The following is a 223,529-nucleotide window of genomic DNA, read 5'->3' on the forward strand; positions in this document are numbered from 1 at the left end:
CCGCCATCTGGATCGCGATCGAACTGAAATTGGCGAAACCGCACAGCGCGAAGGTGATGATGGCGATGGTCGCGGGCGACAGCGCGCCCTGCACCTGGCCCAGATTGATATAGGCGACAAATTCGTTGAGCACGACTTTGGTCCCGAACAGGCCGCCCGCCACCTGCGCTTCGGCCCAGGGGATGTTGAGCAGATACATGACCGGCTGGAACACATAGCCCAGCAGCATCTGGAAGCTGAGGGTCGGATAGCCGAACCACGCCCCGATGCCGCCCAATATGCCGTTGGCCAGCGCCACCAGCGCGACAAAGGCCAGCACCATGGCGCCGACCGCGACGGCGAGTTTGACACCTGTCTGCGCACCCTGCGCCGCGGCCATAATCAGGTTGGCGGGCTTTTCCTCATCATGGCTGGCCTGCGGCATGGGTTCGCCCGGCGTGCCTTCTGGCAGCAAGGCGGCGGGGCCGGCGCCGCTGATCCGGGTTTCGGGCAGCAGCAGGTCGGGATGGTCGCCCAGCGGCAATTCGCCCTGCACCGGCGCGCGCGGGTCGGGCATCATGATCTTGGCCATCAACAGGCCGCCGGGAGCCGCCATGAAGCTGGCCGCGAGCAGATAGTCGATCTTGATCCCCATCGAGGCATAGGCGGCCAATATGGTGCCCGCCACGCCCGCCATGCCGCTGGTCATCACCGCGAACAGTTGCGGCGGGGTGAGGCCGGCCAGATAGGGACGGATGACGAGCGGGCTTTCGCTCTGCCCGACGAAGATGTTGGCGGCCGCGCACAGGCTTTCCACCTTCGACACGCCCGTCACCCATTCGATCGCGCCGCCGACCCAGCGGACGATGAACTGCATGATCCCCAGATAATAGAGGATCGACACCAGGCTGGCGAAGAAGATGATGACCGGCAGCGCGGCGATGGCGAAGCTGGCCCCGCCGATTTCAGGCTTGGCCAGCGGGCCGAAGATGAAGTCCGTGCCCGCCTGCGCATAGCTGAGCAGGTTGGCCACGCCCCTGGACATGCCGCCGATGATGGCGCGCCCCGCCGGGACATAGAGGACCAGAATGGCGATCCCCGCCTGCAGCAGGAACGCTGCGCCGACGACGCGCGGACGGATGGCGCGGCGATCGGAGGACAAGGCGAAAGCGATGGCGAGGATCAGGAGAATGCCGGCGAGGCCGATGAGAAGATGCATGAAGCGCTTTCGCGTGGGAAGGACAAACCTGCGCGACTATATGGGCCATGTCGCGGGGTGGCCAGAGCGTTTGACGGCTACAAAGCCGCTACATTGGGCAATCGGCCGGAGACATGCCGCCATTAGGGACGATTCCGAGGGTCTTTGAGCAACAAGACAAGAGGGATAGGGTAGATGGCTGGACATGACGACGCGCACGACCATGGGTTGATGCACGACCTGGAACAGATGCGCGCGCTGGCGCGGGAGAGCATCGGGCGGCGGCGCACCTTGCGGCTGCTGTTTTCCGCGAGCGGCGCGGCGCTGATCGGCGCCTGTGGCGGCGGATCGGGATCGTCGAGCGGATCGACCGCGACGCCCACCCCCACGCCTACGCCCACACCAACCCCGACGCCGACACCCACCCCGACACCCACCGGCACCTGCATCGCCGATCCGACCGAAACCAACGGTCCCTATCCGGCCGACGGGTCCAACAGCAGCAACGGCAGCGTGGTCAATGTGCTGGACGACACGGGCATCGTGCGCACCGACATCCGGTCGAGCTTCGGATCGTCGAGCGGCACCGCGGCGGGTATCACCATGACACTGACCATCACGGTCGTGAACGTCAACAGCAGCTGCGCCGCGCTGGAAGGCTATGCCGTCTATATCTGGCACTGCACCCGCGACGGGCTCTATTCGCTCTACACCGTGCCGGGCGAAAATTATCTGCGCGGCGTGGGCGTGACCGACGCCAACGGGCAGGTAACCTTCACCAGCATCTTCCCCGGCTGCTATTCCGGCCGCTACCCGCATATCCATTTCGAGGTCTATCCGAGCCTGGCGCGCGCCACCAGCTACGCCAATCGCGTGCTGACGTCGCAATTCGCCATGCCGGCCGACGCCTGCACCACGGTCTACGCCACCAGCGGCTATATCAGCAGCAAGAGCAATTTCGCCAGCATATCGACCAGCAGCGACAATGTGTTCGGCGACAATACGTCGGCGCAGGTGACGGCGATGACGCCGACGATGACCGGCGACATCACCAACGGCTATACCGGCGCGGTGACGGTCGGCCTGGCGATTTGATCGGATCAGCGTGCAGATGACTTTGCAGGAGGCGCATTCCGCCGATATGCTGGCGCCCATGGATGGTTCGCGCATATTGGTGGTCGACGACGATGCGGACATCCGCACGCTGCTGTCGGATTTCCTGGAGCAGCATGGCTTTGCCGTAACCGCGGTGGCCGATGGCGCGGCCATGGATCATGTGCTGGCGGCGCAGGATTTCGATATCGCGGTGCTCGACGTGATGATGCCGGGTGAGGACGGGCTGTCGATCCTGCGGCGGCTGTCCGCGCGCGGCGGCCTGCCGGTCATCATGTTGTCGGCGATCGGCAGCGACATCGACCGGATCGTCGGGTTGGAAATGGGGGCGGAGGATTATCTCCCCAAGCCGTGCAACCCACGCGAGTTGCTCGCCCGCGTCCGGACCGTGCTGCGCCGCCATCGGCGACAGGTGGCGGAGACGGCCGAACCGAGCGGCCGGAAGCTGCGCTTCGCCGGCTGGCATGTGGATATGACCGGGCGGCTGCTGACCGATCCCGACAATGTCGTCGTCACCCTGACCGATGGCGAGTTCCGGCTACTGCGCGCCTTCATCGACCATCCCCGCCGGGTGCTGAGCCGCGACCAGTTGCTCGATTATTCGGCGGGCAATGACAGCGAGAGCTATGACCGGGCGATCGACGTGCAGGTCAGCCGGCTGCGGCGCAAGCTGGAGCGTAGCGCGCGGACCGAGGGTGCGGACGAACTGGTCCGCACCATCCGCAACGAAGGCTATATGTTCACCGCCGAGGTCCGTCCGGCGTGAACCCGCGCCTGGGCCGCCTGAACCCGTCGATCCTGACCCGCATCGTCGCGCTGGTCGCCGCGACCCTGCTGCTGGCGCTGGGGGCGATGATGCTGGTCGCCTTTCGCGGGCCGCCGCCGCACAGCCGCCCGATGATGCTGGGCGAGGCCGCCGCCTTGTTGCAGGGCGCCGCCGCCCCGGCGGGCAGTTGGACGGTGGCGCGCTATCGGTCCGATCCCGCCCCACTGGCCGAACCGGGACAGATGGAGGACCGGCGCGCTGCGGCGCAAGTCGCTACGCTGCTGGGCGCGCGCCCGGCTGACGTCCGCCTGGTGCGTGAATTACCGCCGATGCGGATGGCCGATCCCGATCGGAAGGCTTGGCCCGTGCCCGGTTCCGGGCCAAGCTTCGGCCCGGACGGGACGATGCTGCACCGCGCCTTCCTGTTGGCGCGGCGCACGGCCGACGGCTGGCAGGTGGTTCAGGCGCGGCAGGGGGCCAATGGGCGCTGGTACGCCATCACCCTGTCGCTGATGGCGGGCATTTTCATCCTGCTTCTGCTGCCGGCCTATTGGGTGGCGCGGCGCATTACCCAACCGATCCGGCGACTGGCCGACGGCGCGGCGACCGAACGGCCCGAACGCGCCGACCCCCTGCCGCTGACCGGCCCGCCGGAGGTGCGCGCGGTGGGCGCGGCCTATAATCATATGCGCGCGCGGATCGCCGATTATCTGAACGAGCGCACGGCGATGCTGGTCGCGATCGCGCACGATCTGCGCACGCCCATGACCCGCCTGTCCTTCCGGCTGGAGGCGCTGCCCGACGGGCCGCGCGCCAAAGCGCAGGCGGATGTGCAGGAAATGCGCGCGATGGTTACCGACCTGCTGGATTTCATGCGTGGCCAAGGCGAGGGCGCGGCGCAGGTGCGGGTCGACCTGTCGGCCATAGTCGAGACGCTGGCCGACGATCTGGCCGATATGGGGCAGGATGTGGCGGTGACGCACAGCAGCCGCGCGGTGGTGCGCGGCGACGCGGTGGCGCTGCGGCGCTGCATCGCCAATCTGGTCGAAAATGCGGTGCGCTATGGCGGATCGGCGCGGATCGCGATGACCGTGACGAACGGGCGCGTCACGGTGGCGGTCGAGGATGACGGGCCGGGCGTGCCGGACGCGGCGATCGAGCGGCTGTGCGAACCCTTCTATCGTGGCGAGGCGTCCCGCAACCGCGAGACGGGCGGCGTGGGCCTGGGCCTCTCCATCGCCCGGCGGATCGCGGACGGCCATGGCGGCACCCTGGCCTTCGCCAACCGCGCCGGGACCAGCAACCCCAGCGGTTTGCGGGCCAGCATCACCCTGCCCCTGGACCGCTGAAACCCCGGAGAGATCGCCGATCAGTCGCCGCTTTCGAAGGCGAGCGAGACCCAGGACGCCATGGCGTCCACCGCCAATGGCGACAGGCGGATCGCGCGGCGACGCCGGCTGCTGGGCGAACTGCGATGTTCAGCCAGCAGGCCGCGCCGTTCCATCACACCGACCTGACCGACGACGACGCTGAGCGACAGGCGCAGCGTTTCGCTCATCTGCTCCAGCGTCAGCCCGCCGCCTTCCAGTTCCGCCTGATAAAGCAGCAGCAATATGTCCCAGGCCGGATCGGCGAACAGGTCATGCCCAAACAGCATCGACCGCATCCGCCGCGCTTCGACATAGCGAGCCAGCGCGGGGCGTTGGTCGCTCCCCTCGCCGTCCAGTATCGCGGGCTCTTCCTGCCGCGCGTGAAAATTGGTCAGGCATCGTTGCAGCGCGACCACCAGGTCGACCGCTTCCTGGCTGGGCATGTGGCGATCAGGCGGGATATGCACGGTCATGCGACGCCTTCCGGTCGAGTTCGATGCCGATGATGGCGAACAGCATCAGCGGGATCACCCAGACCGTGCTGAGGCCCGCATAGATCATGTCCGGGAAATCGGGGCGCAACAGGGTGACGACATGGGTCAGCACCGTCATCAATTGGCAGGCAGCGACCCAGATCGGCCAATAGCGGTTGCTGCCCAGCATCAGCCATAGCAGCGCCGCAAAGGTCGCCATATCCACGATCAGAAGCCAATATTGAGTGGCGTGCCACGACCCGGCGAGTTGCGCAGGGATGCTGAGCAGCGCGGCCGTGACCGAAATCACGACCAGCAGTCGCCCTTCGCGCCCGCCGAAACAGACGGCGAAGGCGCAGGTCATCAGCATCAAGAGCCAGAAGAAAGCCGCCAGCATCTGCATTTCCGATTGAGAGGGAGGGCAATGGTCATGCGGATGCCGACGGCTTTCGCCCTGATCAGGCGACCAGGGTCAGGTGACGCGCGGTTTCGCGCTGTTCGAGCTCCAGGCCGATGGGGCAGCCAAAGGCCGTCACTTCGTGCTGGCTGCGTTCGACGCAGCGGGTCAGCAGCGCGGTGGCGCGGACCATGTCGCTGCGGCCTTCGATGATCTTGGTCGCGCTGTCGTGGATCTGCTTGAGGATGCGCTGGCTCTCGCTGGCGGTCAGCCCCGATCCCTGCGACGCGGTGAGGAAGGCGGTGGTCAACTGCGCGGCATCGACCAGCGCATTATCCAGCGCGGCAAAAGCCTGGCGGGTCTGATCGGCGACGGCCTGGGTCTTGATGGAATCGAGGTTGAGCACAAGTCATCTCCTTCGCACGACACCCTTTTCACAGAGCGGTACGTCTTTCAGCATGGCGATTTGGGACAGATCAGCCCAGGACCGTAAAGGCCCCGCGAATGAGCAGCAGCAAAGCGACGACACCGACTCCGGTCAGCACAGCGGCCCGGATCATCGCCAATATGCGGCCATCGATACTCAGTTCATTGGTCGATCCCCCTAGCGGCGGGCCGAAGGCGAGGATGCGGCGCAGAAGCGTTTTGTGCTTCGTCGGCTCATCCAGCCTGTCCGGCTGAGCAAGGGATGACCCAGGTTCGGGATCGGAGGCAAGCCGCTCCGATTGATATATCAGGGGCTGATATGTGTCACTTTGGGGCGATAGTTGCTCAACCGAAATAAACAGGCGAGCGGCTTCCTTGCGCGAAGGCACGCCGAACTTGCGCAGGCTGGTGCGCACGCGCTGATCAACCGTATGCTCCGACACATGCAGTTGGCGCGCGATTTCCTTGGAATTGAAGCCCTGCGCCACCAGACGCAGACACTGCTTTTCCCCCTCGCTCAAGGCCGGAAGGGTTTCCGCCACTTCATCATTCCTCCTGCGTGAGCCGCCTGCCGGTTCAACGAACGACCGGACGGGAAGGCTCAGCCACCCACATCATCATTCACCATTTAAGGTTGCGATTCGGTTTGCACCGACCCCAAAGTGACACGATAGGACGCGAAGACGCAATGCGGATGGACGGTAACGGTCCGTCGCCGACTCAGGCGCCCGGTTTCGCGCCGCCCTGCTTGGCCTTATGCGCCGCGAGCAGCGCGTCGATTTCGACGATGCGCTGGCGCTGTGCCGTGTCCTTGGCCAGTCCTTTCAGGCGACATTCGGCCCAGAGAGCCCGGCGCTCTGATGTCAGCGCCTTGAGATAGAGGTCGGCCATGTGCGAACTCCTGTAAATTGATTGGGGGGCGGTGCGTTGCCGCCCGCCCCCTCCGCCGGGCCTTCGGCCCGCCACCTCCCCGTGCCGGGAAGGAACTGGATGACTTACGCCGCCTTCGAACGGCTCATGCGCTTGCGCTCGTTCGGATCGAGGTAGCGCTTGCGCAGACGGATGGTCTTGGGCGTGACTTCGACCAGTTCATCATCGTCGATATAGGCGATCGCCTGCTCCAGCGTCAGCTTCCACGGCGGAGTCAGGCGGACGGCGTCGTCCTTGCCCGATGCGCGGAAGTTGGTGAGCGCCTTGCTCTTCATCGGGTTGACTTCCAGATCATCGGGCTTGGCGTTCTGGCCGATGATCATGCCTTCATAGAGCGCTTCGCCCACGCCGACCATCAGGATGCCGCGTTCTTCGAGCGGACCCAGCGCATAGGCATTGGCTTCGCCCGCGCCGTTGGAGATGAGGACGCCATTCTTGCGGCCTTCGATATTGCCCTTGTGCGGGCCATATTTCTCGAACAGGCGGTTCATGATGCCGGTGCCGCGCGTGTCGGACAGGAATTCGCCATGATAGCCGATCAGGCCGCGCGAGGGCGCGGAGAAGGTGATGCGGGTCTTGCCGCCGCCCGAAGGACGCATGTCGGTCATCTCGGCCTTGCGGATGTTCATCTTCTCGACGACCGTGCCGGAAAATTCATCGTCCACGTCGATCATGACGGTTTCATACGGCTCGGTCTTGCCGCCATTCTCGTCCTCGCCGAACAGCACGCGCGGGCGGCTGATGGAGAGTTCGAAGCCTTCGCGGCGCATCGTTTCGATCAGCACGCCCAACTGGAGTTCGCCACGGCCGGCGACTTCGAAACTGTCCTTGTCGGCGCTTTCGGTCACCTTCACGGCGACGTTCGATTCAGCTTCGCGGGCCAGACGATCGCGGATCATGCGGCTCGTCACCTTCGTGCCTTCGCGGCCGGCCATGGGCGAATCGTTCACGGCAAAGCGCATCGACAGCGTCGGCGGATCGATCGGCTGGGCCTGGATCGGTTCGGTCACCGACGTGTCGGCGATCGTGTTGGCGACGGTCGCGACGGCCAGGCCCGCGAGCGAGATGATGTCGCCCGCCTTGGCTTCTTCGACAGGCACGCGGTCCAGGCCATGAAAGGCCATGATCTTGGATGCACGGCCGGTTTCGATCACCTTGCCGTCCATGTCGAGCGCATGGATCGCCTGGTTCACCTTCACCGAACCGCTGGTCACGCGGCCGGTCAGGATGCGACCCAGGAAATTGTCACGGTCAAGCAACGTCACCAGGAAGGTGAAGGGCACGCCTTCGACTTCCACGGCGGGCGCGGGAACGTGATCGACGATCTTCTGGAACAGCGGCTTGAGCGTGCCCGCGCGCAGCGTGGGATCTTCATTCGCATAGCCGTTGCGGCCCGATGCGTAGAGGACGGGGAAGTCGAGTTGCTCGTCGGTCGCGTCGAGCGACACGAACAGGTCGAACACTTCGTCCAGCACTTCCTGGATACGCTCGTCGGGACGGTCGACTTTATTGACGACTACGATGGGCTTGAGGCCCAGCGCCAGCGCCTTGCCGGTCACGAACTTCGTCTGCGGCATCGCGCCTTCCGACGAATCGACCAGCAGGACGACGCCGTCGACCATCGAGAGGATACGCTCGACTTCACCGCCGAAGTCGGCGTGGCCGGGCGTATCGACGATGTTGATGCGGGTGCCCTCCCACTCGACCGAGGTGGGCTTCGCCAGGATGGTGATGCCGCGCTCTTTTTCAAGGTCGTTGCTGTCCATCGCGCGCTCTTCGACGCGCTGATTGTCGCGAAAGGTGCCGGACTGGCGGAAAAGCTGATCGACGAGGGTGGTTTTGCCGTGATCGACGTGCGCGATGATCGCGATATTACGCAGGGACATGTCTTGCCTTCGGGATATGGGTTCGTCCACGCCGACACAAGGTCACGCAGAGGCTTCGGGCGCGCCCCTACAGGAAATGACGCGATGCGGCAAGGGCGGCCGGAACATCGGTCGGTAGACAAGGATAGCACGCGACCGAAGCGACGGTGAACGCCGCTTGCTCTGCTTTACATCAGTGCAATATCCCCTTGCCCCTCGCGCCGACATTCCTATGGTGCCGCGCGTCGCCAATAATATAGCCTGTCGCCAAGGAGCTTACCCCTCATGCGGTCTGCCGCCACCGTCGCTTTCGCTTCGCTCATTGCTCTCGCCTCTCCCGCCTTCGCGCAGAAGGATGCGCCCGACGCCGCGAAGCAACATGCCGACAAGGTCGCCGAAGATGTCGCAGCCAACTGGGCCAGCGCCCCGGTCGAAGAAGTGACGCAGAGCAGCAAGGGCACGGCGCGCGTCGATGGGAAGGCCATCCCCTATACCCAGACCGCCGGCACGCTCACCATCCGCGATGACAAGGGCAAGCCGGTCGCGAGCATGTTCTACACCGCCTATACGGCGACGGGTAAGAACCGCCCCGTCACCTTCCTCTATAATGGCGGCCCCGGCTCCTCCTCGCTGTGGCTGCGCATGGGCAGCTTCGCACCCGAACATGTGCGCACCGGCAATCCCGAAGCGGTGAAACCCGCGCCGTTCGACGTCGGCCCGAACAATGACAGTCTGATCGGCAGCACCGACATGGTGTTTTTGGACACGATCGGTTCGGGCTATTCGCGCATCCTGGGCGACGCCAAGCCGTCCGACTTCTACAGCGTCGATGGCGATGTGGACGCCTTCGCCAAGGCGATCATCCGCTACACGACCAAGAATGGCCGCTGGGCGTCGCCCAAATATATTTTCGGCGAAAGCTATGGCACGACCCGGTCCGGGGCGCTCGCCTATCAACTGGAGGATCGTGGCCTGGCGCTGAACGGCGTCGTGCTGCTGTCGTCGATCATGAATTATGGCGTGCGCCAGTCGGGCTTCGACACGATCCATATCGGCTATATCCCCAGCTATGCCGCGACCGCCTGGTATCATAACCGCGTGCCGGGCGGCCGTCCCGAAAGCCTGGAGGCGTTCGTCGAGGAATCGCGCGTCTTCGCCAACGGCCCCTATGCTACCGCGCTGCTCAAAGGGTCCGACATCACCCCTCAGGAAACCGACGCGATCGCCCAGCAACTCAGCCGCTTCACCGGCCTGTCGGTCGATTATCTCAAGCGCGCCAATCTGCGCGTCAGCCTCAGCCGCTTCCGCAAGGAATTGCTGCGCGACGGGCATGAGACGATCGGCCGCTTCGACAGCCGCTACAAGGGGATCGACGCCGACGCGGCGGGCGAGGAACCGGAATTTGATCCGTCCAGCACCGGCATTACCGGCCTTTATGTCGGCAGTTTCCTGGATCAGGTGACGCGCCAGATCGGCTATAAGACCGACCTCAACTATCGCCTGAGCGCGCGCGAAGGCGGCGACTTCAAATGGGACTGGAGCCATACGCCCCCCGAAGGCGGCAAGCAGAATGTCGCGGACGTGACCGCCGACCTTTCCGCCGCGATGCGCACCAACCCGCATCTGCGCGTGCTGTCCCTGAACGGCTGGTACGATATGGCGACGCCCTTCTTCTCGACCGAGCGCGATTTGAAGCACATGATGCTGGAGCCGGCGCTGCGCCAGAACCTCCAGTTCAAATATTATCCGGCTGGCCATATGGTCTATCTGAACCCGGAGGCGCTGCACCAGATGCGGCTCGACATGGAGCGCTATTACGCGCAAGGCGCGCGCTGATTGCATCGGGCGCGGGACCGGGCCATATTCGCCATTGAACCGCCACTGTTATAGTCACATATGACAGCTGGTTCGCAATGCCGTTGGGAGACGATATGGCCACGACCGCGCCCACCACGACCGTTACCGCTGACGCGCTCAACCTGACCCCGCCCGATCCGGTGCCGGTGGTCGCGCCCGAAAAGGCGTCCGGCCTCGTACCTATCGAGGATGAGAAAAAGTCGAAGCTGGACGAGAAGGTCGACGCCTTCGTTGCGGACCTCGTTGCGCAGGACGCCAATTCGCCCGAATTCGGCGCGCGGGTCGACCAGTTGACCAATATGGGCCGCAAGGAAATCGCCGAGGCCGCGGGCCATTCCAACCGCTTCCTCGATCGCCCCGTGCGCGCCATGGACAGCGATACGAAGGTCGGCGCGGACCTGGCCGAACTGCGCCGCACGGTAGAGGATCTCGATCCGGGCAAGCGCGGCAATCTGCTGGCGCCCAAGAAGCTGTTCGGGATCATTCCGTTCGGCAACAAGATGCGCGACTATTTCGACGGCTACAAGAGCGCGCAGGGCCATATCAATGCGATCCTGGGGTCGCTGGCCAGCGGTAAGGATGTCCTCATCAAGGACAATGCCGCGATCGACGTGGAACGCCAGAATATGTGGCAGACCATGGGCCGGTTGGAGCAGATGATCCATATCAGCAAGACGATGGATGCGCGGCTGGAAGCCAAGGCGCTGGAACTGGATTCGACCGACCCGACCAAGGCCAAGGCGATCCGCGAAAGTGCGCTCTTCTATATCCGCCAGCGCACGCAGGATCTGCTGACGCAGATGGCGGTGACGGTGCAGGGCTATCTGGCGCTGGATCTGGTCAAGAAGAATAATGTCGAACTGGTCAAGGGCGTCGATCGCGCCAGCACCACGACCGTCGCGGCGCTGCGCACGGCGGTGACGGTGGCGCAGGCGCTGGCCGGGCAAAGGCTGGTGCTGGAACAGATCAGCGCGCTCAACACCACGACCGCCAACATGATCGATCGCACCGGCGAATTGCTGAAAAGCCAGACCGCGCAGATCCACGAACAGGCCGCCAGCAGCACGATCCCGATCGAGACGCTCCAGCGCGCCTTCCAGAATATCTACGACACGATGGACAATATCGACGCCTTCAAGCTGAAGGCGCTGGAGAATATGAAGACGACGGTGAACACCCTGTCGGGCGAAGTGGAAAAGTCCAAGGGCTATATCGCCCGCGCCGAAGGACAGGCGCAGGCCGCCAAGGAAGTGCGCGCCGACAATCCGTTGCTGAGCGCGATCGAGGGGTGAAAGACATGCTCCCCCTCCTCCCGGAGAGAAGCTTGTGAGCCGATCCGACCGCGTCCTGGCCGATGCCGAGGCCGTGCTCCGCCGCCATAGCGATCGCGGGCAGAGCCTGTCCGCCCGCGCGCGGCAGCGGCGCAATGCCGGGCTGATGCGCAAGGTCAAATATGCCTTCTGGGCGGTGCTGGCGATCCTGCTGGCCAGCGCGGTGGCCGGGTTCATCCTGCCGCTGGGCACCACCGGCGTCATGATCGCGCTGGGCGTGATGATCGCTGCGCTGCTGCTGATCGCGCTTATGCCGACGAAAAGCCGGGTGAAGACGGAGGCGCTGGCCGCGACCGAACTGACCGCCCTGCCGCTCAAGACCGAAATCTGGCTGGAAAACCAGCGCAAGGCCCTGCCCTCCCCCGCCATCACCCTGGTCGACAGCATCGGCGTGAAGCTGGAGATATTGGCGCCGCAACTGGAGCGGTTGAACGATCAGGAACCGGCCGCGCAGGAGATTCGCCGCCTGCTGGCCGATCATCTGCCCGAACTGGTCACTGGCTATCAATCTATCCCCCAGCCGCTGCGGCGTGAAGAGCGGAACGGTCGCGTGCCGGAAAAGCAACTGGTCGACGGGCTATCCGTGATCGACGCCGAAATCGGCCGGATGAGCGAGACATTGGCCAGCGGCGATCTCGACAAGTTGGCGACGCAGAACCGTTTTCTTGAACTCAAATATCAGGAAGCCAAGGAATTGGGGCAATAGCTCCCTCTTGTCCCTGACATGATCCATCTCACGCTCATCATCGTCGATTTCCTGACGGGCCTGCTGGCGGCCGGCGCCTGGGCGCTGGCGTCGGCGGGCGGCGCGATCGCGGCGGTGGTGGGCGGCGGCGTACTGGGCGTGTCGCTGTTCCGGCGGTGGCGGCGGAAATAGCCGTCCATTTCTACGCTATTTCTACGCCGCCCGGCTTTTCCCGCTCTCGAAACCCTCTACGTCGACCGATAGATAACGCGCCTTCCCGATGACGGAGGCGCACGACTCATGGTCAATTGGCATCCCCGCCCCGCCGCGCAGATCGGCCTGCGGTTGCTGGGCCTCGCGCTGATCGCCAGCCTCGCGCCGCAGGGCGCGGAACTGCGCGCGCTCGTCCGTCAGTCCAGTGCGATCACGCCGACGCAGTTGCTGCTGGCTGCCGCTTGTTTCCTTAGCGCCAGCTTGGGCGTGGCGCTATCGCTGCTGGGTCCGGACCTATGGAAGCCGATCGGCGTCGCGTCCCGATGGCATGGCCATTGACCGATATGCGAACGATGGGAAGCAGAGGGGGAAATCGCCCCGGACGGCCAATGATGCGTGCAGTTCATCAAGAGGCCGTCCGGGATCGCAGCGTCGCCCGACTTTGGAGAGGCCATGACAACGCTGTCCTGGCGCTCTAGAGGATAAGCGCGCGCGACGCAACCGACTTTGATCGGTAAAAACGGAAAAGGCGCGGCCATCATCTGACGGCCACGCCCCACTCAGCGCCAATGGGCCATAATCAACCTGCGTACAGGTTGGTCGGCAGGCCGCGCGCACCGCTCTCCACCTCGAAGAACCCGCCATCATATTCGGTCGGATCGTCCAGCCCCACGGTCGCCGAGCTGACGAACATGCGGTCGAGATTTGGCCCGGCGAAAGTGATGTTGGTCACCTGCCGCGCCGGCAGGGCGATGGCGCGGTCCAGCCTGCCTTCGGGCGTGAAACGGCTGATTCGGCTACCGCCCCAATGGGCGACCCAGATATGGCCGTCCGCATCCACGGTCATGCCGTCGGGATAGCCATCCGCATCGCCGAACCGGATGAAAGGTTCCCGCCCGGTCGCGCCATGCTCGGTCCGGCGAAAGCGGTACATCTGCTGCTTGGCCGTATCGCTATGATAGAGCCATGTCCCGCAGGGCGAGAAAGCGGGGCCATTGGGCACGCGATAGGCGCTGTCCACCACAGTCCAGCTACGATCCGGCGCAAGTCGGTAGAGCGCGCCGCGGTCATGCGCCTCCGCCATCTCCATCGTGCCGCACCAGATATGGCCCTGCGCATCCGCTTTGCCGTCATTCATCCGGTTGCCGGGGAAATGCGGTTCCGGGTCGCCGAACGGCGTGACGGCCAGCGGATCGAGGCTGATTTCGGCAAAGCCGCTTTGGAAGCCGCCGATGAAGCCGCCAGCCTCCCGCTCCGCCACCCAGCCCAGCGGTTCGGGCATGGCGAACCGATCGACCGCGCCGCTCTCCAGCGACAAGCGGTTGAGCGCTGGCGCGAGGATATCGACCCAGTAGACGGCGTTATCGCGCGCCGACCAGAGCGTCCCCTCCCCCAAACTGTCCGCGACGGCGCGGTCGATCAGCCGCCACTCCGGCATCAGCGCGCCACCGACAGGCGATAGACCATCTCATGATGATAGGGCTTGCCGGGATCGACGCGCGCCGACACGAAGCCGGGCTGGTTGGGCGCATCAGGGAATTTCTGCGGCTCCAGCGCGATGCCGTCGCCCATGCGGTAGACATGGCTGCCCTTGCCGATGAAGGTGCCATCCAGGAAATTGCCGGCATAGAATTGCACGCCCGGTTCGGTCGTCAGCACGTCCAGCGCGCGACCCGACACCGGGTCTTCCAGCCGCGCGGCCAGTTCGGGCTTCTTCGTCAGCCCCTTGTCCAGCGCGAAATTATGGTCGTAGCCGCGACCGGCGATGATCTGCGCATCGCGACCGTCGCGCAGGCCGTCGGCGACGCGGCGGGGCGCACGGAAATCGAACACACCGCCTTCGACCGGCTTCAATGCGCCGGTGGGGATCAGGTTGGCGTCGACCGGCGTATAGGCCTTCGCCGGGATCGTCAGCATATGGCCCATCGCGCCGTCGGGCGACCCTTCGCCCTGAAGATTGAAGATGGCGTGGTTGGTCATGTTGACGATGGTGGGCTTGTCGGTCTTCGCGTCGAAGGCGATGCCGAGGTTGCCGCTTTCATCCAGCGTATAGGTGACGGTCACGTCCAGTTTGCCGGGATAGCCCGAATCGCCGTCCGGGCTGGTCAGGCCCAGCACCAGGCTGGCCTTGGGGCCGCTCTTGAGCGACACGACCTTCCACACCTGCTTGTCGAAGCCCTTGCCGCCGCCATGCAGCGTGTTGACCTTGTCGTTGAGCGGCAACTGATAGGCTTTGCCGTCGAGGCTGAATTTGCCGCCCGCGATACGGTTCGCATAGCGGCCGACGGTCACGCCGAAATAATTGGGGAAATCGACATAGCCCTTAAGGTCGTCATAGCCGAGCAGCACGTCGGCGATCTGACCATCCTTGCCGGGACCGGACAGCGACTGAAGCGTCGCGCCGTAGGTCAGGATCGTCGCGGAGACACCCGCGCCATTCTTCAGCGTGATCGCCTCGACCGCCGCGCCATTGGCGGTGCCAGCCGGCGCGCGGCTGGCGTCGGCCGCCATAGCCGTTCCGCTTGCGAGCGTGAGAGCAAGCGCATACAGACCGACAGCGGGTGACAACGCTGTTTTCAAATCGAGGACCTTTCGCATGGACTTCCTCCCAGTAGCTGCGCCCATTGACGGGCGGTTGAGGGAGATATACTCCGACAAAATAAGCGGACGCAACCCTTGATCGGGCGGCCCGCTGCTGGAACTGCAGTGGAGAAGGATGAATGGCAGGACCGATCTCATCAGGCGCGGGCGTAACCGCGACGCACAATCCCGGCACGCGCTACGGCCCGGCGCTGGCGTTGCTGGCCAGCCTCTTCTTCATGTGGGGCTTCATCACCGTCATCAACAACACGCTGCTGCCGCATCTGCGCAGCGTGTTCGAGCTGAGCTATACCCAGACGACCCTGATCGAATCGGTCTGGTTCATCGCCTATTTCGTGGCGTCGATCCCATCGGCCAAGCTGATCGAACGGGTCGGTTACCAGAAGTCGCTGGTCATCGGCCTGCTCATCATGGCGGCCGGCGCGCTGGGCATGACGGTCGCAGCGTCGATCCCCTCCTATGGCGTGACTTTGGTCATGCTGTTCGTGATCGCCAGCGGGATCACCCTGCTGCAGGTCGCGGCCAACCCCTATGTCGCGATCGTCGGCAAGCCCGAAACCGCCTCGTCGCGGCTCAATCTGGTGCAGGCGATGAACTCGGCCGGCACGATGCTGGCGCCGCTGTTCGGCGCCTATCTGATCCTGGGCCGGTCCAAGGGCGGCACGGCGCAGGGCGATGTCGTCCTGACCCAGGCCGAACGGCTGGCCGACGCCCAGTCCGTGATCCTGCCCTATGTGATCGTCGCGGCCGTGCTGGCGGTGCTGGCCATCGTCATCGCCCGCTTTCCCTTGCCCGCCATGGGCAATGCGACACAGCGCCACAACAAGGAAGAGCGCAAGAAGCATTCACTCTGGAACCACCGCAACCTGGTGTTCGGCATCCCGGCGATCTTCATCTACCTGATCGCCGAAATCGGCGTCGCCAACCTGTTCGTCAACTTCGTCAGCCAGCCAGACATCGCCAACCTGACCCACGAGCAGGCGGGCCGTTATCTCACCTTCCTGTGGGGCGGCATGATGGTAGGCCGGTTCGCGGGGTCTGCGATCATGCAGAAGTTCGATGCGGGCCATGTCCTCGCCGCCTTCTCGATCGGCGCGTTCATCGTGATGCTGGTCACGGTCTTCACCACCGGCCCGGTCGCCATGTGGTCGCTGATCCTGGTCGGCCTGTTCCATTCGATCATGTTCCCGACCATCTTCACGCTCGGCATTAAAGGGCTTGGCCCGCTGACCGAAGAAGGTTCGGGCCTGCTCATCATGGCGATCGCCGGCGGCGCGCTGGTCGTGGTGCAGGGCTGGCTGGCGGACCATTACGGCCTGCAGACCAGCTTCCTGCTGACCGCGATCTGCGAACTCTACATCCTCTTCTATGCGCTCTGGGGGTCGAAGACGACCAATGCGCTGCCGGACCAGCAGGTCGAAGCATAACGGGCCGAGGGTCGCACTTCGGATGGCAAAAAGGGCCGGAGCGGCATATCCGCTCCGGCCTTTTTATTTTGGCAAACCTCTTTTTTTCATCGCTCCATCGCGCTCGCCGTATCCTCCAGCGCCAGATCGACCAGCACGCCCATCGCCTCCGCCGCGGCCGCGGGATCGCCCGCGGCGATCGCGTCATAGACGCGGACATGGTCGGGAATCGGGTTGCGCGGCAAAGCGCGGGCGCGCTGTTTATATTGCGTCGTCCAGTTCACCGCCGCGCCGATGCTGGCGGTCAGCACCAGCAGCGCGTCGTTGCGCGTCGCGTGCAGGATCGCATTGTGGAAATCGCGGTCAGCCGCCCGCCCCGCTTCGGTCGCCAGCGTGTGGCGGCGCATCGCGGCAAGCGCGTCCTTCATGATCCGCAGATCCTCCTTGTCACGGCGCTGCGCCGCCAGCCGCGCGGCGGCCGGCTCGACGATGGCGCGCAGTTCGAACAGATCGCGCACGAACTGGATGTCCGGCTCGCCGGCAAAGGCCCAGGCCAGCACTTCGGGGTCGAGCAGGTTCCAGCGGTTGCGCGGCAGGACACGGGTGCCCGCCTTGGGCCGGCTTTCGACCAGCCCCTTGGCGGTCAGCACCTGGATCGCTTCGCGATAGGCGCTGCGCGACACTTCCAGTTCCTCGGCGAAGGCAACTTCGCCCGACAGCACGTCGCCCGGCTGATATTGGCCGGACAAGATCGCCATGCCCAGCTTGTGTGCGATCGCGCCGTGCAACCGCCGTCCCGGACCCCGAACCGCCTTGGCTCCGCCGCCATTTTCCGTCTCATCACTGTGCAAAGACGGATTTTCCTTCACCATTTCCGCTCCTCTCGCCTTTCCCCAATCAGGCATATCCGTCCCTATAATACAAGCATTGCCATTACCATCATCCTGTAATATGTCGGAGTAATTAGCAGATTCACCGCCGCCGCCTCGTTCGACCGGACGATGTTCAGGCGCGCGGCAAGAGGCTTGTGATTTGGATTGAGCGCCGTTTCCAGGCGCGCGGGAGGAGAGTTTTCATGACATTGCGCCTGTTGCAGCATCGTTCGGACAGTGGCGAGCGGACGGTCATCGCCGCGCAGGGCGACGCCGCTTATGTCGTGCCGGGCTTCGCCACGATCCGCGCGCTGGCGCTCCATGCGATCGCGCAGAAGATCAGCCTCGCCGCCGCGGTCGCAGCCGCTGGCCAAGGCGATGCCGTGGATATCGCCGCCGAGTTCGAAGCCAACCGCCTGCTCGCCCCCATCGATCATGACGATGACGCGCATGTCCAGTTGACCGGCACCGGCCTCACTCATCTGGGTTCCGCCGAGGGTCGCGACAAGATGCACCGCGAAGCCGCTGCCGCCGAGAAGCAGACCGATTCGATGCGCATGTTCCTGGAAGGTCTGGAAGGCGGCAAGCCTGCCGCTGGCGAAACCGGCCAGCAGCCCGAATGGTTTTACAAGGGCGACGGGTCGCAGCTCGTTGGTCCCACCGATCCGCTGGTCATGCCCGCCTTCGCCCAGGATGGCGGCGAGGAGCCGGAAATCGCCGGCGTCTACATCATCGGCGAAGACGGCACCCCCTATCGCCTCGGCCTCGCGCTCGCCAACGAGTTCAGCGACCATGTGACCGAGCGTCATAACTATCTGTGGCTCGCCCACTCCAAGCTGCGTCAGGCCGCGCTCGGCCCGGAACTGCTGGTCGGCACGCCGCCGGACCATATCGAAGGGTCGAGCCGCATCATCCGCAACGGCGAAATCCTCTGGGAAAAGCCGTTCCTGTCGGGCGAAGGCAATATGTCGCACAGTTTCGCCAATCTGGAACATCATCATTTCAAATATGACCTGTTCCGCCGCGCGGGCGACGTGCATGTCCATTTCTTCGGCACGGCCACCCTGTCCTTCAGCGACGGCATCGCACCGCAGGAAGGCGATGTATTCGAAATCCTCGCTGCCCCCTTCACCCTGCCGGTGCGCAATCCGCTACAACGCGCGCCAGCTGTCCAGGTCGCTGTCCAGGCGCTCTGACACAGATGGACCCGATCCGTATCGCGATCGTGGGCATAGGCAAGATCGCGCGCGATCAGCATGTACCCGCAATCCGGGGCAATAGCGCCTTTAGCCTGGCCGCGACCGTCAGCCCGCATGATGCCGGGCTGGACGGCGTGCCGCACCATGCCAGCCTGGACGACCTGCTCGCCCAGGGTCCGGCGGTGGACGCGATCGCGCTCTGCACCCCGCCCCAGGTCCGTTACGACCTGGCGGCGCAGGCGCTGACGAAGGGCGTCCACCTCTTCCTGGAAAAGCCGCCCGGCGCGACTCTGGCAGAGGTGGAGGCGCTCAAGGTCCAGGCCGACAAGGTCGGCGTCAGCCTGTTCGCCGCCTGGCACAGCCGTTTCGCCGCCGGGGTCGCCCCGGCACGCGCCTGGCTGGCCGAGCGCAAGATCGAGAAGGTATCGATCGTCTGGCGCGAGGATGTCCGCGTCTGGCATCCGGGCCAGGCCTGGATTTGGCAGCCCGGCGGCCTTGGCGTATTCGATCCGGGCATCAACGCCCTGTCGATCGTCACCCATATATTGCCGCGCCCCTTCTTCCTGAAGGACGCGACGTTGGTTCTGCCCGAAAACCGCGCCGCGCCGATCGCCGCCGACCTGGCGTTCCGCGATACCGCGGGCGCGCCGATCCACATGGATCTCGACTGGCGCCAGACCGGCCCGCAAAGCTGGGACATCATCGTCGAAACCGACGCGGGCACGCTGAAACTGGCGCAGGGCGGCGCGGTGCTGACCCTGCCCAGCGGCACCGAACATGGCGAGGATGTCGAATATGCCGGCCTTTACGCCCGTTTCGCCACGCTGATCCGGGGCGGACGATCGGATGTCGATACCAGCCCGCTGCGGCTGGTCGCCGATGCCTTCCTGCGCGGCACCCGCCAGACAACACAAGCATTTCACGACTAATTCCAACGGGAGAGGAAAAGATGATGAAATCCCTGCGCCGCACCACCGCTGCGCTGCTGCTGTGTGCCAGCGCGCTCGCAACCAGCGCCCATGCCGACACCGGCGGCAAGCCGACGACCGCCACGATCGACGCCGCCAAGCCCGGCCCGGTCTATGACAAGCGCATCTTCACCCAGTTCGCCGAGCATCTGGGCAATGGCATTTATGGCGGGCTGTGGGTCGGCAACGACAAGTCGATCCCCAACACCAACGGTTTCCGCAACGACGTGATTTCGGCGCTCAGGAACCTGGCCGTTCCCGTCGTGCGCTGGCCGGGCGGCTGCTTCGCCGACGAATATCATTGGCGCGAAGGGATTGGCGGCAAAGCCAAGCGCCCGGTCAAGATCAACACCCATTGGGGCGGCGTGACCGAACCCAACACGGTGGGCACCCATGAATTTTTCGAACTGATCCGTCAGATCGGCGCGGAAGCCTATGTCGCGGGCAATGTCGGCAACGGCACGCCCCAGGAAATGGCCGAATGGGTCGAATATATGACCTCGCCCGCCGGCACGCTGGCCGACGAACGCGCCAGGAACGGCCATAAGGACCCCTGGGCCGTGCCCTATTTCGGCGTGGGCAACGAACTGTGGGGCTGCGGCGGCAATATGCGCGCCGAATATGCCGCCGATGTCACCCGTCGCTACGCCACCTTCATCAAGGCGCCGAGCGGCACCAAGATCCTGAAGATCGCGGCGGGCGCCAATGTCGACGATTATAACTGGACCGAAGTGATGATGCGGGAGGCCGGCGCGCAACTCGACGGCGTTTCGCTCCATTATTACACCCTGCCCCAGGGCGGCTGGCCGCCCAAGGCCGATCCGGTCAATTTCGACGAGACGCTGTGGGCCGACACCCTGTCCAAGGCCGTGCACATGGATGAGCTGATCACCAAGCACACCGCCATCATGGACAAGTATGACCCGGCCAAGCGCATCTTCCTGGCGGTGGACGAATGGGGCACCTGGTATGCCCAGGACCCCGGCACCCATCCCGGTTTCCTGCGCCAGCAGAACACGATGCGTGATGCGCTCGTCGCGTCGATCCATCTCGACATTTTCGCCAAACATGCCGAGCGGGTGAAGATGAGCGCGATCGCGCAGATGGTGAACGTCCTCCAGGCGATGATCCTGACCGACGGCAAGAAGATGGTGCTCACCCCCACCTATCATGTCTTTGAAATGTACAAGTCCTGGCAGGACGCGACGGTGCTGCCGATCAGCATCGACACGCCTTGGTATAATAAGGACCAGTTCGTGATGCCGGCCGTCAGCGGCTCTGCGGTGCGGGGCAAGGATGGGAAGGTCCATGTTGGCCTGTCCAACCTCGATCCCAATCAGGCCAACACGGTCACGGTCAAGCTTGGCGGCCTCAACGCCGCCAGCGTCACCGGCCGCATCCTGACCGCCAGCGCGATGAACGCACACAACACGTTTGAAGCGCCCGAAACCGTGAAGCCGGTCGCTTTCACCGGCGCGCAGGTCAGCGGTGGCGCCTTGACCGTGACGCTGCCGGCCAAGTCGGTGGTGGTGCTGGAACTGCAATAAGAGTTTGGAGCGGGCGGCGGGTGGAATCACCGCCCGCTCCAATCCTTTACCAGGCCGTGCTCCCGCGCAGGCGGGAGCAGGTTGCTTTAACTGGAGAGGCCCGGATGACCAGGCAGATCATGTCGATAATGTCGGGCCTCGCCCTGTTCGCGGCCGCCGCACCCGCCTGTGCGCAACCCGCCGCGCCCACGCTTAATAGCCGCCTGACCGGCGACCTCGTCCCCACCCATGATCCGGTCATCGCGCGTGAAGGCGACACCTATCATGTGTTCAGCACTGGCCATGGCAAGCGGCTGATCGAAACCCGCACCTCGCCCGATCTGGTGACCTGGACCGCGGGCGATCCCATTTTCACCGCCCTGCCCGCCTGGGCGAAGGACGCGATCCCCGGCAGCGATGGCATGTGGGCGCCCGATATATCTTATGTGAACGGCCGCTACCGGCTTTATTATTCCGTCTCGACCTTTGGATCGAACCGTTCCGCCATCGGCCTCGCCACCAGCCCGACGCTGGACCCGAAGGCGAAAAATTACGGCTGGCGCGACGAAGGGCTGGTCGTCCTGTCCACCAAGGACGACGACTATAACGCCATCGATCCCAATTTCATCATCGACCGGGAGGGCCGCCACTGGCTGTCGCTGGGCAGTTTCTGGACCGGCATCAAGCTGTTCGCACTGGACCCGAAGACCGGCAAGCCTAAGGATGCGAAGGCCAAGCCGGTCAGTATCGCCCGCCGCCCCGCCCCCGCAGGCGGCCCTGCTCCGGTCGAAGCGCCGTTCATCATCGACCATGGCGGCTATTATTGGCTGATGGTCAGCTACGACTATTGCTGCAAGGGCGTGAACAGCACTTATTATACCGTTATGGGGCGATCGAAGGCGATCACCGGCCCCTATCTGGGCAAGGATGGCAGCCCCCTGATGGAAGGCGGCGGCACCATCTTCCTGCGTGCCGATCTGCAGGAACAGCAGCGATTCCGCGGTCCCGGCCATGCGGGCTGGCTCCACGACAAGGACGGCGAAGACTATGTCGTCTACCACGCCTATGACAAACAGGCGAACGGTGCCCCCACCCTGCGCATCGCCCCCGTCACCTGGGGTGCCGATGGCTGGCCGCAAGCCCACTATTAATCCATTAGTCCGACTAACACCTTCGGAGAGACACTGATGTCCCTAGCCCTATCCCGCCGCGGTTTCATCGGCACTGCCGCCGCCCTCTCCGCCGCGTCCGGCGTCGCCCGCGCCGCATCGCCCCCGGCGACCGCGCCCGGCCCGATCAACCCGCTCGTCAAGCAGCGCGCCGACGCCCAGGTGTTCCGGCACGACGACGGCTATTATTATCTGACCGGCTCCGTGCCCGAATATGACCGGCTGGTGCTACGCCGGTCAAAGACGATCGCTGGCCTGACCACCGCGACCGAGGCCGTGCTGTGGCGGCACGAGGCGAACGGACCGCGTTCCGGCTTCATCTGGGCGCCCGAACTGCACCAGATCGACGGCCGGTGGATCATGTATTTCGCCGCCGGCCCCAGCGGTGGTGGCGACGATGTGTTCCGCATCCGCACCTATGCCGTCATCTGCGACGGCGCCGATCCGATGACCGGCAAGTGGAGCCTGCTGGGCGAACTGGAAACGCCCTGGGACAGCTTCAACCTCGATTCGACCAGCTTCGTCCACAAGGGCGTGCGCTATTTCGCCTGGGCGCAGCGCGAACCGGGGATCGAAACGAACAGCAACCTTTATATCGCCAAGCTGGAATCCCCGCTGAAGCTGGGCAGCCAGGTTACCCGCCTGACCGTGCCGACACTCGACTGGGAAATTCGCGGCTACAAGGTGGCCGAGGCCCCGGCCATCCTGCACCGCAACGGCCGCCTGTTCATAACCTATTCGGCCAGCGCCACCGATGCGCGCTATTGCCTGGGGATGCTGACGGCCGACGAAAATGCGGACCTGCTCGACGCCAGGAGCTGGACCAAATCGCCCCAGCCGGTCTTCGTCACCAACAGCGCCACCAGCGTCTATGGTCCCGGCCACAACAGCTTCACCGTGGATGAACAGGGCCGCGACATCCTAGTCTATCATGGCCGCGATTATGAAGCGATCCAGGGCGATCCGCTGTTCAACCCCGACCGCCACACCCGCGTCCAGCGCCTTTACTACACCGCTGACGGCGCGCCCGATTTCGGCGTGCCGGTGGGCAATGGACCCCTGCCCGAACGCTTCATTTCGTCCACCGACCCGACGCGGCTGATGGCGCATGACGGCACGAAACTGATCGCGGGCAACCCGTCGCTGGCGCAAACCCAATTCCGCCAACTGCCCGGCCGCGCCGGCGCCCGCAGCATCATGCTATCCCCCATATTGATGCCCGATCATTATCTGGTCGCGGGCCAGGATGGATCGCTGACCCTGCAACCCGACAGCAAGAGCGCTGATTTCAATCTGCGCAGCCAGTTCGTCCGCTTCGACGAGAAGGCTCTCCACGCCGCTCGCTTCGTATCCATCGCGGTGCCGGGCAAGGCCATAGGCCTGTCCGAAGCCGGGTTGACGCTGGTCGCCAGCCGGGATTCGAGCGCTTGGTGGCATATCGACTGACAGCATAAGTCTGACTATTCAATGGCCCAAGGGCGCCCCGCGACAAGCGAGGCGCCCTTTTTCAATTCATACCCTTACGGAAACATACCGGAAAACCGCGCAACCCTGCTGTGCGGCAATAATATCACATCCCTGAAATTTCCCTGCAATGAACTGCAAAATTCCGCTTGCGATTCATTTGTCGGAGCAATAATTAGTCAGAGTAATTCATGCATGGCCGATGGCCAGCGCCAGGGGAGGATTTTGAAATGGCTATCAAGCCGATTGCACTGGGTTCCGCGTCCATGTTCGCGCTGATGCTGGCGGGCGCCGCCCACGCCCAGACCGCCCCAGCTTCCGTCGCGCCGCCGGCGGCCGATGACGAAGCCGCCGACATCGTCGTCACTGGCGTCCGCGCCTCGATCGTCGGCGCATTGAACGTCCGCAAAAATTCGACCCAGATCGTCGATTCGATCGTATCGGAAGACGTCGGCAAGCTGCCCGACAACAATGTCGTCGAAGCGCTCCAGCGCGTCACCGGCATTCAGGTCACCGATCGGGCGGGTGGCGAAGCCGCCACCATCTCTATCCGCGGCCTGACTGATCCGCTGACCACGCTCAACGGCCGCAACATCTTCACCGCCGCGGGCACGTCTTTCGCGTTGCAGGATATTTCCGCGAACCTCGTGAAGCAGGTCGACGTCTATAAGACCCGCTCGGCCGACCAACTGGAAAGCGGTCTCGCTGGTCAGATCGACGTCCAGACCCGTCGTCCGCTCGATTTCGAAGGCTTCACCATTTCGGGCCTGGCGCGCGGCATCTATTCGGAACTGGCGGACAAGGCGAATCCCAACGTGGCGCTGCTCGTCAGCAACCGCTGGGAAACCGGCATCGGCGACATCGGCTTCCTGGTCAACGCCAGCTATACCAAGGCCCAGTTCCGCAATCAGAATCTCCAGGCCGGCGCCATGGTGCCGTTCGCGACGGAAAATCCGACCGCCGGTTCGGGTCTTACGCCGCTGCAGCGCATCTTCCCCGGCGCCACGAACGAAAACTGGACGCCCGGCCTCGACGCGGGCCTACCGACCGCGCCGGGTTCGACATTGAACATCAATGGCGTCGACACGCCCTATTATCTGTCTCGTGACGCGATCATCGCGTCCGACGTCTATGGCAAGCGCGAGCGGCCCTCGATCAACGCCGCGCTCCAGTGGGCACCCAATGACAGTTCGGTCTATACCGCCGAAGTCTTCTACACCGGCTTCCGCGGAGAAAGCTTCAACAGCCTGCACTTCAGCTTCGCCGACTGGTGGGGCGACCTGCCCACGGACGTCGCCAACAGCTTTGAACTGTATGAAGGCACGAACATCATCAAGTCGCGCCAGATGGGTTCGGTCGCGGGCTTCAACAGTGGCGACATGGCGACCAACCGCACCGACAGCTATGTCTATGCTCTGAACGCCAAGTGGGACGTGGGCAGCAACGGCAAGATTTCGGCCGACATCGCCTATCAGGACAGCAAGAACGAAACCTCCTTCTTCGCCATCCGCACCGATCGCGGCCCGCTCGACCTGAATGTCGATTTCAACGCCGGCGGCGGCCTGCCCGCCTACAGCTTCGGCAACCAGGAAGTGTTGACCGACGCCAGCAAGTGGACCGTGGGCAACCTGTTCGACAGCGGCACTAAAACGGCCGGCAGCGCGCTGACCATGATGCTGGACGGCGAATATAAGTGGGACGAAGGCTTCCTGCGCCGCATCAAGGCGGGCTTCCGCTACGACAACCGCGATGCCGACAGCTATGTCCGCGATCAGGGCGCCGGTGGCCTGGGCAGTACGCTAGACGCCTTCGGCGAAGGCAGCCCCTTCACCAATACCGGCTTCTTCGACGGCCGCGCCGATATCCCGACCAGTTGGGTGCTGGCGGACCCGCGCAGCATGAATAAGGACGCCGTGCGTCAGCTCTACCGTGCTGTCGCACCCGGCCTGCTGCTGTCGGACCAGTTGACCTTCGGCCGCGTGTTCAGCATCAACGAAAGCAATCTGGCCGCCTATATACTGGCCGATGGCGAGCTGGAAATCTTCGGCCGGCCGCTCCAGTTGCAGGGCGGCGTGCGCTTCGTCGCGATCGACACCCTCTACGACTATTTCGACCGCGGTAACAATTTCGCGCAGACCACCGTGTCGACCGGCTCGGAGAAATTCCTGCCGTCGTTTACCGCGCGCTACAATATCACCGACAATCTGCGCATCCGCTTCAACTATGGCGAAGTCCTGCGCCGTCCGGCCTTTGGCGACCTCAACCCGAACCTGTCGCTGACGGGCGATCTGTCGCGCATCGGATTCGGCACCGGCTCCGCGGGCAATGCCAACCTGCGGGCCACCCATTCGAAAAATATGGACCTGGCGATCGAATGGTATTTCGAACGCAACAGCGCCATCTACGCCACCGCCTTCCAGCGTAAGATCAACGGCTTGGTCGTACCGCTGACTGTGCGGGAGTTCGTCCCGAACAACTATCTGCCGCGCAATGAAACCTATACCGAATTTTTCAACATCACCCGTCCGGCCAACGCCTCCAACGGCACGCTGAAGGGCCTGGAACTGGGGCTGACCTACTTCCCGTCCTACCTGCCCCGTTTCTTGGATGGTCTGGGCTTTACCGGCAGCGCGACGATCCTGGATTCCGAACAGACCATTCCGGTCGTCAACAATGAAGGCGAAATTACGGGCACGACAAAGTCCGCCTTCTTCGGCGTGTCGAAACTGTCCTACAATGCCACGCTTGCTTACGACAAAGGCCCGGTCGGTGCTCGTCTGTCCTATATATGGCGCAAGGGTTTCCTTCAGGGCAACGCAGCCCGCGCTTTTGCGAACCCGATCGGCGTGTGGCGCGCCCCGGAAAAGAGCCTGGACTTCCAGCTTACCTTGAACCTGACCGAAGATATCGGCATCACTTTCGACGCCGTAAACATCACCAAGGCGAAGCAGCAGGATTATTACAAGTTCGGCGATGTCGGCAACCCGACCGAGTTCAACTCCAGCACGCTGCTGATCGACCGCACCTTCGCTCTGGGTGTTCGTTTCAAGTTCGACTAAGCGCCCCATGGGATGCGGCGTCTCCTCGCCGCGTCCCATGATTGGCGGCCGTATCGGGACTCTCTCCAGTCCCGATACGGCCGCCATATTTGTTTGTGGATGATAGGGAGGATGCGATGCGCGCCATGAAGATGCTGCTGCTGGCCGGGGCCGCGATCATCGGGAACGGCGCGGTGCCGCCGCAACCCGCGATGGACGTGGCCGCCATCACCGCCCAGCGCTTCGGCAATGACGCGCCCTGGTATCGGGACCGCATCCCCTTCTTCGAATCGGCTGACCCGGCGATCGACGCGGTCTATTATTATCGCTGGCAGGTCTTTCGCGCGCATCAGCGCGATCTGGGCGCAGACGGCTATATCACCACCGAATTTGCCGACGATGTCGATTGGCAACGCCATCCCTATGCCAGCCTGAACGACGCCAGCGGCTTCCATATCGGCGAAGGCCGCTGGCTGAACGACCGGCGCTTCGCCGACGATTATATCAATTTCATGTATCGCAGCGGCGGCAATGATCGCCACTTCACCGATCATATGGCCGACAGCGTCTGGGGCCGCTTCCTCGTAGACGGCGACCGCGCGGATGCGATCGAACATCTGCCCGTCATGAACCACATCTATCGCCTCTGGGACGACAAATACGACTTCGACAAGGGACTCTATTTCGTCGAACCGCTGCTCGATGCGACCGAATATACCGTCTCCTCGATCGACGCATCGGGCGGCAAGGACGGGTTCAGGGGCGGCGACGCCTTCCGCCCCTCGGTCAACAGCTATATGTTCGCAAACGCCCGCGCGCTCGCCAAAATGGCGACGATGGCGGGCAATACAGCCATGGCCGCCGACTATGCCGCCCGCGCCGACGCCCTGCAAAAGCGCGTGCTGGCCGACCTGTGGAGCGAAAAACTCGCCCATTTCATCGACCGCCACCAGTCGCGCAAGAATGAGCATGTCAACTACTGGCAACCGATCCGCAACCGCGAGCTGGTCGGCTATCTCCCCTGGATGTTCGACTTGGTGCCCGACAACGCGCACTATGCCGCCGCCTGGGCGCATCTGCTCGACCCCGCCTCGCTCGCCGGCAAGGCGGGGATGCGCACGGTAGAGGCCAGCTACGAATATTATATGCAGCAATATCGCTACCTGGGCGCCGCCCCGGAATGCCAATGGAACGGCCCGGTCTGGCCCTATCAGACCACGCAGATACTACACGGCATGGCCAACCTGCTGGACCATGCCAGGGCGACTGGCCCCATCACCCGCAGCGCCTATATGCGCCTGCTGCGCCAATATGCCGCGCTTCACTATCAGGGAAGCCGCCTCGACATCGAGGAGGATTACCACCCCGAAACCGGCAAGCCGATCGTCGGCCTCGACCGCAGCCACCATTATTTCCATTCCGGCTTCAATGACCTGATCCTGACTGGCCTGGTCGGCATCCGCCCCCGCGCCGACGATATGCTGGAGGTGAACCCGCTGCTGCCCGATGCGGCCGACAGTCAGGCCCTCGCCTGGTTCCGGGTGCAGGACGTGCCCTATCATGGCCACAAGATCGCGGTGACATGGGACGACAACGGCAGCCATTACAAACGTGGCAAGGGCCTGTCGATCGAAGTGGATGGCAAGGAAGTCGCCCGCCGCGACAGGCTGGGCCGCGTCGAAATCCCGGTCGCGCGCGCCGCCACCCCGGCCATCGCCCGCCCGATCAACCGCGCGGTGCAACTGGTGCGCGGCCAGTTCCCGATCGGGTCGGCCTCCAGCAACAGCGACGCCGAAAATATCCACGACGCGATCGACGGGCGGACATGGTTCTTCCCAGAACTGCCGAACGGCTGGTCGTCGGCGTCGTCCCCGGCCGCTCAATGGTATGCCATCGACCTGGGCAATCCGGTCGCCCTCGTCCGCGCCGAACTCGCTTTCTTCGCCGACGGGAAGGGTTTCGCGGTTCCCCAAAGCTACCGGCTCCAGGCCTGGGTCGATGGCGACTGGCGCGATATAGCAACGCCCAGGGGCAGCCCGGTCGCCAATGGCGTCACCGACGCCCGCTGGCCGCGGCTGCGCACCAGCAAGATCCGCCTTCTCTTTACACAGCCAAATGGCAAGGCGACCCGTCTGGCGGAATTTAAATTGTTTGAAGAGTAAAGGACGAAGCACCGGGCCAAACCCTCCATGGCCGGTCCATCTTCTCTGGTCAGCACAGGAAAGGGATGATACATCCCGAAATAAGTTAAATGACGCAGTTACGCCCCCCTTCCCGTCCCGGCATTTATGCTCGCGGCACCGAAACGGTCGACGCCATCCTCAAGGCGGCGATGGACGTGCTGATCGACGAAGGGGCGGATGCCTTCACCATCCGCCGCATCGCCGCGCGCTGCGACATGAAGGTGGGCAATGTCAGCTATCATTTTCCCCGCAAGGAAATGCTGATCCAGGTGCTTCTGGACGAGCTGGTCGACAGCTATGGCAAGTTGCTCGACGCCGTCGTGCATAAGCCTGGCCTGACCGCGGAAGAGCGGCTGAAGCTGGTCATCATCCTGTGCCTCGACGATATCGGGTCGAAGCGGACCACCCATTTGTTCACCGAATTATGGGCGCTGGCGAATCACAACCCCTTCGTCGCCGAACGGGTCAAGGCTTTCTACGATCGGGTCCATGGCGTGATCGGCGACCATGTCGCCGCGATCAACCCGGCGCTGTCGCCCGACGACGTCCGCACCGTCGCCCTGTTCATCAGCGCGACGATGGAGGGCGCCACGCCCTTCCTGGGCCATGGCAAGCCCTGGGCCGACAAGATGCCCGCCTTCACCGCGCTCGCCGTCCAGTCGCTGGTGGCGCTGGCCCGCAACGCGACATCGGCGGACATCGCCGCTCTCGCTCCGGCCCGCGAACCCGAACTGGCCTGATAACAAAACGCTGCGCCGCAACATTTATTTGTCGCCACGTCATTTCGACCCCTTGACCAAATCTGGACAGCTGTCAAACCTTGTCCCCGGCGCAGCAGGGATCAGGGGGATCAGCCAGCATGTCGAAGACGAGTTTCAGGATATTCGCCGCCGCCCTCTGCGGATCGCTGCTCGCCAGCGCCGCCTTGGCGCAGGCCGCACCGGCCGATACAAAGGCTTCGGTCGAACCCGAAGAATCCGATACGTTGACCATCGATCCGCCCAAGCCGACATGGTTCTTTGTCGACGGCGGATGGGACATGCCGGGCACCAGCATCTTCGACGGCGAAAGCGGCAAGATGAAGGGCATGGTCGAAACCCGGCGACTCGCCGACATGGCGATCGATCCGGCCGGCAAATATTATTATGTCGCCGAAACCATCTGGTCGAAAAACGACCGTGGCACGCGGCAGGACATGGTCACCGTCTATGACAGCAAGACGCTGAACCTGGTCACGGAAATCGCGATGCCGGGTCGCCTGCTGATCGGATCGCGCAAGAATAATTTCATCATCAGCGACGATGGCAAGACCGGTTATGTCTATGATTTCAGCCCGACGTCGGGTGTGAATATCGTCGACCTGGCCAAGCGCAAGCTGATCACCGCGATCGAACTGCCCGGCTGCGCCAGCCTGATGCCCAATCCGGGCGTCGGCTTCTCGGCGCTCTGTTCCGACGGATCGATCGCCACCGTGGCGATCAAGGGGACGAAGGCGGACATCACCCACACGGCCCCCTTCTTCGCCGCGAGCGACGATCCGATCTTCGACAATTTCGCCTATGACCGGATCAAGAAGCAGACCACTTTCCTGACCTATACCGGCCAGATCTACACCGCGAAAATCAGCGCGACGCCGACCGTGTCCGCGCCCTTCTCGATCCAGGCGGCGGCCGGAATCCGCGTCGGCGACGCCAAGCCGCTCGACGTCAACTGGTATCCGGGCGGCCGCCAGCCGATGGCGCTGCACCGCGCGACCGACATGTTGTTCGTGCTGATGCACAAGGGCGAATATTGGTCGCACAAGGCGTCGGGCGACGAAGTGTGGCAGGTCGATGTCGCCGCGCAGAAGGTGGTCAAGCGCTTCGTGCTCAAAGAGCCGATGAACAATATCGAGGTGTCCCAGACCGACAAGCCGCTGCTCTACATGAACGGCGAAAAGGGCGAGGTGCATGTGATGGACGTCGCCACCGGCGAGGAAAAGCACAAGATCGAAAAGGCTGGCGGCGGCATCATCACCGTGCTGGAGCCGTCCTGACCATGATGTTGGGGGAGCAGTTGCCGGCCCTGTCAGGCCTCGCCGCCTCGATCGGCGTCGGCCTGTTTTTCCTGGTCGCGGGCATCGACCAGTGGCGCCACCGCACGCTGCTGCCCGGCGTAATCGCCAATTATCGCCTGCTGCCCCGACGGCTGATCGTTCTCGCCGCGCGGCTGCTGCCCGTGGTGGAGGTCGCCACCGGCGCGGCGTTGCTGGTCGGCCTGCGTCCATTGCCGCAACTGCTGGGCATAGCGCTGCTGCTGCTGTTCGCCGCCGCGATGGCGATCAACATCGCGCGCGGGCGCGGCCATATCGATTGCGGCTGCGGCCACGGCGCGCTGCGCCACACGATCGGCTGGCCGCTGGTCATCCGCAACGGCGCGCTAGCCGCATTTCTGGCGCTGCGCCTGCCCACACCGCCCGCCTTCGGCGCGATTGATCTGGCCACGGCGGTTGCCGCCGGCATCGCCAGCGCGCTCCTCTGCCTGCTCTTCCAGTCGCTGGCCGCGCTCGCAGCGTCGCCCGCCCATCGGAGATAACCATGCTGACCTCGCTGATCGTCTCCCAGATCCTGTCCTGGATCGTCATTATCGGCCTTGTCGTCGCGCTGCTGGCGCTGGCGCGACAGGTCGGCGTGCTGCACATCCGCGTGGCCCCCGCCGGCGCGCTGGCCACCAGTGTCGGCCCGGCGGTCGGCAGCGCGATCGGCGCGGTCCCGGCCACCACGCTCGATGGCCAGTCGGTCAGCGTCGGCGGCCATGCCCATGGCGTGAAATTGCGGCTGCTGCTGTTCGTGTCGGCGCAATGCCCGCTCTGCAAGGCGGTGATCCCGATGGCGACCAGCTTCGCCCGCGCCGAGCGCGTGGCGCTGACCTTCGTGGGCGATGACGATGTCGGCGCCCAGCGCGCGATGATCGCGCAGCATGGGCTGGAGGGCCATGACTTCCTCAATGGACCGGAAGTGGGCCAGGCCTATCAGGTCGCCAAGCTGCCCTTCGCGGTGCTGCTGGACGAGGAAGGAGCGATCCTGTCCAAGGGGCTGGTCAACAGCCGCGAACATCTCGAAAGCTTGGTGGTCGCGCATGAAATGGGCATCGCCACGGTGCAGGATTATATAGGCGGGCTCAAGGCGCAGGCGGCCTGACGGCAGAAATGGGGGCAAGGTCATGAAAAAATTCAACGCCGACAGCATGGGCGAAAAATTGCTGCGCAAATTCGCCGGGGCCAGTTCGCGCCGCTCGATGCTCTCCCGCCTGGGCGCAGCGCTGGTCGCCGCCCCCGTCTTCCCGCTGCTGCCGGTCAGCCGCGCGGAGGCCGCCAAGCCCGATCGCTCGCCCGAAACCAAGACCTTCTTCGCCCGCACCGCGCAGACGAAGGACGATAGCAAATGCGACTATTGGCGCTATTGCGCGATCGACGGCGCGCTCTGCACCTGCTGCGGCGGCGGCATCCATAGCTGCCCGCCGGGCGCGGAGCCTTCGCCCGTCTCCTGGGTCGGCACCTGCATCAACCCGGACGACGGCAAGGCGTACCTCATCGCCTATCGCGACTGTTGCGGCAAGCCGGCCTGCGGCCAGTGCGGGTGCGACAATACCGATCGCGAAACGCAATTGTACGTGCCGCAGCTCAACAATGACGTGATCTGGTGCTTCGGCACCAGCAGCATGGATTATCATTGCTCCACCGCGGTTCTGGTGGGCGCGGCAAGCTAGGCATAATGGCCTTGCGCGACGGACGACTAAAGCCACTGATCCTTGCCGCCCTGCTCCTGCTGGGCGGCACGGCGGGCCTGCGCGCGGCGCTGCCGCCGATGGGCCTGCTCCCTGCCGCCATCGCCGATCCGGCGATGGCGCGCGCCGACTATGTCGAACAATGCGCCGGCTGTCATGGCGTCGCGGGCAGCGCCGCGCCAGCGCGGCTGCCTGAACTCCGCGGCCGGGTCGGCTGGTTCCTCTGCACGCCCGCCGCCCGCGCCTATCTCATCCGCCTGCCCAATGTCGCGTACAGCCGGATCAAGGATAATCAGCAACTCGCCGACATGATGAATTTCGTCGTCTTCGGCTTGGGCGGCGCCAGCGCGCCACCGGGCACCGCGCCCTTCACGGCCGACGAAGTCGCGCGCGAACGGCTGCATCCCCTGTCCACCACCGCGCTCAAGACCGAACGCGCCCGCCATGTCGACGCCGCGATCCGCCTGTGCAAGGCGCCCGCCTCGCTGCGGCTGCTCTATCCGGGCGAAAAAGGCTAGAGCGATTTCTAATCAGATGGACTCATCTGATGACTCGGAAATCGCGTAAAACCAATGATCTGGAGCGGTTGATCCGATGCAGTCGGATCGCAAACCGCTCTAGGCCTCTTACTGCCCGGCAACCGCATCGGTGCTGCCCGCCGCCGCATTGAGGAAGGGCTGCACCCTGAGCCGCGGGAACACGTCTTCCAGCGGCTTGCTGTCGGGCAGAATATAGACATAGCCGCCCTTCTTGCGAAAACGCGGGCTGACGCTCTGGTTATAGAAGATTTTGGGTACGTTGATGCAGCCGAAGGTGATGCGGTTATCGTCGATCGCTGGGGACAGCATCCGTTCCTTGCGCTTGTCCTTCGGATTGCCCGGCGGAATGGTGTGCAGCGCCACCGACGTCGCATAATCCACCCACAACACCCGCTGCTTGCCCGCCGCCACGCCGAATTTCGCCAGGAAACGCCCTGCCGGCGTCGTCTTTTCCGCCGGCCCGATCTCCGACAGGTTCTTGGTTCCGATGCCCGGCGTCGCATCGTCCCCCGGCGCGATGCCGATCAGGACCGGCGCATGGGCCAACATCTTGCCCTTCGCGTCGAACAGATAGGCGGCAGCGCCCGGCTTATCGATGATGATATAGGGCAGCGCATGATTATCCTGCGCCGTGGCGACCCACTCAGCGACGCGCGTGGCGCCATCCGACAGGATCACCGGCGCGTCAGTCGCAGGCGCTTGGGCAGCGACCTTGCCGGTTCCCGCCGCCTCGACCGCCCCGGCCACCACCAGCCCCTGCGCCGCAACCGTCAGCAATATCGCAAACTTCATGGGATAACCTCGAAGAGGGGTTCGGCAAAAAGGGCCGGCGCCAAAGGAAGCGCCGACCCGATCGCGATCAGGACGGCCAGGCCGCCCCTGATCTGTGAAGCCTATCAGTTGCGCGCGCGCTTGCGCTGGGCTTCCTGCATCCGCTGCTCGACCCCATCAACGCGGCCGTTCAGCTGGTCGAGCCGCTGGCTGTTCTGCTGCGACTGCCCCGACGCGGCGCGGGCCTCTGCCAACGCCTGCTGCGCGGTGCCGTCGGTCGTCTGCAATTTCGCGTCGAGCGCATCGACGCGCTGATTCACCGTGGCGACCTGTTCGCGCACAAACCCTTTGGTGGCGCAGCCCGTCAGGCCCATCGAGCCTGCCAGAACCGCGGTCAGGGCCCCTATTTTCGTCAAAGAGGGCGACATATTATTCTCCTGATAGTCAACATGACCCGATCGTTGGAGGCCGCCCCGGACCGTTTCGGCAATGCGATTATGACCGGGCGTGCATCCGGCCGGTTGAATGGAGCCATATGGAAAAGCACGCTATTCCGCCAAAAACTTCGATGAATTGTGGATGAACCCGATGCGGATTTGCGCCTTCTGCTGGCCCGATGCGATACCCGGTTCATCGCCCTCCCCAAATAGCGCCGCCGCCGAATCCTGCGATTCGGCGGCGGCGCATCGTTGGTCGATAAGGTCAGGCCGTCAGTATTTCTGGCCGAAGCGGATACCGAAAAACTGCGGCTTGATCGTGAAGGTGCGCGACGATCCCGAACAGAAGTCGATCGAACAGAAGGTGTTGCGCGTCAACTGCCCGCGCTTGTCGAAGGCGTTCTGCAGGAACAGCGTCAGGCTCCAATTGTCCTTCTTGATCCCGCCGGAAAAGTCGAAGCTGACAAAACCCTTGGTATTGCCCAGCAGCGCATTGCTGTCGACGTTCAGATCCTGCGTCGCGCCGGTCTGGTAGAGTGCCGCCCCCTGCAAATAGGCGCTGTAATCGCCCATATAGGTGTCGAAGCGGATCGACGACGTGCCCTTGAACTTGGGTTGGCGCGGCAGGCGGGTGCCATTGGCCGCGGCGACCTGCGGCGTTGGCGGACTGGACTCAGGGACATCCTCACCCAGCGTGCAACTGGACAGCTGGGAAATGGACGAGGTCGTCCGGTCCAGCGCAAAATTACAGAAATTCCCCTTCAGCTTGCCATCATTATAGGCGCCGGAGGTCGAGATCGTCACCTTGCCCAGTTTCAGGTCCGCATCATATTCGATGCCCTTGACCTCTGCCTTGCCCGCATTGCCCGTCATGCCCGCGCCCTGCGCCCCGGACACGACAACGCCATATTGGATATTATTCCACTTTTCATAATAGATGGCGGCATTGAAACGGAAAATATTGTTCCAGGTCGTCTTGACGCCCAGTTCGAAATTGGTGAGCGTTTCCGACTTGAATGGCGCCACATCGACCGGGCCGAAATTGCGGATGCGCAGCGGCCGGTTGAAACCGCCGGGGCGAAAGCCGGTAGAATAATTGGCATAGACCATCTTGTCGGGCTGGAACTGCCAGTCGAGCGCGACCTTATGCGTTTCGCCATCCTCTTTATACCGTCCGGTCTGGTCCGCCGCCCGGAAGTTAGTGTTGAGGCATTGCAGGCGCTCGGCCGGCAAAGGCGTCGGGCAGCCCATTTCGCCTGTCGGGATATAGATGGACGTAATCGTATTGGCGGCGGAACCGGCCACACCCGCAAAGCCCTTGACCGCATAATCCGTCCAGAAATAGCGGATGCCGCCTGTCAGCTTCAGCGTCGGCGTGATGTTGTAATGGCCTTCCGCGAAGATCGCCTTGTCATGATAAAGTTGGTTCTGTTCGGTGATATAGAAGCCGTCGCCCTTCACCGCCTGCGTGCCTAGCAACATCGTGCCCAGCGGATTACCGTTGGGGTTGATCACATCACTCGTGTCGAAAAAGGGATTGCCATCCTCGTCATAGGCGATGCCATACATCGCCGGCACGCCGATCAGGCCGCCCGCCACATCGCCGCCACCGGTCGCAGTATAGCCGGTGATCGTGTCCAGCCCGCGAATGGCGTAATAGGTGTTCGTTTCGTTCTTCTGCCGCTGATAGAATCCGCCAACCGTGACGTCGAACGGCCAGTCTTTGGGCGTGGAGATGTGCAATTCCTGGGTGAATTTGTTGCGGTGGGTGTCGGCGTGATAATATTGGGTCGGATCGATCAGCGAACATTGCTGCGATGCGCCCGATCCGGTGCAATTGTCGAAAAATTGCAGATAGCTTTCATAGCCCGCGCCGAAACCGTCATAGGTGACGGTATAATAGGTATAGTCGTTGAGCGTCTTGGTCCGGCGCTTGAAGAAACCGGTGGCCGACACGACGTCCCAGTCGCCGATATGGCCATGGATGCTCAGCGCCGCCTGATACCATCGGTCGTCATTCTTGGTCTGGTCATAGTCATGGACTTCCAGGTCGCCGACGCGCGGATCATAGCCGAAATAGCCCTTGGACACCTGGCGCTGGCCGGTGAATTGCGGCGTGATCTCCCAACCGTCGGCCGGCTGCCACAATATCTGGATACGGCCGCCAAATTCCTTGATCGTGTTATAATCGTCCTTCGCGATGTCGCTATTGTCGAGCGCGAAATTGGTGTTCGGATTATTGTCGCCCAGCGTATAGATGGCCGGGCTGCCATTGTTGAGCAGGCCGTTGTTGGGCGTGTTGTCGATATAGCCGCCATCGCGACGATAATAGCCCATCACACGCAGCGCCATAGTGTCGCCCTGCGGAATGTTGATGTAGGATTCGATCTGGCCGCCGAAATCGCCCTTGCCATATTTATTGGCTTCGACGTCATAACCGAATTCGAACTTGTCGAGATTGGGCTTGTTGGTGATCAGGCGGATCGTACCCGCCAGCGATCCCGCGCCATAAAGCGTGCCCTGCGGCCCGGCCAGCGCCTCGACCCGCTCCATGTCATAGGCATGGATGTCGGGGACTTCGGTGCCGGTGATCGGAATGTCGTCCAGATAATAGCCGACCGAGGCATAGGCGCCGCCCGCCGGCACGATGCCGCGGAAAAAGGCGGTGTTGCGGCCCGGCCCGATCCCTTCGAACGACACGGATGGCAGCAGCGCCGCGAAATCGCTGAGGCCCTTGACCTGCCGCTGCGCCAGCGTCTCGGCGCCCAGCGCCTGCATGGAGATCGGCACCTTCTGGATCGACTGGGCGCTGCGCGTCGCCGTGACGACGATTTCGGTGAGGCCGCCCCCGGCATCATCGGCAGCGGCGACCGCAGCCGGATCGGCGGCGACCTGCTCGGCCGCTTCGGCGGCAAAGGTGACGGCCGGCGCGGACAGCCCGGCCAATATGGTGGTCACCCCCAAAATCTTCATCAACTGCGACCGGCGACGCGACGGGACTTTCATCTTGTTTTGACTCCCCCTTGAATAAACCGCGCCTTCCGCCTCACTCTCCCCGTCCCGCGATTTTGCCCGCGTGTTTATGACGCACTGCATCCTGCCCTGACGGGCATGATTTCATTCTGGCCTTCGCAAAGGCACAGGCCTCCGCGACCGGAAACCGGGTGGTTCCCAGACCAGCCGCGCCTCCGCGCGCCATCCGTAATGATATGACTACCCCTTGGACTTTCGCCATTCCATGACGCTTGTCCAGCTTTGATAATGCGGCAACGAAAGCAGGAGTCAACAGCTTAGTTGCAGTCGCTTTCATAGATTGTTGCGCCGCCGCACAATCCCGTTCATGCTGCAAGGCAGAAAGGAAATAGGACAGACAATGAACCCTGTTTCGACCGCCGCCGCCCGCCCGTCCCTTTCGCCATGGGCGTCGGCGCAGGCCGCCATCGCGGCCGGCGATACCGCCAGAGCCATCGCCCTTCTGCAAAGCCTGTTGCGGCAGCAGACCGCCCTGGCCGCCGGCTGGTTCCTGCTCGCCGCGCAGTTGCGCAAGGTTGGCCAGGACCAGGACGCCTGGCGCGCCGACCTGTCGGGCGTCCACGCTTCTTCCCGCGACCGCACCCTGCTCGAAGCCGCCATGGCGATGCATGACGGCGATCTCGACGCCGCAGAAGCCCGGCTGGCGGCGCGCGACGATCCGCCCGCCATCCGCATGGCTGGCGAAATCCAGTGGCGGCGCGGCGACATGAGCGCGGCGCTGGCGCTGGTCGAACGCGCCGTCGACCTTGCCCCCGGTTTCGACCTGGCGCGCGATTTCCTGATCCGCCTGCTGCTCCAGAACAACCGGCTGACTGAGGCGCTGGACCATGCCGACATCCTGACCGCCTCGCCGATGAAGCATCCGGGCTACGACCTCCTCCGCGCCTCCGTGCTGGTGCGACTGGGCGATCAGGATGGCGCGCGGGCGATCTACGAACGCCTGCTCGCGCTCAAACCCGACCAGCCCCAGGTCTGGCAGAATCTGGGCCATGCGCTCAAGACACTGGGACGGCAGGATGACGCCGTCCACGCCTATCGTCAGGCGGTGGCGCATCAACCGACCATGGGCGAAGCCTGGTGGAGCCTCGCCAACCTCAAGACGGTGAAGCTGGATGCGGCCGACATCGCCACGATGACTAACGCGCTCGCTACCCTCGCGCCCGACGCCGCGACCCGGCAGGAGGATGTCTTCCACCTCCATTTCTCGCTGGGCAAGGCGCTGGAGGATGCGGGCGAGGACGAAGCCGCCTTTGGCCATTATGACCAGGGCAATCGCCTGCGCCGCACGATGATCCGTCACGACGCGACCGAATTTTCCGCCGAAGTCGCCGCGGCGCGCGATGCCTTCACCAGCGCCTTTTTCGCCGAACGGGGCGAGGGCGGCTGCACGGCCCCCGACCCGATCTTCATCGTCGGCCTGCCGCGCGCGGGATCGACGCTGGTCGAACAGATCCTCTCCAGCCACAGCCGGGTCGAAGGCACGATGGAACTGCCGGAGATGATGATGATCGCCGGCCGCCTCCAGTCGCGCGTGGACGATGGCGAATTTCCCGATTTCGCGACGATGATCGCATCCCTCACCCCCGCCGACCGGCTGCGCCTGGGCGAGGAATATGTCGACCGCACCCGCGTCCATCGCCAGACCGACCGGCCGCACTTCATCGACAAGATGCCCAATAATTGGCAGCATGTCGGCCTGATCCGGCTGATCCTGCCCAATGCCCGGATCATCGATGCGCGTCGCCATCCCATGGCCTGCGGCTTTTCGGGCTGGAAACAGCATTTCGCCCGTGGCCAGGCGTTCAGCTACGACCTGACCGACATCGGCCTCTATTATCGCGACTATGTCGCCCTGATGGCCGCGTTCGACAGCGCCGCGCCCGGCCGTGTCCACCGTGTCCTTTACGAACGCATGGTCGCCGACACGCCGGGCGAGGTCGCGCACCTGCTCGCCCATCTGAACCTGCCGTTCGAGGACGCCTGCCTCGCCTTCTGGACCAACAAGCGGGCGGTGCGGACCGCCAGCAGCGAACAGGTGCGCCAGCCGATCTTCACCGACGGGATCGACCATTGGAAACGCTTCACCCCCTGGCTGGGGGCGCTGGAACAGGCCTTGGCACCGGCCTTGCTCGACTGGGATCGCTGAGACCGCCTGCCGCCCGATCGGCGCGCACCGGCGCATTTTCCCCTTGCCCCGACGGCAATCCCATGCACAAAGCTTGCCAACTGCCGTATGCGTTCCGAAATTTAAGGGGTGCTTAGTCAAACGGCTGCAAGGATAGACGCATGGACGATGTGATGACCCCGGAACGGACGGCGCAACGCCCGCAAATCCCGCAGGAAGTGAGCGACGGCCTGTCGGTCATTTCGATCGCCAAAAGCTATGACAAGCGCGTCGTCCTGTCCGACGTGTCGCTGACCGTGGGCAAGGGGGAGGTCGTCGGCCTGCTCGGCCCCAACGGCGCGGGCAAGACGACCTGCTTCTATTCGGTCATGGGCCTGGTCCGTCCCGATCATGGCCGCATCGTGCTGGACGGGCAGGACATCACCAACCTGCCCATGTATCGCCGCGCCATCCTGGGGCTGGGCTATCTGCCGCAGGAAACGTCGATCTTCCGGGGCATGACCGTCGCGCAGAATATCAGTGCGGTGCTGGAGCAGGCCGAGCCGGACAAGGCCGCCCGCGCCGCCCGGCTGGAGCAGTTGCTCAGCGAGTTCGGCCTTGTGCGCCTCCGCGATTCGGCCGCGATGGCGCTGTCGGGCGGCGAACGCCGCCGCTGCGAAATCGCCCGCGCGCTGGCGGCCAACCCGTCGATCGTGCTGCTGGACGAGCCGTTCGCGGGCATCGATCCGCTCTCCATCGCCGACATTCGCGATCTGGTGAAGGATTTGAAGACCCGCGGCATCGGCGTCCTCATCACCGACCATAATGTGCGCGAGACGCTGGAAATCGTCGATCGCGCCTGCATCATCTATGACGGCCAGGTGTTGTTCGCGGGCAATCCCACCGAACTGGTCGCCAATGCCGACGTCCGCCGCCTCTATCTGGGCGAGAATTTCCAGCTTTGATATGATGATCGCGCGCACTCTCCTTTGCGATCGGGGAGCGCGATAATGGCACTCGGGCCACGCCTGGACATTCGCCAGAGCCAGTCGCTCGTCATGACGCCCCAGCTCCAGCAGGCGATCAAGCTGCTGGCGCTGTCCAATCTGGAAATCGAAGCGTTCGTCGCAGGCGAGCTGGAAAAAAACCCGCTGCTCGAACAATCGAGCGGCGACGACGCTCCGCCCGCGCCCGACGGCATCGACCGGACGATCGACGCCCCCACCCTGTCCGCCGAAACCGGCGCGAGCGACGATTTGATCGCGCAGGGGCTGGGCGGCGCGGACAGCCCGCTCGACGTCGATCATGGCGCGGACAGCTTCATCGACGACGGCCCCGGCGACCGGATGGCCGACGCCCATGGCGCGGGCGGCGGCGGCATGGACGCGCTGTCGGGCCGCTATGCCGAGGATGCGCCCGACTTCGACAGTTTCGCCGCGCCCGACATCGGCTTGCAGGAACATCTGATGGGGCAGGCCCGCGCCGCGTGCACGAACATGGACCTGTTCATCGCCACCCAGTTGATCGGCCAGATCAGCGAGGCGGGCTATCTGGAGGCGAATCTGCTTGCAACAGCCCATGGTCTTGGCGTGCCCCTCTTCGATGTCGAACGGGTGCTGGGCGTCATTCACACATTCGATCCCACCGGCGTCGGCGCGCGCTCGTTGGCCGAATGTCTCGCGCTCCAGGCGAAGGAAGCCGACCGCCACGATCCCTGCATGGCGCGGCTGCTCGCCAATCTCGACCTGCTGGCGAAGGGGGCATTGCCCCAGTTGCGCCGCATCTGCGGCGTGGACGAAGAGGATATGGCCGACATGATCGCCGAACTGCGCGGTTACGATCCCAAACCCGGCCTGCGCTTCGCCAATGACCGCGCCGCCCCGGTCACCCCCGATCTGTTCGTGCGACCGACCAGGGGCGGCTGGGCGATCGAGATCAACAGCGCCACCCTGCCCCGCCTGCTCATCAACCGCAGCTATTATGTCGAATTGGCCGCCGGGCCGCAGGACAAGAGCGCCAAGGCCTGGCTGGCCGACTGCCTCGCCAGCGCCAACTGGCTGGTCAAGGCGCTGGACCAGCGGCAAAAGACGATCATCAAGGTCGCGAGCGAGATCGTGCGCAGCCAGGAGGCCTTTTTCCAGCAGGGCGTCGCGCATCTCAAGCCGTTGACCCTGCGCGCGGTGGCCGACACGATCGGGATGCACGAAAGCACCGTCAGCCGCGTGACCTCCAACAAATATCTCGCCTGCCCGCGCGGGCTGTATGAACTCAAATATTTCTTCACCAGCGGCGTGTCGTCATCGGGCGGCGATGGCGGCTCCGTCTCGGCCGAAGCGGTCAAGAGCCACATCAAGGCGCTGATCGGCGCCGAAGACCCACAGGCGATCCTGTCCGACGACACGCTGGTCGACCTGCTCCGCGCCAAGGGCATGGACATAGCGCGACGCACTGTCGCCAAATATCGCGAGGCGCTGGGCATCGGCTCATCGGTCCAAAGACGGCGGCAGAAGGCATTGAAGGGGAAAGCGGCCTGAGGGGGCAGGCGCCGTTGGCTGCCGGCAGAGCAACGATAGTGAGAATGGCCGGCTTTGGATGGGTAGCAACCATTCCCCTCCCGCCAGCGGGAGGGGAACATGTCCGATCATGGTCGTTAGGCGACCTTTAACCCGGCAACACCAAACTCGCTTCCAGTCCACCTCCCGGCCGGTTCGCCAGACGCAATTCGCCCTGATGTTCGGCCATGATCGCGCGGACCAGCGCCAGGCCCAAGCCAGACCCGCCGGTTTCGCGGTTGCGGGAGCCTTCCAGCCGGGTGAAGGGTTCCAGCATCTCTTCCATCCGGTCCTCTCCGATGCCCGGCCCTTCGTCGGCGACTGCGATGCGGATGGCGCCGTTTTCATGCAGCACCGACACATGGGCGCGGTCGCCATAGACGATGGCGTTTTCGATGAGGTTGCGCAGCGCGCGACGAATCTGCTGGGGGTGGACGAAGGCGACGGCGCGATCGCAGTCGGCCAAATCGACCGGCGATCCCAGTTCGATGAAATCCTCCACTACCGCATCGGCCAGCGCGGCGAGATCGACCTTCTGCGCGGCCTGGGTGCTGCGGCCCGCGCGGGCGAGGGAGAGGATATCCTCCAGCATCCGGTTCATTTCTTCGATCGTTTCGGACATGCGCGCGCGCTCTGCGTCGTCCTCGACCGATTCGGTGCGGACGCGCAGCGAGGCGAGCGGTGTGCGCAGGTCATGGCCGATCGCGCCCAGCATTCGGTCCTTTTCGTCTAGCATAGCGATGATCCGCGCGCGCATGGCGTTGAACGCCATGGTAAGGTCGCGGACATCGCCCGGCCCGCGTTCGTCCACCGCGTCGGCCGCGCCGGTGCGGGCGAATTGCTGAGCGGAGCCGGTGAGTTGCTTCAGGGGCCGGGCGAGGCGGCTGCCGACCCAGAGCAGCGGCAGCAGGACGATGACATAGAGGATAAGCGTCTGACCAACCAGCCAGCCGCCAAAACGCTTTGGCCGGTCGGCACCGGAGCGCGCCTGCGCCACCACCCATTTGCCCGGTTCATATTCCGCCGCCAGGGTCAGCAGGCCGATGCTGTGATCGTGCGGCCCATCTCCATTGGCGCGCATACGGATACGTTCCCAGCGCCGGACCGGCATGACTTCGCTCGACTGCACGGCGCGGACGCTCAGGATGCGCAGGCCGACATCTTCGAACATCGCCGTCGCACGCCGTTCGACATCCGGGCGTGCTTGCCCGGTCAGTTCGGGCGCGCCGGTGACGAAGCGCGCGCGCATACGGCCGCGTTGCCGATCCCCTTCCCGTTCCCGCTCCACGCGGCGGTCGGCCCGATTGTCGAGCGCATCGATGACGCGATAGACGGCGGGCGCGGTCTGGCCGGTCAGTTCGAGCCGCTGCCGTTCGCGCAGCAGCAGGCCGAAATTGATCGCCTGCGCCACGAACAATGCGATCGCGACGAGCGCGATGATCTGGCCGACCAGGCTTTGCGGCCACAGGCGAAGCTTTTTCATGCGGGCCGCTTCACAGTTTGCGGACTTCAGCGGACAGGGTGTAGCCGCCGCCCCACACGGTCTTGATGAGCGTGGGGTTTTTGGGGTCCGGTTCGATCTTCTTGCGCAGGCGGCTGATCTGGTTGTCGATCGCCCGGTCGAAGGCATTGGCTTCGCGGCCCTGAGTGATGTCGAGCAACTGGTCGCGGCTCAGCACAGAATTGGGGCGCGTGGCGAAAGCAAGCATCAGATTATATTCGGCGGTCGAGAGCGGCAGCGATACGCCTTCGCTATCGACCAGCGTGCGTTCCTGCGTTTTGAGCAGCCAGCCGGCGAAGCTGTAATTGGCCCCGTCGGGCGCGGTGACGCGCTGGCCGCCGGTTGCGACGCGGCGAAAGATCACCTTGATCCGGGCGACCAGTTCGCGCGGTGAAAAGGGTTTGAGCACATAATCATCCGCGCCCATTTCCAGCCCGACGATGCGGTCCGTTTCCTCGGTCCGGGCTGTCAGCAGAATGACAGGAATTTCGCTCGTCTCACGGATATGGCGACACAGCGACAGGCCGTCCTCGCCCGGCATCATGATGTCGAGGATCACCATGTCGATCGCATTGGCGTTCAAGCGCAGCCGCGCTTCGGACGCGCTTTCGACGGCGGTGACGCGAAAGCCGTTGCGGCCCAGATATTGAGCCAGCGGTTCGCGGATCGAACGCTCGTCATCGACGAGCAGGAGATGGGGTCGGTCGCTCATGCTGCCTGTGTGTCATGGCTGGAGAAAGGTTGGAAGGGCGAAGGCAAAGGGGGGCAAGCCTTCGCCCTTCCAGGACGGTGGCGCCTGAGCGGAGCCAGGGGAGGAACCCCGCGTCCTGCGCCACCCGATGGGTCGATCAGCGTATGATCAGTTTTGGGGCGCAGCCGGCGGACCCTTGCGGTCCTTCCATTCCGCCCGCATCATTTGGCGCGCCGCCTTCATTTCGTCGGCGGTGACGAAACCGTCCTTGTTCGCGTCCGCCTTGTCGAACATGGCGATCGGGCGGGCCATGAATTCGGCCTTGGTCATCGCGCCGTCCTTGTTCGCGTCGCCGAAGCCGCCGCCCGGACCGCCATGGCCCATCATACCGCCACGACGATGGCCACCGCGGCCGCCCCAGCCCCGTCCGTCACGCCCACCCGGCTTGCCGGCCTCGGCGCGGCGTTCCTGACGTTTGTCGGCACGGGCTTCATGCGCGGCGGTGAATTCCGCCTTGCTGATTTGGCCGTTCTTGTCGGCGTCGAGCGCGGCGAAGCGGGCGTCCTGCCGCTGCTGACGCATCGCGTCGCGATCCTTCTGGGTGATTTGGCCGTCCTTATCGACGTCCATCTTGGCGAAGCGGGCTTCCAGGCCGGCGGTCAATTCCGCCTTGCTGATCTTGCCGTCCTTGTTGGTGTCGGCCATGGCCATCATGCCGCCACGGTGGCCGCCTTGAGCGCCCGGCTGGGCATAAGCGAGGTGGGTCGCCGCGAGGCCGCCGACGAACAACGAACCGACCGCGACGGTGGTGAAGAATTTGCGAAGCATGTCTGTCTTCCTTTTCGTGTGTCTCACGAACGGCTGATCGCCGTCCTTGAAAACGCTTATGAAAGGAAGTTGTCCCGCAGATATGTCATGCAACGGGGGCAAATGTCGCAATTTGTATCCCGTTATCCGATGACCCCGCCCTCAATCATCCCGCGATGAGCGCGCGGGTGCGGATTGCTAACCCTCTGACTTCCCTTGATTAACAATCGCGGCGTCCCAGCAGGCGCAAGCGAAGCGCATTGAGTTTGATGAAGCCCGCCGCGTCGCGCTGGTCGTAGGCGCCCGCATCGTCTTCGAAGGTCACGACCTTTTCGCTGTAGAGCGAGTAAGGCGACTTGCGGCCGACGACGGACACACTGCCCTTGTACAGCTTCAGGCGGACGGTGCCGGCCACCTTTTCCTGGCTGTAATCGATCGCGGCCTGGAGCATTTCGCGCTCCGGCGAGAACCAGAAGCCGTTATAGATCAGCTCGGCATATTTGGGGGCCAGCTCATCCTTCAGATGCGCGGCGCCCCGGTCGAGCGTCAGTTGCTCGATGCCGCGATGGGCGAGGTGATAGATGGTGCCACCCGGCGTTTCATACATGCCGCGCGACTTCATGCCGACAAAGCGGTTCTCGACCAGATCGAGACGACCGATGCCATGCTTGCGGCCATATTCGTTCAGCGTTTCGAGCAGGGTCGCGGGCGACATGCCGACGCCATTGATCGCCACGCCATCGCCACGCTCGAAATCGATGGTGATATATTCGGGCGCGTCGGGCGCATCTTCCGGGTTCACCGTGCGCGAATAGACATAGTCCGGGGTTTCTTCCCACGGATCTTCCAGAACCTTACCTTCCGACGAAGTGTGCAGCATGTTTGCGTCGGTCGAGAAGGGGCTTTCGCCACGCTTGTCGCGCGGAATCGGGATCTGATGCTTTTCGGCGAATTCGATCAGCTTGGTGCGGCTGGTCAGATCCCATTCGCGCCAGGGGGCGATCACCTTGATGTCGGGGGCGAGGCCATAATAGCCCAGTTCGAAGCGGACCTGGTCATTGCCCTTGCCGGTCGCGCCATGCGACACGGCGTCGGCGCCCAGCTGCTTGGCGATCTCGATCTGGCGCTTGGCGATCAGCGGACGGGCGATCGAGGTGCCGAGCAGGTAGAGGCCTTCATAGAGCGCGTTGGAGCGCATCATCGGGAAGACATAGTCCTTCACGAACTCCTCGCGCAGGTCGTCGATGAAGATATGCTCTTCCTTGACACCCATCAGGCGGGCCTTGGCGCGGGCGGGTTCCAGCTCCTCGCCCTGCCCCAGATCGGCGGTGAAGGTCACCACTTCGCACTGATAGGTCTGTTGCAGCCATTTCAGGATCACGCTGGTGTCGAGACCACCGGAAAAGGCAAGGACGATACGGTTGATCTTGTCGGACATGTGCGGGCGAGCCTTCTGTAAAATGGCGCGGGAATGACCGGCGCGCCGGTAACAGGCGGGGGCCCAAAGCGCAACCGATGCGGCCCATGAAAAAGGGACGGAAAGCCGGTTGGCCTTCCGTCCCATGGGATGAGCTGTTGCGCGCCGTTAGCTGGTGCGCGGCTTCAGGAAGCCCGATGGCTTACGATCGTTGCCAAAGCGATAGACGGTCTGGCTACGGTCGAGCGCCGCAGCGGGCCCCGGTTCCGCATGGATCGTCTGCGGCGCGGGCGCAGCGATCGCGGCGGCTTCGCGCTGAGCAATCAGATGCTGGGCGCGGCGCAGGCGCTTCGTCCGGGTGAGGAACGGATTGTCCGCACTGGGCGCGGCAGCGACCATGGCTTCGAGCGTCGCATCCTGCGTGCGCGCCGCAGCCGGCGCCGGGCGGGGCGCGATCGGGCGCTCGCCGCCATGGCAGGGGCCGGTGTGACGGCAATCGGCGCAGGCGCGTAGGTGACCGGCTCGACGCGGGCATCGACGGCATCCTCGTCAGGACGACGACGGCGCATCAGCGCAGCGCCACCCAGGCCCAGCAGCAGCAGCGCGCCGCCGCCCAGTGCCCAGAGCATCGCCTGGTCGGTGCGTGCAGGCGATTGAGCGACCGGAGCGGGCGCGGCCTCCTGCATCGGCGTAACGGCCGGGGTCGATTGTGCCGGCGCCGCCGTTTCCGCGGGTGCGGCTGCGATCGGCGTCACAGTGGCGGGACGCGGCGCAGGGCGTTGGGCGACGGGATCAGCCGTGCGTGCGGTGGTCCGGGCGATGGGCTTGGCGGGCGTCGAACGCGGCTTGGCGGCCTAGACCACAGCCTGTTCCGCTTCCGCAGCAGCGGTCGCGGCGGCGATGCGCTCCTCCAGCGGCGGGGTGGCCTGCACCACCGGCTGGCCGGGCGTAAATTCGGGGGTCGGCGTGGCGGCCGGCGCAGTCATCGGGGCGGCCATGGGCGCAGGCGCGGCCGTAACCGGGGCAGGCGTGGCGGGCGCAACGGTCGGGGCGACCGGCGGCGCGGCGGTCTGGGCCAGCAGCGGGGTTGCAGTCAAAACCAGAACAGCGGCAATCGCGGCCCTGGCGGGGCGGTTTGTGCGAATATTTCCAGTCATAGCAGAGGACCAACGGCCGACCACGCGATTCAACGCAGGCAGTGGGTCAGAATCGCGACGAATTGTGACAGTTCGCGGTCAGGATGAACGAGATGAATAGGCGTTCATCTCAATATGAACGGCTCATTTACAGAATAATCCGCATATCGCACCAATAATCACTATAGATATAGTGCGACGCCCTAGCCTTCTTCGGACTCGCGTCTTGCGCCATCCAGCAGGGCCGCGCGGCGCTGCTCTTCCTGCGTATCCGCCAGGCGCTGTTCCTTGGTCCGGCCGAAGCGTGCGCGGTTCTCCTGCGCGGCTTGCGCCTTGTCCGTGCGCGCCTTCACCTTGCGCGCCTGCCGCAGATTGACGATGTTGGTCATGATCGGTCTTCCCGTCGCTCTTGTGCCGCGACCCGATCATAAACTTGCGACGGCCGACTTGCCAATCGCCATCCGCTGTCGCCATGGTCGACGCTTCCCGTTCCAGTCGTTCCGCTCCAACATTGCGAAGATCCATGACCAGCATCCACGACGTCGCCGCTCTCGCCCAGGTATCGATCAAAACGGTGTCGCGCGTGGTCAACAAGGCGCCCAATGTCAGTCCAGAATTGCAGGCACGGGTAGACGCCGCGATCAGGCAATTGGGCTATCGCCCCAACCAGTCGGCGCGTCGGCTGGCGGGGGGCAAGTCCTTCATGATCGCCTTCCTCTACAACAACCCCGCGCCCGGCTATGTCAGCCGCATCCAGATCGGCGCGGCCTGGCGATGCCGCGAACTGGGCTATCATCTGGTGGTGGAGCCGATCTCGCCGGGTGGCGAGGAACGGTTCGAGGTGCTCGACCGGCTGGTCGCCGCGCTGCGCCCGGACGGCGTGCTGCTGGTGCCGCCGCTGTCGGACGATGAAGGGCTGCTGGCCCGGCTGGCGGACATGAAGCTGCCCTATGCGCGCATCGCCGGGTCGGTGGTCGCGGCGAGCTTCACCATCCATACGCCGGAACGCGCCGCAGGGCGCATGGTCGCCGATCATCTGATCGCGCTCGGCCATCGCCGCATCGGCGTCATCACTCCGCCCCCGACCCACCGCGCGGCGCTGCGCCGGGTCGAGGGGTTTTGCGACGGGTTGGGGGCGGCGGACATCACGGTCGACGATGCGCTGTTCGTGCAGGGCCGGTTCGATTTCGCGTCCGGCATCGAGGCGGGTGAGGCGTTGCTGGCGCTGCCCCAGCCGCCCAGCGCCATATTCGCCACCAATGACGAGATGGCGCTGGGCGTGCTGACGCTGGCGCATCGTATCGGGCTGCGCGTGCCGGAGGATCTGTCGGTGACCGGGTTCGACGACACCAGCGCCAGCCTGACATCCTGGCCGCCGCTGACCACCGTGCGCCAACCGCTGGAGGAGATGGGCCGGTCCGTCATCGACGCGCTCGCCAACGGCCCGGTCGATGCACCGGAATTCCTGTTCACGCTGGTCGAAAGGGGCAGTTCGGGACCGCCGTCGCCGGGCCGCTGAAACAGCGTGGAGCGGGTAGCGGGGATCGAACCCGCATCACAAGCTTGGAAGGCTAGTGCTCTACCATTGAGCTATACCCGCCCGGCAGGCGGTCGCCCTGCCATCATCAGGTGGCGCTCGTCAACAGTCCATTGCATGACGTTGCGAAGATCGCCCTTAACCCCCTGCGATATTTCCTCTATCACCAGGCGATGGACAGCCCTTCCCTGCGCCAATTGGACATATTCGCGCAGATGGTGGCGGCGGGCGGCGTCGTGCGCTGCGCCGATGCGCTGGGCGTCGGGGTGGAGCAGGTGCTGCGCGACCTGGCGTCGCTGGAGATGCGGCTGGGCTATCGCCTGTTCGAGGATCTGAATGGCGAAGCGCGGCTGACGCCGGCGGGGCGCAAAACGGCGCAAGCGATGACGCTGCTGAGCGAAGATCGGCCCGCGCCAGTGGAAAAGCCGGCGGCGGCCCCCGCACCCATCCCGCCATCGCTGCTCCAACCGGCCGCGCCCTTTATCCCGTCACCGGCTGTGCCGGATGGTCCGCCCCGCCAGGTCATCACCTTGGCCGCGCCGCCGCCCGTCTTCGGCCATTTTCAGGATGCGCTGGCCGCGTTCGAAGCGGCGAACGAGGATATCGCGATCACGCTGGACCTGCACGTCCACACCGCGCAGGACGCGGCGGTGGCGCTGGCCGATCGGCGGGCGGACATCGCCTATTTCTACGCGCTGGAGGAGCCGGCCGACCTCAAGTCCCGCTATGGCTGGTCGGAGCCGCTCAACCTCTATGCCGATAGCGGCCATCCCCTGGCACGGGCCGACAGCGTGAGCCGCGCCGACCTGTCCATGACGCCGATGCTGTCGCTGGAAACGCGCAGCGGGATGCGCGACATCATCGATGCGGCGTTGGCCAAGGGCCGGGTGCGCAACGTGATGCCGCTGCTGGAAAGCGACAATATGTTCGAGATCATCGCCGCATTGCGCGATGGCGCGGGCTGTTTCGCAGCGTTCGGGACATTGGCCCGCGACCTGGGCCGGATGAGCGGGATCAAGCGGCTGGCGCTGGACATTCCCCTGCCCGCGGTCGAGATTCGCCAGGCTATAGCGCCGCGCGCGGCGGAAAAGCCCGCGGTCGAGGCGTTGGCGGAATTTCTCTTCCTCTAATCAAGCGTAATAATGTCGCGTCGCAGCAAAAATGCGGCGAGACGATCTTGATATGATGTATCATCCTAGATACAGGATCACATAGACCAGAACCAAAGGGTTGATCCTCATGTCCCGCTTTCCGATGCTGCGCGCAGGCTGCGCCGTTACCGCGCTGTGCCTTGCCATGCCCGCTCTTGCCCAGACCACGCCGACTCCGGACGCAGGTGATGCCGGGGACCAGGGGCCCTATCATGACGCGCAGGCCAATATCGTCGTCACCGCGATCATCCCGCGCAAGCAGGGCGACATTTTGTCGGGCACGTCGGTCATCACCGGACAGAAGCTGACGCGGGAACTGCGCTCCACCATCGGCGAGACGCTGGCGCGCCAGCCGGGCGTGTCGGCCACCTCCTTCGGCCCCAATGCGTCGCGCCCGGTGCTGCGCGGCTTCCAGGGGGAGCGGGTGCGCATCCTGACCGACGGCATCGGCAGTTTCGACGTGTCCAACACCTCGGTCGACCATGCCGTGGCGATCAACCCGCTGACCGCCGACCGGATCGAAGTGCTGCGCGGCCCCGCGGCGCTGCTCTACGGATCGTCGGCGATCGGCGGCGTGGTCAATGTGATCGACAGCCGCATCCCGCGCCGCGTGCCCGACGAGCCGGTCCATATCGACGCGATCGGCACCTATGGCAGCGCGTCGAACGAGCGCACCGGATCGGGCGAAATCGAAGTCCCTCTAAGCGACAAGTTCGTCGTCCATTTCGACGGCAGCTATACCAAGACCGGCAATCTCGACACGGGCAGCTATATCCTGACCCCGGCGCTGCGCGCGCAGGCCGCGGCGAGCGGCGATCCGGAGATCGAAGGGCTGTCGACCCTGCGCGGCAAGCTGCCCAACAGCGCGGCCGAGACATGGGAGGTCGCGGGCGGCGCGGCGCTGATCACCGATGGCGGCAATCTGGGCTTTTCGGTCGCGCATACCGACAATTTCTATGGCGTGCCGGTGCGTTATGCGACGGAAGCGGGCGACGAGGCGGAGCAGGTGCGCCTGCACATGAAGCAGGACCGCGTCGATATGCGCACCGAACTGCCGGTCAATGGCAGCCTGCTGGAATCGATCCGCTTCCGCGCGGGTTTCGCCGATTACCAGCATCAGGAGATCGAGGATACGGGCGAGGTCGGCACGACCTTCTACAATCAGTCGATGGAATCGCGGCTGGAACTGGTCCAGGCCAAGCGCGGCGGATGGGACGGCGCAGTCGGCGCGCAATTTTTCACCCGCAAATTCTATGTCGTGGGCGAAGAGAAATTCCTGCCGCGCAACCAGACGGACCAGTTGGGCATTTTCACGCTGCAATCGATCGACCTGGGATCGACGCGGGTCGAGGTCGGCGGGCGCTTTGAACATACCGACGTCAGCGCGGACGCGGATGAGACTTTGTTCAACCCCTCCTATGACCGCAGCTTCGACACCGTGTCCGGGTCGATCGGCGCGAGCCATGAACTCGCGCCGGGCTGGCGGCTGGGCCTGAACCTGTCGCGTACCGAGCGCGCGCCGTCGGCCGAAGAGCTGTTCGCGCGCGGTAATCATGCCGGCACGCAGGCGTTCGAAGTGGGCAATCCCAATTTCGGCAAGGAAAAAAGCTGGGGCGTCGAAGGCACGCTGCGCGGCCAGGGCGAGGGCTACACCATAGCCCTGTCCGCCTATCACAACTGGTTCAGCGGCTATATCTACGACGCGCTGGTCGACGACAGCGCCTGCATGGCGGTGAATGGCGGCGCGGCACTGGAATTCCCCTGCTATCAATATAATCAGGCGGACGCCCGCTATCTGGGCTTCGAGGCGGAAACCACAGTTAAACTGGCGCAGGTCGGCGGCTATGCGATCAATCTGGACGGCGTGGCCGACTATGTCCGCGCCACGATCAAGGGCAATGGCCCAGCGCCACGTATTCCCCCGCTGCGCCTGCTGGCCGGGCTGGAAGCGCAGGGCGACCGGCTGAGCCTGCGCGGCGAGGTGGAGCATAGTTTCGCCCAGAACCGCACCGCTGTTCGCGAAACCGACACGGACGGTTTCACGCTGGTCAATGCGTCGGTGTCTTGGAAGCCGCTGAAGGGCAATGACCGCACCACGCTGACGCTGTCGGCGAACAATATCTTCGATGTCGAAGCGCGCCGCGCGGCGAGTTTCCTCAAAGATTATGCGCCGCTGCCCGGCCGTGACATCCGCCTGACCGCGCGCCTGTCTATCTGACCCACCAATCGGCCCAATTGCATCGGCCCCTGCGCATGTCGCGCCGGGGCCGATTGCGAAATGTGACAATATCGTTACAAGGCGCGCATGGAACGCGCGGTGGGCAAAAGTATTGAGCAGGGCATGACCCCAAGGAGGGTCGGCTGATGCGCCAGATCGCCGCCTTGCCCTATAGCACCGCCGCCGACGGATCGATGCAAATCCTGCTGATCACATCGCGCGAGACGCGACGCTGGGTGATCCCCAAGGGCAATCGCATCAAGGGGCTGGCCGGGCACCGCGCCGCCGAACTGGAAGCCTATGAAGAAGCCGGCATCCACGGCATCGCCTGCCCCGCGCCGCTGGGCCGCTACAGCTATGACAAGCGCAAGCGCAAGGGCGGGTCGCGCGAGGCCACGGTCGAGGTTTTTCCGCTTGCGGTCACCGGCCACCTGACGCAATGGCCCGAACAGGGCCAAAGGGAGCTGCGCTGGTTCCCCGTCGCCGAAGCCGCAAAAGCGGTCGACGAACCCGACCTGCAATCGATCATCGCGGCCTTCCGCGAACCGCCCGCCGATCCGGGCTGGTTCCTGCGGCTGCTGCTGGCGATCCGCGACAGACAGAATGAAAGGACTGGAATGCTCCGCTGGTTTCACGCGCTGATGCCCAAGCAGGGGCGGTTCTTCGAACAATTCGAGGATCATGCCGCCACCCTGGTGTTTGGCGCCGACGCGCTGGCCAAGCTGTTGAAGGGCGGCCCCGACATGGCGGCGCATATCAAGGAAATTTCCGACCGCGAGCATGAGGCGGACGACATCATCCGCGACGTGCTGCAGGATGTCCGCCGCATCTTCGTCACCCCGTTCGACCGCAGCGCCATCACCGGCCTGATCGGCGTGATGGACGACGCGATCGACCAGATGAACCAGACCGCAAAGGCGATCGCGCTGTATGAGGTCAAGACCTTCGCGCCGCAGATGCAGGATATGAGCGCGCTGATCGTGGAATGCGCGCGCATCACCGCGGAGGCGATGCCGCTGCTGCGCTCGCTCAACCTGAATTCCACGCGGTTGCACGATTTGACCGAGCGGCTGGTGAAGCTGGAGGGTCATGCCGACATATTGCACGAAGCCGGGCTGAAGGCGCTGTTTCAACAAGCCCAGGCGGGCAACACTATGGACTTCATCGTCGGCAACGAGATTTACAGCCATCTGGAAAAAGTGACCGACCGGTTCGAGGATGTCGCCAACGAGATTTCCGGCCTGGTCATAGACCACGCCTGATCACGCAACAGTTTCATGGACCCCATCGCCCTCCCCCTGCTGATCGCGCTGATCGGTGTCGCCCTGCTGTTCGATTTCCTGAACGGCCTGCACGACGCCGCTAACTCGATCGCGACCATCGTATCGACCCGCGTATTGAAGCCGCAATATGCGGTCGCCTGGGCCGCCTTCTTCAACTTCATCGCCTTCCTCTTCTTCGGGCTGCATGTGGCCGAAACGGTGGGCAAGGGGATCGTGGACGCCAGCATCATCGACCCGCAGGTCATTTTCGGCGCGTTGATGGGGGCGATCGCCTGGAACCTCATCACCTGGGGGCTGGGCATCCCGTCCTCGTCCAGCCATGCGCTGATCGGCGGGCTGCTGGGCGCGGGCACCGCCAAGGCGGGGCTGGGCGCGGTGGTGTGGAGCGGGGTGTTCAAGACCAGCGCGGCGATCGTGATCTCGCCCGCAGTCGGGCTGTTCCTGGCGCTGATGCTGGTCCTGCTCATAAGCTGGATCTTCCGCAGGTTCACGCCGCAGGGCGCGGATAGCGTGTTCCGCAAGCTGCAACTCGTCTCCGCCTCGCTCTATTCGCTGGGACATGGCGGCAATGACGCGCAGAAGACGATGGGGATCATCGCGGTCCTGCTCTATTCGCAGGGGATGCTGACCGGCGGTTTCCATGTCCCGCTGTGGGTGGTGCTGAGCTGCCAGGCGGCTATGGGCCTGGGCACTTTGCTGGGCGGATGGAAGATCGTCCACACCATGGGATCGAAGATCACGCGCCTGACCCCGGCCCAGGGCTTTTGCGCGGAAACCGGCGGCGCGATCACTTTGTTCATGGCGACCCATCTGGGCATTCCGGTGTCCACCACCCACACCATCACCGGCGCGATCGTTGGCGTGGGCGCGTCGCGGCGGTTGTCGGCGGTGCGGTGGAACGTGGCGTCGAGCATCATCGTCGCCTGGGTCGTCACCCTGCCCGCCAGCGCGGCGATCGGGGCGCTATTCTACTGGCTCACCCGGTTTTTTTGACGAGGCGTGTTCAGTAGACAGGCAAAAGGGCGCGGGAATGATCCCGCGCCCTTTGTCGTTTCGCCGGTGCGGCTGGTTACGCGACCCGGCCGAGGCGATGGTATAGATTGGCATATTTGACCGATTCCGGCTGATCCTGAACCTCGCGCAGATAATGGGCGATGGCGGTGCGGATGAGGCCGAAATCCTCCTGGCTGAAAACGGCGCGCGAACGGGTCGGCTCGCGGGTCTGTTCGATCGTGTCGGTGGTCATATCCTGGTCCTTCGCGCTGCGCCCGTTGGGCTGATGAACACCGAGTTAGACAGTTGAATCGCATTTTATAAGGCCGATGAGTGGCCGCAAGTCATAAACTGATTTGGTCATATTGTCATTTTATGACATTATGACCAAATGGCAGAGATGACCGACCGCAAACTCTATCTTGGCCCCAAGCTGCGCGTGCTCCGCCGCGAATTGGGGCTGAACCAGACGCAAATGGCGGAGGAACTGGGCGTATCCCCCAGTTACCTCAACCATCTGGAACGCAACCAGCGCCCGCTGACCGCGCAGATGCTGCTGCGTCTGGCCAATACTTATGACATCGATATTCGCGATTTCACGACCCAGGCGCAGGAGGGCAGCCCCGGCGAACTGAATGAAATCCTGTCCGACGCGCTGGTGCGCGACATCGGCATCGCCCGCGACGAGGTGCTGGAGGTCGCGGAAAATTATCCCGGCGTCAGCGAGGCGATCGCCCGCTTCTATCGCGCGCTGAGTGACCTGCGGCGGATGCCGGGCGAGGCGCTGGCCCGCGGCGACAGAGCGTCCACACCGCTGGTCGCGCCGGTCGACTGGCTGCGCGAGATGATCGCGCGGGCGGGCAATCATTTCGCCGAGATCGATGCGGGAGCGGAGGCGATCGCCGTAGCCCTGCCTGACGATCCCAATTTACTGCAGGCGGAATTGCGTGCGCGGTTAAAGGATCGGCACGGCATGGCGTGCCTGGTAGTGCGTGGCGATGTGTTGGACGGGACATTGCGCCATTATGACATGCACCGGCGGCGGGTGATGCTGAACGAGCGACTGCCCATGTCAGGCCGCCTGTTCGCCATCGCCTATCATCTGTGCGCGCAGGAACTGGCGGACGCGATCGCCGCCCAGATCGCCCGCGCCGTGCCGCCGGATGAGGACAGCCGCCGCCTGGCCAGCATGGCGCTCACCAACTATGCCGCCGCGGCGCTCATCATGCCCTATGACCGTTTCCGGCAGGCGGCCGAGCAGAGCCGGCACGACCTGCCCCTGTTGCGCGACAGGTTCGGGGTGTCGACCGAGCAACTGGCGCATCGCCTGACCAGCCTCAATCGCACCGGCGCGCGGGGCATCCCCTTCTTCATGGCGAAGGTCGACCGCGCCGGGATCGTGTCCAAGCGATTCGATGGCGAAGCCTGGCCGTTCGCCCGCTATGGCGGCACCTGCCCGCGCTGGGACGCGCATGGCGCGCAGGAGGCGGATCGGGTCGCACCGCAGTTGATCGAGACGCTGGACGGCAAGCGCTTCCTGACGCTGGCGGTCGGCCTGCCGCCCGGCGCAGCGCGTGGCCGGTCGGTGATCGCCCTGGGGTGCGAGGCGAAACATGCGGGCAAGATCGTCCATGCCGACGGCATTGACGTGGAGCGCGACGCAGCGACAGGGGTCGGCCCGACATGTCCATTATGCGAGCGCCGCGCCTGCCCCGACCGCGCGCTGCCGCCGGTCACGCGCGCGCTCGACCTGCACAGCTATGAGCGCACCGTGGCGCCCTTCCCGTTCAGGCGGGTGTAGCCCTGTCGGCGGGCGAGACGGGCCACCCTTTCTTGAGGTGGCGGGACAGGAAGTCGAGGCAGGAGCGGACCTTGGCCGTCTCCCCCTGCCCCGGCACATAGAGCGCGACGATCGAGGCGGCGGGCAGCGCGACATCCGGCAGCAATTGCTGCAACCGGCCCGCATCCAGATCATCCGCCACTTCCCAGAGCGACTTGATGACGATGCCCGCGCCGTCCAGCGCCCAGGCGCGCGCCATGTCGCCATCATTGGTGCTGAGGGTCACCCGTGGCCCATTGCCGCTGCCGACGACGGAGCGCCATAGCTCCTGCTGCGCCTCGCCCACCACGATATTGTCATGGACCGACAGGTCGCCGACGGCGCCAGGATGCCCGCGCCGGTTGAGATAGGCGGGCGCGGCGCACAGCAGTCGCGGATTGTCGGTCAGCCGCTTCATGGTAAGGGCGGAATCGGGCGGCGGATCGAAACAGATGGCGATGTCATGGCCGGTTTCGACGATGTTTGTCGCCTGCGCGGCGGTTTCCAGATGGATCGCGACATCGGGATGCAAGGCCGCATAATGGCGGAACAGCGGCGCGAGACGCATCCGCGCTGCGCCGATCGTCGTCACGACGCGCAGCAGCCCGGTCGCCTCCGTCGCGCGGCGCATGACGTCGGTTTCCACATCGTCGATCGCACTTAGCGCCCGCCCCGCCCGGTCGTAGAGCAGCGACCCTTCCTCGGTCAGCGACAGGTGGCGGCTGTTGCGACGGATCAGCATCACCCCCAGCCGCGCCTCCAGTTGCGACAGGCGACGACTGGTCGCCGCGAGCGAGAGTCCCAGGCGACGCGCCGCTTCGGACAGCGTGCCGGATTCGGCGATCTTCACGAAGGATTCGATTTCGGCAAAGCGATCGGGCATTCCTTGAAGCTAGGGAGGCGATGCTGCGACGCAATAGACCTGATGTTGCAGGACAGTATGCTTTCATTGCTGCATCTCTGGCTGCGCCCGTTTCTGTAACGCTTTCTTGCTGAACTTCAGGTGATGCAACCTTGGCTTGCGTCCGATGCAGACGGTTGACCACGGCTTTTGCAGCGCATCATTTTACAGGCGTTTCCCGCGATTCACCACGGAGTATCCGCCCATGTCGATGCTGAGCCTGCGCCACCCCAAGGCCGATCCGCCAATCGCCTGGAACGACATCGAAGCGCTGCCCATCTATGCCGCCATGCTGCTGGGGTTGATCTGCCTCGGCTTCGCGCTGGTCGACACCACGCCGACCATCCATTCCGCGACGCTGAAAGTGGTGGGCATCGTCGGCAGCCTGGCGCTGCGCCATGCCTGGCTAAAACTGGACGATGAGCGCGGCGACGCCCTGTAGAGACACGTCATGATCGTTGGACGCTCCCCCCGCATCCGCCAGAGTTTCGAGAAAGCCTGGAGCGCGCTGATCGCGCTGTTCTTCTGGGATCTGGCGGTCACCATCTTCTATTATATCTCGCCCTTCCGCGCGCCTGCTCTGCCGCTGACCATATTCGGCACGGCGCTGGCGCTGGTGCTGGGGTTCCGCGTCAACAGCGCCTATCAGCGCTGGTGGGAAGGCCGCATCCTGTGGGGCGCGATGGTCAATGTGTCGCGCAGCTTCGCGCGCGTGGTGCTGGCCTATCTGCCCGACACGGCCGAAGGGCGGGCGATGGCGACGGTGCTGGTGAAGCGCCATGTCGCCTATGTCCATGCCCTGCGCCGCCAGTTGCGGCGGGAAGATCCCGCGCCCGACATGCGGCGGGTGCTGGGGGACGATCCGCTGCCCGAACTGGATCGCCGCAATCCGGCCAATGGCATGTTGGACGGGTCCGACCGCCAGGTGATGGATGCGGTGCGGCGCGGCTGGATCGACACCATCCAGCAGAGCCGGATCGAAGCCCTGCTGGTCGACATGTCCAACGCGCAGGGGGGAATGGAGCGGATCAAGAACACCCCGCTGCCCGCGCAATATCGCGCCTTTCCCAAATATTTCACCCGCCTTTTCTGCATATTGTTGCCGGTCGGGCTGGTGGAGACGCTGGGGATGGCGACGCCGATCGGGTCGGCGGCGGCGGGCTTCATGTTCCTGGCGGTGTTGCAGATCGGCGACGATCTGGTCGATCCCTTCGGCAACGACGTGCACGACCTGCCGCTCACCAGCATCACCACCACGATCGAGGCCGACCTCAATCAGGCGATCGGCCTGCCTGCCCCGCCGCCGCTGGAGCCGGTCGACGGCGTACTGTGGTGACGCGCGCGATTATTGCGGCGCCAGGGCGTCCATGATCTGGCGGACGGGAGCGATGTCATAGCCCGCCGCCGCGGCCTGCGCCGCCAGCACGTCGCCATTGTCGCCGGCGCGGGCGCGGGTCAGCGCCCAGAGCAGCGTGCTGCGGGTGCCGGAGCGGCAATAGGCGAGCAGCTTGCCGTCTCCCGCCTGTTCCAGCGCCTGCGCCATGCCGTCGAGTTGCCACGGAGCGAAACCGCCATGGGCGACCGGCACGGCGAGATAGGCGATGCCCGCGGCCTTTGCCGCGGCCTCGATCTCAGCGCCGTTGACTTGGCCCGGCTCCTCGTCGTCGGGGCGGTTGTTGATGATGAGTGTGACGCCCTGCGCCTTGGCTTCGCCGACCTGATCGACGCTGATCTGCGGGGATACGAGAATGCGGTCGGTCAGCTTGCGGAACATGATATGCGTCTCCTTTGGGTGAGCCATGCGCGCTCAACTTGTCGCTTTCAAGAAATTTGGTTCAGAGATAGGGTCGGATCGCGCTGAGGAAGGCGTCGCCCCAAGCGTCGAGCTTCTTCTGGCCGATGCCGCTGATGCGACTCATCGCGCGGATGCTGGACGGGCGCTGTTCGGCCATTTCGCGCAGGGTCGAATCGTGGAAGATGACATAGGGCGGCACGCCCGCCTCCTGCGCCAGTTCGCGGCGGCAGGCGCGCAAGGCGTCGAACAGCGGATCGCCGACCGGATTGGCCTCCGCCCCATTGCGGGCGTTGCGCTTGCCGCGTTCGCGCTTGGGCGGCATCAGGATGCGCACCTCTTCCTCGCCGCGCAGGATCGGCCGGGCGTTGGGGCCAAGCATCAGCCCGCCATGCTCGGTCGTCTCCAGCGCGTCGCGGACCAGCAACGCGCGCGATACCGGGCGCAGCAGCGCGGTGTCGTCGCCTGCCACGATGCCATGCACCGAAATCTTGTCATGGCCCCGTTCGCGCACCTTGTCGTTCGCCGCGCCGGTCAGCACCGCTTCGATATGGCCCGCGCCAAAGCTCTGCCCGGTGCGATAGACGGCGGAGAGATATTTGCGCGCGATTTCGGTCGCGTCGACACTGGCCGGGGGCGTCAGGCAATTGTCGCAATTGCCGCAAGTGGCGGACGGGCTTTCACCGAAATGGCGCAGCAATATCGCGCGCCTACAGGTGGCGGTTTCGACCAAAGCGCCGAGCGCCGCGATGCGCGCGCGCTCGCCCTGCTGGCGGCTTTGTTCCAGTTCAGCGATGCGCATCCGGGCGCGGGCGAAATCCTCCGCCCCCCAGAAAAGATGCGCGACCGCCGGTTCGCCATCGCGGCCCGCGCGGCCCGATTCCTGATAATAGCCCTCGATCGACTTGGGCAGGCCGGCATGAGCGACGAAGCGCACGTCGGGCTTGTCGATGCCCATGCCGAAGGCGACGGTGGCGACCATCACCATGTCCTCGCTGGCGATGAAGGCGGCCTGATTGCGTGCGCGCACCGCCGGATCGAGGCCGGCATGATAGGCGCGGACGGCGCGGCCGCCCTTCCCCAGCGTTTCGGCCAGTTTCTCGGTCGCGGCGCGGGTCTGGGCATAGACGATGCCGGGACCGGGATTGGCGGCGACAAGGTCGCTGAGCTGGCGGGTGAGGCCGTCGCGCGGATGGACGGCGTAGCGGATATTGGGCCGATCGAAGCCGGAGATGATGAGGCCGTCGCGCGGGATGCCGAGCTGGACGAGGATGTCTTCGCGCGTGTGAGCATCGGCGGTGGCGGTGAGGGCGAGGCGCGGGACATCGGGAAATTCGTCGAGCAGCGGGCGCAACAGACGATAGTCGGGGCGGAAATCATGGCCCCATTCGGAAACGCAATGGGCTTCGTCGATGGCGAAGAGCGCGACCTTGGCGGCACGGAGCAGGTTGCGGAACGGTTCCTGGCTGGCGCGTTCAGGGGCGACATAGAGCAGGTCGAGATCGCCGCCCCGCAGCCGGTCCTGCGTCTCGCGCCAGTCGGCGTCCACGCTGGTCAGGCTGGCGGCGCGCAGGCCCACGGCATTGGCGGCGCGCAACTGGTCGTGCATCAGCGCGATCAGCGGCGAGACGACGACGCAACAGCCGTCGAGCGCGGCGGACGGAAGCTGGTAGCAGAGCGACTTGCCCGCGCCGGTCGGCATGATGGCGAGCGTCGGCTGGCCCGTCATGACGCGGCCCACTACCGCTTCTTGCACCCCGCGAAAGGCGGTGAAACCGAATATGTCGTGGAGAAGCGTGGGAATGTCGGGCCGCATGGGAGGGCCTTAGCGGGTGAGGGGTGGCGGGGCTAGGGGTTTGGACGGCGAAGATGGGTGGTTTACGGCCATGCCCCTCCCGCCAGCGGGAGGGGAAACAAGGTCCGCTCCTAGCCGATTTCCAGACCCTCAAAAACCTCCCCCTCACCCCACCGGATCGAGCAGACAGCCCCAGCCCGGCTTGAACCGCGCGGTGCGGCTGGCAAGCAAAGGCACGCTGGCTTCCACGGCGCGGCTGTCGGGCACATCGGTCAGGCGCACCAGTTCCATGCCCGGTTCCTTATCGTCCTCGCAACTGCCCATGGCGCGGCCTTCGACATAGCGGCACGAACAGCCGATCCGCGCGCCATAGGCCGCGCCCAGGCGCGCGCGCGCGCTGAGCGTCGTCCATTGCCACGCGACGAGCGCGAGCAGCGCCAGAACGAGCAAGCCGCCCGATAACCACCATTTCCGACGAACCACCATGGCCCTTTTCGATTCCGTTGCGTAAGGGCGGCGGCTTATGCCGATCGATAGCCGAATCGTAAAGCGCCTTGGACTGGCGCTGGGCGCCGCGGGCGTCGTGGTCGCCGGGGCGCTGGTCGTCCGCGCGGCTCCCGCCCCTGCGCCCGTCTATGCCGTGGCCAGCGACGCCGTCGTGGGCGCGGACGCGCTGCGCGCCGCGATCGACCCGTTGTTCGAGGATGACGCGATGGGCGAGACGCGCGCCCTGCTGGTCATGCGCGACGGCCAGGTGATCGCGGAACGCTACGCCCCCGGCTTCAGGCCCGACACCAAATTATTATCCTGGTCGATCGCCAAGAGCGTGACCGCGGTGCTGGTCGGGCTGATGGTGTCGGACGGGCGGCTGGCGCTCGATTCGCCGGTGCCGGTCGCGGCCTGGAGCCAGCCGGGCGATCCGCGGGGCAAGATCACCCTGCGCCAGTTGCTGCAAATGCGGTCCGGGCTTGACCATGTCGAGGATGGCGAGCCGATCACCAGCGGCGACACGGTGCGAATGCTGTTCACCCAGGGGGCGCAGGACATGCGCGCCTATGCCGAATCCAAGCCGATCGCCCATGCGCCGGGCGCGGTCTTTTCCTATTCGACCGGCAGCAGCGTCATTCTGTCGGACCTGATGACGCGGATGCTGACCAGCAGCGCCGATCCCGATATCCGGCGGCGGGCCATGCAGACGTTCATCGACGGGCGGCTGAAGGCGCCGGGCAAGCTGCCCAGCCTGACCCCCGAATATGATGCGGCGGGCACGATGATCGGCGGCAGCATCCTGCACATGACCGCGCGCGACTATGGCCGCTTTGGCGAATTGCTGCGCAACCACGGCCGATCGCCCAATGGGCATCAGATTTTACCGGAAAAATGGGTCGACTTCATGCGCACGCCATCGCCGCGCAATCCGGCCTATGGCGCGCATCTGTGGCTCAACCGGGACAGTAGCGAAAGCGCGCTGATGCCGGGCCGCGCGCCTGACAGCCTGTTCGGCTGCGTCGGCCATAATGGGCAATATATATTGATCTCCCCGTCGCAGCGGCTGACGGTGGTGCGGATCGGCATGTCGCCGGACAAAGACCAGCGCGCGGCGGTGCGCGGCGCCCTGGCGCAGTTGATGGGGCTGTTTCCGGGGTAGGAAGATGGTCCTAGCCCTATATCCGTTCGGGCTGAGCCTGTCGAAGCCCCGCCCCTGCTTTCATTTAGATTAGAGGAAAAACCGGCCCTCGATCACGGTGCGGCATCGGCCGGTCAGGATGACGCGATCGTTCGCCAGGGCGCAGCCCAGCCGCCCGCCCCGCGCCGACGCCTGATAGGCGCTGAGCTGCGCCTTCCCCAGCCGCGCCGCCCAGAAAGGGACGAGCAGGCTATGCGCCGATCCGGTGACGGGGTCTTCATCAACGCCGCCGCCCGGCACGAACACGCGACTGACGATATCGCTATCCTCGCCCGGCGCCGTCGCGATCAGCATGACGTCGCCATGGCGCTTGAGCGCGGCGAAATCCGGCGTCAGCGCGCGCACTACGGCGGCATCGGGGAAGAGGAAAAGGCTATAGCCGCCCTCGCGCCAATGCGCTTCGATGGGTTTGCCGCCAAGGCCTGCCGCCAGGTCCGGCAGCGCCTTGGCCGCCATGTCCCAGGCGGGGAGCGACAGCGTATAGCCATCGCCGTCGCGCGTCACGGTCAGGATGCCGGAATGGCGGGTGCGGAAACGGATCATGGCGTCGGCCATCAGCACATGGCCGCTCGCCAGCGTGGCGTGGCCGCACAGCTTCACTTCCACCGTGGGGGTGAACCAGCGCAGTGCGTAATCCGCCTCCGGATCATCCGGCGTCGGCACGGTGAAGGCGGTTTCGGAGAGGTTGTTCTCCGCCGCAATGGCCTGAAGCACAGCGTCGTCAAGCCAGGCGTCGAGCGGCATCACCGCGGCGGGATTGCCGGTGAAGGGCGCGTCGGCAAAGGCGTCGACCTGGGTGAAGGCTAGGCTGGTCATGGGCTGGTCCTTGTCATTTCCACCGTCATGGCGCGACGGAATGGTCAACAACAGGGCCAGTTCAGCCCAGAAGGACCAATGCGCTGCATACCGCCAGCCCGACGACGATGTTGATCGGCACGCCGATCCGCACGAAGTCGGCGAAGCGATAGTCGCCCGCGGCATAGACCAGCGCGTTGGTCTGATAGCCGATCGGCGTCGCGAAACAGGCCGAAGCGCCGATCATCAGCGCGATCACGAGCGGGCGCGCGTCCACGCCCAATTGATGCGCCAGCGCAATGGTGATCGGCGTCAGCAGCGCCGCCACCGCATTGTTGCTGAGCAGTTCGGACAGGATAAGCGACGCGAAATAGACGATGAAGATGAGGGTCCAGGCCGGCGCGACCTGCATCAGCGGCGTGATCCAGCCAACCATCAACGCGACGCTGCCCGCCTGCTCCAGCGCCAGCCCCACGGCCAGCATTGCGAAGATCAGGATCAGCGTGTCGCCGTCGATCGCGCCCCAGGCTTCCTCCGGGTCGATGCAGCGGGTGACCAGGATCAGGCCCACGGCGATCACCGCGGCCATGCCGATGCCGACCACATCGAAGGCGGACAGCAGCACCGCGCCCGCCATCGCGGCGATCGCGATCCACGCCTTGCGCGGGCGGAAGGCGCGGGTGCGGCTGATATCGACGCCGATCAGGTGCGGATTGTCCTTGAGCGAGCGCATCGCGTCGTCGCCGCCGGCCACCAGCAACCGGTCAGCGCCGCGAACCCGCGTTTCGGCCAGGTCCGGCCCCGGCAGGTGGCGCGCGCGATGGATGCCGATGATCCGCACGCGCAGCGCATGGAGGAAGGGGATGTCGCCCAGCCGCTCGCCGATCGACGGGTGACTGGGCGCGACCATCGCCTCGACCACGGTTCCGTCCTGCGCGCTGGTGCGCGAATCGGCGGCGACGCCCAGTTCGAACCGGCCCGATTCGCGCAACGTCATGATCGCCGCGCCATCCGCCCGCACGATCAGATGATCGCCGGACCGCAATTCCTCCGTCTCCAGCCCCTGCCGCCTGATGTCGCCGCTCCGCTTGAGGCCGAGCAATTGCACCGATCGCCCGAACAGGCCCAGCGCGCCGATCTCGCGCCCGATATCGTCGCTATCCTGCGGCACGACCAGTTCGGTCAGATAATCCTGGACCGCCGTGCCGCCATCCTCCCCCGCGATCGACGGGGGATCGCTGGGCAGCAGGAAGGACAGGCAGAGCAGCGCCACGATGCCCGCCGCCGCGCCCGCCGCGCCATACAGCGTAATGTCGAAAATCCCGAACCGGTCCATGCCCTGTTCGGCGGCGATGCCAGCGACGACCAGATTGGTGGAGGTGCCGACCAGGGTCAGACAGCCGCCCAGCACCGCGACGACGTTCATCGGGATCAACAATTTCTTGACCGGATAGCCGGTCGCCTGCGCCAGTTTGAACATGATCGGGATCAGCAGCACGACCACGGGCGTATTGTTGAGGAAGCCTGACAGCAGCAGCGCGCCCAGCCCGACTTCGGCCAGAGCGATGCGCGGATGGCGCTCCGCACGGGTCATGATGAGGTCGGCGACACGACCGATGACGCCGGTGCGGACCAGCGCACCCGACAGGACGAACATGGCCCCCACCGTCAGCGGCGCGCTGTTGGAAAAGACGGAAAACATCGCCTTTTCGTCCAGCATCCCGAATATGCCATAGGCGCAGGCGCCGACCACGGCGATAACCGTCGGCGAATAGCGTTCGCGCACGAAAGCGACGAACATGCAGGCGAGGATCAGCAGGCCGATTTCCGCGCGATAGACGCCCAGCAGCGCGTGGATGAAATGCATAAAACCCCCGTCGGATCGCGTGGTCGCGTATCCTTGCACGGGTGAAACGAAATGGGCCAGCCATGGTTGCATGGCTGGCCCGTGTCGCGGCGTTCAGGGGACGTTTTGACCGTCAATCCGCCTTTTTAATCTCAGCGTTTTTCGCGAAAAACGCTTTGACGCGCAATGACGCTCCCCAGGCTTACGCTCTGCCGCTCGCCCTCCCGCGGGCGATGAGTGTCACCTTATCGTAATGGAGGCGAGTCGTCTCGCATCGAATCGACATTGGGCGCGGGATCGGCGCGGTTCGGCGCATCGATAACGCCGAACGGTCCTAGGGTTATTCCGGTCGCTCGCCACATTGCGCGCGGTGCAGCAACTTCTGGTCGGCCAGCACCAGCGCCATCATCGCTTCGACCACCGGCACGCCGCGAATGCCGACGCAGGGGTCATGGCGGCCCTTGGTGATGATGTCGGCGGCAGCGCCTTCGCGCGTTACCGTTTCGACCGGGATCAGGATCGAACTGGTAGGCTTGAAGGCGACACGGATCTTGACCGGCTGGCCGGTGGCGATGCCGCCCGCGATGCCGCCCGCGTGGTTGGCGAGGAACACTGGCCCCTCACTGCCCCCATTCAAAGCCGGTCGCATCGGGTCCGCATTCTGCTCGCCGCGCAGGCGGGCGGCGGCGAAACCGTCGCCGATCTCGACGCCCTTGACCGCATTGATGCTCATCATCGCGCTCGCCAATTCGCCGTCGAGCTTGGCGTAGAGCGGCGCGCCCCAGCCGGCCGGCACACCGGACGCGATGCATTCGACCACCGCGCCGAGCGAGGAGCCGTCCAGCCGCGCGTCATCGACCAGCTTTTCCCAGCGCTTGGCCGCTTCCGCATCAGGGCAGAAGAAGGGATTCTGGCCGATCTGCGCGGGATCGAAGTTCGCATAGTCGATCCCGTCGCCGCCGATTTCGCTGACATAGGCGAAGATATCGACTTCAGGGATCACCGCCCGCGCGACCGCGCCCGCTGCGACCCGGCTGGCCGTCTCGCGCGCCGAGGAGCGCCCGCCGCCGCGATAGTCGCGAAAACCATATTTGGCATCATAGGCATAGTCGGCATGGCCGGGGCGATAGGCCTTGGCGACGTCCGAATAATCCTTCGACCGCTGATCGGTATTCTCGATCATCAGGCTGATCGGCGTGCCGGTGGTCCGCCCTTCGAACACGCCAGACAGGATACGCACCTCATCCGCTTCGCGACGCTGGGTGGTGAATTTGGACGTGCCGGGCTTGCGCAGGTCAAGCCATGGCTGGATGTCGCTTTCGCTGAGCGGCAAACCCGGCGGGCACCCGTCCACGACCGCACCGATGGCAGGACCATGGCTCTCGCCCCAGGTGGTGAAGCGGAACACGCGCCCGAAACTGTTGAAACTCATATTCTCCTCTCCCCTTGGGGGACAGGAAGAGGCCCGCTCGGCGCAGCCGAGTGGGAAGGTGAGGGGTCAAGGCGCACCGTCATCGATATTGTCTCCAAAACCCCTTCGATATTGCGCATGATATCCGCATTAGCGAAACGGATGGTCCGAAATCCCTCGCGCTGCAATATCCGGGATCGCTGCTCATCGGCTGCTTCCCTAGCGGCATGGTCATCGCCGTCAACTTCGATGACTAGCCGAAGATCGGCGGCATAGAAATCCGCGATGAAGCCTGCCAGCCAGACCTGTCGGCGAAACTTGATGCCGTCCAACTGTCGGTTGCGCAGCTTCGCCCCCTGCTTCAGGGATTCGGGTGTTTCAGGATCGGGCCGCTTCATATCCCCCTCACCCTCCCATCGCTTCGCGATGGGCCCCTCCCTCTCCCCCAAGGGGAGAGGGGTTTGACCTTACTTATCCAGCGCGATGTCCGGCGCGTCTTCGGCCTTCATCCCGATGACGTTATAGCCCGCATCGACATGGTGGATTTCGCCGGTCACGCCCGACGCCAGATCGGACAACAGATACAGGCCCGCGCCGCCGACATCCTCGATCGTGACGTTGCGGCGCAGCGGCGAGTTCAACTCGTTCCATTTCAGGATATAGCGGAAATCGCCGATGCCGCTGGCCGCCAGCGTCTTGATCGGGCCGGCGGAAATGGCGTTGACGCGGATATTTTCCGGCCCCAGATCCATCGCCAGATATTTGACGCTGGTTTCCAGCGCCGCCTTCGCAACGCCCATGACGTTATAATGGGGGATGACCTTTTCCGCGCCATAATAGCTCAGCGTCAAGATACTGCCGCCATTAGGCATCAAAGCGCGCGCGCGCTTCGTGACTGCCACAAAACTGTAAGCAGACACGTTCATGGTCAGCAGGAAATTCTCCAGGCTGGTGTCGACATAGAGGCCGCGCAGCTCGTTCTTGTCGGAAAAGCCGATCGCGTGGACCACGAAATCGATCGTGCCCCAGCGCGCTTCCAGCTCGGCGAACGCCGCATCCAGCTTGTCCATGTCGGTGACGTCGCAGTCGATCAGGAAATCGGAGCCGACCTGCTCCGCGAGCGGCCGCACCCGCTTGGCCAGCGCATCGCCCTGGTAGGAAAAGGCCAGTTCCGCGCCATGCGCGTGCAATTGCTGCGCAATGCCCCAGGCGAGCGACTTGTCGTTCGCCAGCCCCATGATGAGCCCGCGCTTTCCTGCCATCAAGCCGTTCATATCGTCGTTCCGTTCCCTTGGTCCTTCGCCGCCGCGTCCAGTTCCTCTTCGGGAAATTCCGCCAGCGCCGCATTTAATTCCGCGCCAATTACCACGCCAAGCCCGACGAGAAAGAAAAAAATGAGGGTGATCATGACACCCGCCAGACTGCCATAGGTCCGGCCATAGCCGCCCAGCAGCGACAGGGTGGGCGGCAACAGCAGCACCGTCCCATACCACCAGAGCGACGTCGCCACCGCGCCGGGCCATTTGGGGAAACGGCGCGGCTTGTAAGCGGTGGGCGTCAAGGCCGCGAACAGCGACCATAAGGCAAGGCAGGTTATCGCCATCGGCACCAGCTTCGCCGACGCGACCAGGCCGATGGCGTCGTCCGCCCAGGGCAGGATATTGTGGAGGAACTGGTCGAGGCCGGTGATCGCCACCTGCAACGAAAAAGCGAACATCAGCGCGAAGACGCTGACCAGCGTGATGCCGATCGCGCCCAGCCGATAGCGCCAGAAAGGCTTGGTGCTCTTGGTGCCATAGGCGCGGCGGAGAATGTCGCGGATCGTTTCTATGAGGCTGCCCACGGTCCACAGCCCGACCAGGCCGCCCAACCACAGCAGAGGACCGCTGCGCGCGGTCAGCACGTCGCTGATCGGCTGGCGCACCACATCGGCGACGCCGCGCGGCACGGTATAGAGAAAGGCGTTGACCGCCTGCACGCCGTCCTGCGTCCGGCCAAAGATGCTGGCCACAGCCGCCGCGACGATGAAAAAGGGAAACAGCGTCATCAGCGACAGATAGGCCAGATTGCCGGCATGGATGAAGCCGTCGCTATAGGTGCCGACCGCCACCCGCTTCATCACCTCGAACAGATGGGAGCCAGGCCGCACCCGGTCCATCTGCCGATGAAAATGCGCCCGCGCTTCATGCGTCACCTGGCGGCGGGATTCGGGCGACAGGGGCGATGGCATCGGCATATATGGACTAACGCATCATACGCCCATATGGGCGCGCACCGGCCGTTCGTCCTGCCAGCTTTCCACCAGCGCCTGGATCGCCGGGTCGTCGGCCGGCACGTCGATCTGGAGCGTGACCAACTGGTCGCCGCGCTGGCCGCTTTTGCCGGTAAAGCCCTTGCCGCGCAGCCGCAGCGTCTTGCCCGACGTCGCGCCAGCCGCCACGCCCAGCATCACCGGGCCGTCCACCGTCGGCGCCTTGACCTTCCCGCCCTTCACCGCCTCATCGAGCGTGATGGGCAGGTCCAGCAGCACATTGTCGCCGTCGCGGATGAAGAAGGGGTGCGGCTTCACCTCGATCGTGACGATCGCATCGCCCGCCCCGCCCGGCCCGGCCTGCCCCTTGCCCGACAGGCGCATCTGCGTCCCGCTTTCCACCCCAACGGGCAGCTTCAGGTCGATGGTCTTGCCATCCTGCAAAGTGATCCGCTGCGGCGCGAGGGTGGCCGCGTCGGTGAACTGGACCGCCAGCCGATAGGCGACATTGGCGCCCTTTGGCGGTGGCGCCTGCCGCCCGAAACCGCCGCCACCGCCCGCACGACGCCCGGCGCCGCCGAACAGCCCTTCGAAAATATCGCCGAAATCCGCGCCGCCCTGATCGAAGCCGCCGCCCGGCTGGCCGCGAAAACCGCCGCCGCCCCCGCCGCCATAGCCAAAGGGCGCGGCCGGATTGCCGTCGCCGTCAATCTCCCCCCGGTCGAAACGGGCGCGCTTATCCTTGTCGGACAGCAGGTCATAGGCGTTGGTCACGGCGGAAAATTTGTCCGCCGCCCTGGGGTTATCCTTGTTCTTGTCGGGGTGCAGTTCCTTGGCGAGCTTGCGATAGGCGGATTTAATCTCCGCATCGGTCGCGCTGCGCGTCACACCCAAAAGGGAATAGGGATCGGCCATCATTCTACCTGTTGCACAAAAGCATCACTTCCCGACTATGTGGACGATGCCGCGCCCACATTCAAGCCGGGGATGGCGCAAGGGGCGACCGGACTTCCCCTTATCGACACTTTTGCTCCCCTCCCGTAAGAATGCGCCATGACCGATCCCTTCGCCCTGTTCGACGAGTGGTACGCGCAGGCGCGCGACACCGAAATCAACGATAGCAACGCCATGGCGCTGGCCACAGCCGATGCGCGCGGGCGGCCGTCCGTGCGCATGGTGCTGCTCAAGGGCCATGGTCCCGACGGCTTCGTCTTCTACACCAATTTCGAAGGACGCAAGGCGGGCGATCTGCTGGAAAATCCCCACGCCGCGCTGCTCTTCCACTGGAAATCGCTGCGCCGCCAGATTCGTGTCGAAGGGGCGGTAGGCCCTGTAGACGACGCCACCGCCGACGTCTATTTCGCGACCCGCAGCCGCGACAGCCAACTGGGCGCCTGGGCATCAGACCAGTCCCGCCCCCTGCCCGACCGGCAGACCTTCATGGACCGGTTCGAGGCGGCCAGCGCCCGGTTCGAGGGCGGCCCGGTGCCGCGCCCGCCGCATTGGTCGGGCTTCCGCCTCACCCCCGAACGGATCGAATATTGGCAGGATCGCGAACACCGGCTGCACGAACGCCGCCTGTTCGAAAGGGTCGGCGATAGTTGGATCGAAGGACTGCTCTACCCCTGACCCGTATATCCAAGGGCGTGGAAAGGCGCGACTGCTTCGTCTTCCCTGATGCGACTGGACGCGCCGCGATTGCGGGTGGCCCATGCGCCTGTTAGGTGTCGGCCTGACAGACGTACAATAGGCGGGGGCTGCGCACGGGCAGCCTAAAGGGATTTGATGCGAAACAGACTGACAGTCTTCATCCTCATCGGCATGGTCCTGGGGGTGATCACGGGCTTCGTGGCCAATCTTTGGGTCGGCGGCGACGAAACGCTGGCGAAGGATGTGGCGGGCTATTTCCACCTTCTGGCCGACATATTCCTGCACCTGATCAAGATGATCATCGCGCCTCTGGTCTTTTCCACGCTGGTCGCGGGCATCGCCCATATGGGCGACAGCGCGGCGCTGGGGCGGATCGGCGGGCGGGCGCTCGCCTGGTTCATCATCGCCAGCCTGATTTCGCTGACGCTGGGCCTGATCTTCGTCAACTTCTTCGCACCGGGCGAGGGCCTCAACCTGGTCCGCTCCGGCGCGGATGCGGGCGTCAATACCGAAGCGCTCAACTTCCGCGACTTCATCCTCCATGTCTTCCCGACCTCCATGATCGGGGCGATGGCGGACAACCAGATCCTGCAGATCGTCGTCTTCTCGCTGTTCGTGGGCGTGGCGCTCACCGCCATCGGCGACAAGGGCAAGCCGATCGTCACCATGATCGAGGCGATGGTCGAACTGATGCTGCAAGTGACCGGCTATGTCATGCGCGTAGCCCCGTTCGCGGTGTTCGGCGCGCTGGCCTCGTCCGTCACGGTGCAGGGGCTGGGCGTGCTCAAAACCTATGGCGAACTGGTCGGCGAATTCTACATCGCGCTGTTCTGCTTGTGGCTGCTGCTGTTCGGCGCCGGATCGATTTTCCTCGGCAAGCGGATGTTCAAGCTGATCCGCTATGTCCGCGAACCGATCCTGATCGCCTTCTCCACCGCCTCGTCCGAAGCCGCCTATCCCAAGATGCTGGAGCAGCTCGACCGCTTCGGCATCCCGCGCCGTATCTACAGCTTCGTGCTGCCCCTGGGCTACAGCTTCAACCTCGACGGGTCGATGATGTATTCGACCTTCGCGACGATCTTCATCGCCCAGGCCTATGGCATCGACCTGCCGATCGCGACGCAGATCACCATCCTGCTCGTGCTGATGGTCACCAGCAAGGGCATCGCCGCGGTTCCGCGCGCCAGCCTCGTGGTGGTCGCCGCGACGCTGGGCCAGTTCGACCTGCCGGTCGAAGGCATCGCCTTCATCCTGGCGGTCGATCACTTCATGGACATGGGCCGCACCGCAACCAACGTGCTGGGCAACGCCATCGCCACGTCGGTCATCACCAAATGGGAAGGGATGCTGGAGGTCGAGGAGCCGATCGACGTGCCCCATCCCAAGGCGCCGGCGCATGGCGCCGCTCATGGCCGCGCGGGACTGGAACTCGCGTCCGACATGGTGGACGACCGGCACAAGGAGTAATCAAGGATAGCATGTGCTCCCGCGCAGGCGGGACCCGATCCTCCTTCACCATAGCACCCCGCGCACCGGCTTAGCCGGCTCTGGCGCGGGGTCGCCGATCGACTGGAGCAGGTCGATCTCGATTGTTCGGCACATCGCCGTCAAAGGCACGTCATGCACGGTATCGCCAAAGGGATCGGTCAGGTCATCGCCGATCCGCAGGACCGCGACGAACATCAGCCCCGCCACCGTGGAGCCGAGCGGCGTGGCCAAGCCCAGCGTTTCAACCAGGCCGATCGGCAGGAACAGACAGAAAAGATGCGTGAAGATGGTCGGTAGATAACGATACTGCACCGGCAGCGGCGTGTTTTTCAGGCGTTCCATTCCACCCTGCGCATTGGCGATGTCGATCAGCACCGCCTCCATCTGCGTTTGCTGGATCGTGTCGATCCACCCTTCGCGCCGGGCGATGTCGATCCGTCGCCCGGTGCTGTCGAGCAGGCCGTTGGCCGGGTTCGCGCGAGCCAGCGCCTTGCCCTTATCCTCTTCTCGCAGGAAGGTCGTGACGTCCGTGCCGATCGGCTGGCGGCGCAACTGGCAACGCAGCGCATTCACATAGGCGATCTGGCGCATCACGATCTCGCGCTTCAGGTCGCGCGCCTCCGGATCGGGCAGGAAATTGCGCGTGGCGCGCGCCAGGCTGCGCGACGCATTGATCATCGCGCCCCACAGAACCCGCCCTTCCCACCAGCGTTGATAGGCGCTGTTGGACCGGAAGCCCAGAAACAGCGCCAGCGCCGTACCAAAAATGGTGAGCGGCAGCGACGGCGCCTTGAAAGGCAGAACATAATAAGTGAGTGTCACGGCGCAATCCCATATGAACAGCGCGGTCAGCGGCTTCCAGACTTCGGACGCCATCCGGCGCATGCTGGGGACAGGATCGATGATCATGCAGGTCTCCGAAAATAATCGACTGCGGTAACGCCAGCGTCGCGGTAATGCTCCCTTGATGCCATAGCGAAACGAAATATCCCGGCCGACGCAACTCGTACCCCCGCGGCTCGTTGAACCGAGAAGCGAACGGAGAAGCCTGTGACCAGCGACGCGCCCGACAGCAGCGGCCAGACGGCGGCGCTCTCGCTTCAGTGGCAGATGCTGGCCGGCTTCCTGATCGGCCTGATCCTGGGCCTGGGCGTCTATATGACGGCGCCCGACGCGCGCTGGGTCGATGCCATCACCACCTATGTCACCGGGCCGATCGGGCAGGTTTTCCTACGACTGCTGTTCATGCTGGTCATCCCGCTGCTGGTGTCGGCGCTGATCGTGGGCATTGCCGAAATGGGCGAGATGCGATCGCTGCGGCGGATCGGCCTGCGCACGCTAATCTATACGCTGATCGTATCGGGCGTCGCCGTCGTCATCAGCCTGCTGCTGGTCAATCTGCTGCGGCCGGGCGGCGGAGTGGATCCCGCCCAGGCGCAGGCGATGCTGGCCGATGCGGGCGCGGGGGCCAAAGCGATTCTCGTCCGCAGCGGCGACACGCCGACGGGGATGCAGGCGCTGATCGCGATCATCCCCGACAACATTATCGGCGCGATGGCCGATAACGACATATTGGCGGTGATGGTCTTTGCGCTCTTCTTCGGCATTGGCCTCGTGCTGGTGCAGACCGAACAGTCGAAGATGTTGCTCAATGCGATGGAGGGGCTGTTCGACGTGACGATGCGGCTGATCGGCATCGTCATCCGCCTCGCCCCGATCGCCATCGCCTGCTTCATGTTCAATCTGGCTGCGCAGTTCGGCTGGGACTTGCTGATCCGCCTGTCCGCCTATGTCGGCGTCGTGCTGCTGGCATTGGCGATCCAGATGTTCGTCGTTTATCCGCTACTCATCGCCCTGCTTGCGCGCCGTTCCCCCCTCGCCTTCTTCGCGGCGGTGCAGGAGGCCAGCGTCATGGCCTTCGCCACCGCATCGTCCAACGCCACCCTGCCCACCGCCATTCGCGTGGCGGAGGACAAGTTGCACCTGCCGCGCCGCATCGCCCGCTTCGTCCTCACCATCGGCGCGACCGCCAACCAGAATGGCACGGCGATGTTCGAAGGCATCACCGTCCTCTTCCTCGCCCAGTTTTTCGGCGTCGACCTCAGTCTGACGCAGCAGTTGATGGTGATGCTGGTGTGCATATTGGGCGGGGTCGGCACTGCGGGGGTGCCCGCCGGATCGCTGCCGGTCGTCGCGATGATCCTGGGCATGGTCGGCGTGCCGCCCGAAGGAATCGGGCTGGTGCTGGGCGTCGATCGTTTCCTCGACATGTGCCGCACCAGCCTGAACGTGACGGGCGACCTGGTGGCCGCAACCGTGATAGCAGCAGGCGAAGAGGATGGACGGGGGAGGATAGCCACATGACCGGCTATCGCATCGGCGCAGCGATCGTCATGCTGGTCAGCCTGACCGGGCTGGCGGTGCAGTTAGACGCCACGCTGACGCAGACCGGATCGATCGGCGCGACGCTGTGGACCCTGATGCGCTTCTTCACCATCTGGGCCAATATCCTCGTCGTCCTGACGCTGGGCGCGATTGCACTGGGTCGCGCCGTATCGCCGCGGCTGGTCGGCGGGATGCTGCTGGCGATCCTGCTCGTCGGCATCGTCTATGGCCTGCTGCTGCGCGGGCTGCTGTCCTTGAGCGGTGGCGCGCTGCTGGCCGATACGCTGCTGCACAAGGTGACGCCCCTGCTCACGCCGCTCTGGTGGATCGCCTTTGCGCGCAAGGGACGGCTTGGCTGGCGCGATCCCTGGGTCTGGGCGATTTTTCCCGCGCTCTATCTGCCCTACGCCCTGCTGCGCGGCGTGATGGAGGAAAGCTATGCCTATCCCTTCATCAATGTCGCGAAGCTGGGCGTCGGCCAGGTCGCGCTCAACGCCGCGCTGATGGCGGCAGGCTTCGTCGCGGCGGGCTATGCGCTGGTGTGGATCGACCGGCGATATAGAGCGGTTGATCCGATTGCATCAGACCAACCGCTCTAAATTATCGGTTTTACGCGATTTCGCAATCATCAGATGATCCCATCTGATTAGAAATCGCTCCAGCGCGCGGCCTTAGCCGCTTCCGCCCACCAGATGAGGTTGTTGGCGAACCCGGCAAAGCCGCGCTCCAGCGCCGCGCCACCCTCGCCCTGCGACTGGGCCTGTTCGTCCAGCGCCTGGCCAATCTGGCCGACGCTCAGCCGCTCCGGCACCACGGCCATGCCCATCGCCGCCAGCGTCACCGTCCAGTCGGCGTGGCTGTTGACCCCCGCAAAACGCCCCATCGAATAGCTGGCGATGGCGGCAGGACGGCGGTCGAACTCTTTGAGATAATGATCGACCAGATTTTTGAGGCCCGGCTGCATCCCGCGATTATATTCGCCCGCGACGAACACGAAGGCATCGGCGGCGGACAGACGATCCGACAGTTGCGCCATCGCGGCGGGCGCTTCCCCGGCGGGATAATCGCTGTAGCGCAGGTCCAGCATGGGCAGGTCGACCGCCTTGGCATCGACCAGTTCGGCTTTGTGGCCCAGCCCCTCAAACCCGCGAACCAGATAATCGGCGAGCCGGATACCGAGCCGGCCACGGCGATAGGAGCCATAAAGGACGAGAATGTCGAGCGCCATGCGAAGCCTTCCCTGTTGGTAAGGCGTGGTCTTCGCATGGCTGTGTGGCGGGGTCCAGACAGTCAATGCTCCGGCGCAGGCCGGAGCCCAGTTCCGCCCTATCGCACGGAATCGACGGCAGGACCGCCCCCCTGCGCGGGAGCACCATGTATCTACCGCAGCTTGGCGATATTCACACTGTCTTCCTTGGCGCGCGCCTTGACCGATTCTTCGGTGCGGGTCAGCGCCTTGGCGATGGCTTTCAGGCCCATGCCCTTCTTCGCCAACATGTGCAGTTTCTGGATCTCGTCCTGGGTCCAGGCCTGCTTGTGACGCTCGAAGCGTTGTTCGGCCATCGCTCTTAATCCGCGAAGGGATCGCGCACGAGGATGGTGTCCTCGCGCTCAGGACTGGTCGAAACGAGCGTGACCGGGCAACCGATCAGTTCCTCGATCCGGCGGATATATTTGACCGCCTGCGCCGGGAGTTCGGCCCAACTGCGCGCGCCGGCGGTGGTGTCGTGCCAACCCTCGATCGTTTCATAGATCGGCTGCGCCTTCGCCTGGTCCTGCGCATGGGCGGGCAGATAGTCGAACCTCTGGTCGCCGATCTGATAGCCGACGCAGATCTTCAGTTCATCGAAGCCGTCCAGCACGTCCAGCTTGGTGAGCGCGACGCCGGTGACGCCCGACACCGCGATCGACTGGCGCACCAGCACCGCGTCGAACCAGCCGCAGCGGCGCTTACGGCCGGTGACGGTGCCGAATTCATGGCCGCGTTCGCCCAGCCGCTGGCCGGTTTCATCCTCCAATTCGGTCGGGAACGGGCCGGAACCCACGCGGGTGGTATAGGCCTTGACGATGCCCAGCACGAAGCCCGCCGCATTGGGGCCAAGGCCGGTGCCGCTCGCCGCCGTGCCCGCCACCGTGTTGGACGATGTGACGAACGGATAGGTGCCATGGTCGATGTCGAGCAAGGTGCCCTGCGCGCCTTCAAACAGGATGCGCTTGCCCGCCGCCTTCGCCTTGTTGAGCGTCAGCCAGACCGGCTTGACGAAGGGCAGGATGAAGGCCGCGATCTCTGTCAGTTCCGCCATCAGCGCGGCGCGGTCGATCGGCGCTTCGCCGAAACCGGCGCGCAGCGCGTCATGATGGGCGGTCAGCCGGTCGATCTGGAGGTCCAGGTCGTCCAGATGCGCCAGATCGCAGACGCGGATGGCGCGGCGGCCGACCTTGTCCTCATAAGCCGGGCCGATGCCGCGGCGGGTGGTGCCGATCTTGCCCGCGCCCGATGCGTCTTCGCGCAGGCCATCAAGGTCGCGGTGGAAGGGCAGGATCAGCGGGCAGGTTTCCGCGATCTGGAGATTGTCGGGCGTGATGGTGACGCCCTGCCCCTTCAGCTTCGCCACTTCATCGCGGAAATGCCAGGGGTCCAGCACCACGCCATTGCCGATGACCGACAGCGTGCCGCGCACGATGCCCGACGGCAGCAACGAGAGCTTATAGACCTTCTCGCCCACGACCAGCGTATGGCCGGCATTATGGCCGCCCTGGAAACGGGCGACGACGTCGGCGCGCTCCGACAGCCAGTCGACGATCTTGCCCTTGCCTTCGTCGCCCCACTGAGCGCCGATCACGGTTACATTTGCCACAGATACAGTCCTCCGCCCGCCGCGCGGACCGGCCATGCCCTTCGACGGGACTCGGCATGCCGGTGGGATCAAGCAGGCGCGTATGACGCCCTGTTTCGGGGCGCGCGTTAGCCGCGCTACCCCGGTCAAGTCAAGTCAATAGGCGCACGGCTCCGCGCCATCCAGCCAGTGCGAACAGCGCTGGGCCGCGCCATCTTCGTCGCCGGACAGCGCCGCGACGGTTTGCCAGCCCTCGGCGCGCAGCGCGTTCGCGCGGCCTGCGTCATGGCCCAGCGGCAGGAACAGGCGCCGGGGCGCTTCCCCGCCGAAACCCGCGTCGATCAGCGGGTCGGGATAGAGGGAGAAGCCCATAGCCGGTTCATCCGCGCCATCCGCTCGCGCGATGGCGTAGCTGCCGCCGCGACCGATCTCGCCAATGAAACCCTCGGCGAAGATGGAGAAGCCGAACCAGTTCTGAAATTCGAAACCGTGCCGTTCGGTCGGATCGAGTGTCAGGGTGATGTCCCAGCCGATCGGCTTGGCGATGGCGCGCAGACCCGCGATGCGGCTGTCGATCGCGCCGCCCAGTTGCGCGCTAAACGCTTCGAGCCGGTCCATCGCGGCATGGAAAGGGCCGGTCGCTTCGATCAGCGGCAGATAGGCGGCGGCAGCCGGGCTGATGGCGACCAATGCGCCCGCATCCTTGGCGTCCAGCCCGGCGCGGACCGCCTCTATCTCCTGCGCGCCGAGCGGCAGCGGGCCGGCGGCCAGCGCGTCGATCAGGTCGGGCAAGGTGAAGTCGATGGTGATGCCGGTCACGCCCGCGGCGGTCAGCGCCTCGATCGCGATATTCACGATCTCCACCGCGGCGGCCGTGCCGTCGCTGCCGATCAATTCAGCGCCGAGCTGCAATTTCTCGCGTTCGGGGCGCAACTGGCTGGCCTTCTGGCGGATGATCGGACCGGCATAGGAGAGGCGCAGCGGACGCGGCGCGGCGGCCATCCGCGTAGCGGCGATGCGGCCGACCTGCGCGGTCATGTCCGGGCGAAAGGCCAGGCTGCGCTGCGACACGGGATCGACCACGCGGACCAGATCCTGCGCACGCATCGATTTGAGACGCTGGGTCAGCGTATCCTCAAACTCCGCAAGCGGCGGCATGACCCGTTCATAGCCATGGGTCGCCACCGTATCGAGCACACGGCGCGCCAGGCGCGCGGAGGCTTCGGCCTGGGGCGGCAGGCGATCGGATAGGCCTTCGGGCAAGAGGCTGGGCGGAATCACGGCAGACACCTTTACTCCCTCTCCCCTGGGGGAGAGGGTCTTTAGAGTTTAAGCAAACCGCAGCAACTTGACCTGCTTCACGCCGGTCAGATTGCAGATTTCCCAGCGCAGCGGTTCGGTGACGGTGCCGTCGACCGACAACAGGAGAACGGCTTCACCGCCCTGGTTGCGCCGGCCTAGGTGGAAGGTGCCGATGTTGACATCCGATTCGCCCAGCTTGCTCCCCAGGCGACCGATGAAGCCCGGCGCGTCCTGGTTGACGATATAGAGCATCGTGCCGTCCAGATCGGCTTCCACCTTGATGCCGAACAGTTCGACCAGGCGTGGCGACGCATGGCCGAACAGCGTGCCGGCGACCGAACGCTCGCCATTTTCGGTGGTCACGGTGACGCGCACCAAAGTCTGGTAGTCGCCTTCGCGGTCGTGGCGCACTTCGCGCACGTCCAGCCCGCGTTCCTTGGCCAGGAAAGGCGCGTTGACCATGTTCACCGTGTCCGAATAGACGCGCATCAGGCCCGCCAGCACGGCGGCGGTGATCGGCTTCTGGTTCAGTTCGGCGGCATGGCCTTCGACTTCCACCGCAACGCCGGTGATCGCGTCGCCTTCCAGCTGGCCGACCAGGCTGCCCAGCTTTTCGGCGATCGCCATATAGGGCTTGAGCTTGGGGGCTTCTTCGGCGCTGAGCGAGGGGACGTTGAGCGCGTTGGTGATGCCGCCGTCGAGCAGATAGTCGGACAACTGGTCGGCGACCTGGAGCGCCACATTGACCTGCGCTTCGTCGGTCGACGCGCCCAGATGCGGGGTGCAGATGAAGTTGGGCGTGCCGAACAAAGGCGATTCCTTCGCCGGTTCCTGCACGAACACGTCGAGCGCGGCGCCCGCGACATGGCCCGAATCCATCGCCTCCTTGAGCGCGGCTTCATCGATCAGCCCGCCACGCGCGCAGTTGATGATGCGCACGCCCTTCTTGGTCTTGGCGAGGTTTTCCTTGCTCAGGATGTTGCGGGTCTGGTCGGTCAGCGGCGTGTGCAGGGTGATGAAGTCGGCTTTCGCCAGCAGCGTGTCGAGATCGGCCTTTTCCACGCCCATTTCGATGGCGCGTTCGGGCGTCAGGAACGGATCGAAGGCGACGACCTTCATCTTGAGGCCCAGTGCGCGGCTGGCGACGATCGACCCGATATTGCCCGCGCCGATCAGGCCCAGCGTCTTGCCGGTGACTTCCACGCCCATGAAGCCGTTCTTGGGCCACAGGCCCTGCTGCGTCTGGGCATTGGCCTCTGGCAACTGGCGGGCCAGTGCGAACATCAGCGCGATGGCGTGTTCGGCGGTGGTGATGGAGTTGCCGAACGGCGTGTTCATGACGATCACGCCCTTGGCCGAGGCATAGGGGATGTCGACATTGTCGACGCCGATGCCGGCGCGGCCGATCACCTTCAGGTTGGTGGCGGCGTCGAGGATCGCCTTCGTCACCTTGGTCGAGGAGCGGATGGCCAGACCATCATAGTCGCCGATGATGGCGATCAGTTCTTCGGGCGTCTTGCCGGTGATTTCGTCGACTTCCACGCCGCGCTCACGGAAGATCGCGGCTGCGCGGGGGTCCATCTTGTCGGAAATAAGGACTTTGGGCATGTGTGTTTCCTTTGGAAATATATTCGTCATCCCCGCGAAGGCGGGGATCCATCTCTCGACGTTGCACCTATCGATAGGGCTGGAGATGGACTCCCGCCTTCGCGGGAATGACGACAATTATGAGAGTTAAGCGGCAGCCTTGGTCTGGGCATAGGCCCAGTCGAGCCACGGCCCCAGCGCTTCGATATCCGCCGTTTCGACGGTCGCGCCGCACCAGATGCGCAGGCCGGCCGGGGCATCGCGATAACCGGCGATGTCAAAGGCGGCGCCTTCCTTTTCGAGGAGGGCGGCGAAGGCCTTGATGAAGGCTTCGTCGGCGCCTTCGACGGTCAGGCAGACGCTGGTCTTCGACCGCGACGCTTCGTCGACGGCGAGATGGCCGAGCCAGTCGCGCTCCGCGACGATCTTGCCCAGCGCGGCGGCATTGGCGTCGCTGCGCGCGATCAGGCCGGCCGAACCGCCCAGCGACTTGCCCCATTCCAGCGCGAAGATCGCATCTTCAACCGCCAGCATGGACGGCGTGTTGATGGTTTCGCCCTTGAACACGCCTTCGGCCAGCTTGCCCTTCGACACCAGGCGGAACACCTTGGGCAGCGGCCAGGCGGGGGTGTAGGTTTCGAGGCGTTCGACCGCGCGCGGGCCGAGGATCAGCACGCCATGGCCGCCTTCGCCGCCCAGCACCTTTTGCCAGGAGAAGGTGGCGACGTCGATCTTCGCCCAGTCGATGTCATAGGCGAACACCGCGCTGGTGGCGTCGGCAAAGGTCAGGCCCTCGCGATCGGCGGGAATGAAGTCCGCATTCGGCACGCGCACGCCCGACGTGGTGCCGTTCCAGGTGAACAGCACGTCGTTGCTGAAATCGACGGCGCTCAGATCGGGCAACTGGCCATAATCGGCGCGGATGACGGTCGGGTCCAGCTTCAACTGCTTGGCGGCGTCGGTCACCCAGCCTTCGCCGAAACTTTCCCACGCGATGGTGGTGACGGGGCGGGCGCCCAGCATCGTCCACATCGCCATTTCGAACGCGCCGGTGTCGGACCCCGGCACGATGCCGATGCGGTGGGTGTCGGGCAGGTTCAGCAGCTCGCGCATCAGGTCGATGCTGTAAGCGAGGCGAGTCTTGCCGATCTTGGCGCGATGCGAGCGGCCGAGCGAGTCGGTGGCCAGCTTGTCGGCGCTCCAGCCAGGCGGCTTGGCGCAGGGACCGGAAGAGAAAAAGGGGCGGGCCGGACGAGTTGCGGGCTTTGCGGCAGGCGCAAGGGTGGCGTCAACGGCAGTCATATCAGTCATGTAGCGTCTCCTTACAGAGAGCAGCGCGGCGTTGGGACCGCGTGGCCCGTCGGCGGCACTAGTCGCCGCGAAAAAAGAGTCAAGCCGTTTGTCGAAATGCGACGAACGGTGCGAGCGGTTAACTTTCGTAAAGATTCACGATGGTAAACACCTGATTCATGGAAGAGCGGGCGACAGAAACGGGATTTTTGCGCGGCGCGGCCCTGGCCGTGCTTTGCGCAATCATGCTGAACGCATGTGGCGGCGACCTGGTCCCGCGTGGCCGCGTAGCGAACATATCCAAGCCCCCGCCAGCCCGCGCCCCGGCGCAACCCGCGCTGGAAACGCGCCAATGTTTCGCCAAACTCCAATCGCAGGCGGTGGCTTTCACCCCCCTGCCCGACCGCAATTTCGGCGGCGGGTGCAGCGCGGTGAACAGTGTTAAATTGATCGACATAGGCGTGCCGACAACCGGCATCGGCGCGATGACGTGCAATCTGGCCGCCAATTTCGCCGCCTGGGCGCGCTATGGCGTGCAGCCGGCTGCGCGGGTGATCTTCGGCGCGGAGATCGAGAAGATCGAGACGTTCGGCACCTATAATTGCCGCCCGATCGCGGGCAGCGGCAAATTGTCCGAACATGCGCACAGCAATGCGATCGACGTGTCCGCCTTCATCCTGAGCGATGGCCGGCGCATCAGCATCCAGAAGGACTGGAACGGCGACCGGCAGACCCGCCAGTTCCTGACGCTCGTCCACGCCAGCGCCTGCAAGCGGTTCAACACCGTCCTCAGTCCCGACTACAATGCTGCGCATCACGACCATTTCCATTTCGACATGGGCGGGCGTGGGGGGTTCTGCCGTTAGAATAACAGCACCGTGGCTGCCCCGCGCCTTTATTGGAACGATGCAGACTTGGATTTGTCGCGGACGCGCACTAAGTTGGCGCCAATGACGAAAAAAGACATTGAAGAACGTAAATTCCGCCCAGCCCGCGAAGAGGCCGATGACGCGAAGAAGCAGGTCGGCACCCCCCAGACGCAGAGCGCTGCCTATAGACTCGCCTTTCAGGACAGCGAATTTCTGCTGCGCGAAGACCTGCGCCCGGTCCGTTTCCAGCTGGAATTATTGAAGCCCCAATTGCTGATGGACGAGGCGCAGATCGAATCGACCTTCGTCTTCTACGGCTCGGCACGCATCCCCGAACCCGATCAGGCGCAGGCGCGGATCGACGCCGCCACGACCCCGGAGCAGAAGCGGATCGCGGAAAATCTGGGCGCCAAGGCCCGCTATTATGAAGAAGCGCGCAAACTCGCCCGGATCGCCGCCCAATATCCGGTCAATGCGGAAGGATGCCGCCACTTCGTCGTCTGTTCGGGCGGCGGCCCATCGATCATGGAAGCCGCCAATCGCGGCGCGCAGGATGTCGGCCAGACCACGATCGGCATGAACATCGTCCTGCCGCATGAACAGGCGCCCAACCGCTTCGTGACGCCGGAGCTGAGCTTCCAATTCCATTATTTCGCGCTGCGCAAGATGCATTTCCTGTTGCGCGCCCGCGCGCTCGCAGTCTTCCCCGGCGGCTTCGGCACGTTCGACGAGATGTTCGAACTGCTGACCCTGATCCAGACCGGCAAGATGAAGCCGATCCCCATCTTGCTGTTCGGCAAGGATTTCTGGAACCGGGTGGTGGATTTCGAGGCGCTGGCGGACGAAGGCGTGATTGCGCACAGCGACCTCAACCTGCTGACTTGGGTCGAAACGGCGGAGGACGCCTGGACTGCGGTGCAGGCTTTCTATGAGGACAGTGAATCGTTGGCCTGCGGCTGAAACCCTCTCCCCTGAGAGGGGAGCGAGACTTGGCGGCTTTGCCGCCTAGTCGCAGCCGGAGAGGGGCCGCGTACCCCTCCTTCCCCTCTTCCAACTCCGCCTGACCGGCGGCGCCGGCAAAGCTCCATATCCTTCTTCCCTGCGGTTAGAAGGGTTAGTGGCTTGCCCTCCGCCGCTTGCCGCTTTAGGGCGCGGCCATGCGCGCAGATATGGCCCATATCGACAGCTGGATCTTCGATCTGGACAATACGCTCTACCCGGCGAAAGCGGACCTGTTCGCGCTGATAGACGTGAAGATGGGCGAGTTTATCCAGGGGTTGCTCGGCTGCGACCCGGTCGAGGCGCGGGCGGTCCAGAAACGCTATTTTATCGATCATGGCACCACCCTGTCCGGGCTGATGCGCCATCATGGCATCGAACCGCGCGAATTTCTCGACTATGTCCATGACATTTCGATGGATCGGCTGGCGGTCGATCCTGCGCTCAACGCCCGGATCGCCGCGCTGCCGGGCCGCCGCCTGATCTTCACCAATGGCGACGCCGCCTATGCCGCGCGCGTGCTCGACAAGCTCGGCTTGGCGCAAGCGTTCGAATTGATCCACGACATCCACGCCTGCCAATATGTGCCCAAGCCTGACCCCGCGGGCTATGCGGACCTGTGCCGCATCCATGCGGTCGATCCCACCCGCGCCGCCTTTTTCGAAGACATGGCCCGCAACCTGCGGCCCGCCAAGGCGATCGGCATGACCACCATCTGGGTCAATAATGGCTCGGAAGCGGGCAATCACGACCATCATCCCGACTTCATCGATTATGAAACCAACCATCTGACGCCATTTCTGGCCGCCATCCTTGGGGAGCATCCATGAGCCAAGACCTGCAAGCCACCATCGACGCCGCGTGGGAAGACCGCGCCAATGTCAGCCTGACCACGCAGGGCGCCATCCGCGACGCCGTCAATGCAGCGCTGGCCCTGCTCGACAGCGGCAAGGGCCGCGTCGCCGAACCCACCGCCGATGGCTGGCAGGTCAACCAGTGGCTCAAAAAGGCGGTACTGCTCTCCTTCCGCCTGAACGACAACGCCCTGATCGACAACGGCCCCGGCGGCGGTTTCTGGTGGGACAAGGTGCCCAGCAAGTTCGCGGGCTGGGGCGAGGCGGAGTTCCGCGCAGCCGGTTTCCGCGCGGTGCCCGGCGCCTTCGCCCGCGCCGGCGCGCATATCGCCAAGAACGCGATCCTGATGCCCAGCTTCGTCAACATCGGCGCGTTCGTCGATGAAGGCACGATGGTCGACGCCTGGGTGACGGTCGGTAGCTGCGCCCAGATCGGCAAGAATGTCCATCTGTCGGGCGGCGTCGGCATCGGCGGCGTGCTGGAGCCGCTCCAGGCCGATCCGGTCATCATCGAGGACGACTGCTTCATCGGCGCCCGCTCCGAAGTGGTCGAAGGCGTGCGCATCGGCAAGGGATCGGTCCTGTCGATGGGCGTGTTCATCGGCCAGTCGACCAAGATCATCGATCGCGCGACCGGCGAAATCTTCATGGGCGAAGTGCCGCCCTATTCCGTCATCGTCCCCGGTTCGCTCCCCGGCAAGCCGCTGCCCGACGGCACGCCCGGCCCCAGCCTCTATTGCGCCGTGATCGTCAAGCGCGTGGATGCCCAGACGCGGTCCAAGACCGGCATCAACGAGCTGCTGCGCGACTAAAATAGTGCGACATCCGTTCGTTTCGAGCGACGTCGAGAAACCATGCGGCGCGTTTCCCGCTTCTCGACACGCTCGAAGCGAACGGACGTTGAACCATAGCCCTTCTATGGCGCTGCCCGGCCGCTACGTCGCGCTAATGTTGCAGGGCGTCCACGCCCTGACGCACGCTGAAATCCCCCCGCGATAAACGCAGGGCATTTCTCCATTCGGGTCTGATCGAATGGAGTTTATCATGGGACGCGACTGGTTCGACCGGAGCGATGCTGCGGCGTTGGCCCCGCCACAACGGCTGTGCTTCTTCTTCAACGCGCAAATCCACCAGCTATTCCACGCCCTGCCGGTCGCGATCGAACTGTCGCGCGACCCCGCCTTCGCCGTGGACGTCATGGCCGCGACCGACGACCATCTGGCGCTGGCGCGCGACATCGCCGCCACCCGCGGGGCCGGGGCGATCCGCTTCCTGCGGTGCGGCGGGCGCTGGCTGGACGCGCTGGCCGGGCTGACCGGCGGGACGATCCCGCCCAAACTGGCCGTCCTGCTCGCCGCGCGGGGCAAGCTCGTCGATTATGACGCGATCGTCGTGCCCGAACGCACATCATTGCTGCTCAAGCGGCTGGGCCTGTCGCGCACCCGCTTCATCCACACCTGCCATGGCGCAGGCGACCGGGCGGTCGGCTATGACCGGCGCATCGCCCGGTTCGACTTCGTCCTGCTGGCCGGCGAAAAGCAGCGGCGGCGGATGCTGGACGAAGGGCTGATCCGCGAGGGCCATTATGCCATCACCGGCTACAGCAAGTTCGACCTGACCGGTCCCAAAAGCGACCGCCAGCGCCTGTTCGCACAGGACCGGCCGGTCATTCTCTACAATCCGCATTTCTCGCCCCGCCTCTCCTCCTGGCCGGCCATGGGGGAGGATGTCATCCGCCAGTTCGCGCAGGACGACCGGTTCAACCTGATCGTCGCGCCGCACATCCGCCTGTTCGACAATCGGCGACGCCGCGCCGCGATGGAGCGCCGCCTCGCCGATATCGGGCGCCTGCCCCATGTCCATATCGACCTGGGCAGCCGGGCCAGCATCGACATGCGCTATGTCCACATGGCCTCGCTCTATCTGGGCGACGTCTCCAGCCAGATCTACGAATATCTCGCCCGCCCACGCCCCTGCCTGTTCCTGAACGGCCATCGCGCGGATTGGCAGGAGGACCGCAGCTATGGCCATTGGCGTTACGGTCCGGTGCTGGAGTCGGCGCAGGGCATCGCCGATGCGGCGGCCGACGCCATCGCCAGCCACACCGCCTATGCGGAGGCGCAGCGGCAAGGCGTCGCCCGCACGTTCGACGCGCTTGGCGACGCTCTTGGCGACGCCGCCAGCGTCCGCGCGGCGCGGGCGCTGACCCATTATCTCGCGCGCAGCCAGTCGGTGGCGCGCCCCGCCCTGGATGGCCTCCCCCGGCTGGAGCGGGCCGCCCATGTCTGACTCGCCTGCATCACTCTGGATCGTCGCCCGCGTCTACGCACCCGATGAGGGCGGCGTGCAGACCTATGCGCGCGAAGTCGCCCGCGCCTATGCCGCGCAGGGACGCCGCGTCACCATCTTCGCCAAATCCTCCGCCGGCCCACGCCGGGTGCGACAGGACGGGATCGATCTGATCGATGTCGGCGTGGCGTCTATGCTGGCGGTCTATGCCCGGCTGTTCCGAGCGATGCTCGGCGCCTGGATCGGCGGCGATCGCCCTGCCCTGATCCATGCCTGCACCTGGCGCGCGGCGCTGCCCGCTTTGCTCTTCCCGCGTCCGCTGGTCGTCACCGTCCATGGCCGGGAGGTCGGGCGGCCACGCGGAATCGCGCTGCTGCTGTTGCGGCTGGTGCTGCATCGCGCGCGGCGGATCGTCGCGGTCAGCGACGTGACGCGCACGCTGTTGCTGGGTCGCCTGCCCCATCTGGCGGCCCGCACCATCACCGCCTGGAACGGCGTGGTCATGCCGGCCGATCGCGCGCCCACCGCCTTTGCGCGGGGCGCGGGCGGCGCGCAATTGCTCACCGTCTGCCGCCTCGTCGCGCGCAAGAATATCGCCGCCGCCGTGCGGGCGGTCGCCGGCTGTGTTCAGGACGGCGCGCATCTGCGCCATGTCATCATCGGCCGCGGCATCGATTCGGTGCGGGTGCGCGAGACGATCCGCCATTGCGGCCTCGACGGCGTGGTCACCATGGCCGGCTATGTATCGACCGCCGACCTGGCCGACGCCTATGCGGCCGCCGACATCTTCCTGCACCCCCAGATCGCGATGGAGGATGGCGCGGAAATCGAGGGATTCGGCCTGTCGGTGGCCGACGCCATGGCGCAGGGGCTGGCGTGCATCGTCGGCCGCGATGGCGGCCCGGCCGAATTCGTCCGCGACGGCGTGACCGGCCTCGTCGTCGATGGCCAGTCGATCGACGCGATCCGCACCGCGCTCGACCGGCTGGTCGCCGACCCGGCCTTGTGCCGCCGGATCGGCGACAGAGCGCGCGCCTGGGCGGCGGACAGCCTGTCCTGGGACCGGCATTGCCGCCTTTGCCTGGGCCAAGGCGATGCGGATGTGGTCATGTCTGCAACCCTGGCGAAAGCCGCCTGATGGCTGCGATCGTCCATATCGGCTATCACAAGACCGGCACGACCTGGTTCCAGGACAGCTTCTACCCGGCCATCCGCAACCGTCGCTACATCCCGCGCGCCACCGTGCGCGCCGCCTTCCTCGACGTCGGCGCGCTGCATTTCGATCCGGCGGCGGCGCGGCGGCGGCTGGGCGACGCGCCTGACGATATGATCTTGTGCGAGGAAAATCTGACCGGCGGGCTGCATAATGGCGGCCTGGCCGGCAACCTCAGCAAGGATGTCGCCGATCGCATCCGCCGCACCCTGCCCGATGCGCAGATCGTCATCTTCGTGCGCGATCCGCTGTCGGCGATCGTGTCGGCCTGGCTGCAATATGTGAAGGGCGGCGGCACCTTCGGCCTCAAACGCTATCTGTTCGGCCGCGATTCGCTCAGCCCGGTGGCGCCCGAACGCGACGAGGCGCCGGGCTTCCGCCTCGACCATTTCGACACGATCCGCCTGATCGCCCATTATGACGCGCTGTTCGGGCCGGACCGCGTCCATGTCTTTCGCTATGAGGATTTCCGCGCCGATCCGCGCGGCTTCGCCGCCGCCTATGCCGCGCGCTTCGGGCTGGACGTGGACCTTGCCCATATCGACTGGCGCGCGCGCAACCCTTCGCTCAGCCGCCCGCTGCTCTGGCTGGCGCGGGCGATGAACCTGTTCACCCGCCGCGCCGTCGCCGACAAAAGCTGGCTGATCGACATTCCCGGCTGGTACGGCGTCAGTCGCCGCCTGCTGCGCCGCGCCAATGCGTCCGGCCGGTTCGGCCGTCCGCTGGCGACGCACGACCTGCTGGACGCTGCGCTGGGCGACCGGCTGCGCGCCCATTTCGCACCGGGCGAGCAATTGCTGGCGGCGCGACTGCAATGGCAACTGCGCGTGGACAATCAGGACAGGACGGTTTTGCGCTGGCGGCAGCGTCCTTGCGGGCATGACGATCTCGCACAGTCGCCTTCTCATCGTCGATAACGACAGCGCCCAGCTCGCCCAGTTGGCCGATAATTTCGCCCGCTACGGCCTGATCGTGGTAGGCGTGGAAACCCCGTTGCAGATGCGCGCGGCGCTGGCGCAGCATGATTATGCGCTGGTGGTGCTCGACCCCGCCATCGCCCCGGAACAGGGGGCGGCGCTGCTGCACGAACTGGCGATCGAGCGCCGCCTGCCGGTGATCGTCCATAGCGCCGCCTGCGGCGAAGCGGACCGGATCGCCGCGCTGGAGCTGGGCGCGGAGGATTGCCTGTGCAAACCCGCCAACCCGCGCGAACTGCTGGCCCGCATCCGCGCCGCGCTACGCGGCCGGATGGCGCCGGGCGCGCCCCTGAACGCCGCCGCTACCGCACGCAGCTTCGCCTCGTTCGACGGCTGGCGCGTGGACATGACCACCGGCCAGCTATTCGATCCGAAAGGAACGGCCGTGTCCCTCTCGGACGGCGAATTTCAGCTATTGCGCGTCTTTGTCGAACATCCGCGCCAGGTGCTGGACCGCAGCCGCCTGCTCGACCGCGTCCATGGCGCGACCGCCGACCATTATGACCGGTCGATCGATGTCCAGCTCTGCCGCCTGCGCCGCAAACTGTCCGCCAGCGGCCTGAAAGGCCCGGTCATCCGCACCATCCGCAACGAAGGCTATATGTTCGTCCATGCCGTGACGAACTGACCCCTATTCCAGCGCCAGCAGGGCGAAGGTGGCGAGCCAATGTTCGCCCATATAATCGCCCGCGACATGGGGCAGGCTGGCGGCGACATGCACCCGCGTGGCGTCCTGCGCCAACAGGGCCACCGCATCGTCCGGCCCCAGCGCGGCGGCGATCGCCCGCCAGCACCAGGCGCGGCTGAGGTTCAGACCGTCGAGATGCGCGATCTTGCCGTCGCTGCGGTCCGACACGGTGGCGGGCGTGAACAAAGTGGCCGGTTCGCCCTGCGCCAGGTCGGGCAGGAAGCCGTGGAACCAGTCGGCAAAGGCCGGGCGGTCCAGCAACCGGCTCATCAGCAACGCCTCGCACAGCGCGGGCGAGAGAAATTCATCACCGCCCGGCTCCCACGCCTGGCATCCCCGGTCCCGCCCGAACCAGCCCAGCGCCTTGTCGCGGATCAGCGAGACCAGCGCCGGATCGCGCGTCTCCGCCCAGTCCAGCGTCAGCGTCAGCGCGAAGGCGATGTTGAAATGGGTGCCGACCCGCAGCGGATAGGTCAGCTTGGGCAGGAAAGCATGGAAACGCGCGGCAAAAGCCCCCGCCAGCGGCGCGAAGGCTTCCGCCCAGGGCGCGTCATGCCGCGCCAGTTCATCGTGCAGCGCCAGCGCCCAGGCCCAGCCATAGGGCCGCTCGAACCCGGTGCTCAGCGGCCGGTGCAGAAAGGCCAACTCCCCCGCAACCTTGTCCCGCACCAGCATCGCGTCGGCCCGCGCCCGGATCGCGCCCGCCTGCGCCATGTCGGGGAACAGGCGCATCAGCCGCGTCACCTGCCACCAGCCATGGACGCAGCTATGCCAGTCGAAACTGCCATGGAAGATCGGATGATGCTCCTCCGGCGGGCGCGCATCCTGTGGCCCGCCCATCACCAGGTCCATCTTGTAGGGATAGCACCGCCCCAGATGCGACAGGGTCAGCGCGGCGAAACGGTTGGCGATGTCGGGCGTCAGAAGCGTCATGGGAAAGCCAGCCAGTAGATGAGCGCGATGTTGACGATCAGCAGCGGGACGGCGGTGCCGACCTGCCGCTTGATGACGCCATGCTTGTCCTTCAGTTCCAGCAGGGCGGCGGGGACCAGGTTGAAATTGGCCGCCATCGGCGTCAGCAAGGTGCCGCAGAAACCCGTCAGCATCCCGATGGCGCACACGATGGCGGGGTCACCATGATAGGTGCGGATCAACAGCGGAATACCGATCGCTGCGGTCATCACCGGGAAGGCGGCGAAGGCGTTGCCCATGACCATGGTGAACAGAGCCATGCCGAGGCCATAGGCGATCACTGCGCCGAGCAGGCTGCCCTGCGGGATCGCCTGTTGCACGATGCTGCCCACGACATCACCGACCCCCGCCAGCGCAAACACCGCGCCCAGGCTGGCCAGCATCTGCGGCAGGATCGCGGCCCAGCCGACACAGTCCATCAGCCGCCGCCCCTGCTGCAACGGCACGCTCGCCCCGGCGCGCAGCCACAGGCAGCCCACCATCATCGCTACAGCCACCCCCAGCGCCAGCGCGATCAGCGTCGCCTGTTTCGCGTCGAACCAGCCTGGCGCAGCCTTGAACAGGAACGTCCCGGCCAGCGCCGTAACCGGGATGATGAGCGCGATGGCGAACAACCGGTTGCCGAAGCGATCGGCCCGCGCCTGCCGCACCTCCGGCGGCACCACGCCATCGCCCCGGCCAAGCCCCAGTGCGCCCAGCGCGACCAGGCCCAGCACCAGCACGCCATTGCCCAGGTCGCCCAGCGCGTCGCCCGCCCACATGGATGTCGCGAGCAATGCCCAGAAAGCGGACGTCGTCCAGCGGCGCGGGTTCCCCCGATCGGCCACGCCCAGCAGCGCAAAAGCGGCGAACACCGCGCCCGCCAGCGCATAGACCCAGTGCAGCGTGATCATGGCGCGCGCTCCGCCCGGATGCGGGCCAGTCGCTTGTCGAGCCGCCACAGGCGAAAGCCGTGGATCAGCAGCGCGGCGATCGCCGTCGGGATCGCCCAGACCGAGAGCTGGAGCGGCTCCAGGCTGATGCCATATTGCTCCAGCAGCCCCTTGATCAGCAGGATGGAACCGATCGCCAGGAAAATATCCTCGCCAAAGAACAGCCCGACATTGTCGGTCGCCGCGGCCCAGGCCTTAATCTTCTCGCGCTCATCCTCATGCAGTTGACCCGCCTGGGTTTCCGCCGCCGCCTCGGCGATCGGCGCGACCAGCGGGCGCACAGTCTGGGGATGCCCCGCGACCGACGTCAGCCCGACCGCAGCCAGCACCTGCCGCAGGATCAGGTAGAAGGTCAGGAATCGCCCGACCGTCGCCCCGCGCATCTTCGCGATCAGCCCGCGCGCCCGCTCCTGCAATCCATGCGCCTCCAGCAGGCCGACGACCGGCAGCACGATCCAGATGATGCTGACATAGCGCGCCTCGTTGAACGCCTTGCCGAACGCCGCCAGGATCGCCAGCGGATCAAGACCCGCGGCCAGGCCCGTGACGATCGCCGACGCCAGGATCACCAGCAGCGGATGGAAACGCAGCAGAAAGCCGGCCACGATGATCGCAATGCCCAGCAACACCATCAGCGATACGCCCGCGCCATCCTACAGCCCCGCCTCGATCGCCAGCCTTATGCCCTCCGCCGCGGTGCGCACGTTCAGCGCGCGCAGCATCGCGGCGCGGTGCATCTTCACCGTGCGTTCGGTCAGGCCCAGATCATAGGCGATCTGCTTGTTCAGGCGCCCTTGCGCCATGCCGACCAGCACCGCGCGCTGGCGCTGGGTCAGCGTGCCGATCAGCGCGATGGCGTCGTCCGCGCGCTGACTCGCCGCCGCTTCGACCGCCATCTGCGATCCCAGAAAATAGTTAAGCGTCCCGTCCGCGCCGAAAATCGGCGCGATCATCAGCGCATTGCGAAAAGGGGTGCCGTCCTTGCGATAATTGAGCAGTTCGACCAGCGCCGGTCGGTTGTCGCGGATAGCGGCGCGGATCATGTCGGTGCTCGCACCGTCCGTGTCCGCCCCCCGCAGGAAACGGCAATTGCGGCCGACAATTTCGTCGCGGGCATAGCCCGTCAGCGCCATGAAGGCGTCGTTGCAGTCGACGATCGGATTGTCGGGCAATCGTGGATTCGTCACGACGGCGGGGACGGCGCTTTCGGCGATCATTGCGGACAGGGACATGGACGACAGGCACTCATGGGACAAAGGCGCGCCGCCGATGCGACGCCCTTCGCCATCGTGCCTCAAATACCCCACTCACCGCAAGGCGAGCGAGCGATATCCTATGTCAGCCCGCGAAATTGCCTGAATGGGCGAACGCCTCGATCGGTTTGCGGTCGCTGGGCTCCTCGCGCGCCTGCAACGCTTCGGGCAGCACCGCCTTGTCGCCCTGCCGGCCGATCGCGACCGCCGCCTCGATGCGGAAACGCTCCGGCACCGCCAGTTCGGCGCGCGCCTTGTCGAAATCGACGCCGGTCATGCCATGGGTGTGATAGCCCAGCCGCGTCGCCTGCAACGCCAGCAGCGCCCAGGCCGCGCCCGCATCGAAACTATGGCTGTGCGAGGGTTTATAATCCTCCGACCCCGGCGCCGCCATCAGCGTGTCGGACAGAATGAAGACGATTGCGCCCGCATTTTGCACCCAGGCCTGGTTGAAGGGCAGCAGCAAGCGCAGGAAGCGCGACCAGTCGGCGCTGTCGCGATGAGCATAGAGGAAGCGCCAGGGCTGATAGTTGAACGCCGACGGCGCCCAGCGGGCTGCATCAAAGATGGTGTCGAGATCGTCCTGCGCAATTGCGGAGGAATCGAAAGCGCGCGGCGACCAGCGCTCCAGAAACAGGCTGTCGACGGCGCGGGTTACGGCGCGGGGGTTGGTGGCCATGCTAACTCCTGGGAAAGGGGCGAAAAGGAATGAGACGCCGATCTAGGCCGTCTTTCGCGATCGCGAAATGATCGATCCGTCAATTCACCGTTTCGCGCAAAGGCACAGCATTGTCGTCCAGACCGGACAATGGGAGCAGCGCGTCGGCGTGCCCCTCGATCAGCACGACCAACGGTTCGCGCAACAGGGCCTGCGCCAGACGCGCGCGCCAGCGCCCGAACATATTGTCGGCAACCTGGCCATCCTGCTCCCGCCTGTCCTGCATAACTGCTCCGCGCCGACCCATGCGTCTTATCTATCGATCTTATAGAGAAGCGTCCTGCAAGCAATGCTCAGGCGTGCGACAGAAAATTTTGAGCGTCGCGCGACCGCCGCCTGCGCGACCTGGCGTCGCAATGCCTGTCTGCCGTCCCTTTTTGGTTAGGTCGAACGGCTTTCTACTGTTTTTCCGGCCGGTCATAGATGGATGTCAGTTCCGGCATGGCGCGTTTGAGTCCCGCTTCGATCGCTTCGATCAATATTTCACCCGCGCCCATGGTCAGCGCATCCTCGAAATCGGCGCTGATCGCGACGAAGACGGCGTCGGGCGCGGTGTGGAAGGTTTGACAGGATTGACCGCCATGATTTCCGGCCGACGCTCGATCGCGCGCCACATCTGTTCGATCAAGGCCGGGTCGGCGCTCTCTCCGATCAGCAGGCCCTTGGCTTCGCGGGCCAGCATGACGGCGACGAAGGCCAGCGCCAGGCCAGAGCGAAATGCGCCCATCGCCCGGCCCATGCGCCATGCCGCAGCAGGGACAGGCAAGGATAGCAGTCGGGGACAGGTGATACGCGCCCGAACGCCATCAGGCGCGGTCGCCCGCGGACATCGCTCCATACCGGCGTCGCATGACGCCGCACGACGCCAGAGCGCAATCAGGACGACAGCTTGCAATCTCATGATTTCGGGGAGAAAATTTGGCGGAGAGGGTGGGCTTAGAAGGTCCACATCTAAGAATTTGATATTAAAATCAATTCATTATGCCAAATGACTCTTTCCCACATCCTATACTGTGGATCGGCGTGCAAAAAGGACCCCGTTAGCGGGGTGATCGGCGTCTAAAAGGGACCCCTCATTTCGATGGTTTAAGCAGCCGGCTGGATTTTCAGGCGGCGAGATCGGGATGTTGGTTTTGGAGACAGTTTTACGGATCCGGCGCGAGTATGCCGGAGGCAAGGCGATCAAGGCGATCGCACGGGATCTGCATGTGTCGCGGAAGGTCATCCGCAAAGCGGTCCGAGCGCCGGAGGGCGCCTTTGATTATCAGCGCAAGGTTCAGCCGCTGCCCAGGATCGGTCCGTTTCAGGAGCGCCTGAACACGCTGCTGGAAGAGAACGAGCTGCGCGGCAGGCGTGACCGGCTGCGGATGACGCGGATCCATGACCTGCTGGTGCGCGAAGGCTTTGAGGGTTCTTACGATGCGGTGCGGCGCTATACGACGCGCTGGAAGATCGAGCGGCGCAAAGATGCCGGCGATGGTGTCACGGCCTTCATCCCGCTGATGTTCAGGCCAGGCGAGGCCTACCAGTTCGACTGGAGCCATGAAGATGTTGAGATCGCCGGGGCACCGATGCGGGTGAAGGTCGCGCATATGCGACTGTGTGCCTCACGCGCGGTCTATGTCCGGGCTTATCCTCGTGAGAGCCAGGAGATGCTGTTCGACGCGCATGCGCGCGGCTTTGCTTTCTTCGGCGGCGTGCCAGGGCGCGGCATCTACGATAATATGAAGACGGCTGTGACGAGCGTGTTCACCGGCAAGGAACGCGTCTTCAACCGGCGGTTCCTGATCATGACCGACCATTATATGGTCGAGCCCACGGCCTGCTCGCCTGCGGCGGGATGGGAGAAGGGTCAGGTCGAGAACCAGGTGCAGACGATCCGGGGTCGCTTCTTCCAGCCCCGGTTGCGGTTCGCCAGTCTCGAAGAGCTCAATGGCTGGCTGGAGGCCGAGTGTCGGCGCTGGGCGGAACGGCAGCCCCATCCCGAACAGGGAGAGCTGACCGTGGCGCAGATGCTGGAGATCGAACGATCTGCGCTGCAGCCGATGCTGGGACCGTTCGACGGCTTCAATGAGAGCGAGCATGCTGTGACCGGCACCTGCCTGATCAGCTTCGACCGCAATCGCTACTCGGTGCTATCGACGGTGGCACGACGCACGGTGCAGGTCCGCGCCTATGCCGATCGCATCGTCGTTCGCTGCGGCGAAGAGGTTGTCGCTGAACATCCTCGCTACTTTGGGCGCAACCGCACGATCTATGACCCCTGGCATTATCTGCCAGTGCTGGCCCGCAAGCCTGGCGCGCTGCGGAACGGTGCCCCCTTCCAGGACTGGGATCTGCCACCGGCGCTTGCCCGCCTGCGCCGCAAGCTGGGTAATGGCGACGATGCCGATCGCCGGTTCGTCCGTGTGTTGTCGGCCGTACTGACCGATGGCCTGGAGCCTGTCGAAGCCGCTGTGCGTGAGGCACTGGCGACGGGCACGGCAAGCGACGACCTGATCCTCAACATCCTGGCACGACGCCGGGAACCGCCGCGTCCTCTGACGATCATCACCTCCGAGGATAGCGCTCTGCGCCATCCCCCGATCGCCGACTGTGCCCGTTACGACCAGCTGAGGACCTTCGATGCAGCGGCATGATATGATCGAGGCCATGCGCGGGCTTGGACTCAAGGGCATGGCGGGCGCGTTCGACGATGCCGTCACCACCGGCCTTCAGCGCCAGCGCACCACCATGGAGATACTGACCGATCTCCTGCGAGCGGAGGCGACGCATCGTCATGCCGCGTCGATCCGATACCGGATGGCCGCTGCCAGGCTGCCAGTCGTAAAGGACATCGATGCCTTCCGGTTCGAGGGTACCCCGATCAACGAGGGGCTTGTGCGTTCATTGCACAGCGGCGCGTTCCTGCCCGCACGGCGCAATATCGTCCTGGTCGGCGGCACAGGCACAGGAAAGACCCATCTGGCCATCGCCATCACCGCCAATGTAGTGCGCTCCGGCGCCCGAGGCCGCTACTTCAACACGGTCGATCTGGTGACCCGCCTCGAAGAGGAGGCCAGGATCGGCAAGAGTGGCGCTCTCGCCGCCCAGCTATCCCGCCTCGATCTGATCGTGCTCGATGAACTGGGCTATCTGCCGTTCGCCCGATCAGGCGGCCAGCTGCTGTTCCACCTGATCAGCAAACTCTATGAGCAGACCAGCGTCATCATCACCACCAACCTCGCCTTTGGCGAGTGGCCCACCGTGTTCGGCGATCCCAAGATGACCACCGCGCTCCTCGACCGCGTCACCCATCATTGCGACATCGTCGAGACCGGCAATGACAGCTGGCGCTTCAAAAACCGCAGCTGATCCCCCCCAGCACCGATCAATTAGAAGATGTTTTGCGCTGCGCGCGCCTCCGGTCGGGCTACGCCCTCCCTACGCCGCGCGCAGCGCAAGGAAGCCCGTCACATCAACGCTCCGCCATCCTGACAGGGGGTCCCTTTTGCGCGCCGATAAGGGGTCCCGTTTGCACGCCGATTGACATTAAAACTCTCAAAAATCAACATCTTGCGTCACCATTTTGACCCGGACCGTGGTGGGAAGGCCGACCGGAAGGGGCCATCAAATAGCCCAAGGGAGGTCGGCCTTCCCATTGTTTCAGCGATACGGTGGACATCGCAACCCGGCAGCGATAGCGCATATGACAGCGACCAGACGTTGGGCGATCTGCTCGTCAGAGCGGGCTGGCTCTGTGAGAGAGTCAGCCCGTTCGATGCGCAACTGGCGGTCGATCAGCCTGCCTGTTTGACGCCCGCAGTGAGCTCCGCAATCCGCTCCGAACATACTGCCAAGACGACGCGACCGAGTTCCTCGATCTGCACGCCAAGCCAATCCAGCTGCTCTTTCGAAATGCGGTAATGCTTTGAATAGCGCGCCTTGACGTAGGCTTCCTTGAGCTTGTCGAACAACGCGCGATCCTGCCGTGAATCCTGCGGCCAAACGTGAACCAGACGGCGATCGATCAACTCAGCCTGCCGCCTGAGGAAGCCGAGATTATGCACATGTGGCGTGTAGAATGTGCATACCAGCATCGCGCAATGATAGAGGCTCTCAACGGTCTGATGCATCTCAAAGGCAGTTTCCTTTAGATGCCCCTTTTCGAGGCCGAACTTGGCGAAGTCATAGCGCCGCATCGCCGCCGGATACCATTCATCGAAATACTCCTGCGCCATATCTAGCGCTTGGGCGGGGGTTTTGGGCTTGGGCTGGTGCAGTTCGGTGTCATCGCTTTCGTAAAGCGCGATGCCGTCCCTGGCGACGTCCATGAAGAAATAACGGCCATGGGCGAGGCCGTCATTCACCTCCTGAAGGGTGTGGACGATAAAATTGATCGGCGTCCGGATCGCCTTGGTGATCGTCTGTTCGGCATAGAGGCGCGCTTCGAGCTTCGCCCAATATGTCACCCGATCGGTCAGCCGCTTGTCGTTGACGATGATCAGGAGATCATAGTCCGACTGGTAGCCCTTCGCCGTATGCGGTTCGTCCACCCAGCCGCCCCGCGCGTAAGAGCCGTAGAGGATGACCTTCTGGATGCGGCCCTTCTTTTTCCACTCATGCCGGGCCAGCGACAGGCTGTCCTCGAATTCCTCGAAGATGATCTGCACGAGGCGTTCAAGCTCGCGTTGCTTGTTGGCTGGCAAATGATCGAGTTCGGTACGCATGGATAACTACCTAGCAAGTCGGGTGCAGCCATGCACCCGGTTTAGAAAGGCCACCGGAATCGCGGGGGCGGCGCTGGTCAAAAAAGCCGTACGCCGCCGCGATCCGGCCGCGCCGGGTTAGCAAGAATCCGTAGGATTCTACTATTAGCATTGTTAAGGGCCGGATTCATGGTGCAACTTCATGACGTTAAGGCCATTTTCGGTTCCCGATAGGCCGAGTTTTGCGTTCCCGATAGGCCGAGTTTCGGGGTTCCCGATAGGCCGAGTCCGCCCCCTGTCTGTTCTGCGTTTTTGGCGGCATCGAAGGACATGGAAATGTGCTGATTGCGGGGCATAGGATTGGGCGGCGCAAACGCCTTCCACCTGCCTGATGGTGTCGCGCATGGCAGCGCCCTCACTTGATCGTGGTGCAGTAGGTGGACCAGTCGTCCATCAACTTACGGCGCTTCTCCAACAGGCTTCCACGGCGGTAGGCAGCTTCGGTCTTGTCCCTGACCATATGCGCCAGTGCCGCCTCTGCGACCTCGCCCTGTACGTCCGTTTCCTCGCTGGCCCAGTCTCGGAAGGCAGAACGGAAGCCGTGGGCGGTGTAAGGCTGCTTCATTTCGCGCAGTAGCTTCGTCAGGGTCATGTCCGAAAGGGGCTTGTCCCCCTTCATGCCGGGAAAGATCAGGGGGCATTCACAGGTACGCAACTGGCTGCACCGCTCGATGATGCGGATTGAAGGTCTCGACAGCGGGACGACATGCTCGCGCTGCGCCTTCATGCGCTCCTTGGGGATGGTCCATAGGGCGTTCTCGACGTCGATCTCGGTCCATGCCGCACCGCGCACCTCCCCGGATCGTGCAGCGGTCAGGATGGCAAACTGCAAGGCAAGGCGGCTGAACGACTCCCGTTCGCGTAGCCGCGCCATGAACGCCGCCACATCGGCATAGGGCATGGCCGCAAAATGCCCGTCCTTCTTGGGCTGGCGTGGAAGCCCCTTGGTAATCGAGCGCATCGGCGCTTCGGTTTCACGGTAGCCGGACGCAAAGGCCCAATCGAGGACCGCGCCGATTCGCTGGCGCAGCCGGCGTGCCGTTTCCGGCTTGGTCAGCCAGATTTCGGCAAGCACGTTGCGGATCATCGGGCCGTTGATCTCGGACACTCGGATATCGCCGATGATCGGGAAGGCGAAGGCTTCCAGCGTTCGCAGCCACTGCCCCTCATGCTTCTCGTTGCGCCAGGTCTTGCGGTTGGCCGCATAGACCTTAGCCGTCGCCTCCCTGAATGTCGGGATGCCGCTCGCCTTACGCTTCTCGAACACCGGGTCGAGGCCAAGCTCCACCCAGGTCCGCACCTCGCGCGCCCGATCGCGGGCGACAGACAGCGTGACCTTCGATGCGCTGCCCAATCCGATGTCGCGCCTGCGCCCATGCTTCTGGACCCTGCACACCCAGCTTTTGGAGCCGGTCGCGCCGACCACGAGAAACAGGCCATCGCCATCTCCGAAGCGCCCCGGTCGCTTTGCCGCCTTCACACCTGTTACGGAGAGCTTTCCCATGCCGATATTCTCCCACGCTTTTTACCACACGCCAAATCGGTCACCGACGGAAGCGAGGGGATGAGGTGGGACGCGAATCAGCCCGAAAGGCCCGGAAATGCTGGGCTTTTTCGGTTCGCTAGGGATGTAGGAAAATAAGCTGTTGGCGGAGAGGGTGGGATTCGAACCCACGGTACCCTCTCGGGCACGCCGCATTTCGAGTGCGGTGCATTCGACCACTCTGCCACCTCTCCGCAGAAGGTCCAGCCTGCGCCGTCCCGGTCGAGGGGCGGCCATTAGCGAATGAAATCATACTTGCCAAGCGGCCTTTCCGGTATTTTTCTTGTGTCCGCGCAGCAGCATCCTAAATTGGGGGGATGAAAGACACGATTCAGATTTTCGGCGCCGGCGTCATCGCCCCGCCGATCGTCCATGCCCGCTTCAATATCGGCGATGTCGTCAAGCATCGCCTGTTCGGCTTTCGCGGCGTCGTGTTCGATATCGATCCGGTCTTCGCCAATAGCGAGGAATGGTATGAGGCGATTCCCGAAACCGCGCGGCCCGACAAGGACCAGCCCTTCTATCATCTGCTCGCCGAAAATGGCGAATCCAGCTATGTCGCCTATGTCAGCCAGCAAAATCTGGTCACCGACGACAGCGACGAGCCGGTCGATCATCCCGCCATCACCGGCATGTTCGGCCCCTATGCGGACGGCAAATATCGCCTGCGCCCGCTCCACCGCCATTAAGGGCGCGGGCCTGCGCCGGACGGCGCTGCCGACATTGCTCGCCTGCGCGCTGGCGGTCCCCGCCATCGCCGCGCCGCCGCCTGCTCGCCCTGCCCCCGTTCCCAATGCCGACCCGACCTTCCCCTTCTCCAACGAGGTGGAGGCTTTCGCCAAAGCCAACAGCGCCAGTACGCCTGTGCGCGACGCCACCCTGTTTCTGGGCAGTTCCAGCATCCGGCTGTGGGACATAGCGGGCAGCTTCGCCGATATCGACACCGTCAATCGCGGCTTCGGCGGCGCGACCACCGCCCATGTCCTCCATTATTACAGGCGGCTGCTGCCGCCTGTCCCGCCCCGCTCGGTGGTCGTTTATGTGGGGGAGAACGACTTGGCCGCCGGTGCGACGCCGGATGCCGTGTCCCGCGACATCCTCGCTCTGCTCAAGCGGCTGCGCGCGGATTATCCGCGCGCAGCCATCGCCTGGCTCTCGCTCAAGCCCAGCCCGATCCGCTGGACGCTCTGGCCAAAGATGGCGCAGGTCAACGCCGCCATCGCCGCGCGCGCCAAGCGCGACGGCTTCTCCTATATCGACGTCGGCGCCGTGCTGCTGGCGCGCGATGGCCTGCCCGACGCCTCGCTCTTCCGCCCCGACGGACTGCACATGAACGCGCGCGGCTATCAGCGCTGGACAGGGCTGGTGGACGACTGGCTCGATCATGCCGCCCCCACGACCGGCGCGCGTCCAAACGCATCCTGATCGCACTTTCTGATTGATCCACAGCCAAGCAACATTATTACCAGCCACTATATAAGCGCCAAGCCAAGGGGACGACGGGTGACAATGGAAGCCAAGGGCCGGGGAGCGCCAACCGGCGCGATGGCCGAACTGACGCTGCGCGGGGTCATTCTCGGCGCGCTCATCACCCTCATCTTCACCGCGGCAAATGTGTATCTCGGCCTCAAAATCGGCCTGACCTTCGCTACCTCCATCCCCGCGGCCGTCATCTCCATGGCGGTGCTGCGGCTGTTTTCGACCGGCACGATCCTGGAAAACAACATCGTCCAGACGATCGCGTCCGCCGCGGGCACCCTCTCGGCGATCATCTTCGTGCTGCCGGGCCTGGTCATCATCGGCTGGTGGCAGGGCTTTCCCTACTGGCTGTCGGCCTGCACCATCGCGCTGGGCGGCATATTGGGCGTCATGTATTCGGTGCCGCTGCGCCGCGCGCTCGTCACCGGTTCCGACCTCCCCTATCCCGAAGGCGTCGCCGCCGCCGAAGTGCTGAAGGTCGGCGCGGGTTCGCGCGAGGGGCTGGAGGAAAACCGCCGCGGCCTCGCCGCGATCGTCGCCAGCGCGATCGCCGCCGCCAGCTTCTCGATCATCGCCAAGACGAAAATCCTGGCCGAAGAAGCCGCCACCTTCTTCAAATTCGGCGCGGGCGCGACGTCGGTTTCCACCAGCTTTTCGATGGCGCTGATCGGCGTCGGCCATCTCGTCGGCCTCTCGGTCGGCGTCGCCATGTTCATCGGCCTGCTCATCAGTTGGGTCGGCATCGTGCCCTATCTCACCACCCCCGTCCCCGCCGGCGCTGACCTGGCGGATCTGGTCGGCACCACCTTCCGCACGAAGGCGCGTTTCATCGGCGCGGGCACGATCGGCGTCGCTGCGATCTGGACCCTGCTCAAGATCCTCGGCCCGATCGTCAGCGGCATCCGCTCCGCGCTGGTCGCCAACGCCGCGCGCCGGTCGGGCAATGGCGCGATGCTGGAATTGACCGAGCGCGACCTGCCCATCTCCATCGTCGGCGGCACGATCCTCGCCGCGCTCGTCCCCATCGGCTTCCTGCTCTGGATCTTCGCCCAGGGTGGCCCGATCGCCGACAATCCGGTGCCGATCATCGGCCTGACGCTGGCCTATGTGCTGGTCGCGGGCATCATCATCGCGTCGGTCTGCGGCTATATGGCGGGCCTGATCGGCGCGTCGAACAGCCCGATTTCGGGCGTCGGCATCCTCGCCGTGCTGGGCGCGTCGCTGATGCTGGCCGCCATCTACGGATCGGGCGGCGACGACCCGCAGCAGACGCAGGCACTGATCGCCTATGCCCTGTTCACCACCGCGATCGTGTTCGGCATCGCCACCATATCCAACGATAACCTGCAAGATCTCAAGACCGGCCAGTTGGTCGGCGCGACTCCGTGGAAGCAGCAGATCGCGCTGATCCTGGGCGTATTGTTCGGCGCGCTGGTGATTCCGCCGGTCCTCGACCTGCTCAACAGCGCCTTCGGTTTCGCCGGCGCGCCCGGCGTCGGGCCGAACGCGCTGCCCGCGCCGCAGGCGGCGCTCATCTCCGCGCTGGCCAAGGGCGTGCTGGGCGGCGACCTCGACTGGGGCCTGATTGGCATCGGCGCGGGGATCGGCGCGGTCGTGGTGCTGGTCGATGAACTGCTGGGCCGGGCGGGCAAGCTGCGCCTGCCCCCGCTCGCGGTCGGCATGGGCATCTACCTGCCGATGGCGCTGACCCTGCTGATCCCCGTCGGCGCGGTGATCGGACATTTCTACAACCGCTGGTCGCTGCGCCAGGCGAACCCGGAATTCGCCGAACGCATGGGCGTGCTGATGGCCACCGGCTTCATCGTCGGCGAAAGCCTGTTCGGCGTCGCCTTCGCCGGCATCGTCGCCAGCACCGACAGCGATGCGCCTCTGGCGCTGGTGGCGGAAAATCATCTGGCCGTGCCGCTCGCGATCCTGATCTTCGCCGGGGTTATCGCCGCGCTCTACGCCAAGCTCAAAAATTGGGCCAGCAGCCCGCTCAGCTAAGCCTTCCCCGGTCACCTGTCCCAAAGGGAAGCGGAAAAGCGCCGCCATTTATGCGTTTGTATCTGTCCTATGAGACAGGCACCAAAGATCAGCGACCCGGACATGGAAGCAGACCGCGTCACATTGGATAATGAAGCGGCGATCCTCTACTGGACCTCCCGCTTCGACGTATCGCCGGAAGAATTGGCGGAAGCGGTCGATGTCGTGGGCGACAGCGTCGATGCTGTCGCCGCCTATCTCAATACGGGTCGCCGGCAATGAAATGGCGCTGCGGCTGCTACATCGCTTAAAACCAGTATTTGGAGCGTCGTGCAGGAAAGCAGGGACCGATTTTTGCTTAAAACGATGCGATAACCAGAACTTAAAGCACGCGCCCTGTATCATTGAATGCAGCTTGCTCTGGCGCAATTCATCCGGCGCAACCGGGTCAACCGCGCCATGGTCGCAATTCTTTGCATCCGCTGTTTCCAAATAGTTTAATTGACCCGCGATACCGTTCTGTAGCATTCCACCGCCACATGGAAACAGGACTTCTGATAAAATGATCCGAAAAAGAAGAGCGTCATTTCATGCTCCGATATCTGACCCCATCATCAACCACGAAAAGGCTTCCATGACCGGATCGTGCAATATATATTATAGTTCGATGATTGCCTGTTTCGCTTTTATTACATTGTCCGCTTGCGCCACCGCCGAAGTGGAAATTCCGGTCGCCGTTCGCATCGCCAATGCGACCCCCGCCGTGTCGGTTACGGCGCGCGGCGAAACCACCCCGGTCGGCACCGCGAACGCCGACGCGGCAGACGATCCGGCGATCTGGCGCAACGCCGCCAACCCGGCGCAAAGCCTGATCGTGGGCACCGACAAGAAAGCCGGCCTCTATGTCTATGGCCTCGACGGCAAGACCCGCGCCTTTCTGGACGCCGGCCGGGTCAACAATGTCGATCTGAAGGACGGCGTGGCGATCGGCGGAGCGCCCGGCATCCTGGTGGCCGCCAGCGACCGCAACGACATCGCCCATGCGAAGATCGCGCTCTTTCGCCTCGACCCCGCCACCGCGACACTGACCGCGCTGGGCAAGGTCGATGGCGGCGCGGGCGAAGCCTATGGCGTCTGCCTTGGCCGGGACGCGGGCATCCTGTCCGCCTTCATCGTGCTGAAGGACGGCACGATCAACCAGGTCGCGATCGACGCCAACAGCGCGACGCCCAGCGGCAAGATCGTCCGCACTATGAAGCTCGGCACCCAGTCGGAAGGCTGCGCCGTCGATGACCGCACCGGCACCCTCTATGTGGCGGAGGAGGATGTCGGCCTCTGGCGCTTCGACGCGCGCGCCGCCGGATCGACCATGCCGACCAAGATCGCAGCGGCCGATGACAAGAACCTGGTCATGGATGCCGAAGGCCTCGCCATCGCGCCCGTGGGCGACAAGGACGGCTATGTCCTCGTCTCCAGCCAGGGCGACAATGCCTATGTCGTCTACAGGCTGAGCGACGACTCCTATGTCGGCCGCTTCCGCGTGGTCGACGGGGTCGTTGGCGGGTCGGAGGAAACCGACGGCATCGAACTGATGCTGGGCGATTTCGGCCCTGCCTATCCGGGCGGCCTGTTCATTGCGCAGGACGGCCATAATGCGGCGGCGGCCCAGAATTTCAAACTGGTCGCCTGGGACGACATCGCCAAGGCGCTGGGGTTGCCGCAGTAACCGGCTGGAATAAGGGCGGCCCTTTTTTTCGAGCCGCCCTTTTTATTTCCTACCTCTTGCCCGCGAACCAGGCGGTCAGCGGCGCCTGCAACCGGCTCCGCGTCTCGATCCGCGTCTTGATCGCGGAGATGGCGCGATCCACCACCTTGCGCGATTCGGGCGTCAGATATTGGGTGGCATAGGCGTCCAGCTTGGTCGCCATCGCCGGATCGGCCGACCCGCCGCCGAGGCGCGCCAGCGCCTGGCTCCGCGCCGACACGTCGATCAGCGCCTCATATTGCGCGCGGTGCGCCAGCACATAATCGACCGCCAGCATCGGATGCTCGGAACCCACAGCGCTGATGATCGCCGCGCTCGTGGTCTTGCCCGGCTCATCGGTCATGGCGAGGTCGAGCGCCTGCGCCGCCAGCTTTTCGTCCTTCGCGCCGCCCAGCAGCGCATAGGTGCTGCTCTTTTCCAGGTCGGTCGCCGCGCCCTTGGCCATCGCGCGCAGCTTGTCCCAGGTCGCCTGATCGGCATTTTTGGCGATGATCGAGAGCCATGTGTTGCGCAGCGGCCCATCGAGCAGCGCCGGTTGGGCGAAGCGGCGATTGGCTTCCGCCACCACGGCCTTGTCGCCCATGTCGCCCAGCGTCGCCACTAGCGCCTGGCGCAGCACCGGCGCCTGCGCCGCCTCGCCCGGCTTGGCGTCATAGCCGATCCCCGCCAGCACCGGCCCCAGCTTGGCCGAACCATAGGCGGCGACGCGCGCCTGCGCCGCCTTGTCGCTTTCCAGCATCGCATGGGCACTGGCGATATACTCCGGCACCTCCGCCAGCACGGCGGGGCTGGCGGTGGCGGGCACGGCGTCCACCAGGTCCATCGCCAGCCCGATCGGCTGATAGCCGCCCAGCCCCAGTTGGAAATTGTCCGCAAGCAAGCCGGTCTGGTCGATGCTGGCCAGCTTGGTGAAATCCTTCGCCAGCGCCTTCACATTGGCCGCCGGATAGAGCGAGCGATAATAGCCCGTCTGCCCCGCATTGACGACATAGGCGCCGCAGCCCGGCAGCGTTACCGTGCCCTTGCCCTGCAAAATCAGACGCTGCGCTTCGCCGCCGATGGTCTGCGCCTTGACCGGCACGTTCCAGCGCAGCGGCGTCTTGCTCTTCTGGTCGCGGCTAAATTCGCCCTGGCTCAGCGTCAGGACGGTCGATCCACCCTTGCAGACCGCGCTGTCGACGGTGACCAGCGGGATGCCCGGCTGCGACGTAAAGTCATGCGCGATCGAAACCAGCCCCGTGGCGCCCGCGCCCTCGACCGATTTCCACAGGTCGTCGGTCACGGTGTTTCCGTAGGCATGCGCCTTCATATAGGCTTGGATGCCCGCCTTCCATGCGTCCTCGCCGGCATAGCCTTCCAGCATGGTGATGACCGCCTCACCCTTCTGATAGGTGATGGCGTCGAACGCCTGGTTCACCTGATCGACGGTGGTGATCTTCTGCACAACGGCATGGGTGGTGGCGAGCGAATCGAGGCTCATCGCCGCCTCGCGCCCGTCCACGCGGGTCAGCAGCATTTCCCAGTCGGGTTGCAGCTTGTCGGTCACCTTGGTCGCCATCCAGCTGGCGAACCCCTCATTCAGCCACAGATCGTCCCACCAGGCCATGGTGACGAGGTCGCCGAACCACTGATGCGCCATTTCATGCGCGACCGTTTCGTAGATGCGACGCTTGGTCGCTTCCGACGTGAAGCGCGGATCGACCAGCAAGGCGCGCTCGAAGGTGAAGATCGCGCCCCAATTCTCCATCGCGCTGAAGAACTGGCTCTGGCCTGGTCCTGCGACGTTATCCAGCTTGGGCAGCGGATAGGGGACGCCGAAATAGTCGTTATAATAGGGCAGGATGCTGGCCGACGCGTCGAGCGCCAGTTGCGCCTTGCCCGTATTGCCCTTGCCGGTGATGACGCCGACTTCGGTATTGCCCGCCATCTTGGTGGCGCGGTCGAGTTCGCCCAGGCCGAAGAACAGCAGATAGGAGGACATTTTGGGGCTGGTGCCGAACGTCACCAGCTTCTTGCCGCCGCCCAGATCCTTGCTCGTCTTGACCGGCATGTTGCCGACCGCCAGTTGATCGGCGGGAACGACCGCGGACAGGTCGAACGTCGCCTTGAAGCTCGGCTCGTCCCAGCTCGGCACGAAGCGGCGCGCATCGGGCGCTTCGAACTGGGTGAAGAGCGCGCGCTTCGCCGCGCCCGCATTGTCGGTATAGTCGAGCGCGAACAGGCCGTTCGCCTGCTGGTTGATGACGCCGGCATAGACGATGTCGAGCTTGTAGCTGCCCGGCTGGACCGGCTTGCCGAAATCCAGGCTGACGGTCTGCGCGTCCGCGTCGACCTTGGCAGTGCCCTTGATCGCCTTGCCCTTTGCCGGCGTCAGCATGACGGACGAAACGGTCAGGTCGGCGGCGTTCAGCACCAGCGCCGGCAGCGCGGTCGCGACGCTGACATCGATCGTCACCTTGCCGCTGAACTTCAGGTTCGCCGCATCGGGCGTCACTTGAATCGCATAATGGCTGGGCGCGGCGCCGCGCGGCAATTGCGTGGTGATCCCGGCGGCCGGGCCGGTGGGCATGGAACCGGGCGTTGGCGCGCTTTGCGCCAGGGCGGGGGCCGCAATGGCGACAGGCGCAGCCGCGATCAGCAGCGGCAGGATGGTCTTGAGGGGCATAGGATGAAGACTCCGACACGTCTTGGGAGCGCATGAAATCATGTCTCACGCGCGATAAACGCGGGATCACCCGTTTCGCTGCATCGGTCAAGCGATGGCGTACGGCCGGCATGTCGTTGGTCGAACCCTGTTGCCCGTTGGTCAAACAGGGCCGACCCGCCCCATCTCCGTTCGGGATTTACCCCCGCCCGCGATAGCCCGGCACATCCTGCGCCGGCAGCCACAGGCCCGCCGGCGGCTCGCCCGATTGCCAGAAAACGTCGATCGGGATGCCGCCGCGCGGATACCAGTATCCGCCGATGCGCAGCCAGATCGGGTCCATCTCGGCGAACAACCGCTCGCCGATGCCCACGGTGCAATCCTCGTGAAAGGCGGCGTGGTTGCGGAACGCGCCCAGGAACAGCTTGAGCGATTTCGATTCGACGATCGTCGCGCCCGGCGCATAATCGATCACCAGATGGGCGAAATCGGGCTGGCCGGTCACCGGGCAGAGCGAGGTGAATTCGGGCGCGGTGAAGCGCACCAGATAGGGTTTGCCGGGGCGCGGATTGGGCACATAATCCAGCACGGCCGCTTCCGGGCTGGCGGGAAGGGCGCTGCTCTGCCCCAGATGCAGGGGCGCGGTGGGAAGGTCAGTCATGCCCGGCCATCTACGCGATTGCACGCCTGATGTCATCGGCCTGCATTGTTCACTTGCGGTTCAGCCATTCTTGTGCCTTGGCAGGGCCATGGGGTCTCATATTCGTCCGTTGCCGTTCGCTGCGCCGCTGCTGGCAATTGCCGCACTTTCCGCCGCGCCCGTCCATGCCCAGCAGGCGGCGGAAACCGCCCCCGACTTCCAGCTACCGCCCGCCAACACGACGCCCGCGCCCAATCCGAACCGGCAGGGGCCAGAACTCAACGTCTATCGCGATCCCGTCACGCCCAGCGTTACGCCCCCGGTCGTAGCCCCCACGGTGACGCCGCCGCCTGTTACGGTGCAGCCGACGCCGCAGCCCAACCGCCCGCGCCCTGCCCCACCCGCCACGCCGTCGGAAACGCCCCGCGCGCCGCGTCCGACCGATCGCGCGACGCCGCCGCCCGCGCAACCGACGCGCCAGCCCGAAGCCGCACCCGCCGCCGCCACGCCGGCGCAGCCCGCGCCCGACGACGCCCCGGCCAACGCCAGCGCCCCGGTCGCGCCAACGCTCCAGCCGCCTCCCGCGCCCGCGACCAATGCCACGGACAGTCCGGAACCGGCCGCCGCGCCCGCCCCGACGGCGGAAGACGCCAGCCCCCTGTCCCTGCCCTGGATCATCGGCGGCCTGCTCGCCCTGGCCGTGCTGGCCGCCGCCTTTATGCTACGCCGCCGCCGTCCGACCGCGGAACCGCTGGCCGAACCGGCTGCGGAACCCTTAGCCGATCCAGTCGCCCCGCCCGCCGCGCCACCACCGCCTGCCGACACCGTGCGACTCACCCCCGCCGCCCCCGCCACCGCGCGCGCGCGCACGTCCGCCCCGGCCGAGCGTCCCTGGCTCGACATGGACATGACCGTGTCGCAGGCGCGCTATTCGCTGATGGGCGTCACGATCAGCTACAGCCTGATCCTGCACAATCGCGGCGACCGCCCGGCGCAGGACGTGCTGGTGCGCGGCCTGTTGGGCAATGGCGGCGCGCAGCAGCAGGCGTTGCTCAACGGCTTCTTCACCGGCGATGACGGCCTGCCGCTGCATAGCGTCGTATCGATCGCATCGGGCGAAACACTCCAGTTGGCGGGCGAACTGCGCCTGCCGCCCGACCAGATCGTACCGGTGACGATGGGCCAGCGCAGCCTGCTCATCCCGCTCGCCGCCTTCGACGCCGCCTATCGCTGGGGCGCGCAGGATGGCGACCCGGTCGAACAGGGCCGCACCGCCCGCGCCTTCATCGTCGGGCAGGAACAGGAACCGCCCGCCGAACGCCTCGCCCCGCTCCGCCTGGACCAGGGGCCACGCCAATATCGCCGCCCCGCCGCCCGCGCCGCGGCGGAACTTACGCCGGCCTGATACGCGCAACGCCCTTTAATCCCTTGCCGTCCCGCTCTAAGACAGGCGCGAACAAGGGCCGAAGGATGCCGCATGACCATTTTCCTGTCCACCGCAGATCTCGCCGCAGAGCTTGGCCAGCCCGACCTCGTCATCCTCGACGCCAGCCTGTTCCTGCCCGGCACCCCCCGCGACCCGCGCGTCGAATATGAAGCCGCCCATATCCCCGGCGCGGTCTTTCTCGACCTGCCGACGCTCAACGATCCCGCGGACCCGACCCCCGGCATGTTGCCCTCCGACGATCTCATGACGCAGCGTGTCCAGGCGCTGGGAATCCATCCCGACAGCCGCATCGTCGTTTATGACAACAGCCCCACCCACAGCGCCGCGCGCGGCTGGTGGATGATGCGCCTTTACGGCCTGGGCGCATCCGCAGCGATCCTCGACGGCGGCCTGCCCAAATGGCTGGCGGAGGGCCGCCCGACGCAGAGCGGCGCGGCAACGCCCGCCCCCGGCACCGCCATCGCCCGTCGCGCAGCCGGCCAGGTCCGCACCAAGGCGGACCTGATCGCCAATGTCGCGAGCGGCGCGGAACAGGTGCTCGACGCGCGCGGCGCGGGCCGCTTCACGGGCGCAGAGGCCGAACCGCGCCCCGGCATGGCGTCGGGCCACATCCCCGGATCGCGCAACCTCCCCTCCTCCGCGCTGTTCAATCCGGACAACAGCATGAAGGCGGGCGACGAACTGCGCGCGCTGTTCGAGGGCGCGGGCATCGACCCGGCCGCTCCGGTCATCACAACCTGCGGCAGCGGCGTCACCGCCGCGATCCTGCTCGCGGGCCTCGAAACGCTCGGCAACGACGCCGTCACCCTCTATGACGGGAGCTGGTCGGAATGGGGCTTCGACCCGGTCACGCCCAAGGCGACGGGCGCAGCATGAGCGAAGACGCTTCCGGCAAGGATGGGCGCAGGCCCCTCACCAAACTCGCGCAAGCCGGCCGCAAGCCCGAATGGACCGGGATGCCCGGCCAGCCCGGCGCGATCGTCAGCCCGCCTGTCTGGCGCGCCTCGACCATCCTCTATGACGATGTCGCCCATCTGCGCAAAGCCGCGGGCAGCAGCACCCACGAACGGCTCTTCTACGGACGCAAGGGCACGCCGACCGCCTGGTCCCTTGCCGACGCGCTCACCGAAATGGAGCCGGGCGCGGAAGGCACGATGCTCTACCCGTCGGGCGTCGCGGCGATCGCCTGCGCGCTGATGGCCGTCCTCAAGCCCGGCGACCGGCTGCTGATGGTGGACAGCGCCTATGACCCGACCCGCAATTTCTGCACGCAATTGCTGGATAATTACGGTATCGAAACGATCTATTATGATCCCACAGCCGTCTCACTCGATGTCTATCTTGAAGGCGGCCCGATCCGCGCCCTCTTCCTCGAAAGTCCCGGCAGCCTGACCTTCGAGGTGCAGGACGTTCCCACGCTGACCGCCTGGGCGAAGGCGAACGGCGTCGTCACCCTGCTCGACAATAGCTGGGCGACGCCGCTCTATTTCCCGGCGCTCAGCCATGGCGTCGATATCTCCATCCTCGCCTGCACCAAATATATCGTCGGCCATAGCGACGTGATGATGGGCAGCGTCACCGCGACCGCCGACTGGTTCGCCAAAATCCGCCAGACCGCCTATGTCTTCGGTCAGATGGTCAGCCCCGACGACGCCTGGCTGGCCAGCCGCGGCCTGCGCACGCTGGGGCTGCGGCTGCAACAGCATCAGGACAGCGCGCTCGCCATCGCCCGCTGGCTCAGCGCCCAGGCGGATGTCGCTCGCGTCCTCCACCCGGCGCTCCCCGACTGCCCCGGCCACGCGCTGTGGCAACGGGATTTCAGCGGTTCGACCGGCCTCTTCACCGTCATCCTGAACGGCGGCGACGATGCGGCGCGCGGCGCCCTGATCGACGGCCTCGCCCATTTTGGCATAGGCTATAGCTGGGGCGGCTTCGAAAGCCTGGCCCTGCCCGTCGATCCCGCCCGCTACCGCAGCGCCACACGATGGAGCGCGCAAGGTCCGGCGATCCGCCTCCATATCGGCCTGGAAGACCCGGCCGATCTGATCGCGGACCTCGACGCCGGCCTCGACCGCTTCCGGGCGATACGGGACGCCGGCTAGAAAATGACCCCGCCGATGACCCCTGGCGCCACCCATTTGCTGGCGCTCTTGCCCGGCGACCCGGACATCGTCCACCCGATGGTCGCGCTGCTGCTCGCCATTGTGCTTTATGCCGCCGCCTGGGCCATCGGCCGCGCCCTCGCCCCGCGCCTGCGCCATCGCCTGCCGCCGCTGGGCGACGCGCTGGCCGGCCATGTCCGCGCCATCCTGCGCCACGGCGTCGCCGCCTTGCTGCTGGCGCTGGCGCTCATCCTCTGGCCGACCGGCTCTATCGCCCATCTCGTCGTCGGCGCCATGCTGGGCGGCGCGGTGGCGCTGCTCGCCACCCATATATTGCGCGGCCTCGCCATCCCGCGCTGGGCGGTCGCCCCACTCGCGCTCATCCTCTTCATCCTGATCGTGTCGGGCAGCAGCGGCGGCATCGCCCCGGTGGGCGAAATGCTCGACCGGATCGGCGTCACCCTGGGCAAGCGGCGCATCACCCTGCTCGGCCTGCTCTCGATCGCCGCCACCTGCGTCGCGCTATTCGCCGCGGTGCGCCTGGCCAACCGGGTGATCGGCCGCTCGATCCAGAAGACCGACGGCTTCGATCCGACGCAAAAGCTGCTGGCGCAGAAACTCGCCGCCATCATCGTGGTCGTCGCCGCCTTCTTCATCGGCGTCGACTTGCTGGGCATCGATCTTACCGCCTTCGCGGTATTCTCCGGCGCGCTGGGTCTTGCCATCGGTTTCGGCCTGCAAAAAACCTTCGGCAACCTCATCGCCGGCATCATCCTGCTGATGGACCGATCGATCAAGCCGGGCGACGTCATCGTCGTGGGCGACAGTTTCGGCTGGGTGAACAAGATCGGCGTCCGCGCCGTCTCCGTCATTACCCGCGACGGCAAGGAACATCTGATTCCCAACGAGAATCTGATGACGCAGGAGGTGGAGAACTGGTCCTATTCCGACCGCAACGTCCGCGTCCGCATCCCTATCGGCATTGCCTTCGACTCCGATCTGCAACTCGCCCAGCAACTCATGCTCCAGGCCGCGCAGGACAGCCCCCGCGTATTGCGCAATCCCAAGCCCAATGTCTGGCTCACCGGCTTTGGCGAAAGCCGGGTCGAGCATGACATTTTGGTGTGGATCAGCGATCCCGAAGGCGGCGTGGGCAATGTGAAGTCGGACGTATTGGGCCGCGTCTGGCAGTTGTTTCGCGACAATGATATCGCCATTCCCTACCCGCAGCGCGTCATCCACCACGCCCCGGACACGCCATCCAGCCCGCCTGGCCATAACGCAATTTGTCCATAGGAATGATAGGAGGGTCGCCTCGTCCTGCCACAGCGCCTATATGCGTCAGCATGTCGCCCATCGCCCTCTGCCTCGTCTTCTTCGCCACGCTCGCCGCGATGGAGGGCTTTGCCTATGTCATGCACCGCTGGGTGATGCACGGCCCCGGCTGGTTCCTCCACGCCAGCCACCACCGCGCGCGTACCGGCTTTTGGGAAGCGAACGACCTCTATTTCGTGATCTTCGCCCTGCCCTCCATCCTGCTGCTGCTCGGTGGCGTGCAATGGGGCTGGGGCAGTTGGGCGACCGCGGTCGGCGCGGGCATCGCCGCCTATGGCGCCATCTATCTGGGCTTTCACGACATCATCGTGCATCAGCGGGTGAAGCACCGCTATGTCGCGCGCTCGCGCTACATGAAGCGCATCGTCCAGGCCCACCGCCTGCACCATGCCGTCGAAACGAAACATGGTACGGTCAGCTTCGGCTTCCTGATCGCTCCACATCCGACCGCGCTGAAACAAGCATTGGCACAGCGCGGCCGCCAGGGCGTGCGCGCGGCTAAGGGGCTGGAGGATGCGGGCGCGAGGGACTGATTTGGGTGGTTAGGGGACTGTCAGCTATCAACATCGCTCACCGGCTTAGCTGACATTCCCGTCGTAAAGGATGATCTGGGCAAATTGTGATGTTGATGGATCGGCAGTTGTGTCGGCATCCACCGCAATCACCTCAACCCGTTGGACCACAGCTAAATCCGCCACGCGTTCGATCAGTGCCTTGATGTCAGTCGATGAGTTTAAGACGGGAAGTTTGGGATACAGAAATCCACCCTCTCCATCGCCAAGATTAACCCCCTGCAATTTGCCCAGTTCGTCGGCCAGTGAATCGAGCCTCTCAGGTGCCGCTGTAAGGTAAAAGGTCAGCCATATACTGGGAATATCAAATCCCGGCTCGGACCGGATGATTGCTATTCGTTGTTCAATATCGGCGACGGTCATAGTTCCAATCTAATCGCATTCTCGATAGTCAGCTACTGGAGACTGGTAGCTGCCGATTATGGTCGATCATCGCCGGTCGAACGCGACCGTCTTGGTTGCCTCAAAGGGAGGCTTGACGACGGCTTCATACCAATCGGCTCGAAAGCCCGGCAGTGCCGATAGATGGGCTGTCAGGTCATTCCAACCCTTTGATTCCTCATGAAAGGTCCATACGCGACCGGCAATTGCGACGTCGCAGCAAATGAGGTCGGTGGTAATTTCATCCAGCTTGTAAAAGATGACCGCATCAATATCGGTCAGCGGAAGCTGAGCAAGGATCGCCGGTGTGATGGTCATTGCGACATGCTGCCTTGCTCACCGAATGTCAGCAAGTGGGAAGCGCAAACGAGACTTGGAACGGTAAAAAATGGTCGTCAGCGGTCATCGCTCACCCCGTCAGCGGACAGGCATCCAGTCCGCTTTCGCTCCTCCGCACCACCGTCTTTCCTATTCTCCCATTCTCTGGTTTACCCTCACCGATGGACCAGCCCCTCCCCTCGTCACCCCCCACGCCTGCCAGCCGCCGGCCCATGGCGTCCGTGGCGCGTGGATGGCGCGAACCCGGCGCGTCCCCGTCGCGTTGGTGTGAACCGATCATGACCGTCCCTTCACCCACCTGTAGCCTCGCGATAGCGTCGCAGGCGCGTCGGCGGCGCTTTTCGCGCAAATCACCCGACAACGGTGTGAACTTCGGCCGTGGCGCGCAATCGGACCCTGCGCGACGCGCCGACATCACCAAATCCTCGTCCCCCCTTCATCTTGGCCGCCGCTTGTTCTATGCCCGCAATCCAATTCCCAAGGGGACGTTGTTTTGATCCTGGACCTTGCCGCCGCCGCTTCGGGCGCCATTCGCTTTGAAGATCTGGGGCTGGACCCCGTCGCCCTCAATCTGGGCTTCTTCACGCTCAAATGGTACAGCCTCGCCTATCTGTCGGGCATCCTGATCGGCTATTGGTATCTGCTCAAACTGGTCGCCCAGCCCGGTTCGCCGATGGGCCGCCGCCATGCCGACGACATGATCTTCTATGCGACGCTGGGCATCATCATCGGCGGGCGGCTCGCCTATGTGATCTTCTACCAGCCCGAAATCCTCGCCCACCCGCTCGATATCTTCAAGCTGTGGAATGGCGGCATGTCCTTCCATGGCGGCGCGGTCGGCGTGTCGCTCGGCATCCTCTACATGGCGTGGAAGGAAAAGCTGAGCTGGCTGCGCATCCATGATTATGTCGCCTGCGTCGTGCCTTTCGGCCTGTTCTTCGGCCGACTCGCCAATTTCGTGAACGGCGAATTGTGGGGCAAGGAAACCGACGTGCCCTGGGGTATGATCTTCCCCACCGGCGGCGATCTGCCGCGCCATCCCAGCCAGTTGTACGAAGCCGCGCTCGAAGGCGTCGTCCTCTTCCTCATCCTCGCCTTCGCCTTCTGGAAGACACGCGCGCGCTACAAGCCGGGCATGTTGGTCGGCCTCTTCCTGCTGGGCTATGGCTGCTTCCGCTTCGGCGTGGAATATGTCCGCGAAGCCGACGCCCAGTTGATGGAGTTCGCCGCGCGCACCGGCCTGCACATGGGTCAGTGGCTGTGCGTGCCGATGATCCTGGGCGGCCTCTATCTGATCGTCACCGCCGGCCGCCGCCGCGTCCGGGTGGAACCGATCGCCGGGATGAACAGTGTCGCCTAAACCCTTGGCCGATCTGCCGTTGGCCGATCGGCTGGCGCGGCAGATCGCTTCAGGCGGGCCGATCTCGGTCGCGCACTATATAGCGGAGGCGAACCAGCATTATTACGCCACCCGCGATCCGCTAGGCGCGGACGGCGATTTCACCACGGCGCCGGAAATCAGCCAGATGTTCGGCGAGCTGGTCGGCCTGGCGCTGGCCGACGTCTGGATGCGATCGGGCCGCCGCCCCGAAGCCGTCTATGCCGAGCTGGGGCCGGGCCGCGGCACCCTGGCGGCCGACGCGCTGCGGGCGATGGAACGCGCCGCGCTCGCCCCCAAAGTGCATCTGGTCGAAACCAGCCCGGCGCTGCGCGGCCGCCAACTGGCCCTGCTACCCCATGCCGTCCACCATGACAGCATCGACAGCCTGCCCGACACCGGCCCGCTGCTGGTCGTCGCCAATGAATTTTTCGACGCTCTGCCCGTCCGCCAGTGCATCCGCGTCGGGGACGAATGGCGTGAGCGCGTCGTCGTCAGCCGGGAGGCGGAGGGCCGCTTCCTGCCCGTCCCCGGCTATCGTCGTATCGAATCGGGCCTGCCGCCGCTCGCCGTGGAAGCCCCAGAAGGCGCGATCCTCGAATCGCCGATCGTGGGCGCCGGCATCGCCTATGCGCTGGCCCACCGCATCGCCAAGCAGGGCGGCGCCGTCATCATCATCGACTATGGCCATGAAGGCCCGGCGCTGGGCGACACCCTCCAGGCGGTGAAGGGACACCAGTTCGCCGATCCTTTCACCGATCCGGGCGAAGTGGACCTGACCACCCATGTCGATTTCACCGTGCTGGGCAATATGGCGCGCCAGGCGGGCCTGCGTGTCCATGGCCCGGTCGGCCAGGGCGATTATCTGCGCCAGCTCGGCATCGACGCCCGCGCCGACCAGCTCGCCCGCACCGCCCCCACCCGCGCCGCGGAGATAGGCGCCGCCCGCCACCGCCTGACCGACGAAGCCGAAATGGGCAGCTTGTTCAAGGCGATGACCTGGACTCATCCCGACTGGGCGGACCCGGCCGGGTTTGATCGGGTTTAATCGTCCTGGTGGTAACGGCCCAGCTTGCGGATGAAGCCGATCAGGCCGGTCTGTCGGCTGCGCTTCATCCGTTCGGCGTGCAGGATCGTCTGGACCCGTGCAAAGCAGTCCTCGGCATCGACATTGCACAGCACATAATCATAGCCGTCCCAATGCGCGATCTCGCCCGCGGCGCGCGCCATGCGACCCTCGATCACCGCCTCGCTGTCGGTCGCCCGCCCGCGCAGGCGACGCTCCAGCTCCTCCATGGACGGCGGCAGGATGAAGATGCGGACGACGTCGCCGCCGGCAATCTGGTGCAATTGCTGCGCACCCTGCCAGTCGATGTCGAACAATACGTCCTGGCCAGCCTTCAGCATCGCCTCGACCGGGCCACGTGGCGTGCCGTAACGCTGGCCGAACACATGCGCCCATTCCAGAAACTCATGGTCGCTCGTCATCCGGCGGAACTCTTGCAGATCGACGAAATGATAATCCTTGCCCTCGATCTCCCCCGGCCGCATCGGCCGCGTGGTCGCCGATACCGACATGGACAGGTCCGGTTCGGCCGCCAGCAGTTTGCGCGCAATGGTGGATTTGCCCGCGCCGGAGGGGGAGGAAAGGACGAAAAGAACGCCCCGCCGCTTGAAATCGGGAGTCTCTGAAGGAAGGGTGTCGGCCATGGCCGCTAGTGACGCCTGAAACGCGATTTTGCAAGAGGGGGCTGGGGAGAGACGATGCGACGCAGACAAAGGATCAACCGGCGCGGCCTCATCGCCGCCGCCCTGATCGCACTGGCCGCTTGCGTCATCCTGTTCCTGATGCGCCGCCCCCCCATCTGCACCTGCGGCTATGTCGAACTGTGGCACGGCGCGCTCGACAGCGGCAACAGCCAGCATATCGCCGACTGGTACAGCCTCAGCCATGTGATCCACGGCTTCCTGTTCTACGCGGGCGCACACCTGTTGCTGAAACGCCGGCCGATCGGGCCTCGGCTGGCGCTGGCCGTGCTGATCGAATCGGCATGGGAGATATTGGAAAATTCGCCGATCATCATCGACCGCTATCGCGCCGCGACGATCGCGCTCGGCTATTCCGGCGACACCATCCTGAATTCGATGAGCGATATCGGCATGATGACGCTGGGCTTCCTGTTCGCTGCCCGCGCGCCAACTTGGGTGACGGTCATGCTCGCGATCGTGCTGGAATTGCTGGCGCTGGCGGTGATCCGCGACAATCTGACGCTCAACGTCCTGATGCTGACCTGGCCCATCGACGCGGTGCGCGAATGGCAGGCGGCGCTCTAGGCCTTGGCCTTGCGCGCGCTTTCGATCGGAATAGGCTCGCCGCTCTTGTCGGGCAGCAGTTTGAGGTTCTTTTTACGCTCCGCCTCGCGCTTGGCCTCATACAGCTTGCCCGCCATATAGGCGCCTGTCACGAACAGCGCGCCGGCGGGGTAGCGCATGATGATGCGCTTGGCGCCTGCGCCCGCGATCAGGCCGAACACGCCCTTCTTGCCCGTCGCCGCCGCGACCCGCGCAGCGACCACCGTGGCACCGACCCGCGCCGCTTTTCGCAGCAGGCCCGCCTTTTTGGGCGGACGGATCGTCACCAACGGGGCGGAGGGGGTGAGGGCTTTTTTCTTCATACAGGGTTAATGTACCGGATGCCCGCCGGTTCCGCCATGTTGATCTGGATCAGACCATATTTTCCGGCCGCACCAGCCGGTCGAAGGTCGTCTCGTCCACCAACCCCAGTTCCAGCCCCGCCTCTTTCAGCGTCTGCCCCGTCTTATGGGCGTGCTTGGCGATGGCGGCGGCATTGTCATAGCCGATCTCCGGGGCCAGCGCGGTCACCAGCATCAACGACCGATCGACCAGCTCGGCGATCCGCGCTTCATTCGCGACCAAACCCTCGACGCAGCGCTCCGCGAAACTCTCCATGCCGACGCTCAGCAGATGGATGGAGCGCAACACATTAGCGCCGATCAGCGGCATGAACACGTTGAGTTCGAAATGGCCCTGCATCCCGCCGATCGTCACGGCCTGCGCATTGCCGATCACCTGTGCCGCGACCATGGTCAGCGATTCGCACTGGGTCGGGTTGACCTTGCCGGGCATGATCGAACTGCCCGGCTCATTGGCGGGCAGGTCCAGTTCGCCCAGACCCGATCGCGGCCCCGATCCCAGGAAGCGGATGTCGTTGGCGATCTTCGTCAGCGACACCGCCAGCGTGCTCAAGGCGCCCGCAAAGAAGACCAGCCCATCCTTGGCGGCGAGCTGCTCGAACTTGTTGGGCGCGCTTTCGAACGGGGCGCCCGCGATATCGCTGATCGCCGCGACCATATCCTCGGCCCAGCCTTGGGGCGCGTTGAGGCCGGTGCCGACGGCCGTGCCGCCGATCGCCAGCTTGCGGATATTGCCGTTGAGCGCCCCCTCGATCCGCGCCCGGCCGCTGACCAGTTGCGCGGCATAGCCGGAAAATTCCTGGCCCAGCGTCAGGGGCGTCGCATCCTGCGTATGGGTGCGGCCGATCTTGACGATATGGCTCCAGGCCTGCGCCTTGGCGGTCAGCGCCGCCGTTAGCTTTTCGAGCGCGGGGATCAGCCGGTCGCGCGTCGCCATCACGGTTGCGACATGCAGCGCGGTCGGAAAGCTGTCGTTGGACGACTGGCTCATATTCACATGGTCGTTGGGATGGACCGGGCTCTTGCCGCCGCGCGTGCCCGCCAGTTGCTCATTAGCGAAACCCGCGATCACCTCGTTCACGTTCATGTTGGTCTGGGTGCCCGACCCGGTCTGCCAGATGACGAGCGGAAACTGGTCGTCCAGCGCGCCCGACACGATCTGCTGCGCCGCATCCTCGATCGCGGCGACGAGGCTGGCGTCCAGCCCATGCGTCCCGTTCACCCGCGCCGCCGCCTGCTTCACGATCGCCTGCGCATGGACGATGCCGAGCGGCATCCGTTCGGTGTCGCCGTAGGGGAAATTCTCGATGCTCCGCTGCGTCTGCGCCCCCCAATAAGCGGCGGCAGGCACCTCTATGGCGCCGATGCTGTCGGTTTCGGTGCGGGTAGTGGCGGACATGCAGATAGTCTCCTTTTGAGAAAGAATCTCAAGAGACTGTCATGTAAGGCAGGGCTGCAAAATTCCAATGACCGACGGCGCGACATGCCCCGCGGACGGACAGCTCTACTTCTTCTTCCCGAAGTCCACCGTCACCACGTTGGAGCCATCTTCGGCCGTCACCTGCGGGCCGTCATTTTCCGCCTCCTCGTGCGGCTGCGGCAATTCGTCCGCCGCGACCTGGAACTGGAGCGCGAAATTGACGGCCGGATCGACGAAGGCGGTGATCGCGCTGAAGGGAATGTTGAGGTGGGCCGCGACCTGGTTGAAGGTCAGGCTGACTTCGAAATGATGGTCGCTGACCTTCAGGTCCCAATATTTATTCTGGAGGACGATCGTCATCTCGTCCGGGAAGCGCTCCACCAGATGTTTGGGGATGTCGACGCCCGGCGCGTTCGTCTTGAAGGTGATGTAGAAATGATGCGCGCCCGGCAGGCCGCCGGACTGCTGCACCTCGCCCAGCACGCGGCCGACGACTGCACGCAGGGCCTCCTGCACGATTTCGTCATAGGGAATCAGGCTGTCGGGCAGATCTTCACTCATGGCGCAATGTCCTAACGGCCCGAAACAGGCGGTCAACCCCCGCAGGCGGATTGCACGCCCAGATTGCATGGCAGATTGCATGACGGGCGCTACGCGCTATAGGGCGGCCATGCGCACGGCCGAGATTCACCGCAACACGGCGGAAACCCAGATCGACGTCACCGTCAACCTCGACGGTACTGGCCTCTATACGGCGTCGACGGGCATCGGCTTCCTCGACCATATGATCGAGCAGTTGTCGCGCCATTCGCTGATCGACATGACCGTCAAGACGGTCGGCGACCTGCATATCGACCAGCATCATACGACCGAGGATACCGCGATCGCGATCGGCGAGGCGCTGGGGAAGGCGCTGGGCGACAAGCGCGGGATCAGCCGCTACGGATCGGTCTATTCGCCGATGGACGAGACGCTGAGCCGCGTGGCGCTCGACATTTCGGGTCGCCCCTGGCTGGTGTGCAAGCTGCCCTTCACCGTCACCAAGGTCGGCGAATGGGACACGGAGATGGTGGAGCATTTCTTCCACAGCTTCGCCCAGGCAGCCGGCATCACGCTGCATATAGAGCTGCTCTATGGCAGCAACAACCATCATATCGTCGAAAGCGCGTTCAAGGGTCTGGCCCGCGCGCTGCGCCAGGCGGTGGAGATCGACCCGCGCAAGGCGGACGCGATTCCCTCGACCAAGGGCATGTTGTAACAGCGCAACGAAAGGCCGGACCCATGTTCATCATATCGCTGACCTACACGGCTCCGGCCGATATTCTGGACGGCCATCTGGCGGATCATCGGGCCTGGCTGGACCGCGGCATTGCCGATGGCTGGCTGCTTCTGGCCGGCCGCCGTGAGCCGCGAACCGGCGGTATATTGCTGGCCCGTGGCGATCGCGCGGCGATCGAGGCGAAGGCCGCGACCGATCCCTTCGTCGTCAACGGCGCCGCTACGGCTGAGGTGATCGCATTCAACCCGGTGCGCGCGGCGGCGGGCGTCACTCTGGAGAGCCTGCTCGCATGATCGCCCTGATCGACTATGGCGCGGGCAATCTCCATTCGGTCCATAATGCTCTGCGCAAGGCCGGCGCGCACGATGTCGCCATCACCGCCGACGCCGATGTCGTGGCCAGGGCCGATCGCATCGTCCTGCCGGGCGTGGGCGCCTTCCGCGCCTGCCGCGATGCGCTGGTCGCGATCCCCGGCATGGTCGACGCCATGAACGAGGCGGTGAACGGGCGCGGCACGCCGTTCCTGGGCGTATGCGTGGGCATGCAGTTGCTGGCCGATGCCGGCGAAGAGTTCGGCCGGCATGAGGGGCTGGGCTGGATTCCCGGCACCGTCCGCCGGATCGAACCGACTGACGCCGCCGTCAAGGTGCCACATATGGGCTGGAACGATGTGGTGCTGAACGGCGCGCCGCCGCTCATCGAGGCGGGCGAGGCCTATTTCCTGCACAGCTATCATTATGAGGCCGCCGATCCCGCCCATGTCGCCGCGACGACCGACCATGGCGGGCCTCTCGTCGCCGCAGTCGCGCGCGACACCATCATCGGCTGCCAGTTCCACCCCGAGAAAAGCCAGCGTTACGGGCTGGCCTTTATGGCGCGGTTTCTGGATTGGAAGCCGTGATATAATGCAACATCCGTTCGGTTCGAGCCTGTCGAGAACCCTCGCGCAACAGGTTCTCGACAAGCTCGAACCGACCGGAATTTTGGAAGTCGCATAATGTCCCTGATCGTCTTTCCCGCCATCGACCTGAAGAACGGCCAGGTCGTCCGCCTCGCCGAGGGGGATATGGACCGCGCCACCGTCTATGGCGACGATCCCGCCGCGCAGGCACTGCTGTTCGCGCAAGCGGGCGCGCAGCATCTCCATGTCGTGGACCTCGACGGCAGCTTCGCCGGCCATGCCGTCAATGCGCAGGCGGTCGAGAAGATCGTCGACGCCTTTCCCGGCCATGTCCAGTTGGGCGGTGGCATCCGCAATCGCGAAGCGGTGGAGCGCTGGTTCGACCTCGGCGTCTCGCGCATCGTGATCGGTACCGCAGCGCTCAAAGACCCCGCCTTCGTCAAGGCGGCGGCGCGCGACTTTCCCGGTGGCATCGTCGTCGCGGTCGATGCGCGCGACGGCTTCGTCGCGACCGACGGCTGGGCGGAAAAGAGCGATATGGAAGTGATCGACCTGGCCCGTCGGTTCGAGGATGCCGGCGTCGCATCGCTGCTCTTCACCGATGTCGGCCGCGACGGGATGCTCAAGGGCTGCAATATTGACGCGACCGTCGATCTCGCCCGCGCCACCGACATTCCGGTGATCGCCAGCGGCGGCGTGGCGGGGATCGCGGACATCCGCATCCTCAGCCTCCATGCCGACGAAGGGATCGAAGGCGTCATCACCGGCCGCGCCCTCTATGACGGGCGGCTGGACCTCAAGACCGCGCTGGCGGTCGCCAAGGCGGCGGCGTGAGTAACGTGACATCCCACGGGCATTGGAAACCAGTCGCATGACCGTCCGCACCCGCGTCATCCCCTGCCTCGACGTCGCCAATGGGCGCGTGGTCAAGGGCGTCAATTTCGTCGATCTGAAGGATGCCGGCGATCCGGTCGAGCAGGCGAAGCTTTATGACGCGGCCGGGGCGGACGAACTCTGCTTCCTCGACATCACCGCCACCCATGAAGCGCGCGGCACCATCCTGGACGTGGTGCGCCGCACCGCCGAAGTCTGCTTCATGCCCGTCACCGTGGGCGGCGGGGTGCGCACGCCGGACGATGCGCGCGCGCTGCTGCTGGCGGGCGCGGACAAGGTCGCGGTCAACAGCGCGGCGGTCGCCCGCCCCGAACTGGTGGCCGACATCGCCGACCGCTTCGGTAGCCAGTGCATCGTCGGGTCCGTCGATGCGCGTAAAGTGAGCGAAGGCCGGTGGGAAATCTTCACCCATGGCGGTCGCCAGCCGACCGGCATCGACGCATTGGAACACGCCCTGCGCCTGGCGGACCTGGGGGCGGGCGAACTGCTCGTCACCTCGATGGATGGAGATGGCACCAAGGCGGGCTACGACCTGGCGCTGACCCGCGCCATCGCCGACGCGGTATCGATTCCGGTGATCGCCAGCGGCGGGGTCGGCACGCTCGACCATCTGGTCGAGGGTGTGGTGCAGGGCCATGCCAGCGCGGTGCTGGCCGCGTCCATCTTCCATTTCGGCCAACATACGATCGCTGAGGCCCATCACGCGCTCGCGGCGGCGGGCGTGCCGGTGCGGTCGGCGTGAAGCGTCGATCCACTTTACAGCAACCATGTTTTCGCAATCGCCGTTAACTATGGCGCACCGCTGAAATGCCGAGATTTCTGCTGCATGGCATGAACTCTGCTTAACCATCTCCGGGTCGCGTTCCACCATCACAGGTTTGACGCAAACGGGGTGATTTGACATGAAAATTCCTAAGATGCTTCTGATGGCCGGCGCTGCCGGCCTCATGGGCGCTGCCGTACCAGCGCCCGCCAATGCCAGCTTCTGGTGCTGGTTCGGCAAGTGCGGCGGCTCGTCCACCGGCGGCGGCACGGGCGGCTCCACCGGCGGCTCGTCGGGCGGCACGCCCACGCCGGTGCCGGAACCGGAACAGATGGCGCTGTTCGGCATGGGCGCGGCCGTATTGGCCGGCCGAATGTTCCTTGCTGGCCGCAAGCGTAAATAAGTGATTGACGGGTCGCGCGCGAAAAGCTTGATGCAGCCCATGCGCGCGACCCTTCATACTTTGGAACAGACCATCCGCCAACGACGGAACGCCGACCCGTCGGCCTCCTATGTCGCCAAGCTGACCACCAAAGGCCGCGCCAAAATCGCGCAGAAGGTCGGCGAGGAAGCGGTCGAAACGGTCATTGCCGCGATGGCGGACGATCGCGCGGGCGTGATCGGCGAAAGCGCCGACCTGCTGTTCCACCTGATGATGCTGCTGGCCGATCTCGACATACCGCTCGACGCGGTGATGGACGAACTGGATCGGCGCGAAGGCCTGTCGGGCATCGCCGAAAAGGCCGCGCGACCCAAGGACTGACCGCCAGGACGGGAAAGATGTTGCCCGCCCTGCGTTGATGCGTCAGCTTCATATCGGAAAAGGGGGATGCATTATGGTTCGCGCTCTGATCGGCGGCCTGTTGGGGGGCCTTTCCATGTTCATCACTGGCTTCATCTTCTGGGGCACGCCCTTGTCGGCGCTGGCGCTCAGCCGTACAGACGAACAGGCCAGCGCCAATTTGCAGGCCGCAATGGCGCAGGCGCTGACCCCCACCGGCACCGGCGTCTATGTGATCCCCGATCCTGCGACGGCGCAGGGCACCATCCTTTACGGCAAGGGGCCAGTCGCGCAGATCTTTTACAATGAAGGCGGCTTCCCGGTGATGGACAGCGGCGCGCTTATCGGCGGCTTGATCCTGTCGCTGGTCGTCGGCGTGGTGATCGCTCTGGCGCTGCGTTTCGTGACGACCGGCTTTGCGGACCGGGCGCGTGCGACCATCCTCTTTGCGCTGGGCGCCGTGCTATGGCTGCATATCGGCCAGGCGGTGTTCAATCATGCGCCCTGGGGCTATATTCTCTACCTCGCCTTCAGCGATTTCGTGGCGCTGGCGCTCGCCGGCCTGATCGCGGCCAAGCTGATGGAGACGAACGCCGAGGCGGCCGTGGCCGATCCCGGCGCCTTCCACTAAGCCGCTTCTTCAGCCAGACGGATCATGCAGGCGGCGTGGCGGCGGGCGATCGCCATCCGGTCCTCGCCATAGCCGCCGCCCATGGTACTGGCGAGCGGCACGCCGCGCGCGCGCGCCTGCCGCATCACGAAGCGGTCACGCGCTTCCAGCCCGGCATCGCTCAGCGCCAACCGGCCCAGCCGATCCTCCCCGTGCGGATCGACACCGGCCTGATAGAGAATCAGGTCCGGCGCGAAATCGTCCAGCACGCGCGGCAGCACATCCGTCAGCACCATAAGATAGGCGTCATCGCCAGTTCCGTCCTCCAGCCCGATGTCGAGCGTCGATCGCGCCTTCCTGACCGGGAAATTCTTTTCCGCATGGATCGACAGGGTGAAAATGTCGCCCCGCCCCGCCAGCAGCGACGCGGTGCCGTCCCCCTGATGCACGTCGAGGTCGAGGATCAGGATGCGCGCCGCATCCCCCTCCGCAATCAGCCGGTTGGCGGCGATCGCCAGATCATTGAACACGCAATAGCCAGCCCCGGTATCGCGCAGCGCATGATGACTGCCCCCCGCGGCGTTGGCGGCATAGCCATGCACCATCGCCAGCTTCGCCGCCGCCCAGGTGCCGCCCGGCGACAGCATCGACCGGCGCATCACCCGTTCCGTCATCGCAAAGCCGATCCGCCGCGTCTTTTCGGGCGGGACCGTCAGGGTCATGACTTCCGCCACATAGGCCGGGTCATGCACCGCCTCGATCCAGGCGCGCGGCATCGACACAGGTTCAACCGTTTGGAAATTCACGCCACTTTCGCGCAGCGCATCCATCACCAGGCCATATTTGTCGAAACGAAAGCGGCCGCCATCTGTTGCAGGGGAGACATAGGCAGGATGGTGAACAACGTGCAGCATGATCTTTTCCGCTATCGCGATTTGAACCGTGACGGCTTTGCGCTATCTGGTCCAGCATGAACCGTCCCAACCTGATCCGTATCCCGCTGCTGGCGCTGCTTGGCGTAGCGTCTTCCCCCGCCGTCGCGCAAACCCCGCCGCCCATCGTCGCGCCCACGCTGCCTGCGCCGACCGTCCAGCCCATCCCGGTTCCGCCGCCGCCCGTGCCGATCCCGGCGCTGTCGCCAGCGCAGGAGGCCTGGGCCAATGACTGGCTGAGGACCGGCGCCGCGCAGGGTCTGATGGCGCGGCAGAAGGCAAGCGGCCCGCTGAGCGGCGACGCGCTGGTCAACGCCCTGCTCGACCGCGCCAAGGCGCTGAACACCGGCCGGGTCGATACGGCCGATTTCCTTCAGGTCTGGGCGCTCCGCCCGGCCGCCTTCGATCCGCGTCCCGGCCTTGCCAAGGCAGTCGGTGAAGATCGGCTGGCGCAGTGGTCCGCCAGTCTCACCCCGCCCTGGTCGGGCTATGCCACGCTGCGCAAGGGCCTCGCCCGATATGAGGCGATCCGCGACAAGGGCGGCTGGCCGACGCTAACCGCCTCCACCCCGCCCGACGTGGTGCGCGCCCGCATCGCGCTGGAAGACCCGGCCGTCACGCCGAACGAAAAACTGGTCGACGTGATCCAGCGCGCCCAGCGCCGCTATGGCCTGGAACCCACCGGCACGCTCGGCGCACGCACGCTGGAAGCGCTCAACGTCGGGGTGGACGATCGAATCGCCGCGATCATGGCGAATATGGAGCGCTGGCGCTGGATGCCGCGCAGCCTGCCGGTCAACCGCGTGCAGGTGAACATCGCCGCCGCCGTGCTGACCGTGTTCGAAGGCGACCAGCCAGTCAGTTCGATGCGGGCCGTCACCGGCAGCCCGACCAACCAGACGCCGATGCTGACCTCCAGCATCCATTCGATCGTGGTCAATCCGCCCTGGAACGTGCCGATGTCGATCGCCAAGCGGGAACTCTTCCCCAAGGGGCGAGCCGCGCTCGCGCGGCAGGGCTACAAGATCGTCAAGACGCCCGACGGGGGCGAACGCATCGTCCAGCCGGCCGGGCCGAACAGCGCGCTGGGCCGCTTGAAGTTCGACTTCAACAATCCCTTCGCCGTCTATCTGCACGACACGCCCTCACGCGGGAAATTCTCCAGCTACGACCGGCTCGCCAGCCATGGCTGCATCCGCCTGGAAAAGCCGGTGGCGCTGGCCGAACTGATGGTCGCTGCCGATCCCGATCTGAACGGCCAGATCCAGACGCTGATCGACGAAGGCAAGACCCAGCGCGTGTCCCTGCCCAGTCAGGTTGCTGTCTATCTGCTCTACTGGACGGCCTTCGCCAACAATGAAGGCACGGTCAGCTTCCGCGCCGATCCCTATGGCTGGGACAAGCTGCTCGCGCAGAAGATCGAGGCATCCAGCCGCCGCGTCGATCCCACAGCAGCCCCCTCTCCCGCAATCGCATCGAAGGATTGATCCCATGCGCACATTCGTACTCGCCGCCCTTGCCGGCGCCCTCCTCCTCTCCGCCTGCGGCAAGAAGGAAGAAGAAGCCCCGACCGTCACCAACAATCTGGTCGAGCCGCCGGTCGAAAATGTGATTGTGGAGGAACCCGAAGCGCCACTGCCCGAACCGCAGAATGACGTTGACGCGACTCCGGCTGCGCCGCCGCCCTCGGTGTCGGAACTGCAGCAGATTCAGGATGATGCCGAGGCGTCCGGCATGACATCGCGCCTGCCCGAAGGCGGCGAACAGAGCCAGCCTGCGGATGAAGCGAGCAAAACGGGCGAGTAAACTCATGCGCCCCGGTCTTGGACCGGGGCGTCCGCTTTGCTATAGGACGGTCATGGATCGCCGCAATTTTACGAAGTTCGCTTTAAGCGGACTCGCCTTTTCGTTTTTGTCGGACAGCATCGGTCGCGCCGCTCTGTCCTCGACAGGGCCTGAACCGATCAGCCCCGCTGCGGTTCCGCCAGCGCCCACCGTACCTGCAACCCCGCGCACGGTGGCACAAAAGCCCTATTCCGCGCTGCTGGAACGCGCCAGGGCGGCGCTCGATCGTCATGCCAACGCCTTCGCGTTGCGCGATCGACTGGCGATCGTGGATTTCGACGCCCCATCGAAAAATCCGCGGATGCATATCGTCGATTTGATCGGCGGACAGACCAGCAGCTATCTGGTATCGCACGGTCGCGGATCGGACCCCGAACATTCCGGCTGGCTGCATAGTTTTTCGAACGAATTTAATTCGCTCGCCAGCTCGTCCGGCGCATTCAAGACGGGCGAGATGTATTTCGGCCAACATGGCCGGTCGATGCGCCTGCTGGGCCTCGACCCGCAGAATAATAACGCCGAACCGCGCGCCATCGTTATCCATGGCGCGGACTATGTAAGCGAGGATCATGTTGCCGCCTGGGGCAAATGCGGCCGTTCCGAAGGCTGTTTCGCTGTCGCCCCCCATCTGGTGCCGCAGGTGCTAGGCATGTTGGGACCGGGCCGGATGCTCTACGCGGACAAGATCGGTAACGGTTGACGGGTCTGCTTGCGCGCGGCGCACGAAAAAGGCCGAAGCATCGCCCCGGCCCTTCCGTCGCGTCATACGACCAACACTTATTGTGCAGGAGCCGGCGCCGCAGGTCCCGTCATCGTTTCGATCGAGGGCTTGTTCATCGCGTCGATGGTGCCGTCGGCCATCATCGCCTTGCCCATGCTGATCGCTTCTTCACGCAGCCCTTCTTCCGTGGAGGTCTGGCTGGCGCCGATGAGCGCGGACAGCAGCACATTCTTGCTCACCGCGTCAGTCGGCTGCTCCGTCACCGACTTGCGCGCCAGGGCCAGCGCTTCTTCATAATAGGGGTCGGCCCCGGCGCGGTCATGGTCGCGTAATTCCTTATTGCCCATCTGGATGAGGATGCCGGCCAAAATGTTGCGGCTCGCGGCGTCGGCGGGCTTGGTTTCCACCACCTTGCGCCAGTGGGGCAGCGATTCGCCGTAGAGCGCCATCACCTTGTCCATCTGGCCCAGCACGCCATAGGCGGCAGCGTCGGCATAGAGCGCATTGGCGAGGAAATTGACATTGTCGATCTTCGCAGGATCGGCCTCCACCGCAGTGCGGATCGCGGGAATCGCGGCATCATATTTGGCCACCGCCCCGGCATTATCACCCTTTTGCTGCGCCGCCTGCCCCGCGGTGAAGTCGGTCACGGCCTTGTTGAAGGCGGCGATTTCGGCCGGGGTCATTTCACGCGCGGCGGGAGCGGCCTGAGCGGCGGGCGCCGCTGCGCCCTCGGTTGCAGGGGCGGCGTCGGCCGGGGGCGCGGCATCCGCTGCCGGGGGCGTCGTTTCGGCCGGCGCCTGCTGCGCCAGTGCGGGAGCGGCCAGGGCCAGCGGCGCGGACAGCGTCAAAAGAGCGGTCAAAGCGGTGTTGCGGAACGTTGAGGCCAACGTCTGGGTCTCCTTGATCGTTGAAACAGGTTGTCGGATGGACGCAATGCGCCCTCTCCAGCCATAGAATGAACGAATACGTGCTTGGGTTCCTACCGCCTTATTTGCGGCTCATCGCGCAAAAGGCTCCGGCCATGGAAAAATCAGCGGTGCGCCGTGCGCCAGCTGCGGCGGCCAGCGCGTCTTCGCCCCATAGTTCGACCTGCCATGCCTCATCGATTTCGGCGGCCTGCCACACCCGATCAAGGTCATGCCCGCCCTCTACGATCGACAATCCGCAGACCAGCGATCCACTGAGCGACACCAAAGTTGACAGTCCGACCAGCGTGAAGGCGTCGCAGGCGGCTACCGCCGCGCCCAGCCGGGCGAGCGTTTCAGGCGGCTGCGGCACCGGGATGATCCCTTGCGTCACCGCAAAGGTCACGTCATAGCGCGCCCGCGCCCAGTCGAGCAGCGGCTCCCACGCGGCCGCCTGCCGCGCGACCAGCGCTTCCGGCCCATCGGCGCGATAGCAGAGCAGGTCGGTTTGCGCATATTGCGCGATCCCTTCGGCGAACGCCGCAGGCTTTGGCGCCACATGGTCTATCGCCGCATTGGCAAGGCCGGTCATCGGCATGAGGGCGGGGTCGACCGTCTCGCCCTGCGCGCGCCATTCCTGCGCGACCGCATCGGCCAGCGCGGGCGTGGGCAGCGCCAACGGCGCGCGCGCGGGGGTGCGGACCGCGCGGCCGTCCAACTGGATCGCGAAGCCGCCATCGTCGGCCACGACGGTCACATCCTTGTAGAAACGCTTCATTGCGGCGGCTTCTGACGGAACAGCGCCAGCAACAGGCGCGGCACGACGATGAACTGGAACAGGCCAGTGACGACCATGATCGCGCCGAACGCCTTGGCGCTGTCACCCTGCACCCAGGAAAAGCGCTGCATGATGGCCACGAAGCCGAACATGACGATAAAGGCGCCCGACAGGCGGAACAGGCCAATGGCGAAATGGCGCTGGCGGGCGATCGAATCGGCGTTGGTCTTGGGCGGTGTCTCTGGAGGAAGATCGGTCATGGCGCGCCGATATGACCGCGTAATTCCGCGCTGTCCATCGCCACCGCATGGGCGCCCGCTGCGACCAGTTCCCCCGGCAGGTGATAGCCCCATGCCACGCCGATGCTGCGCACGCCTGCGGCCAGCCCCATGGCGATGTCGAAACTGGTGTCGCCGATCATCACCGTGGTTTCCGGCTCTGCCCCCGCCTCCGCCATCGCGGTCATCAGCATCGAGGGATGCGGCTTGGACGGGTGGCGATCGGCGGTCTGCAGCGTCACGAACCGGTCGATGATACCGTGATGGGCGAGGCACAGGTTGAGGCCGCGGTCCGACTTGCCGGTCGCCACCCCCAGCAGCCATCCCGCCGCGTCCAGCTCCGCCACCAGATCGGCGATGCCGGGATAGAGCGGTTCCTGCACCCCCTGCTCGCGCCGCATCGCCTGGAACGCCAGCTTGTAGCGATCGGCCAGATGATCGTGGAAATCCGCCTCCGCATCGGGCAGCAGCCGCGCCATCGCGACCGGCAGCGACAGGCCCACCGCCGACAGGATCGCCAGCCGTTCGGGCGGCGGCAGTTGCACATCCTCGAAGGCGCGGGTCATGGCGGTGCAGATGCTGTGCTGGCTGTCGACCAGCGTGCCGTCGCAATCGAAGACGACCAGGCGATTGCTCATGCCGCGTCCCCTTCGCCCAGAGTCGCCCGCATCAGCGCCGCCAGCGCCGCATTGCCACCGGCGTCTAGCGCATCGGCCACGCCGGTCCGCGCCGCCTCCGGCTTGTCCTGCCCCAGCTTGGCGGTGCCGTGCAGCGATTCCACCTGCATGGCGAATCCGACCAGCCCCGTCAGCAACCGCTCGAACTGTCCCGCCCCCATCTTGTCGCGGGTCCACACCGGTTTGGGCGCCAGCCGCCGCTCCTGTTCATCGCTCAGCGCATCGATCTGCGCGATCGTCGCCGCCCGATCCAGCCGCGCCATGGTCCCGCGCAGCTCGACCGACTGGTAATTCCAGGTTGGCACCTTGTCGGGCAGGCCATACCAGTCCGGGCTGACATAGCCATGCGGCCCGGCGACGACGATCAGTGCGTCCGCTCCATCCAGATGCCGCACGATCGGATTGGCGCGATGGATGTGCAGGCCGATCCGCCGATCGTCCAGCCAGACGACAGGCAGATGCACCACATGCATCCTGTCGGGCGCAGCGACGCAGAGCAGGCCAAAACCCGACTGTCCCACGAAATCCCGGATCGCCGCCTCATCCGTCCAGCGATAGGGCGCCCCCGGCGTCATTCGCCGCGGCCGCCACCCCGCGACCGGCGCTCGCCCTTGCGATCCTTGCGCACCTGCTTGGCGTGCCGGCGCGCGAACATCTTCTCGTCCTCGCGGGTCGGGGTCCGGTCGATCTCGTCGTCCAGCGGCATGTCGCCCAGGGAGAGGTCGAAGCCCAGATCCTCCAGGCTGTTGGCGAAATGGGTCGGCAGGTCCGCCATCACGTCCACCCGCCCGCCATCGGGATGATCCACGCGGATGCGCCGCGCATGAAGGTGCATTTTGCGACTGATGCTGCCGGTCAGGAAGCTATCCTTGCCGCCATATTTGCCGTCGCCCACGATCGGGTGGCCGATCGCCGCCAAATGGACGCGCAACTGGTGCGTTCGGCCGGTATAGGGTTGCAGCTCGACCCAGGCGGCGCGGTTGCCGGCCCGTTCGATCACGCGATAGCGCGTGCGGGCGGGCATCCCCTCTTCCTCGTCCACATGCATCTTCTCGCCGCCGGTGCCTGGCTGCTTGGCGAGCGGCAGTTCGATCATGCCGTCATTGATCGACGGCACGCCGATCACCAGCGCCCAATAGACCTTGCGCGCGGTGCGGCTGGAAAAGGCTTTGGCGAAATGCGCGGCCGACCGGCTGGTCCGCGCCAGCAGCAGCGCGCCCGACGTGTCCTTGTCCAGCCGGTGGACCAGCTTGGGGCGCGATTCGGAATCGAACAGCAGCGCGTCGAGCAGCTTGTCGACATGCTCGTCGGTCTTGGTCCCGCCCTGCGTGGCCAGCCCCGGCGGCTTGTTGATGACGATGGCCTGCGCATCGCGATGGATCACCATCTCCTGCGCATAGGCGATCTCGTCGGGCGTCAGGTCGATGACGCGGACGCGCTTCGCCTTTTCGGGCATATCGGGCCGCGCTTCGGCGGGGGGGACGCGGATCGTCTGCCCCTCTACGATACGGTCGCCCGGCGCGGCGCGCGCGCCATCGACCCGCAACTGGCCGGTGCGCGACCAGCGCGACACGATATTGAAGCCGACATCGGGCAGATGCCGCTGGAACCAGCGGTCGAGGCGGATGCCGTCATCGTCGGCGGCCACGCGGAACTGGCGGACGTCTAGCGACACGCCCTTGGCGGCGCTACTCTTGGCGGCGGCGGGCTTGGCGGCGGCCGGTGCGGCCTTGGCTGCGGCGGGCGCAGCAGCTTTCGCACGGGGCTTGAACGGCGGCTTGCCGCCGTCCCCCTTGCGCGCACTTGCCGCCTTCGCGCCCCCACGGGCGCGGCCGGGCGCGCCGGGTTTGCCGTCGGCGGATTTCCGGTCGAACTTGCGGTCAGCGGGCTTTTTATCACCCGGCTTCTTGTCGCCGAAGCGCTTGTCCGACGGCTTGCCGCTGGCGGAACGGCCCGCAGGCTTGCCGTCGCGCGGCCCCTTGCCGCCGGTCGCGCCCGCGCCGGGCCTGGCGGGAGGACGCCCCTTCATGCCACGACACTCCGCATCACGGCCAGGCCCACGCCCAGCGCCACGACTGCGCCGATCACAGACGCCAGCGCATAGCCGCTCGCCAGCAGGATATCGCCGCGCTGGATCATCAGCATGGTTTCCAGGCTGAACGCGGAAAAGGTGGTGAAGCCGCCCAGCACGCCCACGCCCAGCAACAGCCGGATCGGTTCGCCCGACACGCTCCCCCCGCGCGCCAGCCATCCGGCGAGCAGCCCCATGGCGAAACCGCCGATCAGATTGGCGGCGAAAGTGCCCCAGGGCCAGGCCGTACCGGGCGCCATCTGCCCGGCGAAGCGCCCCAATTGATAGCGCAAGGCGGCGCCCACGGCGCCCCCGCCCATCACAAGAAACATATTGGTCATGCAAAGCGCCCTATAGCGAATCCGTCAAAGGGGAAAGCGCGCAATCAGGCGGTTGTGACAAGCCCTGCCACCGGCCGCCGATGCGCCGCGATGCAACTGACGACACTCAGCACCACCAGCAGGAACGCTGCGCTCTCCAGCCCGGTCGGCCAGCGCGCTTCCCACGCAAAGCCGTAGAGCAAAGCAAAGGCGGTTTCGAACAGGATCATCTGCCCCACCATGGTCAGCGGCAACAACCGGCTCGCCCGGTTCCACAACGCATTGCCGACGATCGAAGCCAGCAGCGCGACAGCGACCGAGACAGTAGTAAACTGCGTCCAGGCCGCGGCATCATGCCGCCCCAGGCCCAGCCACAACACGACCGGCAGGAACAGCAGCGCCTGGCACCCGGTCGCCAGCCCGATCAGCAGGTTCCAGTCCTGCGCCGGCATGTCGTCCTGCCGCCGCAGCCAGTGATTATTGCCGATGGCAAAGGCGGTCCAGGAGATCAGCGCCCCGACCGCGCAGGCGAAGCCCAGCAGCCGCGTCGCCACCGGCCCCGGTCCGGGCATCACCACCGCCTGCCAGCCGATGCACAGCGCGCCCGCGACGCACAGCAGCAGCGAGGGCGCGAGCTGGCGCAAAGGCACCGCGCCCGCCTGCCGGCTACCGACGATCGTCACCGCCACCGGCAGGAAACCGACCACCAGCGATGTCATGGCGACGCCGCCCATCTGCACCGCGCTCACCAGCAGCACATAGTAAAAGAGGTTGCCGGCCAGCGCGAGCCAGGCCAGCGCCCACAATAGGCGCGGCGTCATCTGCGCGGCCAGCATCCGCCAGCGCGGCGCGACCAGGATCAGCGAGAGCGCGCCAAAGGCCAGATAGCGACCGACCGCCTGCTGCAACGGGGTGAAGCCGCGCACCACTTCGGGCGCCAGGAACACCAGCCCCCATAGAGCGCCCGCGCCCACGCCGCACGCGATGCCCGCCAGCATCGCCCCGCCTGATTCCCTTGTCATCATCGTCCATCTTTCCGTCCGACCCCGTATCGGCTGCGAACATTATCATCATGACGGCGGGAAAAATGCTCTTGATTAGCCCCAGAAATGCAACAATTACTCGCTTATGCCCGATATTCGCCTTCCCGACCCGTTCGACCGCGCGATCCTGCGAATCATCCAGCAGGATAATCGCACGCCGCAGCGCGCCATCGCGCAGGCGGTGAACCTGTCCACCGCAGCGGTCCAGCGCCGCATCGCCGCCATGGAAAAGGACGGCATCATCGCCCGCAACGCCGCGATCGTCGATCCCGACGCGGTAAGCCTGGACATCACCGCGATCGTGGAGGTCCATCTGACTGACGAACGCTCCGCCACGGTCGATCGCGCCAAGGCCTTGTTCCGCGCCGACCCGGCGGTGCAGCAATGCTATTATGTAACGGGCGGCTGCAGCTTCATCCTGCTGATCGTGTCACCGGACATGCGTCATTACGACGCGACCACCCGGCGCCTGCTGTCGGACACGGACTATATTGCCAGCTTCCACAGCTTTCTCGCGCTTGATCGGGTAAAGGCGGGTATGGAGTTGGTGATTCCGTGATGGTGGGAGGCTGGACCTCCCATTCCTGCGCATGGCGCGCCAGACATATGCGTTCAATCATATAGCATTCGGCCGGCACATGCGCGCGCTGAACGCCGCAGAGTGGCGAGTGCGCGTGCGAATTAGAATCGCCGGCGCCTTGCGGCACAAATTCACCCTAATTTTAGTTTGTTTTGAAATTTTGAAAATGCCTCAAAACAATCTGAATTTTACATGAAACCCTCACATTCGCCAAACAATCTATCTATCTGTAATTCATATATAAATACGGCGATTTAACCAGTCTCATCTTGCCGTCGCAACCTTTTGCGTTCGACCAGTTGCGATACCTGCGTTCCCGATTGACATTTGCCTAATCATAGTTAGTCTAATGTTCTCAAAGATGCCTGCAGGGGCACGCCAAGATGGGAGAGTGTTATGAATGTGAAGCAACAATTGGCTTGCGGCATTGCCACTATTGGGCTTTTGGCTGCGATGCCCGCATTGGGCCAGGATGCCCCGCAGGCGGCGGACGATAGTCAGAGCAATGAAAAAATTGCTTCGCCGGCCGACATCGTTGTTACCGCCCAGAGGCGGGAACAATCCCTTTCCAAGGTTCCGGTGGCCGTGTCGGCCTTCAATGCCGACACGCTTCAGTCGCGCAATGTGGCAAGCGAACAGGATCTCGCGGCGCTAGTTCCCGGACTGGTGGTCAAGAGCGGTCAGAACTCCAACCAACTCAACTTCACCCTGCGTGGCCAGACACTCGATCCCTTTTCCGGCTCAAGCCCCGCGGTTCTGACCTATATCAACGAAGCGCCGGCGACCGAAGGCAACACATCGACGGCCTTTTTCGACTTCAATTCTGTGCAGGTCCTCAAAGGACCGCAGGGCACTTTGTTCGGTCGCAATGCGACGGGCGGCGCGATTTTGTACGAAACGGCGAAGCCGGGTGACGACTTTGGCGGGTTCCTGACTATCAAGGGTGGTCAGCGTAATTATATCCAGGTGCAGGGTGCCGTGGACATTCCAGTATCCGACATGATCAAGGTTCGTGTCGCCGGCGATTACAACAAGCAGGACGGCTATATCCGCAATATCAAGACCGGCAACACGCTGGGCGACACGGATTCGCTGTCAGGCCGTATCACGGTCGTCCTGGAACCGAGGGACGGTTTCAAGATGACGACGGTCGCGCAGTACAGCGACTTCGGCGGATCGGAAGGCGCTGGCGGTCTCTATTCCTATCATATGGCGGGTGAGGTCAATAACGGCTATGTCCTCAACAGCACGCTCGATACCCTTTATGGCGTGAACAGCCCTTTTGCTCCCTTGATCGGCGATGGGCCACGGGGCGACGGCACATGGCCGGGCGCCGTAGCGGGCTATCTGGCCTGGCAGCAGGCGAATCCCTATAAGGTCTGGCTAAGCTATGACCTGCCGCACAAGGCTCACACCGCGTTCATCACCAACACTGTCGAAGCGGAAATCGGCGACGATGTCGTGCTGAAGAACATCTTCAACTATGCCGACGCCTTCGCGCGCACGCCAGGTATTCTGACCGGTTCGCCCTTCGGCTCGCTGAGCCTCTACAATCGATCCGGCCTGGGCAACGGCCCTCCGGGCGGCGAGGAATTCAGCACAGAGCGGATTTCGAACGAACTGCAACTTCAAGGAAAAACGGGCGGCCTCGAATATATCCTGGGCGTCTTCTATTCCGACACGACGAAGCAGGAATATATTCCGGTCATCGTCGGCGCGGAATTGCCGACGCCGCTGGCCGACATCGCTTATAATTACGAAGTCGGGAACGAATCGAAGGCGGTGTTTGGCCAGCTGACCTATGCGGTGACGGACAAGCTGAGCATAACCGCTGGCGGACGCTATAGCTGGGAGACGGTGAGCCTTCGCCAAAAGGCAGGAAGCCTCTTCAATTTGAACGGCTCCACGCCATTCAAACAGGAAGCCAAGCTCCATGATCCGAGCTGGACGTTCAATATCCAGTATCAGATCAATTCGGGCAACATGGTCTATTTCGCGCAGCGCGGCAGCTTCCGCGCCGGCGGCTTCAACGGCGCGGTCGGCCCGTTCAACAACGCCAATTTCTTCGACAATGAAAATACCTATGATTTCGAACTGGGCTATAAGTTCAACGACTATATCGGCGCCATGCCGACCCGGATCAATCTGGCCATCTATCGCCAGATCGTGAAGGATGCGCAGCATTCGCTGTTCGTCGATCTGGGCGCAGGCCCGTCGGCGTTCACCGTAAACGTGCCCGAAAAGCGCATCCAGGGCGTCGAGTTCGACGCCAATGTAAAACCCAGCGCCTGGCTGGAGCTGGGCATTTCGGGCGCCTATACCGACGCGAAATTCACCAAGAATATCGTTGATCTCGCGCCGCTGGGCGGGCCGATAATTCCCTTCGACACCTATGCCGACGCGCCCAAATGGGCGGGTTCTGTCTTTGCCGAAATCACCATGCCCCTGTCGGAAGACGTCGGAAAGGTGAAGCTGCGCACCGATGTGTTCGGCCAGACATCCACCCATTTTTCGAACAACGAAGGCTCGATTACGCCGCGCACCAAATTGCCTGGCTATGCGACCGTCGATGTTCGGTTGAGTTGGAACGACGTCATGGGCAGCAAATTCTCGGTCGCGGCCTACGCCAAGAACCTGCTCGACGAATTCTACTATAATTCGGGCTATGTCGAAGGCGGCAGCGGCGGCTTCAACACGGCCATCTGGGGTGAACCCCAAACCTTTGGCGCGGAAGTGACCTACCGCTTCTAAGGCGCAATCTGAAGGGGGGCAGGCATGTCTTGTCCCTGTCCCCCCTCTAAGCTTCCAGGCGCCGCTGACCCCATCAAAGCGCGCGACATATAGTCTATTCCCGTTCGGGACAGGCGCATCGCGTCAGGAAAGACACAGGACATGCCGACAATTATCAACCCCGATTATGACGCAGTCGTGATCGGTGCGGGCGTCACCGGCATCTATCAAACATATCTGCTCGACCAGAATGGGATGAGCGTGCTGGGCGTCGATGCGGCCGAGGATGTCGGGGGCACCTGGTATTGGAACCGCTATCCGGGCTGCCGGCTCGATACCGAAAGCTATGCCTATGGCTATTTCGCGCTGAAAGGCATCATCCCCGAATGGCGGTGGAGCGAGAATTTCGCAGGCCAGCCCGAAATGCTGCGGTACGTCAACGCTGCGGCCGACAGGATGGATATAAGGCGGCTGTACAAGTTCAAGACCAAGGTCGTATCGGCCCATTATAATGAAGCGGACAATGTCTGGGATATCAGGCTGGACGACGGCGCCTGCCTGACTTGCCGTTATCTGATATCGGCCACCGGCCCGCTATCGGCATCCGCCATGCCCGATTACAAAGGGCTGGACCTGTTCCAGGGCGAGGCTTTCCATTCGTCGCGCTGGCCCACGGATGCAGACGGCAAGCCCAGGAATGTCGACTTTGCAGGCAAGCGCGTGGGCGTGATCGGCACCGGCGCCACCGGCGTCCAGATCATCCCCATCGTCGCGGAAACCGCGCAGGATCTGTTCGTGTTCCAGCGCACGCCCAATTGGTGCACTCCACTTGGCAATTCGGCGCTGGGCGAGGAGGAGATGGACCTGATCAAGGCTCGTTTCCCCACCATCCTCGAATATGTCAAGACGACGCCAACCGCCTTCCCCTATCATCGCGATACGCGCAAAACATCCGAGGTGCCGGAAAAGGAGCGAAACGCATTTTTCGAGGCTCTTTACGACAAGCCTGGATACGGAATCTGGCTAAGCACCTTCCGCGACCTGCTGCTAAGCAAGGAATCGAATAAAATCCTGGCGGATTTCGTCGCCGGCAAAATCAGGCAGCGGGTCGATGATCCAGAGGTCGCCGAAAAGCTGATACCGGTCGATCATCCATTCGGCGCGAAGCGCGTGCCGATGGAAACCAACTATTATGAAACCTACAACCAGCCCAACGTCCATCTGGTCGATATAAAGACGACGCCGATCGACGAATTCGTGGCGCAAGGCGCGAAGATCGGCGAAGAGATTTACGATCTGGACGTCATCATCTTTGCGACCGGGTTCGATGGCATCACCGGATCGCTCGACCGGATCGACATCCGGGGCCATGACGGTGTGCGACTGATCGACGCCTGGGTCGATGGCCCGTCAACCTATCTGGGCTTACAGGCGCGCGGCTTTCCCAACTTCTATACGCTGGTTGGACCGCATAATGGCTCGGCATTTTGTAATGTCGGGGTGTGCGGCGCGCTTCAGGCTGAATGGGTCACGCAGATGCTTTGTTATATGAAGGCTGGCAATTATAGCTATGCGCAACCGACGCAGGCGGCCGAAAAACAGTGGACCGACGCGGTATATGCCGATTTTGCCAGGACGCTGATGGCCGACACCAATGCGTGGTGGGTCAAGGTGACGCAAAAGCCCGATGGGACCACCGTGCGCCGCACTCTGGTCTATGTCGGCGGTGGCCCGGAATATCGCAAGCGATGCGAGGAGGTCGCCTATGGCGGCTATGAGGGGTTCGAACTGGCGTGATGCCCGGCGACGGTCGCGACTTGCGCATAGGCCGCATCGACAGCTATCCACCCGGCGATAGCGAACACGACCGATCAGGCGATATTGGCAGCCTGTATTGCGTTACCCGGTTCAAGGAGCGGCTATGACATCTGTATATATTCTGGCGGGCGTTCGTACTGCGATAGGCGACTTTGGCGGCAGTCTGAAAGACTATCCGCCAGCGAAACTGGGCGCTGCGGTCATCGCCGAAGCCATTGCACGGTCGGGCATCGCCGCCGATCAGATCGGTCATGTCGTCATGGGCAATGTCATCCCCAGCGAACCCAAGGACGCCTATCTGGCGCGGGTCGCGGCGGTCGACGCAGGCATTCCGATCGAGGTGCCCGCCCTTACGCTGAACCGCCTGTGCGGTTCGGGTGTCCAGGCGATCATCTCCGCCGCGCAGATGCTGGCGCTGGACGAATGCGATTTCGCCGTCGCCGGTGGCGCGGAGTCCATGACCCGTTCCCCGCACCATGTCGCGGCGGCCCGTTTTGGGCAGAAGATGGGCGACATCAAAATGGTCGATGCGCTCATTGCGGTGCTGAGCGATCCCTTCGAAGGCATTCATATGGGCGTGACCGCCGAAAATGTGGCTGCCGATCACGACATTTCGCGCGCGGATCAGGACCGTCTGGCCGTCGAGAGCCACCAAAGGGCGGCGCGGGCTCAAAAGGAAGGGCGCTTTTCGTCGCAAATCCTGCCGATCGCGGTCAAGGATCGGAAAGGGACGAGACTGTTCGATACCGACGAGCATGTGCGCGCCGATGCCAGCGTGGAACAGCTTGCCGGGCTGAAGCCCGCCTTCAAGAAGGATGGCTCCGTCACCGCTGGCAACGCATCGGGGATCAACGACGGCGCGGCCGCCCTGGTCCTGGCGTCGCAGGCGGCGGTGGACGCGGCCAATCTGAAACCGCTGGCCCGAATCGTCAGTTGGGGTCATGCCGGCGTGCAGCCGGACCGTATGGGCATCGGCCCGGTCAAGGCGGTTCCCATCGCCCTGGCGCGCGCGGGCCTTGCGCTTGAGCAGATGGATGTCATCGAATCCAACGAAGCCTTTGCGGCGCAGGCCTGCGCCGTCGCCAAGGTCCTGGGATTTGATGCAGAAAAGGTCAATCCGAACGGGTCCGGCGTAGCCCTGGGCCATCCGGTTGGCGCGACCGGGGCGATATTGACCGTCAAGGCGATCTACGAACTGGAGCGGATCGGAGGCCGATACGGTCTGATCACCATGTGCATCGGCGGCGGACAGGGCATCGCCATGGTCATCGAGCGGATGGGATAGCCTATCCGCTGGCGATGCCCGTCCAGATCACCGAACGGAAATCAGCCCGCCATCGACAGGGATGAGTTGCCCGGTGATGAAGCGGGCGCCATCGCTGGCCAGGAATAGCAGGACGGGCGCGAGATCCGTGTCCGCGTCACCGAATTTTCCGCCCAGCGGGATCTGTTCGGCGGTCGCCTTGTCATGCGCGGCCAGGTCTTCCGGAGACAGGGCTTCGCGAAAGCGCGCGTACATGGGCGTTACTATGTAGGGCAGCACCGCATTCATGCGGATATTGCGCTTGCCCCATTCGCGCGCGACGCTGCGCGTCCAGGCGTGAACCGCCGCCTTCGACGCGCCATAGACGGCATTGTTGATTTCGGCGGTCAGCCCGGATTCAGACCCGAAATTGATGATCGAGCCGCCGTCCGGCATGTGCCGATAGGCGGCGCCATTGGTATAGATGGTGCCGTTCACATTGACGTTGAAAAGCCAGGCCAGCGTTTCGTCAGGGACATCGTGGGTGGGGGCGTGACGATGGACGCCCGCGATATGCGCCAGCACGTCAAGGCCACCCAAGCGCACGGCAGCCGCATCGAAGGCCGCGTCCACTTGGGCACGATCGCCCACATCGCAGGCGATAAAGAAGGCGGACCCTGGCCCTTTGGCAGTCGCGGCGGCGGCAATCGCCTCCCCCTGCGCCCCATCGATGTCCAACGCCGCGACATGCGCGCCGGCCGCCACATAGGCGCGCAGGGCGGATGCCCCGATACCTTGCGCCGCGCCGGTCACGATGATCTTCTTGCCGTGCAATTCCATGACAGTAGTACCTTTCTCCACGCAGCTGGGCTGCACCTGATTTTCTGTCGGGATCATGTCCCGCGACTAAAGATCATACGCGGCGCATGGGTGGCTGACTTTCACCGGCCTTGCCATTTGGGCGTGCGCCTTTCCTTCCAGGCCGACGCGGCTTCGGCACAGTCGGCCGTCGCCGCATAGGCATCGATCAGCGGATAGCGGCGATCGAGCGCCGCGTTCAGGCCATGGTCCAAACCAAGCAGCGCGGCTTGCTTCCCGCCTTGGGATACCAGGGGCGCGCAGGCGAGGATCTTCTGGGTCCATCGTTCAGTCGTTGCGGCAAGATCCGCCATTGGCGCGGTTTCGTTGACCAGGCCGAAATGCAGAGCGCGGGCCGCGTCGAGCGGTTCGCTCGCGATGATCATCGCCATCGCCACATGATGGGGCAGTTGGCGGATGGCGCGATGCACGACGCCGCAATGGTCGATGACCCCCGCCCGCGCCTCTGGCAGGCGGAATTGCGTGTCGTCGGCCGCGATCAGGATGTCGGCGCACATCGCCATTTCAAAGCCCAGGCCAAGGACATGGCCGTGCACCACGGCGATCAGAGGCTTTTGCAACGGCACGAGGCGTCCGCCAATACCCGTCAGCCCGCCGCCGAACGACAGCCCGTCCTCCCCAGCGGGCGGGTCCGCCATATCCGCGCCTGCGCAAAAGGCCCGATCCCCCGCCCCAGTCAGGATCGCGACGCGAATATCGGGATCGCTATCGATCCGCGCCCATGCCTGGACCAACGCCCGGTCCATCTCGGCGTTGATGGCGTTGAGGACCGCAGGCCGATTGAGGCGGACCTCCGCCAGCTTCCCCCGCACCTCAAACGCGATCGATGACATGGGTTTTGGCTCCGTCTGTCGCTTAGTGCGCCAACATGCCGGCATCGACCAAATGTTCGGCCCCGGTGATGTAGGAGGATTCATCGGACGCCAGGAACAGAACGAGGTTCGACACCTCGATCGGCTCGGCGATCCGCCCGAGCGGAATTTGGGCAAGCGCATCGCCGCCCACCTCGTCGGTCGCCTCGACCATCATCGGCGTCTGGATGAAGCCGGGATGGACGGAATTGACCCGGATATTATGCTTGCCATATTCCATCGCCGTCGCCTTGGTCATGCCGCGCACGGCAAATTTGCTCGCCACATAGGCCAGGCTGGGAAAGCCGTAATTGGCGGCCATGCCCGCGATCGACGAAATATTGACAATGGACCCGCGCCCGGCCTTGACCATCACTGGCAGGACCGCCTTCATCCCGTAGAAGACGCTATGCTGGTTGATGGCGCAGACCTGATCATAGCCTTCTTCGGTCAGGTCGACAGTCGCCGCCATCGGACCCAATATGCCCGCATTATTGACCAGAATGTCGATCTTGCCAAAGGAACCCACCGCCGCCGCGACAACATCGGCCCAGGATTCCGGCTGGGTGACATCATGGGCCACGAAGGTTGCAGCGGCGCCCAGTTCGGCTGCCAGCGCCTGCCCGCCATCGACATTGCGATCGGTCAGGATGACATTGGCGCCTTCCTGCACGAAGAGGCGCGCGTGCGATTCCCCCATGCCCCGCGCCGCGCCCGTGATGATGGCGGTTTTTCCTGTGAGGCGGCCCATATTCTCTCCTATATCTGGGTGTTTGGCCGTTTAAGCCTAATTACAGTTATACAAAGCGCGAGTTGATCGGAAAGTCAAGGACGGGGCAGCCGCCAGGATCGTTCTGGCCGAAAATTGACCCATGGAATGAAATATATTTCTTATATATCAGAAATATATGCCATTATCCGGTTATTACATTGAGCGGCCTGCGCATTGGGATCGGCACCCTGTCGAGATTGCTGTTGCATATTTTATCTAATTCTGATTAGTTTTATATCAATCGAACGCCGGGTTAAGCGGGCGCGACACCATGTCAGCGGTATCTTTGGGTCGGCGAGATGGTGGGACCAAATTGGGTTGGCATCGAGAGGATGGGCCATGCACGGTAAAGCCGCAGTACTGGTTGAAAAAAACCGCTTGGAAACATGGGATGTCGAGGTCCATGCGCCGGAACCGGGCGGCGCGCTCGTCCGCACGATCTTGGGTGGCGTCTGCGGCAGCGACGTCCATATCCTGACCGGCGAAGCCGGCGAAATGCCCTTCCCGATCATATTGGGGCATGAAGGCGTCGGCGAAATCACGCAGTTGGGTGCCGGCGTTTCCACCGACTATGCCGGAACGCCGGTCAAGGCTGGCGATCTGGTGATCTGGTCGCCGATCGCCCTGTGCCATCGCTGCTATTCCTGCACCGTGCTGGAACAGACGCCGTGCGAGAACAGCCAATATTTCGAGGATGCGGCCAAGCCCAATTGGGGCAGTTATGCCGACTATGCCTGGCTACCCAACAACATGCCCTTCTATCGCCTGCCCGACGGCGCGCAGCCCGAAGCGATCGCTGCGCTCGGCTGCGCCCTGCCGACGGTGTTGCGCGGCTTTGATCGCTGCGGTCCGGTGCGTTTCGGCGACTCCGTCGTCGTGCAAGGCGCAGGACCGGTCGGCCTGTCCGCCATCCTGGTCGCGGCGCAGGCCGGCGCGCGCGAGATCATCGTCATCGACGGCGCGCAGGCCCGGCTGGACGCCGCCATGACGCTGGGCGCCACATCCACCGTGTCGCTCAGCCTGTCCCCTGACGAGCGCAAGCGCATGATCTATGACCGGATCGGCAAGCAGGGACCGGACATCGTGATCGAGGCGGCGGGCGCGCTGCCCGCATTTCCGGAGGGCGTGGACATTAGCGGCATCCACAGCCGTTACATCATATTGGGCCTGTGGGGCGCGATCGGTACGCAGCCCATCTCTCCGCGCGACCTGACGCTGAAAAACCTGATGATCGGCGGCGCATCCTTCCCGGCGCCCAAAAATTATTATCAGGGGATGCAGTTCGCGGCGCGGGTGCAGGATCAAGTGCCGCTGGCCGCGCTAGTCAGCCATCGCTTCGGCATCAGCCAGGCGGCAGAGGCGCTGACCGTCACCAAGAATGGCGTCGCCACCAAAGCCGTCATTGATCCCACGATAAGCTGAGAGGACGTAGGCATGAACGTCGATACGATCGCCCCGCCATCCGCCAAGCACCGTATGCCCATTCCCGATTATGTGCCTGCGTCACTCGTGCGCGACATCGACATCTACGATCTGGATGGCATTGAGGAAGGCGTGCATGAAGCCTGGAAGAAGGTGCAGCAGCCCGACACCCCGCCGCTGGTCTGGACGCCCTTTACCGGCGGCCACTGGATCGCGACGCGCGGCGCGCTGATCGATGACATCTATCGCAGCCCCGATCGCTTTTCGAGCCGGGTCATCTGGGTGCCGCGCGAGGCGGGCGAGGCCTATGACATGGTCCCGACCAAAATGGACCCGCCCGAACATACGCCCTATCGCAAGGCGATCGACAAGGGGCTGAACCTGGCCCAGATTCGCAAGGTCGAAAGCGATGTGCGGGCGGTTGCAATCGACCTGATCGAAGGTTTCGCGGCGCAGGGCCATTGCGACTTCGCCAAAGATTTCGCCAATATCTTCCCGGTGAAGGTCTTCCTGGCGCTTGCGGGCCTGCCAATGGAGGACGCGGCGGGCCTTAATGCGCTGGCCAAGGAAATGACCCGGCCATCGGGCAATACGCCGGAGGAGCAGGGACGATCGTTGAGAGAGGCGAATGCAGGCTTTTTCGCCTATGTCGCGCCGATTATCGCGGAACGACGCGGTGGCGCCGGCACTGACCTGATCACGCAGATGGTCAACAGTGAAATCAACGGCGCACCGATGCCCGAAGACAAGATGCTTGGGCTGGTGTCGCTTTTGCTGCTGGGCGGCCTGGATACCGTCGTCAATTTCCTCAGCTTCATGATGATCTACCTCGCGCGCCATCCCGAAACCGTCGACGAGATGATCGCCGATCCGATGAAGCTGCAACGCGGCGTGGAGGAAATGTTCCGTCGCTTCGCCGTCGTGTCCGATGCGCGTTATGTGGTGGCGGACATGGAATATCATGGCACGCAACTCAAGGCTGGCGACCTCATCCTGCTGCCAACGGCGCTGCATGGCCTGGACGATAGCCAGCATGAAGACCCCATGACGGTTGACCTGTCCCGCCGCAATGTCGCCCATTCGACTTTTGCGCAGGGGCCGCACCGTTGCGCGGGTATGCACCTGGCGCGCATGGAAGTGCTGGTCATGTTGCAGGAATGGCTGGCCCGCATCCCCCGCTTTGCCCTGAAAGAAGGGGCTGCACCCGTCTATCACGCCGGTATCGTATCTGCGGTGGAGGATATTCCGCTGGTCTGGAAAGTTTGAGGAAAAGCATGTCCATCGTCGCAGACGCCGATACTTTCCGGCAAATATTGGGCCATTATCCGACCGGGGTGTGCGCCATCACCGCCATGCAGACGGACGGCACCCCCGCCGCGATGATCGTCGGGTCGTTCACCTCCGTCTCGCTCGACCCGCCATTGGTCGCCTTCTTCCCCGACAAGGCTTCATCCAGTTGGCCCAAGATCGAAGCCTGTGACGGGTTTTGCGTCAATGTGCTGGCGGACGATCAGGAGGGTTTGTGCCGGACGCTGGCGTCCAAAGACCCTGCCAAGTTCGACGGCGTGCCGCATCATCTGTCGGCGCGCGGCGCACCGATATTGGACGGGGCGCTGGCATGGATCGACTGTTCCTTCCATGCGATCCATGAGGCGGGCGACCATTATATCGCCATCGGCGAGGTCCACGCGCTCGACATCCACCATCCCGGCGCGCCCTTGCTGTTCCACAAGGGGAGTTACGGCAAAGTGTCGCCTTTGCTGTAACCATATGGAGCGAGGGGCGGACCAATCTCGCCCCTCCCCTCAATCGGCCAACATAGGCGCGGGCGCGACGTTGGCGTCCCGCAACGGAATGCGATCCCCCACCGTCAGGCCAAAGCCTTCGAGCGCCGCCAGCTTCGCCTTGCTTGATGTCAGCAAGGTCATCTGCCGCACGCCCAGGTCCAGGAGTATCTGCGCGCCTATGCCATAGTCGCGGGTGGCATGGGCATCATGATAGGTTTTGCGTCCTCCCTCGATCCGTTTGGAGATGGAATCCGGGCTGGGATCGCGCACGAACACCGCGACGGCCTGCCCCTCATGCGCGGCGATGGCTTTGAGAGCCTGCGGCACATAATCGGGATGCGCCTGGGACCAGCCGAGCATGTCGGTCGCCATGTCGACTTGATGCACGCGGACCAGCGTGTCGCGATCGGGGCGGATGTCGCCCTTGACCAGTGCGACATGCTCGCCGCCATCGACCAGGTTGCGATAGACATGGATGGTCAGATCGCCACCATAGAAGCTGTGGAAGGGCGCGCTCGCAACCCGCTCGATCAGCTTTTCGAACCGCCGTCGATAGGCGATCAAGTCCGCGATCGTGCCGACCTTCAACCCATGTTCCTTGGCGAAGACCAGCAGTTCGGGCAGCCGAGCCATGCTGCCATCGTCGTTCATGACTTCGCAGATGACGCCGGCGGGCGTCAGACCGGCCAGGCGGGATATGTCCACGGCCGCTTCGGTGTGGCCTGCCCGCACCAATACGCCACCGTCACGCGCCGTAAGGGGGAACACATGCCCCGGCGACACGATGTCCGCCGATGTCTTGGTCGGATCGACCGCCACGGCGATCGTGTGGGCGCGATCCTGCGCGGATATGCCGGTGGTCACGCCCTCGCGCGCCTCGATGGATATGGTAAAGGCCGTGCCATGACCGGACTGGTTGTTGATGGCCATGGGCGGCAATTTAAGCTGTTCCGCCCGCGACTTGGTGATCGCCAGGCAGATCAGTCCGCGCGCGTGTTTGGCCATGAAGTTGATCTGGCGCGGGGTCGCGAATTGGGCCGGTATGATGACATCGCCTTCATTTTCGCGATCGTCGGCATCGACCAATATATAGGGCAGCCCATTTATCGCGTCGTGAATAATGTCCTCTATGGACGAAATGCCTTCGCTACTCATCGATCCGTCTTTCATGTCTTGGCTGCTTTCAGGCCGCGCCGCGTTGCGTGGCGAGGTGGGCCAGCGCCATCTCTTTCAATATATTCTTCTGAACCTTGCCCGTCCCGGTTTTCGGCAGATCGGCGTCGGCGATGAACCAGATGTCGCGCGGCAATTTATATCCGGCCACCTGCGGCTTCAACCAGGCTAGAATATCCTCGTCCGACACGGCATGGCCCTCGGCGCGGACGATCCACGCGCAGCCGCATTCGCCCCAGCGATCGTCGGGCATACCAATGAAGAAGGCCTGCCCGATAGCGGGGTGGGTGGTGACGAGCTGTTCCAGTTCCTTGGGCGACACCAACTCTCCCCGGCTCTTGTACAATTCCTTCGACCGCCCGGTCAGGAACAGGTTGCCGTCAGGCCGAAACTGCCCCAGATCGCCGGTGCGCAGCCATCCGCCCGGCAGAAACAGCTTTGCCGTTTCCTCCGGTCGGCGGAAATAGCCAAGACTGTTCATTGGTCCCCGCGTGCACAGTTCGCCCGCGGCACCGGGCGGCAGGTCCGCGCCGGTAACGGGGTCGATGGTCTTGAATTCGCAGATACGGCCATCCTGCGCGGCGATCCCGGCGACGCCTGCTTGAACGATACAGCCCTGCGTCTCTGCCACGACCTCGATCGGATCACCCGGCTGGGTACAGACGATCGTCGCCGTCGCTTCGGTCTGGCCGTAGCTGGTGAAAATCTCCTCGCACCCGAAGGTTTCCTGAATGTCCCGCCAGACCCAGCTTGGGGTTGGCGCCGCCGCGCTATGGACGGCGGTAAGCGAACTAAGGTCATAGGATTTGACCTTCGCCCGCTCCATCATCGCGATCGTCATGGTGGGGACGCCCATCAGATAGGTCGCGCGGTGACGCTGTGTCGCGGCCAGCAGCGCGTCGGCATCGAAACGAAGCAGAGGGACGATCGACCCGCCAACGATCATGCCGGACAGCAGGCCCACGACCAGTCCGAAGCCATGATAGAGGGGCAGCGAAAAGACCGCGCGCCGCCCTTCGTCGAATGCCTGATGATAGGCTCCCGCATAGGCCGCGCGCAGCAGATTATCATGGGTCTGCACGACCCCCTTGGGCGATCCGGTCGTGCCCGACGTGAACATGATGACGGCGGGATCATGCGGCTCCGCCCCTTGTGACGGCAACACGCCTGCCGGCAGAGCGTCGAAAAAGGTCTGGGGCGCTTCCGCATCATAGACCAGACCCGCGCGCAGTTCCGGCAGGGCGGCGCAATCGCCGGTGCGCCAGCCGGGGATTTGGGCGTCCAGTTCCAGATCATAACGGCGCGACCCAAAGCGCGCCATGCTGATCAGGACATTGCAGCCCGCTTCCCGCACCGCATATTCCAGATCCTTGGCCGCATAGAGCGTGTTGATCGCAACGGCGACGCCGCCCGCGCGCCAGATGGCGAACATCAATGACACCGTTATCGGGTAATTGGCCAGCAGCAGCCCTACGCGATCGCCCCTAGAGACACCGAGGCCGCAAAGAGCCGCCGCGAGACGCTCCGACTGCTGGCGGACTGCAGCATAGTCGAGCGTTTCGTCATCGGTGATGACAAGAGGTTTTGCCGCAAAATGGCGCTGCGCGCGCGCAAGATAGGCATCCAGCGTCATCTCCTCCCAGACGGGGTGCCGATCCGACATCGCCTGCCGTCGTTCCGCTATGGCCTCGTTCAACGCGGCTCTCCTCCTCTGCCTAATAGCGGTTAATATGCCAACATTGGCAATTTGCGTCAAGCGTCGTCCTGCCCCAGAAAGTGGACGAGTTGGCTGCCATGCCCTCGTCGCGAGGGATGAAAATCGTCATTAATCATTGATAATATTATATATTATTGAAAAAGACGAATACCTCAAGATGATAGCATCCGGCCCGATCGCGATGTTCCAGCGCCAAAGATTTGATCTTGGGCTTGCCAAAGTAGCCTAATTTTGATTAGTTTATCTCCATCGGCATATTTTGGAGGCGTTTATGGATGTGGGTTTGGGGCTGACGTTCCAAAATCTAAAGGATCAAGTCAGCGATATCGAGGTTTTCAGACATGAACTGGCGCTTGCGGCTGAGGCCGAGGATCGCGGCTTCGACTCGGTGTGGACCCCGGAGCATCACTTCACCGGCTACATGATGACGCCCAACGTCCCCCAATTCCTGTCCTGGGTCGCCGCCAAGACCAGCAAGATCAAGCTGGGCACCACGGTCACCGTACTGCCGTGGCAAAATCCTGTCCGCATCGCCGAAAGCTTCTTGCTTTTGGACCAATTATCCGAAGGTCGTGCCATATTGGGCATCGGCCGTGGCCTGGGCAAAGGCGAGTTTGACGGCTTTCAGGTGCCGATGGGCGAAGCGCGCCACCGGTTCCGCGAATATGCCGAAGCGCTGCTCAACGCGCTGGAAACGGGCGTCATGGAATATGACGGGAAATATCTGCAACAACCGCGCGTCGAACTGCGCCCGCGCCCCTATGCCAGCTATCGCGGCCGCGTATTCGCGTCGGCGGTATCGCCGGAGTCGGTCAAGCTGATGGCGAACCTCGACGTCGGCCTGATGATCATCGCGCAAAAGCCGTGGGACCGGGTTGCCGAAGATGTAAAAAGCTATCGCGACCGCTTCTTCGCGATGCAGGGACGCCCTGCGCCCAAGCCCGTGGTCGTCGCCTTCGTCGCGGTGAACGAGGATGCCGCCAAGGCGCAGGAGATGCGCGACAAATATCTCGTCGAATATGCCCGATCCACATCGTCCTTCTACCAGTTCGGGAACAAGGAATTCGAGAAGATCGAGGGCTATGAATATTATGGCGCGCTGGCCAGCAGCGTCGAAAAGCATGGCATCGAGAAATTCAACAATTTCCTGGCCGATCTCCAGATATGGGGCCGCCCGGAAGAGGTGGTGGAAAAGCTCAAAGCCATGGTCGATCGATTCGATGTCGGCAGCTTCATCATCTATACCCAGTTTGGCGACATGCCCTTTGATGTCGGCCGCGACAATTACGAGCTGTTCGCCCGCAAGGTTCTCCCGCATCTCAAGGACATCGACGTGTCCGCTCCGGCCGTGGCGCCCAGCCCCCTGCAATCGGTCGCCTGAGCTGTTACCATCCGTCGCGGCGCGCCAGATGCCGCGACGGGGAAGATAGAGAGGATGAACATGGAAGACGCCGCACAGCTGCTGCTGTACGAGGTCCGTGACGGAACGGCCTGGATCACCCTCAATCGTCCCGAAAAGCGCAATGCGCTGAGCGAGCCGTTGCAGGAGCAACTGAGCGCTCTGCTATGGGAAGCCGATGAGGATAATCGCGTTCACGCCGTCGTCCTCAAAGCGGCTGGCCCGGATTTCTGCTCCGGCTACGACCTCCAGAAATATGATCAGCCCATACCGGGTCAGGTCGATCATAAGCGCGGGCGCGCGAAATTCGACGACGATAGCTGGCATCAGGAAAAAGCGCAGCGGCTGCGCATGGCGCTGTTCGACATGCACAAGCCCGTGATCGCCCAGGTCCATGGCCGCTGCCTGGCTGGCGGCACCGACCTGGCACTCTTGTGCGACATGGTGATCTGCGCCGACGATGCGCTGTTCGGTTTCCCGCCCGCCCGTTCGCAGGGTTCCCTCCCCAGCCATATGTGGCTCTATCTGGTCGGTCCGCAATGGGCCAAGCGGCTCCTTCTGACCGGCGATTCGATCCGCGGAGACGACGCCGCGCAGATCGGGCTGGCGCTCAAAGCGGTCCCTGCCGACCAGCTCGACGCGGAGGTCGCCGCGCTCGCCGCGCGCCTTGCCCTGATCGACGCCGACCTGCTGAGCGCCAACAAACGGATCGTGAACCTTGGTCTGGAACTGATGGGCGCCCGCACCTTGCAGCGCATGGCCGCCGAAATGGATGCGCGTGGCCATCTGGCCGCCAGCCGCACCCGGTTCAACGAAACGGTGCGCAACGAGGGATTGAAGGCGGCGGTCCGCCAGCGCGACGATCCCTTTGGCGACCCGGTGATCAAACTATAACAGCAGACAGGATGAGTCGATGATGGAAGGCGAAGGCTGGCGGTGCCTGTGGGACGCCAAGGCGATATTGGGCGAAAGCACGGTCTGGGACGATCGGGACGGCTGCATCTACTGGGTCGATATCGAAGCCCCCAGCATCAACTGGTTTCATCTCGACAGCGGCCGCACGGGACGCTGGGACGCGCCGGCCTGGATCAGCGCGATCGCGCCGCGCGCCAGCGGCGGCTTCGTTGCCTCCTGTGCCGACGGCTTTGCCCATGTCGATCCCCACAAACAGATTTATGCGCCGTTCATCCATCCGATACCCAACCCCAAGATCGCCCGGCTCAACGATGGCGTCACCGATCGCAAGGGACGGTACTGGTCCGGTTCGTGCGATTCCAGCCAGTGGGACGAAAGCACGACCACCGATGACAAGGAAAGCACGCTCGGCAAACTCGACGTGCGCAACACCGGCGAACTCTATCGCCTGGACGCCGATGGCGGCGTCAGCACGCAGGAACGCAATATCGTCACTGCCAATGGGCCGGCTTTCAGTCCCGATGGTCGGACCGCCTATGTGAACGACTCCATGCCGCTGGTCAGTTGGGCCTATGACGTCGCCGACGATGGCACGCTATCGAACCGCCGCGACTTCCTGAACTTCAAGCCGCAAGACGGCTATCCCGACGGAATGGCTGTCGATGTCGAAGGCTGCATCTGGATGGCCTTTTACGAAAGCTGGGTGCTGCGCCGCTTTGCGCCGGACGCGACATTGCTGGAGGAACGACGGCTGCCGGTGCGGCGCGGTCTTCGCCCTGCCTTTGGAGGCAGCGACCATGAGCGGCTCTTCCTCATCACTGGATCGCAGGGCTTTTCAGCCGCGACATTTGCCGAACAGCCGCTCGCTGGCGGCCTATTCGAAATTCTCGCTCCCCCCGCGCCAGGCGTCCCTAATTCCCTTTATGCCGGGTAGACGGAAACCACGCTTCATGATGCTGTCTTTCCCTTATGATTTTGCTAAGGGACGCCATGGCACACGCAGATAATGGCCGAACGCGCATTTTGGACTCGGCCGCGACAGTCCTCCGTCAAAAGGGGCTGGCGGGCGCGAAACTCAGTGAGATCGCCAAGGGCGCCGGGATGCTGGCGCCCAGCATCTATCATCATTTCCCTTCCAAGGACCATCTGGTCGAAGATGTGATGATGGAAGGAATTTACCGCAACAGCCGCCACATCGTCGCCCGTGTCGAGGTGTTGGGACTCGAAGCGTCTCCCTTGGTGCGCCTGCGCGCCGCGATCGTGGCCCATATCGACTTCCTTTTGTCGGGCGACGATTATTCCTCCGCCGTAGCGCGCGTGTTCGACGATTTGCCGGATGAAATGCGTCGACGGGTTTTGGCCGCCTATTCCAGCTTCGACAATTATTGGCGCGACCTCATCGTCGCTGCGCAGGCAGACGGCAGCGCCAGCGCCGCACTGGACCCAACCGTGGTCAGGAAATTTCTGATCGCGATGCTCGATTCCAGTTCATCCTGGTATCGGCCAGGCAAGTTGGGACCAGCGCAAATCGCCGAGCAGGCAGCCGACCTTTTGCTACATGGATTCGCCAGCGGGACCGTCTAGGACAAGCATGGGAAGGGGAGAATTCATCCCCCCCTCCCTATTGCCTGTCAGGCGGCCACCGTTTCCGCAGCGGTTGCCTTGGCACCGGGCAGTTTGACCCGCGGCGCCACTTCCTTGGCGATCAGTTCCAGCGAGTTCCACCAGGGCGTGGGATCATCATAATAGTCATGCGATTCGACCTGTAGCGTGCCCCAGCCGCCGGTCGCCTCGAACAGCGTGTTGAGCTTGTCGACGACCGTATCGGGCGATCCGACCACAAAGACGTTATCCACCAGGAATTCCAGGTCGGCGTCGGCCGGATCGATGCCCGCGTCCTTGGCAAAGCCGTCCATCATGCCGAACCGATGCCAGATCGGGATCAAATATTTGTTGAAGCAATAGCCGATCGGCCCTTCCATCACGAGCCGCTTGGCTTCCGCATCGGTATCGGCGCAGAATACGGTCTGCGATACCGCATGACGCTGGCGGATGGGGGTGAAGCCCGCCTTGGTATTGGCTTCCGCGTAAATCTCCCAATGACGCTTGAGCGCATCAAGCCCTGAGTAGATCGAGACGGGCTTGAAGTTCTTTTCGCCGGCGAGTTTCATCGACGGGGAGTTGGCGCTGAACCCGGTGACGGCGATCTCCGGGAACGCGCCGTTATAGGGCGCGAAATTCGCGAGCATGTGCTGCTCATCGTCCTCGGTTTCCGCAGGCGCCTCTTCGGGATAGCCCGCGTCCCAATATTTGCCTTCGAAGAAGAAGGGCTCGCGCTTCCAGATCTTCTCCATGATGCTCAGCGACTCGCGGACCATATCGTTCAGCATCTGCGGTTCGGCATCCTTGATGCCATGGATATAGGATGCTTGCGGATAAGCGCCCGCGCCGATACCCAGAAAATAGCGGCCTTCCAGAATCTGCGAGAGCCAGCCGACCATGATGGCCAGTTTTGCGGGATGCTGGTGCGGTAGAATATGCGCCATTGGCGCGAATTTGATCTGGCTCGTCTGCAGCGCCGCGGCGGCCATGATCAGTTCGGGGTTGGGGATATTTTCCCATATCTGCGACGCATGTTCGGAGATCATCATGGAGGTGAAGCCCGCCTTGTCGCAGGCTACGCTATTTTGGACACCCCATTCGAAAGTCTGCCTCGCGGTACGTCCTGGACGCATATAGGGGTGAAAGATAAGGCCGGTTTCCATCGCCATGAAAGTCTCTCCTTGAGCGTCTGTCGCGTCATGCCGTTTTTGACCGTCTTGGCGCGGCGTCGGCAGGACCTGTCTAATGACGATTAGGGAATAATCGCATCGGCCAATTTAAGTCAAGTGTAAATGCGTTCTTGGCTTGTCGGGAGGTGTCCCCGGCGCAAAATTCGCCGGAGCGCGTCATTCAGACCCTGAAATTCGAGAAAAGTTGAATTTCCTGATATTTCATGCAAGCTGGCGAACGCATAGGTCGCCTTTCGGACTCACGACATCTCCATGCAGGCAGTCAAAAATATTACACTTGTTTTAGGATATTGCGGTGGCGAACGTGGATATTGAAATGAGCGCCCCGCTGACCATCGAAGCCATGGACGGAAAAACGCGCCTGATTCTGGCGGGGGAGCAGCTTTTCGCCCAAAATGGCATCAATGGCGCGTCCATGCGGGAGATTGCGACGAAAGCGGGCCAAGGCAATCATGCTGCCGTGCAATATCATTTCGGATCGCGCGAAGGCTTGGTACGCGCCATTTTCGACTATCGCATGGAGCAGATGGAGGCGGAACGCGGCGCCATGCTCCAGCGCGCCAGGACAACCGGCAGCCTCAAGGATGCGCGGACCATCCTCGAAATCATCCTGCTACCACAGCTTCATCTGCACGACGCCGACGGCAACCACTCCTATGCGAGCTTCCTGAGCCAATATCTGCTGCAAAGCCGATCGCCAGAGTTTGGCGACTTTAGCGGATCGGAACCGCCCCATTTGACCGAAGCACTACAGTTGATGCGCGAGCGCGTCGATTACCTCCCCCCCTATGTGGCGCAACGACGGCTGATCAGCGTCAGTCTCATGTTCCTCAATATCTTGATGCGACATCATGGCACGGATGAAGCCGGTTTTGGGGAATCCTTTCCCAATGCGCTGGAAGACACGATGGAACAGATTGTCGGCAGCATGTGCATGCCACTTCGACTGGCTTCGCCGCGATGCTGTGGATAAGCGCCGAGATTGTCGGTCAAACTGCCGCAACAGGCTCGACCAAAACATATGCGACGAAATCCTGCGGCTCTGGTAGAACAGATTTGATCCGCTGGAGCATCGCGCTGGAAAGTGCGAACCTGTTTTCCGCTTAAAGCTCCAACCCGATCAGCGTCCCGCTGCCGATCCGGTCGACATGACGCTTGCCGTCAATCTCCAACCAGTCGGGCGTCACCTCCAGCCGGCGGCCGTTGATCGTGGTGCGCAGATGCTCCACCGCGATTCGGTTGCGCGCGACGATGCGCAGCACCGCCAGCCCGTCGCCCCGCGCCGCCATCATGCTGTAACGGTCGCCGCGCAGCAAGAAATGCCAGCTGCCGTCGGTCGGCTTCCATTCATTGCCGTCGATGATCTGGGTCGCCACCCCGTCGGGCGAGCCCAGCCGCACGCTGATCCGCGTCGCGCCATTGGTCCGGCGCGGCGGCGCGAAGATCAGGATCGGTTCGCCCTCCAGCGTTATCGGGATCGGCGTGTCGCGCAACAACCGCGATCCGCCGACGATAAGCTGCGGCAACTCGGCGGAAAAGGGCAGCCGGTCGCGCGCGAAATGGCGCTGGCGCACCACCGGATTGGCATGGAAGCTTTGCACCTGGGTCGCGGTCAAGCGCCCCTCCTCCACCAGCCCGTGGCAGGTCGGGCATAGCAAAGTCGCCCCCGGTCCGTCCGGCAACCCCAGATAGCGATAGATGGTGACGCCGCAGCGCACGCAGGCGAAGCCGCAAGCGTGGCGGATTTCGGCGCGCTGCTCGGCCGTAAGATCCGGCAAAGACGGCATCACTCGCAAACCAACCATGGAAGACGACCCCTTATCCCGCCGTTCACCCCTTTGTGAACGGACGTTCCTGACATGGCGTCCTCTTGCGAATTGAGGCTCTGCGACCCCTCTTTAGTCACCCTATCGTTGAAATATATCGGCTCAAGTCAAGGGGCTGGACGAAATAGTCTATCTTTGCGGCAACAGATCGACGTTGCGCGCGGCGGCGATCGCGCGGATACGGTCGGGCCGCGGCATGTTCTTGATCGCGATTTCCGCCATGTCCCCGGCGCTGAACAGTTCGACATGGCCGACGCCGAAGACGCGCTGGCCCAGGCTCTGGGTGATGCGCACCGACCGTATACTGGACAGCGCAATCTCGGTCCGCTGCTTGGCCAGCAACCCGCGCTCCATCAACACGTCCCGCTCGCTCAGAGCCAGCCGCTCGCCCTTGCGCAGCACCCACCAGATCGCGATCGCGACGATGCCGACCACCGAAACCAGCAGCAGCAGGAACAGGAAAGGATGCGCCCGGAACATCGCGGGATGCTCGTCATACAGCCAGGTATCGCTCACGCCGCCTCCGTCGCTATAGCCCGGCGACTTGACCATGGCTCGGTCGGGGCGTCAAGGCGCACGCTGTCCCACGGCGCCGTTCCATCTGGTTAACCGAAATTTTCCATAAGCGATGGTAAAGCGTCCGCTCCATTTGGGACGAATCATGGCACGCAATCTGTACGACGTCGGCGATCGCCACCCGGACGAGAGCGGCGCCTGGCTGAACGAGAAGCAGGAAACGCGCACGCGCGTCGTGCCGATCGGCCTTCTGCTAGTCGCGCTGGCGCTGGCGATCGCCGTGGCCCTGTTGCTGGCCAAGATCCTGCCCGCCCACGGCGAACCCATGAACGCGGACGCTGCGCCGATGACCATCACCGACCAGTTCGCGCTGTGCGACGACGCCAAGGGCGACGCCTGCGTCTTGTCCGCCAGCACTTATGCCTGGCGCGGCCGCCATTATCATATCGCCGACATCCATGTGCCCAGCGCGACCGACGCCCGCTGTCCGGCCGAAGCCGACCGCGCGCAGAGGGGCCGCGCCGCGCTGACGGCGATGCTGAATGGCGGCGCGTTCGAAGCCCGGCCAGATACCGCCGACCCTGATCCGTCCGCCAGGTTGCTGCTCCGCGACGGCGTGTCGATCGGCCAGTTAATGATCCTCAAAGGCCACGCCAAAGCCTGGTCGCGCACCCCGATCAACTGGTGCGCCGGCTGATCGCCGAACTGACCGGGAAATATGCCCTACCCCCCGCGCGCCCCGACCGCCGCCAGCACCTCGCCCGCCAGCCGCGCATAATCGGCGCAAGCGCGCTGCATGGCGGCCTCGGCCCCTTCGCCGCGCAAACGTCCGAAACAATGGCGGTTCTGCGCCGCGCGCATTTCGCGCAAACGCGCCTGCGCTTCCACCGCCAACCCCAGTTGCGGCCCGGCCCGCCGCCAGGCTTCCGCCGCGCTATAGATGCGGCGGCCCGGATGGATGCCCGGATCGCGCCCCGCCGCCACGCCCAGTCGGTGGACGCGCCCCGCCTCCACGATCAGGTCGGTCAGGAACAGGTCAAGTTCGCGCAAGCCATTGCCGATCAGCTTGGCGGGCATGGCGTCACGCCGCCTGCCCGCCGCTTGCGGACACACGCCCCAGGACATGCCGTTGGCCAGAAACGCCGCCGCCCGTTCAATCCGGGCCAACTGGCCCAGAAGCGCGGCGTGCGGGTCGATCAGTTCTCGTCGCCCATGCGCAGCGCGGCAATGAAGGCTTCCTGCGGGATCTGGACGCTGCCATATTCGCGCATCCGCTTCTTGCCTTCCTTCTGCTTGTCGAGCAGCTTCTTCTTGCGGCTGATGTCGCCGCCATAGCATTTCGCGGTCACGTCCTTGCGCATCGCGGCTATGGTTTCGCGCGCGATCACCTTGCCGCCGATCGCGGCCTGGATCGGGATTTTGAACAGATGGCGGGGGATCAGATCCTTGAGCCGTTCGCACATGCCGCGACCACGCGATTCGGCGGTGCCGCGATGGACGATCATGGACAGCGCATCGACCGGCTCTGAATTGACCATGATGCTCATCTTGACGAGATCGCCCTCGCGATAGCCGATCTGGTGATAGTCGAAGCTGGCATAGCCCCGGCTGATGCTTTTCAGGCGATCGTAGAAGTCGAACACCACTTCGTTGAGCGGCAGTTCATAAGTCACCTGCGCGCGGCCGCCAACATAGGTCAGGTTCTTCTGGATGCCGCGCCGGTCCTGGCAGAGTTTGAGGATCGAACCCAGATATTCGTCGGGGCAATAGATGATCGCCTCGATCCATGGCTCCTCGATCTCGTCGATCTTGGTGGGGTCGGGCATGTCGGCGGGATTGTGCAGTTCGATCTCGCCCGCGCCATAGGTCAACTGGATCTTGTACACCACCGACGGCGCGGTGGTGATGAGGTCCAGGTCATATTCGCGCGTCAGCCGCTCCTGGATGATCTCCAGATGGAGCAACCCCAGGAACCCACAGCGGAAGCCGAAGCCCAGCGCGGCGCTGCTTTCCATTTCGAAACTGAAGCTGGCGTCGTTCAGGCGCAGCTTGCTGATGGAGTCGCGCAGCTTGTCGAAATCATTGGCGTCGACCGGGAACAGGCCACAGAAGACCACCGGCTGCACTTCCTTGAAGCCCGGCAGCGGCACGCTCGCGCCATTTTTGACCGTGGTGATGGTGTCGCCGACGCGGGTCTGCGCGATTTCCTTGATCTGCGCGGTGATGAAACCGATTTCGCCCGCCGCCAGTTCGGGCAATTGCTCGATCTTGGGGCGCATACAGCCGACCCGGTCGATCAGATGTTCGGTGCCGCCGATCATGAACTTGATCGCCTGGCCCTTCCTGATGACGCCATTGACCACGCGGACCAGGATGACGACGCCCAGATAAGGGTCGTACCAGCTATCGACCAGCATCGCCTCCAGCGGGGCGTTGCGGTCCCCCTTGGGCGGGGGAATTTTGCGGACGATGGCTTCAAGGATTTCGTCGATACCGATACCCGACTTGGCCGACGCCAGCACGGCTTCGGACGCATCGAGGCCGATCACATCCTCGATTTCCTTGCGCACCTTTTCCGGTTCTGCGGCAGGCAGGTCGATCTTGTTGAGCACCGGCACGATCTCATGGTCATGTTCGATCGACTGATAGACATTGGCCAGCGTCTGCGCCTCCACGCCCTGCGCCGCGTCCACGACCAGCAGCGCGCCTTCGCACGCGGCGAGCGAGCGACTGACTTCATAGGCGAAGTCGACATGCCCCGGCGTGTCCATCAGGTTCAGTTCATAGGTCTGCCCATCCTTCGCGACATAATCAAGGCGCACCGTCTGCGCCTTGATGGTGATGCCGCGCTCTTTCTCAATGTCCATATTATCAAGGACTTGTGCGCTCATTTCGCGGTCGGTCAGGCCGCCCGTGCGCTGGATCAGGCGGTCGGCCAGCGTCGACTTGCCATGGTCGATATGGGCGATGATGGAAAAATTGCGAATATGGCTGAGATCGGTCATTGCGCGCCGATAGCAGCAGTTGCGCGCCCTGTCAGCAGGATCGCGCGCCAGGCCTGCATTCCATGACAATGGCCGTCATAGACCGCCCGCATTGCTTGGAAGCATCCCTGCCCTGTGATAAGCTTTCGCAAAAGACGGGGCGCGCGACATTCTCTCTATCAAGCAACAAACGGGGTTCTTGAAATGCGTGGATTGAACAAGCTGACGGCGGCCATGGTCTGCCTGGCGATGGCGACGCCGCAGGCGATCGCGGCGGACAAGGGGTCGTCGGGTCGGCAGGCCCAAACCAAGAAGCAGATGGAAATTCCCCGCTGCACCAAGCGCCTGGGCACCGTCGCGATCGTCGAGCCCGACAATCAATGGTGGCGCGAACTGAACTTGGGCAGTCCGGAAGCGATCATCAAGTTGTTCGTGCAGCAATCGGGCTGTTTCGGCATCGTCAATCGCGGCCGCTCCATGGCGAGCCGCAATATGGAACGGGCTATGTCGGATTCCGGGGAACTGCAGGCTGGGTCGAATCTGGGCAAGGGCCAGGTCAAGGCGGCGGATTATTTCATTCAGCCCGATATCGTGACCACCAACAAGAATAGCGGCGGCAACGCCCTTGGCGGTCTGGTCGGCGGCTTCCTGGGCGGGCGCACCTTGGGCGCGTTGGCGGGCGGCATATCGATCAAGAAGAGCGAGGCCAATGTCATGCTGTCGGTCGTCAACGCCCGCACCACCGAGGAGGAGGTGATGGCCGAGGGCTATTTCCGCAAATCCGACCTCAGCTTCGGCGGTGGCAGCGGCCTTGGCTGGATGGGCGGCCTCGCCGCCGTCGGCGGCGGCGGCTATCAGAATACCGATATCGGCCAGGTGATCGTGCTGGCCTATCTGGACGCCTATACCAAGATGGTGACGCAGATGGGCGGCCTGCCCGAAAATGCGGCCGCCGCGGCGCCCGTCGCACAGTAAAGCTATAGGATTAAAAAGGGCGCGGCCGGCAACGGCTGCGCTTTTTGTGCTTCAACCCTGAATGGTCGCTGCGCTCGCTATCGCCAATCGGGCGTCGCGGCGGCGCTTCCACCAAGCGATGATGGCTTCGCCCGCGGGCCGCTCCACCACCCGGTTGATGACTGTGCCCAATGTCAGCGCCACGGCGAAGGCCGCGGCGAAGCCCAGCCAGGGACTATAGCCCGCCTTGGCGAATTCCAGCATGACGACGAAGCCGACATGCTGGTGGATCAGGTAGAAACTGTAGCTGATCCCACCCAGCCAGACGAGCGGGCGAAGGCTGAGGAAGCGCAGATGGCCGTGGATCAGCGCCAGGAAGGCGGCCATCAGCACACAACCCACGATCGTCACGTCCCATGTCTCCATGGTCGCGATAGACAGCAGCGCGAGCGCCGCATAGGGAGCCTGCTGCGCCAGAGTCCGCTGCCCCGACCAGAGGCGGTAGGCCAGCATCCCGATCACGAAGAAGGGCGTGTAGCGCAGCACCAGCAGCATGATGATCCGTTCCGGCATGTCCGGCCACAGCCAGAACAGCCAACGCACCGCCAGCCAGAGTGCCAGCACCGGCTCCAGCCGCCGAATGCCGACGAATTTCCAGATAGCGACCATGCAGAAATAAAAGGCGATCTCGACCGTCAGCGTCCAATAGGCGCCGTCCACCTCCGGCATGAAGGCGAAGCCCTGGAGCATGGTGAAATTGGCGAGGATCGCGACTGGTCCCACCAACAATTGCGTCGCCTGCGCCAGATATTCGATGCCCAGCGTCAGCAGCATCGCCACCAGATAGGCGGGATACAGACGGGCGAAGCGATTGACGACGAAATCGGCCACGGTGCGGATGCGATCGAGCGTGAAGAAGATCGCAAAACCGGAAATGGTGAAGAACAACAGGACGCGATAATTGCCGCCGGGAAAACTGAACGGCACATGCGCCGCTTGCGGAAACAGTTCGTGGAAGCGGGTGGAATAATGGAAGATCAACACGCACAGCGCCCCTATGCCGCGCAATGCGTCCATTTCCGTCAAGCGGCCACGACTACGCAGCGATCCGTCCATGCCGCCTCTTAGCAACAACGGAGCAATAAATCCGTTAAGATCGTGGTTAATGAGGGCAGCGAATGCGCTTTTCTTTGCTGCTTCCTTTCCAAAAGGCGTCGACAGGCTGCGCCACATCCTTCACCAGAGGTAAGCCAATCAGGATGGCGGCGTCTCCGCCACCCGTTTCAGGCCCTGCAATTGTTCTCCCAGCACCTGATCGACCATGGGCGCGATCTGGGCGGGACGGGTACGCAAATAGCCCCCGGCCACATAGGTCATGCGGACCGTCATTCCCTTGCCTGCCGGCGTGAGCACAAGGTCGAGCGTGCCGATCGCCGCATCGGTCTGCAAAGGTCCCAGCGCGCCGGACAGACGCAATTGCCGCCCCGGCACGACATAGATGACGCGGCCATGCTCGACCGAGCCGGCCGCGCCGGCCTTGGCCGGAATCGTCTCGCAGAAACAGCCGCCAGCATGGGCATCGATCGTCATATTCGCCGAATCGCCGCTATAGCTGTGGGCGTCGTTCCACCAGCGGCCGGGCGTCAGCAGCAGCGCATAGACGGCATCGGCGTCCGCCGCGATCTCGACTTCGCTTTCGATAACGAAACCGACGTCGCTGGTCACCATAACGACGGAATGGGCCGGCGCAGCCATCGCTGCACCAGCCCATCCCAATAATGTGATCATGCGCATGTCATGCCGTCCCCTCGTTCGAAGGGAGGAGTTTAGCTCAAGCCGGCTCGCCGTCCAATATGGCCGCGATCGCCGTGCTCACATCGCCCATGTCGGCCATGCCGTCCACCCGCGATACGATATCGCGCGCTTCGTATATCGGCAGGATCGGCGCGGTCTTGGCGCGATATTCGGCCATGCGGGTGCGCACCGTTTCCTCATTATCGTCCGGCCGACGCTTGAATTCGTGACCGCCGCATTTGTCGCACGTATCTTCGACCTTGGGCTTGTGGAACAGGTCATGATAGCCAGCGCCACAGGTTCCACAGGTGAAGCGGCCAGTGATGCGCTCGACCAGCGCGTCCTCATCCACTTCCAATTCGATCACATGATCGAGCGTGCGGCGGCGGTCCGACAGGATGGTGTCGAGCGAATGGGCCTGGGCCTCCGTCCGCGGATAGCCATCAAAAATGACGCCCGTCTCCGGCGCCAGCGCGTCGAGCGCCTCGCCGATGATGCCCGACACCACTTCATCGGGAACCAGCGCGCCCGATTCCATCAGCACCTTGGCCTGAAGCCCGACCGGCGTCCCCGCCTTCACCGCGGCGCGCAGCATGTCGCCCGTGGACAGTTGCACCATGCCACGTTGCTCGACCAGCCGACTCGCCTGCGTTCCCTTGCCCGCCCCCGGCGGTCCAAGCAGAATGATGTTCATTGCGCGCATACTCCCCTGTTGTGCGCCCTTGTTTGTGGTCGCCTTAGCGCAGGCGACCCTTGAGCTTCGCCTTCTTGATCAGATCCCCATATTGGTGAGCGAGCAGATGGCTTTGAATCTGGGTCACGGTATCGACCGTAACATTGACGACGATCAACAGGCTAGTCCCACCAAGGTAGAAGGGAATGCCCGCCCGCGCGATGGCGAATTCCGGCACCAGGCAGATGAAGGCCAGATAGGCCGCGCCGATGACGGTGATGCGCGTCAGCACATAATCCAGATAATGTTCGGTGTTCTTGCCCGGACGGATGCCCGGAATAAAGCCGCCATTGCGCTTGAGATTATCGGCCGTCTCTTCCGGGTTGAACACCACGGCGGTGTAGAAGAAGCAGAAGAAGACGATGCCCAGGCCATAAAGCGCCATATAGACAGGGCTGCCATGCGACAGATACTGGTTCAGCGTCAGAACGAAATCGCCCCACTTGCTTTCGCCCGCGACCGTCTGCCCCGCGAACTGCGAAATGGTCAGCGGCATCAGCAGCAGCGACGACGCGAAGATCGGCGGGATGACGCCGGCGGTATTGACCTTGAGCGGCAGATGGCTGCGATCGGCCTGCATCAGGCCCTGGCGTGTCTGGCGCTTGGGATATTGGATCAGCACACGGCGCTGCGCCCGCTCCATGAAGCAGATCAGCAGGATCAGGCCCAGCGCCATCACCATGACGAACATGATGAGCAGGCCGGAAATCGACCCCTCGCTGCCCGATTTGAACAGGTTACTCAGCGTCACCGGCAACTGGGCGACGATGCCCGCCATGATGATGAGCGACACGCCGTTGCCGATCCCGCGCGAGGTGATCTGTTCACCCAGCCACATCAGGAACATGGTGCCACCGATCAGCGATACGACCGCCGTCAGGCGGAACAACACACCAGGCTCGATCACCGCCGCGACGCCCGACTGCGCGCCAAAGCTTTCCAGGCCAACGGCGATGAAATAGCCCTGTACCGCAGTCAGGCCGACCGTGCCGTAACGGGTATATTGGTTCAGTTTCTTGCGCCCGCTTTCGCCTTCCTTCTTGATCGCCGCGAGTTGCGGCGAGAGGCTGGCGCCCAGCTGCACCACGATCGAAGCGGTGATATAGGGCATCACGCCCAGCGCGATCAGGCTCATGCGCGACAGCGACCCACCCGAAAAGGTGTTGAAGATGTCGAGAATGCCGCCATTGGTCTGGCTGTAAAGCTGCGACAGCGCGGTCGGATCGACGCCGGGCAGCGGCACGAAGCTGAGGAAACGGAAGACGATCAAGGCGCCCAGCGTGAACCACAGGCGCTTCTTGAGGTCGGTCGCCTGGCTGAACTTTGCGAGGCTGAGATTGGATGCGAGCTGGTCGGCTCTCGATGCCATGGTGGCTGCCCTTCAAATCACTCTTGCCGGGGCATCAAGCCCCGGAGCGGAATCGCTCATCCCTTAGCGGGACGGGTTCAGCGTGTCGAACGGGGAGTTGCCGCCTGCGCGACAAATGGATTCCCCCCGATACGCATGACCCCGCCAACCCATATCGGGCAGCGGGGCCGTTGTTGCAAGTCTGGGCTTGCAAGTCTGCGACAGGCAGATCAGCCCTTATGGGCGGCCTTCTTGGCGGCCAGGGTGGCGCCCTTCTTGGCCTTCGCCTTGTCGGCGGCCGGAACGACTGCGATCACGTCGACCTTGCCACCGGCCTTCGCCACGGCGTCGATCGCGCTCTGCGACGCGCCGGCGACCAGGAAGCTGACCTTGGCTGTCAGTTCGCCCTTGGCCAGCAGACGGACGCCGTCCTTGCCACCGCGGGTCAGGTTGGCGGCGTTCAAAGCGGCCTGGTCGATAGTCGCGGCAGCGTCCAGCTTGCCGGCGTCGATCGCCTTCTGCACGGCGCCCAGGTTTACGATCGCATAGTCGTTCGCGAAGATGTTGTTGAAGCCGCGCTTCGGGATGCGCATGTGGAGCGGCATTTGGCCACCTTCGAAGCCATTGATGGCAACGCCGGAACGCGCCTTGGCGCCCTTCTGGCCGCGACCGGCGGTCTTGCCCTTGCCGGAACCGATGCCGCGTCCAACGCGCATACGGCCCTTGCGGGCGCCATCATTGTCGCGGATGTCGTTCAGTTTGAAAGTCATATCGTGCACTCGCTTTCGCTTGGTTCGCGCGAGGCATGGTTGTCCTTGGACAATCATGCCGCCCCAGCGAAGGCTGGGGCCGGGTTGATCTGGACGCGCCCTTGCGGATGCAGCCAGCGATTGAGAACCGGGGGTTTCCTTTGGCAAGGACGCGCCATCCGGCATGAGATCCCAGCCTGTGCTGGGATTTTCAGAAGCGCGCCTGTAGCGCGCCTCTGAAAAAAACGAAAGAGGGGTCGCCCCCTCCTTCGCCTCTTTTCATAGGGTCGAAAGGCTCAGCCTTCGACGACCGCAACCATGTGCGGCAGCTTCTTGATCGCACCGCGGACTTCCGCCGTGTCTTCAAGCTCCACCACACGGTTCATCTTGCCAAGGCCCAGACCGACCAGAATCTTCTTCTGGTCGGCGGGACGGCGGATCGGCGAACCGATCTGCTTGATCTTGATCTTCGCCATATCAGTTACTCCGCAATCGCTTCGGCATCAGCCTGCGCGACGTCAGCGGATGCACCACCACGACGCAGAAGGTCGGCGACCTTCTTGCCGCGACGCTGCGCCACCGACTTGGGGCTGGTCTGTTCGACCAGCGCCGCGAAGGTCGCACGGATCATGTTATAGGGGTTCGACGTGCCGTTCGACTTGGTCACGACGTCAGCGACGCCGAGGCTTTCGAACACGGCGCGCATCGGACCGCCGGCGATGATGCCCGTACCGGCCGGGGCCGAACGAACCGTCACCTTGCCCGCACCGAAATGGCCCAGGCCATCATGATGCAGGGTGCGGCCTTCCTTCAGCGGAACGCGGACCATCGCCTTCTTGGCGGCGGCGGTCGCCTTGCTGATGGCTTCTGGCACTTCGCGCGCCTTGCCATGGCCAAAGCCTGCACGGCCCTTGCCATCGCCTACGACGACCAGCGCCGCGAAACCGAAGCGCTTGCCGCCCTTCACGGTCTTGGACACGCGGTTGATGTGGACCAGCTTCTCGATCAGTTCTTCGCCCTGATCTTCGTCGCGGTTGCCGCCACGACGATCATCGCGCCGACCACGGCCGCCGCGATCGCCACGGTTGCGATCATTGCCGCCGCCGCCGCGGTTGCCACGGCCACGGCCGGGACCACGACCCTCGGTCGGTGCTGTCGCTTCTGCGCCCTCGACGGGTGCGACGACTTCGTTGGTGTTTTCGTCAGCCATGATCAGAACTCCAGCCCGGCTTCACGAGCCGCGTCGGCCAGCGCCTTCACGCGGCCATGGAACAGGAAGCCACCACGGTCGAACACGACGCGGGTGACGCCGGCAGCGGTCGCCGCGGCGGCGACGCGCTTTCCGACATCGGCAGCCGCTTCCGAAGTGGCGCCGGTCTTGCCGCGCACGTCCTTGTCCAGGGTCGATGCGGCGGCAACGGTCTTGCCCTGCGCGTCATCGATGACTTGGGCGTAGATGTGACGGCCCGAACGGTGAACGCTGAGGCGCGGGCGGGTGCCCGAAACAGCCTTGAGCGCGGTGCGAACGCGGCGACGACGCCGCGCGAAGAGGGAAAGCTTTGCCATCTTACTTCTTCTTCCCTTCCTTGCGGAAGATGAATTCGCCAGCGTATTTGATACCCTTGCCCTTATAGGGTTCGGGCTTGCGCCAGCGACGGATTTCGGCCGCTACCTGACCGACCTGCTGCTTGTCGATGCCGCTGATCTCGACCGTGGTGTTATCCGGGGTCTTGATCTCGATCCCGTCGGGGATCGCGAAATCGACGTCATGGCTGTAGCCAAGCTGCAGCTTCAGGTTCTTGCCCTGCGAGTTGGCGCGGTAGCCGACGCCGGTGATGAGCAGCTTCTTGGAGAAGCCCTCGGTCACGCCGGTGATCAGGTTCTGCACCAGCGTCCGCTGCATACCCCAGAAGGCGCGCGCCTGCTTGGTCTTGTTGGCGGGCTGCACCGAAATGCCGTCATTTTCGAGCGTATAGCTGATCTCGTCGCGCATCTGCAGGGCCAGGGTGCCCTTGGGCCCCTTGACCGACAGCTGCCCGCCTTCGATGGTCGCGGTCACCCCTGCGGGGATCGCAACCGGCTTTTTACCGATGCGGCTCATTAGAACACCTCCGCCAGCACTTCGCCGCCGACATTCTGTTCGCGCGCTTCGGCATCGGACAGAACGCCGCGAGGCGTGGAGACAATGGTGATGCCAAGGCCGTTGCGCACGATCGGCAGTTCCTTGGAACCCGAATAGACGCGGCGACCAGGCTTGGACACGCGGGCGACATGCTTGATCGCCGGCTGGCCTTCGAAATATTTCAGCTCGATGCGCAAGCCGGGATGGCTGCCAAGGGCTTCTTCGGAATAGCCACGGATGTAGCCTTCACGCTGAAGCACGTCGAGCACGCGGGCGCGCAGCTTGGACGCCGGGGACATAACGCTGTCCTTCTTCGCCTGCTGCCCGTTGCGGATGCGGGTGAGCATATCACCCAAGGGATCGGTCAATGCCATGAGATGATATCCTTACCAGCTCGACTTGGTGACGCCGGGGATCAGGCCCTTGTTGGCCAGATCGCGCAGCTGAATACGGCAGAGCCGGAACTTGCGGTAATAGGCGCGCGGACGGCCGGTCATCTCGCAGCGGTTCCGAACGCGGGTCGGGTTGCCGTTGCGGGGAATTTCCGCCATCTTCAGACGCGCCATCAAACGGTCGCTATCGTCTGCGCTGGTATCGTTCGCGATCGTCTTGAGCTTCGCATAACGGCCGGCATATTTCTTGACCAGCTTCTTGCGGCGCTCATTCTTGTTGATCGAACTCAGTTTCGCCATGACTTAAGTTCTCTTCCTTAGCTTTAGCGTTGGGAGAGAAGCGGGGCCTAAATTAGGCCGCCTGCTTCTCTTCTTCCTGCGGGAAGGGGAAGCCGAAGAGGCGCAGCAGTTCGCGCGCTTCGTCGTCCGTCTTCGCGGTGGTGGTCACGATGATGTCCATGCCGCGCACCTTGTCGACACGGTCATAGCTGATCTCAGGGAAGATGATCTGCTCCTTGATGCCGAAGGCATAGTTGCCACGGCCATCGAAGCTCTTCGGGTTGAGACCACGGAAATCGCGGACGCGGGGCAGAGCGATGTTGATCATGCGGTCCAGGAATTCATACATGCGCTCGCGGCGCAGCGTGACCTTGGCGCCGATGGGCATGCCTTCACGCAGCTTGAACTGCGCGATCGACTTCTTCGCCTTGGTGATGACCGGCTTCTGGCCGGCGATCAGTTCCATTTCCTCGGCGGCCTGCGTGACCTTCTTCTTGTCCTGGGTCGCTTCGCCCACGCCCATGTTGAGCGTGATCTTGTCGATCTTGGGGACTTCCATGACGTTCTTGTAACCGAACTTCTCGGTCATCGCCTTGGCGATTTCAGCGTCATACTGCGCCTTGGAGCGCGGGATATATTTGTCGCTCATTACAGCACCTCACCGGACTTGACGGCGACGCGGACCTTCTTGCCGTCGCGGTCCTCGAAACGAACGCGGGTCGGCTTGCCATCCTTGTCAGCGACAGCGACATTCGAAATGTGCAGCGGCGCAGGCTTGCGCTCGATGCCGCCCTGAGGGTTCGCCTGATCGGGCTTGCGATGCTTGGCATGGACGTTGATGCCTTCGACAAGAACCTTGTCGTCCTTGGGCATCACCGCGAGGACGGCGCCGGTACGGCCCTTGTCCTTGCCAGCCAGGACGACGATCTTGTCGCCCTTCTTGATCTTAGCAGCGCTCATTACAGCACCTCTGGAGCAAGGCTGATGATCTTCATGTGCTTCTTGGCGCGCAGTTCGCGAACGACCGGGCCAAAGATACGGGTGCCGATCGGCTCCTCGTTCTTGTTGATCAGCACAGCGGCGTTGCCGTCGAAGCGGATGACCGAACCGTCTGCACGGCGGATATCCTTGGCGGTACGCACGATGACGGCGCGATGCACGTCACCCTTCTTCACCTTGCCACGCGGCGCGGCTTCCTTGATCGAGACGACGATGATGTCGCCAACGCCCGCGAAGCGACGCTTCGAGCCGCCCAGCACCTTGATGCACTGGACGCGCTTGGCGCCGCTGTTGTCAGCGACGTCAAGATTGGATTGCATCTGGATCATAGATCCGGTTCCTTCTCATTTGGCCTACCGGGGTTATTCCCGGCGGTTCCGAATTTCGTGCCTAGAGCCCGGTGACTCTACGCGAAGCGCGGGCCTGTAACCCTTTCCGAAGGAAAAGGCCAGCCCCGCGTCGCATTTAGAGTCAAAGGCTCAGCGAGCCGTCCCTCAGGACGCCGTTTCCGGCGACTTGTGGGTGTCCACGCGCTCGATGACCTTCCAGGTCTTGAGCTTGGAAATCGGGGCGGTCTCTTCGATTCGGACCGTCTCGCCTTCCTTGTAGACATTGCCCTCGTCATGGGCGTGATACTTCTTCGAACGGCGAATGATCTTGCCGTAGAGCGCATGTTTCACCTTGCGCTCCACGCGAACGACCACCGTCTTGTCGGTCTTGTCGGAAACCACAGTTCCCGTCAGCACGCGCTTGGGCATCGTGTGGTTCCTTTACTTGGCAGCGGAGCTGTTACGCTCCGTCTGCAGGGTCTTGATCTGCGCGATCGACCGACGGACTTCCTTGACCCGGCTGGGCTTTTCCAGCTGGTTGGTGGCCGCCTGGAAACGCAGATTGAACTGCTCGCGCTTCAGGTTGTTCAGTTCGGTCGACAGTTCGTCGTCCGTCTTGGTCTTCAGGTCTGCAACATTCGCCATGTGCTTAACCCTCCAGATGCGAGGTGTCGCCGAGGCGGGCGACGACCTTGGTCTTGATGGGCAGCTTCATCGCGGCGCGCGAGAAGGCCTCTGCTGCGAGCGGACCGGGCACGCCGTCCAGTTCGAACAGGATGCGACCCGGCTTCACGCGGGCGGCCCAATATTCGACCGAACCCTTGCCCTTGCCCTGACGGACTTCGGCAGGCTTCTTCGACACTGGAACGTCGGGGAAGATGCGGATCCACAACCGGCCCTGACGGCGGATATGGCGGGTGATCGCGCGGCGGGCCGCTTCGATCTGGCGCGCGGTGACGCGCTCTGGTTCCATGGCCTTGAGACCATAGGAACCGAAGTTCAGAGCCGAGCCACCCTTGGCATCGCCCTTGATCCGACCCTTGAAGGTCTTGCGGAACTTCATTTTCTTCGGTTGCAGCATGACGCTATTACCTTCTTATCTTCAACGCGCCGGGCGCACGCCGGAGGTTTGAGCCTCCAGCATCAGCCGGTCGGTCGCGAACGGATCATGGCCGAGAATCTCGCCCTTGAAGATCCAGACCTTGATGCCGCAAACGCCATAGGCGGTATGCGCCGTGGCTTCGGCATAGTCGACGTTCGCACGCAGCGTGTGCAGCGGAACGCGACCTTCGCGATACCATTCGACGCGCGCGATCTCTGCGCCGCCCAGACGGCCGCCGCAGGTGATCTTGATGCCTTCGGCGCCCAGACGCAGGGCCGACTGCACCGCACGCTTCATGGCGCGACGGAATGCCACGCGGCGTTCCAGCTGATCGGCGATGCCCTGTGCGACGAGCTTGGAATCGACTTCCGGCTTGCGGATCTCGACGATGTTCAGCGACACGTCGGACGAGGTCAGCGCGCCCAGCTTCTTGCGAAGCTTTTCGATGTCCGCACCCTTCTTGCCGATGATGACGCCCGGACGGGCGGCATAGATCGACACGCGGCACAGCTTGGCCGGACGCTCGATCACGACCTTGGAGATCGCGGCCTGCGGCAGCGTCTTGAAGATGAACTGGCGGATCTTGAGATCCTCCAGCAGAAGGCGACCATAGTCGGCGCCTTCGGCGAACCAGCGGCTGTCCCAGGTACGGTTGATCTGGAGACGCAGACCGATCGGATTGCTCTTGTGACCCATGTGCTTACGCCTCCGCTTCTTCGCCAGCTTCACGCACGACAATGCGCACGCGGCTGTAGGGCTTGAGGATACGGGTCGACTTGCCGCGGCCGCGAGCGTGGAAGCGCTTCAGGGTGAAGGCCTTGCCCACCGATGCTTCCGCGACGACCAGCGAATCGACGTCGAGATTATGGTTGTTTTCCGCGTTGGCGATGGCCGAAGCCAGCACCTTGCGCACGTCGACAGCCATCGCCTTCTTGGAGAAGGCGAGGATGTTCAGCGCGTCCTCGACCTTGCGGCCGCGGATCAGCGTCGCGACCAGGTTCAGCTTCTGGGCCGAACCACGGATCTGCGTGCCAACGGCCAGCGCCTCATTGTCGGCGACGCGACGGGGAGCTTTTTCCTTGCTCATCAGCGCTTGCCCTTCTTGTCGGCGGCATGGCCGGGGAAGAAGCGGGTCGGGGCGAATTCACCCAGCTTATGACCCACCATATCCTCGTTCACGGACACCGGAACATGCTTGCGGCCGTTATAGACGCTGAACGTCAGGCCAACGAACTGGGGCAGGATGGTGGAACGACGCGACCAGGTCTTGATCGGGGCGCGGCCACCGGCGTCCTGCGCCGTTTCTGCCTTCTTTAGAAGGCTGAGGTCCACGAAAGGACCTTTCCAGACGGAACGAGCCATCGCGGATTACCTCTTCTTCTTGGCGTGACGCGACCGGATGATCATCTTGTCGGTCGACTTGTTGTGACGAGTGCGAGCACCCTTGGTCGGCTTGCCCCATGGGGTAACCGGATGACGGCCGCCCGAAGTCCGGCCTTCACCACCACCATGAGGGTGATCGACCGGGTTCTTGGCGACGCCGCGGGTCAGCGGGCGGATGCCGTTCCAACGGTTGCGGCCTGCCTTGGCCAGGTTGGTGTTGCCATTGTCCGGGTTGCTGACGGCGCCGATGGTGCCCATGCAGTCCGAACGGATGTAGCGCTGCTCGCCCGAAGACAAACGCACCATCACCATGCCGCGATCGCGACCGACCAGCTGGGCGTAAGTACCCGCCGAACGGCAGAGTTGACCGCCCTTGCCCGGCTTCATCTCGATGTTGTGGATGATCGTGCCGACCGGCATCTGACCCAGTTCCATCGCGTTGCCCGGCTTCACGTCGGTCTTCTTGGCCGCGATGACCTTGTCACCGGGGGCAAGACGCTGCGGCGCCAGAATATAGTTCTGGGTGCCGTCGGGATAGTTGACCAGCGCGATGAACGCGGTGCGGTTGGGGTCATATTCCAGACGCTCGACCGTACCTTCGACATCCCACAAGCGACGCTTGAAGTCGATGATGCGATAGCGCTGCTTGTGACCGCCACCGATCCCGCGCGAGGTCACATGACCCTTGTTGTTGCGGCCACCGGTCTTGCGCTTGCCTTCGGTCAGCGCCTTGACGGGCTTGCCCTTGTGCAGGCTGGACTTGTCGACCAGAATCAGGCCGCGGCGAGCGGGGCTCGTCGGGTTATAATGCTTCAGAGCCATCTCAGCGGACTCCCTCGGTGATATCGATCGACTGGCCTTCGGCCAGGCGGACGATCGCCTTCTTCACGTCCGAACGCTTGTAGGGCTTGCCCTTCCAGCGCTTCGTCTTGCCCTTCGTGACCAGCGTGTTGACGCTCTTGACGTCCACACCCCAGATCGCCTCGACAGCGGCCTTGATCTCAGGCTTGGAGGCAGTGCCCGCCACCTTGAAGACCACGGCGTTGTTTTCGCTGAGAAGGGTCGACTTCTCGGTGATGTGCGGCGCGACAACGACGTCATAATGACGGTTGTCGACGGTTCCGGCTTGCTTTTTAGCCATTGAAACGAGCCTCCAGCTTTTCGACCGCGGCGCGGGTAAGCACCAGCGAGTCGGCTTTCAGGATGTCATAGACATTGGCGCCAACGGCGGGGAGCAGGTCCACGCCGATGATGTTCGCCGAAGCCTTCGCGAAGCTGACGTTCACCGCGTCGCCGTCGATGAACAGCACCTTGGTGAGGTTCAGCTTGGCAAGGCTGGCGACCAGCGCCTTGGTCTTGCCGTCGGCGACGTCCAGGCTGTCGATGATCGTGAGCGTGCCGCTCTTGACCTTCGACGACAGCGCCATCTTCAGACCCAGCGCGCGAACCTTCTTGTTCAGCGAGGGGTTGAAGTCGCGGACGCGGGCGCCGTGCGCCTTACCACCACCGATGAACACCGGCGCGCGGCGATCGCCGTGACGGGCGGTGCCGCCGCCCTTCTGGCGGCCGAACTTCTTGCCGGTGCGGGCGACGTCGCTACGCTCGCGGGTGCCGCGGGCGGTGCCGCGACGCTTTTCGAGCTGCCAGGTGACGACGCGGTGCAGGATGTCGGCGCGGGGCTCGATACCGAACACGGCGTCGTTAAGCTCCAGATCGCCAGCTTCCGCTGCGTCGAGGGTCTGTACCTTGACCTTCATGGTTTAGCCCTCCTGGCCTTCGGTCGCTTCGGGAGCCGCGGCGTCTTCCGCCGGGGTGTTCGCCGGAGCGTCGTTGCTGTTGTCAGCCTTCTTCAGGCTGGCGGGATAGGGAACGTCGGCCGGACGAGGAACCTTGACGGAATCCTTGATGGTCAACCAGGTGCCCTTGGCGCCCGGAACGCTGCCCTTGACGAAGATCAGACCACGCTCGACGTCCGTGCGGACGATTTCGAGATTCTGCTGGGTCCGCTCGCGGTCGCCCATGTGACCGGCCATCTTCTTGTTCTTGAAGACGCGGCCCGGATCCTGGCGGTTGCCGGTCGAACCATGCGCACGGTGGCTGATGGACACGCCGTGGGTGGCGCGCATACCGCCGAAGCCCCAGCGCTTCATGGCGCCGGCAAAGCCCTTGCCCTGCGTGTGACCCGACACGTCGACCAGCTGGCCGTCGATGAAATGGTCAGCGGCGATTTCAGCGCCGACGTCGAGGAGCGCATCCTCGGCGACGCGGAATTCGACCAGGCGAGCCTTGGGCTCGACCTCCGCCTTGGCGAAGTGGCCACGCTGCGGCTTGGCGACATTCTTCACCTTGGCGACACCGGCGCCGAGCTGAACGGCGATATAGCCGTCGCTGTCGACATCCTTGCGCGCCACGACCTGATTGCCCTCAAGGGCCAAAACCGTAACCGGAATATGACGTCCGTCCTCTTGGAACAGACGGGTCATCCCGACTTTCTTAGCGATCACGCCTGTGCGCATCACTTGTTACTCCCATAGAGGCCCGCAGCTCCAGTCATTCTGGGCAACGGGCGTATCCAACGAAAAAACCGCTCAGGATTTCTCCTTCGCGGCCAACCCAATGTGCAGATCACCCCGTCCGGGTTGGATGCCACTCCTTCTCAGGAACGGCGACGGGGGACCAGAACCACAGACCCTCTGGTTGCCCAGCTCTGTGCGGTATCCCTTGTGTCGTTTGAGCTTCCGGTTTCCCGGAATACCCGATACCCTGCCCACCTTACGGAGAGCAGGGACTTGCCGGCTTAGGCCAGCTTGATCTCGACGTTCACGCCGGCAGCCAGGTCCAGCTTCATCAGCGCGTCGACCGTCTGCGGCGTCGGCTGCACAATGTCAAGCATACGCTTGTAAGTGCGGACCTCGAACTGCTCGCGCGACTTCTTGTCGATGTGCGGGCCACGATTGACCGTGAACTTTTCGATGCGCGTCGGAAGGGGAATCGGACCGCGGATAAGGGCGCCGGTGCGGCGGGCGGTGTCGGCGATGTCGCCGGTCGCCTGGTCAAGCACGCGATGATCGAACGCCTTGAGACGAATGCGGATGTTGCTGTCCATAGTTCCTGTACCGATGCGAAAGAGCCAAAAACTCAGAGCATTTTCAAAAATCAGCCGGAGCAGCCGATGATTTGTGAAAATGCGCCAACCAAAAAATATCCGCCCCGTATATTACCCTTCTAGCTCTTGCGAGCCGGAGAAAGGCGATCCGGGGCGGTTAAAATTCCGAGCGGCGCGAATCAGGCGATTCGCGCCGCTGCGGTCCTATATTACTTCGAGATCGTTCCGACAACCCCTGCGCCGACGGTGCGGCCGCCTTCGCGAATCGCGAAGCGCAGACCGGCATCCATGGCGATCGGAGCGATCAGCTTGACGCCGAGCTTCACGTTATCGCCAGGCATGACCATCTCGGTGCCTTCGGGAAGGATCACTTCGCCGGTCACGTCCGTCGTGCGGAAATAGAACTGAGGGCGATAGTTGGCGAAGAACGGGGTGTGACGGCCGCCTTCTTCCTTCGACAGGACGTACACTTCGGCGTCGAACTCGGTGTGCGGGGTGATGGTGCCCGGCTTCGCCAGAACCTGACCACGCTCCACGTCTTCACGCTTCGTGCCACGCACCAGGGCGCCGATATTGTCGCCAGCACGACCTTCGTCGAGCAGCTTGCGGAACATTTCCACGCCGGTCACGGTCGTCTTGGTGGTGTCCTTGAGGCCGACGATCTCGACTTCTTCACCAACCTTGATGATGCCGGTTTCGACGCGGCCGGTGACGACGGTGCCGCGACCGGAAATCGAGAACACGTCTTCGATCGGCATCAGGAACGGCTTGTCGACCGGACGCTCAGGCTGCGGAATCCAGCTATCGACGGCAGCCATCAGAGCCAGAACGGCGTCATGGCCGATTTCCGGGGTCTTATCCTGCAGCGCGGCGACGGCCGAACCGGGGATGACGGGGATGTTGTCGCCGTCGAAATCGTAGCTGCTGAGCAGTTCGCGGATTTCCAGCTCGACCAGCTCAAGAATTTCGGCGTCGTCGACCAGATCGACCTTGTTCATGAACACGACCAACTGGGGAACGCCGACCTGACGGGCGAGCAGGATGTGCTCACGGGTCTGGGGCATCGGGCCGTCGGTGGCCGACACGACCAGGATCGCGCCATCCATCTGGGCGGCGCCGGTGATCATGTTCTTCACATAGTCAGCGTGACCAGGGCAATCGACATGCGCATAGTGGCGGGCTTCAGTCTCATATTCGACGTGGGCGGTCGAAATGGTGATGCCGCGCTCGCGCTCTTCGGGCGCCTTGTCGATATTGTCGTACGAGGTGAAGGTCGCGCCGCCGGTTTCGGCCAGAACCTTCGTGATCGCTGCGGTCAGCGAGGTCTTGCCATGGTCGACGTGACCGATGGTTCCGATGTTGCAGTGCGGCTTGTTCCGCTCAAACTTAGCCTTAGCCATTTTATCCTACCTTCTAATCAAAATCAGCTTGGGTCTGACCGCTCGGCCGCGCCTCGCGAAGGCGCGTCCATAGCAGCAAATTTACAGATTACCAGCCCCTAACCGAGCCGTTCGCACGGCTCGGCATGGGAAAGTCATCAGGCCATCTTCGCCTTGACTTCATCCGCCACATTCTGCGGCACTTCGTCATAATGCGAGAAGGTCATCGAATAGTTCGCACGCCCTTGGGTGAACGAACGTAGCGAATTCACATAGCCGAACATGTTGGCCAGCGGCACCATCGCTTCCACGATCTGCGCGTTGCCGCGCGTATCGGTGCCCTGGATCTGACCGCGACGGCTGTTCATGTCACCGATGACGTCGCCCAGATATTCTTCCGGGGTGACGACTTCGACCTTCATGACCGGTTCGAGCAGCGTGATGCCCGATTTCTGCGCGACTTCGCGCATCGCGGCGCGACCGGTGATTTCGAACGCCAGCGCCGACGAATCGACGTCATGATAGGCGCCGTCATACAGGTTGATCTCAAAATCGATGATCGGGAAGCCGATCAGCGAACCGGTCGCTGCGGTTTCGCGCATACCCTTTTCGATCGCCGGGATATATTCCTTGGGAATATTACCGCCCTTGATCTCATCCTTGAAGATGATGCCCGCACCGCGCTCGCCCGGCGTGACCTTCACCTTGATGCGGCCGAACTGGCCGGTGCCGCCCGACTGCTTCTTGTGGGTATAATCGACGTCGACGGCCTTCTTGAGATATTCGCGATAGGCCACCTGCGGCGCACCGACGTTCGCCTCGACCTTGAACTCGCGCTTCATGCGGTCGACCAGGATTTCGAGGTGAAGCTCGCCCATGCCCTTGATGATGGTCTGACCCGATTCGTGGTCGGTCGACACGCGGAAGGACGGATCTTCGGCGGCCAGGCGGTTGAGCGCGACGCCCATCTTTTCCTGGTCGGCCTTGGTCTTGGGTTCGACCGACAGTTCGATGACCGGCTCAGGGAATTCCATTCGCTCCAGGATGATCGGCTTGCGCTCGGCGCACAGCGTGTCCCCGGTCGTGGTTTCCTTCATGCCGGCCAGCGCGACGATATCGCCGGCATAGGCCGCATCAATGTCTTCACGGCTGTTCGCATGCATCAACAGCATACGACCGATCTTTTCCTTCTTGTCCTTGACCGAGTTCAGATAGGTGCCCTTGGTCAGGGTGCCCGAATAGACGCGCAGGAAGGTCAGCGAGCCTACGAACGGATCGTTCATGATCTTGAACGCCAGGCCGGAGAAAGGCGCGTCGTCCGCCGTCGCGCGGCTATCCGGCTCGTCGGTATCGGGATTGATGCCCTGCACGTCTTCGATGTCCAGCGGCGAAGGCAGATAGTCCACGACCGCGTCGAGCAGGGGCTGAACGCCCTTGTTCTTGAACGCCGAGCCGCACAGCACCGGCACGAACGACTGGTTCAGCGTGCCCTTGCGGATCAGCGCCTTCAGCGTCGCGGTGTCGGGCAGATTGCCTTCGAGATAGGCTTCCATCGCCTCGTCGTCCTGTTCGACGGCGAGTTCGATCAGCTTTTCGCGATATTCGGCGGCCTTGTCGGCGAGGTCGGCCGGAATCTCTTCATAGGAGAATTCGGCGCCCAGATTCTCATCCTTCCAGATGATGGCGCGGTCCTCGACCAGATCGACCAGGCCCTTGAACTCGCTCTCCGCGCCGATGGGGAGATAGAGAACGGCCGGGGTTGCGCCCAGGCGATCGATGATCGTCTGCACGCAATAATAGAAATTGGCGCCGGTGCGGTCGAGCTTGTTGATGAAGCACATCCGCGGAACCTTATACTTGTCCGCCTGGCGCCACACGGTTTCCGACTGCGGCTCAACGCCGGCGACGCCGTCGAACGCGGCGACCGCGCCGTCCAGCACGCGCAGCGAACGCTCGACTTCGATGGTGAAATCGACGTGGCCAGGGGTATCGATGATGTTCAGGCGGTGGTCGTTCCAGATGCAGGTCGTCGCAGCCGACGTGATGGTGATGCCACGCTCCTGCTCCTGCTCCATCCAGTCCATGGTCGCGGCGCCGTCATGGACTTCGCCGATCTTGTAGGACTTGCCGGTATAGTAAAGGATGCGCTCGGTCGTGGTGGTCTTGCCGGCGTCGATATGCGCCATGATACCGAAGTTGCGATATTTCTCGAGCGGATGGCTGCGGGCCATGATGCTTCTCCGTTGCCGGCGCGCCGGCGGTTGGGGATTCGTTAGATCTGGGCGCGCCCCTAAACCAATCCGTCCGCCATGGGTAGGCCCACGACGAACGGATGGATTTTTAGAGCGAAAAACGGGACAGACACCGCAAGGCGCCTGTTCCGTTGATCATTTTTACCAGCGATAGTGCGAGAAAGCGCGGTTCGCTTCCGCCATGCGGTGCGTGTCTTCGCGCTTCTTGACCGCATTGCCGCGGTTGTTGGCGGCATCCATCAACTCGCCCGACAGGCGAGCGGCCATGGTGGTCTCGCTGCGATTGCGCGCAGCGGTGATCAGCCAGCGGATGGCCAGGGCCTGCGACCGCTCCGGGCGGACTTCGACAGGCACCTGATAGGTGGCGCCGCCGACGCGGCGGCTGCGGACCTCGATGCCGGGCTTGATGTTGTTCAGCGCGTCATGGAACATGCCGATCGGATCCTTCTTGGCGCGGGCCTCGACGGTTTCGAGGGCGCCATAAACGATCGATTCAGCAACGGCTTTCTTGCCGTCCTGCATGATGGAGTTCATGAACTTGGACAGAACCTGATCGCCATATTTGGGATCGGGCAGGATGATGCGCTTTTCGGGGCGACGACGACGTGACATATTATTGTTCTCCCCTTACTTCGGACGCTTCGCGCCGTACTTCGAACGGCTCTGCTTGCGATCCTTGACGCCCTGGGTATCCAGAACGCCGCGAAGAACGTGATAGCGCACGCCCGGAAGATCTCGCACACGGCCGCCGCGGATCAGCACGACACTGTGCTCCTGCAGGTTATGGCCTTCACCCGGAATATAGGTGATGACTTCGCGCTGGTTGACCAGGCGAACCTTGGCCACCTTGCGAAGCGCCGAGTTCGGCTTCTTCGGGGTCGTCGTATAGACGCGGGTGCAAACGCCGCGCTTTTGCGGGTTTGCATCCATTGCAGGGACCTTGCTCTTGGTCTTCTGCAGCTCGCGGCCCTTGCGGACTAGCTGATTGATTGTTGGCATGAAGCCCTTCACCTTTTTCAGTTACTTTACCTGGGCATCCCCGCGTCTCGCACCGCCTGGAGGAATGATTCGTCCAAACGGCAAAGGCCCCGGTGGGCATAAGCCCCCTGGAGCCGCAAGAGCACCCGGCAATGTTCAGCTCTAGTGTCGCCCAGTTGATATGACGCGAGGAGACGAGTCTTCGCACGGCAAGGCCGCTGGGCAGCCGCGCCTATAGCCATCGACGTCCGGCCGGTCAAGCGAGCAGCGTCGGCGGCGATCGGCGCTTTTCAGGTACACGCTTTTTCAGGCACTTAGTAAATTGATAACCTTAACAGTCCTATGATGACAACCCGCTGAGCCTGGACGCGACGTGACGATATTATCCCCTTTAACCGGCGAGTTTCGCGATCCCGACCGGGAATCGGCGTTCCAGGCCGAACGACTCCCCGAAACCCGCCGCCATGCCAGAACCTTGTTCGCCCTGTCGGCGCTGCTGAACGCCATCTTCCTGATCAGCGACTGGCGCTTTGCCGGCACCCCCCATTTCTGGGTCGCCATTCCCGCCCGCCTCGCCGTGGTCGCCGGATCGCTGCTGTGCCTCGCTCTGTGGCGCTACACCCGCAGCTTCTCCGCGCTGGAGCGACTCTGCTTCCTGTGGCAGGGGATCACCGCCATCGGCGTGGCGCTGCTCGTCAGTTCGCGCAGCGACATTGCCCTCTTCGTGCTGGTCATGCTGCCGCTCGTCTTCTACCTCGTCGTGCCCACCAGCTTCCGCGGCAATGCCGGCGGCGGCCTGGCCTGCGCGGTCGCGATGCTGACCGGCTATCTTGCCCCTGCGCCGCATAGTCAGACAGCGATCGGCATGGTCCTGGCGATGCTGATCCTGCATTGCGGCATGTGGATGGCCATCACCCGGCACAACCGGCTGCAACGGCAGGAATGGACCGCCGGCCGACTGGCGCAGGTGGCGCAGGCGGCGCTGGCCAACAGCCTCGACGCGCTGGAGCGGATGTTCATGGCCGTGCCCATCCCCCTGCTCGTCACCCGGCGCGATGGCAGCATCCTGCGCCTGAACCAGGCCGCGCAGGACGCCTTTGCCGCCGGCAGCGACATCCCGCTTGCGCATGTGGAGCAGACCTATGTCGACCTGCCGATCCGCAACCTGCTGTTCGGGATGTTGCAGCGGGAAGAGCGCGTCGACAATTTCGAATGCCGCCTGCGCCGGGCGGACGGACAGATTCGCGACACATTGCTGTCCTCGCGCCCGATCGTCGTCGACGACACGCCCTGCATCGTGACCAGCGTCGTGGACATCACCGAACGCAAGGAAGCCGAACAACATCTCGAGCGGCTGGCCATGACCGACGCACTGACTGGCCTTGCCAACCGCGCCCATTTCATGGCTGCCGTGACCCAGGCGACGAGCGGCCCGGCCAGCCGACTGGTGGATTCGACCCAATCGGCGATTTTGCTGATCGATCTGGATGAATTCAAGCGGGTCAACGATACCGCCGGCCATGATGCGGGCGACGCGCTGCTCTGCGCCGTGGCCGATCGCCTGCGCGCGGCGCTGCGGCCGGGCGACCTGGTCGCGCGCATGGGCGGCGACGAATTTGCGGTGCTGCTGACGCGCCTGCCCGACGTCGACGCGCTGGCGCCCATATTGGCGCGCATCACCGAACATCTCCATCCCCCGCTCAGCTTTCGCGGCCGGCCGATCGAGGCGCGGGTCAGCATCGGCGTGGCGCTGTTCCCCGACCATGGCGGCGATGTCACCGCCCTGATCAAACATGCCGACATCGCCCTTTATCACGCCAAGAATAGCGGCCGCGGCCGCGCCACCCTTTTCGAACCGGCGCTGCTCGTCAATTGGGAGCGGGAAGCGACCATGCTCGACCGCGCGCGCCAGATATTGGCGCAGGAGCGCCCCCGTCCCTGGTATCAGCCCAAGATCGACCTCGCCACCGGCGCGCTGGTTGGTTTCGAGGCGCTGTTCCGCTGCCCCACCGCGACGGGCGCGACCATCATGCCCGGCGACATCGCCGCCGCCTTCGAACATCCCGAACTTGGCCCCGCCATCACCGCGCAGATGATCGACGGCATCCTGGCCGACTGCCGCCGCTGGCGCGACGCTGGCCTGCCCTTCGGCCATGTCGCCTTCAACGTGTCGGGCGCCGACCTCAATGACGATGATTTCGCCGACCGCCTGCTCCGCCGTCTGACGGACGCCGACCTGCCGCCGTCGATCATCGAACTGGCAGTGACCGAATCGGTGTTTCTGGGGCGCAATGCCGACCGGGTCGGCCGCCTGCTCCAGCGCTTGAGCGAAGCGGGCGTCGCCATCGCGCTCGATGATTTCGGCACCGGCTATGCGTCCCTCTCGCACCTCAAGCAATTCCCGATCGATGTCATCAAGATCGACCAGCGCTTCGTTCGCGACCTCGAAACCGACCCGGACGACGCCGCCATCGTCCGCACCGTGCTGAACCTGGCCTACAGCCTGGGCATCCGCACCGTGGCGGAGGGGGTCGAGAACCGGCAGCAACTGGATTATCTGCGCGCGGGCGGCTGTCACATGGCCCAGGGCTTTCATTTCAGCGCCGCCATCCCCGCCGCAGATGTGGAAGCCATGCTCGGCCAGCAGGATCAGTCCCATCGAAGCTGAAATAATCTGCAAAAGATCGTTCGGCATAGGGAACAAAAGGTCCGATCGATCATTTCGCCGCATTCAGCGCTCGACTCGTCACGACTCCGCAACGACGGATTCGCGGAAAAGGCGGAGCTTTGCTACCGGCCCCCTCACTAAAAAGAGTCGGGGTCGCATTGTTGCATCACAAGAAGAAGGGGATCGCTCCCCTCCGGGAACGGCTGCTCGCCCTGTGCCCTGAGCGGGAGATTTTTCTCCGGTCCGGCGGCCAGGTGAAGTTCGTCCGCATTTCCCGCCGCGCGCAGCTGGCCGCGATCGGCGTGGCGTCCGTCGCGCTGCTCGGCTGGGGCGGCATGACCCTGTCGATGCTGGCCGACAGCGCATCGATCGCGCAGGAACGCGCCGCGCTGGCGCAACAGGGCCGCTCGGTCGCCACCGCCGCCACCAAGGTCGAAGGCTATCGCAAGTCGGTTCAGGATCTGGCGCAGGATCTGGAAGCCCGTCAGGACTTCATGGACGATCTCTACAAGACGCATTTCGGCGACCAGGACGACAAGGCGCCCGGCAGCGACATGGCCGCCCCGACCAAAGCCGATAAATCCGACGCGCTGACCGCCAAGATCAGCCTGGCGCCCGAAGCCGCCCCGCTGGTCCGGCTGGAAGCGCGCCAGCGGCAATTCGCCACCCTGCTGACCGCCGCGGTCGAACGCCGCGCGGACAAGGCCGCCGCCGCGATCCGCAGCTTCGGCCTCAACCCCGACCATCTCGCGCGCAGCGCCGCCCGCGCCCAAGGTGGCCCCTTCGTTCCGTGGAAGGGCGACAAAGGCGCGCTGACGAACGAACTGGAAACCCTCGCCGACGCCATGTCGCGGATGGAGTTTCTGGAACGCAGCCTGCTCACCATCCCGTCGGGTCAGCCCACCGCCGCGCCGATGCTGACCAGCTCCTACGGTTATCGCCGCGATCCCTTCAACGGCCATGCCGCCTTCCATGCCGGCCTCGACTTTCCCGGCCGCTACGGCCAGCCGATCACCGCCGCTGCCGATGGGAAGGTCAGCTATGTCGGCCAGCGTCAGGGCTATGGCAATGTGGTCGAGGTCGAACATGGCAATGGCATCATGACCCGCTACGCCCACCTCTCCGGCTTCGCTGCCCATGTGGGGCAAAAGGTCGCGCGCGGCGACACGGTCGGCCGCATGGGATCGACCGGCCGATCGACCGGCACCCATCTCCATTTCGAAGTCCGCCTGAACGGCCAGGCCGTCAATCCCCGCCCTTTTCTGGAGGCCCGCAAAGATGTTCTCCAAGTCCAGCAAATCGCCACGGCCCGTTTCGCCGATGTCCGCGACCGGAGCTAAGCACACGCCCTTCTCGCTGATCGGCAGCGACGTGACGATCACCGGCAATCTCGCCGCGTCGGTCGACCTGCATGTCGATGGCACCATCGAGGGCGACATAAGCTGCGCCGCCCTGGTGCAGGGGCCGGACAGCCGCATCACCGGCCATGTCACCGCGCAGAGCGCGCGCCTCGCGGGCCTAGTCGATGGGTCGATCGCCGCCGGCGAACTGGTGGTCGAAAGCAGCGCCCGCATCACCGGCGACGTCGTCTATGAACGGATCACGATCGAACCGGGCAGCCGCATCGAAGGCCGCTTCCGCCCCAGGGACAGCGACACCCCCGCCACAGAATTGAAGCTGATCGCCAACGACAGCGCGGGGTAAGGCCCACGGTGATAACAAGAGGGTCACCCTCCTTCCGTTCGGGCTGAGCGAAGTCGAAGTCCTCGCCTGAACGCAGTGAAGGCACTTCGCCGATGCTCAGTGTGGCCCTTCGACTTCGCTCAGGGCGAACGGATTGCAAGGGTCGGCCAAGGTCCGCTTCCGGTCGATTGCGGCCACAAGCACATCCTCAATTCACCGGCACCCTGCGCCGATAGCTCAGCGCCTCCGCCACATGCACCCGCCCAACCTGCTCGGACCCGGCCAGATCGGCGATCGTGCGCGCCACACGCAGCACGCGGGTATAGCCCCGCGCCGACAGCTTCATCGCCGCAGCCGCCTGCGCCAGCAATTGCCGCCCCGGCTCGTCCGGCCCGGCGACGTCCTCCAGCCGCTCGCCATCCACCTCGGCATTGGTCCGCACCTTGGTCCCGGCATAGCGCGCGGTCTGCACGCGCCGCGCCGCCGCGACCCGCGCCGCCACTTCGGCCGATCCTTCGGCGGGCGGCGGCAGCACCAGATCGGCGGCCGTCACCGCCTGCACCTCGACATGCAGGTCGATGCGATCCAATAACGGCCCCGACACCTTGGCCTGATAATCCGCCGCGCAGCGCGGCGCGCGCGAGCAGGCCAGCGCCGGATCGCCCAGATGCCCGCAGCGGCACGGGTTCATCGCCGCGATCAACTGCACCCGCGCGGGGAAAGTCACATGCGCATTAGCCCGCGCCACCGTGACCTCGCCTGTCTCCAGCGACTGGCGCAGCGAATCGAGCACCGTGCGCTGAAACTCCGGCAACTCGTCCAGGAACAGCACCCCCAGATGCGCCATGCTGACCTCACCCGGCCGCGCCTTCAATCCGCCGCCGACCAAGGCCGCCATCGACGCGCTATGGTGCGGATTGCGGAACGGCCGCGCCCGGCTGATCCGCCCGCCCTCCAGCGTGCCGGCGACGCTCGCCACCATCGAACTTTCCAGCGCCTCGGACGGCGTCATGTCGGGCAATATGCCCGGCAGGCAACTCGCCATCAGCGATTTACCCGCGCCCGGCGGCCCGACCATCAGCAGATTATGGCCGCCCGCCGCCGCGATCTCCAGCGCGCGCTTGGCGACCTCCTGCCCCTTGACCTGTTTCAGGTCCGCGCCCCGCACCGGCGCATCCACGACGCCCGGCTGCGGCGCCGACAGCGCCGACGTCCCCTTGAAATGATTGAGCAAACCCAGCAAATCCGGCGCGGCGACCACCTCCACCTCGCCCGCCCAGGCGGCCTCGGCCCCCTGCGCGACCGGGCAGACCAGCCCCATCTCCTGGCTGCCCGCATGGAGCGCCGCCAGCAGCACGCCGGGCGACGGAGCGGTGCGCCCGTCCAGCCCCAGCTCGCCGACCACCACATAGCCCGCCAGCGTTTCGGCATCGATCACCCCCATCGCGCCCAGCAAAGCCAGCGCGATCGGCAGGTCGAAATGCGATCCCTCCTTGGGCAGATCGGCGGGCGACAGGTTCACCGTGATCCGCTTGGGCGGCAATGACAGCCCGATCGCGGCGATCGCGTTGCGCACCCGCTCGCGGCTCTCCGCCACCGCCTTGTCGGGCAGGCCGACCAGGATGAAATTGGGCAGGCCCGGCACTAGCTGGCACTGCACCTCCACGGCGCGCGCCTCCAACCCCAGATAGGCGACCGTCGATACCGTTGCGACCAAATGCCCCCGCCTTTTCCCGCTGCCCCGCCAGTCTATTGCCGCACTATTCCTCTACCGGCTCCCCGGTCCGATCCCGCACAGGCTCGTCGGGTCGCCCCTTGAACCCCTGCGCCACCACATACCATTCGACGCTGCCCTTGCGGCTGGCCGGCGGCTTGGCATGCTTGATCGTCGTGAAATTCTTCTTCAGCAGCACCAGCAACTCGCCATCGGTCCCGCCCGCAAACACCTTGGCGACGAACGTCCCGCCCTTGCGCAGATTTTCCACCGCGAACCAGGCCGCAGCTTCCACCAGCCCCATGGTGCGCAGATGGTCGGTCGCGGCATGGCCGACCGTATTGGCCGCCATGTCGGAAATCACCAGGTCCGGCGCATCGCCCAGCGCATCACACAGCATCTGCGGCGCCTTGTCGTCCATGAAATCCATTTCGAACAGCGTCACGCCCGCAATCGGATCGACCGGCAACAGGTCGATGCCCACCACCGCAGCTTTCGGCGCCAGCTTGCGCACCACCTGCGCCCAGCCGCCCGGCGCAACGCCCAAATCTACGACCGCCTTCGATCCCTTCACGAAATGGAATTTCTCGTCCAGTTCGATCAGCTTGAACGCGGCGCGGCTGCGCCACCCTTCCGCCTTGGCCTTTTTGACATAGGGATCGTTCAGATGCCGCTCCAGCCAGCGCACCGATTGGGCGGTACGCCCCTTGGCGGTTTTGACCCGCACCCTGCCTGCGCCAGCGCCCCTCACATCACTCTCCCGTCGCGGTCCATCAACCCGCGCAATATGCCTTCGCGAATCCCCCGGTCGGCCACGCCCAGTCGCGCGGCGGGCCATATGTCGAGGATCGATTCCAATATGGCGCAGCCCGCCACCACCAGGTCGGCGCGCTCGGTGCCGATGCAGGGCAGCTTCTGCCGCTCCGCCAGCGCCATGGTCGACAGCCGCTCCGAAATGGCGCGCATCGATTCGCACGGCACGATCAGCCCGTCGATCGCCTGCCGGTCGTAACGCGGCAGGTTGAGGTGCAGGCTGGCCAGCGTCGTCACCGTGCCCGACGTGCCGAGCAGGCGAATATCCTCCGCCCCCTGCGGCAGCCGCCGGGCCAGCGGCGAAAAGGCCTCGCTCACCCGCGCACGCATCCGGTCATAGGCCGCACGCCGCTGCGCCGGATCGTCATGCTCGAACGCCTCGCTCTCGGTCAGCGACACCACGCCCCAGGGCGCGCTCACCCAATCGACGATATGCGGCGCGCCATCGCCATGGGCATCGACCAGCACCAACTCGGTCGATCCGCCCCCGATGTCGAAGATCAGCGCTGGTCCCTCGCCCGGCTCCAGCAACGCATGGCACCCCAGCACCGCCAGCCGCGCTTCTTCCTGCGCGCTGATGATGTCGAGCGCGATGCCGGTTTCGCGATAGACGCGCTGGATGAACTCCGCCCCGTTCGCCGCCCGGCGACAGGCTTCGGTCGCGACCGATCGCGCCAACGTCACATGGCGGCGGCGCAGCTTGTCGGCGCAGACGGACAGCGCCGCGATCGCCCGGTCGATCGCCGCATCGCTGATCCGGCCGGTCGCGGCCAGCCCCTCGCCCAGCCGGACGATGCGCGAAAAGGCGTCGATAACGATGAAGCCGTCGGCGGACGGCTTGGCGATCAACAGGCGACAATTATTGGTGCCCAGGTCGATGGCGGCATAGGACCGCCGCTCACGTCCGCCATGGAGCGGAAAACCCCGTTGCGTCGACGGGGGCGGAATGGCCGCAGCCTTGCTCCCATCGCCCGGACCGGGGCGGGCGCGCTTGCCCGCATAACGGCCGGTCGGGCCGGAACTCTGCGGCGATGGGCGGCTCTGCTGCACCATGCCGTAACTCGCTTCTATAATCGCCAGCCGCCAAAGGGCGACCGGAACTTGCCCTCATGCTTAAGCAGATATGGGGCGTTGCGCAAGGCGCGGCCGGTATGGCCGCTGATGCAAGACTTGATCAGGATTAGCGATACGCCCTGCACAGCCCTAAAAAGGAAGGTTCGTTTCGGATGAACAAAGAACAAGACCGCCTGTCGACGCCATCATCCTTTAGGACAAAACAGACATGCTGTGACGTTTTGGATACATGACATAAGTTTTCATAATTGGCCGATTGTCTTGGTCAATACAGTGGATTAGCTTCCCGCTCGGTCTTTGGGGAGTTTATATCATGCACATTCGCAAGAATGGCGCGGGCCTGTTGGCGCGCGTCGGTCGTCCTGCCTTGCTGGCGTCCGCGGCCATCGCCGCCCTCGCCGTAGCGCCGATGGCGCAGGCGGTCGTACCGACCGACGACAAAAGCCCTACCGACATCATCGACGGCAGCGATGTCAACGGCGTGGGCATCATGTATCGCGCCGACGGCTTCGTCTGCACCGGCACGCTGATCAACCCGCGCACCGTCATCTTCGCCGCCCACTGCGTCAACGACCAGACGTCGGCCGACTACAGCACCGTCAATGGCGGCGTGCCCGTTGCCTTCGCGTTCCAGAACGACGCCCGGCCGGGCCTGATCGACTGGCTCAGCAACGGGTTCCAGACCAACACGGCGCTCAGCGTCTATAATGTCAACAATATCGCCTATCACCCGGATTCGCTCGATCCCCCGGCGCTCAGCTTCCTCTATGGCGACGTCGCGATGGCGACGCTGGACACGCCCGCGTCCGACGTCCCCACCTGGGCGATGCTGTTTTCCGCCCTGCCCGCCCCGTCGTCGATCAGCGAGACGAGCGGCACCGGCTATCATGTCACGATCACGGGCTATGGCCGCAGCGGCAGCGGCACCACCGGCAACAGCTATGGCATCGACTTCCGCCGCAAGACGGCGGAGAATTTCCTGGGCATGTTGGGGTCGCTCGACGATGTCGACACCTTCCTCTTCGGCGGCGGCGGGGGCTATACCCAGAATCTCTACCACACCGATTTCGACGATCCGACGCGCGAAAACCCGTTCGACTTCAACCTGTTCAAGGATGACGCGCTGCCCAACGAAGGCAGCACCGCGGGCGGCGATTCGGGCGGCCCGCTAATTCTCGACCAGACGTTCAACGAACAGGTCGTGCTGGGCGTGTTGTCGGGCGGCAGCCGCTACTTCTTCGAACAGCCCGCCAGTTCCTATGGCGGCTCGTCCTTCTACCAGCCGCTCTATCTGTTCTGGGACTGGATCGCGCAGAACAACCCCTACCGCTACGCCACCGCCAAGGCTGGCGATGGCAAGTGGAGCGACGCCTCTCACTGGATCACGGCGCTCGATCCCAATTACCGGATCATCGACAGCAACGGCGCCCTGGTCAACGGCGTGCCCACCACGCCCGGCGCGGGCGCCTTTGGCGAAGACAGCGCCTCGAAATTCGGCCAGCTCTGCTACAGCCCGGACGATGTCTGCTACGATGTCGGCACCGACACGCTGATCGTGAACGGCCAGCCCGTCACCGAAGATGACCGCACCACCGCGACCCCGGCCGGATCGGCCGCCCTGACCAATGCCATCGGCAAGGTCGACATCGCCGATCGCAGCCCCAATGGCGACGGCGCCACCCTGGCCGACGCCGCCATCCTGGACGCGCAAGCCGATGACGGCGAAGTCACTACCCAGGCCGTCCTGCCCAGCCCGACGCTGGCCAACGGCCTGCCCGGCGCATCCGATTTCGTCCCCAACAATATCGACCCATTGGCGTCGCAGGGGATTATCGGCCGCTATTATGACGTGACGCTGAGCGCGGCGGGCAAGACCACGCTCGACACGGCCGTCACCGTCGATCGCTTCACCATTGCCGGCACCGGCGCGGCGCTGGACGTCACGGCCGACGGCTCGCTGACCAGCCTGATGGACATTTCCCACCTGTCCGGGGTGGTGAATGTGAACGGCACGATCGAAACGCCCGGCGACTATTTCCTGCTGACCGGCCTGTTGTCGGGCAGCGGCACGCTGCGCACGCCCTTCTTCACCAACATCCTGGGCACTGTCGCTCCTGGCGGCATCGGCACCATCGGCACGCTGACGGTCGAGGGCAATGCGCTGCTGACGTCGGGCAGCACGCTCCAGATCGACCTGGGCGCCAATGGCGTGTCGGACGTGCTGGCGGTCAAGGCGACCGAGTTCGTCACGAATGATGGTGGCGAAGGCGAAGGCGAAAATCCCGACACCGGCGGCGGCGATGGCGGCGGCGGCACGGAGGAACAGCGCAGCGCCGCTGCGATCACCGCGGCGCAGGCCGATGGCGACGTGTCGCTCCTCGCGGTCGGCGATCCGATCGACGGCATCGCGGCGCTGGGCGGCCAGGTCGCCTTCGGCCAGGCTGCCGGCGCCAAGATCCGTTTCGGCAACCAATATACGTTCGTAACGGCGGAAGGCGGCATCGACGGCACCTTCACCGCCCCGGCGCAGTTGTCCGCGGTGCTCAAGCCGGTGCTGATCTATGGCGAAAATTCCGTCAGCGTGCGTATCGACGCGGGTCTCTATGCCGATGTCGTCAATCCGGCGGCGCAGAACCAGACCAGCTTCGCCCAGCTGCTCGACCAGAACCGGTCGCTCTACGCCAATTACGCCGCCCTCTACGGCGAAGCGGACCTGCTGAGCGTCGCCGGCGTGCAGGCGACGTTCGAGGCGATGGCGCCGCGCACCGAAACGCTCAAGACGTCGATGGCCGAGGTGCTCAACGACAATATGGCGCGCTTCTATCGCGACCGCCTGACCAAGCTGGACGGCGGTTCGATGGGCGGCACGCTGACCATGACCGGCCAGCCGATCCAGCTCGCCTCCGCCAGCCTCAACAATATCGATCTGGGCATGGACCAGGGCGGCGGCGACGACACGACGACCCGTGAAGGCGTGCTGCCCGACGATATGAGCGCGTTCCTGGCGGGCGGCTATCTCGACGGCAAGAGCGCGCCGATGCGCACCGCCGTGCCGCTCGGTCGTGACCAGTTCGATGGCTGGTATGCGGCGGCGGGCGTCGAAAAGGCGTTTGGCGACAATGGCGTGATCGGCCTGGCCGCCTCGTTCAGCGAGCTGAAGGGCGATACGGGCGCCAATGACACGGCGCGCGCGCGGCTCTATCAGGGCACCGTCTATGGCGCCTTCGACCTGGGCGGCGTCAAGCTGGACGGCGTCGGCAGCGCCGGCACCCTCACCACCCGCTCGCGCCGTTCCTTCGCCGTCGGCGTCACCCCCTACACCCTTTATGGCAGCGACCAGGAACTCGCGCTGTCGGGCGAACTGGGCCTCAGCAAGGCGCTGGGCGGCGACGCCTTCAGCATCGTGCCGCGCGCCTCGATCCGCGGCGCCTATATCAGCTCGGGCAACCTGGCCGAATATGGCGGCGACGCCGCGCTGGTGATCAAGCGTCACGCCATCCGCAGCGCGCAGGGTCGCCTGGGCGCTACGGTCAAGGCCAACACCGGCGGCTTCAAACCCTATGTCACCGCCAACTTCGTCCATGAATTCAACGACCAGCCGGCTTATTTCCTGGCCAATCTGGTCGGCGGCACCGGCAGTCTGGCGCCCTTCGCGCTCGGCGGTTCGGATCGCAACTGGGGCGAGGTGGGCGGCGGCCTGACGGTCACCACGGGCAATGTCGATCTCAGCCTGTCGGCCGACACGACCTTGTGGCGCAGCGACGTGAAATATCAGAGCTATCGCGCCGCGGTGAAATTCCGCTTCTGATTTCCGGCTCCCAGCCGAAAGGAAAGGGCCGCCCGATGGGGCGGCCCTTTTTCGTTGGGGTGGCGGTGGGACAGGATCATGAACGTCCGTCCGCTTCGAGCGTAGATGGCTTTTCGCACCTCACTGCGTATACAGCTTCACCAGCCGGTACAGGAATGCCCGCCCGTCCAGAATCGACTTGACGCGGATGCGTTCGTTCAGGCCATGGACCCCCTGCCCGTCCGGGTCGGCGAACATGCCCGACACGCCATAGGTGGGGATGCCCGCCGCATTGGTGAAACGCCCGTCGGTCGCCCCGGTGGCGAGGCGCGGGATCACCGGCACGCCCGGCCACATCTCCTTGGTCAGCGCTTCAATCGGCCCCATGATCTGCGGCGTTAGTTCGGGCGCGGAGGATTTGGGCTGCGGCGGATCGGCCAGCGTCACCTTGACCTTCGAATCGGCCGCCACCTCGCTCAACCGCGCCAACACGGCGTCCACCGCCTCGCCCGGAATGATCCTGCAATTGACGTTGGCGGTCACCGATTGCGGCTGGGCATTGGGCGCATGGCCGCCGGAAATCAGCGTCGGGATGCAGGTTGTGCGCAGCGTCGCGTTCCAGCTCGCGCTCTCGGCCGACACGGCGGCATAGTCGGCCGCGCTCGCCTTGCCCGCGCCGATCGCCGCCATCGCGCTCGACACCTTGGCGGGATAGAGCGACGCCGACGCGCCGAAATAGGCTTTGGCCGCCGGGGTCAGGTTCACTGGGAAATCATAGGCGTTGACCCGCGCCAGCGCCGCCGCCATCCACCCGATCGCATTGACATGCGGGGTCTGGCGCGAACTATGGCCGCCCGGCGCGGTCGCGGTCAAGGTGAAGTCCTGATAGACTTTCTCGCCCGCCTGCACGCCCTGGCTCACCGGCTTGCCGCTCTCGTCCAGCGACCCGCCGCCGCCCTCGTTCAGCGCCCATCCGGCCGACATCGCATCGGGCTTGGTCTTGAGCAGATATTCGACGCCATTCAGCGCCTTCTCCGTCTCCTCGCCGCAGGTCAGCGCCAGCTTGATCGTCCGCTTTGGCGTGTAGCCCTCGGTCTTGTAACGGACCATCTGGTCGGTGAAGGCCGCCGCCATCGCCTTGTCGTCGGACGTGCCACGCCCGTAGAAATAGCCGCCTTCTTCGATCAGGCTGAACGGATCGCGCTCCCAGTCGCTGCGCTTGGCCGCGACCACGTCGATATGGGCGAGCAGCAGGATGGCGGGCAGCTTGGCGTCGCTGCCGCGCAGGATGGCGGTCAGATTGCCTTCCTTGGGATGCGCCGGATCGACGATGATCGCTACGTCGCTTGTCCCATAGCCCGCCGCCTTCAACCGCGCGCCCATCCGTTCGGCCGCCAGCGTGCAACTGCCGTCGGGCCAGCTCGAATCGGTTTCGACCAGTTCCTTGTAAAGACCCCGGAAAGCGGCCTCGCCCCCGCGCGCCTGCGCATCCGGGGTCGCGGCGTGGGCGCTGGTGGTGACGAGAAGCGCCGCGATCAGCGCGGCGGCGGGACGGTGAAATGCCATGGAAAAGCCCCTTGGATGAAAGAGACGACCAGCTTGGCGGAGCGGGGATGGAAGGGCAAGGCTTCTGGCAAAGCGTGAGTGTTCCCGCCTTTGCAGGAACACGCCCCGCTTCACAAAGGCAGCAACGCCGCCACGATCTGCCGCTCCTCGGCGCGCAGCACGCCCCAGGCGCGGGCCGCGGCGCGGCTGTCCATCGCCTCCACGCCGATCCCCAGCGCCTCGACCGCGCGGACGAAGGCGCGCGGCGGCTGCCGCAATCCGGCGCCGGTGCCCAGCAATAGAAATTCAGGCTTCGGATCGGCATCGAACAAGTCGCCCAGCGCCTTCACCGTCAGCGCCTCGACATCCGGCGCATCGTCCCAGGCCATTGCCCGCACCGGACTGAGCAGCAGGCCGTCGGGAAACACGTCATCGCGCACCCGAAAGCCCCGGCCCTGAAAGCCGGTGACGATCGGTCCCTGACCGTCATCGTCCCGGCGAACCTTGATCCCGGCGTCGCTCAGGGCTTGGCCCCATCGTCGCGCGGCCCGACCCGCTCGGCGGTGCCGGCATAGTCGCCCTTCTTGGCCGCCTTCTTATCCGATGTCTGCGGGGTCAGACCCAGCGAAATCAGCAGCGAAGACGACACATAGACCGACGAATAGGTGCCAACGATAATGCCCAGCATCATGGCGGCGGTGAAGCCGCGCAGCACATGGCCGCCCAGCAGCAGCAGCGCGCCCAGCGCCAGCAGGATGGTGACGGACGTCATCACGGTCCGGGGAAGGGTCTCGTTGACCGACAGATCGATCAGCGCCTTCATGTCCATCTTGCGATATTTGCGCATATTTTCGCGGATACGGTCATCGATCACCATCTTGTCGTTGATCGAATAGCCCACGATCGTCAGCACCGCGGCGATGATGTTGAGGTCGAATTCGAGCTGGGTGATCGCAAAGAAGCCCAGCGTCATCAGCACGTCATGGACGATCGCGACGAAGGTCGAGACGCCGAACTGCCATTCGTAGCGGAACCAGCTGAACACCGCGATGCCCAGGATCGCCAGCACGACCGCCAGCACGCCATTCTGGATCAGCTCGCCCGACACCTTGCCCGACACCGTGTCGTAGCGGGAGAAGGTGACGCCGGGGAATTGCGCGACCATCGCCTGGCGGGTCTTTTCCACCACAGCATTGGCCGCGCCGGCCCCGCCCTGATCGGGCAATGGCAGGCGAATCTGCACGGTATTGGCGTCGCCGAACTGCTGGAGCGAGCTTTCGCCCACGCCCAGACGGCCGATGGTGGAGCGCACCTTGTCGGTATCCACCGCCTGCGGGAATTTCGCCTCGATCATCAGGCCGCCGACGAAGTCGACGCCCAGATTGAGGCCCTTGTGCGCGGTCGCGCCCACGGCCAGCACGGTCAGCAGCGCGGTCAGGGCAAAGGCCCATTTGCGGATCGCAACGAAGCCGATATTGGTGTTGTCGGGGACGAGCTTGAGAAGTTTCATGGGTGTGTCCTCCCGCCCCTCTTAAATGTGAATGTCGGTCGGACGGGTGCGGCGCACCCAGTTCGCGACGACCATGCGGGTGAAGGTGACGGCGGTGAACACGCTGGTCGCGATGCCGATCAGCAGCACGATGGCGAAGCCCTTGACTGGCCCCGACCCCAGCGCGAGCATGATGCCGCCGGCGATGGCGTGGGTCACATTCGCCTCGAAGATCGTGCGGCTGGCTTCCTTGTAACCATGTTCGATCGCCGCCACGACATTGCGCCCCCGTCGCCGCTCTTCGCGGATGCGTTCGTAGATCAGCACGTTGGCGTCGACCGCCGTGCCGATGGTCAGCACGAAACCGGCGATGCCGGGCAACGTCAGCGTCGCGCCCAATATGCCCATGACGCCCAGGATGACCAGCACGTTGATCGCGACGGCCAGGTTCGCATACATGCCGAAGCGGCCATAGCTTACGAACATGAAGACCGCGACCGCGACCACCGCGACCACCGATGCGATCAGGCCCGCCCGGATCGAATCCGCGCCCAGCCCCGGCCCCACGGTGCGTTCTTCCACCACCACGAAGTTCACCGGCAGCTTGCCGGACCGCAGCGCGATGGCGAGCTGGTTGGCGCTTTCCACGGTGAAGCTGCCGCTGACCTGCGCGCTGCCGCCCAGGATCGGTTCGTTGATGTTCGGCGCCGACAGCACCTTGCCGTCCAGGATGATCGCGAAGGGGCGGTTGACATTCTGCGACGTCACCTGCCCGAACTTGCGGCCACCCGAACTGTTGAACCGGATGTTGACGATCGCCTGGTTGCTCTGGTCATAACCCTGCGTCGCGTCGGTCAGATCCTCGCCCGACACCATCACCTGGCGCTTGACCGCGATAAACGGCACGCCCGACGGGTTGTTGACATAGGGCAGCACTTCGCTGCCCACCGGCGCACGCCCCTGCGCCACTTCGGACGGGTTGGCGGTCGTGTCGACCAGCTTGAATTCCAGCTTGGCGGTCTGGCCCAGCAGCGCCTTCAGCGCCTTGGGATCTTGCAGCCCCGGCACCTGCACGACGATGCGATTGTCGCCCTGCTGCTGGATCGTCGGTTCGCGCGTGCCCATTTCGTCGATGCGGCGGCGGATGACTTCGGTCGAAACCTCCATCGCGCTCTTGACCGCATTCTTGATGCCCGCCTCGGTCGGCGTGATGACGATGGTAGAGCTGTTGACCACCTCGACATTGAAATCGCGCTGCCCGGTCAGGCCCGCGCCCTGCGTCAGCGGGCGGATGCGCTCGACGGCGGCATCGACCTGGGCAGGTTCGCGAACCATGAAGCTCAGCTTCCCGTCGCGGCTCGAAATATCACCGATCGCGATCCTGGGATCGCCCCGGCGCAATTCGGTGCGGACCTGCTCTTCCATGTTGGTGAGGCGCTGCTTGGCCACATCCTGCGTCGACGCTTCCAGCAGCAGATGGCTGCCGCCCGACAGGTCGAGGCCCAGATTGACGCGCGTCTGCATGAAGCCGGGCAGTTTCGTCACGACGCTGTCGGGCAGGAAGCTGGGCACGGCGCACAACACGCCGATCGCCAGAGGCAGGATGATCGCGAAGACCGCCCAGCGCGAGAAGTTCAGCATGAAGGCGCTCAGTCGTTCGCGGGCTTGGCGGCGGTCGGATCGATCACCTCGGTCAGGGTCGCCTTGACCGCCTTGACCTTCAGGCCCGGCGCCAGTTCGATGTCGGCGTAAATTTCGTCCACGCGCGCCACCTTGCCGACCAGGCCGCCGCCGGTGATGACCTGATCGCCCTTCTTCACGGCGTCGATCTTCGCCTTATGCGCCTTCATCTTCTTTTGTTGCGGACGGATCAGCAGGAAATAGAAGACGACGAAGATCAGGACCAGCGGCGCCATCTGCACCAGGATTCCGGCGCCGGAGGCTTGCCCGCCCGCGGTCTGGGCAAAGGCTGGGGTAATGAACATGGGTGGGACTGCCTCATTGTCTGTCGGTCGCGCACGCCCTCTCGGCGTCCACGGATCAAGGGCGGGCGGCTAACACAGATGGGGGCGCAGAGGCAATATGATTAGGGATTGCGGCGGTCGGCGCAAAGAGATGCGATTGAGCGCTTGCAACTTCCCATTTGTGCTACTATTGGGCGCCCTCCGGTCGGGACGTAGCGCAGCCTGGTAGCGCATCACACTGGGGGTGTGGGGGTCGGAGGTTCGAATCCTCTCGTCCCGACCAAGAAAGCCGCCGCTTTCTGCGCATATGCAGAAGGCGGCGTTTTCATTTGGGCCTTACGACCGGCACGCCTATATGACCGACAGTCGATCGACATGGTCACGCCACCATGCGACGATGGCGGTGGCGTTGCGGCCTCGCCCGTGGTGCCGGGAAAACAGCCTTATGTATATGATGACCGGCGCCGCGCTTGGCGCCATCCTGCTGATCCTCCTGCGGCTCAGCCTGACGCATATTCAGCGTTGGATGAAGCGCCATATCGAAGTCACATCGAAAGATGATGATCGCAAACCCCGCGACTGATCGCTCCGAACAGGGCCACATTTCCCCTGTCCTACAACGAACCATATGGGATAAATGATTCGCCTCATCTATGAAGGAGGCGAATATGGATATTGACGACCTGATCGAAGAGGTCATCGCCCGCGAAGGCGGCTATAGCAATCACCCCGCCGATCGCGGCGGCCCGACCAATATGGGCATCACCTTGGGCGTCGCTCGCGCCAATGGCTATGCTGGCGATATGCAGGCGATGCCGCGCAGCGTGGCCCAGGACATCTACCGCCGAATTTACTGGGAACGGCCCGGCTATGCCTTCGTCGCCGAGATGAGCGGGCCGATCGCCGCCGAATTGTTCGACACCGGCGTCAATATGGGCGTCGCCGCCGCGACCGGCTTCCTCCAGCGGGCGCTCAATGCGCTCAACCGCAACCAGCAGGATTATCCCGACATCAAGGTGGACCGGGCGATCGGCGCACGGACGCTCGCTGCTCTACGCGCCTTCCGCACGCTGCGCGGCGCGGCCGGCGACAAGGTTCTGCTCAAGGCGATGGAGGCGCTCCAGGGCGAACGCTATATCGCCCTGGCGGAGCAGCGCCCGGCCAACGAAGCCTTTCTCTATGGCTGGCTCGCCAACCGGATCGGTTAAAGGAGGCCGTGATGCAGCAGGAAACCGAATCTGATTCCACCGACCCGTGGGCACGGCGGGCGCGGCCCGCCTTCCTCTATGTCATGTACGCGCTGCTGCTTTGGTCGGTGCCGATGGGGTTGGTCGCAGGCGTCCATCCGGCCACGGCGGCGGCGATCATCGCGGGGATGCGCGCCTATCTCGATGCCCTGCCCGAACCGCTCTACGCGCTCTTTGGCACCGGCTATCTGGGCTACACCGCCGCGCGCGCCTGGGGCAAGGCGAAGGGGCTGGAGCGCTGACCGGCTGAGTATCAGCCCTGCCTATGTCCCGGACTGCAATATGCTATCGACCACGCAAAGCATGAGAGGGGCCGTCGGGGGAAACCCGACGACCCATCATGTGCATGGTCAGCGGCCGGAAGCACCGCCCAAGGAAAACGGAATATCGCGCTATCGCCCGCACAGAGACATGGCCTGTCTATTGGCGCTCACAGTCTCTGGAGAGGGGTCGACGCCAAGGCGTCGCTCAGCGGCGCGTTTCCCGAATGGACTGAACCGACCCCAATGCTGAACCATGAGACATCGGATCACCTCCTTTCGCTAGTTGAAGCCCGCGTGGCCGACTTCGATGTAACCTCTGATCGGCCACGAGACGGACTTTGAATCAGACGCAAGGTAGGATCAAGACTTGTAATTTTCTTTTTTCGAATCATACTTCCGCGTCCGCACCTCGACCGGAATCGCGTCCAACGGTTCAGCCCCGGCAATCTTCGATGACGCGCGATATTTCGGCCCAGGCCGGAACGATCAGCATCGGCGCGCCCGCCGCCTCCACCGCGATCTTGCCACGGCTATAGGCCAGTTGGTCGAGCCCCGCGTCGGACGCCGCGCGGAAGGCGACCAGTTGCCCCGCCGCTCCGGCAGACACCGTTGCCGGCCAACTCGCCGCGCCATAGCTGGTCCGCACGATCAGCGCGCCCTGCCCAGCCCCGGCCCCCGCCCGCGCCAGACTGACCCGGCGGCTGGCACGATCGCAGCGCAGCGTCAGTTGCGCATCGGCAACGCCGGGTCCGAACGCGGCCGACGATCCCGCCGCCTCGGCACGATAGGTCCAGCCGCCCGGCGCAACCGGCCGATATTGCCAGCCGCTCGCGACCGGCGCGGGCTGCGGCGTCGATGCGGGGGCAGGCGCAGCCGGAGACGGCCGCGCAGGCGCGGACGCAGGCGCCGGTACAGACGCGGGCCGCGTCACCGGCCGCTGCGCGCCGGGACCGACGCAGGAACCGAGCAGGATCAAAAACGGCGCAAGCGCGGTGAAGGATGGGATAAGACGCATAGCCTTCCATGCCGGACGCTTGGCTCCCGCTCAACCCGAAAAGGGTCGAGCCGCCGACCCGCTGCGTCCGGCCGCATGGCAATTGACAGTTTTCCGCCGAATCGCTAAAGGCCCCCTTCCCCTGAACGTGGCGAGCGGCGGTGCTTTTGGCACTGGCCGTCTTTTTTGCGTCCTGGGGCTATGTAATTGGCCGTTTTTCCTGGCCAGGGAAAATCGGCTCGGACGCTTTGAGATAGGGACGGCTCCGGTCGACCCTGTGGAGCAGGAGACACTATTACCATGGCACGTATTGCGGGTGTGAACATCCCGACCAACAAGCGCGTGATCATCGCGCTGACCTACATCCACGGCATCGGTCGCAAGACCGCCGTCGACATCGCCGACAAGCTGGGCATCGATCACAGTCGCCGCGTGCAGGACCTGTCCGACGCCGAAGTGCTTCAGATTCGTGAAACCATCGACGCCGACCTGTCCGTCGAGGGCGACCTGCGTCGCGAAACCGCGATGAACATCAAGCGCCTGATGGATCTGGCCTGCTATCGCGGCCTGCGTCATCGCAAGGGCCTGCCGGTCCGCGGCCAGCGCACGCACACCAATGCGCGCACCCGCAAGGGCAAGGCGAAGCCGATCGCTGGCAAGAAGAAGTAAGTAAGGCGCCGGGAAAACAGTCCGGGGGACTGTTTTCAGCCTTACTCCGCCGGAGGCAGCCATCGACAAGGCGCGGCCTAGGCCTAGCAGATTTTGTAGGAAGAACTCAAAATGGCACGCGAACCCCAGCGCATTAAGCGCCGCGAACGCAAGAACATCTCGGCCGGCGTGGCCCACGTCAACGCCAGCTTCAACAACACCATGGTGACCATCACCGACGCCCAGGGCAACGCGATTTCGTGGTCCTCGGCCGGCATGATGGGCTTCAAGGGCAGCCGCAAGTCCACGCCGTACGCCGCTCAGGTGTGCGCCGAAGACGCTGGCCGCAAGGCCGCCGAACATGGCGTCCGTACTTTGGAAGTCGAAGTCAAAGGCCCCGGTTCGGGCCGTGAATCGGCTCTGCGCGCGCTGCAGGCCGTCGGCTTCCACATCACCTCCATCCGCGACGTGACGCCGATCCCGCACAATGGCGTGCGTCCGTCCAAGCGTCGCCGCGTCTAACAGCGGCTGAACGACATGCGGGCGGCGGACGCGCCGCCCGTTACCCGTCTACATCGGCCGCAACGTCCTGTCGGGTCCAGGATGATAAGCGTTTCGGCCACATCCCCAGGGGAATTACATGACTGTCAACATGAAGAACTGGCAGGAATTGAAGAAGCCCAACGCCCTCGAAATCAAGCCGACCAGCGACGGCAAGCGCAAGGCGACCTTCGTCGCCGAACCGCTTGAGCGTGGTTTCGGCCTGACGCTCGGCAATGCGTTGCGGCGGGTTCTTCTTTCCTCGCTCCAGGGCGCGGCGGTCACCTCGATCAAGATCGAGAACGTCCTGCATGAATTCTCGTCGCTCGCCGGCGTCCGCGAAGACGTGACCGACATCGTCCTCAATATCAAGCAGGTCGCGCTCCGCATGGAAGGCGAAGGCCCCAAGCGGCTGCAGCTGTCCGCCACGGGCCCGGCCGTGGTGAAGGCGGGCGATATCAGCGTCGTGGGCGACATCGAAGTGATGAACCCCGAACTGGTCATCTGCCATCTGGACCAGGGCGCAACGCTCAACATGGAACTGACGGCTGACATCGGCAAGGGTTATGTCCCCGCCGTCGCCAACCGCCCGGCGGACGCCCCTATCGGCCTCATTCCGATCGATGCGCTCTACTCGCCGGTCCGTCAGGTCGCCTACAAGGTGGACAATACCCGCGTCGGCCAGGAACTGGACTATGACAAGCTGTCGCTGACCATCGAAACCGATGGCACCGTCACGCCGGAAGACGCGGTGGCCTACGCCGCCCGTATCCTGCAGGACCAGCTCCAGCTGTTCGTCCACTTCGAAGACGCGCTGCCCGCCGCTGCGCCTGCTGCGGGTCACACCGCCGCTACGGCTTCGGAAGGCGAAAGCGACACCAACCAGATCAACCGCTATCTTCTCAAGAAGGTGGACGAACTGGAACTGTCGGTCCGCTCGGCCAACTGCCTCAAGAACGACAACATCATCTATATCGGCGATCTGGTCCAGAAGACCGAAGCCGAGATGCTGCGCACCCCCAATTTCGGCCGCAAGTCGCTGAACGAAATCAAGGAAGTGCTGTCGTCCATGGGCCTGCGCCTGGGCATGGACATCCCTGGCTGGCCGCCGGAGAATATCGAGGAAATGGCCAAGAAGCTCGAACAGGAGCTGCTGGGTTAAAGCCAGACTGCCGTTCGTTTCGAGCGAAGTCGAGAAGCGGGAAGCGCGCGCAAGACGCTTCTCGCCACGCTCGAAGCGAACGGATGCTGGTTTATCGGGGTTTTGGGCGGCGCCCCTTATTCGCCGCCTGGTCTGGGATACCTCACACGGTCCCTTAACGAACGAAGGAATGCAACATGCGTCACAAAATGGGTCAGCGTAAGCTGCAACGCGCCACCGGCCATCGTAATGCGCTTCTGCGCAACCTGGCCGCCTCGCTCATCAAGCATGAGCAGATCATGACCGGCGCGGTCAAGGCGAAGGCGCTGCGCCCCTACGTCGAAAAGCTGATCACCCTCGCCAAAAAGGGTGGCCTGTCCAACCGTCGCCTGGCCGACGCCCGGCTGAAGGACGATGCGCAGCTGGTCAAGCTGTTCGAAGTCCTGGCCGAGCGCTACAAGGACCGCAACGGCGGCTATACCCGCGTGATCAAGGCCGGTTTCCGCGCGTCCGACGCGGCGCCGATGGCGATCATCGAACTGGTCGACCGCGACGTCAGCGCCAAGGGCCAGGACAGCGGTCCGGTCTTCAGCGCGGACGACGAGCTGGAAGAAGCCTGATCCGACCAGTCCCGGATTAAGGGACTGGCGCTTTACCAACAGGCCGTGGCTCTCTAGGAGCCACGGCCTGTTGTCGTTTGGAAAAGAGTCGAAAAGAGAGGATGCGCGCCGCTGCCCTGATCCTGCTGCCGCTGTTGCTGGCGGCCAATCCCGTCCTGGCGGAACCGGACGGCGCGACCCCGGAAGCCGCCGCCATCGATGCGGGCGGGCGCACGGAAGCCGGCGTGCTGCGCTATCCGATCACGAAACGGCTGGACCTGGTCGAGGATCATTTCGGCGTGAAGGTCGCCGATCCCTATCGCTGGCTGGAAAACGACCTGCGGGCCGACCCTGCGGTGCGCGACTGGGTGGGGCGGGAAAATGCCCTCACCCGCCGTTATCTCGACGACCTGCCCGGCCGCGAAGCGCTCAAGGGCCGGATGCGGGCGTTGCTCTCGCACGGGCGCTACACCGTGCCGCGCAAGGCGGGCGGCCGCTATTTCTATGGCTATAACAAGGGACTGGAGAACCAGACCCCGCTCTATGTCCGCGACGGGCTGTCCGGCCCGCAACGCCTGCTGCTCGACCCCAATGACTGGGCGAAGGACGGCGCGAGCGCGCTGGCCGAATGGACCCCCTCCCCCGACGGCCGCACCCTCGCCTTCGCGGTGCAGGAGGCCGGCAGCGACTGGCGCACGCTCAAACTGCTCGACGTCGATACCGGCAAAATGCTGGACGACCGGGTCGAATGGGTGAAATTCTCCCAGATCGCCTGGGACGGCCGGGCAGAGGGCTTTTTCTACTCCCGCTTCGCCGCGCCCCAGGAGGGTCAGGCCTTCCGCTCCGCCAACGAAGACCAGCAACTCTATTATCACCGCATCGGCACCCGTCAGGCGCAGGATCAACTCGTCTACGCCACGCCCGACCGGCCCGCCCTCAGCCATCAGGCCCAGGTGACCGGCGACGGCCGCTGGCTGATCATCAGCTCCTTTCAGGGCATAGACCCCCGCCGCGAACTCCATGTCGCCGAACTCACCGGCGGCCCGATCAAGCCCCGCCTGCTGGTCAAGGGACCGGCGCAGGACTGGCGGCTGATCGGCAGCAAGGGCACGACCCTCTTCTTCCTGACCGACGACCGCGCGCCCCACATGCGGGTGGTGACGCTCGACGCATCGCGGCCGCGCCGGGGACCGCGTGAACTGGTCCGCGAACGGCCCGAAACGCTGGCGGGCGGATCGCTGGTCGGCAACCGCATGATCCTGGCCTATATGAGCGACGCCCAGACGGTCGCCGAACTGGTCGATCTGGACGGGCGCAAGGTGACCGACGTGCCGCTGCCGGGCTTTGGCACCGCAGCGGGCTTTGGCGGGCGGGAGGGCGACCCCGAAACCTTCTTCAGCTTCTCCGGCTTCGTCACCCCGTCCAGCATCTACCGCTTCGACACGGCCAGCCTGCAAAGCCAGATCTTCGCCCAGCCCGACCTGCCCTTCGACCCCCGTGATTTCGGCATCGAACAGCGCCTCTACCCGTCGAAGGACGGCACGCTGATCCCGATGACGATCCTGCGCAAGAAGGCGCTGGCCGATCGCGCGATCGCCGCGCCGACCATCCTCTACGGCTATGGCGGCTTCAACATCAGCCTCACGCCCGGCTATTCGGCGACCCGCATGGCCTGGCTGGAACAGGGCGGCGCCTATGCCATCGCCAATCTGCGCGGCGGCGGGGAATATGGGAAGGCGTGGCACGATGCCGGGCGCGGCGCGAACAAACAGAATGTCTTCGACGATTTCATCGCCGCGGCCGAATATCTGAAAGCCAACGGCTTCACCCCCCAGAACGGCCTCGCGATCGAGGGCCGATCGAACGGCGGGCTGCTCGTCGGCGCCGTGGTCAACCAGCGCCCGGACCTGTTCGCCGCCGCGCTGCCCGCCGTCGGCGTCATGGACATGCTGCGCTTCGACCGCTTCACCGCGGGCCGCTACTGGATCGACGATTATGGATCGCCCGACAAGGCGGCCGATTTCCCCCTGCTTTATGGCTATTCGCCCTATCACAACATATTGGGCGGAAAGGATTATCCCGCGATATTGGTGACCACCGCGGACACCGACGATCGCGTCGTTCCCGCCCATAGTTTCAAATATGCCGCCGCGCTCCAGGCCGCGGACCTGGGCGCCCGCCCCCGCCTGCTGCGCGTCGAAAACCGGGCGGGCCATGGATCGGGCAAGCCAGTGGATAAGCTGATCGACGAATATGCCGACAGCTACGGCTTCGCGGCCTATTTCACCGGATTGCAGATCAAGGCCAAGCCGCAGTAATTTTATTCAGCCGCGCGACAGCCGACCGCCGCTATATCCCCGTCCATCGCATGGAGACGCAGGCATGATCGGGACCAAGACACGCTGGATGACCGGAGCGCTGGTGAGCGCGGGACTGCTGCTGGGCAGCGTCAGCGCCGCAGAAGCTCGTCCGCGTTATGGCTATGACCGGGGCTGGAATGGCGGCGGTCCTGGCGGCTGGAACCGGCATCATCGCCGCGGCGACGGCTTTGGCCTGGGCGACGCGATCGGCGTCGCCGCCATTCTTGGCGCGGTCGCGGTCGTCGCCTCCTCCGTGAACAGGAACAAGCAGGTCCGCGACCCGAACACCGGCGGGACATATGATGCGCCGCCGCCCCGCACCGGCACCGACTATGGCACGGACATCCGCAACGATACGCCTGCGCGCGACGACGCGGACTTTTCCGATGTCGCCGCGCAGGACGACGGCATGACAGACGCCTGCGCCATGGCCGCGCGCGACGAAGCGCAGGACCGCGAAGGCGGCTATGCCGAAGTCCGCCACATGGAAACGCCCCTCGCCACGGCGGACGGTTATAATATCGACGGCTATGTCGAAACCCGCGCCAGCTACCGCGCCAATGACGGTGTCTCGCGCCGCTTCACCTGCGCCATGAAAAACGGCCGCGTGGCGAACGTATACATCAGCCGCGATCTTGCAGCACAGTAACACGCATCCGCTTGGCAGGGCGGTCATGGCCGGTTAGGCCAACCGCCATGACCGCCCCGTTTATGCCCCGTCGCACCGCCGCGATCGCCTTCATCCTCATCACGGCGCTGCTCGACGTCATGTCGATGGGGATCGTCATCCCGGTCCTGCCGCAATTGATCGAAATCCTGTCCGGCTCGGATGCGGCGGCGGGCATGTGGAACGGCCTGTTCGTCGCCCTCTGGGCCGGGATGCAGTTCGTCTGTTCGCCGCTCATCGGCTCGCTGTCCGACCGTTTCGGCCGCCGCCCGGTGATCCTGATCTCGGTCGCGGGCCTCGCGCTCGACTTCGTGCTGATGGCGCTCGCGCCCAATCTCTGGTGGCTGGCATTGGGCCGCATCCTGGCGGGCGTCACCTCGTCCAGCTTCACCTCCACCTTCGCCTATATGGCCGACATCACCCCGCCACAGGATCGCGCCAGGGGCTATGGCCTGATCGGCGCGGCGTTCAGCGCGGGCTTCGTCGCCGGCCCGCTGATCGGCGGCCTGCTGGGCGAAATTTCGCTGCGCGCGCCCTTCTGGGCCGCTGCCGCCCTGTCCGGCCTCGCCTTCCTTTATGGCTGCTTCGTCCTGCCCGAATCACTCGCCCCGGCAAAGCGCATGGCGTTCAGCTGGCGCCGCGCCAACCCCTTCGGCGCATTGAAGCTGCTCCGCTCGCACCCGGAACTCTCCAGCCTCGCCGTCGGCAATTTCCTCCTCTATTTCGCCCATCATATCTTCTCCGCCATCTTTGTCCTCTATGCTGGCGACCGCTATGGCTGGGGCGCATGGCAGGTGGGCGGGCTGCTGGCGCTGGTCGGCTTGCTGGACATGGGGGTGCAGGGCTTGGCTGTAGGCCCGGTGGTCAAGCGCCTGGGCGACCGCGCCACCATGGTCGTGGGCCTTTGCTTCGGCGCCATCGGCATTGCGTCCATGGGCCTCGCGTCCACCGGCTGGCTGTTCGTCGCCGCCATGTTCCCCAACGCGCTCTGGGGCCTCGCTATGCCGACGCTCCAGTCGCTGATGACCCGCCACGTCTCCGAATCCGAACAGGGGCAGTTGCAGGGCGCGAACAACAGCGTCGGCGCGATCGCCGGCATCATCTCGCCGCTCTTCTTTGGCGCCATCTACTCGCTGTCGGTCGGCCCCCGCCCGCCCCTGCCCTTCATCGGCAGCGCCTTCCTCATCGCCGCCGCCGTACTGGCCTTCGCCGCGCTCATCGGCTGGCGCGCCGGGCAGCAGTTCAAGCCGCAACTGGACATATCGGGGCCGGGCGACTAACCGGGCGCGAATCCCTTCCCACGCTCGACATAAAGGCGATTCGATGACGCTGCCCCTTCAGGATTCCATCCTTATCGTGGACTTCGGCAGCCAGGTGACCCAGCTCATCGCCCGGCGCGTACGCGAAGCCGGCGTCTATTCCGAAATCGCCCCCTTCAACACCGCCGCCGAAGCCTTCGCGCGGATGCAGCCCAAGGGCATCATTCTGTCGGGCGGCCCCTCCTCGGTCATGTGGGAAGACAGCCCCCGCGCCCCGCAAGCCCTCTTCGACGCGGGCATCCCTATCCTTGGCATCTGCTACGGCCAGCAGACGATGATGCAGCAGCTCGGCGGCAATGTCGAAGGCGGCGAGAGCGGCGAGTTCGGCCGCGCCTTCATCGAAGTGAAGAAGCCGTGCGCCCTGTTCGATGGCCTGTGGACCACCGGCGACAAGCATCAGGTCTGGATGAGCCATGGCGACAAGGTCACGACCCTCGCTCCCGGCTTCGAAGTCGTCGCGACCAGCGAGGGCGCGCCCTATGCCGTCACCGCCAACGAAGCCAAGCGCTTCTACGCCACCCAGTTCCACCCCGAAGTCGTCCACACCCCCGACGGCGCCAAATTGCTCGCCAATTTCGTCCGCCATGTCTGCGGCCTGGCCGGTGACTGGACCATGGCCGAATTTCGCGCGGCCAAGATCGCCGAAATCCGCGCGCAAGTGGGCGAAGGCCGGGTGATCTGCGGCCTGTCCGGCGGCGTCGACAGCGCGGTCGCCGCGGTCCTGATCCACGAAGCGATCGGCGATCAGCTCACCTGCGTATTCGTCGATCATGGCCTGATGCGTCTGGGCGAGGCCGAACAGGTGGTCAGCCTGTTCCGCGAACATTATGGCATCAAGCTGGTCCATGTGAACGCGGAAGACCGCTTCCTGGGCGGCCTTGCCGGCCTCACCGACCCGGAAAAGAAGCGCAAGTTCATCGGCGGCGAATTCATCAAGGTCTTCGAGGAGGAAGCCGCCAAGGTCGGCGGCGCCGATTTCCTCGCGCAGGGCACGCTCTATCCCGACGTCATCGAATCGGTCAGCTTCACCGGCGGCCCTTCGGTCACGATCAAGTCGCACCATAATGTCGGCGGCCTGCCCGAACGCATGAACATGAAGCTGGTCGAACCTTTACGCGAACTGTTCAAGGACGAAGTCCGCGTGCTGGGCAAGGAACTGGGCCTGCCCGACATTTTCGTCGGCCGCCATCCCTTCCCCGGCCCCGGCCTCGCCATCCGCATCCCCGGCGAAGTGACCAAGGAACGCTGCGACATTCTCCGCAAGGCGGACTTCATCTATCTGGAGGAAATCCGCAACGCAGGGCTGTACGACGCGATCTGGCAGGCCTTCGCCGTACTGCTCCCGGTCCGCACCGTCGGTGTCATGGGCGACCTGCGCACCTATGACAGCGTCTGCGCCGTGCGCGCCGTGACCTCCACCGACGGCATGACCGCCGACATCTATCCCTTCGACGCCGCCTTCCTCAGCCGCGTCGCGACCCGCATCATCAACGAGGTCAAGGGCATCAACCGCGTGGTGTACGACTACACCTCGAAGCCGCCGGGGACCATCGAGTGGGAATAAACCGGGATCAACGGCCGTTCGGGGGACGGCCATCCGGTTTATTCGGCCGCGCAAGCGGCCGCAGCGGTGGAGACTGATATGACCAGCGCCCTCCTCGGCCACCCCGTCTATCGGGACATGCCGACCACCATTTTCGAACATATGTCCGCCCGCGCCCGCGAAACCGGCGCGATCAACCTGGGCCAGGGCTTTCCCGAAGGCCCCGGTCCCCGCGCCGTGTTGCAGGCTGCCGCCGACGCGCTGCTCACCAAATCCAGCCAATATCCGCCGATGGCTGGCCTGCCCGAACTGCGCAGCGCGATCGCCGACCATTATGCCCGTCACCAGCAATGCGATCTCAGCCCGCAGGAGGTGATCGTCACCTCTGGCGCGACCGAGGCGATCGCCGCAAGCCTGCTGGCCTTGGTGAAGCCGGGCGACGAAGTGCTGATGCTGGCCCCGCTCTACGACGCCTATCTGCCATTGGTCGAGCGCGTCGGCGGCGTGGCGAAGGTCGTGACGCTGACCCCGCCCGACTGGCGCGTCACGCGCGAAGCGCTGAGCGCAGCGATCACGCCGCGCACCCGCATCCTGCTGATGAACAATCCGGTGAACCCCACCGGCATCGTCCTGCGCGACGCGGAACTGGCGCTGCTGGCCGACCTCTGCGTCGCCCACGACCTCATCGCCATCTGCGACGAAGTCTGGGAACAGACCGTTTATGACGGCATCCCGCACCGCCCGCTGATCGCCTTTCCGGGGATGCGCGACCGCACGGTGAAGATCGGGTCGGCGGGCAAGATCTTCTCCGTCACCGGCTGGAAGGTCGGCTGGATGTGCGCCGCGCCGCCCATCGCCACCCTGCTCGCCCGCGCCCACCAGTTCCTGACCTTCACCACCCCGCCCGGCCTGCAATGGGCGGTGGCGGAGGGGCTTGCCTATCCCGACGCCTGGTTCTCCGAGCAGCGCGCCGCCTATCAGGCCTCGCGCGACCGGCTGGCGGCGGGGCTGACCGTGGCGGGCTATGTCGTCCAGCCCAGCGCCGCGACCTGGTTCCTGTCGATCGATCTGCCCGCGTCGGGCATCGCGCTGGACGACGTCGCTTTCTGCAACCGCATCATCGACGAAGCGGGCGTGGCGGCGATCCCGATCAGCGCCTTTTATCCGGCCGACCCGGTCACTCATCTGGTCCGCCTCTGCTTTTCGAAGACGGACCAGACATTGGATCAGGCGATCGAACGGCTCGCCGCCTTCCGCGCGACGCTCGGCTGACGGACGATCGCCGCGACCAGGATCAGCATCGCGATCAGCAGCAACCCCTGCGCCGCCAGGAAGGGCGATTCCGTCCCGGTCGGCGCGAAGGCGTTGAGCAAGGGCACCTTGAGGAAGCTCTGCACCACCAGCACGAACAGGTTGAGCCACAACGCCGCGGTCGCGCTCACCGCGTAGACGACCCGCGCCCGGCCGCGCAGCTTGAGGCCATAAAGCGCCACCAAAGCGACGATCAACACCAAGGTCGAGACGATGCCAACCCCGATCGCCGGGGTGAAGCCGCGAAAGGGAAAGAGGAAGCCGGTCAGGCTGGTCAGCAGCGTCGTGCCCAGGAAGACCGCCTGCGCGCCGGGCAGGAACCGCCCCTTCGCCTGCGCCACCAAAGCTAAAATCCCGGCAAGGATACCGACCAGGCTGATCGCGACATGCAGCGCGATGAAGGCGGGAATGGAAAAACCGAGGATCATGATGTTTCTCCTAGGAAAATTCCCGTCATCCCCGCCTTCGCGGGAATGACGGAGCAAGTTAAACGCGATACCGCGCCGCCGCATCCTTGCGCGACAGGCCCGGCCGCAACGCCCCCCGCGCCGCCAGATAGGCGTCTAGGTCGCCCCGGTCCGGCAATGCCGGAATGGTGATCGGCTCGCCCATGTCCAGTCCCGCCAGCGCGGCGTCGACCATCACCTCGACATCCATCACCATCTCGGCCGGGATGCCTGCGATCTGCTCGTCGGTCCAGATCGCCGTCCGGGTGATCCCCGGCAGCACCGCCTGCACCTTCACGCCCTTGGTGCCCAGTTCGACCTGCAACGCCTCGGTAAAGGCCAGGACATAGGCCTTGCTCGCCGGATAGACCGCGGTGAAGCCGTCGGGCATCAGCGCGGTGACCGACGTGATGTTGATCAGCGTCCCCGCGCCCTTGGCCGCCAGCCGCGGCGCGATCGCGCGCGACAGCCGCGTCACCGCCACTATGTTGAGGGCGATCATCCCGGTGAGGTAATCCGGGTCCGTCTCGACAAAGCCCTGCTCGCCCGCAATTCCAGCATTGTTGATCAGGCCGGTGATGGCGTCGTCGTCGCGCAACCGCGCCTCAATCCGGGCCAGGTCATCCGCCTTGGCCAGATCGGCGGCGATCACCTCGACGCGCACGCCGGTCTGGCGCAGTTGGACAGCCAGCGCCTCCAACTTGTCCGCCCGCCGGGCGACCAGGATCAGGTTGGCGCCACGCTTGGCGAAACGACCGGCATAGACCGCGCCGATGCCGTCCGACGCGCCGGTGATGAGGATGGTTTCATTGGTCATGGGAAGTCTCCTTCGATTCGCAGCCTCCCCGTTCGTGCTGAGCCTGTCGAGGCACGCACGCGAACCGGGGTAAGGCGCTTGATTGTCAGCCGTTGATGAAATCGAGCAGGTCGGCATTGAACCGATCCTGATGCGTGACCGTCAGTCCATGATCGGCGCCTTCATACACGATCAGTACCGCCTGCGTAACGATCTTCACGGTAGAGAGCGCGGACGCGCCGATCGGCACGATCTGGTCGTCATCGCCATGCAGGACGAGCGTGGGCACATCGACCTTGGCCAGGTCCGCATGGAAATCGCTCTCGGAAAAGGCGCGGATGCTGTCGAGCTGGCCCTTCAACCCGCCCATCATCCCCTGCCGCACGAAATCGTCCCTGATGCCCTCGGACACCACCGCGCCTGCGCGGTTATAGCCGTAGAAGGGGATGGTCAGATCCTTGAAGAACTGGCTGCGATTGTCGAACGTGCCCTTGCGGATACCGTCGAACACATCGATCGGCAGCCCGCCCGGATTGGCCTCGGTCTTCAGCATCAGCGGCGGCACCGCGCCGATCAGCGCCAGCTTGGCGACCCGGCTGGTGCCATGGCGGCCGACATAACGGGTGACTTCGCCGCCGCCGGTCGAATGGCCGACCAGAATCACGTCATGCAAATCCAGCGCCGCGATCACATCGGCCAGATCGTCGGCATATTGGTCCATATTGTTGTTGTCCCACACCTGATCCGACCGGCCATGGCTGCGGCGGTCATGGGCGATGGTGCGAAAGCCATGGTTGGCGAAGAACACCATCTGCGCGTCCCAGGCGTCGGCGCTCAGCGGCCAGCCATGGGAAAAGACGATCGGCTGGCCGTCGCGCGGCCCCCAATCCTTGTAAAAGAGGCGGGTGCCGTCCCTGGTGGTGACGAAATTGCGCATGATGAAAATCCCTTCTGTGTCTGGAAGAGCGTCTGTCTCGCCCTGTGCTTGCAGTTTTAGAGGCAATGACGGAGGATCGGGATTGGCGGTCCCGACATTAAGCGGGCCGATTCCGACAAAGGCTGCCCCATGGACGCGACGCAGACCCCCAGGGCCGAAATCGGCATCCTCCTCTATCGCGACTGCCAGCAGGCGATGGTCCATGGCATGACCGACCTGATCGCCATCGCCGGGCAGTTTTCACGGCAACATGGCGGCCCGCCACTCCGCGTCAGCCATTGGCAGATGCAGGTGGACGGCGGCTGCGCCCGCAGCCAGGACACGCATGAAGGCCACACCGGCACGCCCGACATCTGGCTCGTCCCCGGCCGCCTGTCGGGCATTCCCGATGCGGAGGAAGCCGCGCCCTACGCCCGCTGGCTGCTCGATCGCCACGCCGCGGGCGCCACCCTTGCCTCCAACTGCGGCGGCGCGTTCCTGCTGGCGGCGACCGGCCTGCTCAGCGGCCGCCCGGCGACGACGCACTGGTGGTTCGCCGACCCATTTCGGGGGCGCTTCCCCGACGTCAAACTGGATTGCGACCGCATCGTCATCGACGATGGCGACATCATCACCGCGGGCGGCCTGATGGCCTGGACCGACCTTGGCCTGCGACTGGTCGACCGCCTGCTCGGCCCGACGGTGATGCTCGACACCGCCAAATTCCTGCTGATCGACAGCGCGGGGCGCGAACAGAAGCATTTCGCCCGCTTCATGCCCCGCATGACCCATGGCGACGAACCGATATTGAAGGCCCAGCACTGGCTCGCCGCGCGGGAAGCCAAAGCCGTCAGCGTCGGCGACATGGCGGCGCAGGTCGGTATGGAGGAACGCACCTTCCAGCGTCGTTTCAAGGCGGCGACCGCCATGACGCCGATCGAATATGTCCAGCATCTGCGCGTCGCAAAGGCGCGCGAACATCTGGAGTTTACGAAGCGCACGATCGACCAGATCGCCTGGAGCGTCGGCTATGAAGACGCCGCCGCCTTCCGCAAATTATTCCACCGCCTTGTTGGCCTGTCGCCCGGCGACTATCGCGCCCGCTTCGCCGCACCAAGCACGCAGGCGGCCTGAATTTTTCGATAGTTAGCTAACTATCTAAATTTGCGGATGGCGATTCAATTGTCGCACTCGCTGTCTCAGACTTGCGGCTTTCCCCGCTCCCCGTTAAGTTCCCTTTTCGTTCTTATCAGGGAAATTTCATGAACAGCCTGGCCGCCCTCTTCATTCTCGTCGCCCTGCTGATTGGTCTTGCGGTCGGCTGGCTGCTCAGCGCCCGGTCCATGGCCCCGCTGGCGGCGGAAAAAGCCGATCTCGCCGCCAGGCTCGACCTCGCCACCACCCAGCGCAACGGCGCCATCGCCGAACTGGCGGTGGAAAAGGAGCGCGTCGCCCAGGCCGAAACCCGCATCGCCCGGCTCGAAACCGCGCAGGTCGTCGCCGACCAACAGCGCGAATCCATCCAGGCCGCCGCCGCCCAGCGTATCGAGTCCATCCAGGCCGAACGCGAAGCCGCGCTGCGCGAACTGGCCGGATTGAAGTCCGATACACAGGCCCGCACACAGGCCTTCGAGCAGCAGATCGCTGCGCTCCGGGACGCCAAGGAACAGCTCTCCGCCCAGTTCAGCGAAATCGGCGGCAAGTTGCTCGAATCCGCCCAGACCCAGTTCCTGACCCGCGCCGACCAGCGTTTCGCCCAGGCGAACGAGAAGAGCGAGGCCCAGCTCAAGACCCTGCTCAATCCGGTCGAAACCACGCTCAAACGCTATGAGGAGGGCCTCGCCCGCGTCGAAAAGGACCGGGTCGGCAGCTATGCCGAACTGCGCGAGGCGGTGCAGCAGGTCCATCTGGGCCAGGGACAGGTGCGTGAGGAAACCGCCAAGCTGGTCAACGCCCTGCGCGCCGCGCCCAAGACCCGCGGCCGCTGGGGCGAGCAACAGTTCAAGAACCTCATCGAAACCGCCGGCCTCTCCCCCTTCGTCGATTTCAAGGAAGAAGTGTCGGTCGCGGTCGAGGACGGCAGAATGCGGCCCGATTTCGTCATCAACCTGCCCGGCGACCAGCAGATGGTGGTCGACGTCAAATGCTCGCTGGTCGCCTATTTGAACGCCGTCGATCAGGTCGATCCCGCGTTGCGCGACGCCCATATGCTCGACCATGCCCGCGCCATGCGCACCCATGCCGACGCGCTGGGGCGCAAGGCCTATTGGGAGCAATTCGACAAGGCGCCCGACTTCGTCATCATGTATGTCCCCGGCGACAATTTCGTCACCGCCGCGCTGGAGGCCGACATGGACCTGTGGGAACGCGCGGCCAAGAATCGCGTCATCATCTGCGGCCCCGCCACCTTCCTGCCCCTCGCCCGCACCTTGGCGGGCCACTGGCGCCAGGCCAAGATGCAGGAACAGGCGCAGCAGGTCGGCCAACTCGGCAAGGAACTGTACGAGCGCCTCGCCGTCGCCGCGACCCATTTGAAGCGCCTCGGCTCCGGCCTCAACAGCGCCGTGTCCAACTATAATAATTTCATCGGCAGCTTCGAAAGCCGCGTCCTCTCGACCGGCCGCAAGTTCCGCGATCTCGACATCGAAACCGGCGGCAAGGAGATCGAGGCGATGGAGCCGCTCGACGTGCTGGCGCGCGACGCCCAGACCGACGAGGCGCGCGTCCTGCCGGCAGCGTAACGAACAAATAGAGGAACCAGCCCGGTTTTGCTGCGTCTCTTTCCCATAAGCGATCCGACTCAACCAGGATCGCAGGTCGGAGATGAACCATGTGGAAGTCATTATTGACGCGCCGCCCGCTGCGGCGCCCGGACAAGGCAAGGGATGATCCTCCCCCGCGCGACAGCCGAACGGCGCTGGATAATCCTTTCGCCGACCTGATGGCGAAGCTGGACCGGATTCCCTATCGACGGACGCGCAGGCCCGCTTTCGGCGGCCGCTGACGCCGATCCGCCGATCGCCCCCATTGCGGCCCTGTCGCCGCGCTGGCATGGCGGGATCATGACACGCATCGGCCTGCTCGGCGGTTCCTTCAATCCGGCCCATGGCGGCCATCGCGCCATCTCGCTCTTCGCCAGGGAAGCGCTGGACCTGGACGAAATCTGGTGGCTCGTCTCCCCCGGCAACCCGCTAAAGCCCGCCAAGGGCATGGCCCCGCTCGCCGCCCGCCTCGCCCATGCCCGCACCGTCGCTCGCCGCGCCCCGATTCGCCCGACCGCGATCGAGCGCCAGTTACGCACCCGCTACACCATCGATACGCTCCGCGCCCTCGCCCGCCGCTACCCCAAAAACCGCTTCATCTGGCTGATGGGCGCGGATAATCTGGCGCAATTTAGTCAATGGCGCGACTGGCGCGGCATCGCCCGGCAAATGCCCATTGCTGTTATCGCCCGTCCGGGCTATGATGATGCCGCTCGTGGCTCTGCGGCTATGAGCTGGCTGCGGCGCTTCGTCCGGTCCGCGCGCCAGGGTGCAGACTGGACGAATTGGAGACCACCGGCGCTCGTGCTATTGCGCTTTCGCCCTCATCCAAGATCGGCAACCCTGCTGCGGCAGGCGGACCCCCTCTGGCATCGCGAATATGAAGCAACGTGTGCGCGCGATCCGCTCACGCGTCGGTACGTCATCTAGATTGGAGTTTCATTGTCTAACCTCGCCTCTGCCAACGATCCGGCCTTTGCCGCCGATTCCGTGGCCGCCCTGCACGCCCTCGTCATGCAATCGCTCGACGACGACCAGGCCCAGGAAACCATTTCCATCCCGCTGGAAGGCAAGAGCAGCATCGCCGATTATATGGTTATCGCCAGCGGCCGTTCATCGCGTCAGGTCGCCGCGATCGCCCAGCATCTGGCTGAACGGATCAAGAAGGAAACCGGCCGTTCCGCACGGGTCGAAGGGCTGCCGGTCGCCGACTGGGTGCTGATCGACGCGGGCGACGTGATCGTCCATCTGTTCAAGCCGGAAGTGCGCAGCTTCTACAATCTGGAACGGATGTGGGGCTTCGTCGACGCACCGGTCGCGGGCAACGCCTGAACTTTAAGGAAGTCTCCGTTCGTCCTGAGTAGCCGCTGAGCGAAGTCGAAGCGGCGTATCGAAGGGTCACGCGGGTGCTTACGGGGCTTCGCCCCTACTCAGCACGAACGGAGTAGAGTGTGCTCCTCCACATCATCGCGCGCGGCAAGATCGGGCGCTCGCCCGAAGCCGACCTGGTCGACCGCTATGTTAAGCGGCTGACCATGCCGCACAAGATCACCGAAATGCCGGATCGGGGCGGCAAGCTGCCCCCGGTCGCGCCCGGCACCGTCACGGTCATGCTGGACGAAAAGGGCAAGCAGCTCTCCTCCATGGACTTCGCCCGACGGATTGAGGGCTGGCGTGACACGGGCACCCGCGAATGTCGCTTGCTGATCGGCGCGGCGGACGGCTTCGATGATGCCGACCGGGACAATGCGGACCTGCTGATCGCCTTTGGCGCGATGACCTGGCCGCATATGATGGCCCGCGCGATGCTGGCGGAACAGCTCTGGCGCGCCTGTTCCATCCTTGCCAACCACCCCTATCACCGCGAAGGCTGAAGCATTCTGAAGTCGGCTGGCGCAGCCGACGCCTCGCAGAATGCGACCAACAAAAGAAAGAGCGGAGAAGGTCGTTCGCCGCTAGAACCCGGACGGATTTCCGCCTAGTCAGAGACGACATGGGTCGGGATAACGGGTGAAGCGCAATCTCCTCATCGCAAGCACAGTGGCGGGCCTGATGGCCCTGGCCGCCACGCGCCTGCCCGCCGCCAACGACAGCGCGATCATCCTGTCCGGCACCGCCGGCACCACAATGGCGCAGGAACAGCAGGCGCTCAAAGCCGCCCGCCGCCAGTCGGACGAGGCGCGCGACCGTTCCGCCCGGCTGGAACAGCAGGCCAGCCTCGCCCGCGACGAAGCCGAACAGGCGCGCCGCCGCGCCGCCGCGGTCGCCGCCCGCATCCAGCAGGCCGAAGCCGACGTTCAGGCCGCACAGGCCCGCATCGCCATCATCAACCGGATGCAGCGCGCCCAGGCCAGCCGCCTTGCGGCCAAGCAGGAGCCGGTCGTCCGCCTCACCGCCGCGCTGCAAATGATGGCGCGCCGTCCGTTGGCGCTGGCGCTGGTCCAGCCCGGATCGGTCGGCGACGCGGTCCATATGCGCGCAGTGCTGGGGCAGGTGCTGCCGGTGATCGAACAACGCACCGCCGGCCTGCGCCTGGAACTGGACAAGAGCCGCGCCCTGCGCGCCACCGCAGGGCAGGCCGCCGACGCGCTGGGCAAGGCGCAGGCCGACCGCAAGGACCGCCAGACAGCATTGGCTGCGCTCGAAGCGCAAAAGCGGGTCGCCGCCCGCGACTATGGCGCCAATGCGGGCATGGAAGGCGAACGGGCGCTGGCGCTGGGCGAACGGGCGCGCGACATTGTCGATCTGATGGACCGGCTGGAGGACGCGGGCGACCTGCGCGATCGGCTGGCCGCGCTGTCCGGCCCGCTGCTGCGTCCCGCCCGCCCCGACCAGGCCGGCGCCGCCGCGCCCGAACGTACCGCCTCGGTCGGCGGCCCGCCCCCCTATCGCCTGCCGGTGATCGGCCAGCTCGTCACCGGCATGGGCGAAGTCAATGACGGCGGCGTCCGCTCGCGCGGCCTGACCCTGGTCACGCAACCGGACGCCCAGGCGATCGCCCCCACCGCCGGCCGCGTCGCCTTCGCCGGCCCCTATCGCGACTATGGCCAGATCCTCATCATCGACCACGGCCAAGGCTGGACCACGCTCATCACCGGCCTGCACCGCGTCACCGCCCAGGTCGGCGATAGCGTGCGCCAGGGCGACCCGGTCGGCATCACCGGCGCGGAACGCCCCAACATCACCGTCGAACTGCGCCGCAACGGCCGCCCGGTCGATATCGTGCCGCTGGTGGGGCTCGGTTAAGCCGACGCTCATCGACCCTGCGCGACATTCATCGAAGCGCGCTTTTGCGTTGGCACGCGAATCGGCCTATATCGGGGATCAGATGCCGGAATCTAGGAAAGCCATGAAATCCACCTTCCTCCAGGGCGCCGTCGCGCTTGGGGCGCTTGCGCTCATCCCTGCCACCACCGCAGCCCTCGCCGACGGGGAGGCGTCGAGCTACAAGGCGCTCGACGAATTTATGGACGTGTTCCAGAAGGTCCGCAGCGACTATGTCGAAAAGGTCGATGACGAAAAGCTGATCAAGGGCGCGATAGACGGGATGCTCGCCAGCCTCGATCCGCATAGCAATTTCCTCGACGCGCGCGATTTCCAGAATCTGCGCACCCAGACCGAGGGCAGCTATGGTGGCCTCGGCCTCTCGGTCACGCAGGAGGATGGCGCGGTCAAGGTGATCGCGCCGACGCAGGATACCCCGGCCTGGCGCGCGGGAATCAAGGCGGGCGACTATATCACCCATATCGACGGGCAGCTCATCTATGGCGGCACGCTGGACGAGGCGGTCGACAAGATGCGCGGCGCACCCGGCACGGCGCTCAAGCTGACGATCGTGCGGGCGGGCCGCGACAAGCCGATCGAACTGACCCTGACGCGCGAAATCATTCAGTTGAAGCCCGTGAAATGGGAGGTGAAGAACAATATCGGCGTCATCAACATCGTCAGCTTCTCGGCCAATACCGGGGCGGACGTGCGGTCCGCGATCCGCAGCATCGACAAGTCGCTGGGCCACAAGCCCACCGGCTATGTCCTCGACCTGCGCTCCAACCCCGGCGGCCTTCTGGACGAAGCGGTGACGGTCAGCGACGCCTTCCTGGAACGCGGTGAGATCGTGTCGCAACGCGGCCGGGCGAAGGGCGACGTCGAACGCTATTACGCCAAGCCCGGCGACGACGCCAAGGGCCTGCCGGTGATCGTGCTGGTCGATGCGGGGTCCGCCTCGGCTTCCGAAATCGTGGCCGGCGCGTTGCAGGACCAGCATCGCGCGCTGGTGATGGGCGAACGCAGCTTCGGCAAGGGCAGCGTCCAGACCATGCTGCCGCTGTCGAACACGACCGCGCTCAAGCTGACGACGGCGCGCTATTACACGCCGTCGGGGCGCAGCGTGCAGGAAGGCGGCATCCAGCCCGACATCCGCGTGCCGCAGCTATCCGATCCCGATTACAAAAATCGTCCGAAATTCCGCGAGAGCGACCTGCGCCGTCATCTGATCAACGAGATCAAGACCGACGACAAGGCGCTGGAGGAGGACACGAAGGACGATCCGCGCTTCGCTTTGTCGGCCGAGGAGCTGAAGAAGAAGGGCATCGAGGATTTCCAGCTCGACTATGCGCTCAAGACGATCGCGCGCCTCGCCAGCACGCCCGGCGCGACCATCGCCCAGGCGCAGGTCGCCGCGCGCAAGCCGGGGGCGAAATAACGGCTATCAACAGCGTGTTCCCGCGCAGGCGGAAACCCAGTCCCACCGTCCGAACTGGATGCCCGCCTGCGCGGGAACACGCCATGATGCGTCCAGACCATCAAGTTCAGCATGACGAAAGCAAGCCAAGGCTTTAAGCGGGCGTTATGAAGAGCATCCCGCTTGCCCGCACCATCGCCCTGCTGACCCCGGTCCTGTTATTGGGCGGGGCCTATGCCTCCCAATATATTGGCGGCCTGCACCCCTGTGAGATGTGCTGGTGGCAGCGTTACCCGCATATGGCCGCCATCCCGCTGGCGCTGATCGCCTATGCGCTGCGCAGCCGCGCCTGCGTCAGCGCGCTGTTCGCGGGGCTGGCCGGCCTCGCCATCGGCATTAGCGGGCTGATCGGCCTGTTCCATGCCGGGGTCGAATATGGCTGGTGGGAAGGGTTGACCACCTGCTCCACCACCCCGGCCGGCGGGGCGGACCTGCTCAACCAGATTTGGGCGACCCCGATCGTCCGCTGCGACGTCGCGCCCTGGGATCTCCTCGGCATTTCGCTCGCCGGCTATAACGGCCTCTTGTCCGGGGCCGCCGCGCTCGCCATCTTGGCGCTGTTGCTTAAAGCGAGAAAAGCATGACCGCGCCCAAGGATTTTCCACGCCCCGGCAGGAGCCTGTCCGATTCCGATCGCGCCGCCATGGTGCGGGTCGATCAGGCTGGCGAGTTCGGCGCGGTGAGCATCTATGCCGGGCAACTGGCAGTGATGGGTGATCGCCATCCCTATGGCCGGCTGATCGCTGGCATGGCGGCGCAGGAGGAACGGCATCGCGCCGCCTTCGACGCGATGATCGCCCGGCGCGGCGTCCGCCCGACGGCGCTCGCGCCGATCTGGAGCGCGGCCGGCTTCGCGCTGGGCGCGGTGACCGCGGCAATGGGACCAAAGGCCGCGATGGCCTGCACCGCGGCGATCGAAACCGAAATCGACCGCCATTATGCCGAACAGTTGGCGCAATTGGGCGACAGCGATCCGGAACTCTCCACCGCCATTGCGGATTTCCAGGCGGAGGAGGTCGAGCATCGCGACGCGGCGCTCGCGCATGGCGCCGAACAAGCACCCGCCTACCCCCTTTTGTCGGGCGCCATTCGTTTGGGATGCCGGGCCGCCATCGCGCTTTCCAAGCGCCTCTGATAAGGACGGATATATGAGCAAGACCCCAATGATCGCAGCCTTCGCGCTGATGCTGGGCGCGTCCGTCCCTGCGCTGGCTCAACCGGCGACAGCGCCGACGGCCGTGACCGACCCCGCGTCGGAAAAGGTCAATATCGTCATCGTCTATGGCGAAGACGCCTGCCCGCAGAGCCAGGGCGACGACATCGTCGTGTGCGCGCGCAAGGGCGAGGAGGAACGCTATCGCATCCCCGAACCGCTGCGGGGCGATCCCAATATGCCCAGCAAGCAGGCGTGGGGCGAACGGGTCCGCTCGATGGAATATGTCGGTCGGCAAGGCACTGAAAGCTGCTCGCCGGTCGGCGGCGGCGGCGCGACCGGCTGCTTCGCGCAACTGTCCCGCCTCGCCAAGGCGGAACGGCAGGCGCTCGACAATGCCAGTTGGAAGGATCTGGTCGCGGCCGAGCGCGCCAAGCGCCTGTCCACCATCGACGCTGACAGCGACGCGATCGAAGCGCGGGTGAAGGCGGAGGAAAAGGCGGCGCAGCAGCCCCAGCCGGCTCCCGCCGCGCCGCAACACTGACGGTTTTGGGGCGTTCATGCCGTCCTGATCCATGAACAGCCGCGCATTGGGCACGCCCGGCATCCAACGGGGGCGGTAAAGGATTTATCTTATGCGGCCGCGTGTCGTACTTCCCCTGATCGGCCTGTGGCTGGTCCCTCTGCTGCCTTCCTATGCGCTCGCACAGGCGGAGCCGCCGCCCGAACGCATCATCAACCTGCTGGTCTATGGCGACGACCCCTGCCCGCAAAGCAAGGGCGACGATATCGTCGTCTGCGCGCGCAAGCCGGAGGCGGAGCGTTATCGCATCCCCAAGAAACTGCGGGAAAAACCCGCCGTGTCTGGCGGTCCCGGCTGGGGCAGCCAAGTCGCGACGATGGAACAGACCCAGCGCCAGACGCTGCCCAATAGCTGCAACGCCATCGGCAGCAACGGCTTCACCGGCTGCACCGCCCAGATGCTGCAACAATGGTTCGCCGAACGGCGGATGCAGGAAAGCGCCGGCGAGCCGTGAAATACGCTGCGTTTTCCCGCGCAGGCGGGAACCTTGATCCAAACGGCGGACTGGATTGCCGCCTGCGCGGGAACACGCCTCTTGCTATACCGGATGAATTTTAGGGCCGACGCCCCTCCAGTTCCGTTCCGCTGTCCACGGTCGCCCGGAAATCCGGCTTGCTGCTGATCCCCGCCGCCTGTTCATAGACATAGCCCGCATCGAGCAGCCTTTGCTCGGCATAGGCTGCGCCAATGAAACTCAATCCAACCGGCAGGCCGCGCACCAGCCCCATTGGCACGGTCAGATGCGGATAGCCCGCAATCGCCGCCGGGCCGGCGGAGCCGCCTGGCCCCTCATATTGATCGCCCCACACCGTGTCGGACGGCCAGGCCGGGCCATAGCTGATCGTCACCAACAGATCGACGCGGTTGTCGGCAAGCATCGCGTCGATCCCCTCTTTGCCCGCGAGCCGCAACGACGTTTCGCGCGCCGCCTTGTAGGCCGGGTCGTCCAGCCCGCCCTTCGCCTGCGACAGGACGAATATCTCCTGCCCGAACAGCGGCAACTCCGACGTTTTGTTGGCATCATCAAACACTATGAGGTCGGCGAGCGTCCGGCTCTCCACCTGATCGGGCCGGGTGGAGGCCAGATAGGCGTTCACATCCGCCTTGAATTCATATTGCAGCACGTCGTAGCTGGCCGCCGACATGCCCTCCATCGCCGGCTTCTTTACCTCCACCAACGTCGCGCCCAGACCCTTGAGCAGCGCCAGCGCCGCTTCATAGCGCGCCAGCAGTTCCGGCTGCGCGCCGCCGCGCAGCACGCCGATGCGCGCGCCTTTGATGTGTGTCGGGTCAAGCGCGGCGGCATAATCCCTGGCATGGGCCATGGCGTCGGCGGTGGCCGGGTCGGCGGGATCGCTGGCGATCAGCGCAGACAGCAGGATGGCGACGTCGCGCACGCTGCGCGCCATCGGACCGGCGGTATCCTGGCTGTGGCTGATCGGCACGATATGGGTGCGGGGTATTAGGCCGACCGTCGGCTTCAACCCCACCAGCCCCATCATGGATGCCGGGCAGATGATTGATCCGTTGGTTTCGCTGCCGATTGCGGCGGGCGCAAAACCGGCGGCAACCGCCGCGCCCGATCCGCTCGACGATCCACAGGTCGTGCGGTCCAGCGCATAGGGATTGCGGGTAAGGCCGCCGATCGCGCTCCATCCGCTCATCGACCGTTCCGACCGGAAATTGGCCCATTCGGACAGGTTCGTCTTGCCCAGGATGATCGCGCCCTTGGCCTTGAGCGCCGCGGCGACCGACGAATCCCGACCCGAATCGTTGCGGGCCAGCGCCAGCGAGCCGGCGGTGGTCGGCATCCCCGCCGCCTCGATATTGTCCTTGAGCAGGATCGGCACGCCATGAAGGGGGCCGCGCAGCTTGCCCGCGCGGCGCTCGGCATCCAGCACCCGCGCTTCCTGCATCGCATGGGGATTGAGACTGATGATGCTGTTGAGGCGCGGCCCCTTGCGGTCCAGCGCCGCGATGCGTTGCAGATAGGCGCGCACCGCCTTCTGACTGGTAATGCGGCCGGCCGCCAGATCGGCGGAGAGCGACGCGACCGTCGCCTGCTCGATCTGCGCCCGCGCGGGCGATGCGGCCAGCAGCAGGGCCAGGATGGGCAGCAGCCTCTTCATCGCGGATAGACCTCGTCCATATGGGCAAGGCTCTTGACGATCAGCGCCTCCAATACCGCCATGTCGATGCCGGACAGGCGTTTCACATAGAGGCAGCCCTTGCCGCGCCGATGCGTGCCCAAAGTGGCGAAATCCATGTCCGCCAGCCCGGCCAGATAGAAAACCAGCTCCGCCTTGCGCGGCGCAAAGCCGATGCGGCAGCTCTCGCCCTCGCGCCCGCTGTCATAGCGATAGCGATAGCGGCCAAAGCCGATGATGCTCGGCCCCCACATGCGCGCCACTTCGCCTGAAAGCGCCGCCATCAGCGCGGCGATCCGGCGAACGTCCTCGCGCCGCTCTTCCGGCTCCACCGCCGCCAGAAACGCCTCCACATCCCCCGCCGTTTCGACCGTCTTGTTCGCGTCCTTCGCCATGGCTTGCCTTCCCCGCGCCGCTCGCCTAGAGGCTAGCGCGTCATCTGGGGAGTAGCCAGC

230 protein-coding genes, 3 tRNA genes, 1 pseudogene and 1 riboswitch (2 of these 235 only partly in view) are annotated in these 223,529 nt (G+C 64.4%); of the genes and pseudogenes, 114 read left to right on the forward strand and 120 right to left on the reverse strand.

The annotated features are described in order from the left end of the window. Nucleotides 1–1,198, reverse strand: partial view of a NupC/NupG family nucleoside CNT transporter gene (locus sphantq_RS06950; protein WP_066605839.1) — the 5' portion only. It extends 125 nt beyond the left edge of the window; 1,198 of the gene's 1,323 nt are visible here — the first part of the coding sequence; its start codon is at nt 1,196–1,198; its stop codon lies beyond the left edge, outside the window. A 174-nt stretch (nt 1,199–1,372) separates the two neighbouring features. On the opposite strand from sphantq_RS06950, the gene sphantq_RS06955 reads away from it, so the two are divergent. The 3 genes from sphantq_RS06955 to sphantq_RS06965 are packed head-to-tail and all read left to right on the forward strand — an operon-like array spanning nt 1,373 to nt 4,405. Next, on the forward strand, nt 1,373–2,272 hold the full coding sequence (locus sphantq_RS06955; RefSeq protein WP_272799898.1) for a dioxygenase family protein: 900 nt from the start codon (nt 1,373–1,375) through the stop codon (nt 2,270–2,272). Between the two features lie 16 nt (nt 2,273–2,288). Continuing rightward, on the forward strand, nt 2,289–3,056 hold the full coding sequence (locus sphantq_RS06960) for a response regulator (protein WP_272799899.1): 768 nt from the start codon (nt 2,289–2,291) through the stop codon (nt 3,054–3,056). Beyond that, nucleotides 3,053–4,405, forward strand: a complete 1,353-nt coding sequence (locus tag sphantq_RS06965) for an ATP-binding protein (protein ID WP_272799900.1) — start codon at nt 3,053–3,055, stop codon at nt 4,403–4,405. The genes sphantq_RS06960 and sphantq_RS06965 overlap by 4 nt, the downstream gene beginning before the upstream one ends. Nucleotides 4,406–4,425: 20 nt before the next feature. On the opposite strand, the gene sphantq_RS06970 is transcribed toward sphantq_RS06965, so the two are convergent. The 6 genes from sphantq_RS06970 to typA all read right to left on the reverse strand — a co-directional run bounded on the left by sphantq_RS06970 (nt 4,426) and on the right by typA (nt 8,538). Continuing rightward, the gene (locus sphantq_RS06970) at nt 4,426–4,899 is read right to left on the reverse strand and encodes a MarR family transcriptional regulator (protein WP_066605852.1); all 474 of its coding nucleotides are present in this window, start codon (nt 4,897–4,899) and stop codon (nt 4,426–4,428) included. After that, complete coding sequence (locus tag sphantq_RS06975) at nt 4,877–5,296, reverse strand: hypothetical protein (RefSeq protein WP_129926069.1); 420 nt, start codon at nt 5,294–5,296, stop codon at nt 4,877–4,879. The genes sphantq_RS06970 and sphantq_RS06975 overlap by 23 nt, the downstream gene beginning before the upstream one ends. A gap of 61 nt (nt 5,297–5,357) precedes the next feature. Continuing rightward, the gene (locus sphantq_RS06980) at nt 5,358–5,702 is read right to left on the reverse strand and encodes a hypothetical protein (RefSeq protein ID WP_129926068.1); all 345 of its coding nucleotides are present in this window, start codon (nt 5,700–5,702) and stop codon (nt 5,358–5,360) included. A 70-nt stretch (nt 5,703–5,772) separates the two neighbouring features. After that, entirely contained in the window at nt 5,773–6,264 is a 492-nt protein-coding gene (locus sphantq_RS06985; protein ID WP_272799901.1) for a helix-turn-helix domain-containing protein, read from the reverse strand. 178 nt (nt 6,265–6,442) lie between these two features. Beyond that, a complete protein-coding gene (locus sphantq_RS06990) occupies nt 6,443–6,613 on the reverse strand; it encodes a hypothetical protein (protein WP_165363575.1) in 171 nt (56 codons plus the stop codon). A gap of 104 nt (nt 6,614–6,717) precedes the next feature. Next, nucleotides 6,718–8,538: a translational GTPase TypA gene (gene typA / locus sphantq_RS06995; RefSeq protein WP_066605859.1), complete on the reverse strand. Its 1,821-nt coding sequence runs from the start codon at nt 8,536–8,538 to the stop codon at nt 6,718–6,720. Between the two features lie 264 nt (nt 8,539–8,802). Between typA and sphantq_RS07000 the strand changes: the two genes are divergently transcribed. From sphantq_RS07000 to sphantq_RS07020, 5 genes are all read left to right on the forward strand, one after another. Next, a complete protein-coding gene (locus tag sphantq_RS07000) occupies nt 8,803–10,353 on the forward strand; it encodes a S10 family peptidase (protein ID WP_066605864.1) in 1,551 nt (516 codons plus the stop codon). Nucleotides 10,354–10,448: 95 nt separating this feature from the next. Continuing rightward, nucleotides 10,449–11,666 carry a toxic anion resistance protein gene (locus sphantq_RS07005; protein ID WP_272799902.1) on the forward strand — a complete coding sequence of 406 codons (1,218 nt, stop codon included), beginning with the start codon at nt 10,449–10,451 and terminating at the stop codon, nt 11,664–11,666. 34 nt (nt 11,667–11,700) lie between these two features. Then, complete coding sequence (locus sphantq_RS07010) at nt 11,701–12,411, forward strand: hypothetical protein (protein ID WP_272799903.1); 711 nt, start codon at nt 11,701–11,703, stop codon at nt 12,409–12,411. Between the two features lie 18 nt (nt 12,412–12,429). After that, nucleotides 12,430–12,582 carry a hypothetical protein gene (locus sphantq_RS07015; protein WP_165363574.1) on the forward strand — a complete coding sequence of 51 codons (153 nt, stop codon included), beginning with the start codon at nt 12,430–12,432 and terminating at the stop codon, nt 12,580–12,582. A 108-nt stretch (nt 12,583–12,690) separates the two neighbouring features. After that, nucleotides 12,691–12,942, forward strand: coding sequence for a hypothetical protein (locus sphantq_RS07020; RefSeq protein WP_066605870.1), 252 nt, complete (start codon nt 12,691–12,693; stop codon nt 12,940–12,942). Between the two features lie 241 nt (nt 12,943–13,183). Here sphantq_RS07020 and sphantq_RS07025 read toward each other — a convergent pair whose 3' ends face one another. Then, nucleotides 13,184–14,041, reverse strand: coding sequence for an SMP-30/gluconolactonase/LRE family protein (locus sphantq_RS07025; RefSeq protein WP_272799904.1), 858 nt, complete (start codon nt 14,039–14,041; stop codon nt 13,184–13,186). After that, nucleotides 14,041–15,201, reverse strand: coding sequence for an aldose epimerase family protein (locus tag sphantq_RS07030; RefSeq protein ID WP_272799905.1), 1,161 nt, complete (start codon nt 15,199–15,201; stop codon nt 14,041–14,043). The genes sphantq_RS07025 and sphantq_RS07030 overlap by 1 nt, the downstream gene beginning before the upstream one ends. Nucleotides 15,202–15,323: 122 nt before the next feature. Between sphantq_RS07030 and sphantq_RS07035 the strand changes: the two genes are divergently transcribed. Continuing rightward, on the forward strand, nt 15,324–16,631 hold the full coding sequence (locus tag sphantq_RS07035; protein ID WP_129926063.1) for a sugar MFS transporter: 1,308 nt from the start codon (nt 15,324–15,326) through the stop codon (nt 16,629–16,631). 86 nt (nt 16,632–16,717) lie between these two features. On the opposite strand, the gene sphantq_RS07040 is transcribed toward sphantq_RS07035, so the two are convergent. After that, nucleotides 16,718–17,482, reverse strand: a complete 765-nt coding sequence (locus tag sphantq_RS07040; RefSeq protein WP_066605882.1) for a FadR/GntR family transcriptional regulator — start codon at nt 17,480–17,482, stop codon at nt 16,718–16,720. A gap of 203 nt (nt 17,483–17,685) precedes the next feature. Here sphantq_RS07040 and araD1 point away from each other — a divergent pair, with 203 nt between their 5' ends. The 13 genes from araD1 (at nt 17,686) to sphantq_RS07105 (ending at nt 33,312) form a co-directional block, all read left to right on the forward strand. Continuing rightward, nucleotides 17,686–18,678 (forward strand): AraD1 family protein, encoded by a 993-nt coding sequence (gene araD1 / locus sphantq_RS07045; protein WP_272799906.1) that lies wholly within the window; start codon nt 17,686–17,688, stop codon nt 18,676–18,678. A 5-nt stretch (nt 18,679–18,683) separates the two neighbouring features. Then, a complete protein-coding gene (locus sphantq_RS07050) occupies nt 18,684–19,610 on the forward strand; it encodes a Gfo/Idh/MocA family protein (protein ID WP_272799907.1) in 927 nt (308 codons plus the stop codon). Between the two features lie 20 nt (nt 19,611–19,630). Then, nucleotides 19,631–21,196, forward strand: a complete 1,566-nt coding sequence (locus sphantq_RS07055; protein WP_272799908.1) for an alpha-N-arabinofuranosidase — start codon at nt 19,631–19,633, stop codon at nt 21,194–21,196. A 104-nt stretch (nt 21,197–21,300) separates the two neighbouring features. Further along, nucleotides 21,301–22,326, forward strand: a complete 1,026-nt coding sequence (locus sphantq_RS07060; RefSeq protein ID WP_272799909.1) for an arabinan endo-1,5-alpha-L-arabinosidase — start codon at nt 21,301–21,303, stop codon at nt 22,324–22,326. 36 nt (nt 22,327–22,362) lie between these two features. Further along, nucleotides 22,363–23,790: a glycoside hydrolase family 43 protein gene (locus tag sphantq_RS07065; RefSeq protein WP_272799910.1), complete on the forward strand. Its 1,428-nt coding sequence runs from the start codon at nt 22,363–22,365 to the stop codon at nt 23,788–23,790. Between the two features lie 248 nt (nt 23,791–24,038). Beyond that, a complete protein-coding gene (locus sphantq_RS07070; RefSeq protein ID WP_272799911.1) occupies nt 24,039–26,867 on the forward strand; it encodes a TonB-dependent receptor in 2,829 nt (942 codons plus the stop codon). A gap of 116 nt (nt 26,868–26,983) precedes the next feature. Beyond that, entirely contained in the window at nt 26,984–29,008 is a 2,025-nt protein-coding gene (locus tag sphantq_RS07075) for an MGH1-like glycoside hydrolase domain-containing protein (protein WP_129926056.1), read from the forward strand. Between the two features lie 89 nt (nt 29,009–29,097). Further along, nucleotides 29,098–29,769: a TetR/AcrR family transcriptional regulator gene (locus sphantq_RS07080; protein ID WP_066605903.1), complete on the forward strand. Its 672-nt coding sequence runs from the start codon at nt 29,098–29,100 to the stop codon at nt 29,767–29,769. Nucleotides 29,770–29,888: 119 nt separating this feature from the next. Beyond that, nucleotides 29,889–31,064: an amine dehydrogenase large subunit gene (locus sphantq_RS07085; protein ID WP_148648396.1), complete on the forward strand. Its 1,176-nt coding sequence runs from the start codon at nt 29,889–29,891 to the stop codon at nt 31,062–31,064. Between the two features lie 2 nt (nt 31,065–31,066). Continuing rightward, entirely contained in the window at nt 31,067–31,603 is a 537-nt protein-coding gene (locus sphantq_RS07090) for a MauE/DoxX family redox-associated membrane protein (RefSeq protein WP_066605906.1), read from the forward strand. A gap of 2 nt (nt 31,604–31,605) precedes the next feature. Then, nucleotides 31,606–32,208: a methylamine utilization protein MauD gene (locus tag sphantq_RS07095; RefSeq protein WP_272799912.1), complete on the forward strand. Its 603-nt coding sequence runs from the start codon at nt 31,606–31,608 to the stop codon at nt 32,206–32,208. A 22-nt stretch (nt 32,209–32,230) separates the two neighbouring features. Continuing rightward, nucleotides 32,231–32,776, forward strand: a complete 546-nt coding sequence (gene mauA, locus sphantq_RS07100) for a methylamine dehydrogenase (amicyanin) small subunit (RefSeq protein WP_066605911.1) — start codon at nt 32,231–32,233, stop codon at nt 32,774–32,776. A 5-nt stretch (nt 32,777–32,781) separates the two neighbouring features. Continuing rightward, the gene (locus sphantq_RS07105; protein ID WP_272799913.1) at nt 32,782–33,312 is read left to right on the forward strand and encodes a cytochrome C; all 531 of its coding nucleotides are present in this window, start codon (nt 32,782–32,784) and stop codon (nt 33,310–33,312) included. A 108-nt stretch (nt 33,313–33,420) separates the two neighbouring features. On the opposite strand, the gene sphantq_RS07110 is transcribed toward sphantq_RS07105, so the two are convergent. The 3 genes from sphantq_RS07110 to sphantq_RS07120 all read right to left on the reverse strand — a co-directional run bounded on the left by sphantq_RS07110 (nt 33,421) and on the right by sphantq_RS07120 (nt 37,514). Further along, nucleotides 33,421–34,125 (reverse strand): hypothetical protein, encoded by a 705-nt coding sequence (locus sphantq_RS07110; protein WP_272799914.1) that lies wholly within the window; start codon nt 34,123–34,125, stop codon nt 33,421–33,423. 104 nt (nt 34,126–34,229) lie between these two features. Beyond that, nucleotides 34,230–34,532 carry a hypothetical protein gene (locus tag sphantq_RS07115; RefSeq protein WP_272799915.1) on the reverse strand — a complete coding sequence of 101 codons (303 nt, stop codon included), beginning with the start codon at nt 34,530–34,532 and terminating at the stop codon, nt 34,230–34,232. A gap of 282 nt (nt 34,533–34,814) precedes the next feature. Next, nucleotides 34,815–37,514, reverse strand: coding sequence for a TonB-dependent receptor (locus sphantq_RS07120; RefSeq protein ID WP_272800194.1), 2,700 nt, complete (start codon nt 37,512–37,514; stop codon nt 34,815–34,817). Nucleotides 37,515–37,914: 400 nt separating this feature from the next. Between sphantq_RS07120 and sphantq_RS07125 the strand changes: the two genes are divergently transcribed. The 3 genes from sphantq_RS07125 to rpoN all read left to right on the forward strand — a co-directional run bounded on the left by sphantq_RS07125 (nt 37,915) and on the right by rpoN (nt 42,212). Continuing rightward, a complete protein-coding gene (locus tag sphantq_RS07125) occupies nt 37,915–39,720 on the forward strand; it encodes a tetratricopeptide repeat-containing sulfotransferase family protein (RefSeq protein ID WP_272799916.1) in 1,806 nt (601 codons plus the stop codon). 140 nt (nt 39,721–39,860) lie between these two features. Beyond that, nucleotides 39,861–40,643, forward strand: coding sequence for an LPS export ABC transporter ATP-binding protein (gene lptB, locus sphantq_RS07130; protein WP_066605921.1), 783 nt, complete (start codon nt 39,861–39,863; stop codon nt 40,641–40,643). 45 nt (nt 40,644–40,688) lie between these two features. Beyond that, entirely contained in the window at nt 40,689–42,212 is a 1,524-nt protein-coding gene (gene rpoN, locus sphantq_RS07135) for an RNA polymerase factor sigma-54 (RefSeq protein WP_272799917.1), read from the forward strand. Nucleotides 42,213–42,339: 127 nt separating this feature from the next. Here rpoN and sphantq_RS07140 read toward each other — a convergent pair whose 3' ends face one another. The 7 genes from sphantq_RS07140 to sphantq_RS07170 form a co-directional block, all read right to left on the reverse strand. After that, a complete protein-coding gene (locus tag sphantq_RS07140) occupies nt 42,340–43,713 on the reverse strand; it encodes a sensor histidine kinase (RefSeq protein ID WP_272799918.1) in 1,374 nt (457 codons plus the stop codon). A 10-nt stretch (nt 43,714–43,723) separates the two neighbouring features. Then, the gene (locus sphantq_RS07145) at nt 43,724–44,443 is read right to left on the reverse strand and encodes a response regulator (protein WP_066605937.1); all 720 of its coding nucleotides are present in this window, start codon (nt 44,441–44,443) and stop codon (nt 43,724–43,726) included. A 147-nt stretch (nt 44,444–44,590) separates the two neighbouring features. After that, complete coding sequence (locus sphantq_RS07150) at nt 44,591–45,250, reverse strand: calcium-binding protein (RefSeq protein ID WP_129926046.1); 660 nt, start codon at nt 45,248–45,250, stop codon at nt 44,591–44,593. 199 nt (nt 45,251–45,449) lie between these two features. Then, complete coding sequence (locus sphantq_RS07155) at nt 45,450–46,667, reverse strand: argininosuccinate synthase (RefSeq protein ID WP_066605943.1); 1,218 nt, start codon at nt 46,665–46,667, stop codon at nt 45,450–45,452. 302 nt (nt 46,668–46,969) lie between these two features. Then, entirely contained in the window at nt 46,970–47,401 is a 432-nt protein-coding gene (locus tag sphantq_RS07160) for a hypothetical protein (RefSeq protein WP_272799919.1), read from the reverse strand. Nucleotides 47,402–47,500: 99 nt separating this feature from the next. After that, the gene (locus sphantq_RS07165) at nt 47,501–47,803 is read right to left on the reverse strand and encodes a hypothetical protein (RefSeq protein WP_272799920.1); all 303 of its coding nucleotides are present in this window, start codon (nt 47,801–47,803) and stop codon (nt 47,501–47,503) included. Nucleotides 47,804–47,985: 182 nt separating this feature from the next. Continuing rightward, nucleotides 47,986–48,171: a DUF4169 family protein gene (locus sphantq_RS07170; RefSeq protein WP_129926044.1), complete on the reverse strand. Its 186-nt coding sequence runs from the start codon at nt 48,169–48,171 to the stop codon at nt 47,986–47,988. Nucleotides 48,172–48,305: 134 nt separating this feature from the next. On the opposite strand from sphantq_RS07170, the gene sphantq_RS07175 reads away from it, so the two are divergent. Beyond that, nucleotides 48,306–49,301, forward strand: coding sequence for a LacI family DNA-binding transcriptional regulator (locus tag sphantq_RS07175; protein ID WP_272799921.1), 996 nt, complete (start codon nt 48,306–48,308; stop codon nt 49,299–49,301). A 7-nt stretch (nt 49,302–49,308) separates the two neighbouring features. Here sphantq_RS07175 and sphantq_RS07180 read toward each other — a convergent pair. Then, nucleotides 49,309–49,382, reverse strand: a tRNA-Gly gene (locus sphantq_RS07180). Between the two features lie 110 nt (nt 49,383–49,492). Between sphantq_RS07180 and sphantq_RS07185 the strand changes: the two genes are divergently transcribed. The 4 genes from sphantq_RS07185 (at nt 49,493) to sphantq_RS07200 (ending at nt 54,964) form a co-directional block, all read left to right on the forward strand. Next, nucleotides 49,493–50,449, forward strand: coding sequence for a LysR family transcriptional regulator (locus sphantq_RS07185; RefSeq protein WP_272799922.1), 957 nt, complete (start codon nt 49,493–49,495; stop codon nt 50,447–50,449). Between the two features lie 109 nt (nt 50,450–50,558). Then, a complete protein-coding gene (locus sphantq_RS07190) occupies nt 50,559–52,688 on the forward strand; it encodes a TonB-dependent receptor (RefSeq protein ID WP_272799923.1) in 2,130 nt (709 codons plus the stop codon). 146 nt (nt 52,689–52,834) lie between these two features. Continuing rightward, a complete protein-coding gene (locus tag sphantq_RS07195; protein WP_066606105.1) occupies nt 52,835–53,950 on the forward strand; it encodes a DUF47 family protein in 1,116 nt (371 codons plus the stop codon). A 15-nt stretch (nt 53,951–53,965) separates the two neighbouring features. Continuing rightward, nucleotides 53,966–54,964 carry an inorganic phosphate transporter gene (locus sphantq_RS07200; RefSeq protein WP_272799924.1) on the forward strand — a complete coding sequence of 333 codons (999 nt, stop codon included), beginning with the start codon at nt 53,966–53,968 and terminating at the stop codon, nt 54,962–54,964. Between the two features lie 76 nt (nt 54,965–55,040). On the opposite strand, the gene sphantq_RS07205 is transcribed toward sphantq_RS07200, so the two are convergent. Continuing rightward, nucleotides 55,041–55,217, reverse strand: coding sequence for a hypothetical protein (locus tag sphantq_RS07205; RefSeq protein ID WP_165363573.1), 177 nt, complete (start codon nt 55,215–55,217; stop codon nt 55,041–55,043). A gap of 138 nt (nt 55,218–55,355) precedes the next feature. Here sphantq_RS07205 and sphantq_RS07210 point away from each other — a divergent pair, with 138 nt between their 5' ends. After that, a complete protein-coding gene (locus sphantq_RS07210) occupies nt 55,356–56,765 on the forward strand; it encodes a helix-turn-helix domain-containing protein (RefSeq protein WP_272799925.1) in 1,410 nt (469 codons plus the stop codon). Here the strand turns inward: sphantq_RS07210 and sphantq_RS07215 are convergent. Further along, on the reverse strand, nt 56,752–57,666 hold the full coding sequence (locus tag sphantq_RS07215; RefSeq protein WP_066606115.1) for a LysR family transcriptional regulator: 915 nt from the start codon (nt 57,664–57,666) through the stop codon (nt 56,752–56,754). The genes sphantq_RS07210 and sphantq_RS07215 overlap by 14 nt on opposite strands. A gap of 223 nt (nt 57,667–57,889) precedes the next feature. Between sphantq_RS07215 and sphantq_RS07220 the strand changes: the two genes are divergently transcribed. Together sphantq_RS07220 and sphantq_RS07225 are read left to right on the forward strand one after the other, a co-directional pair. After that, complete coding sequence (locus sphantq_RS07220) at nt 57,890–58,126, forward strand: hypothetical protein (protein ID WP_066606118.1); 237 nt, start codon at nt 57,890–57,892, stop codon at nt 58,124–58,126. 9 nt (nt 58,127–58,135) lie between these two features. Further along, nucleotides 58,136–59,020 carry a bestrophin family protein gene (locus sphantq_RS07225; RefSeq protein ID WP_066606120.1) on the forward strand — a complete coding sequence of 295 codons (885 nt, stop codon included), beginning with the start codon at nt 58,136–58,138 and terminating at the stop codon, nt 59,018–59,020. A gap of 9 nt (nt 59,021–59,029) precedes the next feature. Here sphantq_RS07225 and sphantq_RS07230 read toward each other — a convergent pair whose 3' ends face one another. The 3 genes from sphantq_RS07230 to sphantq_RS07240 form a co-directional block, all read right to left on the reverse strand. Beyond that, complete coding sequence (locus tag sphantq_RS07230) at nt 59,030–59,458, reverse strand: TIGR01244 family sulfur transferase (protein ID WP_129926037.1); 429 nt, start codon at nt 59,456–59,458, stop codon at nt 59,030–59,032. A gap of 61 nt (nt 59,459–59,519) precedes the next feature. Beyond that, nucleotides 59,520–61,292: a DNA helicase RecQ gene (gene recQ / locus sphantq_RS07235; protein ID WP_272799926.1), complete on the reverse strand. Its 1,773-nt coding sequence runs from the start codon at nt 61,290–61,292 to the stop codon at nt 59,520–59,522. Nucleotides 61,293–61,436: 144 nt separating this feature from the next. Next, nucleotides 61,437–61,757 (reverse strand): hypothetical protein, encoded by a 321-nt coding sequence (locus sphantq_RS07240; protein WP_066606133.1) that lies wholly within the window; start codon nt 61,755–61,757, stop codon nt 61,437–61,439. Nucleotides 61,758–61,794: 37 nt separating this feature from the next. On the opposite strand from sphantq_RS07240, the gene sphantq_RS07245 reads away from it, so the two are divergent. Next, nucleotides 61,795–62,919 carry a serine hydrolase domain-containing protein gene (locus tag sphantq_RS07245; protein ID WP_066606134.1) on the forward strand — a complete coding sequence of 375 codons (1,125 nt, stop codon included), beginning with the start codon at nt 61,795–61,797 and terminating at the stop codon, nt 62,917–62,919. 69 nt (nt 62,920–62,988) lie between these two features. On the opposite strand, the gene sphantq_RS07250 is transcribed toward sphantq_RS07245, so the two are convergent. From sphantq_RS07250 to sphantq_RS07280, 7 genes are all read right to left on the reverse strand, one after another. Then, nucleotides 62,989–63,774 carry a PhzF family phenazine biosynthesis protein gene (locus tag sphantq_RS07250; RefSeq protein WP_066607408.1) on the reverse strand — a complete coding sequence of 262 codons (786 nt, stop codon included), beginning with the start codon at nt 63,772–63,774 and terminating at the stop codon, nt 62,989–62,991. 61 nt (nt 63,775–63,835) lie between these two features. Further along, a complete protein-coding gene (locus tag sphantq_RS07255) occupies nt 63,836–65,620 on the reverse strand; it encodes an SLC13 family permease (RefSeq protein ID WP_066606136.1) in 1,785 nt (594 codons plus the stop codon). Nucleotides 65,621–65,939: 319 nt separating this feature from the next. Continuing rightward, on the reverse strand, nt 65,940–67,031 hold the full coding sequence (gene aroC, locus sphantq_RS07260) for a chorismate synthase (protein ID WP_272799927.1): 1,092 nt from the start codon (nt 67,029–67,031) through the stop codon (nt 65,940–65,942). Next, nucleotides 67,028–67,408, reverse strand: a complete 381-nt coding sequence (locus tag sphantq_RS07265) for an endonuclease domain-containing protein (RefSeq protein ID WP_272799928.1) — start codon at nt 67,406–67,408, stop codon at nt 67,028–67,030. Before sphantq_RS07265 ends, aroC begins: the two co-directional genes overlap by 4 nt. 69 nt (nt 67,409–67,477) lie before the next feature. Beyond that, on the reverse strand, nt 67,478–68,284 hold the full coding sequence (gene fabI / locus sphantq_RS07270) for an enoyl-ACP reductase FabI (RefSeq protein ID WP_066606147.1): 807 nt from the start codon (nt 68,282–68,284) through the stop codon (nt 67,478–67,480). Beyond that, a complete protein-coding gene (locus tag sphantq_RS07275) occupies nt 68,281–69,246 on the reverse strand; it encodes a YihY/virulence factor BrkB family protein (RefSeq protein WP_066606150.1) in 966 nt (321 codons plus the stop codon). The genes fabI and sphantq_RS07275 overlap by 4 nt, the downstream gene beginning before the upstream one ends. Nucleotides 69,247–69,261: 15 nt before the next feature. Further along, nucleotides 69,262–70,176 (reverse strand): J domain-containing protein, encoded by a 915-nt coding sequence (locus tag sphantq_RS07280; RefSeq protein WP_272800195.1) that lies wholly within the window; start codon nt 70,174–70,176, stop codon nt 69,262–69,264. A 138-nt stretch (nt 70,177–70,314) separates the two neighbouring features. Between sphantq_RS07280 and pdxH the strand changes: the two genes are divergently transcribed. Together pdxH and sphantq_RS07290 are read left to right on the forward strand one after the other, a co-directional pair. Then, nucleotides 70,315–70,890: a pyridoxamine 5'-phosphate oxidase gene (pdxH, locus tag sphantq_RS07285; protein ID WP_066606153.1), complete on the forward strand. Its 576-nt coding sequence runs from the start codon at nt 70,315–70,317 to the stop codon at nt 70,888–70,890. A gap of 156 nt (nt 70,891–71,046) precedes the next feature. Continuing rightward, the gene (locus sphantq_RS07290; RefSeq protein ID WP_066606159.1) at nt 71,047–72,378 is read left to right on the forward strand and encodes a dicarboxylate/amino acid:cation symporter; all 1,332 of its coding nucleotides are present in this window, start codon (nt 71,047–71,049) and stop codon (nt 72,376–72,378) included. A gap of 45 nt (nt 72,379–72,423) precedes the next feature. On the opposite strand, the gene sphantq_RS07295 is transcribed toward sphantq_RS07290, so the two are convergent. Then, complete coding sequence (locus sphantq_RS07295) at nt 72,424–73,308, reverse strand: bestrophin family protein (RefSeq protein WP_066606162.1); 885 nt, start codon at nt 73,306–73,308, stop codon at nt 72,424–72,426. Nucleotides 73,309–73,509: 201 nt separating this feature from the next. Here sphantq_RS07295 and sphantq_RS07300 point away from each other — a divergent pair, with 201 nt between their 5' ends. Next, the gene (locus tag sphantq_RS07300) at nt 73,510–74,763 is read left to right on the forward strand and encodes a dicarboxylate/amino acid:cation symporter (RefSeq protein WP_272800196.1); all 1,254 of its coding nucleotides are present in this window, start codon (nt 73,510–73,512) and stop codon (nt 74,761–74,763) included. Next, nucleotides 74,760–75,383, forward strand: coding sequence for a Pr6Pr family membrane protein (locus tag sphantq_RS07305; protein WP_272799929.1), 624 nt, complete (start codon nt 74,760–74,762; stop codon nt 75,381–75,383). Before sphantq_RS07300 ends, sphantq_RS07305 begins: the two co-directional genes overlap by 4 nt. Nucleotides 75,384–75,430: 47 nt before the next feature. Here the strand turns inward: sphantq_RS07305 and sphantq_RS07310 are convergent, their stop codons facing one another. From sphantq_RS07310 to sphantq_RS07335, 6 genes are all read right to left on the reverse strand, one after another. Further along, nucleotides 75,431–76,012 carry an NADPH-dependent FMN reductase gene (locus tag sphantq_RS07310; protein ID WP_272799930.1) on the reverse strand — a complete coding sequence of 194 codons (582 nt, stop codon included), beginning with the start codon at nt 76,010–76,012 and terminating at the stop codon, nt 75,431–75,433. Nucleotides 76,013–76,164: 152 nt separating this feature from the next. Beyond that, complete coding sequence (locus sphantq_RS07315; protein ID WP_066606172.1) at nt 76,165–76,347, reverse strand: hypothetical protein; 183 nt, start codon at nt 76,345–76,347, stop codon at nt 76,165–76,167. A gap of 5 nt (nt 76,348–76,352) precedes the next feature. Then, nucleotides 76,353–77,642, reverse strand: coding sequence for an adenylosuccinate synthase (locus tag sphantq_RS07320; RefSeq protein WP_066606179.1), 1,290 nt, complete (start codon nt 77,640–77,642; stop codon nt 76,353–76,355). A 135-nt stretch (nt 77,643–77,777) separates the two neighbouring features. After that, nucleotides 77,778–78,911, reverse strand: a complete 1,134-nt coding sequence (locus sphantq_RS07325; RefSeq protein ID WP_272799931.1) for an ATP phosphoribosyltransferase regulatory subunit — start codon at nt 78,909–78,911, stop codon at nt 77,778–77,780. Nucleotides 78,912–78,950: 39 nt separating this feature from the next. Further along, on the reverse strand, nt 78,951–80,531 hold the full coding sequence (serA, locus tag sphantq_RS07330) for a phosphoglycerate dehydrogenase (RefSeq protein WP_066606185.1): 1,581 nt from the start codon (nt 80,529–80,531) through the stop codon (nt 78,951–78,953). 126 nt (nt 80,532–80,657) lie between these two features. Continuing rightward, nucleotides 80,658–81,821: a phosphoserine transaminase gene (locus sphantq_RS07335; protein WP_066606188.1), complete on the reverse strand. Its 1,164-nt coding sequence runs from the start codon at nt 81,819–81,821 to the stop codon at nt 80,658–80,660. 158 nt (nt 81,822–81,979) lie between these two features. On the opposite strand from sphantq_RS07335, the gene sphantq_RS07340 reads away from it, so the two are divergent. The 8 genes from sphantq_RS07340 (at nt 81,980) to sphantq_RS07375 (ending at nt 89,629) form a co-directional block, all read left to right on the forward strand. Beyond that, a complete protein-coding gene (locus sphantq_RS07340) occupies nt 81,980–82,666 on the forward strand; it encodes an extensin family protein (protein ID WP_129926033.1) in 687 nt (228 codons plus the stop codon). Nucleotides 82,667–82,750: 84 nt separating this feature from the next. Next, nucleotides 82,751–83,629: a TIGR00730 family Rossman fold protein gene (locus sphantq_RS07345; protein WP_066606194.1), complete on the forward strand. Its 879-nt coding sequence runs from the start codon at nt 82,751–82,753 to the stop codon at nt 83,627–83,629. A gap of 197 nt (nt 83,630–83,826) precedes the next feature. Beyond that, entirely contained in the window at nt 83,827–84,498 is a 672-nt protein-coding gene (locus tag sphantq_RS07350) for a pyrimidine 5'-nucleotidase (protein ID WP_066606201.1), read from the forward strand. Beyond that, entirely contained in the window at nt 84,495–85,334 is an 840-nt protein-coding gene (gene dapD, locus sphantq_RS07355; protein ID WP_272799932.1) for a 2,3,4,5-tetrahydropyridine-2,6-dicarboxylate N-succinyltransferase, read from the forward strand. Before sphantq_RS07350 ends, dapD begins: the two co-directional genes overlap by 4 nt. Nucleotides 85,335–85,566: 232 nt before the next feature. Beyond that, nucleotides 85,567–86,811, forward strand: a complete 1,245-nt coding sequence (locus sphantq_RS07360) for a glycosyl transferase (RefSeq protein WP_272799933.1) — start codon at nt 85,567–85,569, stop codon at nt 86,809–86,811. Further along, nucleotides 86,804–87,949: a glycosyltransferase family 4 protein gene (locus sphantq_RS07365; protein ID WP_272799934.1), complete on the forward strand. Its 1,146-nt coding sequence runs from the start codon at nt 86,804–86,806 to the stop codon at nt 87,947–87,949. Before sphantq_RS07360 ends, sphantq_RS07365 begins: the two co-directional genes overlap by 8 nt. Beyond that, nucleotides 87,949–88,941 (forward strand): sulfotransferase, encoded by a 993-nt coding sequence (locus sphantq_RS07370; RefSeq protein ID WP_272799935.1) that lies wholly within the window; start codon nt 87,949–87,951, stop codon nt 88,939–88,941. Before sphantq_RS07365 ends, sphantq_RS07370 begins: the two co-directional genes overlap by 1 nt. Then, nucleotides 88,904–89,629, forward strand: a complete 726-nt coding sequence (locus sphantq_RS07375) for a winged helix-turn-helix domain-containing protein (protein ID WP_272799936.1) — start codon at nt 88,904–88,906, stop codon at nt 89,627–89,629. Before sphantq_RS07370 ends, sphantq_RS07375 begins: the two co-directional genes overlap by 38 nt. A gap of 3 nt (nt 89,630–89,632) precedes the next feature. Here the strand turns inward: sphantq_RS07375 and sphantq_RS07380 are convergent, their stop codons facing one another. The 7 genes and pseudogenes from sphantq_RS07380 to sphantq_RS07410 form a co-directional block, all read right to left on the reverse strand. Next, on the reverse strand, nt 89,633–90,622 hold the full coding sequence (locus tag sphantq_RS07380) for a DUF2891 domain-containing protein (protein WP_272799937.1): 990 nt from the start codon (nt 90,620–90,622) through the stop codon (nt 89,633–89,635). Then, the gene (locus sphantq_RS07385; RefSeq protein WP_272799938.1) at nt 90,619–91,554 is read right to left on the reverse strand and encodes a DUF979 domain-containing protein; all 936 of its coding nucleotides are present in this window, start codon (nt 91,552–91,554) and stop codon (nt 90,619–90,621) included. Before sphantq_RS07385 ends, sphantq_RS07380 begins: the two co-directional genes overlap by 4 nt. Next, nucleotides 91,551–92,228: a DUF969 domain-containing protein gene (locus sphantq_RS07390; RefSeq protein ID WP_272800197.1), complete on the reverse strand. Its 678-nt coding sequence runs from the start codon at nt 92,226–92,228 to the stop codon at nt 91,551–91,553. The genes sphantq_RS07385 and sphantq_RS07390 overlap by 4 nt, the downstream gene beginning before the upstream one ends. Nucleotides 92,229–92,246: 18 nt before the next feature. Further along, on the reverse strand, nt 92,247–92,825 hold the full coding sequence (locus sphantq_RS07395) for a PAS domain-containing protein (RefSeq protein ID WP_066606215.1): 579 nt from the start codon (nt 92,823–92,825) through the stop codon (nt 92,247–92,249). Between the two features lie 106 nt (nt 92,826–92,931). After that, complete coding sequence (locus tag sphantq_RS07400) at nt 92,932–93,525, reverse strand: nitroreductase family protein (RefSeq protein ID WP_066606217.1); 594 nt, start codon at nt 93,523–93,525, stop codon at nt 92,932–92,934. A gap of 79 nt (nt 93,526–93,604) precedes the next feature. Further along, entirely contained in the window at nt 93,605–93,790 is a 186-nt protein-coding gene (locus sphantq_RS07405) for a hypothetical protein (RefSeq protein ID WP_066606223.1), read from the reverse strand. 172 nt (nt 93,791–93,962) lie between these two features. Beyond that, nucleotides 93,963–94,273 (reverse strand): annotated as a pseudogene (locus tag sphantq_RS07410) (cation diffusion facilitator family transporter); the annotation flags it as partial. 415 nt (nt 94,274–94,688) lie between these two features. On the opposite strand from sphantq_RS07410, the gene istA reads away from it, so the two are divergent. Then, a complete protein-coding gene (gene istA, locus sphantq_RS07415; RefSeq protein ID WP_125999130.1) occupies nt 94,689–96,203 on the forward strand; it encodes an IS21 family transposase in 1,515 nt (504 codons plus the stop codon). Next, on the forward strand, nt 96,190–96,918 hold the full coding sequence (istB, locus tag sphantq_RS07420; RefSeq protein WP_272798407.1) for an IS21-like element helper ATPase IstB: 729 nt from the start codon (nt 96,190–96,192) through the stop codon (nt 96,916–96,918). The genes istA and istB overlap by 14 nt, the downstream gene beginning before the upstream one ends. Before the next feature lie 425 nt (nt 96,919–97,343). On the opposite strand, the gene sphantq_RS07425 is transcribed toward istB, so the two are convergent. The 3 genes from sphantq_RS07425 to sphantq_RS07435 form a co-directional block, all read right to left on the reverse strand. Next, the gene (locus sphantq_RS07425; RefSeq protein ID WP_272799939.1) at nt 97,344–98,273 is read right to left on the reverse strand and encodes a HEPN domain-containing protein; all 930 of its coding nucleotides are present in this window, start codon (nt 98,271–98,273) and stop codon (nt 97,344–97,346) included. A 394-nt stretch (nt 98,274–98,667) separates the two neighbouring features. Next, entirely contained in the window at nt 98,668–99,816 is a 1,149-nt protein-coding gene (locus sphantq_RS07430; protein ID WP_272799940.1) for a tyrosine-type recombinase/integrase, read from the reverse strand. A gap of 143 nt (nt 99,817–99,959) precedes the next feature. Then, nucleotides 99,960–100,049: transfer RNA gene (locus sphantq_RS07435), tRNA-Ser, on the reverse strand. 123 nt (nt 100,050–100,172) lie between these two features. Between sphantq_RS07435 and hspQ the strand changes: the two genes are divergently transcribed. From hspQ to sphantq_RS07460, 5 genes are all read left to right on the forward strand, one after another. Further along, entirely contained in the window at nt 100,173–100,544 is a 372-nt protein-coding gene (gene hspQ, locus sphantq_RS07440) for a heat shock protein HspQ (protein WP_066606248.1), read from the forward strand. After that, on the forward strand, nt 100,501–101,280 hold the full coding sequence (locus sphantq_RS07445) for a GDSL-type esterase/lipase family protein (protein WP_129926004.1): 780 nt from the start codon (nt 100,501–100,503) through the stop codon (nt 101,278–101,280). The genes hspQ and sphantq_RS07445 overlap by 44 nt, the downstream gene beginning before the upstream one ends. Nucleotides 101,281–101,400: 120 nt before the next feature. Next, entirely contained in the window at nt 101,401–103,341 is a 1,941-nt protein-coding gene (locus sphantq_RS07450) for an OPT family oligopeptide transporter (RefSeq protein WP_272800198.1), read from the forward strand. 69 nt (nt 103,342–103,410) lie between these two features. Beyond that, nucleotides 103,411–103,602: a DUF3606 domain-containing protein gene (locus tag sphantq_RS07455; RefSeq protein ID WP_066606255.1), complete on the forward strand. Its 192-nt coding sequence runs from the start codon at nt 103,411–103,413 to the stop codon at nt 103,600–103,602. A gap of 385 nt (nt 103,603–103,987) precedes the next feature. Continuing rightward, nucleotides 103,988–105,046, forward strand: a complete 1,059-nt coding sequence (locus tag sphantq_RS07460; RefSeq protein ID WP_272800199.1) for a phytase — start codon at nt 103,988–103,990, stop codon at nt 105,044–105,046. A gap of 49 nt (nt 105,047–105,095) precedes the next feature. Here sphantq_RS07460 and sphantq_RS07465 read toward each other — a convergent pair whose 3' ends face one another. Continuing rightward, on the reverse strand, nt 105,096–107,750 hold the full coding sequence (locus tag sphantq_RS07465; RefSeq protein WP_272799941.1) for a M1 family metallopeptidase: 2,655 nt from the start codon (nt 107,748–107,750) through the stop codon (nt 105,096–105,098). A gap of 178 nt (nt 107,751–107,928) precedes the next feature. Beyond that, complete coding sequence (queF, locus tag sphantq_RS07470) at nt 107,929–108,390, reverse strand: preQ(1) synthase (RefSeq protein WP_224551009.1); 462 nt, start codon at nt 108,388–108,390, stop codon at nt 107,929–107,931. An 88-nt stretch (nt 108,391–108,478) separates the two neighbouring features. Here queF and sphantq_RS07475 point away from each other — a divergent pair, with 88 nt between their 5' ends. From sphantq_RS07475 to sphantq_RS07495, 5 genes are all read left to right on the forward strand, one after another. After that, nucleotides 108,479–109,774, forward strand: a complete 1,296-nt coding sequence (locus tag sphantq_RS07475; RefSeq protein ID WP_272799942.1) for a hypothetical protein — start codon at nt 108,479–108,481, stop codon at nt 109,772–109,774. Between the two features lie 72 nt (nt 109,775–109,846). Beyond that, the gene (locus sphantq_RS07480) at nt 109,847–110,692 is read left to right on the forward strand and encodes a sulfurtransferase (RefSeq protein ID WP_272799943.1); all 846 of its coding nucleotides are present in this window, start codon (nt 109,847–109,849) and stop codon (nt 110,690–110,692) included. Beyond that, on the forward strand, nt 110,689–111,918 hold the full coding sequence (gene metC / locus sphantq_RS07485) for a cystathionine beta-lyase (protein ID WP_272799944.1): 1,230 nt from the start codon (nt 110,689–110,691) through the stop codon (nt 111,916–111,918). Before sphantq_RS07480 ends, metC begins: the two co-directional genes overlap by 4 nt. Nucleotides 111,919–111,933: 15 nt before the next feature. Then, a complete protein-coding gene (locus sphantq_RS07490) occupies nt 111,934–113,214 on the forward strand; it encodes a mechanosensitive ion channel family protein (protein WP_272799945.1) in 1,281 nt (426 codons plus the stop codon). 50 nt (nt 113,215–113,264) lie between these two features. Continuing rightward, the gene (locus sphantq_RS07495; protein ID WP_272799946.1) at nt 113,265–113,786 is read left to right on the forward strand and encodes a sterol desaturase family protein; all 522 of its coding nucleotides are present in this window, start codon (nt 113,265–113,267) and stop codon (nt 113,784–113,786) included. 45 nt (nt 113,787–113,831) lie between these two features. Here the strand turns inward: sphantq_RS07495 and sphantq_RS07500 are convergent, their stop codons facing one another. Together sphantq_RS07500 and sphantq_RS07505 are read right to left on the reverse strand one after the other, a co-directional pair. Next, entirely contained in the window at nt 113,832–114,188 is a 357-nt protein-coding gene (locus sphantq_RS07500) for a hypothetical protein (RefSeq protein WP_272799947.1), read from the reverse strand. A gap of 66 nt (nt 114,189–114,254) precedes the next feature. Beyond that, entirely contained in the window at nt 114,255–114,524 is a 270-nt protein-coding gene (locus tag sphantq_RS07505; RefSeq protein ID WP_272799948.1) for a hypothetical protein, read from the reverse strand. 514 nt (nt 114,525–115,038) lie between these two features. On the opposite strand from sphantq_RS07505, the gene lgt reads away from it, so the two are divergent. Next, nucleotides 115,039–115,905, forward strand: a complete 867-nt coding sequence (lgt, locus tag sphantq_RS07510; RefSeq protein ID WP_066606319.1) for a prolipoprotein diacylglyceryl transferase — start codon at nt 115,039–115,041, stop codon at nt 115,903–115,905. After that, nucleotides 115,895–116,971: a class I SAM-dependent methyltransferase gene (locus sphantq_RS07515; RefSeq protein ID WP_066606321.1), complete on the forward strand. Its 1,077-nt coding sequence runs from the start codon at nt 115,895–115,897 to the stop codon at nt 116,969–116,971. Before lgt ends, sphantq_RS07515 begins: the two co-directional genes overlap by 11 nt. On the opposite strand, the gene gmk is transcribed toward sphantq_RS07515, so the two are convergent. Beyond that, the gene (gmk, locus tag sphantq_RS07520) at nt 116,968–117,633 is read right to left on the reverse strand and encodes a guanylate kinase (RefSeq protein ID WP_066606324.1); all 666 of its coding nucleotides are present in this window, start codon (nt 117,631–117,633) and stop codon (nt 116,968–116,970) included. The two genes, sphantq_RS07515 and gmk, sit on opposite strands and share 4 nt — an antisense overlap. Before the next feature lie 54 nt (nt 117,634–117,687). Between gmk and sphantq_RS07525 the strand changes: the two genes are divergently transcribed. Continuing rightward, nucleotides 117,688–118,257, forward strand: coding sequence for a DUF2585 domain-containing protein (locus sphantq_RS07525; RefSeq protein ID WP_272799949.1), 570 nt, complete (start codon nt 117,688–117,690; stop codon nt 118,255–118,257). Here the strand turns inward: sphantq_RS07525 and sphantq_RS07530 are convergent. The 3 genes from sphantq_RS07530 to sphantq_RS07540 form a co-directional block, all read right to left on the reverse strand. Then, complete coding sequence (locus tag sphantq_RS07530) at nt 118,254–118,598, reverse strand: hypothetical protein (protein WP_066606329.1); 345 nt, start codon at nt 118,596–118,598, stop codon at nt 118,254–118,256. The two genes, sphantq_RS07525 and sphantq_RS07530, sit on opposite strands and share 4 nt — an antisense overlap. A gap of 49 nt (nt 118,599–118,647) precedes the next feature. Beyond that, nucleotides 118,648–120,036, reverse strand: coding sequence for a class II fumarate hydratase (fumC, locus tag sphantq_RS07535; RefSeq protein WP_272799950.1), 1,389 nt, complete (start codon nt 120,034–120,036; stop codon nt 118,648–118,650). A 105-nt stretch (nt 120,037–120,141) separates the two neighbouring features. Next, complete coding sequence (locus sphantq_RS07540) at nt 120,142–120,618, reverse strand: SspB family protein (RefSeq protein WP_066606334.1); 477 nt, start codon at nt 120,616–120,618, stop codon at nt 120,142–120,144. Nucleotides 120,619–120,727: 109 nt separating this feature from the next. Here sphantq_RS07540 and hisB point away from each other — a divergent pair, with 109 nt between their 5' ends. The 8 genes from hisB to sphantq_RS07580 all read left to right on the forward strand — a co-directional run bounded on the left by hisB (nt 120,728) and on the right by sphantq_RS07580 (nt 125,306). Beyond that, the gene (hisB, locus tag sphantq_RS07545; RefSeq protein WP_272800200.1) at nt 120,728–121,315 is read left to right on the forward strand and encodes an imidazoleglycerol-phosphate dehydratase HisB; all 588 of its coding nucleotides are present in this window, start codon (nt 120,728–120,730) and stop codon (nt 121,313–121,315) included. A 23-nt stretch (nt 121,316–121,338) separates the two neighbouring features. Further along, entirely contained in the window at nt 121,339–121,629 is a 291-nt protein-coding gene (locus sphantq_RS07550) for a YciI family protein (RefSeq protein ID WP_066606340.1), read from the forward strand. Next, the gene (gene hisH / locus sphantq_RS07555; protein ID WP_224550529.1) at nt 121,626–122,237 is read left to right on the forward strand and encodes an imidazole glycerol phosphate synthase subunit HisH; all 612 of its coding nucleotides are present in this window, start codon (nt 121,626–121,628) and stop codon (nt 122,235–122,237) included. The genes sphantq_RS07550 and hisH overlap by 4 nt, the downstream gene beginning before the upstream one ends. A 96-nt stretch (nt 122,238–122,333) precedes the next feature. Continuing rightward, nucleotides 122,334–123,071, forward strand: coding sequence for a 1-(5-phosphoribosyl)-5-[(5-phosphoribosylamino)methylideneamino]imidazole-4-carboxamide isomerase (hisA, locus tag sphantq_RS07560; protein WP_224550530.1), 738 nt, complete (start codon nt 122,334–122,336; stop codon nt 123,069–123,071). Nucleotides 123,072–123,108: 37 nt separating this feature from the next. Further along, on the forward strand, nt 123,109–123,873 hold the full coding sequence (hisF, locus tag sphantq_RS07565) for an imidazole glycerol phosphate synthase subunit HisF (protein ID WP_066606349.1): 765 nt from the start codon (nt 123,109–123,111) through the stop codon (nt 123,871–123,873). A 160-nt stretch (nt 123,874–124,033) separates the two neighbouring features. After that, a complete protein-coding gene (locus tag sphantq_RS07570) occupies nt 124,034–124,297 on the forward strand; it encodes a PEP-CTERM sorting domain-containing protein (RefSeq protein ID WP_066606351.1) in 264 nt (87 codons plus the stop codon). 39 nt (nt 124,298–124,336) lie between these two features. After that, nucleotides 124,337–124,657, forward strand: coding sequence for a phosphoribosyl-ATP diphosphatase (locus sphantq_RS07575; protein WP_066607425.1), 321 nt, complete (start codon nt 124,337–124,339; stop codon nt 124,655–124,657). Between the two features lie 73 nt (nt 124,658–124,730). Continuing rightward, nucleotides 124,731–125,306, forward strand: coding sequence for a hypothetical protein (locus sphantq_RS07580; RefSeq protein ID WP_201785527.1), 576 nt, complete (start codon nt 124,731–124,733; stop codon nt 125,304–125,306). On the opposite strand, the gene sphantq_RS07585 is transcribed toward sphantq_RS07580, so the two are convergent. Continuing rightward, a complete protein-coding gene (locus tag sphantq_RS07585) occupies nt 125,303–126,199 on the reverse strand; it encodes a histone deacetylase family protein (protein WP_272799951.1) in 897 nt (298 codons plus the stop codon). The two genes, sphantq_RS07580 and sphantq_RS07585, sit on opposite strands and share 4 nt — an antisense overlap. Before the next feature lie 56 nt (nt 126,200–126,255). Here sphantq_RS07585 and sphantq_RS07590 point away from each other — a divergent pair, with 56 nt between their 5' ends. The 3 genes from sphantq_RS07590 to sphantq_RS07600 are packed head-to-tail and all read left to right on the forward strand — an operon-like array spanning nt 126,256 to nt 128,762. Further along, on the forward strand, nt 126,256–127,704 hold the full coding sequence (locus sphantq_RS07590; protein ID WP_272799952.1) for a L,D-transpeptidase family protein: 1,449 nt from the start codon (nt 126,256–126,258) through the stop codon (nt 127,702–127,704). Nucleotides 127,705–127,708: 4 nt separating this feature from the next. Continuing rightward, a complete protein-coding gene (locus tag sphantq_RS07595) occupies nt 127,709–128,023 on the forward strand; it encodes a hypothetical protein (RefSeq protein ID WP_066606358.1) in 315 nt (104 codons plus the stop codon). Nucleotides 128,024–128,075: 52 nt separating this feature from the next. Next, nucleotides 128,076–128,762 (forward strand): murein L,D-transpeptidase catalytic domain family protein, encoded by a 687-nt coding sequence (locus sphantq_RS07600; protein ID WP_066606359.1) that lies wholly within the window; start codon nt 128,076–128,078, stop codon nt 128,760–128,762. Between the two features lie 77 nt (nt 128,763–128,839). Here sphantq_RS07600 and sphantq_RS07605 read toward each other — a convergent pair whose 3' ends face one another. The 8 genes from sphantq_RS07605 to sphantq_RS07640 form a co-directional block, all read right to left on the reverse strand. Then, on the reverse strand, nt 128,840–129,673 hold the full coding sequence (locus tag sphantq_RS07605) for a hypothetical protein (protein WP_272799953.1): 834 nt from the start codon (nt 129,671–129,673) through the stop codon (nt 128,840–128,842). 100 nt (nt 129,674–129,773) lie between these two features. Continuing rightward, entirely contained in the window at nt 129,774–130,469 is a 696-nt protein-coding gene (locus tag sphantq_RS07610) for an ATP12 family chaperone protein (protein WP_272799954.1), read from the reverse strand. After that, nucleotides 130,466–130,729, reverse strand: a complete 264-nt coding sequence (locus tag sphantq_RS07615) for a hypothetical protein (protein WP_066606363.1) — start codon at nt 130,727–130,729, stop codon at nt 130,466–130,468. The genes sphantq_RS07610 and sphantq_RS07615 overlap by 4 nt, the downstream gene beginning before the upstream one ends. Continuing rightward, complete coding sequence (locus tag sphantq_RS07620) at nt 130,726–131,385, reverse strand: HAD-IA family hydrolase (protein WP_066606370.1); 660 nt, start codon at nt 131,383–131,385, stop codon at nt 130,726–130,728. The genes sphantq_RS07615 and sphantq_RS07620 overlap by 4 nt, the downstream gene beginning before the upstream one ends. Further along, nucleotides 131,382–131,999, reverse strand: a complete 618-nt coding sequence (locus sphantq_RS07625) for an FMN-binding negative transcriptional regulator (RefSeq protein WP_272799955.1) — start codon at nt 131,997–131,999, stop codon at nt 131,382–131,384. The genes sphantq_RS07620 and sphantq_RS07625 overlap by 4 nt, the downstream gene beginning before the upstream one ends. Beyond that, complete coding sequence (locus sphantq_RS07630; RefSeq protein ID WP_272799956.1) at nt 131,996–133,453, reverse strand: RluA family pseudouridine synthase; 1,458 nt, start codon at nt 133,451–133,453, stop codon at nt 131,996–131,998. The genes sphantq_RS07625 and sphantq_RS07630 overlap by 4 nt, the downstream gene beginning before the upstream one ends. Continuing rightward, nucleotides 133,450–133,836 (reverse strand): fluoride efflux transporter CrcB, encoded by a 387-nt coding sequence (gene crcB / locus sphantq_RS07635; RefSeq protein ID WP_066606377.1) that lies wholly within the window; start codon nt 133,834–133,836, stop codon nt 133,450–133,452. The genes sphantq_RS07630 and crcB overlap by 4 nt, the downstream gene beginning before the upstream one ends. 44 nt (nt 133,837–133,880) lie before the next feature. Continuing rightward, on the reverse strand, nt 133,881–134,837 hold the full coding sequence (locus sphantq_RS07640; RefSeq protein WP_272800201.1) for a DMT family transporter: 957 nt from the start codon (nt 134,835–134,837) through the stop codon (nt 133,881–133,883). 106 nt (nt 134,838–134,943) lie between these two features. Between sphantq_RS07640 and sphantq_RS07645 the strand changes: the two genes are divergently transcribed. The 4 genes from sphantq_RS07645 to bktB all read left to right on the forward strand — a co-directional run bounded on the left by sphantq_RS07645 (nt 134,944) and on the right by bktB (nt 141,271). Further along, nucleotides 134,944–135,417 carry an Lrp/AsnC family transcriptional regulator gene (locus sphantq_RS07645; protein ID WP_066606381.1) on the forward strand — a complete coding sequence of 158 codons (474 nt, stop codon included), beginning with the start codon at nt 134,944–134,946 and terminating at the stop codon, nt 135,415–135,417. Nucleotides 135,418–135,891: 474 nt separating this feature from the next. After that, nucleotides 135,892–138,189, forward strand: coding sequence for a TonB-dependent receptor (locus tag sphantq_RS07650; RefSeq protein ID WP_272799957.1), 2,298 nt, complete (start codon nt 135,892–135,894; stop codon nt 138,187–138,189). A gap of 141 nt (nt 138,190–138,330) precedes the next feature. Beyond that, nucleotides 138,331–139,965: a flavin-containing monooxygenase gene (locus tag sphantq_RS07655; protein WP_272799958.1), complete on the forward strand. Its 1,635-nt coding sequence runs from the start codon at nt 138,331–138,333 to the stop codon at nt 139,963–139,965. Between the two features lie 124 nt (nt 139,966–140,089). Further along, on the forward strand, nt 140,090–141,271 hold the full coding sequence (bktB, locus tag sphantq_RS07660; protein ID WP_066606388.1) for a beta-ketothiolase BktB: 1,182 nt from the start codon (nt 140,090–140,092) through the stop codon (nt 141,269–141,271). 27 nt (nt 141,272–141,298) lie between these two features. Here bktB and sphantq_RS07665 read toward each other — a convergent pair whose 3' ends face one another. From sphantq_RS07665 to sphantq_RS07675, 3 genes are read right to left on the reverse strand one after another with little or no spacing between them, the layout of a single operon-like run. Further along, a complete protein-coding gene (locus sphantq_RS07665; protein WP_242496116.1) occupies nt 141,299–142,126 on the reverse strand; it encodes an SDR family NAD(P)-dependent oxidoreductase in 828 nt (275 codons plus the stop codon). 44 nt (nt 142,127–142,170) lie between these two features. After that, the gene (locus sphantq_RS07670) at nt 142,171–142,941 is read right to left on the reverse strand and encodes an enoyl-CoA hydratase-related protein (protein WP_272799959.1); all 771 of its coding nucleotides are present in this window, start codon (nt 142,939–142,941) and stop codon (nt 142,171–142,173) included. Nucleotides 142,942–142,963: 22 nt separating this feature from the next. Then, entirely contained in the window at nt 142,964–143,710 is a 747-nt protein-coding gene (locus sphantq_RS07675; RefSeq protein ID WP_272799960.1) for an SDR family NAD(P)-dependent oxidoreductase, read from the reverse strand. A 360-nt stretch (nt 143,711–144,070) separates the two neighbouring features. On the opposite strand from sphantq_RS07675, the gene sphantq_RS07680 reads away from it, so the two are divergent. From sphantq_RS07680 to sphantq_RS07690, 3 genes are read left to right on the forward strand one after another with little or no spacing between them, the layout of a single operon-like run. After that, on the forward strand, nt 144,071–145,153 hold the full coding sequence (locus sphantq_RS07680; RefSeq protein WP_272799961.1) for a zinc-binding dehydrogenase: 1,083 nt from the start codon (nt 144,071–144,073) through the stop codon (nt 145,151–145,153). A gap of 12 nt (nt 145,154–145,165) precedes the next feature. Then, nucleotides 145,166–146,419, forward strand: coding sequence for a cytochrome P450 (locus sphantq_RS07685; RefSeq protein ID WP_129927452.1), 1,254 nt, complete (start codon nt 145,166–145,168; stop codon nt 146,417–146,419). Between the two features lie 8 nt (nt 146,420–146,427). Beyond that, a complete protein-coding gene (locus sphantq_RS07690; RefSeq protein ID WP_272799962.1) occupies nt 146,428–146,919 on the forward strand; it encodes a flavin reductase family protein in 492 nt (163 codons plus the stop codon). Nucleotides 146,920–146,958: 39 nt separating this feature from the next. Here the strand turns inward: sphantq_RS07690 and ribB are convergent, their stop codons facing one another. Together ribB and sphantq_RS07700 are read right to left on the reverse strand one after the other, a co-directional pair. Beyond that, nucleotides 146,959–148,095 (reverse strand): 3,4-dihydroxy-2-butanone-4-phosphate synthase, encoded by a 1,137-nt coding sequence (ribB, locus tag sphantq_RS07695; protein WP_129927458.1) that lies wholly within the window; start codon nt 148,093–148,095, stop codon nt 146,959–146,961. Nucleotides 148,096–148,123: 28 nt separating this feature from the next. Beyond that, nucleotides 148,124–149,809 (reverse strand): class I adenylate-forming enzyme family protein, encoded by a 1,686-nt coding sequence (locus sphantq_RS07700; RefSeq protein WP_242496117.1) that lies wholly within the window; start codon nt 149,807–149,809, stop codon nt 148,124–148,126. A gap of 292 nt (nt 149,810–150,101) precedes the next feature. Here sphantq_RS07700 and sphantq_RS07705 point away from each other — a divergent pair, with 292 nt between their 5' ends. From sphantq_RS07705 to sphantq_RS07720, 4 genes are read left to right on the forward strand one after another with little or no spacing between them, the layout of a single operon-like run. Then, entirely contained in the window at nt 150,102–151,211 is a 1,110-nt protein-coding gene (locus sphantq_RS07705; protein WP_066606410.1) for an LLM class flavin-dependent oxidoreductase, read from the forward strand. Between the two features lie 60 nt (nt 151,212–151,271). Continuing rightward, nucleotides 151,272–152,123 (forward strand): crotonase/enoyl-CoA hydratase family protein, encoded by an 852-nt coding sequence (locus tag sphantq_RS07710; RefSeq protein WP_082679170.1) that lies wholly within the window; start codon nt 151,272–151,274, stop codon nt 152,121–152,123. Nucleotides 152,124–152,142: 19 nt separating this feature from the next. Then, nucleotides 152,143–153,078, forward strand: coding sequence for an SMP-30/gluconolactonase/LRE family protein (locus tag sphantq_RS07715; protein WP_066606414.1), 936 nt, complete (start codon nt 152,143–152,145; stop codon nt 153,076–153,078). A 56-nt stretch (nt 153,079–153,134) separates the two neighbouring features. Then, on the forward strand, nt 153,135–153,728 hold the full coding sequence (locus tag sphantq_RS07720; RefSeq protein ID WP_066606416.1) for a TetR/AcrR family transcriptional regulator: 594 nt from the start codon (nt 153,135–153,137) through the stop codon (nt 153,726–153,728). 47 nt (nt 153,729–153,775) lie between these two features. Here sphantq_RS07720 and sphantq_RS07725 read toward each other — a convergent pair whose 3' ends face one another. Further along, nucleotides 153,776–154,915, reverse strand: a complete 1,140-nt coding sequence (locus sphantq_RS07725) for an LLM class flavin-dependent oxidoreductase (RefSeq protein WP_129927454.1) — start codon at nt 154,913–154,915, stop codon at nt 153,776–153,778. A 337-nt stretch (nt 154,916–155,252) separates the two neighbouring features. Here sphantq_RS07725 and sphantq_RS07730 point away from each other — a divergent pair, with 337 nt between their 5' ends. Further along, a complete protein-coding gene (locus sphantq_RS07730; RefSeq protein ID WP_148648430.1) occupies nt 155,253–155,909 on the forward strand; it encodes a TetR/AcrR family transcriptional regulator in 657 nt (218 codons plus the stop codon). 130 nt (nt 155,910–156,039) lie between these two features. Here sphantq_RS07730 and sphantq_RS07735 read toward each other — a convergent pair whose 3' ends face one another. Continuing rightward, nucleotides 156,040–156,723: a hypothetical protein gene (locus sphantq_RS07735; protein ID WP_201785538.1), complete on the reverse strand. Its 684-nt coding sequence runs from the start codon at nt 156,721–156,723 to the stop codon at nt 156,040–156,042. Between the two features lie 168 nt (nt 156,724–156,891). Then, complete coding sequence (locus sphantq_RS07740; protein ID WP_066607437.1) at nt 156,892–157,278, reverse strand: PH domain-containing protein; 387 nt, start codon at nt 157,276–157,278, stop codon at nt 156,892–156,894. A gap of 145 nt (nt 157,279–157,423) precedes the next feature. On the opposite strand from sphantq_RS07740, the gene sphantq_RS07745 reads away from it, so the two are divergent. Continuing rightward, nucleotides 157,424–157,975, forward strand: a complete 552-nt coding sequence (locus tag sphantq_RS07745) for a nuclease (protein WP_272799963.1) — start codon at nt 157,424–157,426, stop codon at nt 157,973–157,975. A gap of 26 nt (nt 157,976–158,001) precedes the next feature. On the opposite strand, the gene sphantq_RS07750 is transcribed toward sphantq_RS07745, so the two are convergent. Together sphantq_RS07750 and lepA are read right to left on the reverse strand one after the other, a co-directional pair. Beyond that, nucleotides 158,002–158,445 carry a hypothetical protein gene (locus tag sphantq_RS07750; protein WP_242496118.1) on the reverse strand — a complete coding sequence of 148 codons (444 nt, stop codon included), beginning with the start codon at nt 158,443–158,445 and terminating at the stop codon, nt 158,002–158,004. Between the two features lie 29 nt (nt 158,446–158,474). After that, a complete protein-coding gene (gene lepA / locus sphantq_RS07755; RefSeq protein WP_066606429.1) occupies nt 158,475–160,283 on the reverse strand; it encodes a translation elongation factor 4 in 1,809 nt (602 codons plus the stop codon). Between the two features lie 183 nt (nt 160,284–160,466). Here lepA and sphantq_RS07760 point away from each other — a divergent pair, with 183 nt between their 5' ends. Then, a complete protein-coding gene (locus sphantq_RS07760) occupies nt 160,467–161,237 on the forward strand; it encodes a CsgG/HfaB family protein (protein ID WP_272799964.1) in 771 nt (256 codons plus the stop codon). A gap of 51 nt (nt 161,238–161,288) precedes the next feature. Here sphantq_RS07760 and sphantq_RS07765 read toward each other — a convergent pair whose 3' ends face one another. From sphantq_RS07765 to rpsL, 29 genes are all read right to left on the reverse strand, one after another. Further along, entirely contained in the window at nt 161,289–162,332 is a 1,044-nt protein-coding gene (locus tag sphantq_RS07765) for an acyltransferase family protein (RefSeq protein WP_272799965.1), read from the reverse strand. Between the two features lie 138 nt (nt 162,333–162,470). Continuing rightward, on the reverse strand, nt 162,471–163,004 hold the full coding sequence (locus sphantq_RS07770; RefSeq protein ID WP_336314442.1) for an SRPBCC family protein: 534 nt from the start codon (nt 163,002–163,004) through the stop codon (nt 162,471–162,473). Nucleotides 163,005–163,047: 43 nt separating this feature from the next. Further along, nucleotides 163,048–163,704, reverse strand: coding sequence for an adenylate kinase (locus sphantq_RS07775; RefSeq protein WP_066606444.1), 657 nt, complete (start codon nt 163,702–163,704; stop codon nt 163,048–163,050). 43 nt (nt 163,705–163,747) lie between these two features. After that, nucleotides 163,748–165,112 carry a preprotein translocase subunit SecY gene (gene secY, locus sphantq_RS07780; protein ID WP_129927294.1) on the reverse strand — a complete coding sequence of 455 codons (1,365 nt, stop codon included), beginning with the start codon at nt 165,110–165,112 and terminating at the stop codon, nt 163,748–163,750. A gap of 209 nt (nt 165,113–165,321) precedes the next feature. Next, the gene (gene rplO / locus sphantq_RS07785; protein ID WP_066606450.1) at nt 165,322–165,861 is read right to left on the reverse strand and encodes a 50S ribosomal protein L15; all 540 of its coding nucleotides are present in this window, start codon (nt 165,859–165,861) and stop codon (nt 165,322–165,324) included. A 275-nt stretch (nt 165,862–166,136) separates the two neighbouring features. Next, nucleotides 166,137–166,316, reverse strand: coding sequence for a 50S ribosomal protein L30 (rpmD, locus tag sphantq_RS07790; RefSeq protein WP_066606451.1), 180 nt, complete (start codon nt 166,314–166,316; stop codon nt 166,137–166,139). A 5-nt stretch (nt 166,317–166,321) separates the two neighbouring features. Next, the gene (gene rpsE / locus sphantq_RS07795; protein WP_082679150.1) at nt 166,322–167,050 is read right to left on the reverse strand and encodes a 30S ribosomal protein S5; all 729 of its coding nucleotides are present in this window, start codon (nt 167,048–167,050) and stop codon (nt 166,322–166,324) included. A 2-nt stretch (nt 167,051–167,052) separates the two neighbouring features. After that, on the reverse strand, nt 167,053–167,406 hold the full coding sequence (gene rplR / locus sphantq_RS07800) for a 50S ribosomal protein L18 (protein WP_066606453.1): 354 nt from the start codon (nt 167,404–167,406) through the stop codon (nt 167,053–167,055). 1 nt (nt 167,407) lies between these two features. Further along, on the reverse strand, nt 167,408–167,941 hold the full coding sequence (rplF, locus tag sphantq_RS07805; RefSeq protein ID WP_066606456.1) for a 50S ribosomal protein L6: 534 nt from the start codon (nt 167,939–167,941) through the stop codon (nt 167,408–167,410). Beyond that, nucleotides 167,941–168,336, reverse strand: a complete 396-nt coding sequence (rpsH, locus tag sphantq_RS07810) for a 30S ribosomal protein S8 (protein ID WP_066606458.1) — start codon at nt 168,334–168,336, stop codon at nt 167,941–167,943. The genes rplF and rpsH overlap by 1 nt, the downstream gene beginning before the upstream one ends. A gap of 12 nt (nt 168,337–168,348) precedes the next feature. Further along, nucleotides 168,349–168,654, reverse strand: coding sequence for a 30S ribosomal protein S14 (gene rpsN, locus sphantq_RS07815; protein WP_066606461.1), 306 nt, complete (start codon nt 168,652–168,654; stop codon nt 168,349–168,351). 52 nt (nt 168,655–168,706) lie between these two features. After that, complete coding sequence (gene rplE, locus sphantq_RS07820; protein WP_066606463.1) at nt 168,707–169,282, reverse strand: 50S ribosomal protein L5; 576 nt, start codon at nt 169,280–169,282, stop codon at nt 168,707–168,709. Next, nucleotides 169,282–169,593, reverse strand: coding sequence for a 50S ribosomal protein L24 (gene rplX / locus sphantq_RS07825; protein ID WP_066606466.1), 312 nt, complete (start codon nt 169,591–169,593; stop codon nt 169,282–169,284). Before rplX ends, rplE begins: the two co-directional genes overlap by 1 nt. Beyond that, entirely contained in the window at nt 169,593–169,961 is a 369-nt protein-coding gene (gene rplN, locus sphantq_RS07830; RefSeq protein WP_056691686.1) for a 50S ribosomal protein L14, read from the reverse strand. The genes rplX and rplN overlap by 1 nt, the downstream gene beginning before the upstream one ends. A gap of 165 nt (nt 169,962–170,126) precedes the next feature. Further along, entirely contained in the window at nt 170,127–170,390 is a 264-nt protein-coding gene (gene rpsQ / locus sphantq_RS07835; protein WP_066606468.1) for a 30S ribosomal protein S17, read from the reverse strand. Between the two features lie 12 nt (nt 170,391–170,402). Continuing rightward, entirely contained in the window at nt 170,403–170,606 is a 204-nt protein-coding gene (rpmC, locus tag sphantq_RS07840; protein ID WP_056691689.1) for a 50S ribosomal protein L29, read from the reverse strand. 4 nt (nt 170,607–170,610) lie between these two features. Then, nucleotides 170,611–171,042 carry a 50S ribosomal protein L16 gene (gene rplP, locus sphantq_RS07845; RefSeq protein WP_056691692.1) on the reverse strand — a complete coding sequence of 144 codons (432 nt, stop codon included), beginning with the start codon at nt 171,040–171,042 and terminating at the stop codon, nt 170,611–170,613. 21 nt (nt 171,043–171,063) lie between these two features. Further along, on the reverse strand, nt 171,064–171,759 hold the full coding sequence (gene rpsC / locus sphantq_RS07850; RefSeq protein ID WP_066607441.1) for a 30S ribosomal protein S3: 696 nt from the start codon (nt 171,757–171,759) through the stop codon (nt 171,064–171,066). Between the two features lie 4 nt (nt 171,760–171,763). Beyond that, nucleotides 171,764–172,150 (reverse strand): 50S ribosomal protein L22, encoded by a 387-nt coding sequence (gene rplV / locus sphantq_RS07855; RefSeq protein ID WP_066606469.1) that lies wholly within the window; start codon nt 172,148–172,150, stop codon nt 171,764–171,766. Continuing rightward, nucleotides 172,150–172,425 (reverse strand): 30S ribosomal protein S19, encoded by a 276-nt coding sequence (rpsS, locus tag sphantq_RS07860; RefSeq protein ID WP_066606472.1) that lies wholly within the window; start codon nt 172,423–172,425, stop codon nt 172,150–172,152. The genes rplV and rpsS overlap by 1 nt, the downstream gene beginning before the upstream one ends. A gap of 6 nt (nt 172,426–172,431) precedes the next feature. Beyond that, on the reverse strand, nt 172,432–173,268 hold the full coding sequence (rplB, locus tag sphantq_RS07865) for a 50S ribosomal protein L2 (protein ID WP_066606476.1): 837 nt from the start codon (nt 173,266–173,268) through the stop codon (nt 172,432–172,434). A 1-nt stretch (nt 173,269) separates the two neighbouring features. Next, nucleotides 173,270–173,587, reverse strand: a complete 318-nt coding sequence (locus tag sphantq_RS07870; protein WP_066606478.1) for a 50S ribosomal protein L23 — start codon at nt 173,585–173,587, stop codon at nt 173,270–173,272. Further along, on the reverse strand, nt 173,580–174,203 hold the full coding sequence (rplD, locus tag sphantq_RS07875; protein ID WP_066606481.1) for a 50S ribosomal protein L4: 624 nt from the start codon (nt 174,201–174,203) through the stop codon (nt 173,580–173,582). The genes sphantq_RS07870 and rplD overlap by 8 nt, the downstream gene beginning before the upstream one ends. Nucleotides 174,204–174,206: 3 nt before the next feature. Further along, nucleotides 174,207–174,962: a 50S ribosomal protein L3 gene (rplC, locus tag sphantq_RS07880; RefSeq protein ID WP_066606487.1), complete on the reverse strand. Its 756-nt coding sequence runs from the start codon at nt 174,960–174,962 to the stop codon at nt 174,207–174,209. Nucleotides 174,963–175,243: 281 nt separating this feature from the next. Further along, entirely contained in the window at nt 175,244–175,552 is a 309-nt protein-coding gene (gene rpsJ / locus sphantq_RS07885; protein WP_007686587.1) for a 30S ribosomal protein S10, read from the reverse strand. Nucleotides 175,553–175,761: 209 nt separating this feature from the next. After that, on the reverse strand, nt 175,762–176,952 hold the full coding sequence (tuf, locus tag sphantq_RS07890; protein ID WP_066606490.1) for an elongation factor Tu: 1,191 nt from the start codon (nt 176,950–176,952) through the stop codon (nt 175,762–175,764). A 137-nt stretch (nt 176,953–177,089) separates the two neighbouring features. Further along, on the reverse strand, nt 177,090–179,162 hold the full coding sequence (gene fusA, locus sphantq_RS07895; protein WP_066606494.1) for an elongation factor G: 2,073 nt from the start codon (nt 179,160–179,162) through the stop codon (nt 177,090–177,092). Between the two features lie 162 nt (nt 179,163–179,324). After that, nucleotides 179,325–179,795, reverse strand: a complete 471-nt coding sequence (rpsG, locus tag sphantq_RS07900) for a 30S ribosomal protein S7 (protein WP_066606496.1) — start codon at nt 179,793–179,795, stop codon at nt 179,325–179,327. A 15-nt stretch (nt 179,796–179,810) separates the two neighbouring features. After that, complete coding sequence (gene rpsL / locus sphantq_RS07905; protein WP_004208728.1) at nt 179,811–180,182, reverse strand: 30S ribosomal protein S12; 372 nt, start codon at nt 180,180–180,182, stop codon at nt 179,811–179,813. A gap of 352 nt (nt 180,183–180,534) precedes the next feature. Between rpsL and sphantq_RS07910 the strand changes: the two genes are divergently transcribed. The 3 genes from sphantq_RS07910 (at nt 180,535) to sphantq_RS07920 (ending at nt 184,533) form a co-directional block, all read left to right on the forward strand. Continuing rightward, nucleotides 180,535–182,829, forward strand: a complete 2,295-nt coding sequence (locus sphantq_RS07910) for a putative bifunctional diguanylate cyclase/phosphodiesterase (protein ID WP_272799967.1) — start codon at nt 180,535–180,537, stop codon at nt 182,827–182,829. A gap of 158 nt (nt 182,830–182,987) precedes the next feature. Next, entirely contained in the window at nt 182,988–184,169 is a 1,182-nt protein-coding gene (locus sphantq_RS07915) for a M23 family metallopeptidase (RefSeq protein ID WP_272799968.1), read from the forward strand. Beyond that, nucleotides 184,150–184,533 (forward strand): bactofilin family protein, encoded by a 384-nt coding sequence (locus sphantq_RS07920; protein ID WP_207212427.1) that lies wholly within the window; start codon nt 184,150–184,152, stop codon nt 184,531–184,533. Before sphantq_RS07915 ends, sphantq_RS07920 begins: the two co-directional genes overlap by 20 nt. Nucleotides 184,534–184,720: 187 nt before the next feature. Here the strand turns inward: sphantq_RS07920 and sphantq_RS07925 are convergent, their stop codons facing one another. From sphantq_RS07925 to sphantq_RS07935, 3 genes are read right to left on the reverse strand one after another with little or no spacing between them, the layout of a single operon-like run. After that, nucleotides 184,721–186,229, reverse strand: a complete 1,509-nt coding sequence (locus sphantq_RS07925; RefSeq protein ID WP_272799969.1) for a YifB family Mg chelatase-like AAA ATPase — start codon at nt 186,227–186,229, stop codon at nt 184,721–184,723. Between the two features lie 43 nt (nt 186,230–186,272). Next, a complete protein-coding gene (locus sphantq_RS07930) occupies nt 186,273–186,977 on the reverse strand; it encodes an RlmE family RNA methyltransferase (protein WP_066606504.1) in 705 nt (234 codons plus the stop codon). Next, nucleotides 186,974–188,092, reverse strand: a complete 1,119-nt coding sequence (locus sphantq_RS07935; RefSeq protein ID WP_066606507.1) for a Ppx/GppA phosphatase family protein — start codon at nt 188,090–188,092, stop codon at nt 186,974–186,976. Before sphantq_RS07935 ends, sphantq_RS07930 begins: the two co-directional genes overlap by 4 nt. A gap of 334 nt (nt 188,093–188,426) precedes the next feature. Here sphantq_RS07935 and sphantq_RS07940 point away from each other — a divergent pair, with 334 nt between their 5' ends. Further along, nucleotides 188,427–191,921: an autotransporter domain-containing protein gene (locus sphantq_RS07940; RefSeq protein WP_272799970.1), complete on the forward strand. Its 3,495-nt coding sequence runs from the start codon at nt 188,427–188,429 to the stop codon at nt 191,919–191,921. A gap of 120 nt (nt 191,922–192,041) precedes the next feature. On the opposite strand, the gene sphantq_RS07945 is transcribed toward sphantq_RS07940, so the two are convergent. The 5 genes from sphantq_RS07945 to yajC form a co-directional block, all read right to left on the reverse strand. After that, nucleotides 192,042–193,466, reverse strand: coding sequence for a M20/M25/M40 family metallo-hydrolase (locus sphantq_RS07945; RefSeq protein WP_272799971.1), 1,425 nt, complete (start codon nt 193,464–193,466; stop codon nt 192,042–192,044). 110 nt (nt 193,467–193,576) lie between these two features. Continuing rightward, nucleotides 193,577–193,885, reverse strand: coding sequence for an Mth938-like domain-containing protein (locus tag sphantq_RS07950; protein ID WP_272799972.1), 309 nt, complete (start codon nt 193,883–193,885; stop codon nt 193,577–193,579). Nucleotides 193,886–193,965: 80 nt separating this feature from the next. Then, the gene (secF, locus tag sphantq_RS07955) at nt 193,966–194,955 is read right to left on the reverse strand and encodes a protein translocase subunit SecF (RefSeq protein ID WP_066606520.1); all 990 of its coding nucleotides are present in this window, start codon (nt 194,953–194,955) and stop codon (nt 193,966–193,968) included. A 21-nt stretch (nt 194,956–194,976) separates the two neighbouring features. Then, nucleotides 194,977–196,575 (reverse strand): protein translocase subunit SecD, encoded by a 1,599-nt coding sequence (secD, locus tag sphantq_RS07960; RefSeq protein WP_272799973.1) that lies wholly within the window; start codon nt 196,573–196,575, stop codon nt 194,977–194,979. A gap of 8 nt (nt 196,576–196,583) precedes the next feature. Beyond that, nucleotides 196,584–196,919: a preprotein translocase subunit YajC gene (gene yajC / locus sphantq_RS07965; RefSeq protein ID WP_066606525.1), complete on the reverse strand. Its 336-nt coding sequence runs from the start codon at nt 196,917–196,919 to the stop codon at nt 196,584–196,586. 185 nt (nt 196,920–197,104) lie between these two features. Between yajC and sphantq_RS07970 the strand changes: the two genes are divergently transcribed. From sphantq_RS07970 to sphantq_RS07985, 4 genes are all read left to right on the forward strand, one after another. Beyond that, nucleotides 197,105–197,181, forward strand: a tRNA-Pro gene (locus sphantq_RS07970). A 24-nt stretch (nt 197,182–197,205) separates the two neighbouring features. Continuing rightward, on the forward strand, nt 197,206–197,481 hold the full coding sequence (locus sphantq_RS07975; RefSeq protein WP_129926774.1) for a hypothetical protein: 276 nt from the start codon (nt 197,206–197,208) through the stop codon (nt 197,479–197,481). Between the two features lie 85 nt (nt 197,482–197,566). Beyond that, nucleotides 197,567–198,106 carry a glycoside hydrolase family 108 protein gene (locus sphantq_RS07980; protein ID WP_066607444.1) on the forward strand — a complete coding sequence of 180 codons (540 nt, stop codon included), beginning with the start codon at nt 197,567–197,569 and terminating at the stop codon, nt 198,104–198,106. An 11-nt stretch (nt 198,107–198,117) separates the two neighbouring features. Beyond that, nucleotides 198,118–198,387 carry a 3TM-type holin gene (locus tag sphantq_RS07985; RefSeq protein WP_066606526.1) on the forward strand — a complete coding sequence of 90 codons (270 nt, stop codon included), beginning with the start codon at nt 198,118–198,120 and terminating at the stop codon, nt 198,385–198,387. A gap of 454 nt (nt 198,388–198,841) precedes the next feature. On the opposite strand, the gene sphantq_RS07990 is transcribed toward sphantq_RS07985, so the two are convergent. Continuing rightward, nucleotides 198,842–199,423, reverse strand: coding sequence for a hypothetical protein (locus sphantq_RS07990; protein WP_066606528.1), 582 nt, complete (start codon nt 199,421–199,423; stop codon nt 198,842–198,844). A gap of 279 nt (nt 199,424–199,702) precedes the next feature. Between sphantq_RS07990 and rpsM the strand changes: the two genes are divergently transcribed. The 9 genes from rpsM to sphantq_RS08035 all read left to right on the forward strand — a co-directional run bounded on the left by rpsM (nt 199,703) and on the right by sphantq_RS08035 (nt 209,491). Next, nucleotides 199,703–200,071 (forward strand): 30S ribosomal protein S13, encoded by a 369-nt coding sequence (gene rpsM / locus sphantq_RS07995; protein WP_066606530.1) that lies wholly within the window; start codon nt 199,703–199,705, stop codon nt 200,069–200,071. A 111-nt stretch (nt 200,072–200,182) separates the two neighbouring features. Continuing rightward, complete coding sequence (gene rpsK, locus sphantq_RS08000; RefSeq protein WP_004208752.1) at nt 200,183–200,572, forward strand: 30S ribosomal protein S11; 390 nt, start codon at nt 200,183–200,185, stop codon at nt 200,570–200,572. A 118-nt stretch (nt 200,573–200,690) separates the two neighbouring features. Continuing rightward, a complete protein-coding gene (locus sphantq_RS08005; protein WP_272799974.1) occupies nt 200,691–201,752 on the forward strand; it encodes a DNA-directed RNA polymerase subunit alpha in 1,062 nt (353 codons plus the stop codon). 176 nt (nt 201,753–201,928) lie between these two features. Continuing rightward, nucleotides 201,929–202,351 (forward strand): 50S ribosomal protein L17, encoded by a 423-nt coding sequence (rplQ, locus tag sphantq_RS08010; RefSeq protein ID WP_066606534.1) that lies wholly within the window; start codon nt 201,929–201,931, stop codon nt 202,349–202,351. 101 nt (nt 202,352–202,452) lie between these two features. Then, entirely contained in the window at nt 202,453–204,648 is a 2,196-nt protein-coding gene (locus sphantq_RS08015) for a prolyl oligopeptidase family serine peptidase (RefSeq protein ID WP_129926773.1), read from the forward strand. A gap of 64 nt (nt 204,649–204,712) precedes the next feature. Next, on the forward strand, nt 204,713–205,339 hold the full coding sequence (locus tag sphantq_RS08020) for a hypothetical protein (RefSeq protein ID WP_201785529.1): 627 nt from the start codon (nt 204,713–204,715) through the stop codon (nt 205,337–205,339). Nucleotides 205,340–205,386: 47 nt separating this feature from the next. Then, nucleotides 205,387–206,637, forward strand: coding sequence for a TCR/Tet family MFS transporter (locus tag sphantq_RS08025; protein ID WP_129926772.1), 1,251 nt, complete (start codon nt 205,387–205,389; stop codon nt 206,635–206,637). A gap of 43 nt (nt 206,638–206,680) precedes the next feature. Continuing rightward, complete coding sequence (guaA, locus tag sphantq_RS08030; protein ID WP_272799975.1) at nt 206,681–208,240, forward strand: glutamine-hydrolyzing GMP synthase; 1,560 nt, start codon at nt 206,681–206,683, stop codon at nt 208,238–208,240. 78 nt (nt 208,241–208,318) lie between these two features. Next, on the forward strand, nt 208,319–209,491 hold the full coding sequence (locus tag sphantq_RS08035) for an aminotransferase (protein ID WP_272799976.1): 1,173 nt from the start codon (nt 208,319–208,321) through the stop codon (nt 209,489–209,491). Here sphantq_RS08035 and sphantq_RS08040 read toward each other — a convergent pair. From sphantq_RS08040 to sphantq_RS08050, 3 genes are all read right to left on the reverse strand, one after another. Next, nucleotides 209,446–209,958 (reverse strand): hypothetical protein, encoded by a 513-nt coding sequence (locus tag sphantq_RS08040; RefSeq protein WP_272799977.1) that lies wholly within the window; start codon nt 209,956–209,958, stop codon nt 209,446–209,448. The genes sphantq_RS08035 and sphantq_RS08040 overlap by 46 nt on opposite strands. Nucleotides 209,959–210,016: 58 nt before the next feature. Continuing rightward, complete coding sequence (locus sphantq_RS08045; RefSeq protein ID WP_272799978.1) at nt 210,017–210,793, reverse strand: SDR family NAD(P)-dependent oxidoreductase; 777 nt, start codon at nt 210,791–210,793, stop codon at nt 210,017–210,019. 85 nt (nt 210,794–210,878) lie between these two features. Then, on the reverse strand, nt 210,879–211,709 hold the full coding sequence (locus sphantq_RS08050; RefSeq protein WP_272799979.1) for an alpha/beta fold hydrolase: 831 nt from the start codon (nt 211,707–211,709) through the stop codon (nt 210,879–210,881). A 129-nt stretch (nt 211,710–211,838) separates the two neighbouring features. On the opposite strand from sphantq_RS08050, the gene sphantq_RS08055 reads away from it, so the two are divergent. From sphantq_RS08055 to sphantq_RS08105, 11 genes are all read left to right on the forward strand, one after another. Continuing rightward, entirely contained in the window at nt 211,839–212,822 is a 984-nt protein-coding gene (locus tag sphantq_RS08055; protein ID WP_272799980.1) for a GlxA family transcriptional regulator, read from the forward strand. A 128-nt stretch (nt 212,823–212,950) separates the two neighbouring features. Continuing rightward, nucleotides 212,951–214,429, forward strand: coding sequence for a DNA recombination protein RmuC (gene rmuC, locus sphantq_RS08060; RefSeq protein WP_272799981.1), 1,479 nt, complete (start codon nt 212,951–212,953; stop codon nt 214,427–214,429). A 321-nt stretch (nt 214,430–214,750) separates the two neighbouring features. Further along, the gene (locus tag sphantq_RS08065; RefSeq protein ID WP_272799982.1) at nt 214,751–215,380 is read left to right on the forward strand and encodes a nicotinate-nucleotide adenylyltransferase; all 630 of its coding nucleotides are present in this window, start codon (nt 214,751–214,753) and stop codon (nt 215,378–215,380) included. 84 nt (nt 215,381–215,464) lie between these two features. Further along, on the forward strand, nt 215,465–215,782 hold the full coding sequence (gene rsfS / locus sphantq_RS08070; RefSeq protein WP_408021514.1) for a ribosome silencing factor: 318 nt from the start codon (nt 215,465–215,467) through the stop codon (nt 215,780–215,782). A 119-nt stretch (nt 215,783–215,901) separates the two neighbouring features. Continuing rightward, nucleotides 215,902–216,324: a 23S rRNA (pseudouridine(1915)-N(3))-methyltransferase RlmH gene (locus sphantq_RS08075; RefSeq protein WP_272799983.1), complete on the forward strand. Its 423-nt coding sequence runs from the start codon at nt 215,902–215,904 to the stop codon at nt 216,322–216,324. Nucleotides 216,325–216,502: 178 nt separating this feature from the next. Further along, nucleotides 216,503–217,696 carry a murein hydrolase activator EnvC family protein gene (locus sphantq_RS08080; protein WP_443021554.1) on the forward strand — a complete coding sequence of 398 codons (1,194 nt, stop codon included), beginning with the start codon at nt 216,503–216,505 and terminating at the stop codon, nt 217,694–217,696. Between the two features lie 103 nt (nt 217,697–217,799). Next, entirely contained in the window at nt 217,800–219,152 is a 1,353-nt protein-coding gene (locus sphantq_RS08085; RefSeq protein WP_066606572.1) for a S41 family peptidase, read from the forward strand. A 146-nt stretch (nt 219,153–219,298) separates the two neighbouring features. Beyond that, nucleotides 219,299–219,775 (forward strand): disulfide bond formation protein B, encoded by a 477-nt coding sequence (locus sphantq_RS08090; protein WP_066606575.1) that lies wholly within the window; start codon nt 219,299–219,301, stop codon nt 219,773–219,775. Next, nucleotides 219,772–220,326, forward strand: coding sequence for a demethoxyubiquinone hydroxylase family protein (locus sphantq_RS08095; protein WP_272799985.1), 555 nt, complete (start codon nt 219,772–219,774; stop codon nt 220,324–220,326). The genes sphantq_RS08090 and sphantq_RS08095 overlap by 4 nt, the downstream gene beginning before the upstream one ends. A 13-nt stretch (nt 220,327–220,339) precedes the next feature. After that, on the forward strand, nt 220,340–220,888 hold the full coding sequence (locus sphantq_RS08100; RefSeq protein WP_272799986.1) for a hypothetical protein: 549 nt from the start codon (nt 220,340–220,342) through the stop codon (nt 220,886–220,888). A 91-nt stretch (nt 220,889–220,979) separates the two neighbouring features. Beyond that, complete coding sequence (locus sphantq_RS08105; RefSeq protein ID WP_129926764.1) at nt 220,980–221,381, forward strand: hypothetical protein; 402 nt, start codon at nt 220,980–220,982, stop codon at nt 221,379–221,381. Between the two features lie 100 nt (nt 221,382–221,481). Here the strand turns inward: sphantq_RS08105 and sphantq_RS08110 are convergent, their stop codons facing one another. Further along, nucleotides 221,482–223,056, reverse strand: a complete 1,575-nt coding sequence (locus tag sphantq_RS08110; protein ID WP_272799987.1) for an amidase — start codon at nt 223,054–223,056, stop codon at nt 221,482–221,484. Continuing rightward, nucleotides 223,053–223,469 carry a DUF1801 domain-containing protein gene (locus sphantq_RS08115; RefSeq protein ID WP_066606589.1) on the reverse strand — a complete coding sequence of 139 codons (417 nt, stop codon included), beginning with the start codon at nt 223,467–223,469 and terminating at the stop codon, nt 223,053–223,055. Before sphantq_RS08115 ends, sphantq_RS08110 begins: the two co-directional genes overlap by 4 nt. 33 nt (nt 223,470–223,502) lie before the next feature. Then, nucleotides 223,503–223,529, forward strand: a riboswitch (yybP-ykoY riboswitch); it runs 164 nt beyond the window's last position.

This window comes from Sphingobium sp. AntQ-1 (assembly GCF_028538045.1).
Classification (GTDB): Bacteria; Pseudomonadota; Alphaproteobacteria; order Sphingomonadales; family Sphingomonadaceae; genus Sphingobium; species Sphingobium cupriresistens.

Excerpts from the sequence above, each read along its gene's own strand:
- recQ (WP_272799926.1), bottom strand. The coding sequence starts at position 61,292 with ATGCGGCCCGACATTCCCACGCTTCTCCACGACATATTCGGTTTCACC.
- sphantq_RS07035 (WP_129926063.1), top strand. The coding sequence starts at position 15,324 with ATGGCAGGACCGATCTCATCAGGCGCGGGCGTAACCGCGACGCACAAT.
- sphantq_RS07105 (WP_272799913.1), top strand. The coding sequence starts at position 32,782 with ATGGCCTTGCGCGACGGACGACTAAAGCCACTGATCCTTGCCGCCCTG.
- sphantq_RS06975 (WP_129926069.1), bottom strand. The coding sequence starts at position 5,296 with ATGCTGGCGGCTTTCTTCTGGCTCTTGATGCTGATGACCTGCGCCTTC.
- sphantq_RS07360 (WP_272799933.1), top strand. The coding sequence starts at position 85,567 with ATGGGACGCGACTGGTTCGACCGGAGCGATGCTGCGGCGTTGGCCCCG.
- sphantq_RS07385 (WP_272799938.1), bottom strand. The coding sequence starts at position 91,554 with ATGATCACGCTGCACTGGGTCTATGCGCTGGCGGGCGCGGTGTTCGCC.
- sphantq_RS07070 (WP_272799911.1), top strand. The coding sequence starts at position 24,039 with ATGGCTATCAAGCCGATTGCACTGGGTTCCGCGTCCATGTTCGCGCTG.
- rpsL (WP_004208728.1), bottom strand. The coding sequence starts at position 180,182 with ATGCCAACAATCAATCAGCTAGTCCGCAAGGGCCGCGAGCTGCAGAAG.
- metC (WP_272799944.1), top strand. The coding sequence starts at position 110,689 with ATGAGCGAAGACGCTTCCGGCAAGGATGGGCGCAGGCCCCTCACCAAA.
- sphantq_RS07730 (WP_148648430.1), top strand. The coding sequence starts at position 155,253 with ATGAGCGCCCCGCTGACCATCGAAGCCATGGACGGAAAAACGCGCCTG.
- sphantq_RS07645 (WP_066606381.1), top strand. The coding sequence starts at position 134,944 with ATGCCCGATATTCGCCTTCCCGACCCGTTCGACCGCGCGATCCTGCGA.
- hisB (WP_272800200.1), top strand. The coding sequence starts at position 120,728 with ATGCGCACGGCCGAGATTCACCGCAACACGGCGGAAACCCAGATCGAC.
- tuf (WP_066606490.1), bottom strand. The coding sequence starts at position 176,952 with ATGGCTAAGGCTAAGTTTGAGCGGAACAAGCCGCACTGCAACATCGGA.
- rplB (WP_066606476.1), bottom strand. The coding sequence starts at position 173,268 with ATGGCTCTGAAGCATTATAACCCGACGAGCCCCGCTCGCCGCGGCCTG.
- sphantq_RS07735 (WP_201785538.1), bottom strand. The coding sequence starts at position 156,723 with ATGCCGTCTTTGCCGGATCTTACGGCCGAGCAGCGCGCCGAAATCCGC.
- sphantq_RS07240 (WP_066606133.1), bottom strand. The coding sequence starts at position 61,757 with ATGGTGGTTCGTCGGAAATGGTGGTTATCGGGCGGCTTGCTCGTTCTG.
- sphantq_RS07340 (WP_129926033.1), top strand. The coding sequence starts at position 81,980 with ATGGAAGAGCGGGCGACAGAAACGGGATTTTTGCGCGGCGCGGCCCTG.
- sphantq_RS08085 (WP_066606572.1), top strand. The coding sequence starts at position 217,800 with ATGAAATCCACCTTCCTCCAGGGCGCCGTCGCGCTTGGGGCGCTTGCG.
- bktB (WP_066606388.1), top strand. The coding sequence starts at position 140,090 with ATGACATCTGTATATATTCTGGCGGGCGTTCGTACTGCGATAGGCGAC.
- sphantq_RS07345 (WP_066606194.1), top strand. The coding sequence starts at position 82,751 with ATGACGAAAAAAGACATTGAAGAACGTAAATTCCGCCCAGCCCGCGAA.
- rplF (WP_066606456.1), bottom strand. The coding sequence starts at position 167,941 with ATGAGCCGCATCGGTAAAAAGCCGGTTGCGATCCCCGCAGGGGTGACC.
- rmuC (WP_272799981.1), top strand. The coding sequence starts at position 212,951 with ATGAACAGCCTGGCCGCCCTCTTCATTCTCGTCGCCCTGCTGATTGGT.
- sphantq_RS07675 (WP_272799960.1), bottom strand. The coding sequence starts at position 143,710 with ATGGGCCGCCTCACAGGAAAAACCGCCATCATCACGGGCGCGGCGCGG.
- sphantq_RS07295 (WP_066606162.1), bottom strand. The coding sequence starts at position 73,308 with ATGATCATCGATCCTGTCCCCAGCATGCGCCGGATGGCGTCCGAAGTC.
- sphantq_RS07090 (WP_066605906.1), top strand. The coding sequence starts at position 31,067 with ATGATGTTGGGGGAGCAGTTGCCGGCCCTGTCAGGCCTCGCCGCCTCG.
- rpmD (WP_066606451.1), bottom strand. The coding sequence starts at position 166,316 with ATGGCGAAGATCAAGATCAAGCAGATCGGTTCGCCGATCCGCCGTCCC.
- sphantq_RS07255 (WP_066606136.1), bottom strand. The coding sequence starts at position 65,620 with ATGCATTTCATCCACGCGCTGCTGGGCGTCTATCGCGCGGAAATCGGC.
- sphantq_RS07230 (WP_129926037.1), bottom strand. The coding sequence starts at position 59,458 with ATGTTCCGCAAGCTGACCGACCGCATTCTCGTATCCCCGCAGATCAGC.
- sphantq_RS07365 (WP_272799934.1), top strand. The coding sequence starts at position 86,804 with ATGTCTGACTCGCCTGCATCACTCTGGATCGTCGCCCGCGTCTACGCA.
- rpsG (WP_066606496.1), bottom strand. The coding sequence starts at position 179,795 with ATGTCACGTCGTCGTCGCCCCGAAAAGCGCATCATCCTGCCCGATCCC.
- sphantq_RS07400 (WP_066606217.1), bottom strand. The coding sequence starts at position 93,525 with ATGGCCACCAACCCCCGCGCCGTAACCCGCGCCGTCGACAGCCTGTTT.
- rpoN (WP_272799917.1), top strand. The coding sequence starts at position 40,689 with ATGGCACTCGGGCCACGCCTGGACATTCGCCAGAGCCAGTCGCTCGTC.
- sphantq_RS07575 (WP_066607425.1), top strand. The coding sequence starts at position 124,337 with ATGCGCGCGACCCTTCATACTTTGGAACAGACCATCCGCCAACGACGG.
- sphantq_RS07570 (WP_066606351.1), top strand. The coding sequence starts at position 124,034 with ATGAAAATTCCTAAGATGCTTCTGATGGCCGGCGCTGCCGGCCTCATG.
- sphantq_RS07155 (WP_066605943.1), bottom strand. The coding sequence starts at position 46,667 with ATGTCCGACAAGATCAACCGTATCGTCCTTGCCTTTTCCGGTGGTCTC.
- sphantq_RS06990 (WP_165363575.1), bottom strand. The coding sequence starts at position 6,613 with ATGGCCGACCTCTATCTCAAGGCGCTGACATCAGAGCGCCGGGCTCTC.
- sphantq_RS08045 (WP_272799978.1), bottom strand. The coding sequence starts at position 210,793 with ATGACCAATGAAACCATCCTCATCACCGGCGCGTCGGACGGCATCGGC.
- sphantq_RS07025 (WP_272799904.1), bottom strand. The coding sequence starts at position 14,041 with ATGCCGGAGTGGCGGCTGATCGACCGCGCCGTCGCGGACAGTTTGGGG.
- sphantq_RS07055 (WP_272799908.1), top strand. The coding sequence starts at position 19,631 with ATGATGAAATCCCTGCGCCGCACCACCGCTGCGCTGCTGCTGTGTGCC.
- sphantq_RS07615 (WP_066606363.1), bottom strand. The coding sequence starts at position 130,729 with ATGACCGATCTTCCTCCAGAGACACCGCCCAAGACCAACGCCGATTCG.
- sphantq_RS07720 (WP_066606416.1), top strand. The coding sequence starts at position 153,135 with ATGGCACACGCAGATAATGGCCGAACGCGCATTTTGGACTCGGCCGCG.
- sphantq_RS07935 (WP_066606507.1), bottom strand. The coding sequence starts at position 188,092 with ATGGTGCAGCAGAGCCGCCCATCGCCGCAGAGTTCCGGCCCGACCGGC.
- sphantq_RS07115 (WP_272799915.1), bottom strand. The coding sequence starts at position 34,532 with ATGTCGCCCTCTTTGACGAAAATAGGGGCCCTGACCGCGGTTCTGGCA.
- rplC (WP_066606487.1), bottom strand. The coding sequence starts at position 174,962 with ATGCGCACAGGCGTGATCGCTAAGAAAGTCGGGATGACCCGTCTGTTC.
- sphantq_RS07305 (WP_272799929.1), top strand. The coding sequence starts at position 74,760 with ATGACCGGCTATCGCATCGGCGCAGCGATCGTCATGCTGGTCAGCCTG.
- sphantq_RS08115 (WP_066606589.1), bottom strand. The coding sequence starts at position 223,469 with ATGGCGAAGGACGCGAACAAGACGGTCGAAACGGCGGGGGATGTGGAG.
- sphantq_RS07075 (WP_129926056.1), top strand. The coding sequence starts at position 26,984 with ATGCGCGCCATGAAGATGCTGCTGCTGGCCGGGGCCGCGATCATCGGG.
- rsfS (WP_408021514.1), top strand. The coding sequence starts at position 215,465 with ATGCAATCGCTCGACGACGACCAGGCCCAGGAAACCATTTCCATCCCG.
- sphantq_RS07525 (WP_272799949.1), top strand. The coding sequence starts at position 117,688 with ATGCGACGCAGACAAAGGATCAACCGGCGCGGCCTCATCGCCGCCGCC.
- sphantq_RS07665 (WP_242496116.1), bottom strand. The coding sequence starts at position 142,126 with ATGATCCCGACAGAAAATCAGGTGCAGCCCAGCTGCGTGGAGAAAGGT.
- sphantq_RS07685 (WP_129927452.1), top strand. The coding sequence starts at position 145,166 with ATGAACGTCGATACGATCGCCCCGCCATCCGCCAAGCACCGTATGCCC.
- rpsQ (WP_066606468.1), bottom strand. The coding sequence starts at position 170,390 with ATGCCCAAGCGCGTGCTGACGGGAACTGTGGTTTCCGACAAGACCGAC.
- sphantq_RS07650 (WP_272799957.1), top strand. The coding sequence starts at position 135,892 with ATGCCCGCATTGGGCCAGGATGCCCCGCAGGCGGCGGACGATAGTCAG.
- sphantq_RS07225 (WP_066606120.1), top strand. The coding sequence starts at position 58,136 with ATGATCGTTGGACGCTCCCCCCGCATCCGCCAGAGTTTCGAGAAAGCC.
- sphantq_RS07120 (WP_272800194.1), bottom strand. The coding sequence starts at position 37,514 with ATGAAGATTTTGGGGGTGACCACCATATTGGCCGGGCTGTCCGCGCCG.
- sphantq_RS07310 (WP_272799930.1), bottom strand. The coding sequence starts at position 76,012 with ATGGCGCTCGACATTCTCGTCCTTTATGGCTCCTATCGCCGTGGCCGG.
- sphantq_RS07165 (WP_272799920.1), bottom strand. The coding sequence starts at position 47,803 with ATGACTGGAAATATTCGCACAAACCGCCCCGCCAGGGCCGCGATTGCC.
- sphantq_RS08065 (WP_272799982.1), top strand. The coding sequence starts at position 214,751 with ATGACACGCATCGGCCTGCTCGGCGGTTCCTTCAATCCGGCCCATGGC.
- sphantq_RS07980 (WP_066607444.1), top strand. The coding sequence starts at position 197,567 with ATGGATATTGACGACCTGATCGAAGAGGTCATCGCCCGCGAAGGCGGC.
- ribB (WP_129927458.1), bottom strand. The coding sequence starts at position 148,095 with ATGAGTAGCGAAGGCATTTCGTCCATAGAGGACATTATTCACGACGCG.
- rpsK (WP_004208752.1), top strand. The coding sequence starts at position 200,183 with ATGGCACGCGAACCCCAGCGCATTAAGCGCCGCGAACGCAAGAACATC.
- sphantq_RS07175 (WP_272799921.1), top strand. The coding sequence starts at position 48,306 with ATGACCAGCATCCACGACGTCGCCGCTCTCGCCCAGGTATCGATCAAA.
- sphantq_RS07350 (WP_066606201.1), top strand. The coding sequence starts at position 83,827 with ATGCGCGCAGATATGGCCCATATCGACAGCTGGATCTTCGATCTGGAC.
- sphantq_RS07050 (WP_272799907.1), top strand. The coding sequence starts at position 18,684 with ATGGACCCGATCCGTATCGCGATCGTGGGCATAGGCAAGATCGCGCGC.
- serA (WP_066606185.1), bottom strand. The coding sequence starts at position 80,531 with ATGCCCAAAGTCCTTATTTCCGACAAGATGGACCCCCGCGCAGCCGCG.
- rplN (WP_056691686.1), bottom strand. The coding sequence starts at position 169,961 with ATGATCCAGATGCAATCCAATCTTGACGTCGCTGACAACAGCGGCGCC.
- sphantq_RS06960 (WP_272799899.1), top strand. The coding sequence starts at position 2,289 with ATGACTTTGCAGGAGGCGCATTCCGCCGATATGCTGGCGCCCATGGAT.
- sphantq_RS07095 (WP_272799912.1), top strand. The coding sequence starts at position 31,606 with ATGCTGACCTCGCTGATCGTCTCCCAGATCCTGTCCTGGATCGTCATT.
- sphantq_RS07610 (WP_272799954.1), bottom strand. The coding sequence starts at position 130,469 with ATGAAGCGTTTCTACAAGGATGTGACCGTCGTGGCCGACGATGGCGGC.
- sphantq_RS07775 (WP_066606444.1), bottom strand. The coding sequence starts at position 163,704 with ATGAACATCATTCTGCTTGGACCGCCGGGGGCGGGCAAGGGAACGCAG.
- sphantq_RS07425 (WP_272799939.1), bottom strand. The coding sequence starts at position 98,273 with ATGCGTACCGAACTCGATCATTTGCCAGCCAACAAGCAACGCGAGCTT.
- queF (WP_224551009.1), bottom strand. The coding sequence starts at position 108,390 with ATGACTGACCTTCCCACCGCGCCCCTGCATCTGGGGCAGAGCAGCGCC.
- sphantq_RS07405 (WP_066606223.1), bottom strand. The coding sequence starts at position 93,790 with ATGCAGGACAGGCGGGAGCAGGATGGCCAGGTTGCCGACAATATGTTC.
- gmk (WP_066606324.1), bottom strand. The coding sequence starts at position 117,633 with ATGGCCGACACCCTTCCTTCAGAGACTCCCGATTTCAAGCGGCGGGGC.
- sphantq_RS07495 (WP_272799946.1), top strand. The coding sequence starts at position 113,265 with ATGTCGCCCATCGCCCTCTGCCTCGTCTTCTTCGCCACGCTCGCCGCG.
- sphantq_RS07745 (WP_272799963.1), top strand. The coding sequence starts at position 157,424 with ATGGCACGCAATCTGTACGACGTCGGCGATCGCCACCCGGACGAGAGC.
- secF (WP_066606520.1), bottom strand. The coding sequence starts at position 194,955 with ATGAAACTTCTCAAGCTCGTCCCCGACAACACCAATATCGGCTTCGTT.
- sphantq_RS07765 (WP_272799965.1), bottom strand. The coding sequence starts at position 162,332 with ATGGACGGATCGCTGCGTAGTCGTGGCCGCTTGACGGAAATGGACGCA.
- sphantq_RS07080 (WP_066605903.1), top strand. The coding sequence starts at position 29,098 with ATGACGCAGTTACGCCCCCCTTCCCGTCCCGGCATTTATGCTCGCGGC.
- fusA (WP_066606494.1), bottom strand. The coding sequence starts at position 179,162 with ATGGCCCGCAGCCATCCGCTCGAGAAATATCGCAACTTCGGTATCATG.
- rplD (WP_066606481.1), bottom strand. The coding sequence starts at position 174,203 with ATGAAGGTCAAGGTACAGACCCTCGACGCAGCGGAAGCTGGCGATCTG.
- rplE (WP_066606463.1), bottom strand. The coding sequence starts at position 169,282 with ATGAGCGACAAATATATCCCGCGCTCCAAGGCGCAGTATGACGCTGAA.
- sphantq_RS08100 (WP_272799986.1), top strand. The coding sequence starts at position 220,340 with ATGAGCAAGACCCCAATGATCGCAGCCTTCGCGCTGATGCTGGGCGCG.
- rplP (WP_056691692.1), bottom strand. The coding sequence starts at position 171,042 with ATGCTGCAACCGAAGAAAATGAAGTTCCGCAAGACCTTCAAGGGTCGG.
- sphantq_RS07300 (WP_272800196.1), top strand. The coding sequence starts at position 73,510 with ATGCTGGCCGGCTTCCTGATCGGCCTGATCCTGGGCCTGGGCGTCTAT.
- sphantq_RS07870 (WP_066606478.1), bottom strand. The coding sequence starts at position 173,587 with ATGGCTAAAAAGCAAGCCGGAACCGTCGACAACCGTCATTATGACGTC.
- sphantq_RS07150 (WP_129926046.1), bottom strand. The coding sequence starts at position 45,250 with ATGCTTCGCAAATTCTTCACCACCGTCGCGGTCGGTTCGTTGTTCGTC.
- sphantq_RS07760 (WP_272799964.1), top strand. The coding sequence starts at position 160,467 with ATGCGTGGATTGAACAAGCTGACGGCGGCCATGGTCTGCCTGGCGATG.
- sphantq_RS06955 (WP_272799898.1), top strand. The coding sequence starts at position 1,373 with ATGGCTGGACATGACGACGCGCACGACCATGGGTTGATGCACGACCTG.
- aroC (WP_272799927.1), bottom strand. The coding sequence starts at position 67,031 with ATGAGTTTCAACAGTTTCGGGCGCGTGTTCCGCTTCACCACCTGGGGC.
- hisH (WP_224550529.1), top strand. The coding sequence starts at position 121,626 with ATGATCGCCCTGATCGACTATGGCGCGGGCAATCTCCATTCGGTCCAT.
- sphantq_RS08095 (WP_272799985.1), top strand. The coding sequence starts at position 219,772 with ATGACCGCGCCCAAGGATTTTCCACGCCCCGGCAGGAGCCTGTCCGAT.
- sphantq_RS07190 (WP_272799923.1), top strand. The coding sequence starts at position 50,559 with ATGTCCCGCTTTCCGATGCTGCGCGCAGGCTGCGCCGTTACCGCGCTG.
- sphantq_RS07625 (WP_272799955.1), bottom strand. The coding sequence starts at position 131,999 with ATGACGCCGGGGGCGCCCTATCGCTGGACGGATGAGGCGGCGATCCGG.
- sphantq_RS07990 (WP_066606528.1), bottom strand. The coding sequence starts at position 199,423 with ATGCGTCTTATCCCATCCTTCACCGCGCTTGCGCCGTTTTTGATCCTG.
- sphantq_RS07185 (WP_272799922.1), top strand. The coding sequence starts at position 49,493 with ATGGACAGCCCTTCCCTGCGCCAATTGGACATATTCGCGCAGATGGTG.
- hisA (WP_224550530.1), top strand. The coding sequence starts at position 122,334 with ATGTCCCTGATCGTCTTTCCCGCCATCGACCTGAAGAACGGCCAGGTC.
- rpsC (WP_066607441.1), bottom strand. The coding sequence starts at position 171,759 with ATGGGTCACAAGAGCAATCCGATCGGTCTGCGTCTCCAGATCAACCGT.
- sphantq_RS07480 (WP_272799943.1), top strand. The coding sequence starts at position 109,847 with ATGACCATTTTCCTGTCCACCGCAGATCTCGCCGCAGAGCTTGGCCAG.
- sphantq_RS07005 (WP_272799902.1), top strand. The coding sequence starts at position 10,449 with ATGGCCACGACCGCGCCCACCACGACCGTTACCGCTGACGCGCTCAAC.
- sphantq_RS07500 (WP_272799947.1), bottom strand. The coding sequence starts at position 114,188 with ATGACCGTCGCCGATATTGAACAACGAATAGCAATCATCCGGTCCGAG.
- sphantq_RS08025 (WP_129926772.1), top strand. The coding sequence starts at position 205,387 with ATGACCGCCCCGTTTATGCCCCGTCGCACCGCCGCGATCGCCTTCATC.
- sphantq_RS07430 (WP_272799940.1), bottom strand. The coding sequence starts at position 99,816 with ATGGGAAAGCTCTCCGTAACAGGTGTGAAGGCGGCAAAGCGACCGGGG.
- sphantq_RS07265 (WP_272799928.1), bottom strand. The coding sequence starts at position 67,408 with ATGAAGCGGCCCGATCCTGAAACACCCGAATCCCTGAAGCAGGGGGCG.
- sphantq_RS08055 (WP_272799980.1), top strand. The coding sequence starts at position 211,839 with ATGGACGCGACGCAGACCCCCAGGGCCGAAATCGGCATCCTCCTCTAT.
- sphantq_RS07110 (WP_272799914.1), bottom strand. The coding sequence starts at position 34,125 with ATGAAGTTTGCGATATTGCTGACGGTTGCGGCGCAGGGGCTGGTGGTG.
- secY (WP_129927294.1), bottom strand. The coding sequence starts at position 165,112 with ATGGCATCGAGAGCCGACCAGCTCGCATCCAATCTCAGCCTCGCAAAG.
- rpsJ (WP_007686587.1), bottom strand. The coding sequence starts at position 175,552 with ATGGACAGCAACATCCGCATTCGTCTCAAGGCGTTCGATCATCGCGTG.
- guaA (WP_272799975.1), top strand. The coding sequence starts at position 206,681 with ATGACGCTGCCCCTTCAGGATTCCATCCTTATCGTGGACTTCGGCAGC.
- rpsH (WP_066606458.1), bottom strand. The coding sequence starts at position 168,336 with ATGGCATTGACCGATCCCTTGGGTGATATGCTCACCCGCATCCGCAAC.
- rplR (WP_066606453.1), bottom strand. The coding sequence starts at position 167,406 with ATGGCAAAGCTTTCCCTCTTCGCGCGGCGTCGTCGCCGCGTTCGCACC.
- sphantq_RS08050 (WP_272799979.1), bottom strand. The coding sequence starts at position 211,709 with ATGCGCAATTTCGTCACCACCAGGGACGGCACCCGCCTCTTTTACAAG.
- sphantq_RS07380 (WP_272799937.1), bottom strand. The coding sequence starts at position 90,622 with ATGACGCTTCTGACGCCCGACATCGCCAACCGTTTCGCCGCGCTGACC.
- sphantq_RS07595 (WP_066606358.1), top strand. The coding sequence starts at position 127,709 with ATGCGCACATTCGTACTCGCCGCCCTTGCCGGCGCCCTCCTCCTCTCC.
- sphantq_RS07315 (WP_066606172.1), bottom strand. The coding sequence starts at position 76,347 with ATGGCCGAACAACGCTTCGAGCGTCACAAGCAGGCCTGGACCCAGGAC.
- sphantq_RS07580 (WP_201785527.1), top strand. The coding sequence starts at position 124,731 with ATGGTTCGCGCTCTGATCGGCGGCCTGTTGGGGGGCCTTTCCATGTTC.
- sphantq_RS07670 (WP_272799959.1), bottom strand. The coding sequence starts at position 142,941 with ATGTCATCGATCGCGTTTGAGGTGCGGGGGAAGCTGGCGGAGGTCCGC.
- sphantq_RS08035 (WP_272799976.1), top strand. The coding sequence starts at position 208,319 with ATGACCAGCGCCCTCCTCGGCCACCCCGTCTATCGGGACATGCCGACC.
- sphantq_RS07200 (WP_272799924.1), top strand. The coding sequence starts at position 53,966 with ATGGACCCCATCGCCCTCCCCCTGCTGATCGCGCTGATCGGTGTCGCC.
- sphantq_RS07975 (WP_129926774.1), top strand. The coding sequence starts at position 197,206 with ATGCAGAAGGCGGCGTTTTCATTTGGGCCTTACGACCGGCACGCCTAT.
- crcB (WP_066606377.1), bottom strand. The coding sequence starts at position 133,836 with ATGACCAATATGTTTCTTGTGATGGGCGGGGGCGCCGTGGGCGCCGCC.
- sphantq_RS07275 (WP_066606150.1), bottom strand. The coding sequence starts at position 69,246 with ATGCCGATGCCATCGCCCCTGTCGCCCGAATCCCGCCGCCAGGTGACG.
- sphantq_RS07370 (WP_272799935.1), top strand. The coding sequence starts at position 87,949 with ATGGCTGCGATCGTCCATATCGGCTATCACAAGACCGGCACGACCTGG.
- sphantq_RS07335 (WP_066606188.1), bottom strand. The coding sequence starts at position 81,821 with ATGACTGATATGACTGCCGTTGACGCCACCCTTGCGCCTGCCGCAAAG.
- sphantq_RS07725 (WP_129927454.1), bottom strand. The coding sequence starts at position 154,915 with ATGGCGATGGAAACCGGCCTTATCTTTCACCCCTATATGCGTCCAGGA.
- sphantq_RS07060 (WP_272799909.1), top strand. The coding sequence starts at position 21,301 with ATGACCAGGCAGATCATGTCGATAATGTCGGGCCTCGCCCTGTTCGCG.
- yajC (WP_066606525.1), bottom strand. The coding sequence starts at position 196,919 with ATGTTCATTACCCCAGCCTTTGCCCAGACCGCGGGCGGGCAAGCCTCC.
- sphantq_RS07475 (WP_272799942.1), top strand. The coding sequence starts at position 108,479 with ATGGGGTCTCATATTCGTCCGTTGCCGTTCGCTGCGCCGCTGCTGGCA.
- sphantq_RS07250 (WP_066607408.1), bottom strand. The coding sequence starts at position 63,774 with ATGACCAGCCTAGCCTTCACCCAGGTCGACGCCTTTGCCGACGCGCCC.
- fabI (WP_066606147.1), bottom strand. The coding sequence starts at position 68,284 with ATGAACGGCTTGATGGCAGGAAAGCGCGGGCTCATCATGGGGCTGGCG.
- sphantq_RS07985 (WP_066606526.1), top strand. The coding sequence starts at position 198,118 with ATGCAGCAGGAAACCGAATCTGATTCCACCGACCCGTGGGCACGGCGG.
- sphantq_RS08015 (WP_129926773.1), top strand. The coding sequence starts at position 202,453 with ATGCGCGCCGCTGCCCTGATCCTGCTGCCGCTGTTGCTGGCGGCCAAT.
- sphantq_RS07375 (WP_272799936.1), top strand. The coding sequence starts at position 88,904 with ATGACGATCTCGCACAGTCGCCTTCTCATCGTCGATAACGACAGCGCC.
- rpsM (WP_066606530.1), top strand. The coding sequence starts at position 199,703 with ATGGCACGTATTGCGGGTGTGAACATCCCGACCAACAAGCGCGTGATC.
- sphantq_RS07655 (WP_272799958.1), top strand. The coding sequence starts at position 138,331 with ATGCCGACAATTATCAACCCCGATTATGACGCAGTCGTGATCGGTGCG.
- sphantq_RS06970 (WP_066605852.1), bottom strand. The coding sequence starts at position 4,899 with ATGACCGTGCATATCCCGCCTGATCGCCACATGCCCAGCCAGGAAGCG.
- hisF (WP_066606349.1), top strand. The coding sequence starts at position 123,109 with ATGACCGTCCGCACCCGCGTCATCCCCTGCCTCGACGTCGCCAATGGG.
- mauA (WP_066605911.1), top strand. The coding sequence starts at position 32,231 with ATGAAAAAATTCAACGCCGACAGCATGGGCGAAAAATTGCTGCGCAAA.
- sphantq_RS08105 (WP_129926764.1), top strand. The coding sequence starts at position 220,980 with ATGCGGCCGCGTGTCGTACTTCCCCTGATCGGCCTGTGGCTGGTCCCT.
- sphantq_RS07455 (WP_066606255.1), top strand. The coding sequence starts at position 103,411 with ATGAGACAGGCACCAAAGATCAGCGACCCGGACATGGAAGCAGACCGC.
- sphantq_RS07445 (WP_129926004.1), top strand. The coding sequence starts at position 100,501 with ATGCGGACGGCAAATATCGCCTGCGCCCGCTCCACCGCCATTAAGGGC.
- sphantq_RS08040 (WP_272799977.1), bottom strand. The coding sequence starts at position 209,958 with ATGATCCTCGGTTTTTCCATTCCCGCCTTCATCGCGCTGCATGTCGCG.
- sphantq_RS07015 (WP_165363574.1), top strand. The coding sequence starts at position 12,430 with ATGATCCATCTCACGCTCATCATCGTCGATTTCCTGACGGGCCTGCTG.
- sphantq_RS08005 (WP_272799974.1), top strand. The coding sequence starts at position 200,691 with ATGACTGTCAACATGAAGAACTGGCAGGAATTGAAGAAGCCCAACGCC.
- rpsN (WP_066606461.1), bottom strand. The coding sequence starts at position 168,654 with ATGGCGAAACTGAGTTCGATCAACAAGAATGAGCGCCGCAAGAAGCTG.
- rplV (WP_066606469.1), bottom strand. The coding sequence starts at position 172,150 with ATGAGCAAGGAAAAAGCTCCCCGTCGCGTCGCCGACAATGAGGCGCTG.
- secD (WP_272799973.1), bottom strand. The coding sequence starts at position 196,575 with ATGCTGAACTTCTCGCGCTGGGCGGTCTTCGCGATCATCCTGCCTCTG.
- sphantq_RS07490 (WP_272799945.1), top strand. The coding sequence starts at position 111,934 with ATGACCCCTGGCGCCACCCATTTGCTGGCGCTCTTGCCCGGCGACCCG.
- sphantq_RS08020 (WP_201785529.1), top strand. The coding sequence starts at position 204,713 with ATGATCGGGACCAAGACACGCTGGATGACCGGAGCGCTGGTGAGCGCG.
- sphantq_RS07680 (WP_272799961.1), top strand. The coding sequence starts at position 144,071 with ATGCACGGTAAAGCCGCAGTACTGGTTGAAAAAAACCGCTTGGAAACA.
- sphantq_RS07585 (WP_272799951.1), bottom strand. The coding sequence starts at position 126,199 with ATGCTGCACGTTGTTCACCATCCTGCCTATGTCTCCCCTGCAACAGAT.
- fumC (WP_272799950.1), bottom strand. The coding sequence starts at position 120,036 with ATGTCCGCCACTACCCGCACCGAAACCGACAGCATCGGCGCCATAGAG.
- sphantq_RS07245 (WP_066606134.1), top strand. The coding sequence starts at position 61,795 with ATGCCGATCGATAGCCGAATCGTAAAGCGCCTTGGACTGGCGCTGGGC.
- pdxH (WP_066606153.1), top strand. The coding sequence starts at position 70,315 with ATGACCGATCCCTTCGCCCTGTTCGACGAGTGGTACGCGCAGGCGCGC.
- typA (WP_066605859.1), bottom strand. The coding sequence starts at position 8,538 with ATGTCCCTGCGTAATATCGCGATCATCGCGCACGTCGATCACGGCAAA.
- sphantq_RS07215 (WP_066606115.1), bottom strand. The coding sequence starts at position 57,666 with ATGCCCGATCGCTTTGCCGAAATCGAATCCTTCGTGAAGATCGCCGAA.
- sphantq_RS07000 (WP_066605864.1), top strand. The coding sequence starts at position 8,803 with ATGCGGTCTGCCGCCACCGTCGCTTTCGCTTCGCTCATTGCTCTCGCC.
- sphantq_RS07710 (WP_082679170.1), top strand. The coding sequence starts at position 151,272 with ATGGAAGACGCCGCACAGCTGCTGCTGTACGAGGTCCGTGACGGAACG.
- sphantq_RS07220 (WP_066606118.1), top strand. The coding sequence starts at position 57,890 with ATGTCGATGCTGAGCCTGCGCCACCCCAAGGCCGATCCGCCAATCGCC.
- sphantq_RS07770 (WP_336314442.1), bottom strand. The coding sequence starts at position 163,004 with ATGATCACATTATTGGGATGGGCTGGTGCAGCGATGGCTGCGCCGGCC.
- sphantq_RS07640 (WP_272800201.1), bottom strand. The coding sequence starts at position 134,837 with ATGACAAGGGAATCAGGCGGGGCGATGCTGGCGGGCATCGCGTGCGGC.
- sphantq_RS07705 (WP_066606410.1), top strand. The coding sequence starts at position 150,102 with ATGGATGTGGGTTTGGGGCTGACGTTCCAAAATCTAAAGGATCAAGTC.
- sphantq_RS07195 (WP_066606105.1), top strand. The coding sequence starts at position 52,835 with ATGCGCCAGATCGCCGCCTTGCCCTATAGCACCGCCGCCGACGGATCG.
- sphantq_RS07085 (WP_148648396.1), top strand. The coding sequence starts at position 29,889 with ATGTCGAAGACGAGTTTCAGGATATTCGCCGCCGCCCTCTGCGGATCG.
- sphantq_RS07690 (WP_272799962.1), top strand. The coding sequence starts at position 146,428 with ATGTCCATCGTCGCAGACGCCGATACTTTCCGGCAAATATTGGGCCAT.
- rpsS (WP_066606472.1), bottom strand. The coding sequence starts at position 172,425 with ATGGCTCGTTCCGTCTGGAAAGGTCCTTTCGTGGACCTCAGCCTTCTA.
- istA (WP_125999130.1), top strand. The coding sequence starts at position 94,689 with ATGTTGGTTTTGGAGACAGTTTTACGGATCCGGCGCGAGTATGCCGGA.
- araD1 (WP_272799906.1), top strand. The coding sequence starts at position 17,686 with ATGACATTGCGCCTGTTGCAGCATCGTTCGGACAGTGGCGAGCGGACG.
- sphantq_RS07450 (WP_272800198.1), top strand. The coding sequence starts at position 101,401 with ATGGCCGAACTGACGCTGCGCGGGGTCATTCTCGGCGCGCTCATCACC.
- rpmC (WP_056691689.1), bottom strand. The coding sequence starts at position 170,606 with ATGGCGAATGTTGCAGACCTGAAGACCAAGACGGACGACGAACTGTCG.
- sphantq_RS07040 (WP_066605882.1), bottom strand. The coding sequence starts at position 17,482 with ATGGTGAAGGAAAATCCGTCTTTGCACAGTGATGAGACGGAAAATGGC.
- sphantq_RS07920 (WP_207212427.1), top strand. The coding sequence starts at position 184,150 with ATGTCCGCGACCGGAGCTAAGCACACGCCCTTCTCGCTGATCGGCAGC.
- rplO (WP_066606450.1), bottom strand. The coding sequence starts at position 165,861 with ATGACTTTCAAACTGAACGACATCCGCGACAATGATGGCGCCCGCAAG.
- istB (WP_272798407.1), top strand. The coding sequence starts at position 96,190 with ATGCAGCGGCATGATATGATCGAGGCCATGCGCGGGCTTGGACTCAAG.
- sphantq_RS07460 (WP_272800199.1), top strand. The coding sequence starts at position 103,988 with ATGATTGCCTGTTTCGCTTTTATTACATTGTCCGCTTGCGCCACCGCC.
- sphantq_RS07630 (WP_272799956.1), bottom strand. The coding sequence starts at position 133,453 with ATGAAGGGGCGTCCTCCCGCCAGGCCCGGCGCGGGCGCGACCGGCGGC.
- sphantq_RS07020 (WP_066605870.1), top strand. The coding sequence starts at position 12,691 with ATGGTCAATTGGCATCCCCGCCCCGCCGCGCAGATCGGCCTGCGGTTG.
- sphantq_RS07940 (WP_272799970.1), top strand. The coding sequence starts at position 188,427 with ATGCACATTCGCAAGAATGGCGCGGGCCTGTTGGCGCGCGTCGGTCGT.
- sphantq_RS07140 (WP_272799918.1), bottom strand. The coding sequence starts at position 43,713 with ATGAAAAAGCTTCGCCTGTGGCCGCAAAGCCTGGTCGGCCAGATCATC.
- sphantq_RS08090 (WP_066606575.1), top strand. The coding sequence starts at position 219,299 with ATGAAGAGCATCCCGCTTGCCCGCACCATCGCCCTGCTGACCCCGGTC.
- sphantq_RS07550 (WP_066606340.1), top strand. The coding sequence starts at position 121,339 with ATGTTCATCATATCGCTGACCTACACGGCTCCGGCCGATATTCTGGAC.
- sphantq_RS07145 (WP_066605937.1), bottom strand. The coding sequence starts at position 44,443 with ATGAGCGACCGACCCCATCTCCTGCTCGTCGATGACGAGCGTTCGATC.
- lepA (WP_066606429.1), bottom strand. The coding sequence starts at position 160,283 with ATGACCGATCTCAGCCATATTCGCAATTTTTCCATCATCGCCCATATC.
- sphantq_RS07030 (WP_272799905.1), bottom strand. The coding sequence starts at position 15,201 with ATGCGAAAGGTCCTCGATTTGAAAACAGCGTTGTCACCCGCTGTCGGT.
- sphantq_RS07065 (WP_272799910.1), top strand. The coding sequence starts at position 22,363 with ATGTCCCTAGCCCTATCCCGCCGCGGTTTCATCGGCACTGCCGCCGCC.
- sphantq_RS07465 (WP_272799941.1), bottom strand. The coding sequence starts at position 107,750 with ATGCCCCTCAAGACCATCCTGCCGCTGCTGATCGCGGCTGCGCCTGTC.
- dapD (WP_272799932.1), top strand. The coding sequence starts at position 84,495 with ATGAGCCAAGACCTGCAAGCCACCATCGACGCCGCGTGGGAAGACCGC.
- sphantq_RS07540 (WP_066606334.1), bottom strand. The coding sequence starts at position 120,618 with ATGAGTGAAGATCTGCCCGACAGCCTGATTCCCTATGACGAAATCGTG.
- sphantq_RS07290 (WP_066606159.1), top strand. The coding sequence starts at position 71,047 with ATGCGAAACAGACTGACAGTCTTCATCCTCATCGGCATGGTCCTGGGG.
- sphantq_RS07210 (WP_272799925.1), top strand. The coding sequence starts at position 55,356 with ATGGCAGAGATGACCGACCGCAAACTCTATCTTGGCCCCAAGCTGCGC.
- sphantq_RS07205 (WP_165363573.1), bottom strand. The coding sequence starts at position 55,217 with ATGACCACCGACACGATCGAACAGACCCGCGAGCCGACCCGTTCGCGC.
- hspQ (WP_066606248.1), top strand. The coding sequence starts at position 100,173 with ATGAAAGACACGATTCAGATTTTCGGCGCCGGCGTCATCGCCCCGCCG.
- sphantq_RS07505 (WP_272799948.1), bottom strand. The coding sequence starts at position 114,524 with ATGACCATCACACCGGCGATCCTTGCTCAGCTTCCGCTGACCGATATT.
- sphantq_RS07715 (WP_066606414.1), top strand. The coding sequence starts at position 152,143 with ATGATGGAAGGCGAAGGCTGGCGGTGCCTGTGGGACGCCAAGGCGATA.
- sphantq_RS07170 (WP_129926044.1), bottom strand. The coding sequence starts at position 48,171 with ATGACCAACATCGTCAATCTGCGGCAGGCGCGCAAGGTGAAGGCGCGC.
- sphantq_RS07620 (WP_066606370.1), bottom strand. The coding sequence starts at position 131,385 with ATGAGCAATCGCCTGGTCGTCTTCGATTGCGACGGCACGCTGGTCGAC.
- rplX (WP_066606466.1), bottom strand. The coding sequence starts at position 169,593 with ATGAGCGCTGCTAAGATCAAGAAGGGCGACAAGATCGTCGTCCTGGCT.
- sphantq_RS07530 (WP_066606329.1), bottom strand. The coding sequence starts at position 118,598 with ATGAAGAAAAAAGCCCTCACCCCCTCCGCCCCGTTGGTGACGATCCGT.
- sphantq_RS07600 (WP_066606359.1), top strand. The coding sequence starts at position 128,076 with ATGGATCGCCGCAATTTTACGAAGTTCGCTTTAAGCGGACTCGCCTTT.
- rpsE (WP_082679150.1), bottom strand. The coding sequence starts at position 167,050 with ATGGCTGACGAAAACACCAACGAAGTCGTCGCACCCGTCGAGGGCGCA.
- sphantq_RS08110 (WP_272799987.1), bottom strand. The coding sequence starts at position 223,056 with ATGAAGAGGCTGCTGCCCATCCTGGCCCTGCTGCTGGCCGCATCGCCC.
- sphantq_RS07395 (WP_066606215.1), bottom strand. The coding sequence starts at position 92,825 with ATGTCCCTGTCCGCAATGATCGCCGAAAGCGCCGTCCCCGCCGTCGTG.
- sphantq_RS07125 (WP_272799916.1), top strand. The coding sequence starts at position 37,915 with ATGAACCCTGTTTCGACCGCCGCCGCCCGCCCGTCCCTTTCGCCATGG.
- sphantq_RS07590 (WP_272799952.1), top strand. The coding sequence starts at position 126,256 with ATGAACCGTCCCAACCTGATCCGTATCCCGCTGCTGGCGCTGCTTGGC.
- sphantq_RS07280 (WP_272800195.1), bottom strand. The coding sequence starts at position 70,176 with ATGGCCGATCCCTATTCCCTTTTGGGTGTGACGCGCAGCGCGACCGAT.
- rplQ (WP_066606534.1), top strand. The coding sequence starts at position 201,929 with ATGCGTCACAAAATGGGTCAGCGTAAGCTGCAACGCGCCACCGGCCAT.
- sphantq_RS07945 (WP_272799971.1), bottom strand. The coding sequence starts at position 193,466 with ATGGCATTTCACCGTCCCGCCGCCGCGCTGATCGCGGCGCTTCTCGTC.
- sphantq_RS08080 (WP_443021554.1), top strand. The coding sequence starts at position 216,503 with ATGGCCCTGGCCGCCACGCGCCTGCCCGCCGCCAACGACAGCGCGATC.
- lptB (WP_066605921.1), top strand. The coding sequence starts at position 39,861 with ATGGACGATGTGATGACCCCGGAACGGACGGCGCAACGCCCGCAAATC.